General features: G+C 64.3%; 181 protein-coding genes, 1 tRNA gene and 2 pseudogenes (2 of these 184 running past the window's edge). 85 read left to right on the forward strand and 99 right to left on the reverse strand.

Features of this window, described 5'->3' with window-relative positions:
- Positions 1–298 carry the 5' end (the start) of a threonine synthase gene (locus J2R76_RS29370; protein ID WP_076834581.1) on the reverse strand. Its footprint begins 836 nt before the window's first position, so only the first 298 of its 1134 coding nucleotides appear in the window; it begins with the start codon at positions 296–298; its stop codon lies off the left edge, out of view.
- Positions 299–336: 38 nt separating this feature from the next.
- A complete protein-coding gene (locus J2R76_RS29375) occupies positions 337–2433 on the reverse strand; it encodes an acetoacetate--CoA ligase (RefSeq protein ID WP_256522053.1) in 2097 nt (698 codons plus the stop codon).
- Between the two features lie 132 nt (positions 2434–2565).
- Here J2R76_RS29375 and J2R76_RS29380 point away from each other — a divergent pair, with 132 nt between their 5' ends.
- Entirely contained in the window at positions 2566–3567 is a 1002-nt protein-coding gene (locus J2R76_RS29380) for a glycoside hydrolase family 3 N-terminal domain-containing protein (protein ID WP_076834579.1), read from the forward strand.
- 96 nt (positions 3568–3663) lie between these two features.
- Entirely contained in the window at positions 3664–3846 is a 183-nt protein-coding gene (locus tag J2R76_RS29385; protein WP_141342047.1) for a hypothetical protein, read from the forward strand.
- A 97-nt stretch (positions 3847–3943) separates the two neighbouring features.
- Here J2R76_RS29385 and J2R76_RS29390 read toward each other — a convergent pair whose 3' ends face one another.
- Positions 3944–4339 carry a hypothetical protein gene (locus tag J2R76_RS29390; RefSeq protein ID WP_371852191.1) on the reverse strand — a complete coding sequence of 132 codons (396 nt, stop codon included), beginning with the start codon at positions 4337–4339 and terminating at the stop codon, positions 3944–3946.
- Positions 4340–4939: 600 nt separating this feature from the next.
- Between J2R76_RS29390 and J2R76_RS29395 the strand changes: the two genes are divergently transcribed.
- A complete protein-coding gene (locus tag J2R76_RS29395; protein ID WP_076834577.1) occupies positions 4940–5542 on the forward strand; it encodes a helix-turn-helix transcriptional regulator in 603 nt (200 codons plus the stop codon).
- Between the two features lie 135 nt (positions 5543–5677).
- On the opposite strand, the gene J2R76_RS29400 is transcribed toward J2R76_RS29395, so the two are convergent.
- From J2R76_RS29400 to J2R76_RS29410, 3 genes are all read right to left on the reverse strand, one after another.
- A complete protein-coding gene (locus J2R76_RS29400; protein WP_244559010.1) occupies positions 5678–5878 on the reverse strand; it encodes a hypothetical protein in 201 nt (66 codons plus the stop codon).
- A 204-nt stretch (positions 5879–6082) separates the two neighbouring features.
- Entirely contained in the window at positions 6083–6802 is a 720-nt protein-coding gene (locus J2R76_RS29405; protein ID WP_057020884.1) for a Crp/Fnr family transcriptional regulator, read from the reverse strand.
- A 188-nt stretch (positions 6803–6990) separates the two neighbouring features.
- Complete coding sequence (locus tag J2R76_RS29410; RefSeq protein WP_375166541.1) at positions 6991–7728, reverse strand: Crp/Fnr family transcriptional regulator; 738 nt, start codon at positions 7726–7728, stop codon at positions 6991–6993.
- 523 nt (positions 7729–8251) lie between these two features.
- Here J2R76_RS29410 and J2R76_RS29415 point away from each other — a divergent pair.
- From J2R76_RS29415 to J2R76_RS29440, 6 genes are all read left to right on the forward strand, one after another.
- Positions 8252–9775, forward strand: coding sequence for a flagellin (locus tag J2R76_RS29415; protein WP_076834571.1), 1524 nt, complete (start codon positions 8252–8254; stop codon positions 9773–9775).
- 385 nt (positions 9776–10160) lie between these two features.
- Entirely contained in the window at positions 10161–12875 is a 2715-nt protein-coding gene (locus J2R76_RS29420) for a hybrid sensor histidine kinase/response regulator (RefSeq protein ID WP_253625291.1), read from the forward strand.
- A gap of 22 nt (positions 12876–12897) precedes the next feature.
- Complete coding sequence (locus J2R76_RS29425; RefSeq protein ID WP_253588546.1) at positions 12898–13371, forward strand: chemotaxis protein CheW; 474 nt, start codon at positions 12898–12900, stop codon at positions 13369–13371.
- Between the two features lie 43 nt (positions 13372–13414).
- Positions 13415–13804 carry a PleD family two-component system response regulator gene (locus J2R76_RS29430; protein WP_018269419.1) on the forward strand — a complete coding sequence of 130 codons (390 nt, stop codon included), beginning with the start codon at positions 13415–13417 and terminating at the stop codon, positions 13802–13804.
- A 37-nt stretch (positions 13805–13841) separates the two neighbouring features.
- On the forward strand, positions 13842–14699 hold the full coding sequence (locus J2R76_RS29435; protein ID WP_076834729.1) for a protein-glutamate O-methyltransferase CheR: 858 nt from the start codon (positions 13842–13844) through the stop codon (positions 14697–14699).
- A 3-nt stretch (positions 14700–14702) separates the two neighbouring features.
- Positions 14703–15020 (forward strand): pilus assembly protein PilZ, encoded by a 318-nt coding sequence (locus J2R76_RS29440; RefSeq protein ID WP_076834731.1) that lies wholly within the window; start codon positions 14703–14705, stop codon positions 15018–15020.
- 138 nt (positions 15021–15158) lie between these two features.
- Here J2R76_RS29440 and J2R76_RS29445 read toward each other — a convergent pair whose 3' ends face one another.
- Entirely contained in the window at positions 15159–15467 is a 309-nt protein-coding gene (locus tag J2R76_RS29445) for a hypothetical protein (RefSeq protein WP_057021082.1), read from the reverse strand.
- Between the two features lie 154 nt (positions 15468–15621).
- Between J2R76_RS29445 and J2R76_RS29450 the strand changes: the two genes are divergently transcribed.
- The 3 genes from J2R76_RS29450 to J2R76_RS29460 all read left to right on the forward strand — a co-directional run bounded on the left by J2R76_RS29450 (position 15622) and on the right by J2R76_RS29460 (position 18993).
- Positions 15622–16254 (forward strand): response regulator transcription factor, encoded by a 633-nt coding sequence (locus J2R76_RS29450; protein ID WP_018269422.1) that lies wholly within the window; start codon positions 15622–15624, stop codon positions 16252–16254.
- Between the two features lie 175 nt (positions 16255–16429).
- Entirely contained in the window at positions 16430–18169 is a 1740-nt protein-coding gene (gene araD / locus J2R76_RS29455; protein ID WP_076834748.1) for an L-arabinonate dehydratase, read from the forward strand.
- A 104-nt stretch (positions 18170–18273) separates the two neighbouring features.
- On the forward strand, positions 18274–18993 hold the full coding sequence (locus tag J2R76_RS29460; protein WP_057021244.1) for a ribonuclease activity regulator RraA: 720 nt from the start codon (positions 18274–18276) through the stop codon (positions 18991–18993).
- Positions 18994–19217: 224 nt separating this feature from the next.
- On the opposite strand, the gene J2R76_RS29465 is transcribed toward J2R76_RS29460, so the two are convergent.
- From J2R76_RS29465 to J2R76_RS29500, 8 genes are all read right to left on the reverse strand, one after another.
- Positions 19218–21326 carry a S9 family peptidase gene (locus J2R76_RS29465; RefSeq protein ID WP_076834733.1) on the reverse strand — a complete coding sequence of 703 codons (2109 nt, stop codon included), beginning with the start codon at positions 21324–21326 and terminating at the stop codon, positions 19218–19220.
- 183 nt (positions 21327–21509) lie between these two features.
- Entirely contained in the window at positions 21510–23225 is a 1716-nt protein-coding gene (locus J2R76_RS29470; RefSeq protein ID WP_076834734.1) for an iron ABC transporter permease, read from the reverse strand.
- Positions 23226–23440: 215 nt separating this feature from the next.
- The gene (locus tag J2R76_RS29475) at positions 23441–24505 is read right to left on the reverse strand and encodes a substrate-binding domain-containing protein (protein WP_076834736.1); all 1065 of its coding nucleotides are present in this window, start codon (positions 24503–24505) and stop codon (positions 23441–23443) included.
- Between the two features lie 21 nt (positions 24506–24526).
- A complete protein-coding gene (locus J2R76_RS29480; RefSeq protein WP_244559012.1) occupies positions 24527–25579 on the reverse strand; it encodes an ABC transporter ATP-binding protein in 1053 nt (350 codons plus the stop codon).
- A gap of 319 nt (positions 25580–25898) precedes the next feature.
- On the reverse strand, positions 25899–27083 hold the full coding sequence (locus J2R76_RS29485; protein WP_057021087.1) for an alanine--glyoxylate aminotransferase family protein: 1185 nt from the start codon (positions 27081–27083) through the stop codon (positions 25899–25901).
- A gap of 131 nt (positions 27084–27214) precedes the next feature.
- Positions 27215–28048 carry an LssY C-terminal domain-containing protein gene (locus J2R76_RS29490; protein ID WP_076834750.1) on the reverse strand — a complete coding sequence of 278 codons (834 nt, stop codon included), beginning with the start codon at positions 28046–28048 and terminating at the stop codon, positions 27215–27217.
- 158 nt (positions 28049–28206) lie between these two features.
- The gene (locus J2R76_RS29495; RefSeq protein WP_057021088.1) at positions 28207–28932 is read right to left on the reverse strand and encodes a thermonuclease family protein; all 726 of its coding nucleotides are present in this window, start codon (positions 28930–28932) and stop codon (positions 28207–28209) included.
- Positions 28933–29404: 472 nt separating this feature from the next.
- Complete coding sequence (locus J2R76_RS29500; RefSeq protein WP_076834740.1) at positions 29405–31132, reverse strand: hypothetical protein; 1728 nt, start codon at positions 31130–31132, stop codon at positions 29405–29407.
- A gap of 372 nt (positions 31133–31504) precedes the next feature.
- Between J2R76_RS29500 and J2R76_RS29505 the strand changes: the two genes are divergently transcribed.
- Positions 31505–32356 (forward strand): caspase family protein, encoded by an 852-nt coding sequence (locus J2R76_RS29505; protein ID WP_076834742.1) that lies wholly within the window; start codon positions 31505–31507, stop codon positions 32354–32356.
- Between the two features lie 204 nt (positions 32357–32560).
- Here the strand turns inward: J2R76_RS29505 and J2R76_RS29510 are convergent, their stop codons facing one another.
- The 4 genes from J2R76_RS29510 to J2R76_RS29525 all read right to left on the reverse strand — a co-directional run bounded on the left by J2R76_RS29510 (position 32561) and on the right by J2R76_RS29525 (position 39430).
- A complete protein-coding gene (locus J2R76_RS29510; protein ID WP_076834752.1) occupies positions 32561–33439 on the reverse strand; it encodes an efflux RND transporter periplasmic adaptor subunit in 879 nt (292 codons plus the stop codon).
- Positions 33440–33446: 7 nt separating this feature from the next.
- Positions 33447–34343 carry an alpha/beta fold hydrolase gene (locus J2R76_RS29515; RefSeq protein WP_158074247.1) on the reverse strand — a complete coding sequence of 299 codons (897 nt, stop codon included), beginning with the start codon at positions 34341–34343 and terminating at the stop codon, positions 33447–33449.
- Positions 34344–34813: 470 nt separating this feature from the next.
- Complete coding sequence (locus J2R76_RS29520; protein WP_076834745.1) at positions 34814–37252, reverse strand: adenylate/guanylate cyclase domain-containing protein; 2439 nt, start codon at positions 37250–37252, stop codon at positions 34814–34816.
- A 129-nt stretch (positions 37253–37381) separates the two neighbouring features.
- Positions 37382–39430, reverse strand: a complete 2049-nt coding sequence (locus J2R76_RS29525; RefSeq protein WP_200844503.1) for an AsmA family protein — start codon at positions 39428–39430, stop codon at positions 37382–37384.
- Positions 39431–39641: 211 nt separating this feature from the next.
- On the opposite strand from J2R76_RS29525, the gene J2R76_RS29530 reads away from it, so the two are divergent.
- Positions 39642–40316 carry a Crp/Fnr family transcriptional regulator gene (locus J2R76_RS29530; RefSeq protein WP_057021095.1) on the forward strand — a complete coding sequence of 225 codons (675 nt, stop codon included), beginning with the start codon at positions 39642–39644 and terminating at the stop codon, positions 40314–40316.
- Positions 40317–40560: 244 nt separating this feature from the next.
- On the opposite strand, the gene J2R76_RS29535 is transcribed toward J2R76_RS29530, so the two are convergent.
- Positions 40561–41421 carry a helix-turn-helix domain-containing protein gene (locus tag J2R76_RS29535; protein ID WP_028335183.1) on the reverse strand — a complete coding sequence of 287 codons (861 nt, stop codon included), beginning with the start codon at positions 41419–41421 and terminating at the stop codon, positions 40561–40563.
- A 185-nt stretch (positions 41422–41606) separates the two neighbouring features.
- Between J2R76_RS29535 and J2R76_RS29540 the strand changes: the two genes are divergently transcribed.
- From J2R76_RS29540 to J2R76_RS29565, 6 genes are all read left to right on the forward strand, one after another.
- Positions 41607–43184 carry an ABC transporter substrate-binding protein gene (locus J2R76_RS29540; RefSeq protein ID WP_076834754.1) on the forward strand — a complete coding sequence of 526 codons (1578 nt, stop codon included), beginning with the start codon at positions 41607–41609 and terminating at the stop codon, positions 43182–43184.
- Positions 43181–44182 (forward strand): ABC transporter permease, encoded by a 1002-nt coding sequence (locus J2R76_RS29545; RefSeq protein WP_076834755.1) that lies wholly within the window; start codon positions 43181–43183, stop codon positions 44180–44182. The genes J2R76_RS29540 and J2R76_RS29545 overlap by 4 nt, the downstream gene beginning before the upstream one ends.
- Positions 44182–45015: an ABC transporter permease gene (locus J2R76_RS29550; protein ID WP_057021099.1), complete on the forward strand. Its 834-nt coding sequence runs from the start codon at positions 44182–44184 to the stop codon at positions 45013–45015. Before J2R76_RS29545 ends, J2R76_RS29550 begins: the two co-directional genes overlap by 1 nt.
- Positions 45012–46700 carry an ABC transporter ATP-binding protein gene (locus tag J2R76_RS29555; RefSeq protein ID WP_253625292.1) on the forward strand — a complete coding sequence of 563 codons (1689 nt, stop codon included), beginning with the start codon at positions 45012–45014 and terminating at the stop codon, positions 46698–46700. Before J2R76_RS29550 ends, J2R76_RS29555 begins: the two co-directional genes overlap by 4 nt.
- Positions 46697–47998 carry an ArgE/DapE family deacylase gene (locus J2R76_RS29560; protein WP_076834759.1) on the forward strand — a complete coding sequence of 434 codons (1302 nt, stop codon included), beginning with the start codon at positions 46697–46699 and terminating at the stop codon, positions 47996–47998. The genes J2R76_RS29555 and J2R76_RS29560 overlap by 4 nt, the downstream gene beginning before the upstream one ends.
- A gap of 107 nt (positions 47999–48105) precedes the next feature.
- Positions 48106–48741, forward strand: coding sequence for a pyridoxamine 5'-phosphate oxidase family protein (locus J2R76_RS29565; protein ID WP_076834761.1), 636 nt, complete (start codon positions 48106–48108; stop codon positions 48739–48741).
- 307 nt (positions 48742–49048) lie between these two features.
- Here the strand turns inward: J2R76_RS29565 and J2R76_RS29570 are convergent, their stop codons facing one another.
- From J2R76_RS29570 to J2R76_RS29585, 4 genes are all read right to left on the reverse strand, one after another.
- Entirely contained in the window at positions 49049–52201 is a 3153-nt protein-coding gene (locus tag J2R76_RS29570; protein ID WP_057021104.1) for an efflux RND transporter permease subunit, read from the reverse strand.
- Between the two features lie 13 nt (positions 52202–52214).
- Entirely contained in the window at positions 52215–53132 is a 918-nt protein-coding gene (locus J2R76_RS29575; protein ID WP_076834763.1) for an efflux RND transporter periplasmic adaptor subunit, read from the reverse strand.
- A 247-nt stretch (positions 53133–53379) separates the two neighbouring features.
- Positions 53380–54033 (reverse strand): OmpA family protein, encoded by a 654-nt coding sequence (locus J2R76_RS29580; protein ID WP_076834764.1) that lies wholly within the window; start codon positions 54031–54033, stop codon positions 53380–53382.
- A gap of 139 nt (positions 54034–54172) precedes the next feature.
- A complete protein-coding gene (locus J2R76_RS29585; RefSeq protein ID WP_076834766.1) occupies positions 54173–55732 on the reverse strand; it encodes a caspase family protein in 1560 nt (519 codons plus the stop codon).
- Positions 55733–56120: 388 nt separating this feature from the next.
- On the opposite strand from J2R76_RS29585, the gene J2R76_RS29590 reads away from it, so the two are divergent.
- Both J2R76_RS29590 and J2R76_RS29595 read left to right on the forward strand, forming a co-directional pair.
- The gene (locus J2R76_RS29590) at positions 56121–56927 is read left to right on the forward strand and encodes an N-acyl homoserine lactonase family protein (protein WP_016843242.1); all 807 of its coding nucleotides are present in this window, start codon (positions 56121–56123) and stop codon (positions 56925–56927) included.
- On the forward strand, positions 56881–57882 hold the full coding sequence (locus tag J2R76_RS29595; protein WP_256521258.1) for an NAD(P)-dependent oxidoreductase: 1002 nt from the start codon (positions 56881–56883) through the stop codon (positions 57880–57882). The genes J2R76_RS29590 and J2R76_RS29595 overlap by 47 nt, the downstream gene beginning before the upstream one ends.
- 263 nt (positions 57883–58145) lie before the next feature.
- On the opposite strand, the gene J2R76_RS29600 is transcribed toward J2R76_RS29595, so the two are convergent.
- Positions 58146–58706, reverse strand: a complete 561-nt coding sequence (locus tag J2R76_RS29600) for a MarR family winged helix-turn-helix transcriptional regulator (RefSeq protein WP_057021109.1) — start codon at positions 58704–58706, stop codon at positions 58146–58148.
- 169 nt (positions 58707–58875) lie between these two features.
- Between J2R76_RS29600 and J2R76_RS29605 the strand changes: the two genes are divergently transcribed.
- From J2R76_RS29605 to fahA, 5 genes are all read left to right on the forward strand, one after another.
- Positions 58876–60504, forward strand: coding sequence for an FAD-dependent oxidoreductase (locus J2R76_RS29605; RefSeq protein WP_141342735.1), 1629 nt, complete (start codon positions 58876–58878; stop codon positions 60502–60504).
- Positions 60505–60513: 9 nt separating this feature from the next.
- Positions 60514–60741 (forward strand): DUF2783 domain-containing protein, encoded by a 228-nt coding sequence (locus J2R76_RS29610; protein ID WP_050401747.1) that lies wholly within the window; start codon positions 60514–60516, stop codon positions 60739–60741.
- A 231-nt stretch (positions 60742–60972) separates the two neighbouring features.
- Positions 60973–61926 carry an MBL fold metallo-hydrolase gene (locus J2R76_RS29615; RefSeq protein WP_076834772.1) on the forward strand — a complete coding sequence of 318 codons (954 nt, stop codon included), beginning with the start codon at positions 60973–60975 and terminating at the stop codon, positions 61924–61926.
- Positions 61927–61928: 2 nt separating this feature from the next.
- Positions 61929–63275 carry a homogentisate 1,2-dioxygenase gene (gene hmgA, locus J2R76_RS29620; RefSeq protein WP_076834774.1) on the forward strand — a complete coding sequence of 449 codons (1347 nt, stop codon included), beginning with the start codon at positions 61929–61931 and terminating at the stop codon, positions 63273–63275.
- 109 nt (positions 63276–63384) lie between these two features.
- Positions 63385–64656: a fumarylacetoacetase gene (gene fahA / locus J2R76_RS29625; RefSeq protein WP_076834776.1), complete on the forward strand. Its 1272-nt coding sequence runs from the start codon at positions 63385–63387 to the stop codon at positions 64654–64656.
- Positions 64657–64755: 99 nt separating this feature from the next.
- Here the strand turns inward: fahA and J2R76_RS29630 are convergent, their stop codons facing one another.
- Together J2R76_RS29630 and J2R76_RS29635 are read right to left on the reverse strand one after the other, a co-directional pair.
- Positions 64756–65067 (reverse strand): DUF1272 domain-containing protein, encoded by a 312-nt coding sequence (locus J2R76_RS29630; RefSeq protein WP_028335203.1) that lies wholly within the window; start codon positions 65065–65067, stop codon positions 64756–64758.
- A gap of 81 nt (positions 65068–65148) precedes the next feature.
- On the reverse strand, positions 65149–65625 hold the full coding sequence (locus tag J2R76_RS29635) for an Lrp/AsnC family transcriptional regulator (protein ID WP_038385738.1): 477 nt from the start codon (positions 65623–65625) through the stop codon (positions 65149–65151).
- Positions 65626–65748: 123 nt separating this feature from the next.
- Between J2R76_RS29635 and hppD the strand changes: the two genes are divergently transcribed.
- Positions 65749–66867, forward strand: a complete 1119-nt coding sequence (gene hppD / locus J2R76_RS29640; RefSeq protein WP_253625293.1) for a 4-hydroxyphenylpyruvate dioxygenase — start codon at positions 65749–65751, stop codon at positions 66865–66867.
- 202 nt (positions 66868–67069) lie between these two features.
- Here the strand turns inward: hppD and J2R76_RS29645 are convergent, their stop codons facing one another.
- The 4 genes from J2R76_RS29645 to J2R76_RS29660 form a co-directional block, all read right to left on the reverse strand.
- Positions 67070–68182: a CaiB/BaiF CoA-transferase family protein gene (locus J2R76_RS29645; RefSeq protein WP_076834780.1), complete on the reverse strand. Its 1113-nt coding sequence runs from the start codon at positions 68180–68182 to the stop codon at positions 67070–67072.
- A 233-nt stretch (positions 68183–68415) separates the two neighbouring features.
- Positions 68416–69216: a xanthine dehydrogenase family protein subunit M gene (locus tag J2R76_RS29650; RefSeq protein WP_076834782.1), complete on the reverse strand. Its 801-nt coding sequence runs from the start codon at positions 69214–69216 to the stop codon at positions 68416–68418.
- Positions 69217–69229: 13 nt separating this feature from the next.
- A complete protein-coding gene (locus J2R76_RS29655) occupies positions 69230–71569 on the reverse strand; it encodes a xanthine dehydrogenase family protein molybdopterin-binding subunit (RefSeq protein WP_076834783.1) in 2340 nt (779 codons plus the stop codon).
- Between the two features lie 90 nt (positions 71570–71659).
- Positions 71660–72145: a (2Fe-2S)-binding protein gene (locus tag J2R76_RS29660; RefSeq protein WP_028335209.1), complete on the reverse strand. Its 486-nt coding sequence runs from the start codon at positions 72143–72145 to the stop codon at positions 71660–71662.
- A gap of 404 nt (positions 72146–72549) precedes the next feature.
- Here J2R76_RS29660 and J2R76_RS29665 point away from each other — a divergent pair, with 404 nt between their 5' ends.
- From J2R76_RS29665 to J2R76_RS29680, 4 genes are all read left to right on the forward strand, one after another.
- Positions 72550–74265, forward strand: a complete 1716-nt coding sequence (locus J2R76_RS29665) for a PQQ-dependent dehydrogenase, methanol/ethanol family (RefSeq protein WP_076834785.1) — start codon at positions 72550–72552, stop codon at positions 74263–74265.
- 27 nt (positions 74266–74292) lie between these two features.
- Entirely contained in the window at positions 74293–75501 is a 1209-nt protein-coding gene (locus J2R76_RS29670; RefSeq protein ID WP_307720419.1) for a c-type cytochrome, read from the forward strand.
- Between the two features lie 135 nt (positions 75502–75636).
- Complete coding sequence (locus tag J2R76_RS29675; protein WP_016843264.1) at positions 75637–76317, forward strand: response regulator transcription factor; 681 nt, start codon at positions 75637–75639, stop codon at positions 76315–76317.
- A gap of 280 nt (positions 76318–76597) precedes the next feature.
- Complete coding sequence (locus J2R76_RS29680) at positions 76598–77338, forward strand: response regulator transcription factor (protein ID WP_076834789.1); 741 nt, start codon at positions 76598–76600, stop codon at positions 77336–77338.
- A gap of 105 nt (positions 77339–77443) precedes the next feature.
- Here J2R76_RS29680 and J2R76_RS29685 read toward each other — a convergent pair whose 3' ends face one another.
- From J2R76_RS29685 to J2R76_RS29695, 3 genes are read right to left on the reverse strand one after another with little or no spacing between them, the layout of a single operon-like run.
- Entirely contained in the window at positions 77444–78817 is a 1374-nt protein-coding gene (locus J2R76_RS29685) for a hybrid sensor histidine kinase/response regulator (RefSeq protein ID WP_076834793.1), read from the reverse strand.
- Complete coding sequence (locus J2R76_RS29690) at positions 78814–79986, reverse strand: FIST N-terminal domain-containing protein (protein WP_076834794.1); 1173 nt, start codon at positions 79984–79986, stop codon at positions 78814–78816. Before J2R76_RS29690 ends, J2R76_RS29685 begins: the two co-directional genes overlap by 4 nt.
- Positions 79967–80299: a hypothetical protein gene (locus J2R76_RS29695; protein WP_141342733.1), complete on the reverse strand. Its 333-nt coding sequence runs from the start codon at positions 80297–80299 to the stop codon at positions 79967–79969. The genes J2R76_RS29690 and J2R76_RS29695 overlap by 20 nt, the downstream gene beginning before the upstream one ends.
- A 154-nt stretch (positions 80300–80453) precedes the next feature.
- On the opposite strand from J2R76_RS29695, the gene J2R76_RS29700 reads away from it, so the two are divergent.
- Together J2R76_RS29700 and J2R76_RS29705 are read left to right on the forward strand one after the other, a co-directional pair.
- Complete coding sequence (locus J2R76_RS29700; protein ID WP_141342737.1) at positions 80454–82487, forward strand: methyl-accepting chemotaxis protein; 2034 nt, start codon at positions 80454–80456, stop codon at positions 82485–82487.
- A 167-nt stretch (positions 82488–82654) separates the two neighbouring features.
- The gene (locus tag J2R76_RS29705) at positions 82655–83710 is read left to right on the forward strand and encodes an IS30 family transposase (RefSeq protein ID WP_253625294.1); all 1056 of its coding nucleotides are present in this window, start codon (positions 82655–82657) and stop codon (positions 83708–83710) included.
- Between the two features lie 5 nt (positions 83711–83715).
- Here J2R76_RS29705 and J2R76_RS29710 read toward each other — a convergent pair whose 3' ends face one another.
- Positions 83716–84084 (reverse strand): DUF3175 domain-containing protein, encoded by a 369-nt coding sequence (locus tag J2R76_RS29710; protein WP_141343299.1) that lies wholly within the window; start codon positions 84082–84084, stop codon positions 83716–83718.
- Positions 84085–84268: 184 nt separating this feature from the next.
- Between J2R76_RS29710 and J2R76_RS29715 the strand changes: the two genes are divergently transcribed.
- The 4 genes from J2R76_RS29715 to J2R76_RS29730 all read left to right on the forward strand — a co-directional run bounded on the left by J2R76_RS29715 (position 84269) and on the right by J2R76_RS29730 (position 88887).
- Positions 84269–85759, forward strand: a complete 1491-nt coding sequence (locus tag J2R76_RS29715; RefSeq protein WP_244559015.1) for an MFS transporter — start codon at positions 84269–84271, stop codon at positions 85757–85759.
- A gap of 3 nt (positions 85760–85762) precedes the next feature.
- Positions 85763–86596 carry a trehalose-phosphatase gene (otsB, locus tag J2R76_RS29720; RefSeq protein WP_057021127.1) on the forward strand — a complete coding sequence of 278 codons (834 nt, stop codon included), beginning with the start codon at positions 85763–85765 and terminating at the stop codon, positions 86594–86596.
- 202 nt (positions 86597–86798) lie between these two features.
- The gene (locus tag J2R76_RS29725; protein WP_057021128.1) at positions 86799–88250 is read left to right on the forward strand and encodes a trehalose-6-phosphate synthase; all 1452 of its coding nucleotides are present in this window, start codon (positions 86799–86801) and stop codon (positions 88248–88250) included.
- A gap of 547 nt (positions 88251–88797) precedes the next feature.
- Positions 88798–88887 (forward strand) — tRNA-Ser (locus tag J2R76_RS29730).
- Positions 88888–89042: 155 nt separating this feature from the next.
- Here the strand turns inward: J2R76_RS29730 and J2R76_RS29735 are convergent.
- The 3 genes from J2R76_RS29735 to J2R76_RS29745 all read right to left on the reverse strand — a co-directional run bounded on the left by J2R76_RS29735 (position 89043) and on the right by J2R76_RS29745 (position 92168).
- Positions 89043–90302, reverse strand: coding sequence for an arsenic transporter (locus J2R76_RS29735; RefSeq protein WP_076834804.1), 1260 nt, complete (start codon positions 90300–90302; stop codon positions 89043–89045).
- The gene (locus J2R76_RS29740; RefSeq protein ID WP_283805990.1) at positions 90302–91585 is read right to left on the reverse strand and encodes an MFS transporter; all 1284 of its coding nucleotides are present in this window, start codon (positions 91583–91585) and stop codon (positions 90302–90304) included. Before J2R76_RS29740 ends, J2R76_RS29735 begins: the two co-directional genes overlap by 1 nt.
- A 133-nt stretch (positions 91586–91718) precedes the next feature.
- On the reverse strand, positions 91719–92168 hold the full coding sequence (locus J2R76_RS29745; RefSeq protein ID WP_076834806.1) for a hypothetical protein: 450 nt from the start codon (positions 92166–92168) through the stop codon (positions 91719–91721).
- 185 nt (positions 92169–92353) lie between these two features.
- Between J2R76_RS29745 and J2R76_RS29750 the strand changes: the two genes are divergently transcribed.
- The 7 genes from J2R76_RS29750 to J2R76_RS29780 all read left to right on the forward strand — a co-directional run bounded on the left by J2R76_RS29750 (position 92354) and on the right by J2R76_RS29780 (position 100452).
- Positions 92354–92812, forward strand: a complete 459-nt coding sequence (locus J2R76_RS29750) for a hypothetical protein (RefSeq protein ID WP_158074248.1) — start codon at positions 92354–92356, stop codon at positions 92810–92812.
- A gap of 105 nt (positions 92813–92917) precedes the next feature.
- A complete protein-coding gene (locus J2R76_RS29755; protein ID WP_076834811.1) occupies positions 92918–93583 on the forward strand; it encodes a response regulator transcription factor in 666 nt (221 codons plus the stop codon).
- Positions 93580–94971: a sensor histidine kinase gene (locus tag J2R76_RS29760; RefSeq protein WP_076834812.1), complete on the forward strand. Its 1392-nt coding sequence runs from the start codon at positions 93580–93582 to the stop codon at positions 94969–94971. The genes J2R76_RS29755 and J2R76_RS29760 overlap by 4 nt, the downstream gene beginning before the upstream one ends.
- A 215-nt stretch (positions 94972–95186) precedes the next feature.
- On the forward strand, positions 95187–96191 hold the full coding sequence (locus tag J2R76_RS29765; protein ID WP_057021156.1) for a TAXI family TRAP transporter solute-binding subunit: 1005 nt from the start codon (positions 95187–95189) through the stop codon (positions 96189–96191).
- Positions 96192–96223: 32 nt separating this feature from the next.
- Entirely contained in the window at positions 96224–96817 is a 594-nt protein-coding gene (locus J2R76_RS29770) for a hypothetical protein (RefSeq protein WP_225643109.1), read from the forward strand.
- A gap of 35 nt (positions 96818–96852) precedes the next feature.
- Complete coding sequence (locus J2R76_RS29775; RefSeq protein ID WP_057021157.1) at positions 96853–97467, forward strand: DsrE family protein; 615 nt, start codon at positions 96853–96855, stop codon at positions 97465–97467.
- Positions 97468–97590: 123 nt separating this feature from the next.
- On the forward strand, positions 97591–100452 hold the full coding sequence (locus J2R76_RS29780; protein ID WP_141341226.1) for a hypothetical protein: 2862 nt from the start codon (positions 97591–97593) through the stop codon (positions 100450–100452).
- A 124-nt stretch (positions 100453–100576) separates the two neighbouring features.
- Here J2R76_RS29780 and J2R76_RS29785 read toward each other — a convergent pair whose 3' ends face one another.
- From J2R76_RS29785 to J2R76_RS29795, 3 genes are all read right to left on the reverse strand, one after another.
- On the reverse strand, positions 100577–102004 hold the full coding sequence (locus J2R76_RS29785; protein ID WP_076834818.1) for an HlyD family type I secretion periplasmic adaptor subunit: 1428 nt from the start codon (positions 102002–102004) through the stop codon (positions 100577–100579).
- Positions 101991–104726 carry a type I secretion system permease/ATPase gene (locus tag J2R76_RS29790; RefSeq protein WP_076834820.1) on the reverse strand — a complete coding sequence of 912 codons (2736 nt, stop codon included), beginning with the start codon at positions 104724–104726 and terminating at the stop codon, positions 101991–101993. The genes J2R76_RS29785 and J2R76_RS29790 overlap by 14 nt, the downstream gene beginning before the upstream one ends.
- Positions 104727–105217: 491 nt before the next feature.
- A complete protein-coding gene (locus J2R76_RS29795; protein ID WP_244559017.1) occupies positions 105218–106675 on the reverse strand; it encodes a hypothetical protein in 1458 nt (485 codons plus the stop codon).
- A 305-nt stretch (positions 106676–106980) separates the two neighbouring features.
- Between J2R76_RS29795 and J2R76_RS40700 the strand changes: the two genes are divergently transcribed.
- The gene (locus J2R76_RS40700) at positions 106981–107115 is read left to right on the forward strand and encodes a hypothetical protein (RefSeq protein ID WP_256521260.1); all 135 of its coding nucleotides are present in this window, start codon (positions 106981–106983) and stop codon (positions 107113–107115) included.
- 139 nt (positions 107116–107254) lie between these two features.
- Positions 107255–107992 carry a bifunctional 2-polyprenyl-6-hydroxyphenol methylase/3-demethylubiquinol 3-O-methyltransferase UbiG gene (locus J2R76_RS29800; protein WP_076834824.1) on the forward strand — a complete coding sequence of 246 codons (738 nt, stop codon included), beginning with the start codon at positions 107255–107257 and terminating at the stop codon, positions 107990–107992.
- A 34-nt stretch (positions 107993–108026) separates the two neighbouring features.
- Here J2R76_RS29800 and J2R76_RS29805 read toward each other — a convergent pair whose 3' ends face one another.
- The 4 genes from J2R76_RS29805 to J2R76_RS29820 form a co-directional block, all read right to left on the reverse strand.
- Positions 108027–108821 carry a hypothetical protein gene (locus J2R76_RS29805; protein WP_057021162.1) on the reverse strand — a complete coding sequence of 265 codons (795 nt, stop codon included), beginning with the start codon at positions 108819–108821 and terminating at the stop codon, positions 108027–108029.
- 46 nt (positions 108822–108867) lie between these two features.
- Positions 108868–110181: an O-antigen ligase gene (locus tag J2R76_RS29810; protein WP_076834826.1), complete on the reverse strand. Its 1314-nt coding sequence runs from the start codon at positions 110179–110181 to the stop codon at positions 108868–108870.
- A 132-nt stretch (positions 110182–110313) separates the two neighbouring features.
- Positions 110314–111453, reverse strand: a complete 1140-nt coding sequence (locus J2R76_RS29815) for a glycosyltransferase family 4 protein (protein ID WP_076834944.1) — start codon at positions 111451–111453, stop codon at positions 110314–110316.
- A gap of 63 nt (positions 111454–111516) precedes the next feature.
- Positions 111517–112767, reverse strand: coding sequence for a glycosyltransferase family 4 protein (locus tag J2R76_RS29820; RefSeq protein ID WP_057021164.1), 1251 nt, complete (start codon positions 112765–112767; stop codon positions 111517–111519).
- A gap of 200 nt (positions 112768–112967) precedes the next feature.
- Between J2R76_RS29820 and J2R76_RS29825 the strand changes: the two genes are divergently transcribed.
- Entirely contained in the window at positions 112968–113114 is a 147-nt protein-coding gene (locus J2R76_RS29825; RefSeq protein WP_158074249.1) for a hypothetical protein, read from the forward strand.
- The gene (locus J2R76_RS29830; protein WP_244559018.1) at positions 113111–114121 is read left to right on the forward strand and encodes a polysaccharide deacetylase family protein; all 1011 of its coding nucleotides are present in this window, start codon (positions 113111–113113) and stop codon (positions 114119–114121) included. Before J2R76_RS29825 ends, J2R76_RS29830 begins: the two co-directional genes overlap by 4 nt.
- Positions 114122–114241: 120 nt before the next feature.
- Here the strand turns inward: J2R76_RS29830 and J2R76_RS29835 are convergent, their stop codons facing one another.
- From J2R76_RS29835 to J2R76_RS29850, 4 genes are all read right to left on the reverse strand, one after another.
- On the reverse strand, positions 114242–115183 hold the full coding sequence (locus J2R76_RS29835; RefSeq protein WP_244559019.1) for an FkbM family methyltransferase: 942 nt from the start codon (positions 115181–115183) through the stop codon (positions 114242–114244).
- A gap of 70 nt (positions 115184–115253) precedes the next feature.
- Positions 115254–116732: an oligosaccharide flippase family protein gene (locus J2R76_RS29840; protein WP_244559020.1), complete on the reverse strand. Its 1479-nt coding sequence runs from the start codon at positions 116730–116732 to the stop codon at positions 115254–115256.
- 328 nt (positions 116733–117060) lie between these two features.
- Positions 117061–118188: a Wzz/FepE/Etk N-terminal domain-containing protein gene (locus J2R76_RS29845; RefSeq protein ID WP_076834827.1), complete on the reverse strand. Its 1128-nt coding sequence runs from the start codon at positions 118186–118188 to the stop codon at positions 117061–117063.
- A 166-nt stretch (positions 118189–118354) separates the two neighbouring features.
- The gene (locus J2R76_RS29850; RefSeq protein ID WP_057021166.1) at positions 118355–119854 is read right to left on the reverse strand and encodes an undecaprenyl-phosphate glucose phosphotransferase; all 1500 of its coding nucleotides are present in this window, start codon (positions 119852–119854) and stop codon (positions 118355–118357) included.
- A gap of 179 nt (positions 119855–120033) precedes the next feature.
- Between J2R76_RS29850 and J2R76_RS29855 the strand changes: the two genes are divergently transcribed.
- Both J2R76_RS29855 and asnB read left to right on the forward strand, forming a co-directional pair.
- Positions 120034–121413, forward strand: coding sequence for a polysaccharide biosynthesis/export family protein (locus J2R76_RS29855; protein ID WP_057021167.1), 1380 nt, complete (start codon positions 120034–120036; stop codon positions 121411–121413).
- Positions 121414–121646: 233 nt separating this feature from the next.
- Positions 121647–123377: an asparagine synthase B gene (gene asnB, locus J2R76_RS29860; RefSeq protein WP_076834829.1), complete on the forward strand. Its 1731-nt coding sequence runs from the start codon at positions 121647–121649 to the stop codon at positions 123375–123377.
- A 226-nt stretch (positions 123378–123603) separates the two neighbouring features.
- Here the strand turns inward: asnB and J2R76_RS29865 are convergent, their stop codons facing one another.
- From J2R76_RS29865 to J2R76_RS29900, 8 genes are all read right to left on the reverse strand, one after another.
- On the reverse strand, positions 123604–124782 hold the full coding sequence (locus tag J2R76_RS29865; RefSeq protein WP_141341229.1) for an acyl-CoA dehydrogenase family protein: 1179 nt from the start codon (positions 124780–124782) through the stop codon (positions 123604–123606).
- A gap of 65 nt (positions 124783–124847) precedes the next feature.
- Positions 124848–126860, reverse strand: a complete 2013-nt coding sequence (locus tag J2R76_RS29870) for an amino acid adenylation domain-containing protein (protein WP_076834831.1) — start codon at positions 126858–126860, stop codon at positions 124848–124850.
- Between the two features lie 36 nt (positions 126861–126896).
- Positions 126897–127937 (reverse strand): alpha/beta fold hydrolase, encoded by a 1041-nt coding sequence (locus tag J2R76_RS29875; protein WP_244559021.1) that lies wholly within the window; start codon positions 127935–127937, stop codon positions 126897–126899.
- Between the two features lie 47 nt (positions 127938–127984).
- On the reverse strand, positions 127985–128896 hold the full coding sequence (locus J2R76_RS29880) for a 4'-phosphopantetheinyl transferase superfamily protein (RefSeq protein WP_244559022.1): 912 nt from the start codon (positions 128894–128896) through the stop codon (positions 127985–127987).
- A gap of 253 nt (positions 128897–129149) precedes the next feature.
- Positions 129150–130313, reverse strand: coding sequence for a GNAT family N-acetyltransferase (locus J2R76_RS29885; protein ID WP_076834834.1), 1164 nt, complete (start codon positions 130311–130313; stop codon positions 129150–129152).
- Positions 130314–130689: 376 nt separating this feature from the next.
- Positions 130690–133305 (reverse strand): AMP-binding protein, encoded by a 2616-nt coding sequence (locus J2R76_RS29890; RefSeq protein WP_253625295.1) that lies wholly within the window; start codon positions 133303–133305, stop codon positions 130690–130692.
- A gap of 280 nt (positions 133306–133585) precedes the next feature.
- Positions 133586–134596, reverse strand: a complete 1011-nt coding sequence (gene galE / locus J2R76_RS29895) for a UDP-glucose 4-epimerase GalE (protein WP_076834838.1) — start codon at positions 134594–134596, stop codon at positions 133586–133588.
- A 97-nt stretch (positions 134597–134693) separates the two neighbouring features.
- Positions 134694–135614 carry a response regulator transcription factor gene (locus J2R76_RS29900; RefSeq protein ID WP_076834840.1) on the reverse strand — a complete coding sequence of 307 codons (921 nt, stop codon included), beginning with the start codon at positions 135612–135614 and terminating at the stop codon, positions 134694–134696.
- Positions 135615–136074: 460 nt separating this feature from the next.
- Here J2R76_RS29900 and J2R76_RS29905 point away from each other — a divergent pair, with 460 nt between their 5' ends.
- Positions 136075–136731 (forward strand): response regulator transcription factor, encoded by a 657-nt coding sequence (locus tag J2R76_RS29905; protein ID WP_225162391.1) that lies wholly within the window; start codon positions 136075–136077, stop codon positions 136729–136731.
- 52 nt (positions 136732–136783) lie between these two features.
- Here the strand turns inward: J2R76_RS29905 and J2R76_RS29910 are convergent, their stop codons facing one another.
- Together J2R76_RS29910 and J2R76_RS29915 are read right to left on the reverse strand one after the other, a co-directional pair.
- The gene (locus J2R76_RS29910; protein WP_083715236.1) at positions 136784–137200 is read right to left on the reverse strand and encodes a VanZ family protein; all 417 of its coding nucleotides are present in this window, start codon (positions 137198–137200) and stop codon (positions 136784–136786) included.
- A gap of 623 nt (positions 137201–137823) precedes the next feature.
- Positions 137824–138060, reverse strand: coding sequence for a DUF6894 family protein (locus J2R76_RS29915; protein ID WP_028335246.1), 237 nt, complete (start codon positions 138058–138060; stop codon positions 137824–137826).
- A gap of 575 nt (positions 138061–138635) precedes the next feature.
- Between J2R76_RS29915 and J2R76_RS29920 the strand changes: the two genes are divergently transcribed.
- The 6 genes from J2R76_RS29920 (at position 138636) to J2R76_RS29945 (ending at position 141763) form a co-directional block, all read left to right on the forward strand.
- Complete coding sequence (locus tag J2R76_RS29920; RefSeq protein ID WP_076834843.1) at positions 138636–138896, forward strand: hypothetical protein; 261 nt, start codon at positions 138636–138638, stop codon at positions 138894–138896.
- A gap of 221 nt (positions 138897–139117) precedes the next feature.
- Positions 139118–139459, forward strand: a complete 342-nt coding sequence (locus J2R76_RS29925) for a hypothetical protein (protein WP_057021177.1) — start codon at positions 139118–139120, stop codon at positions 139457–139459.
- A 179-nt stretch (positions 139460–139638) separates the two neighbouring features.
- Entirely contained in the window at positions 139639–140355 is a 717-nt protein-coding gene (minC, locus tag J2R76_RS29930; RefSeq protein WP_028335249.1) for a septum site-determining protein MinC, read from the forward strand.
- A gap of 21 nt (positions 140356–140376) precedes the next feature.
- Entirely contained in the window at positions 140377–141192 is an 816-nt protein-coding gene (minD, locus tag J2R76_RS29935) for a septum site-determining protein MinD (protein ID WP_057021178.1), read from the forward strand.
- The gene (minE, locus tag J2R76_RS29940; protein ID WP_026192121.1) at positions 141192–141470 is read left to right on the forward strand and encodes a cell division topological specificity factor MinE; all 279 of its coding nucleotides are present in this window, start codon (positions 141192–141194) and stop codon (positions 141468–141470) included. Before minD ends, minE begins: the two co-directional genes overlap by 1 nt.
- Positions 141467–141763, forward strand: coding sequence for a hypothetical protein (locus tag J2R76_RS29945; RefSeq protein ID WP_057021179.1), 297 nt, complete (start codon positions 141467–141469; stop codon positions 141761–141763). Before minE ends, J2R76_RS29945 begins: the two co-directional genes overlap by 4 nt.
- Positions 141764–141919: 156 nt before the next feature.
- On the opposite strand, the gene J2R76_RS29950 is transcribed toward J2R76_RS29945, so the two are convergent.
- Positions 141920–142723, reverse strand: a complete 804-nt coding sequence (locus J2R76_RS29950) for an NAD-dependent protein deacetylase (protein ID WP_076834846.1) — start codon at positions 142721–142723, stop codon at positions 141920–141922.
- Positions 142724–142876: 153 nt separating this feature from the next.
- On the opposite strand from J2R76_RS29950, the gene J2R76_RS29955 reads away from it, so the two are divergent.
- Complete coding sequence (locus J2R76_RS29955) at positions 142877–143257, forward strand: cytochrome c family protein (RefSeq protein WP_253625296.1); 381 nt, start codon at positions 142877–142879, stop codon at positions 143255–143257.
- Between the two features lie 20 nt (positions 143258–143277).
- Here the strand turns inward: J2R76_RS29955 and J2R76_RS29960 are convergent, their stop codons facing one another.
- Positions 143278–144435 (reverse strand): Ig-like domain-containing protein, encoded by a 1158-nt coding sequence (locus J2R76_RS29960; RefSeq protein ID WP_244559025.1) that lies wholly within the window; start codon positions 144433–144435, stop codon positions 143278–143280.
- A 185-nt stretch (positions 144436–144620) separates the two neighbouring features.
- The gene (locus J2R76_RS29965) at positions 144621–145085 is read right to left on the reverse strand and encodes an Lrp/AsnC family transcriptional regulator (RefSeq protein ID WP_057021181.1); all 465 of its coding nucleotides are present in this window, start codon (positions 145083–145085) and stop codon (positions 144621–144623) included.
- Positions 145086–145246: 161 nt separating this feature from the next.
- Here J2R76_RS29965 and J2R76_RS29970 point away from each other — a divergent pair, with 161 nt between their 5' ends.
- Together J2R76_RS29970 and J2R76_RS29975 are read left to right on the forward strand one after the other, a co-directional pair.
- Positions 145247–146260, forward strand: a complete 1014-nt coding sequence (locus J2R76_RS29970) for a 1-aminocyclopropane-1-carboxylate deaminase (RefSeq protein ID WP_057021182.1) — start codon at positions 145247–145249, stop codon at positions 146258–146260.
- Between the two features lie 500 nt (positions 146261–146760).
- Positions 146761–147006, forward strand: coding sequence for a hypothetical protein (locus J2R76_RS29975; protein ID WP_233475642.1), 246 nt, complete (start codon positions 146761–146763; stop codon positions 147004–147006).
- A gap of 1218 nt (positions 147007–148224) precedes the next feature.
- Here the strand turns inward: J2R76_RS29975 and J2R76_RS29980 are convergent.
- Entirely contained in the window at positions 148225–148533 is a 309-nt protein-coding gene (locus J2R76_RS29980; RefSeq protein WP_229193518.1) for a hypothetical protein, read from the reverse strand.
- Positions 148534–149000: 467 nt separating this feature from the next.
- Here J2R76_RS29980 and J2R76_RS40860 point away from each other — a divergent pair, with 467 nt between their 5' ends.
- Together J2R76_RS40860 and J2R76_RS40865 are read left to right on the forward strand one after the other, a co-directional pair.
- Complete coding sequence (locus J2R76_RS40860; protein WP_307720390.1) at positions 149001–149702, forward strand: hypothetical protein; 702 nt, start codon at positions 149001–149003, stop codon at positions 149700–149702.
- Positions 149627–150268, forward strand: coding sequence for a S1C family serine protease (locus J2R76_RS40865; RefSeq protein ID WP_307720389.1), 642 nt, complete (start codon positions 149627–149629; stop codon positions 150266–150268). Before J2R76_RS40860 ends, J2R76_RS40865 begins: the two co-directional genes overlap by 76 nt.
- A gap of 163 nt (positions 150269–150431) precedes the next feature.
- Here J2R76_RS40865 and J2R76_RS29990 read toward each other — a convergent pair whose 3' ends face one another.
- A complete protein-coding gene (locus tag J2R76_RS29990) occupies positions 150432–151373 on the reverse strand; it encodes a metallophosphoesterase (RefSeq protein WP_076827103.1) in 942 nt (313 codons plus the stop codon).
- An 82-nt stretch (positions 151374–151455) separates the two neighbouring features.
- Positions 151456–153204 carry an NAD(P)/FAD-dependent oxidoreductase gene (locus J2R76_RS29995; protein ID WP_076834849.1) on the reverse strand — a complete coding sequence of 583 codons (1749 nt, stop codon included), beginning with the start codon at positions 153202–153204 and terminating at the stop codon, positions 151456–151458.
- A 211-nt stretch (positions 153205–153415) separates the two neighbouring features.
- Between J2R76_RS29995 and J2R76_RS30000 the strand changes: the two are divergent.
- Together J2R76_RS30000 and J2R76_RS41135 are read left to right on the forward strand one after the other, a co-directional pair.
- Positions 153416–154165: pseudogene (locus J2R76_RS30000) on the forward strand (DUF1186 domain-containing protein); the annotation flags it as partial.
- A 96-nt stretch (positions 154166–154261) separates the two neighbouring features.
- A pseudogene (locus J2R76_RS41135) lies at positions 154262–154363 on the forward strand (SEC-C metal-binding domain-containing protein); the annotation flags it as partial.
- 67 nt (positions 154364–154430) lie between these two features.
- On the opposite strand, the gene recQ reads toward J2R76_RS41135, so the two are convergent.
- Complete coding sequence (gene recQ / locus J2R76_RS30005) at positions 154431–156299, reverse strand: DNA helicase RecQ (protein ID WP_253625297.1); 1869 nt, start codon at positions 156297–156299, stop codon at positions 154431–154433.
- 132 nt (positions 156300–156431) lie between these two features.
- On the opposite strand from recQ, the gene J2R76_RS30010 reads away from it, so the two are divergent.
- Genes J2R76_RS30010 through J2R76_RS30020 form a run of 3 tightly spaced genes read left to right on the forward strand, consistent with a single transcriptional unit; the run spans position 156432 to position 160485 of the window.
- On the forward strand, positions 156432–157775 hold the full coding sequence (locus J2R76_RS30010) for a cytochrome c (RefSeq protein WP_076834853.1): 1344 nt from the start codon (positions 156432–156434) through the stop codon (positions 157773–157775).
- Positions 157772–158263 (forward strand): (2Fe-2S)-binding protein, encoded by a 492-nt coding sequence (locus J2R76_RS30015; RefSeq protein WP_076834854.1) that lies wholly within the window; start codon positions 157772–157774, stop codon positions 158261–158263. The genes J2R76_RS30010 and J2R76_RS30015 overlap by 4 nt, the downstream gene beginning before the upstream one ends.
- Positions 158260–160485: a molybdopterin cofactor-binding domain-containing protein gene (locus J2R76_RS30020; RefSeq protein ID WP_076834855.1), complete on the forward strand. Its 2226-nt coding sequence runs from the start codon at positions 158260–158262 to the stop codon at positions 160483–160485. Before J2R76_RS30015 ends, J2R76_RS30020 begins: the two co-directional genes overlap by 4 nt.
- Positions 160486–160490: 5 nt before the next feature.
- Here J2R76_RS30020 and J2R76_RS30025 read toward each other — a convergent pair whose 3' ends face one another.
- The gene (locus J2R76_RS30025; protein WP_076834856.1) at positions 160491–161711 is read right to left on the reverse strand and encodes a DUF2235 domain-containing protein; all 1221 of its coding nucleotides are present in this window, start codon (positions 161709–161711) and stop codon (positions 160491–160493) included.
- A 464-nt stretch (positions 161712–162175) separates the two neighbouring features.
- Here J2R76_RS30025 and J2R76_RS30030 point away from each other — a divergent pair, with 464 nt between their 5' ends.
- The gene (locus J2R76_RS30030) at positions 162176–162703 is read left to right on the forward strand and encodes a hypothetical protein (protein WP_210262845.1); all 528 of its coding nucleotides are present in this window, start codon (positions 162176–162178) and stop codon (positions 162701–162703) included.
- A 14-nt stretch (positions 162704–162717) separates the two neighbouring features.
- On the opposite strand, the gene J2R76_RS30035 is transcribed toward J2R76_RS30030, so the two are convergent.
- From J2R76_RS30035 to J2R76_RS30050, 4 genes are all read right to left on the reverse strand, one after another.
- The gene (locus J2R76_RS30035; protein WP_057021191.1) at positions 162718–164094 is read right to left on the reverse strand and encodes a VWA domain-containing protein; all 1377 of its coding nucleotides are present in this window, start codon (positions 164092–164094) and stop codon (positions 162718–162720) included.
- 6 nt (positions 164095–164100) lie between these two features.
- Positions 164101–165111: an AAA family ATPase gene (locus J2R76_RS30040; protein ID WP_371852197.1), complete on the reverse strand. Its 1011-nt coding sequence runs from the start codon at positions 165109–165111 to the stop codon at positions 164101–164103.
- Positions 165112–165348: 237 nt separating this feature from the next.
- A complete protein-coding gene (locus J2R76_RS40870) occupies positions 165349–165528 on the reverse strand; it encodes a hypothetical protein (protein ID WP_307720420.1) in 180 nt (59 codons plus the stop codon).
- Positions 165529–165834: 306 nt separating this feature from the next.
- Positions 165835–166467 carry an HAD-IA family hydrolase gene (locus J2R76_RS30050; RefSeq protein ID WP_076834858.1) on the reverse strand — a complete coding sequence of 211 codons (633 nt, stop codon included), beginning with the start codon at positions 166465–166467 and terminating at the stop codon, positions 165835–165837.
- A 134-nt stretch (positions 166468–166601) separates the two neighbouring features.
- On the opposite strand from J2R76_RS30050, the gene J2R76_RS30055 reads away from it, so the two are divergent.
- Complete coding sequence (locus tag J2R76_RS30055) at positions 166602–167363, forward strand: trypsin-like serine protease (protein ID WP_057021193.1); 762 nt, start codon at positions 166602–166604, stop codon at positions 167361–167363.
- A 296-nt stretch (positions 167364–167659) separates the two neighbouring features.
- On the opposite strand, the gene J2R76_RS30060 is transcribed toward J2R76_RS30055, so the two are convergent.
- The 3 genes from J2R76_RS30060 to J2R76_RS30070 form a co-directional block, all read right to left on the reverse strand.
- Positions 167660–169882 carry an acetate--CoA ligase family protein gene (locus tag J2R76_RS30060; RefSeq protein WP_076834859.1) on the reverse strand — a complete coding sequence of 741 codons (2223 nt, stop codon included), beginning with the start codon at positions 169880–169882 and terminating at the stop codon, positions 167660–167662.
- Between the two features lie 170 nt (positions 169883–170052).
- On the reverse strand, positions 170053–170643 hold the full coding sequence (locus tag J2R76_RS30065; RefSeq protein ID WP_076834860.1) for a class GN sortase: 591 nt from the start codon (positions 170641–170643) through the stop codon (positions 170053–170055).
- Between the two features lie 227 nt (positions 170644–170870).
- Complete coding sequence (locus tag J2R76_RS30070) at positions 170871–173084, reverse strand: marine proteobacterial sortase target protein (RefSeq protein ID WP_371852198.1); 2214 nt, start codon at positions 173082–173084, stop codon at positions 170871–170873.
- 253 nt (positions 173085–173337) lie between these two features.
- Between J2R76_RS30070 and J2R76_RS30075 the strand changes: the two genes are divergently transcribed.
- Positions 173338–174102: a helix-turn-helix transcriptional regulator gene (locus J2R76_RS30075; protein ID WP_076834862.1), complete on the forward strand. Its 765-nt coding sequence runs from the start codon at positions 173338–173340 to the stop codon at positions 174100–174102.
- A 275-nt stretch (positions 174103–174377) separates the two neighbouring features.
- Here the strand turns inward: J2R76_RS30075 and J2R76_RS30080 are convergent, their stop codons facing one another.
- The gene (locus J2R76_RS30080) at positions 174378–175598 is read right to left on the reverse strand and encodes an ABC transporter substrate-binding protein (RefSeq protein WP_076834863.1); all 1221 of its coding nucleotides are present in this window, start codon (positions 175596–175598) and stop codon (positions 174378–174380) included.
- 125 nt (positions 175599–175723) lie between these two features.
- A complete protein-coding gene (locus J2R76_RS30085; RefSeq protein WP_057021198.1) occupies positions 175724–177265 on the reverse strand; it encodes a long-chain fatty acid--CoA ligase in 1542 nt (513 codons plus the stop codon).
- A 215-nt stretch (positions 177266–177480) separates the two neighbouring features.
- On the opposite strand from J2R76_RS30085, the gene J2R76_RS30090 reads away from it, so the two are divergent.
- The 4 genes from J2R76_RS30090 (at position 177481) to J2R76_RS30105 (ending at position 181738) form a co-directional block, all read left to right on the forward strand.
- Positions 177481–178617, forward strand: a complete 1137-nt coding sequence (locus tag J2R76_RS30090; RefSeq protein ID WP_057021199.1) for an acyl-CoA dehydrogenase family protein — start codon at positions 177481–177483, stop codon at positions 178615–178617.
- 290 nt (positions 178618–178907) lie between these two features.
- Positions 178908–180077 carry an acyl-CoA dehydrogenase family protein gene (locus J2R76_RS30095; RefSeq protein ID WP_057021200.1) on the forward strand — a complete coding sequence of 390 codons (1170 nt, stop codon included), beginning with the start codon at positions 178908–178910 and terminating at the stop codon, positions 180075–180077.
- Complete coding sequence (locus J2R76_RS30100; RefSeq protein ID WP_076834864.1) at positions 180077–180733, forward strand: glutathione S-transferase family protein; 657 nt, start codon at positions 180077–180079, stop codon at positions 180731–180733. The genes J2R76_RS30095 and J2R76_RS30100 overlap by 1 nt, the downstream gene beginning before the upstream one ends.
- A 174-nt stretch (positions 180734–180907) precedes the next feature.
- The gene (locus J2R76_RS30105) at positions 180908–181738 is read left to right on the forward strand and encodes a helix-turn-helix domain-containing protein (RefSeq protein ID WP_057021202.1); all 831 of its coding nucleotides are present in this window, start codon (positions 180908–180910) and stop codon (positions 181736–181738) included.
- Between the two features lie 143 nt (positions 181739–181881).
- Here the strand turns inward: J2R76_RS30105 and J2R76_RS30110 are convergent, their stop codons facing one another.
- Positions 181882–183105, reverse strand: a complete 1224-nt coding sequence (locus J2R76_RS30110) for an ABC transporter substrate-binding protein (RefSeq protein WP_076834865.1) — start codon at positions 183103–183105, stop codon at positions 181882–181884.
- A 214-nt stretch (positions 183106–183319) separates the two neighbouring features.
- Between J2R76_RS30110 and J2R76_RS30115 the strand changes: the two genes are divergently transcribed.
- From J2R76_RS30115 to J2R76_RS30130, 4 genes are all read left to right on the forward strand, one after another.
- A complete protein-coding gene (locus J2R76_RS30115; RefSeq protein WP_057021261.1) occupies positions 183320–184186 on the forward strand; it encodes a 3-keto-5-aminohexanoate cleavage protein in 867 nt (288 codons plus the stop codon).
- A gap of 111 nt (positions 184187–184297) precedes the next feature.
- On the forward strand, positions 184298–185896 hold the full coding sequence (locus J2R76_RS30120) for an AMP-binding protein (RefSeq protein ID WP_076834866.1): 1599 nt from the start codon (positions 184298–184300) through the stop codon (positions 185894–185896).
- Positions 185896–187524: an acyl-CoA carboxylase subunit beta gene (locus J2R76_RS30125; protein WP_141339960.1), complete on the forward strand. Its 1629-nt coding sequence runs from the start codon at positions 185896–185898 to the stop codon at positions 187522–187524. The genes J2R76_RS30120 and J2R76_RS30125 overlap by 1 nt, the downstream gene beginning before the upstream one ends.
- Complete coding sequence (locus J2R76_RS30130) at positions 187521–189500, forward strand: acetyl-CoA carboxylase biotin carboxylase subunit (RefSeq protein WP_076834868.1); 1980 nt, start codon at positions 187521–187523, stop codon at positions 189498–189500. The genes J2R76_RS30125 and J2R76_RS30130 overlap by 4 nt, the downstream gene beginning before the upstream one ends.
- A 129-nt stretch (positions 189501–189629) precedes the next feature.
- Here J2R76_RS30130 and J2R76_RS30135 read toward each other — a convergent pair whose 3' ends face one another.
- The 9 genes from J2R76_RS30135 to J2R76_RS30175 all read right to left on the reverse strand — a co-directional run bounded on the left by J2R76_RS30135 (position 189630) and on the right by J2R76_RS30175 (position 200373).
- On the reverse strand, positions 189630–190625 hold the full coding sequence (locus J2R76_RS30135) for an ABC transporter ATP-binding protein (RefSeq protein WP_076834869.1): 996 nt from the start codon (positions 190623–190625) through the stop codon (positions 189630–189632).
- Complete coding sequence (locus J2R76_RS30140) at positions 190622–191635, reverse strand: ABC transporter ATP-binding protein (protein WP_253625298.1); 1014 nt, start codon at positions 191633–191635, stop codon at positions 190622–190624. The genes J2R76_RS30135 and J2R76_RS30140 overlap by 4 nt, the downstream gene beginning before the upstream one ends.
- A complete protein-coding gene (locus J2R76_RS30145) occupies positions 191635–192528 on the reverse strand; it encodes an ABC transporter permease (protein ID WP_076834871.1) in 894 nt (297 codons plus the stop codon). Before J2R76_RS30145 ends, J2R76_RS30140 begins: the two co-directional genes overlap by 1 nt.
- 217 nt (positions 192529–192745) lie before the next feature.
- Positions 192746–193693 (reverse strand): ABC transporter permease, encoded by a 948-nt coding sequence (locus J2R76_RS30150; RefSeq protein ID WP_057021208.1) that lies wholly within the window; start codon positions 193691–193693, stop codon positions 192746–192748.
- A 91-nt stretch (positions 193694–193784) separates the two neighbouring features.
- Positions 193785–195380, reverse strand: coding sequence for an ABC transporter substrate-binding protein (locus J2R76_RS30155; RefSeq protein ID WP_057021209.1), 1596 nt, complete (start codon positions 195378–195380; stop codon positions 193785–193787).
- A gap of 415 nt (positions 195381–195795) precedes the next feature.
- Positions 195796–196683, reverse strand: coding sequence for a TauD/TfdA family dioxygenase (locus J2R76_RS30160; RefSeq protein WP_076834872.1), 888 nt, complete (start codon positions 196681–196683; stop codon positions 195796–195798).
- 78 nt (positions 196684–196761) lie between these two features.
- Positions 196762–197460 (reverse strand): DUF2270 domain-containing protein, encoded by a 699-nt coding sequence (locus J2R76_RS30165; protein WP_371852193.1) that lies wholly within the window; start codon positions 197458–197460, stop codon positions 196762–196764.
- A gap of 120 nt (positions 197461–197580) precedes the next feature.
- Positions 197581–199131 carry an AMP-binding protein gene (locus J2R76_RS30170; protein WP_076834874.1) on the reverse strand — a complete coding sequence of 517 codons (1551 nt, stop codon included), beginning with the start codon at positions 199129–199131 and terminating at the stop codon, positions 197581–197583.
- Between the two features lie 87 nt (positions 199132–199218).
- Positions 199219–200373 (reverse strand): iron-containing alcohol dehydrogenase, encoded by a 1155-nt coding sequence (locus J2R76_RS30175; protein WP_076834875.1) that lies wholly within the window; start codon positions 200371–200373, stop codon positions 199219–199221.
- Between the two features lie 504 nt (positions 200374–200877).
- On the opposite strand from J2R76_RS30175, the gene J2R76_RS30180 reads away from it, so the two are divergent.
- On the forward strand, positions 200878–201183 hold the full coding sequence (locus tag J2R76_RS30180; RefSeq protein ID WP_244559026.1) for a DUF6916 family protein: 306 nt from the start codon (positions 200878–200880) through the stop codon (positions 201181–201183).
- Here the strand turns inward: J2R76_RS30180 and J2R76_RS30185 are convergent.
- From J2R76_RS30185 to J2R76_RS30205, 5 genes are all read right to left on the reverse strand, one after another.
- Positions 201165–201713 (reverse strand): GNAT family N-acetyltransferase, encoded by a 549-nt coding sequence (locus J2R76_RS30185; RefSeq protein ID WP_244559027.1) that lies wholly within the window; start codon positions 201711–201713, stop codon positions 201165–201167. The genes J2R76_RS30180 and J2R76_RS30185 overlap by 19 nt on opposite strands.
- A gap of 7 nt (positions 201714–201720) precedes the next feature.
- Positions 201721–202254, reverse strand: coding sequence for a phage tail protein (locus J2R76_RS30190; RefSeq protein ID WP_076834877.1), 534 nt, complete (start codon positions 202252–202254; stop codon positions 201721–201723).
- Positions 202255–202266: 12 nt separating this feature from the next.
- Positions 202267–202791 carry a phage tail protein gene (locus tag J2R76_RS30195; RefSeq protein ID WP_076834878.1) on the reverse strand — a complete coding sequence of 175 codons (525 nt, stop codon included), beginning with the start codon at positions 202789–202791 and terminating at the stop codon, positions 202267–202269.
- 12 nt (positions 202792–202803) lie between these two features.
- Positions 202804–203304, reverse strand: coding sequence for a phage tail protein (locus tag J2R76_RS30200; RefSeq protein WP_076834879.1), 501 nt, complete (start codon positions 203302–203304; stop codon positions 202804–202806).
- Positions 203305–203641: 337 nt separating this feature from the next.
- Positions 203642–211627, reverse strand: coding sequence for a cadherin domain-containing protein (locus tag J2R76_RS30205; protein ID WP_253625299.1), 7986 nt, complete (start codon positions 211625–211627; stop codon positions 203642–203644).
- 832 nt (positions 211628–212459) lie between these two features.
- Here J2R76_RS30205 and J2R76_RS30210 point away from each other — a divergent pair.
- The 3 genes from J2R76_RS30210 to J2R76_RS30220 all read left to right on the forward strand — a co-directional run bounded on the left by J2R76_RS30210 (position 212460) and on the right by J2R76_RS30220 (position 218305).
- A complete protein-coding gene (locus tag J2R76_RS30210) occupies positions 212460–213677 on the forward strand; it encodes an efflux RND transporter periplasmic adaptor subunit (protein WP_253626103.1) in 1218 nt (405 codons plus the stop codon).
- Positions 213674–216847 (forward strand): efflux RND transporter permease subunit, encoded by a 3174-nt coding sequence (locus J2R76_RS30215; RefSeq protein WP_028344243.1) that lies wholly within the window; start codon positions 213674–213676, stop codon positions 216845–216847. Before J2R76_RS30210 ends, J2R76_RS30215 begins: the two co-directional genes overlap by 4 nt.
- A 267-nt stretch (positions 216848–217114) precedes the next feature.
- Complete coding sequence (locus J2R76_RS30220; protein ID WP_057021219.1) at positions 217115–218305, forward strand: ABC transporter substrate-binding protein; 1191 nt, start codon at positions 217115–217117, stop codon at positions 218303–218305.
- Positions 218306–218473: 168 nt separating this feature from the next.
- Here J2R76_RS30220 and J2R76_RS30225 read toward each other — a convergent pair whose 3' ends face one another.
- The 5 genes from J2R76_RS30225 to J2R76_RS30245 form a co-directional block, all read right to left on the reverse strand.
- On the reverse strand, positions 218474–218863 hold the full coding sequence (locus J2R76_RS30225; protein WP_057021220.1) for an MAPEG family protein: 390 nt from the start codon (positions 218861–218863) through the stop codon (positions 218474–218476).
- Positions 218864–219130: 267 nt separating this feature from the next.
- Positions 219131–220216, reverse strand: coding sequence for a lipocalin-like domain-containing protein (locus J2R76_RS30230; protein WP_253625300.1), 1086 nt, complete (start codon positions 220214–220216; stop codon positions 219131–219133).
- Positions 220206–222665 (reverse strand): ABC transporter permease, encoded by a 2460-nt coding sequence (locus J2R76_RS30235; RefSeq protein WP_253625301.1) that lies wholly within the window; start codon positions 222663–222665, stop codon positions 220206–220208. Before J2R76_RS30235 ends, J2R76_RS30230 begins: the two co-directional genes overlap by 11 nt.
- Positions 222662–223315: an ABC transporter ATP-binding protein gene (locus J2R76_RS30240; protein ID WP_057021223.1), complete on the reverse strand. Its 654-nt coding sequence runs from the start codon at positions 223313–223315 to the stop codon at positions 222662–222664. The genes J2R76_RS30235 and J2R76_RS30240 overlap by 4 nt, the downstream gene beginning before the upstream one ends.
- A gap of 36 nt (positions 223316–223351) precedes the next feature.
- Positions 223352–224113: a class I SAM-dependent methyltransferase gene (locus tag J2R76_RS30245; RefSeq protein WP_076834883.1), complete on the reverse strand. Its 762-nt coding sequence runs from the start codon at positions 224111–224113 to the stop codon at positions 223352–223354.
- A gap of 222 nt (positions 224114–224335) precedes the next feature.
- On the opposite strand from J2R76_RS30245, the gene J2R76_RS30250 reads away from it, so the two are divergent.
- Positions 224336–225664 (forward strand): MFS transporter, encoded by a 1329-nt coding sequence (locus J2R76_RS30250; RefSeq protein WP_057021225.1) that lies wholly within the window; start codon positions 224336–224338, stop codon positions 225662–225664.
- Between the two features lie 224 nt (positions 225665–225888).
- Here J2R76_RS30250 and J2R76_RS30255 read toward each other — a convergent pair whose 3' ends face one another.
- Positions 225889–227607, reverse strand: coding sequence for an amidohydrolase family protein (locus J2R76_RS30255; protein ID WP_076834884.1), 1719 nt, complete (start codon positions 227605–227607; stop codon positions 225889–225891).
- Between the two features lie 356 nt (positions 227608–227963).
- A complete protein-coding gene (locus J2R76_RS30260; RefSeq protein WP_244559028.1) occupies positions 227964–229784 on the reverse strand; it encodes a chloride channel protein in 1821 nt (606 codons plus the stop codon).
- 76 nt (positions 229785–229860) lie between these two features.
- On the opposite strand from J2R76_RS30260, the gene J2R76_RS30265 reads away from it, so the two are divergent.
- A complete protein-coding gene (locus tag J2R76_RS30265) occupies positions 229861–230313 on the forward strand; it encodes a MarR family winged helix-turn-helix transcriptional regulator (RefSeq protein ID WP_076834885.1) in 453 nt (150 codons plus the stop codon).
- A gap of 28 nt (positions 230314–230341) precedes the next feature.
- On the opposite strand, the gene J2R76_RS30270 is transcribed toward J2R76_RS30265, so the two are convergent.
- On the reverse strand, positions 230342–230686 hold the final stretch of the coding sequence (locus J2R76_RS30270) for an MFS transporter (protein ID WP_076834886.1). 894 nt of this gene lie beyond the right edge of the window; only the last 345 of its 1239 coding nucleotides appear in the window; its start codon lies beyond the right edge, outside the window; it ends in the stop codon at positions 230342–230344.

The raw sequence follows: 230686 nt of genomic DNA on the forward strand, positions 1-230686 counted from the left end.
GATCCTTGAAGCTTGCGGTCGGATTGAACCATTCGAGCTTGAAATGCGGCCGCAGATCATCCCACGCCTTCTCGACGGCTGGCGTGCAGCCTTCGCCCATCGTGATCGGCCGCCTGATCTCGACCGGCAGCGCCGCGCGGTAGCGCCACAGCGACCGCGTCGTGCGATCGATGTCGTCGCGGGAGATGCCCGGCAGCGGCGTTATCAGGAGCGGCTTGCCTTCGTCGGAGCACCAGCGCGGGATATCCAGCGGATAGAGCTTTCCGTTGAGCGGGTCGATGTAGCTGGGTGAAGGCATGTCGTGAAATCCCAAACGCGAGTGGCATTCAGCGGCCGTTACGCCGCACCGGCCTGCCTGCTCAGATAACTCTTTGCAAAATCGAGATACCAGTCGAGGCATCCTGGATTGGCCATCGCATCGCGATTGATGATCTTCTCGACGGGGTGGCCGAGCAGCAGCTTCTTGACCGGCAGCTCCTGCTTTTTGCCGGACAGCGTGCGCGGAATTTCCGCCACCACGAAGATGTCGTTGGGCAGGAAGCGGCGCGACAGCCCGGCCTCGACCGCCTTGTTGATCTTCGCCTTCATCGCGGCATCGAGCGCGATGCCCTCGCGCAGCACCACGAACAGCGGCATGTAGCTGTCGCGGCCGAGATATTCGAGGTCGACGACCATCGAATCCAGCACCTCCGGCAGCGCCTCGATCGCGGAATAGAGCTCGCTGGTGCCCATCCGCAAGCCATGGCGGTTGATGGTGGCGTCGCTGCGGCCATAGATCACGCAGGAGCCGTCGGGGTTGATCTTGAGCCAGTCGCCATGCCGCCACACCGGGCCGCGGCCACTTCCGTCGAAATTGTCGGGGTAGGTCTCGAAATAGCTGGAAAGGTAGCGCGCATTGCCGGGATCGTTCCAGAAGCGCAGCGGCATCGAGGGCAGCGGCTCGGTGCAGACGAGCTCGCCGACCTCGTCGATCACCGCGCGCCCCTGCTCGTCGAACGCTTCCACCGCGCAGCCGAGCAGGCGGCATTGCATGATGCCCGGCGTCTGCGGCAATTCGCGATTGCCGCCGATGAAGGCGCCGGCGAAGTCGGTGCCGCCGGAAATATTGGCCCACCACATATCGGCCTGCGCGGCGTTGCCGTTCTGCTTCGCAAGCGCGGCGAAGCGCTCGTTGAACCAGGCCTGGGTGTCGGCGCTGAGCGGCGAGCCGGTCGAGCCGAGCGTGCGCAGGCCGGAGAGGTCGCCGACGGCAGCGAGATCGATTTCCGCCTTGGTGCAATTGGCAAAGAACGCCGCCCCTGCGCCGAAGAAGGTGGCCTTGGCGTCGGCGACGAAGCGCCACAGCGTGGTCCAGTCGGGCTTGTCCTTGGTGCCGCCGGGACTGCCGTCGAAAATGCAGCAGGTCGTGCCGTTGAGCAGGCCGTTGGCCTGGCAATTCCACATGATCCAGCCGGTCGAAGAGTACCAGTGGAAGCGTTCGCCGAACGAGTTTGGCTGATAGCTGCAGCCGATGTCGTTGTGCAGGGTCGAGAGCGGCAGCGCCACGACGATGATGCCGCCATGGCTGTGCAGGATCGGTTTCGGCAATCCGGTGGTGCCTGAGGAATAGACGATCCAGAGCGGATGATCGAACGGCAGCCATTCCGGCTCGAAGGCGTCGATCTCCGCACTCCGGCCCGCGAGGATCGCTGACAATCGCGTCTCGGACGGCGCGGCGTCGCTGTGCAGGATGACATGCTGCACGGTCGGCAGCGCGCGCCGCAATTCCTCGATCACACCTTGCCGGTCGTGGCGGCGGCCGGCATAGGTCACGGCGTCGCAGGCGATCAGCACCTTCGGCTCGATCTGCTTGAAGCGATCGATCACCGCGGGTGCCGCCATGTCAGGCGCGCAGACGCTCCAGACCGCGCCCAGGCTCGCGGTCGCGAGGAACGCGATGATCGTCTCGGGAATGTTCGGCAAGTAGGCGGCGACGCGATCGCCGGCGCGCACGCCGTTGGCCTTCAGATGCAGCGCCAGCGCTGCCGATTTGCGCTGCAGCTCGGGCCAGCTCGTCTCCGAGAGCTTGCCGTCCTCGCCGCTCGAGATCAGGGCCGGCAGGCCTGCGGCATGCGCCGGCGCGACGTGGCGGAAGACCTGGCGCGCGTAATTCACCGAAGCGCCGGGAAACCACACCGCGCCCGGCATCTTGCGCTCGGCCAGCACCGCCGAATGCGGCGTCGGCGAGCGCAGGTCGAAATAATCCCACACGCTCTGCCAGAAGGCGTCGATATCGGTGACCGACCAGCGCCGCATCGCCTCGAAATCCGCAAATTCAAGGCCGCGCGTCTGCTTCAGCCATTGGCGGTAAAGAGCCATTTGCGGGACGTAAGCTGCTGTCATGGGCGGTTTCCGAAAGTCCTTGTGTCGTGGCGGGCGACCGAGGCCCGCCAGCGTGTCTTAACATAGTGATGCGAGCACGGGGAACGCAGTCGAGCAGCAAGCTGCGTCATATTCTTACCGCCGCCGCAGCGTGCTATCCCATCGGGCGCGGCTGATTCCATGCGGCAACTGAATCGAGCGGCCATGTCCGTCGGCGAACTCTTCATTCTCGGCTTTTACGGCAAGGTCGTTCCGCCCTGGCTGAAGGAATTTGCCGCGCAGTTCGGGCTCGGCGGGGTAATCCTGTTCGACTATTCCTGCCAGACCCGGCAGTATGACAACAACATCGCCTCGCCCGCGCAGGTGCAGTCGCTCTGCGCCGAGATCGCGGCGCTGCCGTCGCGGCCGCTGGTCTTCATCGACCAGGAGGGCGGCCTGGTGCGCCGGCTCAAGGACAGCTGCGGTTTTCAGCCGCTGCCGAGCGCGAAGGAGTTCAACCTGCTCGCGCGCGCGGAAAAGCAGACGGTGCTGGCCGCAAGCTACGGCGAGCTGCGCCGGCTCGGCATCCGCTACAATTTCGCGCCTGTCATCGACGTCGACTACAATCCCGACAATCCCAACATCGGCAGGATCAAGCGGTCCTATTCGCCCGATATCGGTGAGGTCGAGGCCAATGCCCGGCTGGTCGACGCTGCGGCGCGGCAGGCGGGAGTAGGCCTCTGCCTGAAGCATTTTCCGGGCATCGGCGGTGCAAGCGTCGATTCGCACCTGGAGTTCATGGACATTTCCGATGCGCTGCGTCCCGAGCAGGAGGAGCTGTTCTACGCGTTGGCGCCGCGCACCTATGGCGATGCGGTGCTGGTCAGCCACGCCATTGTCCGGCAGTGGGACGCGCAGCGTCCGATGACATTGTCATCGGCCGGGCTCGGCCGGCTTCGCCGTCGTCTGCCCGAGACGCTGCTGATCACCGACGACATGCAGATGCAGGGGCTGCAGAAGGCGCTCGGCACAAGCGCGGCCAGCCTGCAGTCGATCGCCGCCGGCATGGACATGATCTGCATCGGCAACAATCTGTTCGACCAGGAGCAGGGGATGGCCGGCATCGCCGCGGCGGTCGCGGGTGCGGTGCAGGATGGATCACTCGATCAGGCCGCGGTGCGGCGATCCATTGCGCGCGTGCAAAAGCGCAAGGCGCTGTTCGCCTGACGGCGTTGAACCAAATTTTGCGTCGGGCGACCACAAGGTGTGGAACCAAATTTCATTGCCGCGATTTAACAATGACGCTCATCGGGGCTGACAACCATGAAGATGCTCAAGCGTCTCTTCCGATTGACCTGGCTACGTCGGGCCGCACGCAAACCAGCCGATTTTCCGCCTGCCTCCATCGATCCTGACGAATTCAGCCGCCTGCTTTGCAGCGGGCGCGCCGAGGATTTGCGGATACTGGCAAAGCGATTGAGCCAGCGCTCGCGGGCCCACGCATAGGCGGTGGATCGGATCCAATCGCTAGCCTGGTCTTCGGCCAAAACCGGCAAGTCCGGCGCGCGGCCCTGACTCCCGGCATCGGTCTCGATGCGACCGGCTACTGCTTTGCTTTTTCATGATTGCCGATCCCGACCGCCTTGTAGTCGTAGGTCGGGTAGAACTCGGTGTGGTAGGCGCCCCAGGCGCTGTTCTCGATGACGCGGTTGACCTCGCGCAGCCGCGATGCCGGCAACCGCAGCGTCACCACCTGGCCGATCCCCATCATCACGTACCAGCTGACGACCTCGACACCCTCGGGCGGAAACGCCTTGTAGAAGCCCTGCCGCTCAAGCTGGGCATTGAGCTCACCGAGCGGTCGTGACTGATCATGCTTGAAGAAGATGGTGAGCATGACCGCGGTGTCGGGCGTCGGCGTTGCATCGCTGGTCGGCGGGGTCTGGGCCTGCGCGCCTGCGCTAAGCAGCAGTGCCGCGGCGAGCGCCGCAATCGTCATCAAGGAAATCCAGGATCCGTTCCGCCCTCGCTTCATGGCCGCGCCCTTATTGCTGATCGAGAGGCGGCGATCATCGCGACGCCTGCCGGGGCTGTAAATTGACATTCGCCTGATCCGGTGCCTGCCCGACGCTTCTCGGTTGATGTGAACCGTCTCATAGGTGCGCGCGCCCGCGTGCGGTATGCCGGGGCCATCCCGATGCCCAGAGGGATGATCGATGACGACCCGGCGAATGGCGTATTGGTGGTTCAGGTTCGTTCTTTCGGGGCGGTTCCTGCAGAAATTCCTTCGGCTCCGGCGCCCCTGAGGCGCCGGGCCGCGAATTCCGGCCTTTTTCAATCCGGAACCAGGGGGGCCGGAAATGGCTGCCCGAACCGTTGAAGGTCGATGCCCGGCGGAGAATCCCGCCGGTGGCAGCCTCGCCCATCCGTCCCGTAAGAATACTGTAATTCGACTCAAATATGCGAGGTTTGTTGCCAAATCAGCGGTAATCTGCACCTGCTTGGCAGGTCGGGGCCCGAGGTCACAGTTGCGTCACCCGTAGTTCTACGGAGTCCCGCGTTAACGCGGCCACAAGTTCACCTTTGGTAAACCATACTTATGACGCAACATGACAACCGAGCCGAGGCGCGCCTTCCGGCATGGACGGGTGGAACCGCGACGCTCGAGCCGCAGTCGCTTGACACTCAGGGACCCGCAGGGCCGCGGCCGCAGGCGGACGCCGGTGCCGCGATCGTCCGGCAGTTCAATGGGCCGGTGACGGCGCTGCTGCTCTATATGAACGAACTCAAGCAGCACAGTCAGCAATTCGCGCACGCGCCCGGCAACGGCGTCTATCTGCGGCAGGTGATCGAGAACGCGCTCGAGCAGACCGAGCGCGTGTCCGCGATGCTGAAGCAGATTTCCGACCTCTATCCCAATGCCGTCCCGGCCGCAGACCTCAAGCCGCCGGGCGACGACAAGCCGGCAGGCTCCCGGTCGCCGGATGTCGTGTTCGCACCGGAAGCCGGCCGCAAGCCATTGACCAAGCGCGAGCGTGAAGTGCTAAGCCTGATCAGCGACGGCTATTCCAACAAGCAGGGCGCGCTGCGGATGAACATCAGCCCGCGCACGTTCGAGAGCCATCGCGCCGAGGCGATGCGCAAGCTCGGGGCGCGCAACACCGCCGACCTCGTCCGCAAGGCCTTGCTGCATTCGGCATAGAGCGTTTTCAAGCGAAGTGGTTCGCGCAAAGAAGACGCGTCAAAACTGAAAACCAGAGCCCCGTTCCGATACCATCGGAATGGGGCTCTGAGCGGTGTTCGGTTCGTTAGGACCCGGTTCTCAGAAATCGTCTTTTCAGAAATCGTCTTCCGCGGCGAAGCACAGGCGCGGTGCGAGCCGCGCGGCCGTCGCGGATGCCTTCGGTTCATCCGGAACGATCGTGACCACCCATGCCGCGGTCGCGCCAGACCTGCTTTCGACGATCGCGCGCACGCGTCCCGTGACGATCGCGCCGGCCGACCGTATGGTGGCGGTCCGGCCGTTGAACTGGGCCATGCGGAAGCGCCGGGCTTCCTTCCGGTCGGTCGTCTGGTACGTGAACATCGGCTCCCCCGTGCGTCCACGTGAATGTGAGGAAACAGCGTTATCCGACGATGAAAATCGCACGCCGTAGAAGTACGGCTTGCACAGCGGTCAGAGCGCTTTTGAGCGAAGCGGGTGCCGGCTTGCGCGAAGAAGACGCGGCAAAAACAACAAACTCTAACGGCCGACTTCCTGACAATTCAGCAGTCCGGCATATTGCGCCTTGACCGCGGCGTAGCATTCGCACGCCGTCTTGATCAGCCCATCCGCGTTGGTGATCTCGATGTGCCCGCGGCTGTAGTGGATGAAATTGGCCTGTTGCAGGGTATGCGCGACCAGCGACACGCTGTTGCGGCGCGCGCCGATCATCTGCGCCATCGCCTCCTGCGTCAGGACGATCTTGTTGCTGCCGGAGAGATCGCGCGTGTGCAGCAGGCATCGCGCCAGCCGTGACTCCACGGTGTGCGCGGCGTTGCAGCCGGCGGTCTGCTGGATCTGGGCATAGACGGCGAGCCCGTGCCGGATCAATCTCGCGCGAAGCGTCGGGCTCTGGCCGGCAGCTGCGCGCAACGGCTCGAGTTCCACGGTCGAGGCGACGCCGGGCACCAGCACCGTGGCGTTGTTGAGGACAGGCCCTTCGACGAGCGGGGCGAATGCGCCATAGATGCTGTCGCGGCCGACCATCGCGACCTGCACGCGCTCGCCTCTAGCCAGCTTGACCACCAGCGAGATCACGCCCTTGTGCGGCATGTATGTCCGCTTGAGCATCTCGTCGGTCTCGACCAGGACCGAATCGGCCGCGAGGTCGACCGTCCGCAGATGCGGCCGAATCAATTCGAAATCGCTCGCCGAGAGCGACGCCAGGAATCCGTTGGGTGATCGAGGAACCGTTTCCAAAGCAACCTCCAGCCTGCCGGCAAAGCTTGTCTCTGGGCCCAGGGCTGACGTGCGGCTGGACGTCCTTGCAACCTATTCTGGCACGCCAGGGTTCCAATGGAAACATGTCTTGGTTCCAATAGGAATAGACCTATCGCCGCACATTCGGGTTGTCTGCTCGATCACAGTTGGGGCTGGCGGCGCGCCAGTCAGTCTTCCGGCCCGATCAATTGTTCGGCGTGCGCCTTGACCGTCGTATAGCATTCACACGCCGCCTTCCGCAGGCCGTCGATATCGGTGATCTCGATATGACCGCGGCTGTAACGCAGGATGCCGGCCTGCTGAAACCCATGTGCGACAATCGAAACCGCATTGCGCCGGACGCCGATCATCTGCGCCAGCATCTCCTGGGTTAGCGGCAACGCCTCGCTGCCGCACAGATCGCGTGCGCGCAGCAGCCATCGTGACAGCCGTGCCTCCACCGGATGCGAAACATTGCAGGCGACGGATTGTTGCGTCTGCGCCATCAGCGCCTGCTCATAGAGCGCGACCAGGGTCCGGAAATCCGCGCTGCGATTTGCTGCCTCGCGGAAATCCTCCGCCCGCATCATCGAGGCTGAGCCTGGCACCACGACAATCGCATCGGCAAGCAGCGGCCGCTCGTGCAGGGCGGCAGACGCGCCCACGACGCCGTCGCGACCGACGGTTGCAATCTCGACAGATTGCCCGTCGGACAGATTGATCATCATCGAGACCACGCCGCTATGCGGAAAATAAACCCGCTGCACCGGCGCGCCGGCATCGGCGAGCGCCGTTTCCTTGGTCAGGTCGACGGGTTCCAGGAGGGGATGAAGTTGCGCGTACTCCGTGGGGGGAAGTGCTTGCAACAGACGATTGGGCGGACGCGATACCGCGGACATTGCTGCTCCTGCCGAGGGCGGGAGCACTACGGTCTCGCATCACCTACTCTTGGCGTGTGGAAGGACTGCGAACATAGCTTGCCTGTCCAATTGCACAAGGGTTGTGGTGTTGAAACTATACCCTCTGGAGGGCAGACGGCGTGGCCGCCGCCGGGACCGGTGATCGACGTCGATCCGCGCGGCGCGAGATCCCAGCGCGACTTTATCTCTCATTTATTGATTTCCATTAACTCTGTTCCTCGCTGGACTTTGCATCGTGGTGACCTGCAACGCCGGCTATCGACGCGCCGGGCCTGCCGCGCCGGGATGTCGCAAGTCCTGCACATGCGCAGGAAATTCACGGCCATGACGTCGGTCCGGCGCCGACCGCGCGCTGCCGCGGCCAGCCATCGCGCCGGCCGCCCGTCGAATCACCGGCAAGGCCGTCCTGGGTATTTGTACGGACCAGCCCTTTAACGAACGGGTAGCGCGGACGGACCAGTGTGACGTGGGTCGCCGTGCGAAATTTACGGCGTCGCGTCAATCGTGTTCATCCAGAAGGGTATCCAGTATGTCCGGCATCGTTCTTTCGGCATCGGTCCGTCAAAACCTGCTTTCGCTGCAGTCGACCGCTGACCTGCTCGCCACCACGCAGAACCGCTTGTCCACCGGCAAGAAGGTCAACACTGCTCTCGACAATCCGACCAACTTCTTCACGGCGCAGTCGCTCGACAACCGCGCCAGCGACATCAACAACCTCCTGGACGGTATCGGCAACGGCGTGCAGGTGCTGCAGGCCGCCAACACCGGCATCACCTCGCTGCAGAAGCTCGTCGACAGCGCCAAGTCGGTCGCCAACCAGGCCCTGCAGGCCGCCGTCGGCTATTCCGCGAAGTCGTCGGTGACGACCGCCGCGATCCCCGGCGCGACCGCCGACAACCTGCTCGGCACCGCGACCCCGACCAATGCGACCCTCACCAGCACCGCCGCCTATACCGGCATCGACCTCACCGCGGCCGGCGCGAACCTGACGTTCCAGATCAACAGCCAGACTGTGACCTTGAACTCGGGCACGAACTACTCCGCCACCCAGGTTCGCGATGCGATCAACACGCAGGTCGGCGCCAGCGCCAAGGTCGCCGCCTCGATCGACGGCACCGGCAAGCTGGTCCTGACCAGCACCAACACCGCCGGCACCGGCGACACGCTCACCGTCGGTACGTTCAGCTCGGGCGACGCGACGCAGCTCGGCCTCCCGGCCGGTGCTACGGCAACCGCAACCGGCACGGCTGGCGCGAGCCCGCTGGACACCCTCACGCTGACCATCGGCGCAACCGGCAACGGCACCGCGACCAACATCACCTTCGGCACCGGTGCCGGCAAGGTGAAGTCCCTCAACGACCTGAACGCCGCGCTGGCGGCCAACAACCTGCAGGCCTCGCTCAGTGCGGCCGGTGCGCTCACCATCAGCACCACCAACGATGCCGCTTCGGCGACCATCGGCACGATTGGCGGCACGGCGGCCGGCGCCGGCAAGCTGTTCAACGGCCTTGCGGGCAGCGCTCCGGTGCAGGACCCGACTGCGCTGGCGAACCGCGCCAACCTGGTCAACCAGTACAACAACATCCTGGACCAGATCACCACGACCGCCCAGGACGCGTCGTACAACGGCATCAACCTGCTCAATGGCGATCAGCTCAAGCTGACCTTCAACGAGACGGGCTCCTCGACGCTGAAGATCCAGGGCGTGACCTTCGACGCCACCGGCCTCAACCTCACCAAGCTGACCGCCGGCACGGACTTCGTGGACAACGCTTCGGCCAACGCGACGCTGAAGACGCTGAACAGCGCGAGCGGCCTGCTGCGCACCCAGGCTTCGACCCTTGGTTCGAACCTGTCGATCGTGCAGATCCGCCAGGACTTCTCGAAGAACCTGATCAACGTGCTGCAGACCGGCTCGTCCAACCTGACGCTGGCAGACACCAACGAGGAAGCGGCCAACAGCCAGGCGCTGTCGACCCGCCAGTCGATCGCGGTGTCCGCGCTGGCGCTGGCCAACCAGTCGCAGCAGAGCGTGCTGCAGCTGCTCCGCTAAGCGTAGCGGCGACAGACATCGACTATCGGGGCGGCGGAGGAAACTCCGCCGCCTTTTCTTTGGCGCTTAGCCATCCCGCCGGCTTCAACCAATGAGCGATCGCGTTCGGATGCAGGCGGTCGTCATGTCGCGAACGTTTTGCTAGACTTAGCGGTCCTCAATTCCAATTAGTTCAAATTGCGATGACCGGTGGAACGGGCTCTTTCCCGTCCGGGTGGTAAGGCCTGTCCTTGTGAGACCGGCCGTGTTGTCGTGATGCGTCGTCGAACTGCAGAAGGGCTTCATCGTCCGTATTTGCACGGACGGCAAAATTAACGTCGCCGTGAAGCCGGCCAAGTTATCGATGCAAGGCGAGCGCTCCGTAGCACCTTGAGGGGACCTATCCATGGACGATCTGTTGCGCGAGTTCCTGACGGAGAGCAGCGAGAGCCTGGATACGGTCGACAACCAGCTGGTGCAGTTCGAGCAGGATCCGAACAACGCGAAGATCCTGGATAACATCTTCCGGCTTGTGCACACCATCAAGGGCACCTGCGGCTTCCTCGGGCTGCCGCGGCTCGAGGCGCTGGCGCATGCCGGCGAGACCTTGATGGGCAAATTCCGCGACGGCATGCCGGTGAAGGCGGAAGCCGTGACGCTGATCCTGTCCTCGATCGACCGCATCAAGGAGATCCTTGCAGGGCTCGAGGCGACCGAGGCCGAGCCCGAAGGCAATGACCGCGATCTGATCGATCAGCTGGAGGCGATGGTCGAGCACGGCATGGCGGCGATGGCGGTTGCCGCTGAAGAGGACGTGCCTGTCGTCGAAGCTCCGTCCGTGCAGGCTAACATGACCGAAGGCACGCTGGTGGTGCAGACGCTGGAGCGTCCGCTGCGTCCGGGCGAGGTCTCGCTCGACGAGCTCGAGCGCGCCTTCCGCGAGACCGAGACCGAAGTCGCCGCACCGGCGCCGGCCGCGAAGCCTGCCGCTGCGGCTCCCGCCGCCGAGCCGGCCGAGGCTGTGAAGAAGCCGGCCCGCAAGGCGGCCGCTGAGGACGTCCAGGAAGGCGACAAGATCGCCAACCAGTCGATCCGGGTCAATGTCGACACCCTCGAACACCTCATGACCATGGTCTCCGAGCTGGTGCTGACCCGCAACCAGCTGCTGGAGATCTCTCGCCGCAACGAGGACACCGAGTTCAAGGTGCCCTTGCAGCGGCTCTCCAACGTCACCGCCGAGCTGCAGGAAGGCGTCATGAAGACGCGCATGCAGCCGATCGGCAATGCCTGGCAGAAGCTGCCGCGCATCGTCCGCGATCTCTCCGGCGAGCTCGGCAAGCAGATCGAGCTCGAGATGCACGGTGCCGACACCGAGCTCGACCGCCAGGTGCTCGACCTGATCAAGGATCCGCTGACGCACATGGTGCGCAACTCCGCCGATCACGGGCTCGAGACCACCGCCGAGCGGGTCGCCGCCGGCAAGCCGGAGCAGGGCACCATTCGCCTCTCCGCCTATCACGAGGGCGGCCACATCATCATCTGCATCGCCGACAATGGCCGCGGGCTCAACACCGAGCGGATCAAGGCCAAGGCGCTCCAAAACGGTCTCGTCACCGAGGCCGAGCTCGAGAAGATGACCGAGGCCCAGATCCACAAGTTCATCTTCGCGCCGGGCTTCTCGACCGCGGCCCAAGTCACCTCGGTGTCCGGCCGCGGCGTCGGCATGGACGTGGTGCGCACCAATATCGACCAGATCGGCGGCACCATCGACATCAAGAGCGTGGCCGGCGAGGGCGCCTCGGTCACCATCAAGATCCCGCTGACCTTGGCGATCGTCTCCGCTTTGATCGTGGAAGCCGGCGGCGACCGCTTTGCGATTCCTCAATTGTCTGTCGTCGAGCTGGTGCGGGCCCGCGCCAACTCCGAGCACCGCATCGAGCGGATCAAGGACACCGCAGTCTTGCGCCTGCGCAACAAGCTGCTGCCGCTGATCCACCTCAAGAAGCTCTTGAAGATCGACGACGGCGCGACGACTACGGATGCCGAGAATGGCTTCATCGTGGTCACTCAGGTGGGTAGCCAGACCTTCGGCATCGTGGTCGACGGCGTGTTCCACACCGAGGAGATCGTGGTCAAGCCGATGTCGACCAAGCTGCGGCACATCGACATGTTCTCCGGCAACACCATCCTTGGCGATGGCGCCGTCATCATGATCATCGACCCCAACGGGATTGCAAAAGCGCTCGGCGCGTCCGGCTCCTCGGCCCATGACCTCGCCGACGACAATGCGAACGCCCACGCCGCAAGCGGCGAGCAGCTGACCTCGCTGTTGGTGTTCCGCGCCGGCTCCTCGCAGCCCAAGGCGGTGCCGCTCGGCCTCGTCACTCGGCTGGAGGAGATCGCAACCGACAAGATCGAGCTCTCGAACGGCCGCTACATGGTGCAGTACCGCGAGCAGCTGATGCCGCTGGTGCAGATGGCCGGCGTCGAGGTGCAGTCGCAGGGCTCGCAGCCGATCCTGGTGTTCGCCGACGACGGCCGCTCGATGGGGCTCGTGGTCGACGAGATCATCGACATCGTCGAGGAGCGGCTCAACATCGAGGTCGCGGGTTCGCAGGACGGCATCCTCGGTTCGGCCGTGATCAAGGGCCAGGCCACCGAGGTGATCGACGTCGGCCACTTCCTGCCGATGGCGTTCGCCGACTGGTTCTCGCGCAAGGAGATGCGGCCGTCGGCCTCGGCGCAGTCGGTGCTGCTGGTCGATGACAGTGCCTTCTTCCGCAACATGCTGGCGCCGGTCTTGAAGGCCGCCGGCTACAAGGTCAGGACCGCGGGCGGCGCGCAGGAAGGGCTCGCCGCGCTGCGTTCGGGACAGAGCTTCGACGTCGTGCTGACCGACATCGAGATGCCCGAGATGAACGGCTTTGAGTTCGCCGAGAACATCCGCTCGGACCACAATCTGATCGGGCTGCCGATCATCGCGCTGTCGGCGATGGTGTCGCCGGCGGCGATCGAGCGCGGCCGGCAGGCCGGCTTCCACGACTATGTCGCCAAGTTTGATCGTCCCGGGCTGATCGCGGCGCTGAAAGAGCAGACCGCCGAACTGCGCCGCGCGGCCTGACACGGGATAAGGACAGGGATCGATGACCAGCAAGACCGAGACAAGCGAAGGCGCGATGGCCGAATACGTCACCGCCGTGATCGGCGGGCAGCTGTTCGGCCTGCCGATCTCGCGGGTGCAGGACGTGTTCATGCCGGAGCGGCTGACGCGGGTGCCGCTGGCCTCCAGCGAGATCGCCGGCGTGCTCAATCTGCGCGGACGTATCGTCACCGTGGTCGACATGCGCGCCCGGCTCGGGCTGCCGAAGGCCGACGACGGTAAGCCTCCGATGGCGGTCGGCGTCGACCAGCGCGGCGAATCCTACGGCCTGTTGATCGACCAGATCGGCGAGGTGCTGCGGCTCTCCGAAAACAGCCGCGAGGACAACCCGGTCAACCTCGATCCCCGCATGGCCAAGCTCGCCGGCGGCGTCCACCGCCTCGACGGCCAGCTCATGGTCGTCCTCGATATCGATCGCGTGCTCGAACTGGTGCCCAAAACAGCTGCTGCAGCGTAACACTCCACCGCGGAGACGGTGGATTCCACAGGGAGGCCAACACATGAAGACATGTCTCGTCGTCGACGATTCCGGCGTGGTGCGAAAGATCGCGCGCCGCATCCTGGAAGGAATGGAATTCACCGTCATCGAGGCCGAGGACGGCGCGGTCGCGCTCGAAGCCTGCAAGCGCGCGCTGCCGGATGCCGTGCTGCTCGACTGGAACATGCCGGTCATGGACGGTTTCGAATTCCTCGTGCAGCTCCGTCGCATGCCCGGCGGCGATCAGCCCAAGGTCGTGTTCTGCACCACCGAGAACGGCATCGACCACATCTCGCGGGCGCTGCATGCCGGCGCCAACGAATACATCATGAAGCCGTTCGACAAGGACATCGTGATCGCGAAATTCCAGGAAGTGGGCCTGCTGGCGCTCGACGCGTCGGCCGAAGCCTGACACCCAGTTTCACCATTCAGTCCCTTGTGAGGCTCCCGTGACGCCCCCCGACTACGAGTATCTGCGTAAGCTCCTGAAGGACCAGTCCGGTCTCGATCTGTCCGCGGACAAGCAATATCTGATCGAGAGCCGCCTGCTTCCGCTGGCGCGCAAAAGCGGCCTGTCCGGCATTCCCGACCTTGTCGCCAAGATCAAGGCGGGCTCGTCCACGCACACCGTCCAAGTGGTCGAGGCCATGACCACCAACGAGACGTTCTTCTTCCGCGACAAGGTGCCGTTCGAGCACTTCCGCGACACCATCATGCCGGAGGTGCTGAAGGCACGCGCCGCGCGCCGCAGCGTCCGGATCTGGTGCGCCGCCGGCTCGACCGGCCAGGAGCCCTATTCGCTGGCGATGTGCCTGAAGGAAATGGGCGCGGCGCTTGCCGGATGGCGCGTCGAGATCATCGCGACCGATCTGTCGCAGGAGGTACTGGAGAAGTCGAAGGCCGGCATCTACAGCCAGTTCGAGGTGCAGCGCGGGCTGCCGATCCAGATGCTGGTCAAGTACTTCAAGCAGTCGGGTGAGTTCTGGCAGGTCAATCCCGAGTTGCGCGCGATGGTCCAGCACCGCCAGCTCAATCTGCTGCACGATTTCTCCCAGCTCGGCACGTTCGACGTGATCTTCTGCCGCAACGTGCTGATCTATTTCGATCAGGACACCAAGATCAGCATCTTCAACCGTCTCGCCCGGTTGATGGAGGCCGACGGCTTCCTGGTGCTGGGCGCCGCCGAAACCGTGGTCGGCCTGACCGACACGTTCAAGCCGATTCCCGAGCGGCGCGGCCTGTACCGGCCGAGCGGGGTGCGGGCCGGGCTCGCCATGCCGAAGCCTGCCATGGCGGTCGGATATTGAGCGATGACCGAGGACGGCAAATCCATCGAGCGGGTCACCTTCAGCCGGGGCGTCGATGTCTGCATCATGGCCATCGACGGCACCTGGCGGCGCGACTGCCAGCTCAATGCCATCTCCGACACCGATGCCTCGCTGACCGTCGAAGGTTCCATTCAGGGGCTCAACCTGAAGGAGTTTTTCCTCCTGCTGTCCTCGACCGGCCTTGCCTATCGCCGTTGCGAACTGGTCCGCGTCAACGGCACCGAAATGGACGTCAGTTTCCTCAAGGGGAAGCCGAGCAAACGCCGATCGGCCGCGGACGAAGAGCGGGCCAGGGCCTGACGTCAAGAAGGCCTATCCGACCGGGCGGGCAAGGCCCGCGGCCAATCCGGACGATGCGTGGAACGGATCGTCGCCTGATGGGTTGGGCGTCGTCGGGACAATCGAGGTGATTGGGCCGAACCCGTCGGTGGCGGCGGGTCAGTTCAGCAGACGCGCTGCTGCCCCGGAATCGCACAGGCGGTCGAGCGTCGTGCCGAGGCCGGCATCGCATGTCTTCAGGGCGGTGGATGCTGTGAGATAGCGCGGGGTAACGTCGTCGAGAACGACGGTGTCGACGTCGGCCTGCCGCGCGGCCAGCACGGCCTCGCGCGCGATCGCCGCTTCGATCAGCCGCAGGCTCGCCTGGACATGGCCAATCAGCGCGACCAGGTCCGTCACGATCAGACCGTAGGGATCATGGCCCTCGTCCAAGCGCGCTGCAACGCGGTCCGACGCTGCATTTTCCATGCATGTTTCTCCACTGCCCCCCACTTTTAGGGAACGCGGTGCTACTTGTGCGTTAAGCGGACGTCCCGTACAAATACGGGTCCATTGATCGAGATGGTCGAGTTAGTTCTTGTGCGGTCAGGGCAGCACGCTTCACCACTGATGGACGATGCATATGGTTGAAAATGGCGCTCCGCGCGGGGAAATCTTTGTAGTCGACGACGATCCTGCCGTTCGCGAGACGCTTTCAGTGGTCCTGTCGACCGCTGGTTACAAGGTGATCTGCTTTGCGGACGGCGCGGCGTTGCTCGCGGTGGCGCGCAGCAGGACGCCAGCCTGCATCCTGCTCGACGTTCATATCCCCGGCAAATCCGGCCTCGATATCCTGAGAGAGCTGCATGGCGAGGATTATCCGGCGCCGATCTTCATGATCTCCGGTCAGGGTGACATCGCGATGGCGGTCAGTGCCATCAAGAACGGCGCGCTCGACTTCATCGAGAAGCCGTTCCGCGGCAACGAGATCGTGAGCCGTCTGAACGAGGCGATCGACGCCTACACCAGGCGCCAGGCCGAGACCTCCGCGTCGCGGATCGCCGCGCTGCACTTCCCGGGTCGCGAGCCGCTGACCCGCCGCGAGCGCGAGGTGCTCGAGCAGTTCACCGCGGGCGCCTCCAACAAGGAAGCCGGGCGCCATCTCGGGATCAGTCCGCGCACGATCGAGGATCACCGCGCCAACATCATGAAGAAGCTCGGCGCGCGCAACGCCGCCGATCTGGTCCGCATCGTGATGACGGCGCAGCAAAAATAACCTAGGGCCGGTTTACGTTCCGATTGCCACATTGCGGAGCGTGTGCGGCGCACGTTCAGCGAACGGCACGTCTGCGCCGGGGGCGGGACGACATGTCAGAAAATCGAGTATATGCCTGACACAGGGCAAGCGCGCCGGAACCGCGCGCGTGCGAGCAATGTCGAGACCCATGGCGATGACGAAGAAGAACAAGACCCCGGATCAATTGCGCAGCGCGCGCTGGTTTGCGCCCGATGATTTGCGCGCCTTCGGCCACAGGTCGCGGGCAATGCAGATGGGTTACGCGCCGGAGGAGTGGCGCGACCGCCCGGTGATCGCGATCATCAACACCTGGTCGGATGCGCAGCCCTGCCACATGCATTTCAAGAGCCGGGTCGACGACGTCAAGCGCGGCGTGCTGATGGCCGGCGGTTTTCCGCTCGAGCTGCCGGCGCTGTCGCTGTCGGAATCGCTGTTGAAGCCGACCACGATGCTCTACCGCAACATGCTGGCGATGGACGCCGAGGAACTGCTGCGCGGCCATCCGGTCGACGGCGTGGTACTGATGGGCGGCTGCGACAAGACCACGCCCGGCCTGCTGCTCGGGGCCACCAGCATGAACCTGCCGGCGATCTACCTGCCTGCCGGACCGATGCTGCGCGGCAACTGGAAGGGCCGCACGCTGGGCTCCGGCTCGGACGCCTGGAAATACTGGGACGAGCGCCGCGCCGGCAAGATCTCCGACAGGGACTGGGTCGACATGGAGGCCGGCATCGCCCGAAGCTACGGCACCTGCATGACCATGGGCACGGCCTCGACGATGACCGCGATCGCGGAGGCCATCGGCATGACGCTGCCGGGCGCCTCGTCGATCCCCGCGGCCGACGCCAACCACATCCGCATGAGCTCGGAGGCCGGCCGCCGCATCGTCGAGATGGTGTGGGAGGATCTCACGCCGCAGAAGATCCAGACCCGCAAGGCCTTTGAGAACGCGATCACGGTCGCGATGGCGATGGGCTGTTCGACCAACGCCATTATTCACCTGATCGCGCAGGCGCGCCGCGCCGGCCAGGACATTTCGCTGGACGATTTCGAGAAAGCGAGCCGCAAGGTGCCTGTGATCGCCAATGTGCGGCCGAGCGGCGACCTCTATCTGATGGAGGATTTCTTCTATGCCGGCGGGCTGCCCGGCCTGATGAACCGCATCAAGCCGCATCTGCATCTCGACTGCATGACCGTGTCAGGCAGGACGCTCGGCGAGAACATCGATGGCGCCGAGGTGCACAATGACGACGTCATCCGCACCGTCGACAACCCGATCTACAAGGAGGGCGCGCTCGCGGTGTTGAAGGGGAATCTCGCGCCCGACGGCTGCGTCATCAAGCCAAGCGCCTGCGATCCGCGTTTCCTCAAGCACACCGGGCCTGCGCTGGTGTTCGACGACTATCCGTCGATGAAGAAGGCGGTCGATGATCCCGATCTCGACGTCACGGCCGATCACGTGCTGATCCTGCGCAATGCCGGTCCGCAGGGCGGGCCGGGCATGCCGGAATGGGGCATGCTGCCGATCCCGACCAAGCTGGTGAAGCAGGGCGTGCGCGACATGGTGCGGCTGTCGGACGCGCGGATGAGCGGCACCAGCTACGGCGCCTGCATCCTGCACGTCTCGCCGGAATCCTATATCGGCGGCCCGCTGGCGCTGGTGAGGAACGGCGACCGCATCACGCTCGACGTCGCCGCGCGCACCATCAATCTCGATGTGCCGGAGGCGGAGCTGGCCAGGCGCCGCGCCGAATGGAAACAGCCCGAACAGCGCTTCGAGCGCGGCTATGGCTGGATGTTCTCGAAGCACATCAAGCAGGCCAATGAGGGCTGCGACTTCGATTTCCTCGAGACCGGCTTTGGCAAGCCGGTCGGCGAGCCGTCGATTTATTGATCACTGTCGTTCCGGGGCGATGCGCAGCATCGAACCCGGAACCTCGAGATTCCGGGTTCGGTCGCTGTAGCGCCCGCCCCGGAATGACAATCGGAAAAATCATCATGTCAAAACTCAGCGACACCACCCGCAACAAGCTGAAATCCGTCTCCACCGCGACGGTCGCGACCGCGCTGTTCAAGCGCGGTTTCCGCATCCAGATGATCCAGGATGTTCATCCCCTGGGCCCGGATCAGCCGACCATGGTCGGCGAGGCCTTCACGCTGCGCTACATGCCGGCGCGCGAGGACCTCAACAAGATCGAGGTGTTCCGCGATCGCGCGCATCCGCAGCGCAAGGCGATCGAGGAGTGCCCCGTGGGCGCGGTGCTGGTGATGGACAGCCGCAAGGATGCGCGCGCCGCGTCGGCCGGCGCGATCCTGGTGACGCGGCTGATGAAGCGTGGCTGCGCCGGCGTTGTCACCGACGGCGGCTTCCGGGATTCGGCCGAGATCGCGCGGCTCGGCTTCCCGGCCTTTCATCATCGCCCGAGCGCGCCGACCAACCTCACGCTGCACCAGGCAATCGAGATCAACGTGCCGATCGGCTGCGGCGATGCGCCGGTGTTTCCCGGCGACGTCGTCCTTGGCGACAGCGACGGCGTCATCGTGATCCCGGCGCATCTCGCCGACGAGATCGCCGACGAGACCTTCGAGATGACCGCGTTCGAGGATTTCGTCACCGAGCAGGTCCAGAACGGTCGCGGCATCTTCGGGCTCTATCCTGCGACCGACGAACAGACGCTGAAGGATTTCGCGACGTGGCGGAAGGCGAAGGGGCGGTAGCGCCTCACTCTCCGCCGTCGTCCTTGATAAGCGATCGCCATACATCCCGCCGTCGTCCCGGCGAAAGCAGGGACCCATAACCACAGGGAGGAGTTTGGCGAAGACTGGCAGTTGCGTTGTGTGCCGTGGTACTGTGACTGCCTTGCTCGATAGATCACGCGGTATGGGTCCCGGCCTTCGCCGGGACGACGATGGGGAGGGGACCGCGCAAGCCAACCGGCACCCTACACCTCAGCCTTGTCAGCCATCCCGACCGCCCACAGCGCGAACGCGTAGACGATCGCGACCTCGTCGAGGCGGTTGAAGCGGCCGGACGCGCCGCCGTGGCCGGCGCCCATGTTGGTGCGCAGCAGCACCGGGCCGCCGCCGCGCATGGTGGCGCGCAGCCGCGCGATCCATTTCGCCGGCTCCCAATAGGTGACGCGCGGATCGGTGAGCCCGCCCATCGCCAGGATCGCCGGATAGTCCTTGGCCGCGACATTGTCGTAGGGCGAATAGGACAGGATGGTGCGGAAATCCTTCTCGCTCTCGATCGGATTGCCCCATTCCGGCCATTCCGGCGGCGTCAGCGGCAGCGTGTCGTCGAGCATGGTGTTGAGCACATCGACGAATGGCACTTCGGCGACGATACCGGCGAACAGCTCGCCGGCGCGGTTGGCGACCGCGCCCATCAGCATGCCGCCCGCCGAGCCGCCATGGCCGACGATGCGCTTCTCACCGGTATATTTCGCCTCGATCAGCGCCCGCCCGGCGGCGGCGAAATCGTCGAACGTGTTGGTCTTCTTCTCGCGCTTGCCGTCGAGATACCAGCCCCAGCCCTTGTCGGCGCCGCCGCGGATATGCGCAATCGCATACACAAAGCCGCGGTCGACCAGCGACAGCCGGTTGGCGGCAAACGACGCCGGCATCGCCATGCCGTAGGAGCCGTAGCCATACAGCAAAAGCGGCGCCTTGCCGTCACGAACGAAATCCTTGCGATGCAGGATCGAGACCGGCACTTGCGCGCCGTCATGCGAGGTCGCCATGATGCGCGTGGTGACGTAGTTGGCCGGGTTGTGGCCGGACGGAATCTCCTGGCGCTTGCGTAAGCTCCGCGTCCGCGTCGCCATGTCGTAGTCATAGACTTCCGACGGCGTCGTCATCGACGAATAGGCAAACCGCAGGTTGGTGGTGTCGAACTCGTAGCCGCCCATGGTGTCAAGCGAATAGGCCGCCTCGTCGAAGGCGATCGCGTGCTCTTCGCCGCTGTTGAGGTCGCGGATGATAATCGCCGGCAGCGCATTGGCACGCTCCAGCCGCACCATGTGGCCGGCATAGAGCTCGACGTCGAGCACATAGACGCCTTCGCGATACGGGATCAGGTCGCGCCAGTTGCTGCGCTCGGGTGCGGTGAGCGGCGCGGTGACGACCTTGAAGTCGATGGCGTCGTCGGCGTTGGTGAGGATGAACAGCTCGTCGCCGCGGTCGGCGATCGAATATTGTACGCCTTCCTCGCGTGCCGCGACCAGCCGCGGCGGCGCGTCGGGACTGGAGAGATCGATCAGCCGCTGTTCCGAGGTCTCATGGTCGCCGCCCGCGATCACGCAGAAGCGGCCGCTCGCGCTCTCGTGCAGGTGGGTGAACCATCCGGAATCCTGCTCCTCATAGATCAGCGTGTCGTCGGCCTGTTTGGTGCCGAGCTTGTGCCGCCACACCTGCATCGGCCGGTGATTGTCGTCGAGCTTGACGTAGAAGAAGCTTTTGGAATCCGCGGCCCAGACCACGCCGCCGTCGGTCTCCTCGACGAGGTCGTCGAGATCGCCGCCGGTGGCCCAGTCGCGCACCCGGATCGAGAAATATTCGGAGCCCTTGGTGTCGGCGCTCCAGGCGTGCAGGCGGTGATCGTTGGAATGCCGGCTGCCGCCGAACTTGAAATATTTGTGGTCCTTCGCCAGCGCGTCGCCGTCGAGCACGACATGAGCGTCGCCGCCGTCGCGCGGCGTGCGGCAGTACAGCTCGTGCTGGCCGCCCTCGCGGAACTTGCGGAAATAGGCGAACGGGCCGTCCGGCGACGGCACGCTGGAATCGTCCTCCTTGATCCGCCCGCGCATCTCCTTGACCAGCCGCTTCTGCAACACGTCGGTATGGCCGAGCAGGCTCTCGGTGTAACCGTTCTCGGCTTCGAGATAGGCCCGGATGTCGGGATCGAGGATCGAGGGATCGCGCAGCACCTCCTGCCATTTCGGATCCTTGATCCACGCATAGTCGTCGGTCACCGTGATGCCGTGGGTGGTGAAGGAATGCGGCCGGCGCGGCGCGACCGGGGGCGATGTTGTGGTGGCGGATTTGGTCACACGATCCTCATGGTGCGGGGTTCCGCTCTATATCGGGATGAATGTGGCGATTGCCAGATGGGGCGGGCATCCTTGGTTGCTTCGTCATTGCGAGCGAAGCGAAGCAATCCATCGTTCCCCGAAGGGATAGAATGGATTGCTTCGTCGCTTCGCTCCTCGCAATGACGACGTGGTTAGGGCGAGCTACCCGTTCCGCAGCCGCGCGCCGGCATTGCCGCCGGACATCGGAATCCGGTTCACTGCCAGCACCACGGCGAAGGTGATCACCAGCATCGCGATGCCGAGCACCGCGATCGCGGCGAGGTCGCCGCCTTCGTTGAGGTCGTAGATCAGGACCGACAGCACCTTGGTCTGCGAGGTGAACAGCACGATCGCCGCCGACAGTTCCCGCATCACGCCGATGAAGATGAAGCACCAGGTCGCGATCACGCCGGTGCGCAGCAAGGGCGCGGTGATCTGGCGCAGCGCCTGCAACCGGGTCGCGCCGAGAATGCGGCTTGCCTCCTCGAGCTCGGGATGGATGGTCGCGAACGCCGCCTGCAATTGCTGATAGGCGGACGGCAAATTGATGGTGAGGAACGCCAGCAGCAGGATCCACAGCGTGCCGTAGAGCACGAAGGGCGGCCGCGTGTAGCTCAGGAACAGGCCGACGCCGAGCACGATGCCGGGGACCGCGACCGGCGCGGTGGCGAGGAAGCCGAGCACGCGGTGGCCCGCGATCACCTTGCGCGTCGTGACATAGGCGATGACGAGCGCGAGGATGGTGCCGATGGTCGCGGTCGCGGTGCCGAGGATCACGGTGTTCTTGAGCGCGAGCTGGGTCGACGACAGCTCGGTGAACACGAAGACGATGTTGTGCAGCGTCGCCGTCGATGGCGTCACCAGCGTGGTCGCGTTCGGCGAGAACGCGGCGTTGAGCAGCGCGAGGTAAGGCAGGAACACCGGGTTGAGCAGCACCAGGAGGCAGAAGCCGAGCGCGGCCCAGCGCCAGCCGCGCAATTCGACCCGGCGCGGCGCGCCATATTTGCCGCCGATCACCGAATAGCCGCGGCGGCCGAGCAGCGCCTTCTGGCCCTGCAGCAGCAGGATGGTCAGCACTAGCAGCGGCACCGCGGCGGCGGCCGCGAGCTCGAGCTTCGGCGGATACTGGAACAGGCTCCAGATCTTGGTCGTCATGGTGTGGAAGCCGGCCGGCAGCGCCAGGATCGCGGGCGAGCCGAACAGCGTCATCGCCTGCAGGAACGCGATCAGGGCGCCCGCGACCAGCGCGGGCAGCGCGAGCGGGATCGTCACCCGCCGCGCAGTGGTCCAGGCATTGCCGCCGAGGATCGCGGAGGCGTCCTCGAGCTCGCCCGGCATGGTGTCGAGCGCATTGGCCACCAGCACGAACACGAACGGGAACGTGTAGCAGGAGATCACGAAGATGATCCCGGTCATCGAATAGATGTTGAACAGCGCGTCGGCGTCCTCGCCGGCGAACAGCCGGTAGAGCTGGTTCAGCAGCCCGGAATTCGGCGCCGCCAGCAGTTCCCAGGCGACCGCGCCGAGAAATGGCGGCGTCACGAACGAGGCCGTGACCAGTGCGCGGATGGTCTGCCGCCCCGGCATGTCGGTGCGCGACACCAGCCAGCTGATCGGCGCCGCGACGATGCAGCAGATCAGCGCCGACGTGGTCGCGATGATCGCGGTCGTCAGCAGCGGATCGAGGAAATCCGGATTGCTGAACAGCGTGACGAAGTTTTGCAGCGTCGGATACCGGCTCTTGTCGGTGAAGGCAAACACCGCGAGCCACGACAGCGGCAGCAGGATCAGCAGGATGAGCAGCGCCGCGAACAGCCACATCACGGGGCGTGTCCAGTCGATGCGGGGCTTTGCGGCGGGGGAGGCGGTTGTTGTCATGTTGGCACGCTGCAAGCTGTTTCGACTCCCTCGCCCCGCTCTTGCGGGGTCGAGACAAGCGAAGCTTGCTCTTGGAGGGGTGGGGTGAGGGGCTGCCTCCGCAGACACCGAATGCGCGGAGAGTCCCCCTCACCCGCCGCGCATCTTGCGATGCGCGTCGGCCTCTCCCCGCAAGCGGGGCGAGGCAAGGAAGTGTGCACCGCGCCCTTCATCGCTCAAACCCTGAACAAGCGCGCATAGCGGGTCTTGATCTCTTCGGTCATCGCCTCCACCCCCGCCGGGTCCTCTTTCATCAGCTTGATGTCGGAAAGCTTGCGCCGGCCGGCCTTCGGCTGCACCTGGGCGTGCAGCGAATATTGGCCGGTGAAGTCGACGAAGAATTGCTGGGTCGCGCGGCTGTGCAGCCAGGCCTGGAACAGCTTTGCGGCGTTCGGATGCGGCGCGCCGGCGAAGATGCCTGTGGGACCCGAGATCGTCGGCGTGCCCTCGGTCGGATAGACCGGCTCGACCGGTTGCCCGGCTTCCTTCAAGAGCACGATGCCATACTCATTGCCGTCGGCCATCACGGCGCGCTCGCCGAGCGAGAGCTTCTTCGGCGGGTCGGTCGAGGACTGCACCTGCATCACGCGCTGTTTTGCGAGCTTTTCGAGGTAAGGCCAGCCGAGCTCGCGCACGATCTGGAATGTGGTGGTCATGATGGTGCCGCTATAGGCAGGATGGCCCTTCACCATCTTGCCCACCCATTTCGGGTCGAGCAGGTCGGCAAAGCTCTTCGGCGCGTCCTCCGCCTTCACCAGATTGGTGTTGTAGGCGATCGACGACAGCCACAGCCGCGTGGTCACGGCCATGCCGTCGGGGTCGCGGTAATTGTCGGGAAAATGCTTCGCGACGTCCTCGGGCACGAACGGCATCAGCCAGCCGCTCTTCTTCCAGGGGATGAAATGCGAGGCATCGGCGCTGTTGACGACGTCGGCGGCGTGGATGTTGGAATCGAATTCCTGCGCCACGCGCTGAAACAGCCGCTCCGAGCCGGAACGCTCGATCTGCACGGTGATGCCGGGATAGGCGGCCTCGAACGCCTTGCCGAGCTTTTCGCCGACCGGCAGGTCCATCGACGAATAGAACACGAGCTTGCCTTCCTTGGTCGCGGCGGCGACGAGATCGGGCGTGATTGCGACCGGCTCGGGCGCGGCGGCGCGTGCCGGTGACGCGAACACCGTGCCGACCGCAAGCGCCGCAGAGCCTTTCAGGACATCGCGTCTGGAAATCGGCTTCCGCATCGCTCGCTCCGTTTCTTGTTGTTATCGGCTGAGCGCCCGGCAGCGCGCGGGCGGCAGGGTCAGCCAGACCTCGCTGCCCTTCTCGACTGCGGTTTCGGTCGGCGTGGTCACCCGCAGCGATGTGCCGTCAGCGGTCTCCAGCATGTAGTCGCGATTCATGCCGAGATAGACCTGCCGCGTCACGATGGCTTTGAGCGTGTTCTGCGCTGCCGCGGGCGGTTGCGTCGCGAACTGGATCTCGTGCTGGCGGATCGCGACCGGCGCACTCTGGCCGGTCGTCAGCGTGGCGCCGACCACCTCGAGCGTTGCGCCGGCGAACTCCACATGGTTCGCATCGCGCGCGGTGCCCTTGATCACGTTGGCGGCGCCGATGAAGCGCGCGACGAATTCCGATTCCGGCCGCGCATAGATGTCCTCAGGGCTGCCGAGCTGGTCGATCTTGCCGGCATTCATCACCGCGATCAGGTCGGCGGTCGTCATCGCCTCGGACTGGTCGTGGGTGACGTAGACGGTGGTGTAGCGATATTCGTCGTGCAGGCGGCGGATCTCGAATCGCATCTCCTCGCGCAGATTGGCGTCGAGATTCGACAGCGGCTCGTCGAGCAGCAGCGTCTCGGGGCCGACGATCAGCGCGCGCGCCAGCGCGACGCGTTGCTGCTGGCCGCCGGAGAGCTCGCCCGGATAGCGCTGCGCCAGTGGTTCCAGCTTGGTGGTGGCCAGGATCGCGGCGAGCTTCTTGGCGATGGTGTCGCGATCCATTTTGCGCAAGCGCAGGCCGTAGACGATGTTCTCCGCCACCGTCATATGCGGCCACAGCGCGTAGCTCTGGAAGATCATCGACATGTTGCGCTGCTCGGGCGGCAGCGTGCGCGCCTTCGATGACACCACGCGCTCGCCGACGCGGATCTCGCCGTCGGATGGTTCGAGGAACCCGGCGATCAGCCGCAGCGTGGTGGTCTTGCCGCAGCCGGACGGCCCGAGCAGGCAGACCAGCTGGCCATGATCGATCGTGAGCGAAACATCATCAACCGCGACAAACGATCCAAACCGCTTGACCAGGCCGCGCAATTCCACCGATGCCAAGCGGTCCCTCCATTTTGTTGTGTCGCAGGGATCCGTGCCCGGCTGTTGCCGGCAGTAAAGCGGAAAATGATGACGACGAAAAGTGCTCGTGCCCCGTCAAAAAGTCGTGGCACCTCTTCGTTGCGTTATTCCCCGACCACTCTTCCGTCATCCTGAGGTGCGAGCGGAGCGAGCCTCGAAGGATCGACGGCCCGGCTACTTCCGCGCACTCCGATTCGATCACGGCGGGAGCGCGGCCGTCGATCCTTCGAGACGCCCGACTTTGGCGGGCTCCTCAGGATGACGGGTTAAAGCCTCAGACCGGCTCAAGCTACGCCTTCACGTTCTCGCCGAGCCACTGGATGGCGGCGTCGGCGCCTGCCTTGCCGTGCGGGATGTTCAGCGCTGTCAGCGCGACCTCGACGACGCCGAGGGTGCCGAGAATCATCGGGGCGTTGACGTGGCCCATATGCGCGATGCGGAAGGCCTGGCCCTGCAAATCGCCGATGCCGGTGCCGAGCACGACGCCGCATTTCTCCTTGGCGTAGCGCTGGATCGCGGCGGGGTCGGCGCCCTTCACGGTCACCGTCGTCACGGTGTTGGAACGCTCGGCGGGCTCGGCGATGTTGAAGCCGAGCACCTGTCCTTCACCCCAGACCGCGACCGCGCGGCGCACCGCTTCGCCGAGCAGGCGATGCCGCTCAAAGGCATTCTCCAGGCCTTCGGCGTGCAGCATGTTGATCGCCTCGCGCAAAGCGAACAAGAGATGCACCGGCGCGGTGCCGGCATATTTGCGGTAGTGCTCCGAGCCCTCGCGCTCGGTCCAGTCCCAATAGGGCGTGCGCAGATCGGCCTTCTTGTGGGCGTCCCAGGCGCGGTCATTGGCGGCGACGAAGCCGAGGCCGGGCGGCGTCATCAGGCCCTTCTGCGAGCCACTCATCGCGACGTCGACATACCATTTGTCCATCTCGAACGGCATGCAGCCGAGCGAGGCCACGGTGTCGACCATGTACAATGCGGGATGGCCGGCGGCCTTGATCGCCTTGCCGATTGCCTCGATGTCGTTATAGGCGCCGGACGCGGTGTCGACCTGTACCACCAGGATCGCCTTGATCGTGTGCTCCTTGTCGCGCCGCAGCCGCGCCTCGACCTCGGCCGGACGGATCGCGCGGCGCCAGTCGCCCTTCAGCACCTCGACCTCGGCGCCCATCGCGGCCGCAGCCTGGCCCCACCCGATCGCGAAGCGCCCGCTCTCCAGCACCAGCACCTTGTCGCCGCGCGACAGCACGTTGGAGAGCGTCGCCTCCCACGCGCCGTGGCCGTTGGAGATGTAGATGTAGGACTTGCCCTGGGTGGCGAACAGCCTCGAGAGGTCGCGCAGCAGGCTCTCAGTCAGTTCGACCATCTCGTTGGAGTAGATGTCGAGCGCCGGGCGGTGCATTGCCTGCAGCACCTGATCAGGCATCGTGGTGGGCCCGGGGATGGCCAGAAATTCCCGGCCCGCGCGAACGGTCATCGTCCTGTTCCTTTTGGATAAAGCGCGCAAATCATGCGTGTGAGGGGTCAAGCGCGGAGACTATTCCATCGCGGCTTCGATTGCGAGCAGGACGAAGCAATCCAGCGTTTCCAAAACCGCGGGACACGATGCTATTTGCCGATCGATTCGACGACCGCGCGCCAGATCTGGTCCTTCAACTCGGTCGCGGCGGGGCTCGGGAGCTGCTCGACGGTGCCGTTGTTCTTGCGGCAGGCCTCGACCAGCCGCAGCACCCAGATTTCGCCGTCGGTGTAATAGGGATCGCCGCCGCCATTGCGGCCGTTGAAGGTCGGGCCGATGCCGGTGACCTGATATTTCGCGGTGACCATGCCGGCGGACTCGAGGTCAGTGGCGAGCAGCGCGCGTTCGGCGTCGAGGTCGGCCGCGATGTGATGCGTCACCGCGCCGGTGTAGTGGCTGACGCCGACGCTGCGGTCGAGCGTCGCAGCGCCCAGCCACACCGGACGTTTCTCCTCGCCCTGGTCGAGCACCCTCCAGAACCGGACATGGTTGCGGCGGTCCGCGCTCGATCCGACCGGCCGCTCGAAGGCGAGATCCTCGCGGCGGTCGAGATAGAACAGGTTGCTCACCGGCGCATCCTTGTAGGGACGATCGAGCAGCACGCTGCCCACGATCTCGATCGAGGATTTCAGCGTCACCGGATCGGCCGGAAACCAGCCGGCCTCGTGCATCGCGCAGACCACATCCTTGGTGTCGCCGATCAGCCCGACATTCATCGGATCGCCGGGAATGCCCTGCGCGGTGCGCGTCACCATCGGCAGATTGGCGAGGCCCTTCTGATGCTCGTAATGCGTCCACAGTGCCGGCAGCAGCAGATAGGCTGCGATCAGGTAGATCGCCAGGACGAGCAGCAATGCCATCTGCGCTTGCCTGAGGCGGCTGCGCCGGCGCACGGAAGGCGGATCGATCTCGACATCGGTCATGCCGTGGTCCTTCACCTCTCCCGCTTGCGGGGGTCGAGACGAGCGAAGCTCGCTCTTAGGTCGGATTGCATCGAAGATGCAATCCGGATGGGGGCTTTCTCCTCATAAAGAGCGTCGCAAGCGGTGCCGATGAGGCTACAACTCAATCGCACTTCCGACTAGCGCCGCGTCTCGCGGCAGCCGGCGGCCTCGGCTTCCTCGACCGAGCAGAACCAGCGCGTGCCCTTGCTGATCTTCATTTCGATCTTGGCGTACCAGCGGCTGGTCCGCTGGTGAAAGATGCATTCACCGGAGCGGTTGACGTTGCCCTTGATGGTGCAGTCGGGCGAGGGCGCCACCGGGCCGGAGGCCGAGGCGAGCAGGATCGCGTTGGCGCCATCCGGCGGCTTCACCGCGCCGAGCACGGTGGTCTTCTTGTTGCGCACCCGCCAGTCCCACGGCGCGATGAAGGCACCCTGCCACATCCCGGCTTTTGCCTCACGCGCGGCCTTCTCGTCGGCTTCGTAGTCATGCGAGGCGCGGGTGTAGGCCAGCGCCCAGCCGCTCGCGACCAGCCATTTCTGGATGTCCTCGCCGTCGACCTCGCAGCGCGCGATGGTGCGGCCGCGGCGATCGACCGAGCGGGCGTGGCAGGTCCAGGTCTTGTTGCCGGCATGCTTGATCAGCTCGTCGCGCGCCGCGACGCCGCAGGTCCAGCGCTCGCCTTTGGTGTTGAGGCAGAGCTGGTCGGTCGACGGCGCGTCGACGCCTGCGAGCCGGATGCGGACGCTGCCGATCATGAGCTGGTCGCCGTCGCGGATCTTCGGCACGCCGGTGATGTCGGCGGCGACAGCCAGCGTCGGCAGCGAGAGCAGCAGGCCCGCGGTGAGCAGCGTCTTGAACATCGGCGTTCCCGGCCAGGTTCTTATCGTTCAAATGGCTTTTAGCGTGCAGTGGTCAGTGCCCAACGATTGTGCGGGCAATTGGGCAACCGTGCCAGTGCTGTTGCGTTTCCGCCAGTTTCAACTTCGCGTCATCCCCGATGTCCGCCATCCTCCCCTGGAGGGGGAGGATCGGGTCGCATGAAGCGCAGCGCAATGCGAGCCGAGGTGGGGTGAAGGTCTGTCCACTTGAGCAGTGCCCGTGTTGAGAGATCACCCCACCCCATATCGCATCTTGCTTCGCGCGACGCGATACGACCCTCCCCCTCCAGGGGAGGGTGAAGTCCCGCAGCCCGGTTGAGTAGAGCGCAGCGTCATCGGGTATCAACGAGGCGTTGGTCTTTATCCGTAGCCCGGATGGAGCTCCGCGCAATCCGGGAATCTTTGTCGGCGGGCAACACCCCGGATTACGTTGCGCTCCATCCGGGCTACGAAACTACACCGCGGCCATTCGTCGCTTCGCCAGCGCCAGCGCCATCAGCACGAACGCCGAGGTCACCTCCGGCCCGCCGACCAGGATGCGGGTTGGCGTCTTCATCTTATTCCACTCATAGGCCCGGTAGGGCCCCTTGCGGCCGCCCTCGCCGAGGCCCTGCACGATGCAGTGCAGCGCCGGCGTGAAGGTCGAGATCTCGGCGCCGAGATGCGCCAGCGCCATCAGCGCCAGCGCGGCGTCGAACGGGTTCATCTCGTGGGCGATCAGCTCGTGCGTGACATAGCCGAGCACGCGGGCGCGGATCAGCGCGAACACGTTGCCGGGATCGATGATGCGTTGCGCCGCCAGCGGCAGCGCGACGAAGGCGGCATAGCAGCGGCCGAAATAGGCCGAATAGAGTTCGGGCAGATAATAGATGTGCGAGCGCGGATTTTTGAACGCGCCGCTTTCGACCAGATTTTTCTGGAAGGCGATGACGCGATGCACGGTCTCCAGCCGCTGCGGCGTCTCGATGATCTGCCAGCGGGCGAGGTTGCGGAACGAGACCTCGAGGATGTCGAGGTTCAGCGTCGGATCGAGGTCGTTGCCATAGGGCCGCTCGCCGGCGAGATTGTCGATCCAGGTGACGACGCCGCCCTCGTAATCAAGATGATCGTTGAGCGGCACGGTGACACGCGGCTCGTTGGCGCCCGATCGCACCTGGTAGCCGCGGTAGAAGTCGAGCAGCGGCTGCTTGAGGATCGGATCGTCGGAGCCGGCCTGGGTCGCGGCCGAGAACGAGCACGCCGTGGTGTCGCAGTCCGGCACATAGATGCCGAAGCCGAGATCCTGCTTGATCTGGGCGAAGAAGCGCGAGAAGCGCGGATGCCGGCCCGGCGCCAGCGCGGTGATGACCTTCACCGTCGAGCCGTCATGCGACGGCACCGCCTCGGCGCTGGTCTTGAGGCAGAAGTCCACCATGTCGGCGATCGCGCGCCGCGCGGTAGCAGCTTCGTCCGGCGAGGCGAGCCCGGTCTCGACGAAGCCGAGCAGCGCCTCGGTGAAGAAGGCGTCGTAATAGGCCGAGCGGTGGCGGATCTGCACCGGCTCCCACATCGGCTCGGCGATGCCGCGCCAGGCCGGGTTGATCAGCGCGCGCGCCGGCGAATGCGCGATGAAGATCCGCGCCAGATTGAACAGCAAGGTCGAGTTCTTGTAGCCGCGCGCGTTCAGCCCGGTCAGCGCCATCAGCAGCTCGCGCCCGCCGACGTCGGGGTCGCCGATCAGGTTGAAGGCGGCATAGGTCGGGATGAAGCCGTTCCTGCCGAACGAGCGCAACAGATGCGCGCCGGTCAGGCGGATCACGCGGTCGATCTCGGCGATCTCCGGCGGGCGGCCAGGTGCGGTCGCGGCGGGCGGTGCCGGATGGCGCACACCGATACCGTCCATCAATACTGCGACGGGCGTGCCGATCGCGGCCCAGTCCGGCGTCTCGACGTCGCGCGCCGCGGTGAGCGCCGCGCGCAGGCCGGAGAGGCGGTCGGGATCGTTGAGCGCGGGCAGGCCGGTGCGGCGGAGCAGCGCGCGCAGCGGCGGATTGCCGAGCGCGGTCCGGTAGAATTTTCCGAGATGGGCATCGCCGCCGCGATAGGCCTGCAGCACGGGGTCGCAGACATCGTACAGCGACGGGCCGTCCTTCTTGACAGTCAGCGACCGGCACACCGCGCTTGCGATCTCGTGAAGGCCCAAGAAGCTCAAACAATCCCCTTTCCCGAGGAACCGGTTAACGCCGCCGCCCGACGGAGTTTCCTGTCGCTCTGCCCCAAACTCGCAAGCCTTTGGAAAGCTACATGAATCCCTGAAGAATACAAATGTGACAGAGATCACGTAACGGGATCTTAACGGCGTCAATGGCCTCTGCCGGGCGGCGGCATGCGGCAATTCGGGTTGCCCCGAGCGGCCGTTCGGGTTAAAGGAGCGTTTGTTGCGGCGCCGCAAATTGAGTTCAATTCAACGGCACACACACCTCAACCCCATTAAACCTGAACGTCTTTGACGCGACTAACTGGCGCGATCTTCGCTTGAGCGCCATCGGGATAAGAATTGGGACTTAGGAACGCTATGGACCTTAGGCAGCTTCGCATTTCCCGCCGCACCATCGCCGTCTGCGTGGCGGTGGCCGGCACGGTGTCGCTGGCGATTGGCGCCCATGCCGCGCTCAACAAGCGCACCCTCGATGTCGCCAAGGGTGGCGACAAGATCGCCCCCACCGAGCTGACCGGCAGCATTCCGGCAGGCACGTCCCGCCTCGCGCTGATCATCGGCAACGGCCATTATCCGGACGCCGCGGCGCCGCTGGCCCAGCCGATCAACGATGCCCGCACCCTGTCGTCGGCGCTGCGCCGCGAGGGCTTTGACGTCGACGTGGTCGAGGATGCGACCAAGGACGACATGTTCCGCGCGGTCGAGCGCATGAAGGCCAAGATCCGCCCCGACACCGTCGTGATGCTGTTCTTCGGCGGCTACGGCGTGCAGGTCGGCCGCGAGAGCTACATGATCCCGATCGATGCCACGATCTGGAAGGAAGCCGACGTCAAGCGCACCGGCGTCAGCGTCGAGTCCGTGCTCGATGCGATGAAGGAGCGCGGCGCCAAGGCCAAGCTCGTCGTGCTCGACGCCTCGCGCCGCAATCCCTATGAGCGCCGCTTCCGCGCGTTCTCGCACGGCCTCGCCCCGATCAGCCCGCCGGAGAACACCATCGTGCTGAGCTCGGCAACGCCGGGCAAGGTCGCCGACGATAGCAAGGCGCCGAACAGCGTGCTGGTCTCCGAGCTGCTCAACAACCTCAACGCCCAGGCCGGCGCCGAAAGCGCCTTCAACAAGACCCGCGTCGCGATCTCGCGCGCCAGCGAAGGCGAGCAGGTGCCGAGCGTGTCGTCCTCGCTGCTGGAAGACATCAAGCTCGGCGGCTGAGCCCGACTCTTTCCCCACGTCGTCCCGGCGAAAGCCGGGACCCATAACCACAGGGCCGCATTGTCGAAGCGCGCTGTGGCGACAGCTCTTCAGACAATTCACATTGGTGGTTATGGCTCCCGGGTCGCGCGGAGCCTGTCATCGGGCGGCTCTTTGCGCCGACCCGTTGGCTTGCCCGGGACGACGCTGTAGATGGAGCGCCGCCTACTTTGCATCCGCGCTGGCGCCGACTGGCCGCACCGGATCGCCCTCGCGCAGCAGGGCGCCGGCGCGGGCGACGACGATGTCGCCTTCCTGGATGCCGTCGCGGATCTCGACCTGGCCGGCCGACATCAATCCGGTCTCGACCCGCCGCGTCTCGACGCGGCCGCCGCGCACCACCTGCACCACGGTGCCGGCGGTGGAATAGAGGATCGCGGTCAGCGGCACCGCGACGCCGCAGCTCTGCCCGGTCTTGATCTGGGCGCGGCCGGACGAATTCACCAGCAGCCGCTTGTTCGCGCCGATGCCGATGAACACCTGGCCGAGCTGGCTGTTCGGCTCGACTGTCGGCGCGATCCGCCGCACCTTGCCGTCGAGATCGCCGGCGCCGAGGACCTTGAGCTGCGCCGTCTGCTCGGTCTTCAGCTTGGCGATGTCGCGGGTCGGCACCATGCCGACCAGGTCATACTCGCTCTTGGCGATGATCGAGAACAGCGCGTCCTTGCCCGAGGCCGGGCTGCCTACAATCGCCGACGACGCCGAGATCGTGCCCGCCACCGGCGCCGTGACGTTGACCGAGTTGGCCCCATCGGTCAGCTTCGCCAGCACCTGGCCGGCGGTGACAGTGTCGCCGGGATCGACCATCACCTCCGCCACCTTCAAGCCGAAACGGTCGGGCCGGATCTGCTGCTCATCGCGCGGCAGCACGATGCCCGAAACCTCGACGATATTGCCGAAGCAGAATTTCGAGGCCTTCAGCACCGTCACCGCCGCGCCCTTCGGCACGGCGTCGGCCTCGCCCGCGGCAAGCGCGGGAGAGGCCGCGAGCACGAGCAGCGCGGAGGCGGCAAGGGCTGGGGCGCGCGTGCGAGGCAAAATCATCGGCAAACTATTCCCAAAATGAGGGCCTCTTGAATACCAGATGCCGCCGGGCCGAACCAGCCGCCTGCGCTGCCTCGGCCGGCCCCGCATCCGCCGCCAGCTCCAGCTTCGCCAGCTCCTCGGCGCGCCAGATATGCCGCAGGATCTCCGGGTTGACCCGATCGGCATGCGTCACCGGCAGCATATGGCCGGCACCCGGCAGATGCCGCAGCTCGGCGCCATCGATCAGCGCGGCGAGTTTTGCGACAATGCGCTGCGTCACATAGGGCGACAGCCCGCCCGAGATCAGCAGCGTCGGCACCTTCAAGGCACGCGCGGCTTCCGCCACGGCGTCGAGGTCGAGCGCGGCGCTGAAATCGCAAGGCAGCTTGTCGGCCTGCTCGATCATCCGCAGCCGCCCGCTCGGCGAGAACTGCTCGCGCGGCCCGGAGCCGGCCCAGAACGCGGTGAACGCCTCGACCGCCTCCATCACGGCGCCATCGACAATATCCCTTGAGACGATCTGCGCGATCCGCGCGAAGCGGTCGTACAGCCGCGCATCGGCAGGCGTGTCTCTGAGCAACGTAGGCAGGACGGGCTCGATCAGCGTAAGGCTGCGGATGTACTGCGCATAAGGCGTTGCCGTCGCCAGCCGAAACGCGATCGCCCCGCCATAGGAATGCCCGATCAGATGGAACGGCCCGTCGGCCTTGGTGAGCCAGGGCTCGAGCCGCGCAATCTCGCCATCCAGCGTCCGCGGCCAGTCGCGCCCGCAGGCGGCAACGCCATAACCGGAAATATCCGGCGCCATGAACCGGTCGCCGCCGAGCGCGGCCGCAAGCTTGGTCCATTGCCGTCCCGACCCCAGCGAGCAATGCAGCGCCACCACCGACGCCGCCGCGTGCGTCCCATCCAAACCCGTCATCAAACCCATCCTGCTTGTTCTTGTTGTCGCCGGGCGCGCGTTCGCACGCGCCCGTCATGACGCGAGTGAGGTGGGGGATGGGTTATTCCTGGGAGGGGTGGGAGAGGTGGGGATCGTGATTGCGGAGGTGATCAGATTCACTGGATGTTGATTTGAGGCTCGTGGCAATCGGCGCCCGGCCTTCCCTGCGCCCTCTCCTGTGTGAGGCTGGATTGATCGCATGACTCGGGCGCGATCGCGTCGCGAGGATGCGGGCGTGTGCTTCTCCCCTCGGGTCTATCCCTTGGCTGTTTGATAGTTGAATCAGAAACGGGGCCGCATATTCAGTGTCGTCCCGGCGAAGGCCGGGACCCATTACCACCGCTGCTTGCGATGACGCTGTGCTGCGGCCGCAGCCGTGTTCAATCCAAACATCGGTGGTTATGGGTCCGGCTTTCGCCGGGACGACGTGGGAGGGAGCCGTGTCTTGACTACTCCGCCGCCGCTTCCGCTGATGGCTCGCCCTTCCAGCTCAGGATCTCCGCGGCCAGGATCGGATGGTTGAATCCCTTCAGCACGAGGTCATCGATGGCGCGGCCTTCGACGAAGGGCTCGACCATGCCGTAGACGCGGCGGCTCACCACGATCTGGCCGGCCTTGGCCTCGCCGCACAGGCGCGAGGCGAGGTTGGTGACGCTGCCGATCGCGGCATATTCCAGCCGCTGCTCGAAGCCGACCTGGCCGAGCGTGGCATAGCCGAGCGCAATGCCGATGCCGAAGCCGAGACTGTGCCCGCGGTTGCGCCACTTCTCGGTCAGCGGGCCGACCGTGTCGCGCATCTCCACCGCCATCTTCACGGCACGCGCGGTGTGGTCGGCGAGCTGGATCGGCGCGTTGAACAGGATCATCACGCCGTCGCCGGCATATTTGTCGAGCGTGCCTTCATACTTGAAGATCAGCTTGCCGAGCGCGGCGTGATATTCGCGCAGCACGTTCATCGCCTCTTCCGGCTCGGTCGCCTCAGTGAAGGCGGTGAAGCCGCGCAGGTCGCAGAACACGACGGTGACCTCGCGGCGGTGGCTGTCGAGCAGGCCCTCGGGATTGTCCGACGAGGCGATCAGCTGCGCAACCTGCGGCGCCAGGAAGCGCTCGAGCCGGCGGACGCGCTCGAGCTCGCCGAGCTGGGTCTCGACCCGCTGCTCCAGCGACTTGTTCCAGTCCTTGAGCGCCTCGGTCTGCTCGCGCAGCTTGTCGGCCTGCTCGCGCACGGTGGCATTGGCCTCTTCCAGCGCGTGGCTCTTCTGGTCCACCTCGGTGAACAGCCGCGCGTTGCGCATCGCCAGCACCGCCTGGTGCGCAAAGGTTTTCATCAGGCCGATCAGGCTCGACGGGAAGTCGCCGGCCGCCTTGCGCAGCACCACCAGCGCGCCGAGCACGCCCTGCTGGTCGACCAGCGGCACCACGAGCACGGAGTGGAAGCCGGCGCCGACCACGACATCGCGCAGCGGATGATTTGGCTGGTCGGTGAGATCGGGAAACGCCAGCGGCTCGCCCTTCGCGGCGGCTTCGCCGAGCGGGCTGCTGTTCGCCGCATCGATCGCGCGATGATGGCCTTCGGTCGCAGCGTCGATGCCGATCGATTGCGTCAGGTTAAAGCTGCGTTGCGCGGCGTCATAGCCATAGATCAGCACGGCGTCGGCATGGGTGATCTCGAGCGCGCGGGCGCCGACCGTCGGCAGCACCGCATTGAGGTCGAGCGAGGACGCCACCGCGCGGCCGACCTCCTCCAGCACCTTCAGCTCGTTGATCGATTGCGCGAGGTCGCGGGTGCGCTCCTTCACCTTGGCCTCGAGGTCGGAATAGGTCTCGGCAAGCTGGGTGGCCATGCTGTTGAACTGGCCGGCGAGCTCTTCCAGCTCATCGGATGTCTTCACCTCGATGCGATGGCCGAAGTCGCCGGCCCCTAACCGCCGCGCGCCGATGCGCAGCGCGGTGATCGGCTCCAGCATGCGCCGCGCCAGGATCGTGCCGGCGATGATCGCGACCACGAGGCCGAGCGCGATCAAAAGCGCAATGCGCACCAGCTGGTCGCGGATCGGCGACAGCGCCTGCGCGGTCGGCTGCTCATAAAACACGTGCCAGCCGAGGTTCGGCGCGGCCGTTGCTGTCGTCAGCACCGCGTTGCCGTCGACATCCTTGCCGGAGGCGATCGGCCTGCCGCTAGGCGACAGCACCGCGGCGACCTGCGGCAGCGCGGCAAGGTCCTTGCCGACCTCCGGACCCTTCGACGAGCTCGCCAGCACGCGGCCCTTGCCGTCGACGACATAGGCATGAGCGAGGCGGCCGACCTGGGAGTCGCCGAAATAGTCATTGAGGAAGCGCAGGTCGATCTCGGCCATGGTGACGCCGGCATTGAAGCCGGAATGCTGCTCGCCGATCGACATGAACGGCCGCCCGTCGCGGAAATACGCCGGCGCGTAGGCGGTGCCGCGGGCGATGGTCTCGGTGAATCTGACATCGCGGGAGAAGTCGGCGTTGGAGTTCACGGTGGTGGTCTGGCGCGACAGCCGCAGCAGCTCGCGGCCCTGGCCGCTGATCAGGGTGAGCTGGCTCACCGCCGGCACCTGGCCGAGCAACTGCGCGTAGTCGGCGCGGCGCAGCTCGATCGTGTTGGAGGAGGCGCGGGTCACCCAGGAGATCTGCCGCTCGAGGTCGGAGATCGCCTGCTCGATGCGCTTGGCGGTCGCATCCGCCTTCTCGCTCATCGCGTCCGTCAGCGTGCCCTTGATGCCGCGGTAGCTGATCCAGGTCTCGAGCGCGCCGTTGACCGCCAGCACGAACACGACGAGGCCGACCAGCGCGAGGACATACTTGGCGAACAGGCCGCCGCGCAGGAACCAGTTCTTGCCCTTGTCCGTAGCCGAGTTCATCCAGCCTCGTCCGGCCCCCAATCGGGTGCGCCGCATGATCCGCCGCTGTTTAGCACGGATCGGCGAGGCGGAGCGGCCGCTCGGGCCGCATGGTTATCCCTTCATATCGGCGGGGGATATCCGGGAATATCAGCGATTGAACAGCTGACGCAGCACATCCTTCATCGCCGGACTGTCGTGCTGCTCGGCGGTCTCGCCGGGCGGAGGGGGCGGTGGCGGCGGGGCCTGGTCGGGGGCCGGCGGCGCCGGCTGGCTCAGGTCGCGGCTCGGGCGCGATGCGTTGCTCTGGTTGAGGGTGGAAAGGCCCTGCTGCAGCAAATTGCCGATGGTGTCGCCAAGCTGCCCGCCGAGCGGGTTGCTCTGGCCGGCGCCGCCGCCCTGGCCGCTGCTGCCGGGCTGCGCGCCGCCCTGCACGCCATTGAGCAGATTGGTCAGCCCGTTGAGGCCCTGACTCAGCCCCAGGCCGTTCGCCCCGAACAGGCCCTTGCCCATCTCCTTGAGCTTGGCATAGGCGGCCTGCGGATTGTCGAGGATGCCCTGCATCTCCGGATAGATCCGCGGCGATACCCAGGGTCCCTCGACCATCACGGGGATGCCGAGGCCGACCGGATTGCCGGTGCGGCCCTGGCCTTCGGTGGTCATCACGAGCTGCGGCTCGACGCGGAACCCGATCTGGCGGGTGTTGAGGTCGATGGTGCCGACCCCGGTCATCTTCACCAGCGGACCGATCAGATTGAGGTCGGTGGTGACGGCCTGGCCCTTGTCGACCTTGAACGAGGCCGAGAGCTGGCTGAGATCGGTCGACAATTCCTGGCTCTCCTGCCAGCCCGACAAGGTGCTGGTGGTGAGATTGCGGATCATCTGCGCCACGTTGAGGCCGAGGATCTTGCCGTCCTGGAACACGACGAAGGCGGTGCCGGCGAGATTGCCGACGATGGCGCGCTCGCTGCTGCCTTGCGAGGTCAGCGCGATCTTGGCCTGCATCTTGCCGTCGAGCTTGTCGAACTCGGCGAGGCTCTTCAGCACCGGCAGCGCGCGCGCGCCGGCGAGGTCGAGCCGTAACGCGTAGGTTGGATTCGTGGCTCGCGCGTCGATGGTGACGTCGCCATCGGCGGTGCCCTCATAGGCGCCGAGATTGGCGAACCGGCCCTTCAGCACGCCGCTGTCGATGGACGCATCGATCGCCGCCTGCGTGAAGCGGCCGTCGCCGATCACGAGCTCCGCCGCCGAGATGCGCGCCTGTGCGTCGACATAGTTGAGCCCGGCAAGATCGACCGACGCGTTGCTCCACGTATTCGTACCCAGCGGCTGCGTGGAGCCGGCCTGCCCCGGCGGCATCGCGATCGCAATGTGCTGGAAGTCGAGATCGAGCTTCACCAGCGGCTTGTTGCTGGCGAAATCGACCGAGGCCCAGCCGGTGAAGCCGCCGTCGCCGAGCGTGCCGGAGACGCCGTTGAACATCACCACCGTGCCGTTCAGCCGCGCTTCCGCATTCGCCTTGATCGCCGCGGGCAACAGGCCGGGCGCATCGATGCTGAATTCGGCCGGCACGCTCTGACGCTCCAGCGGTGCTTGCGGCGCGGTGGCGCGGATCTCGAATTTCAGCGGCTTGTCGCCGGCGTGTGCGTCACCCGTGACGACGATCTTGCGGTCGTCGCCGATGGTCGCGTCCGCATTGAGCGTCTCGATCCGGCTCTCGATCCGGTCGCGTACATTGGCGAAGACGACGGTGCCGCCGCTGACGCTGACATGCCGGATCGTGATGCCGCCGCCATCGGACGCGGAAGATTTCGCCGGCGGATTGTGGTCGCGGGTGCGCTCGCGCTGCAGCGGCAGATTGATCACCGGCTTGACGATCGCGAGGTCGGTGATGTCGGGCCGGCCCGACCACAGGCTCGACAGCGTCATCTCGGCCTCGACGCTGCTTGCCGCGAACCGGTTGTTGACGTCGCGCCCGCGCGGGTCCTGCAACACGACGTCGCTCAGCGTCAGATTGACCTTCGGCCAGAGGCCGATCTTGGCGCCGCCATTGATGGTGAGCTTGTAGCCGGTCTCGCGCTCGACCCGATCGGTGATGGTCGATGTGAGGAACGAGGACGGGATCCCGACCACGGCCACCAACGCGATGATCACGATCACGGCAGCGATGGCGGCCCCGGCGAATTTCAGTGCTCTCATGTCGTTGTTCCAGGCCGGGCAAGTGGGGTTCCGTTGCAGAAAGTCACGGCCGATCAAACGAGCTTATCCCGCAAGCAGGATCTGGCTCCAATGACCGGAAAAATAATCCGTTACCGCATGAACTTATGTGACCTCTCCCACACTCTTATGAGGGTGATTTTTGCTAACCGGGCGTCAGGGGACTGCTCGGAAGGATTTGGAAGGCAGTACAATGAGCAAACAGGCCGAATTTGCGGTCATTCTGAAGATGAATCCGATGTTCGCCGATCTCGGTGCGGACGAGTTGCAGCGGCTTTCCGGCCTCTGCCACACCCAGCAACTCGCGACCGGTGAGGTGCTGTTCCAGAAAGGCGATCCCGGCGATGCCCTGTTTGGGGTCCGCCGCGGCCAAATCCGGATCGAGACCGGTGCTTCCGACGGCAGCCGGCTCACACTGAACTTCATGGGATCCGGCGACCTGTTCGGCGAAGTCGCCGTGCTCGACGGGCAGGACCGCACCGCGGATGCGACCGCGGGCGAGCCCAGCGAATTATTCGTGTTGCGGCGGCAGGATTTCCTCGGCTTCCTCGAGCGCGAGCCGAAGGTTGCGGTCAGGCTGATCGAATTGCTGTGCCAGCGAATTCGTTGGCAGAGCGAGCGGATGGAAGAATCCGTGCTGCAGCCTTTGCCGGTCCGCCTCGCACGGCGTCTGTGCGCGCTGGCCGAGGATTTCGGTTCCGAGGTGCACATCTCGCAGGAACAGCTCGGCATCTTCGTCGGCGCCGCGCGCGAAAGCGTCAACCGGCAGCTGCAGACCTGGCGCAAGGACGGCATCGTCGACCTGCAACGCGGCCGGATCATGCTGCACAACATGACCAAGCTGACCGCGGTCGCCCGCAACGACTAGAGCGGACTGCATGCAACGCGCGCGGGAAGATTCAATTCTCTCGCGTGCTCTGCTTGCCGATGTTGACGCACTCCTGCCTAAAAGACGTGCTTGCATGATGAGGCCGGTACCGCTTTCATCCGGCCGCCGGTCCTTGGGGTGACACCCAGCCTTGCTGGCCTCACGCCATCCACCTGCAAACCCCTGCGGTCTCTCCCGTTGACCGCAGGGGTTTTGCATTTCGATAGATGCGTGACGCGAGCGCCTACCGCATCACCACTTCGGGATCGGCCCAGCGCAGATACTGGCGCGGCGCGGCGCCGAGCTCGCGCTTGAACATCGCGGCGAAAGCGCTCGGACTTTCATAGCCGACGTCGAGCGCAACGCAGGTGACGGCCTCGCCGGCGCCGAGCCGCGCCAGCGCTTCGAGCAGCCGCACCCGCTGGCGCCAGGCCGCAAAGCTCTGGCCGGTCTCGCGCCGGAACAGACGCGTCAGCGTCCGCCGGCTGAGCTGGCAGCGATCGGCCCATTCGTCGAGCGTAAGATCGGAACTCGGATCGACCAGCACGGCTTCGCAGATCGCGGCGAGCCGCGGATCGGGCGGCACCTGCACATGCAGCGACACTTCCGGCATCCTGCCGATCTCGTCGAGCAGGAAATCGACCAGCCTGCCGTCGCGCCCTTCCGGATCGTAACGGGTCGGCATGTGCACCGCTTCTTCCATCAACGCCTCGACCAGCGCGGAGACTTTGATCAGGCGGCATGTCGCCGGAGCATTCCTGATGCGGTCAGGCGTGACATAGATGGTCTGGATCTCGACCTCGCCCCATGCCCGCGACTGGTGCGCGACGCCGGCCGGAATCCACAGGCCGTGGCCGGGCGGCACGACGAAATGGCCGCGCTCGGTCATCATCGAGGTCACGCCCGCGGTCTGCAGGATGAATTGATCGCGTCGGTGCGCGTGCCGCGCGCTGGTGCTTTCGTTCGGATAGGAGGCCGCCATCGCCGCGAGCGGCCGTTCGACCTGTTGCAGCTGTCCGGCATAGTGCGCGGCGGCTGCGGGACCCGATTGCTTGCGGCAAACGCGCAAGCCGGTGGTGTCATTTCGTCGCGCTGCGACTTTCAAGTGTCGTGAGCTCCTGATCGATCGTCGTTTTCGCAGGGTGCTCATGCATCTTCCGGGCCACTTGGCCCGATCGCGATGGTTGTTGTCCCCCTTCAGGTAGCGCGGGATATGGCGTTTGGCAACAATGCCTCACCCCGCGGCATTCGCCGAAATCGAATGTGAGAGCGCGGAGAGGGAGAGGTCCGATGAACAGACGCGAATTCACCAAGGCAATGCTGGCCTGCGGTGCAGCCATCCCGTTCGGCATCACGCGGGCGGCGGGCCAGACCCGCGGTGGAACGCTCAACACCATCATCCAACCTGAGCCACCGGTCCTGGTGACCGCGCTGAACCAGCAGCAGCCGACCTTGACGCTCGGCGGCAAGATTTACGAAGGCCTGCTGAAATACGGCGCCGATCTCAAGCCGATGCCGGGCATGGCGCGGTCCTGGGAGATCTCGCCCGACGGCCTGACCTATACGTTCAAGCTGTTTCCCGGCATCACCTTCCACGACGGCAAGCCGATGACCTCGGAGGACGTGGTCTTCAGCTGCATGAAGCTGCTGGTGGAGACGCATCCGCGCGCACGGCAAAACTTCGCCCGCGTGGCGACGGCGGAAGCGCCCGATCCGCTCACCGTCGTGTTCAAATTGAAGCAGCCGTTCGCGCCCTTCATCGGCTGCTTCGATTGCACGTCTGCACCGATCGTACCCAAGCACATCTATGACGGCACCGACTACCGCAAGAACCCGGAGAACGACAAGGCGATCGGCACCGGCCCCTTCAAGCTGAAGGAGTGGGTGCGCGGCTCGCACGTTCATCTCGTCCGCCACGATGGCTACTATCAGAAGGACCAGCCCTATCTCGACGAGATCGTCTACCGCGTGATTCCGGATGCGGCCTCGCGCGCGCTGGCGCTCGAGAACGGCACGGTGCAGCTCGTGCAATGGTCCGACGTCGAATTCTACGACGTCCAGCGCTTCAAGGCGCAGAAGAACCTCGAATTCACCACCAGGGGCTACGAGTATTTCGCGCCGCATCAGTGGCTCGAGATGAACAACCGCATCGCCCCGATGAACGACAAGCGGTTCCGGCAGGCGGTGATGCACCTGATCGATCGCGAGGCGTTCAGCAAGCGGGTCTATTTCGGCAATGCCAAGGTGGCGACCGGACCGATCTCGTCGAAGACGCGGTTCTACGATCCGAACGTGAAGCGCTACGAGTTTTCGGTCGACAAGGCCAAGGCCCTGCTCGACGACATGGGACTGAAGCCTGGCGCCAACGGCAAGCGCGCCGAGATCAAGTATATCGTGCCGCCCTATGGCGAGTCCTATCAGCGGGCCGGCGAATTCTTCCGCCAGAGTTTTGCGCGGGTCGGCATTGATCTCGTGCTTGTCGGCACCGACATGGCCGGATGGGCCGAGAAGGTCGGCAACTGGGATTATGAGATGACCCAGAATCTGCTCTACCAGCTCGGCGATCCCGCGCTGGGCGTCGCCCGCACCTATATTTCGTCGAACATCAAGAAGGGCATCCTGTTCTCCAACACGCAAGGCTATTCGAATACCGAAGTCGACAAACTGTTCGACGAGGCCGCGGTGACGCTCGATGAAGCCAAGCGCCAGGAGCTCTACAGCAAGGTGCAGCAGATCCTGGTCGAGGATGTGCCGGTGGCCTGGACGCTCGAGATCGAATATCCCATCATCTACGACAAGGCGTTCAAGAACATCGTGACGACGGGCATCGGCTCGCACGAAACCTTCGGGTCGGTCTACAAATCGTGACCCGGCTCGGCAGCGCCGCGACGATCGGACTTCAGGCGGTCAGCCGCATCGCCCAGCTCGTCGCCGTGATCCTCGTCATCGCGACGTTCAATTTCGTGCTGGTGCGCGCCGCGCCCGGCGATCCGGCCCAGGTCATGGCCGGGCAATCCGGCGCGTCCGATCCAAAACTGCTCGACGACCTGCGCAAGGAGTATGGCCTCGACAAGCCGTATTTCGTGCAGCTCGTGAGCCACCTCGGCCGCGTCATCAGGCTCGACCTCGGCTATTCCTATCGCCAGCGTCGTCCGGTCGTCGATCTGATCCTCGAACGGCTGCCGGCGACGCTGCTGCTGACCGTCACGGCGTTTTGCCTCGCGCTCCTGATCGGCACCGCGCTCGGCGCGCTGGCCGGGCTCGCGGCCGGCAGCGTGCTCGACACGGTGTTCACCGTGCTCTCGCTCGTGCTCTACGCGACGCCGGTGTTCTGGCTCGGCCTGATGCTGGTGCTGGTGTTCTCGGTGACGCTCGGCTGGTTGCCGCCGTTCGGTTACGAGACCATCAACGTCCAGCTCTCGCCGGTCGAGCATGCGCTCGACATCATGAAACACATGATCATGCCGGTCACGTCGCTGGCGGCGATCTATCTGGCGATCTATGCGCGGCTGATGCGATCCTCGATCATCGAGGTCGCGCAGCAGGATTTCATCAAGACCGCGCGCGCCAAGGGCTTGTCCGGAACGCGCATCGTGGTCGGCCACATGCTGCGCAATGCGCTGGTGCCGGTCGTCACCGTCGCCGGCATGCAGGCCGGCGCGCTGGTCGGCGGCGCTGTGGTGATCGAGACGGTGTTTGCCTGGCCGGGCCTCGGCCGCTTGACCTTCGAGGCACTGTTGCAGCGCGACTATCCGGTCCTGCTCGGCATCTTCCTGATCCTCTCGATCGTCGTGATCGCGCTCAACCTGCTCACCGACCTGGTCTACCGGTTGATTGATCCCCGCATGACCACGGGAGCGGCGTGATGGACACGGTGCGCGCCTTCCTGCGTCATCCGAGCGGAATGATCGGCCTCGTCCTGCTGCTCGTCGTTGTTGTCGTCGCGATCGTTGCGCCGATCGCGTTTCCGGTCTCGCCCTGGGAGATGGTCGGCGCGCCGTTCACGCCGCCCGGCGAGGACGGATTATGGCTCGGCGGCGACACGCTCGGCCGCGACGTCGCCGCCGGCGTCGCCTATGGCGCACGCGTGTCGCTCCTGATCGGCATCGCCTCGGCGCTCGCGGCGATGGCGATCGGCGTCGTGATCGGCGCGATCTCAGGCTATTTCGGCGGCAAGGTCGATCTGGTGCTGATGCGGATGACGGAATTGTTCCAGACCATTCCAGCCTTCGTGCTGGCCATCCTGCTGGTCGCGACCTTCAATCCGTCGCTGCTCACGATCATCCTGACCATCGGCGCGGTGAGCTGGCCGCCGCTGGCGCGGCTCACGCGCGCCGAATTCCTCCGTCTGCGGCACCGCGAATTCGTCGAGGCCGCGCTGTGCCAGGGCGAACGCACCTGGCGCATCGTGCTCGGCCATATCCTGCCGAACGCGATCTCGCCGATCCTGGTGGTGACGTCGCTGACGGTTGCCACTGCGATCCTGCTGGAAAGCGCGCTGTCCTTCATGGGGCTCGGCGATCCCAATCTGATGTCGTGGGGCTTCATGATCGGCGCGGGCCGCACCGTGATCCGGAACGCGTGGTGGATGAGCGTGTTTCCCGGCCTCGCCATCCTCGTCACCGTGCTGGCGATCAACCTGTTCGGCGAGGGACTGTCTGATGTCCTCAACCCGCGCGTCTCGAGGCGCCGCTCATGAGCGAAGCCATGCAGTCCGGTGCGCCTGTTCTTGCCGTCGATGGTCTCTCGATCGCGCTCCCCAAGGGCGGTGATCGGCCCTTCGCGGTCGAGAACGTCTCCTTTGAGATCAAGCCAAACGAAGTGGTTTGCCTGGTCGGCGAGTCCGGCTCCGGCAAGTCGATGATCGCGCATGCGGTGCTGTCGCTGTTGCCGCGGGGCGTCGACATCGCGTCCGGCGCCGTGGCGGTCGCAGGGCAGGATCCGTCGAAGCTCGACGGCCGCGCTCTCCGCAAGCTGCGCGGCGGCAACGCCGCGATGATCTTTCAGGAGCCGTTGTCTTCGCTCAATCCGCTGAAGCGCGTCGGCAGGCAGATCGAGGAGATGATCCTGGCGCACCAGCGGCCTGCGCCCTCGGCGACCGAACTCCGCGAGCGGGTGCTGACGCTGCTGACCCAGGTCGGACTGCCGAATCCGCAGCTGCTGGAAAAGAGCTACCCGTTTGAGCTTTCCGGTGGCCAGCGCCAGCGCGTGATGATCGCGATGGCGATGGCCAACCGCCCCGCGCTCCTGATCGCAGACGAGCCGACGACCGCGCTCGATGTCACGACCCAGCGCCAGATCCTGCGCCTGATTGACGATCTCCGGCGCGAGCGCGGCATGGGCGTGCTGCTGATCACCCATGATTTCGGCGTTGTCGCCGACGTTGCCGATCGCGTCGTGGTGCTGCGCCATGGCAAGGTGGTCGAGCAGGGCACGGCCAGCGAGGTGCTTCGCAATCCGCAGGCCGCCTACACGCGCGAACTGATCGACGCGGTTCCGAAGGCGCGCCTCGCCGACATCCACGAGGCCATCCTGCGTCCCGAGCCGCTGCTCGAGGTCATCGGCCTGCAAAAGACCTTTCGGGTCAAGCGCGGCTGGCTGCAGCCGCCACGCGAGGTGACCGCCGCTGATGGCATCTCACTGACGCTGCACGAGGGCGAGACGCTTGCGGTGGTCGGTGAATCCGGTTCCGGCAAGTCGACGCTCGGGCGCATGATCATGCGGCTCACCGAGCCTGACGCCGGCGCCATCCGCTTTGGCGGCGCGGATCTCCGGCAGCTGCGCGGCGAGGCGTTGCGCCAGGCGCGGCGCCAGCTCCAGATCGTGTTCCAGGATCCGTTTGCCAGTCTCGATCCGCGCCAGAAGGTCGGCGATGCCATCGCGCGCGGACCGATGGCCTATGGGACGTCGCGGGCCGAGGCGATGGCCCAGGCGAACAAGCTCCTGGTGCGGGTCGGCCTGTCGGCGTTTGCCGCCGATCGCTACCCGCACGAGTTCTCGGGCGGCCAGCGCCAGCGCATCTGCATCGCGCGGGCGCTGGCGCTGAAGCCGCGGGTTCTGATCGCCGACGAGGCGGTGTCGGCGCTGGACGTCTCGGTGCAGGCCCAGGTGCTGGCGCTGCTCGCCGAGCTGCGCCAGGAGATGCGGCTTGCGATGATCTTCATCACGCACGATTTGCGGATCGCCGCCGAGATCGCCGACCGCGTCATCGTCCTGCAGAAGGGGCGTATCGTCGAGGAAGGCACCACCGCCGAAGTGTTCACCGCGCCGCGCCAGGCCTACACTCGCGATCTGCTCGACGCGATTCCCGGGCGCGATTTCTTCGACCAGCCGGGCTTTGCGGCCGTGGCCGATACACGCCCCACAGCAAGGATCAATTCATGACCGACAGCCGTTCAGTTCCCCTTCCGGCCGGCGCGCGCGAGCGCATCGAGGCGGCTGTCGACGCCGCCTTCGAGCAGCAGCTCGCGACCACGATCGCCTTCTCGTCGATTCCCAGCACGCGCGGCCAGGAAGGTCCGTGCCAGGACATGTTCGCGAAGCTGCTGCGCGAGCGCGGCTATGAGGTCGACGACTGGGTCATCAATCAGGACGAGCTGAAGACCTTGCCCGGCTACGGGCCGGTCGAGACCGATTTTTCCCGCGCGCGGACCGTCGTCGGCACCTATCGGCCGGCGCGCGAGGAGGGACGTTCGCTGATCCTTCAGGGGCATTGCGACGTGGTACCGGTCGGGCCGCTCGACATGTGGGAGCGGCCGCCGTTCCAGCCGGTGGTCGAGGACGGCTGGCTCTATGGCCGCGGCACCGGCGACATGAAGTCGGGCACCATTGCCGCGCTCTACGCGCTCGATGCGGTGAAGGCCGCGGACTTTGCGCCGAAGGGCCGCATCCATCTGCAATCCGTGATCGAGGAGGAGAGCACCGGTCTCGGCGCGCTCTCGACGTTGCAGCGAGGTTACCGTGCCGATGCCTGCCTGCTGCCGGAGCCGACCGAGGAACGGCTGATGCGAGCCCAGGTCGGCGTGATCTGGTTTCGCCTCAAGGTTCGCGGAATCCCGGTCCATGTCGCGCGCGCCGGCACCGGCTCCAACGCTATCCGCGCCGCCTATCATCTGATCGGCCATCTCGACACGCTCGAGGCGGAGTGGAACGAACGTGCCAAGTCGCATCGCCATTTCGGCGCGGTGCATCACCCGCTCAACTTCAATCCCGGCATCATCAAGGGCGGCGATTGGGCCTCCAGCGTGCCGGCGTGGTGCGACGTCGATTGCCGGATCGGAATCCTGCCGGGATGGAAAATCGCCGACTGCCAGGCCGAGATCGTCGAGTGCGTGACCAAGGCTGCCAGGGCCCATCCGTTCCTCGCCAACAATCCGCCAGAGATCGTCTGGTCCGGCTTCCTGTCGCCGGGCTATGAAGCGACCGAGGTGCAGGAGAGCGAGGCGGTCCTCGGCTCGGTCTACGAGCATGTGTTCGGGCGCGAGCTGACGGATTTTCCCTCGACCGCGCTGACGGATGCGCGCTTCTATGGCCTGGATTATGGTGTTCCCGCATTCTGCTTCGGCGCCAGGATGGAGAACGCGCACGGCTTCAATGAACGGGTCCAGCTCGATTCGCTGAAGAAGGTGACCAAGGCCTACGCCCTCTTCGTCGCGAGCTGGTGCGGGATCGACGCGGTATAGAGCATGATCCGGAAAAGTGCGAAGCGGTGTTCCCTCGCGACAAACGCGGAGCGTTTGCGCGGAGATCATGCTCAACGAATTGAGACAAACCAAACGGGAGGTTCGCTATGGGTGACCAGAGTGCGGGCGGCAAGCCGCCGGTCAAATCGCACGAGGATCTTCGTGCGCATTTCGGGCAATTGAGCCCGCTCGCCGAGAAAAAGGTGCTCTATCATCTCGACAAGTTCTGCCGCGACTTCATCGCGCTGTCGCCGTTCCTCGTCATCGCTTCCAGCGACGGCAAGGGTCATGCCGACGCCAGCCCGCGCGGCGATGCGCCGGGCTTCGTCTCCGTGCTCGACGACAAGACGCTGCTGATCCCGGATCGGCGCGGCAACAACCGGGTCGATACGTTCGGCAATATCATCGCGTCGCCCGGGATCGGGCTGATCTTCATGGTGCCCGGCATCAACGAAACGCTGCGCGTCAACGGGCGGGCCGAAATCTCGCAGGAGGCGGATCTGTTGACGCCGCTGACGGTGCAGAACGTCACGCCGATCATCGGGCTCAAGGTGCATGTCGATGAGACCTACTTCCACTGCGGCAAGGCACTGATGCGCTCGAAGCTCTGGAATCCCGCCGCGCAAGTCGAGCGCCACAGCTTTCCGACGCTCGGCCGGATCATCGCCGAGCAGACCGCCGCGATCGAGGTCGAAGTCGCCGAGAAGGCGATGGAAGAGGCCTATCGGACGCGGCTGTATTAGAACTTGAGATCACCCGCATGCGCAGGCGATGACACCGCCTGGTGTAACGCCCTGAATCGATATCCTTCCTCATCGTCGTCCCTGCTCCCGTGCGCAATTGCGCACCAGGCAGGGACGACGTGTTGGAGGAGTCGTAGACTCACACCATGATTTCGGAATAATGGAAAAATATCGCTGATTTGCCCGACGTGTCAAGTCGCCGTGTCGGATTCCGGCCGCCGTCGGCTCCTTTGCATGGGGTTGTTTTCGATATTTTGGAGTACGTCATCTCGTACGGGTCGCACCGCTGGCGAGGCGCGGCCTCAGCTCATTCCGCGGCGGGCGAGATCATGTTCGGCGGGCCGGGCGGGCGCTTGGTGTCGTCGGACTGGTGCTCGTTCGGGGTCAGCTCGTGGTCGGCATGCGAGACCACGAGCCGCTTGCCGAAGCGCCAGATCAGGCCGCCGACATCATCCATCACCATGAACATCGCCGGCACGAACACCAGCGACAGCGCGGTCGAGAAGATCAGGCCGCCGATCACTGCGAGCGCCATCGGCGAGCGGAATTCGCCGCCCGCGCCGAACGCAAGCGCTGACGGCATCATGCCGGCGGCCATCGCGATCGTGGTCATCACGATCGGGCGGGCGCGCTTCATGCCGGCGTCGATCATGGCTTCCTCGCGCGCCTTGCCGTCGCGGATCGCCTCCACCGCGAACTCCACCAGCATGATGGCGTTCTTGGTGACGATGCCCATCAGCATCAGGATGCCGATCCACACCGGCGTGGTGAGCTGCTTGCCGGTCAACAGCAGTGCGCCGATCGCGCCGCCGATCGAGAGCGGCAGCGAGAACAGGATGGTGATCGGCTGCAGGAAGGTGCCGAACAGCAGCACCAGCACGGCATAGACCATCATCAGGCCGGCGGTGATCGCGGTGGCGAAACCGTCGGACAGCTCGGCGAGGCTCTCGGCGTCGCCGGACGGGCTGACCCGCACGCCCTTCGGCAGGGTCTTCATGACCGGCAGGTCGTAGATCAGCTTGGTGGCGTCGCCGAGCGCGGCATTGCCGACAAGGTCGGCGGCGACGGTGGCCTGCCGCTCGCGGTCGTAGCGGTTGATGCTGGTCGGGCCCTGGTCGAGCTGGATGTCGGCGACGACGGAGAGCGGCACGCCGCCGCGCTCGCCCCGCTGGCCGAGCGGCACCCGCAGCTGCTCCAGCATCTGCAGGTCGCTGCGCGCATTGTCCTCGAGCTGGACGCGGATCGGTACCTGGCGGTCGCCGGCGTCGAACTTCGCCAGCGCAGGACCGACGTCGCCGATGGTGGCGACGCGAATGGTCTGCGACAGGCTTTCGGTCGAGACGCCGAGCCGGGCCGCGAGCTCGGCGCGCGGGCGGATGCGCAGCTCGGGCCGGTCGAGCGCGGTCTCCGAGATCACGTTGGCGATGATCGGAATCCGCTTCATCTGCGTCGCGAGTTCGCTGGCCACGTTGTTGACGATGTTGCTGTCGGTACCGGTGACGACCAGCGAGATCGCGCGCAGGCCGTTCTCGTCGAGGAACCAGAACCTGATGTCAGGAACGTTATCGAGCTCCTTGCCGATCGACAGTTCGAGCTCGCGCTGGGTGATCTTGCGGTCGGCCTTCGGCGTGTAGTTGATGATCAGCGCGGCGCGGCGGACCTCCTGCAGGCCCGGCGGCACCCGGCCGCCATCGACGAACACGCTCCGTACCTCAGGCCGCTTGCGCAGCCGCGCCACGATCTCCTCGGTGACCTTCTCGGTGTAGGCGAGCTGCGAGCCGGGCGGCAGCTCCATCGCGAGCAGCGAGCGCGCGGTGTCCTGCGCCGGCAGGAAGCCCTGCGGCAGCAGCGTGATGCTCCAGATCGACGCGGCGAAGATCGCAAAGCCGATCAGCACGGTGACGAAGTAATGCTTCACCGACCAGGTGACGAGGCTGTGATAGCCGCGCAGGATCGGGCCGGGCGGAGGATCATCGTGGTCATGATGCTTGAGGAAATAGGCGGCCAGCATCGGCGTCACGAAGCGCGCAGCGAGCAGCGAGAAGAACACCTGCACCGACACGGTGATGCCGAACTGCTTGAAGAACTGCCCGGCAATGCCGGACATGAAGCTCGCCGGCGCGAAGATCGCGATGATGGTGAGCGAGATCGCGATCACCGCAAGGCCGATCTCGTCGGCGGCTTCGAGGGCGGCACGATAGGGCGTCTTGCCCATCCGCATGTGGCGGACGATGTTCTCGATCTCGACGATGGCATCGTCGACCAGGATGCCGGTCGAGAGCGTGATGGCGAGGAAGGAGACGAGGTTGAGCGAGAAGCCGAGCAGGTCCATCGCCCAGAAGGCCGGGAAGATCGATAGCGGCAGCGAGACCGCCGCGATGATCGTGGCGCGCATGTCGCGCAGGAACAGCAGCACGATGATCACGGCGAGGATCGCGCCCTCGAACAGGGTCGAGATCGCGGCCTCGTAATTGCCCTTGGTGAACTCGACCGAGGTGTCGATCAGCTTCAGGTCGACATCGGGATAGGCCACCTTCAGCGCGTCGATCCGCTTCTGCACCGCGGCCGCGACGACGACGTCGCTGGCGCCCTTGGAGCGCTTGATGCCGAGCGCGACAACCGGCTCGCCGTTGAAGCGGGCGAAGGTGCGCCGGTCGGCGATGGTGTCGGTGACGGTGCCGAGATCGTCGAGCCGGATCTCGCCGCCGCCGAACAGCGGGATCATGGTGCCGGCGAGCTCGTTCAGCGTCTTGGCGCCGGCCAGCGTGCGGATCGCCTGGTCGTTCTTGCCGATCTCGGCGCGGCCGCCGGCGACGTCGACATTGGTGCCGCGCAGGATCTGGCTGACATTGACCGCGGTGAGCCCCACCGCCTGGAGCTTGTCGGGATCGAGCGAGACCAGGATCTCGCGCTCGACACCGCCGATGCGCTCGACCTGGGCGACGCCGCGCACGCCCTGCAGGGCGCGCTTGACCACGTCGTCGACGAAATAGGACAGCTGCTCCGGCGTCTTGCCGGGCGAGATCGCAGCATAGGTCACGATCGGCAGGCCGATCACGTCGACGCGCTGGATCAACGGCTCGGTGACATTCTGCGGCAGATTGGCGCGCACCCGCGTCACCGCGTCCTTGACGTCGTTGAGCGCGCGGTCGGTGTTGGTCTCCAACGCGAACTGGATCGTGGTCACCGACAGGCCGTCGGTGATCGAGGAGGAGATATGGCGCACGCCCTCGACGCCGGAGACGCCGTCTTCGATGGTCTTGGTGACCTGCGATTCAAGTTCCGACGGCGCGGCGCCGAATTGCGAGACCGCGACCGAGATCACCGGAATGTCGGCGCTCGGCAGCCGCGTCACCGCGAGCTTGGTGAAGGAGACCCAGCCCAGCACGAGCAGGATGATCGAGAAGACGATCGAGGGAAGCGGGTTCCGGATCGACCATGCCGAGATGTTCAAAGCCATTAGCGTGCCCGAATTACCGTGATCGCGTGCGATCGAGTTCGTCGGCGAACATGGTCTTGATCTGGTCGCCGTCATGCAACGAGGTGCCAGCGTCGGCCACGACGATTTCGCCGACGTCGAGGCCTTCAAGGATTTCGGTCGAGGTGTCGGAGGTCAGCCCGACGCGCACCCTGCGGGTCTCGACGGTGTTGCCCTTCACGACCTGCAGGGTCAGGCGGTCGATCGCGGTGCGCGGCACCGCGACGCCGCAGGAGCGCTTGGCGTCGATATTGGCGCGCGCGAACATGCCGACCTTCAGCGTCGGATTGTTGTTGATGGTGATGCGGACGTGCCCGAGCTGGGTGGTGCGGTCGATCTGCGGCGAGATCTGGCGGACCTTGCCGACCATGTCGGGCGCATCGTCGCGGCTGATCCGCACATTGGCGCCGGGATTGAGCTTCAGGAGCTGGAAGCCCGGCACCTCGGCGTCGAGCTCGATCTCGTTGTTGATGGAGATCTTGAACATCGGAGGCGCCTGCGGCGAGGCCGGCGCGCCGGGCGCGGTGCGCACTTCGGTGATAAGGCCGGCCGCCGGCGCCCGCAGCACAAGCGGCTTGGCATTGGCCTGTGCGGCCTGCTGCGGCGGCGGGGTCAGCCGCGCCAGTTCCTGGTTCTCGGTGACGGTGTCGCCCTCGCGGACCAGCACGTCGGTGACCTTGGAGCCGTCCTGGTCGACATTCACCTGCGCCTCGCGGCGCGGCACGATGAAGCCGGTGACGCGGACCATGTCGGAGAAACAGGCATTGGTCGACTTCGTCACCACGACCAGCGCCTGGCCCGGCGTCACCTTCTCTTCGGGATGGGAGCGATGCTCGAACGCGTAATAGGCGATCGCGAGGGCGAGGAAGAACACCGTGCCGAGCGCAGGCTTGAGGTATTGGGAAAAATTCATAGCCTGATCAATCCAGAGCTTGGCGCGTCATCGGTGTTGGTCGAAGTCTCATCATGCTCGCTATCGTATTGCCTGGGCATTCGGAAGGCCGGTGCCATTGTTCCGGATCATGCCCTGACGTCATGTGAGGCGGGTCACCTGTGGGCCGCGTTGGGGCTCGACCCAACAGCATTGGCCCTAAAGCAAATGCGCCCCGCCGGGGTGCGGGGCGCATTGTAACCTCAAAAAGGGGCCACGCCACCGCCCATCACTTGGCGGCGGTGGCCTTGTTTTCCACGTTCACGACCTGCACGCGCCGGTTCACCTCCGCCATCGGGTGGCTCGGGTCCTTCAGCTTGCTCTTGCCATAGCCGACGGTGACGAGATCGGTGCCGTTGATGCCGTATTTGTCGACGAGATAGCGCTTGATGGCGTCGGCACGGCGTTCCGAGAGGCCCTGATTGTAGTCCTCACCGCCGGCGGCGTCGGTGTGGCCGGCGACCACGAAGGTCGAGCCCTTCAGGTCCTGATTGGTCAAGGCGCGGCCGAGCGCCTGCACCGACGGCAGCGACTTGGCGCTGATATCGGCGGAGTTGTAGTCGAAGTTGATCTCGAGATCGATCTTGGGCTTGTCCTGGACGATGGTCGCGATTTCCTCGCGCTCGGCCGAGGACAGCGAGCGGGTGGTGCGGCCGCGGACGCTCTGCACGAATTTGGCCTGGTCGACGTTCAGCTCCGGCGAGGTGGTCTGCGGGCCGGCCGAAAGACCGCGGGTCAGCGGCTTCTTGTCGGGCGTCAGCGCCTTGATGATCTGGTCCTCGGTGACATCGTCACCGGCGCGGGCGGCTGCCAGGCAAAACGACAGCGCGGCGCCAACGGTCATGATTGAAACGATCGCGGCCTTTGCCGACGGCTTGAACATTTCGGTCCCTCCTGCGCAAGCTGACGCGGTTCCAACGACTATCCAGATTGATTGCCGGCATCGCCGCCCGGCTCGCACCCTCTGATTAGTCGCTCAATTCCGTCAGCGGTTCGAGCCGCGGGCAGACCTTCGTCCATTGTCACTGCACGCCGTAGTCGGCGAATTCCTTGACGATGTTCGGGTCCATCGCCTTGGCGTTGGCGATGTCGAGATCGCCCTCCGCGACCGCGCCGTTGCGCTGCTTGGCGAGCCCGCGCCCGTACAGCGACGAGGTCAGCCGCGGATTGATCTTCAGCGCGGCGTCGAAATCGGCGATCGCGTTCTTGTTCTGCCCGCCCTTCAGGTTCATCAGCCCGCGGCTGTCGAGTGCATCGACGAAGTTCGGACGCAGGCGCAGCGCCTCGTTGCAGTCCTTCAGCGCCGCCTGCAGGTCGCCGATCACGGTGCGGACCCAGCAGCGGTTGTTATAGGCCTCGACATCCTTCGGGTTCAGCCGCAGCGAATTGGTGAAGTCCTTCACCGCGAGGTCGTAGGCCCCCTTGCTGGCATAGACCTGGCCGCGGCGATACAGCGCCGCTGCGTCATCGGGATTCTTGTCCAGCTTTTCGCTCAAGCTCTTGATCGTCGGATCATCGGCGAGCACAGGCGAATTGCTCGGGGCCGGCGTGGGCTGGATCACCACCGGCGGCGGAGCCGCGGGCGGCGGCAGGGCGATCTCGGGCGCCTTGGGCTGGGGTGGCGGTGCAGTCGGCGCTGCCGCAATCGGAGGCGTCGGCGGCGCCGGTGATGGTGTCGGCGCTGTTGCCGCTGGTGGCGTCGGGGTCGCCGCGGGCGGTGTCGGCGTTGCTGCGGGCGGAGCCGGCGGAGGCGCGACTGGCGGTGCCGCTGCCACTTCCGGTGACGGCGACGCGGCGGTTGCCGGCGCGGCGTTCGACGGCCCGGCCGTGCCGGCCGGAATGAACGAGAAATCCTCGGCCAGTGACGACGAGATCCACGGCACCTGTTCCTGCCGCGAGGCGCGGGTGACGCCGACGCGGGTGCGGTTCAGCGTTTCCTCGGCCATCAGGTCGGGGGTGCGGATCTCCTTCAGGAGTTCCCGCACGAACAGGCTGTGGTCGCTGCCATTGTCGGAGACGACAGACGACAGCGCGGCCGAATACATCACCAATGTACCGTTCGGGGCGATCACCGGGGCGAGCCCTGCCGAAAAGCTGCGGAAGCGCCGCTCGAACGGGTTGCGCCGCGAGGCGTCGATCAAGGCGATCTTCACACCGGCGCCACGGCTGTTGATTTCCCCGAGCACGGTCTCGAGGCTGAAGCCGTCGCGGCGTACGTCCGCCTCGGCCCAGATCTGCGCATCGATCGGGATCATGTAGCTTTGCCGGTTCGACTGGATGCCGTAACCGGAGAAGAAGATCAGGGCGACCGAGCCCGGCTTGATCTTGCCGTAGAGCCGGTCGAACGCGCGGCGCATGCCGTCGCCGGTCAGGTTCTCCCCGACCTCGACGGTGAAGCCGTCGCGCTTCAACTCGTCGGCGACGTCACGGGCGTCGTTGACCGGCTCCTTCAGCGGTGCGTCGGCGTCGGGATATTTGGCGTTGCCGATCACCAGCGCGAAACGGTCGCCGGCAGCGAAGGACAAAGTGGGCGCCGCGATTGAAAAAATCAGCGTGGCGAGCAAGGCAAGGCGGATTTTCATAATCGCAGCAAATCCAGATCGCGGCATTCCAGTGAAACGGCGCCGCTTCCAGCCTGCGCCTCGGGAACCTTACTCTAGCGAAAATCCATTATCAAACCACGGCCAAGCCCCCGTCAACGGCTTGCGGCAGCATCGTTTATCGCGGTGATGCCAGCCAGACCGCAGTGCAGCAGCATGCGGTCATGGCGGCCATCGTCATCCGGCACGGTGCTGGTTCCTGCGGGCCGATAACGTGCCTGCACTCACGAAGGCTGTCGCCACCCTGTCATGCGCTCGTCGCACGCCGCGCGGTTTGACCTTTGCGCGAGGCGATGGCTTTGTGTTCGGGACGGCAGGCTATTCAAAGACAAGCCGTTCAAAACAGGCCTTGCAAACAAGAGCGAAACCGATGGGAAACGCCTACGAGATCTACGCCCTGCGCTATGCGACGATGTCGCCGCGCACGCCCCACCTCAACTTCCTGGTGCCCGATCCGCACGATACCACCGCGCAGGACCTGGATTATTTCGTCTGGCTGATCCGTGGCCATGGCCGCGACATCCTGGTCGACACCGGCTTCAACGCCGAGGAGGCTAAGGCGCGCGCCCGCAAGCTGACGCTCAACCCGGTCGACGCGCTGGCCGGCTTCGGCGTCAGTGCCGATAGCATCAAGGATGTCGTCGTCACTCACCTGCATTACGACCACGCCGGCAATCTCGATCGCTTCCCGAACGCCAAATTCCATCTGCAGGAACGCGAGATGAGCTACGCGACCGGCCGCTGCATGTGCAACGGCATGCTGCGCCATCCGTTCTCCATCGAGCACGTCACGCAGATGGTGCGCCACGTCTATGGCGAGCGCGTCACCTTCCACTCCGGCGACGGCGAGATCGCACCCGGCGTCACCGTGCATCGCGTCGGCGGCCATTCCGACGGCCTGCAAGTGGTGCGCATCGAGACCGCGCGCGGCCCGGTCGTGCTGGCGTCGGACGCCGCGCATTATTATGCGAACCTGCACAAGCGCAGCCCGTTCCCGATCGTCTACAATGTCGGCGACATGGCGCAGGGCTGGGAGACCGTCGAGCGGCTCGCCGGTCATCCGGACCGCTTCATTCCCGGTCACGATCCGATCGTCAGCGAGATCTATCCGCGCGCCAGCGACAAGGTCGATGCGTTCGCGCTGCATCTCGCGCCATCGCGATCGTTCGCGAAATAGCCTCGCCGATTGGGCGAGGCTCGTCTGCAACACGTCAAGAAACGTCAAAAGAAGCGATATGACTGACACCAAGACGACTGACACCAAGACTCTCGGGTTCATCGGCCTCGGCGTGATGGGTGAGCCGATTTGCCGCAACCTGGTCAAGAAGAGCGGCAAGCGCGTTGTCGTGTTCGACCTCTCGGCCGAACCGCTGCAGCGGTTGCGCGCCGACGGTGCCGAGGTTGCGGCGTCGGTCGCCGACGTCATCAAGCGGAGCGATGTGGTGTTCCTCTGCTTGCCGAGCGCCAGGCACGTGCGCGCGGTGTTCGAAGGCGACGGCATTTTGAAGAACACGAGAAGCGGCCAGATCGTGGTCGATCTCGGCACGTCTTCAGTCAGCCAGACCCGCGATTTCGCCGCGCAGTTGCAGGCCAAGGGCGCGGCGTGGGTCGACGCACCGATCGCGCGCACGCGGCAGGCGGCGCAGGACGGTACGCTCAGCGTGATGGTCGGCGCGGTGCCGGCGCTTTATGCCGCGATCGAGCCCTTGATCCGCTGCTTCGCCACCGATGTCACCAATTGCGGTGACGTCGGCGCCGGGCAGGTGACCAAGATCCTCAACAACATGGTGCTGTTCGAGACCGTGAACGCGCTGGCCGAGGCTGTCGCGGTGGCGAAGCATAACGGCGTCGATCCGAAGCTGCTGCTGGAAACCTTGTCGAAGGGCTCGGCCGACAGCTTTGCGCTGCGCAACCATGGCATGAAGGCGATCGTGCCCGGCGTGTTTCCCGAGCGCGCATTCTCGACCGAATATGCGCTGAAGGATCTGTCCTACGCGCTGGAGCTCGCCGCCGACGCCGGCATCAAGATCCGCGGCGCGGAGCTGATCGGCACGGTGCTGCAGGAAGCGATCGACAAGGGATCGAAGGACAATTATTTTCCGGTGATCGCGACACATATCGACAGGGCGTAACGGCACCGTCATTGCGAGGAGCGTAGCGACGAAGCAATCCATCGTCCCGCATGCTCGGATGCATGGATTGCTTCGCTTCGCTCGCAATGACGGTGGAAGGAGCCGCACAAGATTCCATCACCGTCACCCCCGCGCAAAGGCTTCGCCTTTGTCGCTGGAGGAGCGCGCTCTTGCGCGCGTCTCGAAGGGTCGACGGCCACCAGCCGGGCCGTGCATCCTTCGAGACGCGCTGCGCGCTCCTCAGGATGACGGGTTGAGTGAGCCTAATACGCGTCCTTCGCGTCGGCCTCTTCGCTGGTCTGCACCAACTCGAGGGTGCTCTCGACCTTGCCGAGCAGGCGGCCGAGGTCGCGGCGTTCCTGTGCGGAGAGGCAGGACAAGATCTCCTGTTCCTTGCGCAGCAGGCGCGGGATCAGTTCCTCGTAGAGCGCCTGGCCCGTTTTGGTCAGTCGCAGGCGGAATTCGCGGCGGTCGTCGGCGTTCTCGACGCGCTCGACGATCTCGCGCTCCATCAGCGCCGACACCGCGCGGCTGATGGTGGATTTATGGGTGCGCGTGCAGTGCGCGATGTACTGCGCGCTGCAGGGATCGCTGCGGAAGCCGAGCGTTGCGAGCACGCGCCACTCCGGAATGTCGAGGCCGTAGCGCGCCTGATATTCGCTCGACAGCGCCGAGGACACCTCGGCCGCCAGCCGGTTCAGGCGGAACGGCATGAAATGGAAGAGATCGAGGCGCTTCTTGGTCGGCGCGATAGTGTCGCGCAGCTCCGCTTCCACGGCACTGCGCGGCCGGGCTGGAGGCTGGCTTGCAGAGGTCCGTGCCAAAAATCCCTCCAATTTGAGTTGACGGCAGCCCCGACTGGGGGTTTAAGATAGTTGCAAGTGAGACTAATTTAGCAAGGTCGCGGCCGGCTCGCAAGGTCCCGGTCGCACGCCGGTCACACAGAACCGCAGCCAGAGGCCGCGGCGCAAGGGAAACATCCAGGGTCACGCAATGGCACACGCCAACACGGCACAGGCCAAAACCCAGTTCGGCTATCGCCGTCATCCCGACCAGGAGCGCTCGGGCGCCAATGTCGCGGAGCATCCCGTCGTCGTGGTCGGCGCCGGGCCGGTGGGATTGTCGCTCGCGATCGATCTCGCGCAGCGCGGCCAGCGCGTGGTGCTGCTCGACGATGCCGACCGGATCGGCGAAGGCTCGCGCGCGATCTGCTTCTCGAAGCGCTCGCTTGAGTTCTGGGATCGCCTCGGCGTCGGCGACCGCATGGTCGAGAAAGGCGTGGTGTGGAGCGTCGGCAAGATCTTCCACGGCGCCTCGCAGCTCTACCAGTTCAATTTGCTTCCCGAGGAAGGCCACAAGCGGCCCGCCTTCATCAACCTGCAGCAGTTCTACGCCGAGGCCTATCTGGTCGACCGGGTCGGGCAACTGCCTGAAATCGACCTGCGCTGGCGCAACAAGGTGATCGCGCTGGAGAGCCGCAACGATGGCGTTGCGCTGACCATCGCAACCCCTGACGGCTCCTACCAGGTGCACGCGACCTTCGTGGTCGCCTGCGATGGTGCTCGTTCCTCGCTGCGGCAGATGGTCGGCGCGGAGTTCGCGGGCCAGGTGTTCGAGGACCAGTTCCTGATCGCCGACGTCAAGATGACGGCGGCGTTCCCGACCGAGCGCTGGTTCTGGTTCGATCCGCCGTTCCATGCCGGACGCTCGGCGCTGCTGCACAAGCAGCCGGACGACATCTGGCGGATCGATCTGCAGCTCAACCCGGATGCCGATCCGGTGGCCGAGAAGCAGCCCGAGAATGTCCGGCCGCGGATCGAGCGCATGCTCGGCCATGACAAGTTCGAGTTCGAATGGATCTCGCTCTACAAGTTCCAGTGTCGCCGGATGGCCAAGTTCATCCACGGCCGGGTGATCTTTGCCGGTGATTCCGCCCACCAGGTCTCGCCGTTCGGCGCGCGCGGCGCCAATTCCGGGCTCGAGGACGCCGAGAATTTGGCGTGGAAGCTCGACCGCGTGCTGCGCCGGCTGTCGCCGGAGGGCTTGCTGGAGAGCTATCACATCGAGCGCAGCGCGGCGGCGGACGAGAACATCCGCGAGTCGACCCGCTCGACCGACTTTATGGCGCCGGTGACGAAACAGGAAGCGCGGCTGCGCCAGGCGGTGCTGTCGCTCGCCAACGATACCGAGTTCGGCAAGCGCATGGTCAATGGCGGGCGGCTGTCGGTGCCGTCGGTCTACGATACGCCGCTGTCGAGCGGCGATCGCGATGATTGGCGCGGCGGCCCGCGGCCCGGCGCCTCGATGCCGGATGCTCCGGTGACGGAGCAGGGCGGAGGTTCCACCTATCTGACCGATGTTTTCATCAGACAGGGAACGCGCTTCACGCTGCTGGAGTTTGGCAATGGCGCGGCTGCCGATGTGCCCGATGGCGTCGGCAGCATCCGAGTCGGCGGCGAGGATGGGCTGGTCGACGCGCAGGGCCTTGCCGGCAAGCGCTACGATGCCGAGCCCGGCACCGCCTATCTGCTGCGGCCGGACGGCTATGTCGCGGCACGCTTCCGCAACGCGGCGCGGCCGGCACTTGATGCGGCGCTGGCGCGCGCAGCCGGCCTGAACTGAGGAGCAGTCATGGCGCTGTCGACCAGTTCGAATTTCGCAAAGCCCGATGACGCCTTCCGCGCCATCGTCGAGGCCCATCGCGGCCTCACCGAGGCGCAGAGCGCCGATCTCGATGCTGCGCTGGTTCTGGTGCTCGCCAACCATATCGGTGATCTCGACGTGCTGCGCGAGGCGATCGCGCTGGCGAAGCGGCGGATGCTTGATGCAAGCCAGCAGCAACAGCAGCAACAACAATAGTTACGAGCTGAATCAGGATGGATCTTGATCAAGTCGCGCAGCAGCCTCCGCCTCACCTCGCCCCGCTTGCGGGGAGAGGTCGGAACGCATCGTCAGATGCGCTCCGGGTGAGGGGGCGCTTCCGCAGACACATCTGTCGCCGTGTATGCGGAGACAGCCCCTCACCCCAACCCTCTCCCCGTAAGAACGGGGAGAGGGGGCGAATGCTCTTGAACGGACAGGATTGAACTGATGGCCAAAGGTTTCGCATCGACCACGGATCTTTCGGAGAAGAAGGTCACCTTCTCCGAGATCGGCACCGACCTCTATGCCTTCACCGCCGAGGGCGATCCCAACACCGCCGTGATCGTCGGCGACGACGGCTGCCTGGTGTTCGACGCGCAGGCGACGCCGGCGATGGCCAACAAGGTGATCGAGCGGGTCAAGACCGTCACCGACAAGCCGATCAAATATGTCGTGCTGTCGCACTATCATGCGGTGCGCGTGCTCGGCGCCTCCGCCTATCACGCGCAAGCTATCGTCGCCTCGCAGGAGACCTATCGCCTGATCGAGGAGCGCGGCCAGCAGGATTGGGATTCCGAATATGGCCGCTTCCCGCGCCTGTTCCAGGATGCGGCAAGCATTCCCGGCCTGACCTGGCCGACGCTGACCTTCGAAGGCGAGATGTCGATCTATCTCGGCAAGCGCGAGGTGCGGCTGATGCAGCTCGGCGCCGGCCATACCTCGGGCGACATCGTCGCCTGGGTGCCGGATGCCGAGGTGATGTTCTCCGGCGATCTGATCGAATATCACTCGGCGTGCTATTGCGGCGATGCGCATTTGCGCGAATGGCCGACGACCTTGAACGAGATCCGCGCCTTCAATCCGAAGGCGATCGCGCCGGGCCGTGGCGATGCGCTGAAGGGCCTCGCCACCGGGCGCGATGCGATCGCGATGACCCGCGATTTCGTCACCACGCTCTACGGCGCGGCCGAATCATCCGTCGCCAAGGGCCGCAGCATGAAGGAATCGATGGCGGCAACGCGCGAGGTGATGGATCCGAAGTTCTCGAGCTTTGCGATCTACGAGCACTGCCTGCCGTTCAACGTTTCGCGCGCCTATGACGAGGCGTCGGGGATCGACGATCCCGTGATCTGGACCGACAAGCGCGACCAGGAAATGTGGGCCGCCCTGCAAGGAGGATAGCGATGAACATCAATACCTCGCCTGATCAGATCGTCCGCAGCTCAGGGCAAGTCACCCCGGGCTACATGTCCGGCTTCGGCAACAGCTTTGAGACCGAGGCCTTGCCCGGCGCGCTGCCGATGGGGCGCAATTCGCCGCAGCGCTGCGCCTATGGGCTTTATGCCGAGCAATTGTCCGGCTCGCCGTTCACGGCGCCACGCGGCACCAACGAGCGCTCGTGGCTCTATCGCATCCGCCCGTCGGTGCGGCACTCCGGCCGCTTCGCCAGGGCAGATAGCGGGCTGTGGCGCACCGCGCCGTGCCACGAATACGACATGCCGATCGCACAGTTGCGCTGGGACCCCGCGCCGATCCCGAAGGAGGACATGACCTTCCTGCAGGGCGTGCAGACCATGACCACGGCGGGTGATGCCAACACCCAGGCCGGCATGGCCGCACACATCTATCTCATCACCAAATCGATGGTCGATCAGCATTTCTACAATGCCGATGGCGAGATGATGTTCGTGCTGCAGCAGGGCAATCTGCGTTTCGTCACCGAGTTCGGCCGGATTGATGCCGAGCCGGGCGAGATCGTGGTGATCCCGCGCGGCGTCAAATTCCGCGTCGAAATTCCCGGCGGCCCGGCGCGCGGCTATCTCTGCGAGAATTACGGCGGCGCGTTCACGCTGCCGGAGCGCGGCCCGATCGGCGCCAACTGCCTCGCCAATTCACGCGACTTCCTGACGCCGGTCGCGAGCTACGAGGACAAGGACACCCCGACCGAGCTCTACGTCAAATGGGGCGGCTCGCTGTTCAAGACCACGCTGCCGCATTCGCCGATCGACGTGGTCGCCTGGCACGGCAATTACGCGCCCTACAAATACGATCTGCGTACCTTCTCGCCGGTCGGCGCGATCGCCTTCGATCATCCCGATCCCTCGATCTTCACGGTGCTGACCTCGCCGTCGGAGACCGCGGGCACCGCGAATATCGACTTCGTGATCTTCCCGGAGCGCTGGATGGTGGCCGACAACACCTTCCGTCCGCCGTGGTACCACATGAACATCATGTCGGAGTTCATGGGGCTGATCTACGGCGTCTACGACGCCAAGCCGCAGGGCTTTGTGCCGGGCGGCATCAGTTTGCACAATTGCATGTTGCCGCACGGTCCCGACCGCGAAGCCTTCGAGCACGCCAGCAACAGCGAGCTGAAGCCGGTCAAGCTGACCGGCACGATGGCCTTCATGTTCGAGACCCGGTTCCCGCAGCGCGTGACCGAACATGCGGCGAAATCGTCGACGCTGCAGGACGATTACTCGGATTGCTGGAAGGGCTTGGAGAAGAAGTTCGACCCGAACAAGCCGTGAGTTTGTGTCCCTCGTCATCGCCGGGCTTGACCCGGCGATCCATCGCGCTTTCCGAAGATGGATGCCCGGGTCAAGCCCGGGCATGACAGCTTCTTGATTGGAGGAATCAGTGACCCACCCCAACGACCCAAAGCTCCGCTCCTTCATCGACGTCGCCCCGACCTCCGACTTCCCGATCCAGAACCTGCCCTATGGTGTGTTCTCGTCGAAGGATGGCCTTGCGCCGCGCGTCGGTGTTGCGATCGGCGATTATGTGCTCGACCTGTGGGAGCTCGAGCAGGACTCGCGGCTCGATGTCGGACCGCTCGGCGTGTTCTCGCAGCCGTCGCTCAACGCCTTCATGGCGCTCGGGCCGAAAGTGTGGTCGGCGACGCGGGCGCGGATCAGCGAGCTGCTCCGCTCGGATCATCCGGAGCTGCGCGACAACAGGGAACTGCGGGCGCGGGCGCTGGTGCCGATGGCCGACGTCAGGCTGCACATGCCGTTCGCGGTCTCCGGCTACACCGATTTCTACTCGTCGAAGGAGCACGCCACCAATGTCGGCGTCATGTTCCGCGGCAAGGACAATGCGCTGCAGCCGAACTGGCTGCATATGCCGATCGGCTACAACGGCCGCGCCTCGACGGTGGTCGTGTCGGGCAGCAAAGTGCGCCGCCCCCGCGGCCAGCTGAAGCCGCCGACCGCTGAGGTGCCGAGCTTCGGCGCCTGCAAGCGGCTCGACTTCGAGCTCGAGATGGGCGTGGTCGTCGGCCAGGCCTCGCCGATGGGCGAGATGCTGACGGAGAAGCAGGCCGAGGAGATGATCTTCGGCTTCGTCATCCTCAACGACTGGAGCGCGCGCGACATCCAGCAGTGGGAGTATGTGCCGCTCGGCCCGTTCCAGGCCAAGGCGTTCGCGACCTCGATCAGCCCGTGGGTGGTGACGCGCGAGGCGCTCGAGCCGTTCCGCATGCAGGGCCCGGCGCAGCAGCCGGAGCCGCTGGCGTATCTCAAGCAGACCCAGCCGAACAATTACGACATGCAGCTCGACGTCGCGCTGCGCGCCGGTGCAATGAACGAGGCGAAGACAATCTGCAGCACCAACTTCAAATACATGTACTGGTCGTCGGTGCAGCAGCTCGTGCACCATGCCTCGAGCGGCTGCGCGATGAATGTCGGCGATCTCCTCGGCAGCGGCACGATCTCCGGCCCCGAGAAGCACCAGCGCGGCAGTCTCCTGGAAATCAGCTGGAACGGCACCGAGCCGGTCGAACTTGCCAGCGGCGTGACGCGGTCGTTCCTGGAGGACGGCGATTCGCTCGTGATGCGCGGCTGGTGCCAGGGCGACGGCTATCGCGTCGGCTTCGGCGAGGTCGAAGGCACGATCGTCGCGACGGAGTAGGTCGCGTTGTCATTCCGGGGCGATGCGTAGCATCGAGCCCGGAATCTCGAGATTCCGGGTATGGTCCTTCGGACCATCCCGGAATGACGGGTGGGCCAGCTACCGTTCCTCGGGCCTGACATCCCTCAAGCGCGCCGTATTCGCCGCGACGTCCTCGAGGCTGTATTTCAAATGCACCCGCTTGTCCGACGGCGGCTGGTTGACCGTGCAGACACCCGGCCGCCACGGCTTGGCCGGGCGGATCGGCCGCGGCGCAAAGCCGCCGCCGCAGTTCGGGCAGACATTGCCGAGCCTGGTCTCGGCGCAATCCGCACAGAACGTGCATTCATAGGAGCAGATCCGCGCGTCGGTGGCGCTGGGTGGCAGGTCCTTGTCGCAATATTCGCAGTTCGGTCGCAGCTGCAGCGCCATGGTTCGTCTCTCTTGCCGTTGCCGGAATGATCGCAAGTGGTGCCGCAAAAGCGAATGGCGGATTTCCCTCGATTCGAGCCATCACGCCTGTAGCGACTTCAGCGGCAGCCTGGTGCTCTCCTTCAGGCGGTCGAGCACGATCGAGGAGCGCACATGGGCCACGCTCTGGTGCGGCATCAGCACGTTGTTGACGATGTCGGACAGGCTCTTGAGGTCGCGCAGCATCACCTTGAGCACGTAGTCGGCATCCCCGGTCAGCGCATAGGCCTCCTGGATATCGTCGACCCGGTTGACCAACTCGCGAAACCGCTTGGCGTTGTCGGGCGAGTGGGTCGCCAGCGTGATGTGGATGAAGGCGATCAGGCCGAAGCCGAGCGCCTCGCCGGCGAGCTCGGCATGGTAGCCGGCGATGACCTTCTCCTCCTCCAGCCGCATCCGCCGCCGCGAACATTGCGATGCCGACAGCCCGACGAGGTCGGCCAGCTGCTGGTTGGTCAGCCGGCCGTCGTCCTGCAGGGCGGCGAGCATTTTCAGGTCGAAGGCGTCCACTTCAGGCATGCGTCAAATGTCCATTTCGTGCACGGATCGTGCGCAAGGCTAGCAAAATGGGACCGATTTTGCACGCACGTTGTGCAGCAAATGACGGAAACTGATCCCCAGACAAGTCAGGGAGTTGCCGCCATGGGTCCGTTTCCGCACGATGCGCCGCCGGCCGAAATCAACACTGAGAACCCGATGGGCACCGACGGCTTCGAGTTCGTCGAATATGCCCATCCGAATCCGGCGGAGCTGCACGCGCTTTTCAAGCTGATGGGCTTCGTCGCGGTCGCCCGCCACCGGACCAAGCAGATCACGGTCTATCGCCAGGGCGACATCAACTATCTCGTCAATGAGGAGCCGGGCAGCCACGGCTTCAACTTCGTCGCCGCGCACGGTCCCTGCGCGCCGTCGATGGCATTCCGCGTCGTCGACGCCAAGCAAGCCTATGAACGCGCGCTCGCGCTCGGCGCGGAGCCGGCGGATGTCGCGCCCGCGGCGAAGACGCTCGATGTGCCCGCGATCAAGGGCATCGGCGGCAGCCTGCTTTATTTCGTCGACCGCTACGGCGCCAAGGGTTCGGCCTATGATGCCGAGTTCGAGTGGCTCGGGGCCGTCAACCCGCGCCCGGCCGGGTCGGGGCTTTATTACATCGATCACCTCACCCATAACGTCCATCGCGGCCGGATGGATGTCTGGACCGGCTTCTATGCAAAACTGTTCAACTTCCGTCAGATCCGTTTCTTCGACATCGAGGGCCGCGCATCCGGCCTGTTCTCCCGTGCGCTGACCAGTCCGGACGGCAAGATCCGGATTCCGATCAACGAGGACGCCGGCGATTCCGGTCAGATCGAGGAATATCTCAACGTCTACCGCGGCGAGGGCATCCAGCACATCGCCTGCGGCGCGCGCGATATCCACGCGACGGTCGAGAGGTTGCGCGCCGACGGCCTGCCGTTCATGCCGTCGCCGCCCGATACCTATTTCGAGCGGATCGACGCCCGCCTGCCCAAGCATGGCGAGGACGTCGCCCGGCTCAGGACCAACGGCATCCTGATCGACGGCGAGGGCGTGGTCGACGGCGGCCAGACCAAGGTGTTGCTGCAGATCTTCTCGGCCAACGCGATCGGGCCGATCTTCTTCGAGTTCATCCAGCGCAAGGGCGACGACGGCTTCGGCGAAGGCAACTTCAAGGCGCTGTTCGAATCGATCGAGGAAGACCAGATCCGCCGCGGCGTGCTGAAGGTCGATCACGCGGCGTGAGCCATGGCGCGCCGCGCCAGCGCACAGCAAAGGGTGTCGTCCCGGCCTCGTGCGCAATTGCGCACGGGAGCCGGGACCCATACCGCGGAATCTATCGCGTGTGCCGGGTAGTAGTCCCGCGGAAAAAAGCCGCGCGCCACAACCGCGTGTCGTGGTTATGGGTCCCGGCTCGCGCTTCGCTTGGCCGGGACGACAACGAGATTTACTTCGCTGCTTTCCAAGCCGCCGTCACATCCCCGATATTCGCCAGCTCCGGCTCGCGGATCGCGGACGGCGTGCGCGAGAAGCGCGGCGCGGGGGCAGGCTGGGTGACGCCGTGGCGTTCGACGAACACCTGGCGCGCGGCCATGTGCGGATGCTTGGGCGCTTCCTCCATGGTCAGAATCGGCGCGAAGCAGATGTCGGTGCCTTCCATGATCTGGCACCAGTCCGCGCGCGATTTGCTCTTGAACACCCGGGTCAGCTTCTCCTTCAGCGCCGGCCAGGCCTTGCGGTCCATCTGCGCGTCGAAGTCGGCGTCGGTCAGGTCGGCATGCTTGCGCAGCAGCGCGTAGAATTGCGGCTCGATCGAGCCGATCGAGATGAAGTTGCCGCAGGAGCATTCGTAGACGCCGTAGAAATGCGCGCCGCCGTCCAGGAAATTCTGGTCGCGGCCGCCGCTCCAGCGGCCCTGCGCGGCCATGTCGTAGAACATCGACATCAGCGAGGCCGCGCCGTCGCACATCGCGGTATCGACCACCTGGCCCTTGCCGGACTTCTGCGCTTCCAGCAGCGCGGCGAGCACGCCGACCACGAGGTAGAGCGCGCCGCCGCCGAAATCGCCGACCAGGTTGAGCGGCGGCACCGGCTTCTCCTTGGTGCCGATCGCAGCCAGCGCGCCCGTGATCGAGATGTAGTTGATGTCATGGCCGGCGGCATTCGCCAGCGGGCCTTCCTGGCCCCAGCCGGTCATGCGGCCATAGACCAGTCTTGGATTGCGCGCGAGCACGACATCCGGGCCGAGGCCGAGGCGCTCCATCACGCCGGGACGAAAGCCCTCGATCAGCGCGTCGGCGTGGCCGAGCAGGTCGAGCACTTCAGCAATCGCCGCCTTGTTCTTGAGGTCGAGCTCGATGACCTTGCGGCCGCGGGTTGCGACCGCCTTCAGATTCTTGCCGGCGCCGACCCGATCGAGCGTGATGACCTCGGCGCCCATGTCGGCGAGCAGCATGCAGGCGAACGGGCCGGGACCGATGCCGGCGAATTCGACGATGCGGAAGCCGGCGAGCGGGCCCGAGGTGCGGGCGGCAGTCTGGGAGGCAGGTTTATCGAGCACGTTGTTCTTCCGTTGGTTGCGGGGCGCTAGGCGGCTGAGATGTCACGGCTGGCTTGGTGCCGAACTTCATGCGTTCTCCCAGCCGTCCGTGGGACGGTATTTTTAATTAGCTGATTAGCTAAATTGTCTCGCCTAAAGCCGGATGTGGCAAGCACCTTTTGTCCTGTGCCGCCGGTAAAAACGCGAACGGCGCGCATCGCTGCGCGCCGTTCTGGACTTGTGTTTAGGCGCTATCAGCCCGCGGCCGCGACCGCCCGCTGTCCCATCACCTTGATCAAGTTGGCGCGGTAGTCGGCCGAGCCGTGGATGTCAGCGAGCAAGCCGCTCGCCGGGATATTGACGCTGTCGAGCGCCGAGGCCGCCCAGTTCGCCTTCAGCGCCTGCTCGATAGGCGCCACCCGCATGACGCCGCTCTGCGATGCGCCAGTGGCGGTGGCGCGGACGTCACCCGACTTGGTCTTGGCGACGAACACGCCGGTCAGCGCGAAGCGCGAGGCCGGGTTCGGAAACTTCGCGTAGCCCGCCTTGGCCGGGACCGGAAACGACACCGCGGTGATGATCTCGCCATCCTCGAGCGCCGTCGTGAAAAGGCCCTTGAAGAAATCATCCGCCGCGATCGACCGCTTGTTGGTCTTGACCGTCGCGCCGAGCGCCAGCACCGCCGCCGGATAGTCCGCCGCCGGGTCGTTGTTGGCGAGCGAGCCGCCGATCGTGCCGCGATAGCGCACGGCAGGATCGCCGATCATCGACGCCAGATTGGCGAGCGCCGGGATCGCCTTCTGCATCGCATCGTTTTGCGCCACATCGTAATGCGGAGTCGCGGCCTTGATGGTGACGGTGTCGCCCGACACCTCGATGCCGATCATCTCCTGCACCTTGGAGAGGTCGATCACGTCGGAAGGCGCGGCAAGACGCTGCTTCATCACCGGAAGCAGGGTTTGTCCGCCGGCGAGGAATTTTGATTCCGCGCCTTTGGCGAAGGTTGCGGCGGCGTCAGCGACCGAGGAAGCGCGGTGATAATTTGTCTCGTACATGGCTCTTCCTCCCTCAACCGTGAATGGCATGCCAGACGCGATCGGGCGTCGCCGGCATTTCCAGCTTGTTGTTGCCGATCGCGTCCGTGATCGCGTTGATCACGGCAGCCGAGGCGCCGATCGCGCCGGCTTCGCCGCAGCCCTTGACGCCGAGCGGGTTGCCCGGACACAGCGTCGTGGTGTGGGAGAGCTGGAACGAGGGCAGGTCGTCGGCCCGCGGCATGGTGTAGTCCATGAAGGACGCGGTCATGAGCTGACCAGTGCCGTCATAGACCACACCTTCGAGCAGTGCCTGGCCGATGCCCTGCGCAAGGCCGCCATGGACCTGGCCCTCGACGATCATCGGGTTGATCAGCCGGCCGAAATCGTCGGCTGCGACGAAGTTGACGAAGGAGGTCTTGCCGGTGCCGGGATCGACCTCGAGTTCGCAGATATAGGCACCGGCCGGGAAGGTGAAGTTGGTCGGGTCGTAGAACGCCGTCTCCTTCAACCCGGGCTCCATGCCATCGGGCAAATTATGCGCGGTGTAGGCGGCGAGCGCGACCATCGGCAGCGCGATCGACTTGTCGGTGCCGGTGACCTTGAACTCGCCGTTCTCGATCACGATGTCGCTCTCGGACGCCTCGAGCGCATGCGCGGCGATCTTCTTGGCCTTGGCCTCGACCTTCTCCATCGCCTTCACGATCGCCGTACCGCCGACCGCGAGCGAGCGCGAGCCGTAGGTGCCCATGCCGAACTGCACCTTGTCGGTGTCGCCATGGACGATCGAGACCTGGCTGATCGGCACGCCGAGCCGCTCCGCGATGATCTGGCAGAACGTCGTTTCGTGGCCCTGGCCGTGGCTGTGCGAACCGGTGAGCACCTCGATGGTGCCGACCGGGTTGACGCGGATCTCAGCCGACTCCCACAGGCCGACGCCGGCGCCGAGACTGCCGACCGCCTTCGACGGCGCGATGCCGCAGGCCTCGATGTAGCAGGAGATGCCGATGCCGCGCAGCTTGCCGTCGGCTTTCGCCTTGGCCTTGCGGGCCGGGAAGCCGGCATAGTCGATCGCCTTCATCGCAGCATCGATCGAGGCGTGGAAGTCGCCGATATCATACGCCATGATTACAGGCGTCTGATACGGGAACTGGGTGATGAAGTTCTTCTTGCGCAGCTCGGTCGGATCGACCTTCAACTGCCGCGCCGCCGTCTCCATCATGCGCTCGATCAGAAAACTGGCCTCGGGGCGGCCGGCGCCGCGGTAGGCGTCGACCGGCGTGGTGTTGGTGTAGACGCCGATCACCTCGGCATAGATCGCCGGAATCACGTACTGGCCCGACAGCAGCGTCGCGTAGAGATAGGTCGGCACCGCCGAGGAGAACAGCGACATATAGGCGCCGAAATTGGCGTGGGTCTTCACCCGCAGGCCAAGGATCTTGTTGTCCTTGTCGAACGCCAACTCCGCCTTCGAGACATGGTCGCGGCCATGCGCGTCGGTGAGGAAGGCTTCCGAACGGTCGCCGGTCCACTTCACCGGGCGGCCCACCTTCTTCGAGGCCCACAGAGCCACCATCTCTTCGGGATAGATGTAGATCTTGGAGCCGAAGCCGCCGCCGACGTCGGGCGCGATCACGCGCAGCTTGTGCTCGGGCGCGATGTTGTAGAACGCCGACAGCACGAGGCGGGCGACGTGCGGGTTCTGCGACGTCGTGTAGAGCGTGTAGTGCTCTTCGGCCTGGTCGTAATGCGCGATCGCGGCGCGCGGCTCCATCGCGTTCGGCACCAGGCGGTTATTGGTGAGGTCGAGCGTCACCACATTGGCCGCCTTGCTGAAGGCATCCTTGACCGCGGCTTCGTCGCCGAGATGCCAGTCATATACGATGTTGCCGGGAGCTTCGGGATGAAGCTGCGCGGCGCCCGGCTTGATCGCGGCCTTGATGTCAGGCACCGCGGGAAGTTCTTCGTAATCGACGACGACCGCTTCGGCGGCGTCCCTGGCCTGGTTCTTGGTCTCGGCGATCACGACCGCGACGGCCTGCCCGACAAAGCGCACGGTCTCCGGCGCCATCGCCGGCCACGCGCCCATTTTCATCGGTGAGCCGTCCTTCGAGGTGATGGCCCAGCCGCAGATCAAATTGCCGACCTTGTCGTCGACGATCTGCTGTCCGGTCAGCACCGCGATCACGCCGGGCATCTTCATGGCCTCGGCGGAATCGATGCCCTTGACCTTGGCATGGGCATGCGGGCTGCGGATGAAGTGAGCGTAGCTCATGCCGACCATTTTGACGTCGTCGACGTAACGTCCTTGTCCGGTGATGAACCGGCGATCTTCCTTGCGCACGACACGTGCGCCAATTCCTTCAACACCCATTGTCTAGTCCTCCCGACCGGAGATTCGATTTGCCGCCGTTTCCATCGAGACCGGCGGTGGTGAGCTTGATCGTGTGCGGTGCGTGGCGCGCTATTCGGCGGCCTGCGCAACCTTCATGCGGCCGGCTGCGTCGAGCACCGCCTTGACGATGTTGTGGTAGCCGGTGCAGCGGCAGATATTGCCCTCGAGCTCGTGGCGAACCGTTTCCTCATCGAGCTTGCCACCATGGCGGTGCACGATGTCGACAGCGGACATGATCATGCCGGGGGTGCAATAGCCGCACTGCAGGCCGTGATTGTCGCGGAACGCCGCCTGCATCGGGTGCAGCTCGTCGCCCTTGGCGAGGCCTTCGATCGTGGTGACGTTGCAGCCCGCCGCCTGGCCGGCCAGCATGGTGCAGGATTTGACCGCCCGTCCATCGACATGGACGACGCAGGCGCCGCATTGGCTGGTATCGCAGCCGACATGGGTGCCGGTGAGGTTCAGGTTTTCGCGCAAGAGGTGCACGAGGAGGGTTCGGTCCTCAACGTCGACCGAGACCGCCTTGCCGTTTACCGTCAGTTTGACTGTAGACACGCGTTTCTCCCAATAGCTTCGTTATGGGCCCAGTAGACCACGCTTCATGTGGGTCGTAACCGCGATCAAAGTCGTAGTCGCGGCCCTGTCATGAAGGCGCCGGGCAGTGCCTGCGATCCTAGCAGGCAGCCGTTCAATGGGCAATTTGCAAGCAGCCTGCGGCGCACTCCAGCGCGACGAAATTGCCCGGCAGCGCAAGCGGTTTTCGGCAAACTGACGGTGCTCGCCGCACGCCAAAATCGTCGCCGCGATCGCTACTACCTTCCGCCTATAACGACGCAAGGGCGTTGCTGTCATTTTCATCGCCGACGCAGCGGCAGAAGATCGCTGGTTCATGAAATTCGGTAGCGATCCGCGCCCGCGATGCATCCATCGCGGCAACAAAATCATATTGGAGGAAGCCAATGAAGCTGAGGAGCGGGATTTTCTTTGCCGGCGTGTCGCTGGTCGCCATGGTGCTGGCAGGCATTGGTGCGTCGAAAGCCAATGATTCCGTCGTGAAGGCGGCGTCCGATCCCAACGGATGGGCAATTGCCGGCCACGATTACGGCAATACGCGTTTCAGCCCGTTGAAGCAGATCAACTCCGAGAATGCCGGCAAGCTGCAGCTGGTCTACTCGCTGTCGCTGGCTTCGCTCCGCTCCAACGAGTCGTCGCCCGTTGTGATCGGCAAGAACCTGTATGTGTCGACCTCGTGGGGTCCGAAATACGTCTATGCGATCGATGCCGCGACCGGCGCGCGCAAATGGACCTGGCAGCCCGATATTCCGGATGACGTGCTTCAATACGCCTGCTGCGACGTCAACAATCGCGGCGTGTCCTATGCCGACGGCAAGATCTTCGTCGGCCGGCTCGACGGCAAGCTGACCGCGCTCGACGCCGAGACCGGCAAGGAGCTCTGGACCTCGACGGTCGTCGACTACAAGCAGGGCTCGGTCATCACCTCGCCGCCGCTCGTCGTCCGCGACAAGGTCATCACCGGCTTCGGCGGCGGCGAATATGGCGTCCGCGGCGCCTTGCAGGCGTTCTCGCTCAAGGACGGCAAGCTGCTCTGGCAGACCTACACGGTGCCGGCGCCGGGCGAACCCGGCAGCGACACCTGGAAGGGCGACACCGGGCTGCACGGCGGCGGCGCCGCCTGGCTGGTCGGCTCCTACGATGCCAAGTCCGACACGGTCTACTGGGGTACCAGCAATCCGGGGCCGTGGAACACCGCGGTGCGCTCCACCGGCGACGGCAATTTCGGCAAGCTGACCAACCTTTACACGGCCTCGACGCTGGCGATCGATCCCAACACCGGCAAGATCAAGTGGCACATCCAGGGCACGCCGGCTGACGCCTGGGACTATGACGGCGTCAACGAGCTGCTGCTCGCCGACCTCAAGATCAAGGGTACCGAGACGCCCGTGCTGATGAAGGCGGACCGCAACGGCTTCTTCTTCGTGGCCAACCGCGAGACCGGCAAGATGATCTCCGCGGAGAAATACGTCTTCGCTAACTGGGCCAAGAAGTGGGACATCAACACGATGCGGGCGGAAGAGGATCCGGACAAGCGTCCGGGCCCGGGCCATCCCGCCAAGGACATCTGCCCGAACCTGATCGGCGGCAAGAACTGGCAGCCGATGTCGTTCAACCCGCAGACCGGCCTCGTCTACATCCCGAGCAACAATGTGTGCATGGACTGGTCGGTCTCTGACGTGAACTACAAGCGCGGCGTGTTCTATCTTGGCGCCGAATTCCCGACCAAGCCGGGCCCCGGCGGCTTCCTCGGCGAGCTCGTAGCCTGGGATCCGATCGCCAACAAGAAGGTGTGGAGCATCAAGGAAGACCTGCCCTTCAACGGCGGCACGCTGACGACCGGCGGCAATTTGGTGTTCTCCGGCAATCTGCATGGCGACTTCCGCGCCATCGATGCCAAGAACGGCAAGGTGCTGTGGAGCAAGAACCTCGGCAGCGGCATCGGTGCAGGTCCAGTGACCTATTCGGTCGACGGCAAGCAGTATGTCGCGATCGTGGTCGGACGCACCGCGGCGCTGCCGGCCTTCCTCGGTGACATCGGCAAGAAGATGGTCGCCGCGGCGCCCGAAGGCGGCTCGCTGTTCGTGTTCGCCCTGCAGTAAACGATCGTCTAGGAGGCAGCATTGTCCGTGTCCTGCATCGCCCGAAACGAACTGCGCACCCCCTCGCGCAACACGCGGTTGGAACATGCAATCCGGACCGTGCTGCTCTCCGCCCTGCTCATGGTGCCGGCCCTAGCGGCCGGCGCCGACGAGACAAAGCCGCCGCTGCGGCTCTGCGCCGACCCGACCAACCTGCCGTTCTCGAGCGACGACCCGGGCAAGCCCGGCCTCTATCTCGAGATCGGCCAGGCGGTGGCGCAGACGCTCGGCCGCACGGTGAGCACCAACTGGTACAAGTCCTATTTCGGCAAGCGCACGGTGCGGGAGACGCTGCTCAGCAAGCAGTGCGACGCCATGGTCGGCCTGCCTTTGATCGACGATTTCATGGGCCCGGCGGTGATCTTCTCGAAGCCGATCGCCCATGAGGGCTATGCGCTGGTCGGCAGCAAGGACCGCAAGCTTGCCGGCGTCGACGATTTCAGGGGATTGCGGGTTGCGGTGCAGTATCAATCGACGCCGCAGAACCTGCTCGCGCTGCGCGACGACGTCCGGAAGGTGACCGTGCTCAGCCCGGAGGAGGGCATGGCGGCGCTCGAACAGGGCAAGGCCGACATCGCCTTCATCTGGGCGCCGGTGGCGGGCTGGCTCAACAAGACCAGCTTCGGCGACAAATATCAGATCGTGTCCACCGAGGGCGACGGCCTGCTCTGGGCGACCGCGATCGGTTTCGCCAAGGCGTCCGGCGCGTTGCGCGATGAAGTCGACGGCGTGCTGCCGGCGCTGCAGCCGGAGATTGCCGCCCTGTTTGCCAAATATGGCGTGCCGAACGGCGCACCGGTGAAGTTCGGCGAGGCCGACCGCGCGACGACGTCGTCCGTCGGCGCCAGCGAGCCCGTCACGGTCGGGCAGGCCGCGGCCGCGGCGGCCGAGAGACCGGTTCAGACCGCCGCGACCGCCGGCGACGCCAAGGGGGATGCCACCGCCGGGCGGGAGGTCTTCAACGGAACCTGCGCGCATTGCCACGGCCCGGACGCGGTGCAGGCCGAGCGAAAGATCGATCTCAGGCTGCTCAAGAAGCGCTATGCTGACGACATGGAATCGACATTCTGGAAGACGGTCCATGACGGGCGGCCGGCCAAGGGCATGCCGGCCTGGAAGGACGTCTTCAACGACGACGAGCTCAGAAACGTATATGTCTATCTGCAGAGCGTGCAGGATACCGGCGGATCGAACTAGAAGCTGCGGTTCGCAAGAGGAGCGTTTTCGAGCGAAGTGGATACCGGTTCGCGTGAAGAAAACGCGTCAGAACATGAATCGAGAGCCCCGTTCCGATCCAATCGGAACGGAGGCTTGAGCAGTGCGAGGGTCCTCATGATGGGGTTCCTGATCATCGACGATCACCCCCTGTTCGGGGAGGCGCTTGGCAACGCCATTCGCATCTCGCATCCCGATGCCCGGATCTATGAGGCCACCTCGATCAAGGGGGCCCTTGGCATCCTCGCCAGCGAGCCGAATATCGACCTGGCGCTGCTCGATCTGCTGCTGCCCGACGTGGTCGGCTTCTCCGGCTTCCAGAAGATCAGGGATCGCTATCCGCGGCTGCCGATCGCCATCGTCTCGAGCGAGGAGGACAAGCACACCATCCGCGAGGCGCTCGAGATGGGCGCGGTCGGCTATCTGCCGAAGTCGACCTCGCTCGGCGAGCTCTCGCAGGCGATCGCGCGTGTGCTGAGCGGGTCGGTCTCCGCGCCGCGGGATTTCGTCGCGGTCGGTGCGCTGGAACAGTCCGAGACGGCGCGGACGCTGCGCGAACGCATTCAGAAGCTGACGCCGCAGCAGATCCGGGTGCTCCATCTGATCATCCGCGGCCTGCAGAACCGCGAGATCGCCGCCGAGCTCAAGCTCGCGGAATCCACCGTGAAGGCGCATGTCACCGAGATCCTGCGCAAGCTGAAGCTGTTCAGCCGCAACAAGGCGATCATCGAGCTCGGCAAGATTCCGCTTCCGGTCCCGGAGGCCTGTTCGGGCGCAAAGGCGGAGAAGGCGCCCTAGTGTGCTGAATGCGAAGTTCGTGCGATTTCGCGGCAGCCACTTTCACGAACTTCGCATTCATAAAGCACACTAGAATCACAAGTTTGCTAGTGTCCTTATCGAATCCGAAGTTCGCTCCGAAGGTGCGGCAAATGATGCGAACTTCGGATTCGGCACACTAGCCGTGCTGCACTGCGAGGCGGGCGCATTGGAAATCCTGCCTATAGGCTGCCATCCGGCTTTGAGATAACGTCGTGCGCACAATGGCTGTTATGAGCATCCGAGGGAGGACGGCGCAGCATTGACCACGACCGCGCCCCTGGCGGACGAGCCGCCGCTCGGCAAGGCGGGTACGCCTCGACTGCTGATCGTCGAGGATCACCCGCTGTTCCGTGCCGCCCTGATCGGCGTGATCGGGGCCGAGTTTCCCGATGCCGAGGTGCTGCAGGCGACGTCGATCGACGGTGCGCTGGATGTGATCGCGGCGCGCGACGGGCTCGATCTGATCCTGCTCGATCTGTCGATGCCCGGGACGACGGGCCTGCTCGGCGCCTACCGGGTGCGTGCCGCCGCGCCGCGCAGCGCGCTCGTGATCGTGTCGGCGCATGACGATCCCCGGATCGTCGGCGGCGCGCTCTCGCTCGGCATTTCCGGCTACATCCCGAAGTCGACGCCGAAGCTCGAGCTGGCGCGGCTGTTGCGCGGCATCCTCGAAGGCGCGGTGTGCCTGCCGCCGCGTTTTCGCGATACCGCCGCCGCGCGGAAGGCCCAGGCCGAGGCGCGCGAGCTGGTGCAGCAGCTCGGCCAGTTCACCGCGCAGCAGCTTCGCGTGCTCGACATGATCTGCCGCGGCCTGCAGAACAAGCACATCGCCTATGAGCTCGATATCTCGGTCACCACCGTGAAGGTGCATGTCTCGGAGATCCTGCGCAAGCTCGGCGTGCGCAGCCGCACCGAGGCCATCATCGCGCTGTCGAAGCTGGACTTCGGCAAGCACGACCACGCGCCGGTGACGGCCTCGCCGTCGTCGCATGGCGCCTAGAGCCTTTCCCGTTTCGATGGAATCGCAACGGGAAAGGCTCCAGGTTCTTGTCTGATGCGTTTTCTTCACGCGAACCGGTATCCACTTCGCTCGAAAACGCTCTGCTCATAACCGCGCGCCCGACTGCTCCGCCGCCAGCAGGAACGACAGCAGCGAGCGCATCTCGGCGGGCTTGATCGGCTTCTTCAACAGCTCATGGCCGAAGGCCGATACGTCGGAGGCGGCCTTGGCCGAGTAGTCGGCGGTCACGATGATCGCCGGTACCTTGGCGTTGATCGCGCCGCGGATGACATCGACGGCCTGAATGCCGGTCTCGCCATTGTCGAGATGCAGATCGGCGATGATGGCGTCGGGAATGCCGTCGAGCGCGTGGATGCGCTCGAGCGCCTCGGTCTTGGAGATCGTCACCGCGACGTCGCAGCCCCATTTCTCCAGCAAATGGGCGAGCCCCTCGGCGCTCGAGAGGTCGTTCTCGATCAGCAGGATCTTGGCGCCCTCCATGCCGCCATAGCGATAGTCGACGCTCGCCTGTTCGCGCACCGGGATCGCAACCGGATCCAGCGTGCGAGGCACGGTGACCGAGAACACCGAGCCTTTGCCGGCGCGCGAGCTCAGCTTGATGTCATGGCCGAGCAGGTCGGCAAACCGGCGCACGATCGAGAGACCAAGCCCGATGCCGGCCTTGTCGCCGGCGCTGGTTTCGCCGCGCTGAAACTCGACGAAGATGGCTTCGCGCTGCGCTTCCGGAATGCCCGGCCCGGTGTCGTGCACCTCGATGCAGATGTCATCGCCCCTGGCACGGCATCCCATCAGCACGCTGCCGCGCTGGGTGTAGCGCAGCGCATTGGCGACGAGGTTTTGCAGGATCCGTCGCAGCATCAGCGGATCGGAGCGAACGACCGCGGACGACGGCATGATCCGGAAACCGAGATTGCGCTTGGCGGCGGTCGCGACAAATTCCTGCTCCAGCGGCTCGAACAGCGAGGCGATCGCGACCGGCCCGAATTCGGGCCTGAGCACGCCCGCATCGAGCTTGGAGATGTCGAGCAGCGTCCGCAGCATGTCCTCGAGCGTCGCCAGCGAACGGTCGATCTGATCGGTAAGCGCGACGCTCTTGGACTCGGTTGCCATCTCGGTCAGCGCGGACAGCGTCAGCCGCGCCGCATTCAGCGGCTGCAACAGATCGTGCGTCACCGAGACCAGCACGGATGATTTCAAAGAGCTCGCCGCTTCGGCCTGCTGCTTGGCCTGCAGCAGGCGACCATTGGTTTTCTCCAGCGATTGCAGCGCCTGCTTGAGCTGCTGGGTGCGGTCGCGCACCTGCTGATCCAGCGCGATCGCGGTCTCGAACAGCGAGAAGGCGTTGAGCTGCTGATCGGTCGAGCGCTCGACGCGCGACATCAGCGCCGCGTTGATCTTGCGCAGCTTCTCGGCCTCGCGTTCGAGCGCCGCAATTCGCGTGGTCTTGGTATCCGTCATTGCGGCGCGAGTGTCCGCTTGCCGATGGCGATGCCGGTCAGCGTCTGGTTGACATGCATGGAGCGATACTGCTCGCCATAGGTCTGAAAGCCAATCACTTTGTTGCGGCGATAGAGCTCCGACATCTCCCGCGACAGCTGGCGCTGCTCGACGTCGAGCCGGCGCAGCACGCATTCGAAGCCGATGAACATCGAGACCTCGCCGAGATCCTCGGTCAGCTCCTTGAGCAGGCGGCTCGTCACGTCGATCGGGTCGCGCTCGCGCGCCACCGTCAGCACCATGCCCTCGTCGATGGCGCAGAAGAATTGCAGCGATCCGTCCGGGTTGGTGCGCTGGATCGACCGCGCGTAATAGGCGCCGCCGACGCGAACCAGCACGGGATGCGCGGCGAACGAGAACAATTCGAGCTTGCTGTCGCTGAGGCCGACGGCGCGGGAATATTCCAGCGCGGCCGGCTCGGCATTCAATTCCTTGACGATGCGGTGCTCGATGTCGGCCTCGGTCACCACCATCTTGGTCGAGGTCGGTTCGAAGTGGTCGCACTTGAACAGGCGGAACGGCAGCCGGGTCCGGATCAGGATCAGGACCGCGGCATCGGTAAAGGCCTCGCCGCCATGGAAGACCCACGATTTCTCGAAGCGCAGGCCGTCGCCGGCGGAGCCGCCGACCACCGGGATGTCGCCGAGCGACGCATAGATCGCCGACATGATGGTCTCCTCACGCTGGCACATGCCGTCGATGAAGAGCAGCCCGAAGGAATCATGGGTGTGATCGCAATGCTCGGTGCGTTGCGCGAATTCGTTCTGCAATTCGGTGCAGATCGAGCGGCCGTGATCGACCCGAAATGTCGAAAGGTCGAACAGCGGCCGGGCCGCGATGACGAAATCGGCCGCGTTGAAGCCCATCGCGACGACGCTGTCCTCGTCCCAACCGCCGGGCGACAATTCGCCGGCCGTGGTGCAGCCGAAGATCGGTACGTCGGGCATGCGGCTGGACAGTTCGGCAATGAATGTCCGCGGCTCGTAGACCGGCGACACGAACACCACGAGCATCGCGAGATCAGCCGCCGCCAATTGGCGCGCGATCTCGTCGGCTGCTTCCCGCGGCCCGTCGGTCTTTGCCTGCACCACGACAATACTGTCGGCGGCGCTACCGTTCTGCTTCGCCAAAGGCGTTCTCCCTAACCAGAATTTTTTTGCTTTTCTTGGCGCGGCCGACTGAACCCGCGCGGGTCGTGAGGGCATCCGGACCATGCCGCGATGGCTGGCGTTCCGGCTTGCCCGCGGCTTTCAGGTCGTGAGGGGAAATGCCATTGGCCGGGCTATTGCGCCGGCAGCTACGCTCGCCGCAAGCGCCAATGGCGCCGGTCGACGCGATGACATGGGACACCTCCCGATGTGTGTTCTCCTGGCCCGGGCAGGGACAGGATTTGATCGGTTCTAAACTATCGGGCCGGACCTGCGCGTCAATCACCTTACCCACCCGGCTAGCCCGACCAAGGTAGTATCGCGCCGGGCCCGGCGGCCGCTGCCCATTTACCGGGCCTTATCGATTCTGCCTTAGTTTTGCGCTCCGGGGTCTGGGGCGGGTTGCTGCCGGACCTCGCGTGGTTTTCAGAATGAAGACGGGGGTTGGAATGCCGGGGCTGAAGCGATCGTTGTCGATCAGGATCCCAACCCTCAGATTTCGCGCCAAGATCATGCTCGGCTTTGCCGTCACGCTGGCGCTTTCGGCAGCCACCATGGGCTTTGCCTATATGGGCTTCGAGCGGGTCTCCGCCGGCGTCGGCTCCTATCGCCAGAGCGTCGCGGAAGCCGATCTGGCCCGCAACATCGATCGCGAATTGATCTTCTACCGTTCGCTGGCGCGCTACTTCGTTGCGACCGGCAAGGAGGACGACGCCAAGGCCGCGCTCGCCGCCGAGGGCAGCCTGAAGGACGCCATCATGGCGTCGATGAAGGGCACCACCAATCCGGCCCGGCTCGAGCAGATCACCAAGCTGGAGCGCGAATTCCGCGCCTTCACCAAGATCTTCGCCGAGATCGTCCGCATCAAGGACGACAGCGCACAGACCGCGCAGAACAAGCTGACCCGCAGCGCGACCTCGATGCGCTACAAGCTCGACGATCTTCCGAGCAACGCCGATGATTCCGAGCTGCAGTCGATCCAGTTCGGCGCCAAGAAGGTGACCGACCAGCTCCAGTCGATCACCGGGGCCGTCAATACCTTCGTCGTCAACGGCGACAAGACGGTCGCTTCGAGCGCGCTCGCCCGGCTGAAATTCGCCGACAATCTCGTGAAGGCGATCACCTCGAATAACGAGCGGATCACCCAGAGCGTGAAGGACATCACCGCGCTGCTCGAAGAGTACCGCGAGGCGCTCGCCAAGCTGATCGCGAACGCGAAGTCGATCGACGAACTGACCGTCGAGATGACGGAGTCCGCGGCCGCTATCAGCCAGGGCGCGGCGGCGATGAAGTCCGATCTGCTCGCCGACCAGAAGCGACTTGAAAACGAATCGCACACCATGATCGGCGAGACCGAGCAGCTGATCCTGATGCTCGCCGCCGGCAGCTTCGTGCTCGGGCTGGTCTGGGCGTTCCTGCTGGGCAAGGGCATTTCGCGACCGATCGCGGCGATGTGTGCGGCGATGCGCGAGCTCGCGGCGGGCAATTTCGACGTTGTGCTGCCGGGCCTCGGCCGCCGCGACGAACTCGGCGAGATGGCCGGCGCCGTGGAGGAATTCAAGGTCCAGGCGATCGCCAAGGCCGAACGCGATGCCGCGACCCAGGAAGCGCAGAACAAGGAAAGTGCGACCGCGCGGCGCAACGAGCTGATTCGTTTTGCCGACGAATTCGAATCCGCCGTCGGCTCGATCGTCTCCAACGTGTCGGCCTCCGCCGTGCAGCTCGAATCCGCGGCCGGTACGCTGACCCGGACTGCGGAGACCACGCAGAACCTGTCGAGCCAGGTCGCCGGCGCCTCGGAGGAAGCCTCCAGCAACATGCAATCGGTCGCCTCCGCGACCGAGGAACTGTCGGCGTCCGTCGACGAGATCGGCCGTCGCGCCAAGGAATCCAGCCAGATCGCCGATTCCGCCGTGCGTCAGGCCGAGCAGACCGACGCGCGGATCGGCAAGCTCTCGCGCGCTGCGCAGGAGATCGGCGACGTCGTCAAGCTGATCACCGCGATCGCCGAGCAGACCAATCTGCTGGCGCTGAACGCCACCATCGAGGCCGCGCGCGCCGGCGACGCCGGCCGCGGCTTCGCCGTGGTCGCCGCCGAGGTGAAGTCGCTGGCGAGCCAGACCGCCAGGGCCACCGACGAGATCTCCACCCATATCTCGGGCATGCAGGCGGCGACGCAGGAATCGGTCGCCGCTATCAAGGAGATCGGCGGCACTATCGGGCAGATCTCCGGCATCGCGACCAACATCGCAAGCTCGGTCGAGCAGCAGAGCGCGGCAACGCAGGAGATCGCGCGCAGCGTGCAGAACGTCGCGCAGGGCACACAGGAAGCGGCGTCCAGCGTCACCCAGGTGAATCGCGGCGCCACCGAGACCGGAGCTGCTTCCGAAGAGGTGCTGAATTCGGCCCGCTCGCTGTCGGTCGAGAGCTCGCGGCTGCGCGAGGAGCTCGACCGCTTTATGGCCAATATCCGCGCGGCATAAGGCGCGCGCGGATCTATCCATCGTCGTCCTGGCGAAAGCCAGGACCCATAATCACCACTCACTATTGTTTTAAGTGCAACTCGCCGCGTGCCCTTTTGTTGGGCCGCGGCGTATGGGTCCCCTGAGTTCACAAACGAAGTGCAACACTTCCTTGAGGAGGTGTTGCCATGGGGCGGACTTACAAGCAGCTCTCTCTGGACGACCGATGCGAGATTGCCTGCCGATCGGCCAATGGCAGCTCGGTCCGGCAAATCGCGGCAGCTCTGGATCGCTCGCCATCAACGATCTCTCGGGAACTGAGGCGCAATCGGGGGAGCCAGGTCGGCTACAAGCCGAGCTATGCCCAGCACCAGATGCGAGCGCGGCGCTGGACGGGCGGACGCCTCGAACGGGAGCCCGGCCTGCGCCGCGCGGTGTTGCAACGCCTTCGCCGCGGCTGGTCGCCCGAGCAGGTCGCCGGCCGGCTGGCCCGCGAGTACGGGCGCAAGGTGATCTCCCACGAGACCATCTACCGCTTCATCTATCGCCAACTCAGGCGCACCACGGACTTCAACTGGCGGCGCTATCTGCCGCGCGCCAAGAGCAAGCGCGGCTGCCGCGGCAAGCGGGGCGGCAGCCCCGCAAGCTTCATCGAAGGCCGTGTATCCCTGGCAAATCGGCCGCTCGAAGCGGCCGACCGCAGCGTGCCCGGACACTGGGAGGCCGACCTGATGATGTTCTCGAAATACGGTCAGGCCGTGCTGACCGTGCACGAGCGCACCTCGCGGCTGCTGCTCGGCATCCGCCTTGCCAGCAAGGTCGCGCGCGGTGTCGCCCGCCATCTCGTGGGCTTCTTCGCGACCCTTCCACAAGAGCTGCGCCAGAGCGTTACCTTCGACAACGGCACCGAGTTCGCCGGTCACCTGGCGCTGCACCGCCTCTCGATCGCGACCTTCTTCTGCGATCCCCATGCCCCCTGGCAGAAGGGTGGCATCGAGAACGCCATCGGCAGGATGCGCCGCTTTATTCCCCGCAAGACGGATCTCGTAACCCTCTCGACCGCCAGATTCCGCCAGTTCATCGCCGCCTACAACAACACCCCGCGCAAATGCCTTGACTACCGCACGCCTGCCGAGTCCTTTGCTCAAGTGTTGCACTTCGAATGTGAATCCACCTCCCGGCTTTCGCCAGGACGACGAATTAATTGCCTGCGCCGGGACGACGCTGTTTGGTTGGCGGGATGATGCGACTAATCCCGTCCGAACTGGTGCTTCAACTCGACCTTGGCGCGCTCCAGCCGTGATCGCTCGGTCTTCGGCAGCGTCTTGCCGGCGCGGTTGATATAGAAGGTCAGCATCGAGAGCGCGGAACGATAGGCGCCGCTCTTGCGGCGCGCGCTGTGCTCGGCGGACCGCTTCAGCGATGATGCGATCTTCTTCGCGCTGGTCTGCTTGAACACGCCGCGCTTGAGGTCGAGCGCGTCGCTCTCCTTTGTCACCCGCTGCGACCAGCGCTTCGCCGTCCTCTTGCTTGCGCCGCGCCTGCGCCGCGTCGTGCCCATGGACCGTGCCGGTAATGTCCTTGCCGTCTTGCGTGTTGCTTTCTTGTGTGCGGCCATCGATGCCTCCGTGTGTTTTGAGCCGAGAACAGTTCGCCGCGATCGTGGTTCCTATGCCGCATTGCGGGAACCCTTGCCGGCCTGCCGCGTTGACACCGCGTGGCGGGCACTCCGTTTGCCGCAATTCCGGGTGAGTGAACCTTGGAACAGATCGTTCCGGGGTTTTTCTCATTGGTCGATTCTGATGACAGTGCAGCCGACACAATTGAGTTCCGCGACGACGCGACAGGCCGTGGCTCCGGTCACGCCGGACGATGACCGCATCATCGAGACCTCGATTCCGGTCCGGCTCGACAATCTCAGCTGGAGCCGCTTTCACACCCGCGTCGTGGTGGCGCTTGGCATCACCTGGATCCTCGACGGGCTGGAAGTGACGCTCGCGGGTGCATTGTCGGGTGCGCTGAAGGACAGCCCGACGATGAGCTTCTCCAATGCCGATGTCGGTCTTGCCAGCAGCGCGTATCTCGCCGGCGCCGTGCTCGGCGCGCTGGGGTTCGGCTGGCTCACCGACCGGATCGGGCGCAAGAAGCTGTTCTTCATCACGCTCGCGCTTTATCTGTCGGCGACCGCCGCGACCGCGCTGTCGTGGAATGTCGCGAGCTACGCGCTGTTTCGCTTTCTCACCGGTGCCGGCATCGGCGGCGAATACACCGCGATCAACTCGACCATCCAGGAACTGGTGCCGGCGCGCTATCGCGGCTGGACCGATCTCGTCATCAACGGCAGCTTCTGGATCGGGGCGGCGATCGGTGCGCTGAGCGCCATCATCCTGCTCGATCCCGCGTTCCTTGCGCCGGACCACGGCTGGCGGATCGCCTATTTCACCGGCGCGGTGCTCGGCCTCGTCGTGCTGTTGATGCGGATGTGGATTCCGGAGAGCCCGCGCTGGCTGATGATCCACGGCTATCCCGACCGGGCCCACAAGATCGTCGCCGATATCGAGACCTCCGTGCTCGGCCACGAACAATCGAGCGCGGACTTCGAGAAGATCAGGCTGCGGATGCGCGATCACACGCCGCTGCGCGAGGTCGCGGCGACGCTGTTCTCCACCTACCGGCAGCGCTCGCTGGTCGGGCTCACGCTGATGGCCGCGCAGGCGTTCTTCTACAATGCGATCTTCTTCACCTTCGCATTGATCCTGACCGACTTCTTCGGTGTCGCCGCCAGCAATGTCGGCTGGTACATCCTGCCCTTCGCCGCCGGCAACTTCCTCGGGCCGCTGCTGCTCGGCCGCCTGTTCGATACGCTCGGCCGCCGCACCATGATCGCGCTGACCTATGGCATCTCGGGCGTGCTGCTGGCGCTGTCCGGCTATCTGTTCTCGATCGGCGTGCTCAGCGCGCAGACCCAGACCATCGCCTGGATGGTGATCTTCTTCTTTGCCTCGCCGGCCGCGAGCGCCGCCTATCTTACCGTCAGCGAGACGTTTCCGCTGGAGGTCCGCGCGCTCGCGATCGCCGCCTTCTATGCGATCGGCACCGGCATTGGCGGCGTGATTGGACCGGCGCTGTTCGGCGTGCTGATCGACACCGGATCGCGCAACAGCGTCTTCGCCGGCTACCTGCTGGGGTCGGCGCTCATGATGGTCGCCGCAGCGGTCGCATGGCGCTATGCCGTCGCGGCCGAGCGGAAATCGCTCGAATCTGTCGCGCGACCACTGGCATGTGTGGAGTAGACTATGACGAAACATGACGTGGCCGAGATGCCCATGGATGATGACATCGCCCCTGACGCCAAGACGGACAGCGTGCCGACGCAGGCGTCGCTGATTCCGCCACTCCGCCAGGTCGCGGTGCTGCTTGACATCGACGGCACCCTGCTCGATTTCGCGCCGACGCCGCGCGAGGTCTGGGTGCCGCCGGAACTGTCGACCACGCTGAAGCAGCTGCATGAGCGCACCCACGGCGCGCTGGCGCTGGTCAGCGGCCGCTCCCTCAATGACATCGACCTGATCTTCGCGCCGGAAGTGTTTCCTGCGATCGGCGGCCACGGCGCCGAGATGCGGCTGCAGCCGGACAGCGAGGCGGTCGCCGCACACGCGCCGCCGCTCGACAAGGAGTTGAAGCGCCGTCTTGCCGCGATCGCAAAGCTCAGCCCCGGCATTCTGCTCGAGGACAAGGGCTATTCGCTGGCGCTGCACTACCGGCTGGCGCCGCAGGCGGAGAAGGCGATCTATGAAGCGGTGTCGCTGATCCGCGCCGAGTTGCCGAATGCGCCGATCGAGGTGCTGCCGGGCAAGAGCGTCTGCGAGATCAAGCATTCCGGCTTCACCAAGGCGACCGGCGTGCTCGAGCTGATGACGCATGAGCCGTTCAAGGGGCGGCGTCCGTTCTTCATCGGCGACGACGTCACCGACGAGACCGTGTTCGCGATCATGCCCGATTTCGACGGTCTAGCGTTCTCCGTCGGCCGTCGCGCAACCGGCGTCGCCGGACATTTCGACGGACCGAGCGATGTGCGCGAATTCCTCGCGCATCTGCTCGACGTTGATAGGGACGTCAGCCTGTCCTAACCGAAACGCATTCATCGCAGGCGAATCGAATACGGTGCTTTTGCGTCGTGGCGTCAACCTCGCGCGTAATTTTCTTTTCGCGAGTTCCCGCGAGTTCCGTTCGTGTTCGCCAGAATTTGGTTTCAATTGGGAGATTCCTTGGTCAGGAACCATCTTGATGAATGGTTGTTAATACGCGAGTTGACCAACAGGAGGGGACCTGGTGAACCTCGTCGTCGTATCGAACCGCGTCTCGCGCGGAAAACCCAATGAACCCATGACGGGGGGGCTGGCTGCGGCATTGTTGCCGGTGGTGGAAAAGACAGGGGCAATATGGGTTGGTTCCAGCGGACGCGTCCGCGACGGGAACCTGAAGGAACCTTTCGCAGAGGTCGAAGCGCTCGGGGCGGGCGCGCTGGCGATGCTCGATCTGCCGGCCGCGCACTATGGCGGCTATTACGAAGGCTTTGCCAATTCGGCGCTGTGGCCCGCGATGCATTCGCGCGCCGATCTGATTCGTGCGTCTCGCGAGGACTACGCGAGCTATCGCGAAGTGAACGCGTTCATGGCGCGCGCGTTGCTGCGCTTCCGCAAGCCGGATTCCGTGTTCTGGGTCCAGGACTATCATTTCCTCGCGCTCGGCGCCGAGCTGCGCGATCTCGGCGTCACGCAGCCGATCGGCTTCTTCCTGCACACGCCATGGCCGGCGCGCGCGGTAATCGCGGGCGTGCCCAATCATCGCGAGCTGATCGAGGCGATGCTGTCCTATGACCTGATCGGCTTCCAGACCGATGAGGACTGCGAGAACTTCCTGAGCTATGTGCAGCACGATCTCGACTTCGAGGTGCGCGACGGCGTGATCAATTCGTCGTTCGGCCGCACCCGCGCCGCGGTGTTTCCGATCGGCATCGATCCGGGCAAGTTCGCGCAGCAGGCGACCAAGGCGATGACGCATCCCGACGTGACGCGGCTGCGGCGCAGCCTCAACGGCGAGAAGCTCGCGATCGGCGTCGACCGGCTCGACTACTCCAAGGGCCTCGTCAACCGCATCAAGGCGTTCGACAAGATGTGGACGCTGCATCCGAACCTGAAACGTTCGGTGTCGCTGCTGCAGATCGCAACGCCCTCGCGAGGCGCGATCGAAGCCTACGGCAATCTGCAGAGCGAGGTGGCGAAGCTCGTTACCGACGTCAACGGCGTGCATGGCGAGGTCGACTGGACGCCGATCCGCTACCTCAACAAGGGCTTTGGCCAGGGCGTGCTCGCAGGCCTTTACCGCACCGCGCAGGTCGGCGTCGTGACGCCGCTGCAGGACGGCATGAACCTGGTCGCCAAGGAATATGTCGCCGCGCAAAACCCGGCGGACCCCGGCGTGCTGGTGTTGTCGAAATTCGCCGGTGCGGCGAACGAGCTCGACGCCGCGCTGCTGGTCAATCCGCACGATATCGACGGCATGGCGCGCACCTTGGCGACGGCCCTCGCGATGCCGCTGACCGAGCGGCGGATGCGCTGGGAAGCCATGATGGAGAAGCTCAACAGCGGCACCATCCAGCAATGGTTCGCCGACTTCATCGAGGCGCTGCAGGATACGCACAATGCGGGAAACGCGGCGCTGCCGGAGCCACCAACCCTGTGGCCGCGCCGCACGGCGGATTTTGCCGCGCGCTATCACTGAGCGAGCATGACGATGCAGGGTGGGTGCGTTGGTTCGCCCATCCGCGGTGCTGTCGTCCCTGCCTAGTGCGCAATTGCGCACGGCAGCAGGGACCCATACGCCGCGGTGGATGTTGTGAACGGGGCTCGTCGTAGCAGCATCGCGCAATAATCGGCACTTGTGGTTATGGGTCCCTCTTTCGCTGGGACGGCACTGAGTGTGTTGCGCGGTCAGTGGTCATAACCTCGCATGCTCGCGACGGGGCTCCCGAAGGCGAGAACCCGGCATCCATTCTTCCACGAGTGAGGCGCCCCAATAGATTCCCGGCTCTCGCCTGCGGCGAGCCCCCGGAATGACGAAACGGCGCGTCGATCGGATGAACTCATTGATTTGCGCCGGTCCCTGACCGACCGCCGGCCAAAATCGCGCGCGTCCACGCGCAAGGCGCAGCGCGCGGCTGTCGTCGCTATCAATTTACCCAATGTTTTCAATATGTTGTGGAAATTTCGCGCTCCCGGCCTGCGCTCCCTTGCAAAATCCGCCTCAGCCCTTCAAGAGAGGGCCTCCCGGAGAGATGGCCGAGTGGCTTAAGGCGCACGCTTGGAAAGCGTGTGTGCGGGAAACCGTACCGTGGGTTCGAATCCCACTCTCTCCGCCATTTCCACGATTTAGTGCGCCAAGCCGCGATCTTCTACGATTTTGTGCGACCGGCGGCGCGTATGCAGCGCTTACACAACATGCGCGGCCCCGCCAAGAGAAGTTGAGCCCTCTTGGAGCTCCCCCCGTTTCTGGCAATCGAAGCCGCAACCGCTCTTATGAGGCAGACAGCGAGAGCGCAAGCAGCGAAAGTACCAATGCCGGCGGCATGACCACAATGCCGAGTTGCAGAAAGCGAAGCGCGCCAACATGCTCACCCTCGCGCCGCAGCGCGATCAGCCACAGGATCGTGGCGAGTGAACCGGTGACTGAAAGGTTGGGTCCGAGGTCGACGCCGATCAGGATTGCGCCGGTGACGTGATGCGACGCCTGCGCGGCTTGCGTGGTCGTCGCTGCGATCAGACCCATCGGCAGATTGTTGATGAGGTTCGAGGCAATCGCCGTGATGACGCCGGCGCCCCATGAGGTTGCGTGCGGCGATCGCGCGGCGGTTCGCTCGAGCTCTTCCGCGAGTGCCGGCAGCACGCCGGTGCGATTGAGGCCCTCGACCAGGATGAACAGTCCGGCGACGAGAGGAAGGACCGACCATGAGATATCGCGCGCGATCGATAGCGGCGATGTGCGGCCGAGCAGGAGCACGATCACGGTCACCATCGCCCCGCAGGCAAATGTCGGGATTCCAAGATCCAGACCCAACGCCGATGTGGCGAGCAGGACCGCCGCCGTCGCGCCGATGCCGGCGGCGACGATCGCGGCACTTCTGGCAAGCACGGCCGGCTCTCCGTCGCGCACATCGACACTACCCGACAGGCTGTTCCGCAGGCTGAGCCGGAGCATGATGAAGGTCGCTGCAATCGCCACGATCGAGGGCAGCAGGAAGTAGTGCAGCCACTGCGGCAGCGTCGGCATCCGCGCGCCGAACAACACGAGGTTGGCCGGATTAGAGATCGGCAGCACGAAGCTGGCGGCGTTGGCGATGAACGCACAGACGAAAAGATACGGCAGCGGCTCGACCTTCGCGGCACGGGTCGCGGCGTAGACCGCGGGCGTCAGCACGACGGCGGTGGCGTCGTTCGACAGGAAAATGGTGACCAGCGTACCGACCGCATAGACGATCGAAAACAACCGCGACGCTGAGTTGCGCGAATGCTTGACGGCGAGTTCGGCGAACCAATCGAACAAGCCCTCTTTCCGAGCGACCTCGGCCAGCAGCATCATGCCGATCAAAAAGAAGTAGACGTCCGTTCCGTTGCCTGCCGCCGCGACGGCGTCTCGCCACGGCAACAGGTCGAAGGCGATCAGCAGGACGGCGCCGGTCACTGCCCAGATGTATTCCGGCAGATTCCAGGGGCGTGCAATGACGCCCAAGGTCGCAAGACCGGCGATTCCCCAGGTCGCGGCGTTGTGAGTGAACATCAGGCGACACTCGCGGCGCTTGAAACCATTGCATCCGATGCGTGCCCGGGCTTTGTCGCACAAGCAGGCTTCAACAACGGCGCGAAGACGCTCCACAGCGCGACTGAGACCGTGGCGCAGCCACCGAGAATGAGAAACATCGGCCCGTACCCGAACTCCTGCGCGATCCAGCCACCGATCGCAGGGCTGAGCGAGGCACCGATGTTTTGGACCGTCATGACCGCGCCATGGCCGGCATTGATCCGCCCGGTCCCGTCGAGAATCCGCGCGACGAGGCCGGGCACTGCCACGCTCTGCAATCCCGCGCCGACGCCGTCAAGAATCTGTACCGGATAAACGCCCCAGCTGTTCAGGAGCCACGCCGCGATGATGCCCCGGACCGGCAAGGCGATGAACGACACCAGCATGACCAGCCAGTAGCCCTCCCTTTCGGCCATCCGCATCGCAACCAGCGAGGTCAGGATCATGGTGCCCTGGGCGATGACGATGGTCATCGCGACGAAGCTCGCGGGGTCGGCCTGCTTGTCGGCCACGACCGCCAGGCCGTACAGCGGGAGCATCGCCGCATTGCCGAGGTGGAAGAACAGCAGAGTTGCGGCGAGGATCAGCAATGGCTTCGATTCGATCAGCACTTGCAACCCGCTCGCGCGCTTGTCGTCCGTGCTCTCGCGTTCGAGCCCGCGGGCTGCGTCGTCGTCGATGGACGCGCTCGGGATCATCATAACGGAAGCGATCGAGAGAACACCGAAGACCGCCGCGAGCCAGAACACCGCGGTGAAGCCGTACACCCAGCCGACGAATCCGGACAGCCCGGCGCCGACCATGTTGCCGGCGTGGTTGAAGGCCTGGTTACGGCCGTTCTGTCGATTGAAGCCTGCCTGGCGGACGATACCCAGCGTGATGCCGGCGACGGCCGGACCGATCGCGGCGCCGGCAATCGCCGTCGCGACCTGTGAGGCTGCCAAGAGCCAGAACTCCTGTGACAGCAGCACGATGCCGGAGGCGACGACACTGCAGATGCCGGGGATGATGACGAACAGCTTCTTGCTGCGCGTGGCGTCGATCAGGGCTCCGGCCGGCGTCGTCATCAACATCCCAGCAACGCCGCCCGCCGTCATCACCGTCCCGATCCAGCCGGCCTGCCAGCCCTGCGCGAGCAGAAATACGCCGAGGAACGGCCCGATGCCGGCCTGCATGTCGGCGATGAAGAAGTTCAGCGCGAGCAGCGGACGGAGCGCCTTCTCTGGACTTGCGCTGTATGAGGCCGTCGGTGCTATCGACACGTTGCATCCCGATGCTTGATTAAACAAACTGCCTGTCCGATGAGATCCTCGACGCACCCGAGCCGGTTGAGTCCGGTTCGGGTCCGGTTTCCTGTTACGGCTGCTCAGAGCGGCGTCAGTCGTCCCCTAAGCGTCAAGCAGCTTCGTGTCCGTTGCCGACGAGCTTGGCTTTCCGGATTCGTCCGCCCAATTCGACGTGCAGTTCGTAGGTCTCGCCGTTGCGCCGGCCGTCTATTTCGAAATGCTTGGGCTTGCGACGGGGCGTACCCATCGGTTCGAACCCGGCCGAGCGAGCGGCCTCGATCGCTGCGGCGGGGTCTACGGGTTCGTGGTGGGCGTGCTCGGGCTTCTTCTTGTGCTGGATCGTCACGCCCGCGCCATCGCACGCGAAATGCGTCACCTTGAGCTCAGAAGGCTTCTGCTCGCCTTCTAGTTCGACATCGGCTCCGATCCGGAGCTTGACGAGGTCTGCTCCATGCGGCGTGAGATCGGCAAGCACCATGCCTTTCGGGGTCTGAACCACAAAGCGGTGCGCAAAAACGTGCACGATCCTGCCGGACAATTTGATCTGGTCTTCCGACATCCTGATCTCCTGATTTTCTACTGTTCGTGATTTGCTCAAAGCGCTTTGGGCCCAGGGGGCGGTGGCGGTGCTCCGGGCGGTGGTGGCGGGGCGTCAGCCCGCGGTGGTGGGGGTGGTGTCCCTGGGGGCGGCGGCGGAGGCGGCCCGTCGGCCCGCGGAGGCGGCGGTGGCGCGCCGCGAGGCGGATGCGGCGGAGGACCGAAGGCTTCGGTTCGGCCGTCGGCATGCGAGACGATTTGAGCGCGGAAGATCCCCTGATCGAACATTCCCTGGACCGTCACGATCTCTCCCCTGGTGACGGCATCGGCATTATCCCCACGCGGTCCGAGATCGATCAGGGCGCGGCCGCCGCCGTCCTCCATCAAGAACATGTGGCCGAAGATCTCAGCGACGTTGCCGCGCACGGCGGACGGACCGCCGGGTTGCAGCCTGTCGATCGCGGTCGGCTGCAGCAGCATGACGCTGCGCGGCGGCCAATTCTGGGCGACGCGAACGCCACCGGCACCGGCCGCTGCGCCGGCGACAAGCACGGCAAGCGCGGCCCCTGCCAACAGGCCACGATGCCGGACCTGCCGGCGCCCAGGCAGCGACGGGCTCGTATCCCTCTGTGCATCGCTTTCGGTCATTGGACGCTCCTTTCATGATTGCGATGCCTGAAGCCTAGGACACTGTCCCCAATCCAGCCTGAACCGTTCCGTTCAGCTTGAGTTAAGCTTGGGCGCCTAGTTCCGGTCCGAGGTGTGAGCCGAATGAAAATCCTTCTGGTCGAAGACGATCGCCTGCTCGCGCAAGAGATCGCCCGAGCCCTGCGTGAGGAGAATTTCGCGGTCGACATCGCCGCCAACGGCGAGGACGGACAGCACCTCGGCGAAACCGAATCCTACGATGCCGCAGTGCTCGATCTCGGGCTGCCCAAAGTGCCCGGCGTCGAGGTGCTGCGCGGTTGGCGGAAGCAGGGCCGGCACCTGCCGGTGCTGATCCTGACTGCGCGCGACGGCTGGACCGACAAGGTGGAAGGCTTCAAGGCCGGGGCCGATGACTATCTCACCAAGCCATTCCGGATCGAGGAACTGGTCATGCGCCTTCGCGCGCTGGTCCGTCGCGCCTCGGGGCATGCTGTGCCGCGAATTTCCTGCGGACCCCTGAGCTTCGAAACGCAGACCGGCGTGTTCGAGCTCGATGGATTGCCGTTGAAGCTGACCGGGTTGGAGTGGCGTGTTCTCGAATGCCTGATCCTGCGCAAGGACACCGTGGTCGAGCGAGGCCTGCTGTCGGAAAAGGTCTATGAGGGCGACGTCGGGACGGATTCGAATTCCATCGAAGTGATCGTCGCGCGGCTCCGGCGCAAGGTCGGCAAGGCGCTGATCGAGACCGAAAGGGGCCGCGGCTACAAGCTCAACTCGGGATCCCCATGATGAGCCGGAATGCATCGCTCGGCCGGCGCCTCATGATCGGAGCCGGCGTGTTCATCACCGCAGCCCTGATCGTCGCCGCGATCCTGATATCGTTCGTGCTGCATCGATTCGTGCAGGGGCAGATCGATCAGAGGCTCGACGCGCAGATCCTCTTCCTCGCGTCCATGCTTGAAGCCGACGGCGCCGGCAACATTCGTCTGGCGGGATCCGCCGACGGGCCGCCATTCGATCGACGCCGACGCGGCTGGTACTGGCAGATTTTGGGGCCAAAGAACGCCTTGCGGTCGCGGTCGCTCGACGGAGCGGATCTGGCTCCTCCCGATATCAGCAACAGACCCCTGCCGCCCCCGCCGCCGCCTCCCCCGATCGGCGAAGATCCGCCTCCGCGAGAACGCCCGCTGCCTGCCGACGGCAAGGGTCCATACGACAACGTACTCCACTTTCGCATTTTGAACGTCGCGGTGTCCGGCACTCCTGTCACGATCGTGGCCTCCGCGCCGAGAGACGCGGTGCGCGGGCCGTTGTGGGAAGCAATGCGCACGTTGGCCTTGTCGCTCGCGGTGCTCGGCATCGCATTGATCTTAGCGATGCTGATCCAGGTTCGTCTGGGGTTGCGTCCCCTCGAACGACTTCGTCAGGCGGTCGCCGATGTAAGAGCTGGACTTCGCGACAACGTGCCCGACGCGCAGCCGGGCGAGGTGCAGCCATTGGCCACCGAACTGAATGCGCTGCTGGTTCAGAACGCCACCAACCTGCAGCGGGCGCGCAAACACGTCTCGAATCTGGCGCACGGACTGAAGACGCCGCTTGCGACGCTGGCGGTCGCGCTGCAGAAGCAATCGTCAGGCTCAGAGGATCTTCACGGTCTCGTCGTCCTAATGGACCGGCGCATCCGGCATCATCTGGGCCGCGCCCGATCGGCCGCACTTGGCGGTCCGGTTCGGACAAGAACAGTAATCGCGCCACGCGTCGCGGATCTCGGTCTCGTCCTCGGCAAAGTGAACGCCGACAAGACGATCGATTTCGTCAATCATATACCAGCCGGCCTGGCGGTAGCCTGCGAACAGCAGGACGTCGACGAGATGCTGGGAAACGTGCTGGAGAACGCCTTCTCCTGGTGCGGCAGCAAGGTTGTCGTCGAATCTCGCGAGGAGACGCGAAGTGTCGTCCTCGTCGTCGAGGACGATGGACCGGGGCTTTCGCCGGAGCAGATGTCGCAGGCGGTGCAGGCCGGCCAACGGCTCGACGAAAGCTCTCCAGGATTCGGCTTCGGGCTGTCGATCACGCGGGAACTCACCGAGCTTTACGCCGGATCCCTTAGCCTGGACCGGTCTCCACTCGGGGGACTTCGAGTGGCGATACGTCTGCCGTCCGCGGGGCTGGAGTGAGGGAAATCCCGGATGTTTGGTGCCGGTGACCGGTCCCTCGCTGCCGCGGCGTGGGGGGACACGCACAATGGATAATCCGGAAGGAGTAGTGGGCTCCCCCATGGGGAGAAATAGCGCGCGCCGATGAACTGCATGAAACTACGACAAAATCACCGATCGGCGAGGGCGGAGATCCCATGGGACAGACCGCAAAAAGGGAATTGCACCCGTTGCGCATGCTGGCGCTGCTGATTCCGCTGCTCACGACCGTTCCGCTGTCAAACGTGGATGCACAGGCGCAACCTGCTGCACCGCGTCAATTGCGCCGTGAGCCGCCGCCGCAAAAGCCGCAGGTGACGATGAATGCCTGGACGATCGGCCTCGCCGGGGGCCTGCTCGAGGGCGCGCCCATTCGTCTCGCGGCCGAAATCGCCCGCGTGGTAGACGATGGCGACAAGCTGCATGTGTTGCCGGTCGTGACGCGCGGGCCGACGGAGAATGTGAACTCGCTGCTGTATTTGCGCGGCATCGATGCCGCCATCATCAATTCCGACGTGCTCGAGGAATACAGGAGCCAGGTGCCGGATATCCAGCAACGGCTGGCTTTCGTGCTGAACCTGTTTCCGTCCGAACTGCATATCTTCGTTCGTCCCGAGATCCAAAGCCTGAGCGATCTCGCCGGCAAGAAGGTGAACTTCAATAATCTGGGTACCGCGGCGGCCTATTCGGGGCCGCTGATCTTCAGCCGCCTTGGCCTCGATGTGGAAAAAACGTTCATTCCCCATCAGGTCGCGCTCGAGCAGATGCGCAAGGGCGAGATGGCCGCGGTCGTCTTCATCACCTCGAAGCCGGTGGATGCCTTCGTGCGCGGCCGCTGGGACCCGGGGTTCAAGTTCCTGCCTGTTCCCTATGACAGGAGGTTCGAAGACTTTTATCTTCCCGCCTCGCTCGAGGCCACGGAGTATCCCAATCTCATCAAGCAGGGCGAGCGCGTCACGACAATCGCCGTGCCGACCGCCCTGGTGGCTTTCAACTTTCCGGCCAAATCGAACCGCTATGAGCGCCTTGCGCGCTTCGTGGAGTATCTGTTCTCGCGGATCGACAAGCTGCAGCAGCCGGGCTTCGACCAAAAGTGGAAGACGATCAATCTCGCCGCGACCGTTCCCGGCCTGACGCGCTTCCCCGCAGCGCAGGCGTGGCTCGATCGCGAGCCGCGCGCCGCCGCAAATACATCGCAATGAGACGCGCGGCGACCTGCGCGGTGGCTGGAGTCTTGCTCGCAAGCGGCATTGCTTCGGCGCAGGCGGCAGGATATCGCCAGATCGCTCAGCTCCGCGATTGCTCCGCCAAGGAACGCTCCGAACGGCCGGAGTGCTCCGAGAAGACACCGCGGGCGTCGGCGCTGCCCCAGGCGAACCTGGGTAACAGCTGGGTCGTCAGCCTGACGACTTCACCGCTCGACTATTCACCGGTCGCCACCGCCACGACGTCATCGCGCGACGGTGCTGGCGAAAGCGCAATGACGCTTTCGATTCGCTGCCATGGCGGGCGGAGCGAACTGATCGTCGCGGGCTCCCGCGTGTCCGGTCGCGGCGATGGATATGCGATTTCCTACCGCATCAACGACGGTCCGCCGCAGCAAGTAGCGGCAGCTGTGCCTGCGTCCGGGACCGGCGTTGCGTTCGGCGGTGACGTGGTTCGCTTGCTGCAGTCCCTTCCGGACGGCGGAGGTCTCAATATTCACCTCGCACCCCGTACCGGACCGGCGCTGGATGCGGTGTTTCCGTTGGGCGGGATGGATGTGGTGCGCGCGAAGATCACCGCTGCCTGCAGGTGGCCACAACCGACCGCAAAACCCAACGGCTAGGGATTTCAATAACGTGTCTTTAACAGGAGGTATCCATGCGCGTGTTTCAGCATATTGCGAAGGTAACCATCATCGGAGCCGCAACGGCGCTCCTGGCCGCTTCATACGCTGCGGCGGAGCAAGGCGGCGGACGGTACTGGACACCGACAACAACGAACCGCACTGCGGACTATCAGCACGTTTCAGAAAAGGTCCAAAGGGTTCATATCTCGCGCAAGGCGACCACCCACAAGAGGGAACGATCTCCTCTCGACGCCAACGCCCGGCTTCCATCCAACGCCAAGTCGCACAACCTGATCCTGCAGGTGAACACGAACGATCCCGCAGCCATGAATCTCGCGCTCAACAACGCAGTCAACGTTGCGCAATACTACAAGGATCTCGGCGAGAAGGTGAAAATCGAGGTGGTCACCTTCGGACCCGGCCTGCACATGCTGCGCGACGACACCTCGCCGGTGAAAGCCCGTCTCGAGGAAATGGCGCTGAGCACGCCGGAGGTCTCGTTCAAGGCCTGTGGCAATACCCAGGAAAAAATGCACAAGGCCGAGAACAAGGATATCCCGATTGTTCGCCAGGCGGAGGTGGTGAAGTCAGGCGTCGTGCGCGTGATGGAACTGCAGGAGAAGGGCTGGTCCTATGTGAAGCCGTGACCTGTGGCCTAACCCGAAAGGGGTGGGTGGGGTCCTCCATGCGGGCTGTAGGCTTCGCGCTGCGGTACGGCGCATAATGCCGTACCTCAACAGATCGTGTCGCCACGCGACAGGTGATTGCGGATGGGCCCGGTGATCCTCAAGGACAAGGCAGTTGCCGGCTGCGACATCGCAGATTCGTCGCGCCGCCTGCTGCCCAAGGCGGGACGGTCCGCGCTGTCGTGGACGACTGCTGCCATGCTCGCAATGATGTGCGCGCCGGAAACACGGGCTTCCCCAGATCCGGCGCGCCCTTCGACGCAACCGCAGCATTCGGCGGCTGCCGGTAGTCCCGCTTTCATCGAAGCGGCAAGGAACGGCGCTCCCGAAGCCTTGCCGCCGGGTCGAGGCGGCAATGACAGACCGGTGCAGGTCGCCCAAGCGAGCGTCGGCGACACGGGGCAGGCCTCGAAACGGGAATACAACTGGGCGGAGTCGCTCTCCTGCGAACTGACGAATGCAAGACGTGACATCGAGTTGCTGCAACGTCTCGAGCAAGAGCGCTATCGGGCCGAGTCGATGGAGCAGAGTCTCGCGGCGGCGCGCCGCGATATCGAGGCCCAGGCCGCGTTGACGGACAAGGCGGCCGATGAGAAGCAGGCCGCGCAGGGCGGCGCGGAGTTGCTGAACTCCCTGCAAGAGACGCGTGAGCGGGCGGAGCGCCTGGAGCGGGATCTGGCGGCAGCGCGGCGTGATGTCGAAACCCAGACCGTGCTGGCGACAAAAACGGGTGAGGAAGCGTCTCGGCTGAAAGCAGCGGCGGAAGGTGGCGCGGCGGATCTGCAGCGGGAGCGCGAGCGGTCCGCGCGGCTCGAGCAGGATCTCGAGGCATTGCGCCGCAACGTCGAGACTCAGACGGCGCTGGCGGCAAAGGCAGGCGAGGAGGTTTCCCAGCTGAAGGGGATGCGTGAAAGCGGCGCTACGGAGCTGCAGTCGGCCCTGCAAAGGGAGCACGAGCGGAGCGCGCAGCTGGAGCAGGATCTGGCGGCAGCGCGGCGCGATGTCGAGACCCAGATGGCGTTGGCGACAACGACAAAGGAAGAAGCCCTGCGGCAGAAGCAGGCAGCGGACGTCGGAGCTGCCGAGCTCAGGCAATTGCGCGAACGAGCCGAGGCGCTGGCACAAGACCTCTCGCTGTCGCGGAGCTCGATCTACGCATACGAAGCCCAAGTCCGCAAATCCGGAGACGAAGCGACGGAGCTCAGGCAGGCGGTTGCAAGCTGCACGGCTTCGGTCAGCAAATTCACACCCGACGAAGGTGAGCGGTTCGCACGGCTGGAGCGGGACCTTGCGGCTGCCCGCAGCAACGTCGAGACCCAGGCCGCGCTGGCGACCAAAGCCGGCGAGGAGGTTTCCCGACTGAAACAGCAAAGCGAAAGCGGAGCGGCCGAGTCGCAGGGCTCCCTGCAAAAGGAGCGAGAGCGGTCCGAAAGGCTGGAGCAGGATCTTGCGGTCGCGCGGCGTGATGCCGAGACCCAGACCGCGCTGGCGGCAAAGGCGGCCGATGAAGCCCTGCGGCAGAAGCGGACGGTGGAGGCCGGGGCCGCCGAGCTGCGGGACTCGCGTGCCAAGGCCGACGCGCTGACACAGGAGCTTTCCCAGACGCGAAGCACGATCTACGCCTTCGAGGCGCAGGCCCGCAAAGCCGGTGAAGAAGCAGCGGAGCTCAGGCAGGCGGCCGAGAGCGGCGCGGCTTCGGTTCACAAATCCACACCGGACGAACGTGAGCGACTGGTGCGGCTGGAGCAGGATCTTGCGGCTGCGCGCCGCGATGTCGAGACGCAAACCGCGCTGGCGACGAAAGCAGGCGAGGAAACCGCCCGACTGAAGCGGGAAAGGGAAAGCGGTGCGGCGGAGTTGCAGAACTCACTGCAAGCGGCGCGGGCCGACCGGCTGGAGCAGGATCTCGCGGCAGCGCGGCGCGATGTCGCGACCAAGACGGCGCTGGCGACGAAAGCAGACGAGGAAACGTCCCGGCTGAAGGCGGTGGAGAAGAGCGGTGCTGCCGAGCTGCAAAAGGAGCATGAGCGGTCCGCCCGGCTGGAGCAGGATCTTGCGGCGGCGCGCCGTGATATCGAGAGCAAGGCCGTGCTGGTGACCGAGGCGGGCAAGGAAACGTCCCGGCTGAAGGCGGTGGAGAAGAGCGGTGCGGCCGAGCTGCAAAAGGAGCGTGAGCGGTCCGCCCGGCTGGAGCAGGATCTCGCGGCGGCGCGACGTGACGTCGAGAGCAAGGCCGTGCTGGTGACCGAAGCGGGCAAGGAAACGTCCCGGCTGCAAGCTGTGGGAAAGAGCGCTGCGGCGGACCTGCAAAAGGAGCGTGAGCGGTCCGCGCGGCTGGAGCAAGATCTGGCGGCAGCGCATCGCGACAGCGAGACCCAGACGGCGCGGGCGGCAAAGGCAGGCGAGGAAATCTTGCTGCAGAAGCAGGCGGCGGAAGCCAGCGCTGCCGAATTGAGACAATTGCGCGCCAGGATCGACGTGCAGCCCCAGCACCTCCCTTTGTCGCGGAGCGCAATCCATGCGTATGAGGCCGAGGATCGCAAGGCGCACGGCGCGGCGTTGACGACCGGTGCGACCGCGCGGGACAAGTCCATCGAAGTGGCCACCAATCCAACCGCCGAACAGACGCGAGCGGCGCCTGCTCGCGCGGTTGCCCAGCCTGCTCCCGAGCAGGCTGCGGAAGCCGGAGGGTTGGTTGCGCGGGCGAGCTCCTTGTTGCGTCAGGGCGACATAGGCGCGGCGCGGCTTGTACTCGAGCGCGCCGTGGAAATGGGCAGCGCCCAGGCGAGCTTCGCGCTGGCAGAAACCTACGATCCCCTGATTCTTGCGAAGTGGGGGACTTACGGCACGCGCGGCGACGAGCGCAGGGCGCAAGACCTCTACGCCAAGGCCAACGCCGCGGGAGTTCATGAGGCGAAATCGCGTCTGGAAGCGCTGCGCCGATAGCGCATGTGCCAATCCACCGGCAATTTCACCGCAATCGTCCTAACGACGGGCGCCACCGCGACGAGCTTCGCTCTCACGCGCGTGGCGCCCCGCCCGGCCGCAACGTCCGGCGACGGGCTTCGCTTTAGCGTTCGCGCAGGGCTTCCTGCCGGTAGCGTGCCAGCGGCGACAGCAGGTAGCTGATGATCCTGCGCGTGCCGGTCTTGATTTCGACCGTCACCGCCATGCCCGGCCCGAGCTTGACGAGCTTGTCCTCGATTTGCATGTGCGTCCGGTCGAGCGAAACGCGCGCGGCGTATTCCAGCTCCTGACCTTTAGGCTCGCTGCTGCTCTGCGCCGCGCCCAATGTCCGGTCATTGGGGTTGCCCTGTTGCTTTTCGCGCGTGATGGCATCCGTCGACACGCTGAGCACATCGCCATGAAGCAGCCCGTACCGGGTGAAGTTGAACGTATCGACCTTGATCTCCGCCTTCTGGCCGGGATGCACGAAGCCGATGTCGCGGTTCGACAGCATGGCCTCGATCTCGAGCTGGCTCTCGCTCGGGACCACGACGGCCAGCGCCTGAGCGGGCGTCACCACGCCGCCCACCGTATGAACGGCAAGCTGCTGCACGACGCCGTCGACCGGTGCGGTCAGGCTCTGCAGTTTCGTTCGCCGCTCCGCCTTGACCACCTCCTGCGCGGCGCTCGCAGCTTTCTGCTCGGCCTTCGCAAGAGCATCATAGGTCGCGCGGCGATACTCCGCGGCAGTCTTGTCCTTGGTCTCCTTCAGCAGCGCGATCGCCGCATCGGCTTCGCGCAGCCGGCTCTGCTGCAGGACGAGGTCCTGCTGCATGGCGACCAGTTCCTGATATTCGGAGAGATAGACGACCTTCGACGCCAATGCCTTCTCGACGAGACCCTTGCGGATATCGACGCGCTCCTTCAGTACCGGAATCGTCGCCTCCAGCTTGTCGACGCTCGCCGATGTGGTCGCCCGTTCCGCCTCCTTCTGCCCCTGCTGACGCTCGATTTCAGAAAGCTTTGCGCTCTGTTCGGCGCGCTGGCTGATCAGGAACTGGCGATGCATCTCGATTTCGGCCGCACTTGCGTTTTGCGGCGGCCGGAAGGCCGCGAGCGGGTCTGCGGCCAGCGCGGCGCGCAGCCGCGCGACGTCCAGCTCGGCTGCAAGCAGATCGCTCTTCTGGCGTTCCTGGTCGGCTTCCGTCATTGTCGGATCCAGCTCGATCAGGACGTCGCCGGCCTTGACGCTCTGGCCGTCGCGGACGCGGATGGCGCGGACCACACCGGTCTCGAACGGCTGGATCAGCTTGGTGCGCCCGCCCGGCACGATCTTGCCGGTCGCGCTGGCGACGATATCGACGCTGCCGAGCGTCGCCCACAACAGCGCGATGCAGAACGCGGCGATGATGCAGGCCCCGATCGCGCGCCCGATCGGCGACGGCGGCGATTCGGCGATCTCGAGCGCCGCCGGCAGAAAGGCGATTTCGTGCTCGCGGCGGCGAGGTTCGCGTCTCGGGAACGCGACGACATTGCGGCTAGCGGACGTCATGGATACCGGCCTGCAGATAATGGAGGTTGGCGTAACGGCCGTTGGTGCGGATCAGCTCGTCATGGCTGCCGTCCTCGACGATGCGGCCATGCTCGAGGGTGATGATCCGGCTTGCATTGCGCACCGTCGACAGCCGGTGGGCGATGACGAACACGGTCCGGCCGGCGGAAATCCGCCTCATGTTCTGCTGGATCGCGCGCTCGCTTTCGTAGTCCAGCGCGCTGGTCGCCTCGTCCAGGATCAGGATGCGTGGATCGGTGATGAGTGCACGCGCGATTGCGATTCGCTGGCGCTGCCCGCCGGACAGGCTGCTGCCGCGCTCACCCACGACGGTGTCGTAACCCTCCGGCAGTTCGAGGATGAAGTCGTGGGCGCCGGCTAGCTCCGCCGCTTCGATGACGCGCTCCATCGGCATCGCCGGATCGGCCAGCGCGATGTTGTCGCGAACCGTGCAGTTGAACAGTACGTTCTCCTGCAACACGACGCCGATCTGGCGCCGCAGCCAGCTCAGATCGACCATCGCGAGGTCGACGCCGTCGACGAGCACGCGCCCGCTTTCCGGGACATAGAGACGCTGGATCAGCTTGGTGATGGTGCTCTTGCCCGAGCCCGACGAACCCACGATGCCGATGACCTGGCCTGGCTCGACGCTGAAGGACACGTCGTGCAGCACCTCGGGGCCGTCGATGCGGTAGCGGAAAGTCGCGTGCTCGAATGTGACCTGACCGCGGATCGGTGGCAGCGCCGCGCGGGCCGGCGTGAAGCTCGGCTCGGGAATGGTGTTGAGGATGTCGCCGAGACGATCGATCGACAGGCGGGCCTGATGGAAGTCCTGCCAGATCTGCGCGAGTCGCAGAACCGGCGCGCTGACACGCGCGGCCAGCATGTTGAACGCGACGAGCTCACCGACAGTCAGGTCCCCGCTGACCACCAGGCGGGCGCCGAAGTAAAGGGTCGCGGCGATGACCAGCTTGTTGATCATCTGGACCGCCTGGCTCGCCGTGTTGTTCAGGCTGAGCACGCGGAAGCTTGCGGACACATAGCCGGCGAGCTGCTCCTCCCAGCGGCGCTGCATCTGCGGCTCGACCGCCATGGCCTTCAGCGTCTCGATACCGGTGACGCTCTCGACCAGGAAGGCCTGGTTCTCGGAGCCGCGATTGAATTTCTCGTCGAGGCGCCGACGGAACAGCGGCGCGGCTCCCGCGGAGATGCCGATGTAGAGCGGGAAGGACGCCAGCACGATCCACGTCAACGTCGTCGAGTAATAGAACATCACTGCAAGGAAGACGACGGTGAACAGCAGATCGATCACCAGCGTGAGCGCCGAGCTGGTCAGGAACTGGCGGATGTTCTCGAGCTCGCGGACGCGCGCCACCGAATCGCCGACGCGGCGGGTCTGGAAATAGGCGATCGGCAGCGCCAGCAGGTGACGGAACAGCCTGGCGCCGAGCTCGACGTCGATACGGTTTGTCGTATGCGCGAACTGATAGACGCGCAGCGTCTCGAGAACGGCCTCGAACACGGTCAGTACGACAAGCCCGACGACCAGCACGTCGAGCGTGCTCATGCTTCGATGCACGAGCACCTTGTCGATCACCACCTGGAAGAACAGCGGTGAGACAACGGCGAAGATCTGAAGGAAGAACGACGCCGCCAGCACCTCGCCGAGCAGGCGACGATACTTTTGCATGGCGCCGACGAACCAGGAGATATCGAAGCGCCGCGCGAGGTCGGTCAGGCTGGCGCGCCGGGCCATCAGGATGATGCCGCCGTCCCAGATCGCCTCGAGTTGGGCCTGGGTGATTGCTTCGGGCCGCGGAGACAGCGGGCGCTGAACGAGAAGCTTGTCGTCGATAACCTTGCCGAGGATCAGGAAGCTGCCGTCGCGCAGCACCGCAATTCCCGGCAGCGGGGTGACGGCAAGCCTGTTCCAGCTCGTCCTCTGCACCTTTGCCTTGAGTCCGAAATCCTTGGCGCAGCGCAGGATTTCAGTAACGCCGAGGCGCGCCGCGCCGATCCGGTGACGAATTTGGCCGGGGTCGGCAGCGATGCCATGGCAACGCAGCAAGATCGCCAGCGCAATGAGCCCGGATTCATCGTCATGTTCGGATTCGACGCCGGCGGCCGGGGATTCGGTGTTTGTGTTCGCCGGATGGATTGCGGCCTCGTCGCGAGGCCCGCGCATCAGGATGCCAGGTCTCATCGCCAAGAAGCTCTTCGTGAGACCGTCACGAGCCCGCATCAGGCCCTCGCCGGCGCGGTGCATCAGGCCGGCGCCCAGGTCAAACGAGCGCGTGCGGATGCCGGCAAATGCATGACGTGCGCGCTGCGCGAGGCTCTGTGATCCAGCACAGATCAAACCGCCATCCCAGATCGCTTCGAATTCCGCGCGCGTCATCCGGCTCGGATGCGGCGAGGTCGGGTGCAGCACAAGCGCCACCTGGTCGTCGATCTTGCCCAGCAGCAGAAATCCACCGTCACGCAGCGAGGCGATTCCGGGCAGCTGGATACCCGCAAGGCGGGTCCAATCCATTGTCCGCGAGCGGACCTTGACTCCGAATTCGCGCGCGCAGCGAAGCATCGCGCGGACGCCGATCTCGTCGCTCCCGCAACGATCGCGGAGCTGGTCCGGCACAGTATTCACGCCATGGAGGCGCAGGAACAGAGCTAGCGCGCGAAGCCCTAGATCTGCGGCGGGGGCATTTCCGTTCTGGATCGCCATTCTTACTCAACCCTTCGCGGCTACCCGGCCGCGTTAGTGTTCCTTCTCATGCATTTCCAAAGACTGGGAATTCCAATGCCGCGCATCGACAGAGCATGCGACATACCGCTTGCTCGCAGCCAAAAAGGTGCAAGCAACATCAAAGCACTAGGGCCTCGAACCGCGAGGGGATTTCAAAGCAGTGGGATTTTAGACCTGCCCCCCCGACTGCTGAACCGGTTCGTTAATGCGCAAAAATGGCGAAAAAAGTTTCAAATCTTGATTTTTGCACCGTTATGTTGCGCGCAAATTTGCCGCATACCCGAAGCTGTTGCGCCAGCACGCATTTTGATCGCTTGGAAACAGATGCGAGCGATGAAGCCAACCGAGACCAGGACCCGCGCGTGGCAGTCCCTTCGCCGTTACCGTCCGCGATCGACCGCCCGTTTCCGACTCCCAACACGTTGATGGTACTGCACCCGGGCGCGGAGCCCCCGGGTGCAGTAGCCGGATCAACCCTGAGGTTTGCTCAGGAACGAGTTGTGCGTCCAGCTGTTCGCATTCGACATGGCCGCCGCGATCTGACCAGCGTCGACCCGACCGGAGCTGCCGGCCAGATACTGGTTCAGCAGCGCAAAGCCCTGGCTTGCCTGGGACGCTCGCGCGCCTTGATCGGCCCAACCGGTCGTCTGCGATGCTGTGTTCGCCAGGGTGCTGGTGTCGCCCATCTGCTGCTGCAACTGCGCAAAGCCGTGGTTTGCCCAGCTCCCTGCGTTTCCGCCAGTCCAGCTGGACGGCCGGGGATCCGTCACGCGGATCGTCTGCGGGTCCGACGACATCACAGCGCCGGTGGTCGGATCCATAGCGCTCGCGGTCAGCGTGAGGTTCGCGACCGGATGAGCATTGCCCTTGTAGTACGATGTCAGCGTCAGTCCGCTGTCGACCTGCGCGGACGTCAGGGTGATGTTGTTGCCCCTGAGCGTCGTGCCGTCGCCGGTCGTGATCGTCTCGTATCGCGGCAATCCCATGATACTGAGGGTGAGGTTATCGTTGGGGTCGGTCGTCGTAATGGTCGTCCCCAGGTCGACCTGACCGCCTCTGCCGGCCACCCAGAGCGACTTGTCCGCGACGTCGAGCACCGGTGCGGTCACGCTTGGAGTCGTGGGGGTTGTCGGCGTCGTGGGGTCGGTCGGCGTCGTCGGCTGCGCCGGTATCGTCGGATCGGTCGGCGTCGTCGGTGTCGTCGGTGTCGTCGGCTGCGTCGGTGTCGCCGGCGAAGAGGCGCCCTGCAGCGGAGGCGGCAGATCGCCCTGCAACTGCGTCGCATTCATCGTTGTGAAATAGAGTTGCTTATAGCTGGTTGTCAGATCGACCCAGTTGCTCATCCCGACGCCGGGATTATTCACGAATACGCCATTCTGGTAGACGTACCCGGCGGTGGCGTCTCTCCACCAGTCGGCACCGATATTGGCAACGTAGTGTTCGTTCGGATTGTCGACCTTCATGCTCGCCGTGACGAAAACGCCGTCGATCGTTCCGGGCGTGTAGGTGCCGCGGGATCCGCCCGGCCAGAAATGGTCGTTGTATCCGCTGGTCGGTGCATCGACGGATACGCTGCCATCCGCGTTTGTGGTTTGATTCCATGCAATGTTCGCGTTCCCGACGAAGTCAGCGGTGAAGTGGGCGCCTCCGAGGGAGCTCGTGTCCTGGTCCTGCACCTTGACCCAGCCGCCGCTCGTGAGATGCACCCAGGTCTCGAAATTTGCTATGTCGACGCTGCCCGGATTAACCGTCTGCCCGACCTCGGGATAGATCTGACCCCATCCGGTGATGGCCGAGAAGCCGGCAGGAGGGGTGCCTCCGCCACCGTTTCTGCCGGAATACCAAGAGTAGGATGAAGGAACGCCCAGCGGGAATCCTTCGCTATTGCCTGTGGTATTTTGAGTGATGACATCGTCTAGAGCGGCCAAGCTAATTCTCCATTGCAGACCAAATTGAGGACGAAGAATTCCACTGCCGCGCATGGGGGACGCGCGACATACTGCATGCTCGTAAGGTCTTGCGACCACGAACAGATTTCAATGCACTGCAGGCCTCGAACCGCGAGGAGATTTCAAAGCAGCGGGTTTAATGAATTTGCCCCCCCGACTGCTGCGCCGTTTGGTTAATGAGCAAAAATGGCGAAAAAACCTTCAAATCGTGATTTATACACACGTATATGGGGCGCAAATCCCTTGTTCTCGACCACGTGTGTCGCGGCGACGGATGCTTGTCGATGCAAGCGCGGATCGAGTTCTGCGCCGGGGTAGCCCGCAAGGATTATTGCGACAACCTCAAGATCAAGAACACACTCGCCGGTGGAGATGGATCGGTTCTCTTTGAATGGCGGCTCGTGGATTGGCGAATCTGAAGCCCGACAATTTGGCGATCCAACAGCGCTGGAAGGACGCGCGGTCGCCTGATCGCGTACGACGAACTCGAACGCACGCCCTCGGCGCGGCTGTGGTCCGCAGGCTGAGGCGAGCGCAATTCAATTGAGGGAGAGAACGATGGCTGTCGTCAGAGAGGCAGAGTTCGGGTCCAACGATCTCTATACCGGGAAAGGTTATGCTGAAGCCCATCCAGGCTGGCATGACGAAGATGCAGGAACCAAGGCCGCGAAGATCGCCAAGATCGTGCGTGACAACAACGTCACCTGCCGGACGATCGTCGACATCGGTTGCGGAGTGGGAGGCGTTCTGAACGCTCTGCTCGAGCACGACATCTTCCGTGACTCGACCGCCGTCGGCTACGATATCGCTCCGTATGCCATCACCGCCGCCAAACTGCGCGAGCGGGACAATTTGCGATTCCACTGCGGAGACTTCTCGCATACCAGCGAAAATTACGATCTTCTATTGTGCATCGATGTCTTCGAGCACATCGATGACTATATGGGCTTTCTGCGAAGGATCAGAGGGCGCGCGAAATACTACGTGTTTCACATCCCGCTCGACATGACCATCCTCGGCGTTCTGCGAGGTCTGCCCCTCCAGCGGCGCAAGGAGGTCGGTCACCTGCATTATTTCGACCAGACGACCGCTCTGGCGACGCTGCGCGATACCGGTTTTGAGATTATCGACAACCAGTACACCCGGATGGAGGATTTCCTCCATGTTCATCCCGAATGGCGAACCGCGAAATCAACCCTCGCCATGGCTGGGCGGCAATTGGTTCGGAGCATTGCCGGAGAGGACCTTTCGGTGCGCGTCCTTGGCGGAGCCTCGTTGATGGTCCTCGCCAGCTAGTCGGAATTCCATCGGGAGCCAGAGTTCAGATCGGCTATCGCAAGGGCGGCGGTGGATCGGTCTGCAGCTGCGATCTGGTCATGGTTGTGAAGAAAAAGTACTGGTAGGTCGTCGTCAATCTGACCCACGCACCCATGCCGATGCCAGGATTGTTCACAAACACTCCATCACGGTAGAGGTACGGAGCCGAGGTGTCTCTCCACCAGTCTCCGCCGAAGTTTGCAATCAGATTTGCGTTCGCGCTATCGGTGCGCAGTTCTGCCAACGAGAACACTCCGTCGACCGTTTCAGGAGCATACGAGCCCCTCGGCTCCATCCAGAAATGATCATTGTAGCCGGGCGACGGCGAGCTCATCCTGATGCTTCGGTCGGGCTCAAGAATAAGATCCATCGTTGTAGAGGAGTTGTCGGAGAAATCCGCCACGTAGTGCCCGCCATCGACCGAATTCGTTGCCTGATCCTGCACGAGCCTCCAGCCGCCACTCGTCAAGTGTACATAGACGCGATAGTCCTTCAGATAGATATTGGCAGCAACGTTCGGAGCACCAGCTTGCGGATAGATCTGCCCCCAACCCGTCAGTGAAGTGAAATCAGAAGGCGGAGCCCCGTTTCCGGTGGCAGCAGCGCCTCCGGCATACCACGAGTAGGAGGTTCTGACACCGTGGGGATAGATGCCGGCGTCCTGCCCGGAATTTTGCGATACGACGCATTCGATAGATAAGGACACGCAAATGGGCTGATGAGCACGCTTGCCCCCGGCACCCGGTGACGGGACGAGAGCTTCGAGGACCATGAGCGCGGTGAGGGAAATGGCAAGGTATGTCTTCACGCAAGAATTCCTAGCAGGGGCCAGTAGAACAGCAGCGAAGTTCGGCTCAGATGGCTCCAGGGCTCCCCAATGCTTCAGTCCGCGAACCGGCGATCATTGGGGTCGGCGATTCACGCGATCCGGGGGCGCGTTCAACAGCAGCTTCAGGTTGGGCCAGCACCAGGAAAATGCCGAGTATCAGGTACGACAACGCCACCGTTTCCCTGTTGAAGCTGTCATCGAACAACGCCACCAGCGTTACGCCAATGAACATGGCAATCCAGAGGTTCAGAGGTTGGATTTGCGCCGACCTCCTTCCATAGCAAGCAACAAGCTTCTGCCGGTCCGACATTGCGGCCAGCGGAAGGCTGAACCAGAACACGGTAAAGGAGATCAGGCCGACCACGCCGGTTTCGAAGAACATTTCTACGAACGCACTATGCGCAAGCAGGACGAATGGGCTGTAGAGCGCCGTTTGACCGGGGCCGTATCCAATCAGCGGTTGTTCGAGTGCAAGCGTGGACAGATAGTACCAATGGTAAATGCGCCAATGGACGGAGCTCGGAGCCGTGCGCCAATCCCAAACCGTGTAGTTTCCGCTCAAGATATAATCCGGAATCGAGCTTAGCTCCGAAAACGATGCTCCAAATGGAGATGTCCATATGACGACAACGAATGCTGCAGCGAACGCCGGCAAGAGGGCAGGCCGCTGAGCAAAGATATATATGGCGAAGGTTACCCCGAGTAGCGCGACCCCAGTCCTTGACGCAGCGAGGGCGAGGGCGACGAGAAAGAACAGATAAACGACAATGTCATTGTATCCCATGGAGAGGCGTAGTTTGCGACGCGACAGCTCGCAAAGGAAGAAGACCAGCACCAATTCGAGACTGAAGGATACCGGGTGCGCCGAGGGCCCCGCCGCTCGTGCATGCTTGTCGTATGGCGATGCGAGCTCGGTATATCCGGCCAGGTATTGGAACAATGCGATCGCCGACATCAGAAACAGCAGAACCATAAAAACACGATGGATGTTCGGGCAAAAGCCGGGAGATTGATAAATGGAAGAGACCAATATCACAAGCATGAACAGGTAGACGTACCTGATGATTTCGTACCACGCGGCGTATTGATCGATGATGCTCCTCGTATTGACGACAAGCGACAGTACGGCAGTGGCCGTGAAGACCGACAAGCATATTAACAGCGTGAAGAGTCTCCGGTGTATCCTGACATCGCGCATGTTCCAGGCTGCCACGAGGCCGACCGCGACGATGATCAACGAAAGAGTCGATGAAATGCCGGTGCCGTACAGACGATCAATTCCGTTGGAGAACGATCTCACAAAAACAAAGAAAAGAAAGAATGTCAGGAGGGCATTCATCTTGAGCGCAACTCCGGCTCAGTCAGGGGTCGAAAGACAGCCCGAATATCGGCGCGGCGTCGCGCCGGCTGGGGACGCTTCCAGCGCAAGGCGGCCAGCACGTGCTTGCCGCCACGCCACCCGAGCAACGCGCTAGGCTGCATGGGGAGGGGCGGTCCGGCGCCGCACGTCCTGGTGTGGCTCGATGGCTCTGCGATAGCATCCGAGCGTTCGTTCGGCGACAGAGTGCCAGTCCTCTCGCTCTGCCAACCAGCGGCGCGTTTTCTCGCGGAGTTCGGGCGGCCACGGACTGCTTGCAAAGAACGCCAGGCGACCCGCGAGCGCTGATACGTCTCCCAAATGGAAATAGTGCGAGTCGTCTAATCCGATCTCCAGAAGAGCGGGAATGTCACTGGCGACGACTGGCAGGCCGAAACTCAAGGCCTCCAGCAGCGCGATCGGCAAGCCCTCGTGCGAAGAAGGGAGGACGAAAATGCCGGCATGGGCGTACAGCTCCTGTAGCGCGATGCCGTACTGAAAGCCTGCCACGACTGTCCCAGAGGTCGCCTCGGCGCGCGCTGTCACCTCCGCGGTATAGGCATTGGGATGTTCGGATGTCCCGACCAGCACGAGCTTCCATTCGTCGAGCCTGGCAGCGGCAAAGGCCTGAATCAAGTCGAGGTGCCGTTTCTCCGGAACCAGCCGGCCCACCGTCAGCACATATCGTCCCGGCGTAAGCCCGAACTTCTCGAGCGCTGAGGTGCTACTTGGTACGTCGGGCAGGGTGATGCCGTTTGGAATAAGGTCTGAGTTCAAGCCGTACTTGTCCCGCACCAGCTTCCGAATGGTCTGCGAGATCACGATGCGGCCGTCGGAGAACCGCATGCCCCAGGCTTCGCCAGCGTGCAGAACCGCCTTGGCCAGTCGGCCCCACTTCTCGCGGTCGTAATCCGGGCCATGATGCGTCACGACAACATGCAGTCCCAGCAATCGCGCGAGCGGCGCCATCAAAGCCGGCCCGATGGCCTGGATGTGCAATACGTCCGGTCGTTGCCATGCGGCGACCAGCACGCCGAGAAACGAATGCACAATCGTCTCGAGGCCGGACGCTTTCGGGCACCATACCCGCTGGTAGCGCACTCCGTGCCACTCGTCGCCACGACTGGGCGGCATATACGAGGAGCGGACGATCACTTTGACATCGCACCCCAACTTCTTGAGATGGGGACACAGATGCTCCGCGTGAGTTTCAACCCCTCCCTGCACATTGGGGAATCCACGCAGGCCAAGCATGATTACCCTCAGTACGAGATGATCCGCACTCACTACAAATTCCTCCTAAAATCTACAAACTATTCATGGACTCCTTGCGCCATTTACCGCTGCCGCCACCACCGAGGTTCGCCCCGGCAGCAGTGATCGGTAGACGGCAATCAGCTCGGCGTTGTGCTTGTCGAGGGAGAAGTGCTTCTCTACACGAACCCGTCCGGCGGCCCCCATCTGTGCGCGGAGCTCGCCGCTGCCCATGAGGCACTCGAGATGGGTTCGAAGCTCGTCGACATTGCCGGGCTCGAACAGAAATCCGGTCTCCCGGTCGTTCACGAGCTCAGGAATGCCGCCAATGCGGGTCGCAATGATGGCCTTGCCCTGCGCCATCGCCTCCAGGACCGACATCGGGCAATTCTCGCACCACTCCGAAGGCACAACCACTACGGATGCTTCGGCTATTGTTGTGCTCAGCGTGTCTCCGGAGAGGTGACCCGCAAACTGCACGTTTCGTGCAAACTGCGACTTCAAGTCATCAGTCAGCGGGCCCGTGCCCGCAATGACAAGTGGCCACGAACATCCCGCCGCCTGATGGGCACGCAACAGCGTCTCAGCACCCTTGCCCGGTGCGAGCCGGCCGCAGTAAAGAACGTATCCGTTGTCCCGGCCGCGCGGCGAAATGTTCCTGACATCCACGCCGTTGTAGAGCAGCACCGTTCGGTCTGGGGAGAAGCGGCGGGATACCGAATCCTGCATGAAGAGACTTGGTGCGATAAAGCGATCCACTTTCTCGTAGCTTCCGAGCCACTGTTGCGTGACCGCTTCGAGGTAAAGCGTGGCACTCTGCGCCAACGAGCCGTCGGAACAACGATGCGTCAGCACGTGATGGAAGCCGCCGGTGAGGCACAGCGAGCACAATTGGTTTCCGAGCGCTCGCGTGTGTACCGGACAGACCGGCTTCGTATCATGCAGCGTCAGGACAACCGGGATTCCGCGCGACTTGGCGACGCCGACGATCGATGGCGTCAACTGATGATAGACGTTGTGACAGTGCATCAAGTCTGGTCGCGTCTCGTCGATCAGCGATGCGAGCTTGCTTACGGCCTCGCGCGAGTGGATCAGCGCGAGGGCGCCCCTTATCCTGGCAAGGTAGCCGCCGTTGCGATAATCCTGGCGAGACACAAAATGAGTCGAGTAGGGTGACTCGATATTCCGCTCGTGCTGCATTGCGAAGTCAATGACTTCCACCCCGCTGCCCGTCAGGAATGCTCGTTCCTGAAACAGAACGGTCTCTGCGCCACCATTGTTGAAGAGGTATTTGTTAGCGAGGAGTACCTTCATTAAGGAGCCGTTCCATCGATGCGCAGATCACAACAGCCACCCGCGCCTGGTGCTTTTTGTGCTCGACAGAAAAAGGCTACCTTGAAAGCTATCCGAGGCAGGTGGCGCATTCAGGGTGGGATGGGCGAATTGAGGGGTACCTATGAGTGAGTACCGGTGTCGCAGTTGCGTAGATGCAGCGGTTCCACGATAAATAGGCAATGCCTGCCAGTGCCTACGAGACGCTCACTGTTCTCACGATGGACAATTTGAAGATGAATATCGGCAGCGCGCCGCGCGTGGAATTAAGCCGGCCTCAGATTCATGTGGTGAATTCTCTGACCAGCGGTGACGAGGGGGCGCCGTGAGGCAGAGTTTCAAGGCAGCCGTATTCCAGGCGGTGCGTTGGTCCGGACTGACGCCAGCTCTGCGCAAGATTTTTGCAGGCAGAGCCGCTATTCTGATGTTCCACGAGGTTCAGCGGGATTTCCGCTCAGAACTGATGACCGGAACGTCAGAGGACTTGTTTGAGTATTCGCTCAAGTGGCTGCGCCACGAAGGGTGGGAGATCGTCAGCCTGGAAACATGTCTTGAGCGGTTGGCAAATGATTCGCAGCCGCGCCGCTATGCTGTGGTTACCTTCGATGACGGTTATCGAGACAACGTTTCGACGGCGCTTCCGATCCTCGAGCGCAACAACGCCCCGTTCACGGTCTACGTTCCTACGGGCGCTCCGACGCGGACGCTGCAGTCATGGTGGCTCGGCTTGCGCGAAGTTCTTCGCTCGCGAGACACCGTTACCATTGACGCGATGGACATCCGGTTTTCCTGTCCCGATCTGAACAGCAAGGCGTCGGCCATGAGCAAGGTAGCGAAGTGGGTTCACGAAGATTATAACCGGGCCGAATTGCTCGCCCCGACGTTCCGCAATGCGGGTGTATCTCTATCGGCCTTGAACGACGTCTATTTCCTGGATGAACGCGAGCTTCAAGGCTTGGCGCAGCATCCTCTCGCTTCAATTGGCGGCCACACGGATTCCCACCCGGCACTGGCCTGTCTGGATGCAGCCTCTGCGCGAGCCGAAATGGCGGGCAACCGCAGCTATCTGGAGAATTTGCTTCAGAATCCCGTCCGGCATTTCGCCTATCCTTACGGCACCCCCGGAGCGTGTGACACTCGGGAGGAACGTCTTGCGGAGGAAGTCGGTTTTTCGACCGCGGTGACTACGCGGCATGGGCAGGTGTCCGATCGCAAGCCAAATCCACTGGCACTGCCTCGTATCGGCGTGGGTGGACAATTCGACACAAAGCTTGCGTTCGAGGCCCGAATGAACGGTATCCAGTCGGCGATGCACGGACTGCTGGGTCTTAGCTAGCAATCTTACACTCTGGTGATGGCGGTGAGCCGCTCGTGCGTGAGGCACGAAATCAGATCGCTCGGGCTCTCAATCTATGAGGCGCTCCGCCAAGATCATCCGTAGCGACGCCCGGCGCGCTTATGCGCGACCGGCAGCCCGTTCCATCCACTGGTGGAAGCCGCTCCCTGGTGGGCAGGTTACGAAATTGTAGCCAATTTTCGGGTTCGTCTTGACCCTGTCCAGAAGGCCGAGTTCCTCGACCTTCGTAATTGCCCCGTCCATAGCGATGGAGAAGACCGGAAATCCTTCGGTATCGAGCATGTACCTCGTGGTCGTGTGGCTCCGGTCGTTGCCGTGATCCTCGTAGATGATCAGCGTATCGCGCTTTAGCACTTCGCGCGCCCCTTTGAAGGCCGAGATTTCCGCACCCTCGACGTCAAGCTTGACGACGAGCCGATCGCGGTCGGTCATCTGCAGCTGCCGTGCCAGCGAATCAAGCGTGATCGATACGACCGGTTCGACGTGCTTTGAGCGCATACCTTGCGACGTAACGATGTGTCGGGCGTCATGAGATCCGTCGTCGGAGAAGGACAACATCTGTCCGTCAGTCTCGAACAAGGCCTTGCGGCAGATCTCGAAGCGCCGATCGTTGGCGCTACGGTTCTGCTCGAGAATCGCGAGCGTTTGCCGCGATGCCTCGACAGCTATTGCGCGCTTGCGACCCAGCATTTCCGACGTGACGAGAACGGACCAGTACCCGATGTTGGCGCCGCAATCGAAGAACGTGTAGTCGACATCCTTCAGCCGCAGCAGAAGCATCGCTATGTCTGATTCGTAGGTACGATGGGGCTGACCGACAAAAAACGCATTCCAGTAGGCGTCGTCCAGCTCAAAGTACAGGCGGCTACCGTCCGCGAAATGGACGCAAGGCGTCTGGGAATGGATGAACGGACGGACCGCTCGCATTGCTAGTCCCATTCCACGCCCCGTACTCCGCGCAACAATCGTGTGCAGAAGCTTCACCAGCCCGATCGAAATCGGGTTTCCCGACACTTCGTAATCGAATGTATCCTGGTCCATGAGGTGCCGTCTCTCGCGCCCAATTCCGATTACAGCAGTCGCGTCCTCGTATGGCAACGAACGCATTCAACTATCTCCCCGAATCACGCACGTCGTGTCCCGACCGCCGCACGCGCGGCCGCAAGTCGAGAATGGTCGCGCCGGTTTCCGGCCGCACCGCGTCCATGAGCGGTTCGGATGGGCCTCGCCGCATTGTGCGCCTTACTAGCGCAATGAGCGTCGTGGTGGCCGTGATATCGATCCCCTCCGCGGCGTACATGTAGGCCGCTGTCCATACCCTGGTTGCCACGCCTGCGCAGGAGCCAGCAACTGCCGCTCCTAGAGCCCCAAAGGCCCAGGTCGCGCTGATCATGGCCAGGAGTCCCACGGCCCAGGTTGCTACCACGATTTGCATCGCGGCCCGCTGGTGTCCGGTCATATTCAGTGCGATAGGGCCGATGCCGAAGTATGTCGAGATTAACAGGCCGATTGCCAAGACCATCAGGACGCTGTAGGCGCGGGTGAAGTCGGCTCCGAACGTCATCAGCGCGAGGTCGCCGGCGGCCGCCAATGTTGCAACGCAGCCGAGGACGGCGACGAACGCAGCCAGTGACGCTCCTGATGTGATGCGTGTGATTTCCGCATGACGATTTTCATCGAACAAGCGTGCCATGAGGGGCGCTGCGGGTACGCAGAAAGTTGCCAGAAAGAAATCAAGCAGGAACGCGATCCGGGTGGCAGCGTAGTAATATCCGCCGGCTTCCGGGCCGACCATCACCGAGACGATGATGACATCTATCGTGCCGCCCATCACGCTGGTGATGCTGGTTACCCAGAACGGTCCCGAAGTGGAAAGGATGTCGCCAATCCGATCATTCGATCGCTTCACCGCCACGGTGAATACGTTATAGCCCTCTGCGAGGCGTCGTAGGTAACCGTTCTGAGCGGGGATCAGCGCGACCAGGATGCCGGTCGCAATCATCAGAACGTCTCCCGCCTGCAGCGGGCGGCCAAACGTCGAGAAGAGAACGCCGCTCAACAGAATGATGAGCAACCGCCACAAAACATCCTTGGTCATAAGCGCGAGGTTGACGGAACCGAGCGCGCGCCCCAACGAGCCCTGCATTTCGATCAAGGCCAATGGCAAGATCAGCAGCACGCTCGTGCAGTATTGCCACCGTCCGAATATACCATCGCGGCCGTGCGCGACGACGAACAAGAGGAGAGAGACCAGAGTAACGGCAATGCTGCCGAGACACGCCAAACGAACCTGCTTTGCAACAATCGAACCGATCTCTGGGAAACATTTCCGGACGGCGATGCTTGGTATTTCCCGCAGCACGCGAAACTGCTGGCCGAAGAGGCCGACCGTGGAGGCGACGACCGCGAATGTCATCAGCGACATGAGCGCCCCGTATTCCTCTATGGTCATCATCCGCGCAAAACTCACGCCGAAGAGGAAGGACACGGCGGCGCCCGAGCAGCGATAGACCATAGCCAGCCATGACTGCCGGAGGATATTGCTGAGCATGGTCACCGATCCGCCGGACGCCTGAAAAAAGCTCGTCATTGCGCATTCCAACGTTGGCTAACGCTACGCGACGCCCAGCGATTGTAATCGAGCTCTTCGCGGGCGGATGGTGGGTTGCGCACTGACTGAAGGTTCAAGAGCCAATTTTCCATCGTGTGGCGGATTGTCGCATGATAGAGGCCGAATGTAACTTCGTGGATGCGGAGGGCATTCGGCCCTTCCGGACTACCTACTCCGGTGGCCGTAACGAGAAACATGCTGCCTTCATCGCGATGAAGGCGGTTCGCCGACGAGCATTGTTCGACGGGTGATGTACGGGGCGTTTCAATCGAGCTTGCGGTATCGCGATCGGAGCCAATTCATGCGACTATAAGTCAGGATTGGCCTCCTTGTAGGTGTGTTGCTTCTCGACCTTGAACGAACCATCGAAATGGGGCTTGACGCCGTTCGCCTTGAGCCCCTGGACGACTGCAGTTCCTCCGGATGCGGTGGCTGCAGACCTGCGCGCGGGCGCGCGTTCCCGGTCCGACCTGTCGCGCAGCAATCCTATTCCGATCCCCAGGAGCATGCCGCCGAGGATCGCTGATCCAAGTATCAAGCGGGCGTTTGGCGAGCTGGCCGTGTAGGGGTGAGACACCCCCGTGAGCAGACGAGCCTCGAACACCGGCGCGGATTGCTGCTGCATGGCGTCCATGTAACGCAGCATCCGGAGGAAATTGTCATACGTTCTGGTGGCGGCGTCCGCCGTGGCTTCCAGTTCGCGGAGTTCGTCTTGCGTCGCTCCGGTCGATTGCGACGAGGGTGGACCTGCCCCAGCGGTGTTCGCGGGAGCCGCGACGCCATTCCTGGCCCTGTTGTAATCCGCTACGGCCTTTTTGGCAGTCGACGCCTGGCTGCTCAGTTCGTTGACACGTTCCTTGACCCATTTCTCGTTTTGCAGACCCCATTTGTATTTCGCGTCCATTTGCGTCGTGATGTAGGTCTCTACGACGGTGTCCAGGACCTGCGCTGCCCGATCGGGATCGGCGGAGCTGAAGGCGAGATCGACTATGTAGGTGAGGCCGGCGCGCTTCACCGAGAGCTTGCGCGCGAATGCTTCCATCGCATCACGCGTGACGACGTCCGTGTCCGGTCTGCTCCATCCGAGCAGCCGGGACGTCGACCGACCGAGTCGGTGCAGGACGCCGCCTGAGAATTCCGGATCCCCCGCCAAACCGAGCTTCGCGATCGCCGCGCGAGCGACGCTCTCGGACCTCAGGATTGCGACCTGACTCTCGACGGCCGTCGTTGCCGACGCCGTGTCGTTGGAAGAAGTCGTCTTGGCGTCGACGATGAGTTGCGCGGTTGCCGTAAACGTCGGAACTGCGACAACGAGATAGAGCAAGCCGGCGCCAAACATCAAGAAGCACGTCAGCAGTATGATCGAGAGGCGGCGGCGCAAGAAGGCGAGACCCTCCGCCACGAATTCGGCCGGCGAACCAAATTCAGGCGGCATCGTGTCCTGAGGTGCCGAATTGTCAGTTCTGTGAGATTGCAGCATTGTCTCGAACCTGCAGTTACTGGTGGCCTACCGAAGCCTCCGCCGATCAAACGGGAACGGGATCGACTGCAATGCCCTTGCGATCTTGCTGTACGGACTGCATGCAGCAATCGTCATCGCGCTAGAAGGCATTCCAATAGACCTTTCTGGAGAAGAGGGTCATGACGATGATCTTGAGATCGAGAAGGAATGACCAATTGTCGATGTAATAGAGGTCATGCTCGATACGACGTTGCATCTTCTCCAGGGTGTCGGTTTCGCCACGATAACCGTTGACCTGTGCCCAGCCGGTAATGCCGGGCTTGACGTTGTGACGGCGGGAGAATGACGAAATCAGCCGGGCGAAGCTCTCGTTCTGCGAGGTCGCGTGCGGACGAGGCCCGACGAGTGACATATCGCCGACCAGCACGTTGAAGAGCTGTGGAAGCTCATCGATATTGGTGTGGCGCATGAAGCGTCCCAACCGGGTCACACGTGGATCGTGTCTGGTCACCTGCTTGAAATTGTCGCCGTCCTCCGTCACGGTCATCGATCTGAATTTCAACACGCGAATAGTCTCGTTGTTGTAGCCGTGCCGCGTCTGACGAAATAGCACCGGCCCGGGCGAATCGAGCTTGATTGCGATTGGAATGATGACGAAGAGGGGACTGATGATGACAAGTCCGGCAATTGCGGCCGCGATGTCGAAGGCTCGTTTGATCGCCCGGTGGAACGGCGTCAGGGGAGACTGGAAGATGCGCATCGTCACCATGTTGCCGAATTGCGTGATGCGCGACACGGCCATGAGGTCGATTGCACCGACCGGGACGACGTGAACGTCGACCGGGAGCTCTGACAGGGCGCCGGCGAGCGCGAGGGCCGCCCGAACATCCGATTCCGAAGTCAGAATGACAATGTCATCCGCTCGCAGGGGCCGGCACTCTGCGATCAGTTCGCGGACATGGGATAGCACTTCGACCGCCCCGAAGTGCTCCGATGCCGAAGAGCCCTTGCGAAAGGTCGGCAACTCGAACGAGCGAATGGTCCGGATTCCGGTGGCGCTTACTCGTGCGGAAAAATCCAGGCAGTGGCTCGGTTCACCTATGAGGATGACGCGCCTGGCGTCGATCAGTCCGGATGCGATGGCAGGCTGCAGCAACGAGAAGCATATTGCCCGCGCGAAGAGCACCATGACGATAACGCTTGCCGCCTGGGCCATCACGGTCGCGCGCGAGTAGCCGTCCGAGATCTTGAGAAGAAATATCGTTGAGATGAAGAAGGAGAATACGAAGAAGACGGCGCTGACGCCGCTCCATAGGAAGATGTGGCGGGGCTGCGTCTGGATCCGCGAATACTGCCGGAGCCCAACGGATACGAGCAGTTGCAACGTGGCAATCAGAAGAGATTCCAGGATGTATTTGGGAGTGTCCGGATAGTCGAGCGCAAGGACCAGCCGATAATAGAGGACGGCAGCGGCAAAAGCCCCGACGGCTACGAGGAGGAACTCGGCGCCTGCCGCCAGTACCAGCAAGGCGGCCAATCTGTTCTTGCCAAGGTCAGCCGCAATCGCCTTGCGGCCAGTGACCGAATGCGCCGAACGCTCGGTAGGGGCCGGCGAATTGGTGAAAAACGCATAACTCACCGGTTACTCCCAAGCAGTCCGTCACGCAGTCCGTCCCCCTGACAAAAACATAGCATTCGGGTCAGGAGGCGGATTGGCAATAAATGGGTAGCCGGGAGTAACTACGATGGTCAGTTGAGCCGAGGCGCTGCGGGATTAGATTGTCGATCAATCCGTGAGACCGAGCCATCGAGCACGCCATGCCGCACGCCAAGCTGCGTAATTTCCTCCGCCTTGACAACCGTCGCGGTCAACCAGGCCATTGTGTCAGGTGGGGCCTGGTGGCTGTTGGCCTGACGATTTCCGCGCAGGCGAAAGCCGAATATCGAGTGAGCGTCGGAGATGTTCTGGAGGTCGCGGTAGCCGGCGTGCCGGAACTGCGGCAGCGCGCGCCCGTCCAAGTCGATGGCAATATCTCTTTGCCGCTGGTCGGGATGGTCCCGGTCGCCGGCCTGCCGTTGCAAGAGATTCGGGCCAAGGTCGGGGCCGCAATGACGAGCAAGGTCTTTCGACAGAGGACCGTGGACGGCCGCGAGGTCGTGGTCGTGATAGATGCAGATCAGGTCACGGCGATCGTTGCGGAGTACAGGCCTGTTTACGTCAACGGGGACGTGTCGAAGCCAGGGGAGTATCCTTATCGTCCCGCGAGCACCGCGCGCCAGCTCATCGCCATGGCGGGTGGCTACGACATCATGCATATCAGGATGAACAACCCGTATCTCGAGTCGGCCGACCTGAGAAGCGAGTATGGTTCGCTTTGGACAGAACTCGCCAAGGAACAGGCGCGTATGTGGCGCATCAAGAGCGAGCTCGGGGAAGGGACGCAGATCAATCCAAGCGCTTCTCTTGCCGACCTGCCGATAGCCCGGTCGGCGGTTTCGGAAATCGTCAATGCGGAAGCCGAATATCTGAAGACGAAGCAGAGTGACTATCAGCAGGAAAAGGCGTACTTGCAGCGCAGCGTTCGGCAGGGAGACGACGAGGTCCGCGTGCTGTCGGAGCAGCAAAAGAAAGATGAAGAAGGACTTCAGTCCGACGTCGAGGACCTTCAGAAAGCGACCGACCTGTTCGGCAAGGGATCGTTGATCAGCCCTCGCGTGACGGATGCGCGTCGCGCGGTTCTGCTGTCGGCGACCCGGAGGCTGCAAACCTCTGCGCAATTGCTCCAGGTCAAGAAGTTGCAAGACGAGTACGCCAGACGGTTGGCAAAGCTCGACGATCAGCGGAAGCTTGATCTGTTCCGTGAGCTGCAAGAGACCAGCTTAAAGCTCAATCAGATTCGCGAGAAACTGCAGAGCGTCGGTGAGAAGCTTCAATACACTTCGATGGTTCGATCGCAGCTCGCACGGGGAGCCGGCAGTAAGCCGGATATTGCTATTATCAGAAAGAGCGAGAAAGGGCCGGAACGGATTGTCGTGAACGAGGATGCCGAGTTGCAGCCGGGTGATACCATCGAGGTCTCGCTGCGATACCAGGATGGTCCCGACGCGGCACCCCGAAAGCTGAGCAGTTCAAACGTTCCGGTCGTGATAGGCCGGACCGACGTGACCGCGGCAGACTCGCGGCGTGACAGCAGGTGACAAAGCCGGAAGCGGCAGAGTGATCGGGATTGGCACGTCGAGAAGACACGAGCAGCCACGGAGTTTGATGCCGCTTGTCCGTATATTTTTAGCCTATGCGACGGTGTCGCCGCTTAGGCATAGGCATAGGGTAATTCCGCTTGATCTGAACCTTGAATATTTTGTGACTTTTGCCGTTCTCGATCCGCTGTTCCGCTTCGCTGCGATCTGAACTTACAGAAGGGGCAACCTCCTTGTGCGGCTTCGTTGGCATCTTTGGATTTAAAGAATCGCTCGAGACGGCGCGCGGCCGGGCGCTCGAGATGGCCAAAACGGTCAGGCACCGCGGGCCAGACTGGAGCGGCATTTATTCCAGCGACGGCGCAGTGCTCGCGCACGAGCGCCTTTCCATCGTCGACGTGGAGCACGGCGCTCAACCCCTTCTCGACGTGACCGCGGGTCGCGCTTTGGCCGTGAACGGAGAGATCTACAATCATGTCGGTTTGCGCGCGGCGCTGAAGCTGCCGCACGCATGGAAAACGAAGTCCGACTGCGAAATCATCCTGTATCTCTACGACGAGTACGGCCCTGCCGTGTGCAATATGCTGAGTGGAATCTTTGCATTTGCCCTCTTCGATGAGCGCAGTGGCGATTTCTTCGTCGCCCGAGACCACATCGGCATTGTTCCGCTTTACATCGGATGGGGCAGCGACGGCACGACTTACGTCGCGAGCGAAATGAAAGCCCTCGATGGCGTATGCGAGACGATCCGGGAGTTTCCTCCGGGACATCATTACAGCGCCAAGGCCGGAAAGTTCGTCAAGTGGTATGATCCACAGTGGGCACATACTCTTCCAAGCAGGAAGGTGTCGCTGCAGGAGCTCCGATCTTCGCTCGAAGCTGCGGTCAAGCAGCAGATGATGTGCGATGTGCCTTACGGGGTGCTTATTTCCGGCGGGCTCGACTCGTCGCTTATCGCGGCGCTCGCGGCGCGCCACCGCTTCAAGCGGATCGAGTCGGGAGAAACCGAAGAGGCATGGTGGCCGAGGCTGCACTCGTTCTCGGTCGGCCTCGAAAACTCACCTGACATGAAGCATGCGCGAGACGTCGCAGCTCACATCGGCACGGTCCATCACGAGATTGTTTTTACCGTGCAGGAAGGATTGGACGCATTGCCGGACGTGATCCGGCACCTGGAGACCTTTGACGTCACCACCATTCGTGCCGGCACGCCGATGTATCTCATGGCGCGCAAAATCAAATCAATGGGCATCAAAATGGTGTTGTCCGGAGAAGGCGCTGACGAGGTATTCGGCGGCTATCTCTACTTCCACATGGCGCCGTCAGCAGAAGAATTCCACGACGAGACTGTCCGAAAGATCTTTGCGCTCAGCAAGTATGATTGCTGTCGCGCGAACAAGGCAATGGCGGCGTGGGGGGTCGAAGCCCGTGTGCCCTTCCTGGACAAGGAATTCCTGGACTACGCAATGTCGATAAACCCCGCCGAGAAGATGTGCCCTGGCGAGAAAATCGAGAAGGGCATATTGCGGGAAGCATTTACCGATCTGTTGCCGCAAGCGATCTTGTGGCGTCAAAAGGAGCAGTTTTCCGACGGGGTAGGGTACAGCTGGATTGAAAGCTTGAAGCATCAAGCCGAGAATAAAGTCTCGGATCAGATGCTCGCAGAGGCTAGCAAGCGCTTTCCGCGGCAAACGCCGACGTCCAAAGAGGGATATTTCTACAGGACCATCTTTGATGGCATTTTCAACAACCCGACAGCCTGCCTGACTGTGCCCGTCGGTCCTTCGATCGCATGCTCCACGCCGACCGCGTTTCTTTGGTCTCAGCAATTTGCGAGCATGAATGACCCATCCGGAAGGGCCGTGAAGGGGATCCACGTTCAGGCCATTGATCATGTTCGGTCAGTTGAAAACCTCAACAGTTCGAAGGCCCCATCGGGCGAACGGGTTGCAGCGGCGGAGTGAAATCGTCCTTCAAGTGAATTTCAGATTCCACGCAGCGTCGCCCGGTGTTCGGCGGAATGACGCCTGCCGGATTTCGTGGGTGAATCCGGCGCGCCATATGCTGCGTCGGTCGCCGCGACCCGGCGCGGATGCCGAGACCATTCAAAGCCCGGCCCGCCGCGCGAAGCGCCGGCACTTGGCCTTTCTGCAAGCAACGCCAGAGCGACGCCTCAACGCCGCGTCAGGATCATGACATCGATGCGACCACCTCAAGCATCACTTCGGTCGCGCCGCCGGCGATGGAGAGGACGCGGGCGTCACGCGCGACGCGCTCGATCGCGCTCTCGCGCATGACGCCCATGGCGCCGTGGAACTGCACGCAATCATACGCGACCTCGTTGACGAGCTCGCCGCAGATGGCCTTCAACATCGAGATCTCGCGCAGGCAATCGTCATCGGCCGCCATGCGCCAAGCGGTGGCATAGAGAAACCCGCGGCTTGCCTCCACTTTCGCAGAAAGCATCGCGAGCCGTTGACGGATCGCCTGCATGTCCCAAAGGACGCCCCCGAATGCCCGGCGGGTTTTCACGTAGGTGAGGGTCATGTCGATCGCTGCCTCGGCCATCCCTATCGCCATGGCGGCGAGGACAAGGCGTTCGTTCTGCAAGTTGCGCATGATTGAGTAGAAGCCTTGTCCCTCCGCGCCGAGCACGTTGTCGGCGGGGATGCGGCAGCCGTCGAAGACAAGTTCCGCCGTGTCGGAGGAGCGCCAGCCGAGCTTGTCCAGCTCGCGCGCGACGCTGAAGCCTGGCGTTCCCTTCTCGACGAGGAACATCGTGATCCCGTTGCTCCCGGCCGAGGGATCAGTCTTGGCCGCGACGCAGTAGAGATCCGCGTGGACGCCGTTTGTGATATAGAGCTTGGTGCCGTCGAGCACGAAAGAGTCGCCGTCCCGCACCGCGCGCGTGCGGATGGCTTTCACGTCCGAGCCTGCATCCGGCTCCGTGATCGCGATCGCGGTGATCACCTCGCCGCTGATAATGCCCGGCATCCAGCGCGCCCGCTGGGCTTTGGTCCCGTCGTGAAAGACGTACGAGGAAGCCATGTCGGCATGGACGAGCATCGCGTCGGCGGCGCCGCCATAGGTCGAGCGCCCGAGCTCCTCGGCGAAGACCGTTGACGCGACAGAGTCCATTTCGGCGCCACCATACTCAGCCGGGTAGCGGATGCCGAAGAAGCCGAGTTCGCCCATGCGGCGCAGGATCGAACGGGGAATGAACCCGTTCTCTTCCCATTGATCCGCGCAGGGCTTGATTTCCTCCTTGACGAACCGGCGGACCTGGTCCCGCAAGAGCTCATACTCCGCCGCCATCCAGGGCAGCTCCGGCTCTCGTGCCGCGTTCCAAGCTTTGTCCATCATCTTCATCCGATCTGCTGCGAGCCTGACTCAAAGGCTCCTGTCCCGCCCAAGACCAGGCGGAGACCTTTCGGCTAGAGTTCGACCTCCTCTCTCGGTCCCTCCGAGAGGGAAGGGGCATTGGAATCGGCCACCCAGCGCATTCCGTCGATGACTTCCGCCAGTTCGGCCAGTGTCGGCCGCTCAAAGAGGTTGCGAAGCTGCACGTCGACGCCGAAGATCTTTCGCATGCGCGACACCGCCCGCACCACCAGGAGCGACTCCCCGCCCAGTTCGAAGAAGTTGTCGTGGCGTCCGATCGACTCGAGCTTCAGGAGTTGACACCATAGAGCGGCCAGCGCCTTCTCGGTCTCTGTCGAGGGGGCGGCGAAGACCTGCGCCGGCTGGATGTTTTCCGCCGTCGGCTCGGGAAGCGATGAGCGGTCGATCTTGCCGTTGGGCGTGAGCGGCATCCGCTCGAGGCGAACGTAGTGCGTCGGAATCATGGACTCCAGCAGTTCTTCGGCGAGGTGCGCGCGCAGGTCCGCCACGGTCAGGGGTTTCGACGCAACATAGTAGGCCACAAGTCGTGCGATGCCGTCTTCGGGCGTCGACGGTTCGCCATGGCCGATTTGGGCCGTTTTTTGTGTCGCTCCTTTCGTCATCGAGGTGACGACGGCGCATTCGTGAACGTCCGGGTACTTGAGAAGCCGTGCTTCGATCTCGCCGAGTTCGATACGGGTGCCGCCGACCTTCACCTGATGATCGGCGCGGCCGAGAAATTCCAGGCGTCCTTCCGAGTTCCAGCGGGCGAGATCGCCCGTTTTATAGAGCCGCAGCTTCGAGCGCCCATCTCGGGGATCGGTGACCGTACGGAAACGCTCGTCGGTCAGATCGGGGCGATTGAAATAACCTCTCGCGAGACCGTCGCCGGCAATGAACATCTCACCGATAATCCCGGGGCCGGTGGGCTGATATTCTATGCTGAGGACGTAGATGCCCGCATTCGCGGCCGGAACGCCGATCGGCACCGATGCGGATTGATCCCGATCGGTGTCGAAACGGTGAATCATGCAGCCCACCGTGGCTTCGGTGGGTCCATACTCGTTGTAGATCTCGATAGGATGGGGAATAGCGCTGGTGATATCGCGAGCCAGCGCGGCCTTGAAGTCCTCACCGCCCACGATGAACTTGCGCAGTCTTGTGGTCTCAAGATTGCGGTCGCGGATCATCGCGAGATGAGCCGGCGTCAGCTTGATGATATCCACTGCATTGTCGTCGATCACCTTCAGCACGACCATGCTCTGCACTCCGGGATCGCCAAGATAGACCGTGATGCGGCCGCCGGTGATGAGTGGCGTAAAGAGCGTTGTGACGGTCAGGTCAAATGCGAGAGATGAGAAAAGGGGCCATGCGAGACTTTCGCCGGAACTGTACACCCGGGCGGCCCACCAGATGTAGTTCACCAGGCTTCGGTGCTCGATCTCGACGCCCTTGGGAGTGCCGGTCGAGCCGGAGGTGAAGATGATATAGGCGGCGCCGTCCGGCGTGGCAGCGGACGGTCGAGCCGAGGCCGGCTGATTCGAGATCGACGCGAGATCGGCGTCGAGTACGAGAATGTCGGCAAGGTTCGGGGGAATGCCGGAACGCAGGCGCGACTGGGTGATCGCCACGGGCGCCCGCCCGTCGGTCCCGTTGGAAATGTCCTGCAGGATTGTTGCGATACGCCCCTTCGGCGTTGCCGCATCCACCGGCACATAGGCCGCGCCGGACTTCAGCACCCCCAGGATCGCAACGACGACTTCAATGGAGTGCTCCATGAAGACAACGGCAATCCGGCCCGGGCCCACGCCGGTCGAGCTCAAATACGCGGCCATCTGGTTGGAGCGTTCGTCGAGCTGCCGGTAGGTCAGCGTTGCATCGCCAAAGCGGATCGCTTCAGCGTCAGGACTACGCGTCGTCTGGTCGCGGAAGAGATCGATGATCGTCTTGTCCGACGGATAGCGTGCCGCCGTGGCGTTGTAATCGACAACCAGCGCCTGATGATCGGAATCCTTCAGCAGGGGAAGCGCTACGCCCTCCGGCGCGATAGGTAGGACTTCGTTCATGAAATACGCTCCCGTCGGGAAAACTAAAAACGAAAATCACGTGTTCTGCTTCTGGGTTGCCTGGCGATAGAGGTCTGCGATGGCAGGTGCGTCAGGTTCCATCAGCATCGAGGCTTCGTTGCAGTCATCGGGCCCGAAGTAAAATTCGGCATGCGGCACTACTTGTAGCCATCGGTGTGGCGCGGCGCCCGATCGCAGCCAGGCTTTGTTGGGAAGGATGATGCAAACCCGACCGGAATACGGAGTGGGAGTGTAGCGCTGAAAAGCCGCGATCGCCGTGGATTTGAGCAGAGCCCTGCTCGCCAATACCGGGTCTGTCGCGACAGGCTCATTGCTCTTGCCAACGAGGGGTACGAGGGCGCGGACGTGCTCGCGCAGGCGACTGCCGAAATATCGGAGACGGGCGCCGAATGTCGGCAGCTTCGCTGTCTCATGCAGGAACGATTCCGCCTTGCCCCTGGCAATGAAATACAGCCGGCGCGGCCATTCCCCATAGGTGGTGGGGTGAAGCGGGCCAAACAGCGCAACGCATGAGACCTCGGACTCGCGCTGTCCCAGGATTCTCGCCAGTTCAAAAGCTGTTGGAGCGCCCGAGCAATAGCCGACGATGATGTACGGACCGGTCGGCTGATATTCGACGATCTGGCGGGCGAAGTACTCGGCGATATCTTCGACGCGATCCATCGGCTCGCTCTGCCCATCGAAGCCAGGCGGTTGGAGGGCGTAGAACGGTTGATCGACGCCCAGGTGCTTCGAGAGGTCCAGGAATGAGGACGGTGCCCCGACATGACCGGGGACTGCGTAAATGGGTATGCGTGTGCCGCGAGACTGCAACGGAACGATTGCAGACGGTTGCTTGGCCGCGGCCGTGGCCATGTTCAGAAACGCGATGATCTCGCCCTTCCGCCCCTGCAACTGATCGCGAAGCTCCGCCGTCAGCGCGCCGGCCGGGGCGTTGCAGCGCAGCCGGTCGCCATCCACCCAGACCTTGATGTCCTTGACCGCGAGGTCTGCGAGCAGCTCCGAAAACTGCATCACGTGCGCTGACATCGGGCTTTTCATCGATGAAGCTGACATTTCCTGTTCCGTGCGCCATCGCGGTGACTTCGACTCCGGATGACAGTTTATTTCCGGACGACCACGCTCCCAACATATCCAGGTTGCGGTACGAAGCTTCGGACAGCCCAATCCCTTTCATCCCAGGAAATCGGCTGTCCCAAGCCACACCCCAGCGCCTTGGAGACAGCCTCCAGCCGGGTCCAACGCTGGAGGAAGCCTTCCAGCCGGTCTTCCGGATCGAGGGCGGCGTAGGACTCGTATTCGGAGGTGGAAAGGCAGAGCGCTGCGATCTCGTCCGCTTCGGGCACAGGGAGGATTGCCTCGATGTCCACGCCGACCTCTTGCCTGATCGAGAGGGCGATGACCGCTACTTCTCCAGATCGCGAGGCGCTGAAGCGCACGTCGCGGGCGGGCATGCGGCGGGAGAGGTGGGGTTTGCCCAGCCGTCCATATTCCAGCTCGATCTCTGAAGGCGAAATTCTCAGTCTGGAAGCGAGGACCTGGCGCAGCTGCCCGCGGCTAACAATGAAGCGGCGGCGATCGCGCTCCAATCTCAATCCCGCGGCGCGCCGATGTTCTTCCTCGTTGAGGCAAGCGCTTAGCTCCCGGATGACGTCCTGCTCCACATGGAGCATGAATGCCAGGACCTCCAGACCATCATGCTCGAGAACCGGCGTGATGACCCCGGGTCTCAGCTCAACTGCTTTGTCCAAAAAGCTCAAAGGGGCGGTGCCGGCTCCGCGAGCCCCACATTCAAGTTTGCGATAGCCTCGCCCGTCAAAGGAACGACTATTTTCCCACTCGCTCTGTTCACAGGCACCCGTGCGAAAAGCCATCACAACTTGCTTTCTATTAGCCTCGATCCGGATTGCCGCCGGTAGGTTGCGAACGGTATTGCGATGGGCATTCGAGCGGACTGCTGATTGAAATTTTAATCGCGCACCGCCATGGCTCAATGGACCATCGTAATTACCCATTTTTTGCCAGTTCCCGTCCGGTGCCACGGATCGGACTGCTTGAGTTGAGTGACCTGGTGGCAAAGTGCCGCGTCCTTCCGCCAAAAGCGCAAGCGGCGGAATATTCCTGGGGGAATCGGACCGCTAGACGGTCAATGGATGCAGTCCAGGCGTCAGCGCCTGCCCCGGCCGGCAGTCAGAGGGGGAGAAGCACCGACATGGCCACATCGCTGACCTGGACATTGGTTCTCGCCAAGGAGCCCAAGCCGATCGACTAGGAGCCAGCCCCGAATACGGAATACAGAGCCGCGGTCTTTTTTGGAAGATTCGTGGCAATGGTCCGTAGCATCCGCTTGGCACTGCGGAGCTTGGCCTCGATGTGGCGCTCTGGACTGTCTCTGCCGACAGCGATCCACGCCATGGCCTGCTCCCTGTTGGCCAGATGGGACTTGTGCCCGCCGCCACCGGCCAGGAAGTCGTAGCCGCTTTCCCCGCGTGCAATGCTGTCCTCAATAGCCAGCACATGGCTGACGAGCCCGGGCTTGAGCCGGCTATCGCTCTCATAGAGAAAGCCGCTCTGGTAGTTCAGGACACGGCCGTCATGCACGAAATTGTACACGACCCCAATTGTCTCGTTCCCAACCAGCGTCCGTGAGATACGAACGGCCCCCGTCGGGACTCCGCGCGCAATCAGCTCCTCGTGAAACGGACGGAAGCCGGGATTGGCGAAGGCTCCCCTGCGTCCCCATCGCGACCGATGAAAGTCGCCCAGCAATTCGAATGCGGCGAGGGCCTCCGTCGTCGTTTCCATGATCCGGAGTTCAACGGGGCCGCGTTCGGCATACAGCCGCATGGCGCGGTTTACGGCCTGGCGCGTACTGCGGCCCAATGTGGCGCGATAATCCCCCCCGCGCTGGCGGACCGGGGCAAAATCGACCCACAATGCCGCATCAGCTTTTTTCACCTCGGTCACGAGCCCGGCCCGGCCTGCGGCGCGACTGGCAGTCGCCTCAAGGTCCGGATCAATTCCGGAGAGCACCAGCTGATCCGAGCGGTGCAAGCGGGACGTCAACGCATTGAGGCCTGCGGATATGATGGCATCGGATTGCTCTGCAAGAATACCGTTGTACTCGATGAACAATCGGTCGAAGCGAGTATCTCCCGTTTCATTGAGCAGCCAGCGCGTCCGCGCATGCGGCCCGAGACTCCACGCCCTCCGCCGGCAAATAATCGCCAGGCCAACGATCTTGCCTGATGACCGGGCCACGAGGACGTGTGGTCGCGCGCCATCCGGGATATGCCGCACCCAAGTGCCGATCCAGAGCCAGGACAGGAAGAACGAGTGAGTCACTCGCGCTTCGAGCTCCTTCCATGAGGATTCAAGCCACGCAATGCTCTCCAGGGCATCCAGGCTGACATCGGTAACCGTCTCAGGCATGCTTTCCCGTTCCAACGCCAGAGGGCTGAACGCGCGATGTGACGGGAATACCGAAGGATCGAGCTGCAATGTTCGCGCAAGATCCGATGATGGATGGCTCGTCACGCGCGGATATCCCTCTGGCAGACACGTCCTGGCGTCTCTGACCGTTGTCTCGGCGAAGGCCGATCACGGCAACTATATCCGGAATTCGATCGAGGTGCGGACCCTTTCTGGTTACCCACGGTAGCTGCTTGTGCCAGCGCAGCAACTGTGCCGAGGTGAAGCTGTGATCGACCGGGTTCGAGGCGGGTGCAGCGCGGTCCGGCCTTCGGCGTCCGACGGCCTCGATGCTCCGCCCGCTCATCGGGGCGTGTCATGGCTGACGTCCGATTTCTCACGTGGCGCTCGATCCCGAGGCGAGTTTTTCAAATCTCCGCCGCAGGTGATCCACGAGCAGTTCCGCACCGATCAACAGGCAGCCCGGATGTCCGCCAGGCACCTGTATCAATTCCAGTTGAGAGCTGAGATGCCGCCACGCTCGGCCATCGTGGTCGGCCGCGTAAAAGGCTACCGGGATCTCGAGCGGCGCCGGACAATACCGCGCCATAGCGATTGAATGAGCGTCCCACAACGCCGTTGGAATTTCGACCTTCGCGGTCGCAGGCTGTTCGTTCGCCGGAAGCTTCAGGTATCGCTCCAGTCTCACCATTTGCTCGAAGGTCCAACGCAGGAGATAAGGCGAAACCAGCGGCTTCAGCAGCCCCAGGATCGCCCGCGGCATTGGACGGGCACTGACGGTCGGCGGGTCTACCATCGTAACCAAATCAACCGTGTGGCCGGCAGCCATCAGCTGGCGGGCCACTTCGAACGCCACCATGGCGCCATTGCACTTGCCGCCCAGAAGAAAGGGACCGCTCGCTTGCCTTGCCAGGATGAACGGCAGGCGGTCGGCGGCCATCGCCTCGATCGAGCCCGGAATCGGCTCGCCATGAAGCCCGTGGGGATTGATCGAGATGATCGGATAATCCGGCCCCAGAAGCTCTACCACCCGCCGCACGCTCGCGTGGCCGCTGACAAGATCGCCGTTGAAGAAGTACAGCGGAGACCGCGTGCCAGGCGCATGGGGCTGGAAGAACGGCGTCGTCCACGTGTCCGTTGGTGCGGAAACCCTTGCGGCAAATTGCCGGACGGTTTCTGCCCCGAACATGATGGTTTCCGGCACGGGATAGCCGACGAGCCGCTCGACCTCGATCAGCATCTCCATCGCGAGAAGGGAGTCTCCGCCGCTGGCAAAAAAATCATCGTCAACGGTCACGGCCTCGTTCTTGAGCAGCCTGCGCCAGAGGGTCAGCAACTCGGCTTCCAAATCCAACGGCCCGTTCGCGACGGGCGCCGGCGTCGTCGCCTCGTGCCCCCGTGGCCGGTCGACCAGCTCGCGCAGACGTCGCCGCTGAACCTTTCCCGTCACCCCCTTCGGCAGATGGTCGAGCGTCAGAATGCGTCTCGGAATCTTGAACGAGGCCAGCTCGCGTTGAAGGAACAGGCGAAGCTCCGCAGCGCTCGCCTGCGCGCCGCGATGAGGGACGATGGCGACTGCGACGTCCTCGCCCAGGCGCGGATGCGAGATCGCGAAGGCCGCAGCTTCGGCGATGGCCGAATGTCGCAATAGCGCGGCCTCGATCTCGGCGGGAGAAATCTTCTCACCACCGCGATTGATCAGCTCGCTCAGGCGGCCGTGCAGCGAAAGGAAGCCGTCTTCGTCGAGGCTGCCGATATCGCCGGTGCGAAACCAACCCTTCGTGAAAGCGGCTTGATTGAGTTCCGGCGCATCGAGATAGCCCGACGTCACGGTCGGTCCACGAATCCAGATCTCTCCGCGCTCGCCGGCTGCCAGGGGATGTCCATCCTCGCCAACGATGGCCACGGTATCGGGCCAGGGTCTTCCGCAGGTGCCCGGCCTGTTCGGACCGGGCGGCAGCTGGTTGGCGGCGATCTGGGCCGCCTCGCTGGAACCGTAATGCTCCAGCACCGGCACGCCGAGAGCGTGTTGCAGGTCGTCCTGCACGGCCCTCGCGAGCGGCGCGCCGCCCGACATGGCGAACCGCAAAGTGTGCGCCGGCTGTGCATTCTCGAGGCTTCGTGCCTTGTCCAGCACCGTGGTGTGAAGCGTCGGGCCTGCCGAGTACCAGGTCGGCCGCAAGACATCGAACCACTCATCGAGTGCGACGACGGCACTGTTCGCCGGGATGGCAATGCTGCCTCCCGTCAGCAACGGCGTGAAGACCGTCACTTTGAGCCCATGGGAATAGTAGGGGGGCGACACGCTCAGGCATCGGTCCCGGGACGTGAGGCCGAACCAGGCCTGAAGGCGTTCGGCCGCCGCCAGCATATTGTCATGGCTGAACGGAATGAGCTTCGGCTGCGCGGTCGTGCCCGACGTCTGCAAAATGAAGGCGGGGGAGCGCGGATCCGGCTCGGCGTCGATGGCAGGGGAGCCGGCAACTTGCACGGCGATCTCGAGCCCAAGCTGGCCCTGTCCGACCGGAGCGGCTTCTATGACGGCAAGCGTTCTGCGGGCTGCGGCCTGGCGAGCTTCAGGGGTACTGCCCTGCAGCACAACGAGGGCGCTCAAGTTCAGCATGTCGAGACGCTGCTCGATTTCAGGCTGGGAAAGGCGTGGGTCGAGAGGAACCGCGACGCTACAGCAGGCGACTGCCACGATGGCGAGAACCGCCTCCGGGCCGTTCGGCATCAAGACCCCGATCCGGGTATTACAATCGAAACCGGCCAAGCGCAGCCGCCGGCGGATTGCGTTCAACTGGCGTTCAAGACCGTTGTATGTCAGGGGCTCGAAAGCGCTCGAGACGATCGCCGGCTGGTTCGGAAACCGACTGGCAGTTCGACCTATGACCTGGCTTATTGTGAGCCGGGCTTCCGACTCCCCATGGTCGCGAGCGTGGAAGCTCTCGGAACACATGGTGGCGGCAGGCGTCTCGTTGTCCAGAAGCATTCCGTCCTACCTTGAACAACGTAAGTCGGCTCGCACAACCATAGCCCGCCGCTCCCGAAGATGCCTTGCCGTACAGCAAGTGAAGCTAGCAATTAAGGATTAGCCAATATTCGGTGCGTCATCCTGCCATCCTGCCGATTGCGACCATTGCTGAGTGGTGGCGTAACCAGGCAGCGGCGCGACTTGAGCTTGCCGATGAGAGCAGTCGTCTGGCTCGCGCGGGATTGAGCAGGCCTCGAACAAGACAGAAATTCTCGAAGACGCAAATGGCTCTCGCCGACTACGTGCCGCGATAGCCATTCGGGTTCTTCATCTGGAAATGCCAATGGTCGGCACACATCTGTGTCAGCGATCGCGCTGATGTCCAGCCCAACAGGTTCTTCGCGAGAGTTGGATCGGCATAGCAGATTGCGACGTCACCGACCCTGCGTTGGTCGATCACATACGGCACGGGCCGGCCACTCACTTCCTTGAATGTCCGGATCACGTCCATGACGCTACTGCCGCTTCCTGTTCCGAGATTGACCGTCAGAAGGCCGGGCTGTCTCAGTTGGCTAAGGGCGCTCAGATGTCCGGATGCAAGATCGACAACGTGAATGAAGTCGCGGATCCCGGTGCCGTCCGGAGTATCATAGTCGTTTCCCCAAACATGCACCGTCGGACGTCGTCCGATCGCCACTTGTGCCACAATAGGCAACAGATTGTTCGGCACATCCAGGGGATCTTCTCCGATCAGTCCGCTTTCGTGGGCGCCAACCGGATTGAAGTAGCGCAAGATGGCAATCCGCCAATCCTTGTCGGACTCATGAAGGTCCTTCAGTATTTCTTCGATGAAGTATTTTGTGCGGCCGTACGGATTGATCGGTGCGACGGGATGCTTCTCGTCCAGCGGCAGGTACGCGGGTGTCCCGTAAACGGTTGCGGATGAACTGAAGACCAGCGTCTTGACGGATGCTCGCGTCATGGCCGACACGAGCCGCATCGTTCCCACGACGTTGTTGTCGTAATAGGTGATGGGTTGAGCGCTGGACTCGCCCACCGCCTTGAGGCCGGCGAGATGAATGACCGCAGTCACGTCGTGGGCGCGCAGGATCTGGTAGATCGCCTCTTCATTGCGAATATCGGCATGCCGGAAAATGACCGATCGCCCGCAGATGGCTCGTATCCGTTCGAGAGAGGCGCTGTTGCTGTTGGAAAGATTGTCGACCGCGACGACATCGAGCCCGGCGTCGAGTAGGGCGACAGCGATGTGGGATCCGATATAGCCGGCACCGCCGGTCAACAAGATCATTTCCGCTTCCGTTTCGCGTCTGCGTGGTCAATGCTCGCCGCGCGCGGGAAATCATCCCGCGCGGTGATGCCGATGCGCCAGACCGGACGAGTCTCAGCTATTTCCGCAGTCGGATCGCCCCGTCGGCTTTTGAGCTCATGTCCTTGCGGGTATGGCCGTTGGCGAGGGAGACTTCGAAGTAGTTCTCCGCATGGTCGATCGCGCCAAGTGGCGCCGGCCGGCCCGCTCTCGCAATCTTGGGAATTTCCCGGCCAGGTGGGAGGAGCCGCTCGGTTACGTCAACGATCTGATGCGCCGAACTGCTGTTTCTCGACCAAGCCGCAGATCGATGGTTCAATCCCCAGATTGCTGCCTGCGTTCTGTTTTGAACCCGAATCTTGCGAAGGATCGCCTTGATGTGAACCTTCACCGTGGCTTCGGCAATCTTGATCTTGCGCGCAATGCACTTGTTGGAATCGCCTTCAATCAGGCACTGCACAATTGAAACTTCCCGCGGCGAAAGTTGCTGAGCCAGCGTGTCATCTGCCGTTGCGACGGCATGATCGTCATCGTTGGGTACAGGAGCATCGTCCACCTCGCGTTTCTCGGTCTCGAGAGCGGACTCCAAGAATGCCGGCGGGAATACCGTCCCACCCATCATGACGAGTTCGATGGACTTGATGAACGCGTCGCAGTTCATCACGTCGATGAAATATCCGGTGGCGCCGGCTCGGAATGCGGCAACCAGATCATTCAGATGAAAGTGATCCGCGACAACTGCGACACGTGCATCCGCGTGACGGCGCTTGAACGAGTCGATTTGCTCGACTGTCGGGCGAAAATCATCGCCACTATGAACGATGAGGAACAATGACGGACTCGCGGGGGCTTTCTGAAGCGCCTCATCGCTGGGCCAATCATCCGCGTCGTATATCGAGGTTAGGACGAAATTCTCCGAATTTAGAATTCTTGCAAGGCCTTCTTTGCGAAGACTATTTTCACCAACCAGTGCAATGGCAAAAGGATATCGTCGTCTCATGGAAACTCTCCCGGACGCTACAATGATACAAGCGGTTGAAGGGTTGAACCCGATTCATTTTTGGTGGCCCGCCCAGCTGAAAAGAACGACGTAAAAACAAGCTTCCTCAGATTCGGTCGATAGAACAAACCTGGGACGAAAAGCGCTTAACCCACTCCGAAAATATTTAAGAATGTTAGATGCTAATCCCCAATATCCCTATATACCGTTGGTTATAGGCATTTGGGGCCGCCAAACTGACGAGGGTGGTCTCTCGATCCTCGTCGACAGGCACTCGCTGAGGGTGCCTCGGATCGTCGCTGCGATTACGCGTTGTGGAATCTGGTTATCGGCGCGCTCCAGGCGGTAGATTCACGGGACCAAACGACAACAAAACCTTACTGAAATGCCTCATATTGGAGTAGCTTATTAATGTCATGGGCGCCGATCTGAACTGAGGGGGATTGAGGGTTGATCGGAAATGCATTTCAGTCGTGTAGTCATTGCCAGTAGATATCCAGTCGTTTTATTGGGTCTGAACTGCCTGCTCGAAGCAGAGCGTGATTTCAAAGTTGTTGCTCGCTGCAATGATATTGCGAGCTGCTTCAAGGCAATACAGAGCCTCGCGCCCGACATCGCCATTTTGGACATGTCGATGCCTGACATTTCTGGGCAGGCCATGCTCGAGGTCGCAAACTCCGGGGCGCTTGGTGTGCGGCTCGTGTTTCTTGCCGCCTCGGTTGAGGATCGCGATCTCGCCATGCTCGCAGCAGCGGGAGCTTGCGGTGTTCTTCTGAGCGAGGAGGAGCCCGAAACGCTCTTGCAGACGTTGCGGCAAGTCGCCGACGGCCAGAAGACATTGCCTCCGCCCTCGTACGAAGAAGCCATCCCTTATGCGCAAACGACGATCCCGGAGAAATATCTTGCGGTGCTGACGGACCGCGAGCGTCAGATCATGCGTTTGGTGTCGGAGGGCTTGTCGAACAAGGAGATTGGCCGCCGTCTGAAGGTGGCCGACGGTACCATCAAGGTTCATCTGCACCACATCTTCCGCAAGCTCGAGATCAGCAACAGGACCGTCCTTGCTACGCTTGCCGTCTCATATTCCGGGCCGACCGGGTCTCCATCCGTCGAATAGCGGCGACGGACCGGCGTTTTTCATCGAGCTTCATGCGCGATGATCATCCCCGCTAGGCCAACGGGCTGTCTGTCCGCCTGGAGATTGCGGAAAACGAGCGTCTCAAGGCAGTTGCGATGAAAACGCCTGCACAACAGCCGGCGCCTTTGACGAACATGTCCTTTACGTATCCATGTCTGTCGGGGAGCAGTCTTTGGATGAGTTCGAAGCCGACGACGATAGCGAGAAGGACGAGCAGGATTGGCAGCACGTGCTTCGGATAGGCGAGCGAAAAGGCGACCCCGATAATGAACAGAGCTGCAAAACGATCGATGTTCGCCGATATCAACGTGTGCGGACGGAATGCCAGCGGTGTATCGGTGACGATGAAGAGGCCTAGGATCAAACCCCAAGCCAAGCATCGGAATACGGTTTGCGTCATCCCTTGTGGTTCAGCAAGAGCGCAGTAACCTGGTTTCATCATTCGCATTCGCAACTACTCTTCAGGCGCGGCCGTTTTAAAGAGATGGATCGTCGTTGCACGATGGGGGCAAGCTCAACTGCGGATCACCATGGCGGGCTAGGTTTTGCCAAGCCACTGGCCAATGTCTCTGGATCCGATGACCCGTTTGGGCCGGTACGGGTTGATCGTTCCAGCTGAAAGTCTCTCGATGCGCTGGTCCTCCGCCAGTTTCCTTGTGAACTGCTTCGCATCCTGTTCGGATACGAATGTCGCAGTCCTTCGTGCGTGCCTGTCGGGCGGAGCATCGCGTTGATCAATGAAGGAGACGTACCAGATGTGCCTTGCTGTCATGCGGGACCTCCGAGGTCAGGTCTAGGCGCGAATACAAATTCGAGACACCAGGCGGTGATATCTGAAAGCTGATCGGCAGAAAGCTTCTTCTCCATTGTGTAGTCGTGATTGGTTTCTGCGAGCCAAAGCAAGCCGGCGATTGGTCCGTCCGCAATGGACGGGAATTGCAGCTTTCGCTCAGCGTGTCGCCGGGGCTTTCAGAGTACTCCTCCTGGACATCAAGCTTGCACGCTTCGTTCCATCGCGAAGTTTGAAGATGGCCACGAGGCGCCGCAGGCGAGCGCTGCGTTCGCTGCTATTCATGCCGCAATGGAAAACTGAAGGACGAACAGTGACTGGCCGCCCGGCTCGGGGCTGTCGCTGATTTCGACATGCCAGCGAAGATGACGCAAGAATGGCTCCGTCACGTCGTGCTTGAGTATCTCGCCGCTCAGTTCAATCGCCGTCGTCCGTGCGGCGAAAATGTCGGGAAGATCCAGGCCGACATCATCGAGCACTGAATGGCCGCCGTGGATATGAAAAAAATACCGCGGCATTGGTGTCTCCGGATGAGGCGAACATTCCGACGACTGCGACGAGCTCGACGCATCAAAGTGGTGTCATCGCACCACGGTGAGGCGGACGGCAAGCCGCTATTCTAGGAGGGCGGATCATCATTGTTGGGTACCCCGACGTGGACCTGCACCATCATCGGTTCGGAAGGTCGAGCGACGCATCGGGTCGAGAGGAGACCAGCCGAATTCGTGCGGGCTTGTCGGCAATGAGCCAGCGATTCGGTCACCGTGATTTCGAGACTATGGCAAGCGGCCGGCGGCAAGCAGAGAACGCCGCTCGTCAACGCGAATACAATCACGCCGTTACGGAAACTGAGGCAGGCGGCCGACCAGCAGGAAACGGCTGCGGACCACGGACGCGCCGAGATCTCTCGGATGGTCAGGGAAGCGTGCGGCAATACCTGACACCCGAAGCCGGCAAGCAGTATTTCGCGACGGCCCCCGGTACTCGCCAGGCGCGTCGGCGATCAATTATTTGTGCGGTGCGGCAATATTGATATTGCATTGCAATAATAGCTGACTAACTCTGCTTCTCACGTGCCACTGAGGAGCCTTCCGTGATCAAGATTTCCCTCTCCACCCTTGCCGCCGCTCTCGCGATCGCAACCGCCGCGTCCGCTGCGGAGCTTCCGACCTATGAGGCTGCGGGCCTGCCGATCTCGGCGGTGCAGGCCGGCGTGATTGGCGCCGCCAACGCCCGCGAGCAGGCGCCTGTTGCGACCACATCGGCGACGCCGCATCAGCTCAGCGTTCTGACGCCCCGCAACAAGATGACGACCGCGCGGGCCGCTGCCCGCACCGACCGCTCGGTCCACTGATCGGCATAGCCGTTCCCGGAAGGCCCGCGACGACGTCGCGGGTCTTCGGCGGGCGTAGAGCAAATGCATCGCGCGCTCAGCTGCGTCCGACGCAAGCTCGCGCCGCTCGCCGCCGCCAAGTGGCGCCTCACGCCGTTGGCGCGAACTCCCGCAGGTGGAGTTTGATTGCGGCGTCGACCTCGTCCGGGTGATCGACCTGAGGCAGTCGCCGAGGTCGAGAAATGGTGGCCGATCGTCAAGTCGGCGAATATCAAGGCGGAATAGCTGCAACGATGATTTTCGGCGTGATCGGCAGATGCGCGTTAAGGCATCCGCTGTCATGGCAGGGCTGGCAGCTTGCAGGCTCGGCACTGGAAATCGTCGCCGCGCTCGTCGGCGCGAACTTCGAATTCCTCCGAAACCCGAACAATTCGGTTGCGAAGCGGGGCGACCTCGGAAAGCTCAGCGTGGCCCGTGCGTCGGCATTTCGGGCACCGCAGGATCTCAATCCAGTAGGTTTGGGTCATGACGTCGTCTGCAAACGCTCGCGCAATGATAACCCCGTCTGGCGCGAAGAAAATTGATCCAGCTCAAAAACGCGGCCGCATCTCCTCCAATTCCGCACCTGTTCAAACGCCAAAGCGCGTTTCGAGCCCCCGGGGCGAGCGCTGCTCAAATCGGTGAAAACTCTGACCGCGTTAACCTTTGATTAACCATGCGGTCCGATTGTTAACCATTCGACAAGACAACCGAGTCAGGGGCGATGGACGCAACTCAACAGGTCGCACGTCAGCAGGTCCGCATGCGCGGCCGTTCCTACGTTGCGTTCGTTTTCTCGCCGGTCGTGCCTGTCGTGTCCTGGCTGGCCGAGATCGACGCGACGCTGGCGAAGTCGCCGGGCTTCTTCACCGGCAAGCCCATCGTGCTCGACCTCTCGGCGGTCGATCTCAGCCAGACCGCGATCGCGCATCTGATCGGCAGCCTCGGTGAGCGCAACATCCGCATCCTCGGCATCGAGGGCGTCGACGAATCGAAGCTCGGCGCCAACATGCCGCCGCTTCTGACCGGCGGCCGGGCCTGCGCGATCACCCATGTCGAGCCGCAGAAGCCGCAGGTGCAGGAAAAAAACAAGGACAAGGACAAGACCAAGCTGCCGTCGCTGCTGCTGGAGAGCCCGGTCCGTTCCGGCCAGTCGATCGTGTTTGCCGAGGGCGACGTCACCGTGCTCGGCTCGGTCGGCTCCGGCGCCGAGATCGTCGCCGGCGGCTCGATCCATGTCTACGGCACGCTGCGCGGCCGGGCGATGGCCGGCATCAACGGCAATTCGGCGGCCCGCATCTTCTGCCAGAGGATCGAGGCCGAGCTGCTCGCGATCGATGGCTACTACCAGACTGCGGAAGAAATCGCCGACAGCTTGCGCAACCGGCCCGCCCAGGCGTGGCTCGAGGGCGAAATGCTGCGCATTACACCATTGAACTGACCGACCACAAGGAGAGAGAGAATGGCCAAGGTATTGGTCGTGACGTCTGGGAAGGGCGGGGTCGGCAAAACGACCTCAACCGCCGCGCTCGGCGCGGCGCTCGCGCAAATGGGTCAGAACGTCGTCGTCATCGATTTCGACGTCGGCCTGCGTAACCTCGATCTGGTGATGGGCGCGGAGCGTCGGGTGGTGTTCGACCTCATCAACGTGGTGCAGGGCGTCGCTAAGCTGCCGCAGGCGCTGATCCGCGACAAGCGGCTGGAGAATCTCTGGCTGCTGCCGGCGTCGCAGACCCGCGACAAGGACGCGCTGAGCGAAGAGGGCGTTAAGCACGTGATCGCCGACCTCAAGACCAAGTTCGACTGGATCCTGTGCGACAGCCCGGCCGGCATCGAGCGCGGCGCGACGCTCGCGATGCGCTACGCCGACGAGGCCGTTATCGTCACCAATCCGGAAGTGTCGTCGGTTCGCGACTCCGACCGCATCATCGGCATGCTCGATTCCAAGACGGTCCGCGCCGAGCGCGGCGAGCGCGTCGAGAAGCATCTTCTGGTCACCCGCTATGATGCCGGCCGCGCGGCGCGCGGCGAGATGCTGTCGATCGACGATATCCTGGAAATCCTTGCGACCCCCTTGCTCGGCATCGTCCCGGAAAGCCAGGACGTGCTGCGCGCCTCCAATGTCGGCTGTCCGGTCACGCTGAACGCAGCAAGCAGCGCGCCGGCGCGGGCCTATACCGACGCGGTACGCCGCCTGATGGGCGAGGCGGTGGAGATGACCGTGCCGGTTCAACGCAAGGGGTTGATGGATCGGCTACTGCGACGGAGGGCGGCATGATGAACGTAATGCGGCTGTTCGGCGGCCGCGCCGCATCGGCGCCCGTCGCGCGGGAGCGGTTGCAGATCCTGCTTTCGCATGAGCGTGGCCGGACCGGCGCGCCAGATCTCCTGGAGACACTTCGCTCGGAAATCCTGAGCGTGGTTTCCAAGCATATCGACGTCGACCCCGACAAGGTCGTGGTCCGGATGGACCGTGGCAAGTTCGTCTCGATGCTCGAGGTCGACATCGAGGTTCCCAATGGCGTGCAACGATCGAAGATGGTGGCGGCCACATGACGGCAGACAGCGATAGTCACATTGCCTGGCAGCGCGCGCAGCTCAAGAAGCTGCGGGCGGCGTTGAGGGCGATCGAGGCCGATCAGCTCGGCAAGGCCAATTGCGGCCGTGCGACGCAGATGACGATCGACGAATTGCAGCGCAAGATCGGCGAGTCGGGCCGCTGCATCGCGGAGTACGAGCGCCGGACCCGTCGCCCACTGGCGACGGACCTCGGCAGCCTCGCCAGCGTCAGCTGGACGCACTGGAACGCCAACATGCCGATGGCCAAGGCGCCGCGCCACCGCGCGTAGTGCGATGATTCTCCCATCGTCATTGCGAGCCACCCGGTCGGCGCAAGGCGCCGCCGGATGACAGGCTCCGCGAAGCAATCCATTTTTCCGCATAGGCGGCTCGATGGATTGCTTCGTCGCTATCGCTCCTCGCAATGACGGGAAGAGACAGGCGACCTACAGCAAGAACGCCAGCGCGCTCTCGCAACTATCCTCGACTTTGAGGGTGAGCAGTTCGTCGGCGCGGGTGCGGCCGAGATTGACGGCGGCAATCGGCAGGCCGTGCTGCTCTGCCATCCGGACGAAGCGAAAGCCGGAATAGACCATCAGCGAGGAGCCGACCACCAGCACGGCGTCGGCCTGCTCGAGATGCGCCTGCGCCGACGCGACCGTATCGCGCGGCACGTTCTCGCCGAAGAACACCACATCGGGTTTCAGCACGCCGCCGCAGGCTTCGCAGGCCGGCACCACGAACGACGAAAAATCTTGCTCGAGATCGGCGTCGCCGTCGGGAGCGTCGGCGGCATCGAGCGTGAGCCAGGCGGGGTTTCGTTGCGCGAGCTCGTGCTGGAATTGTTCGCGCGGCATCGTCGCGCCGCAGCCGAGGCAGCGCACCACGTCTAATCGGCCGTGCAGGTCGATCACCCGCCGGCTGCCGGCGGCCTGGTGCAGGCGGTCGACATTCTGGGTCAGCAGCAGCTCGCAGCGCCCCTGCTGTTCGAGCTTGGCCAGCGCGCGATGCGCGCCGTTCGGCGCGGCGCGGCCGAACCGTCGCCAGCCCACCATGCTGCGCGCCCAGTAGCGCTGCCGCGTCGCCGCCTCGCCCAAGAACGCCTGGATGGTGACCGGGCGGGTCCGCTTCCAGTTGCCGTCGCTGTCGCGATAGTCAGGAATGCCGGAATTGGTGCTGCAGCCGGCCCCGGTCAGGACAAACAGGCGCTGGTGGCCGGCGACGAAATCCTCGAGGGCGGGGTGTGGCATGGCAGCACATCTAGTGCGGCGTGCGTATCTGCGCCAGATGTGGGGCCTGCCGCGAGCGGACCTTTCACGCCGCCTCTGCGTTGACGGCATGGCACCCGAGGCGTGGTGCTGCGCGCGCCTGTTTGCCTGGCGCAATTGCCGACGGAGTGATCGATGCGGCCGGGATTCATCGTCGTCGTTTGCGGGCTGATGTCGTTGGCGTCATCGCCGTCCCATGGTCAGGATGCGGGCGTGTCCGGCGAGCAGGCGTTCAACAATTCCTGCCGCACCTGCCGCACGGTCAAGGACGGCGACAACCGCGTTGGCCCGAACCTGCACAATGTGGTCGGCCGCAAGGCCGGATCGGTTGCGAACTTTCCTTATTCGGAGGCGATGAAATCATCCGACATCGTCTGGGATGAGAGCACGCTGCTGCGCTTCATCGAAGATCCCGAGGCCGTGGTGTCGGGCAACGGCATGAAGCCGTATACCGGCGTGCGCTCGGCGGAGGATCGCGCCAGGATCGTGGCGTTCCTGAAATCCCCCGGCAAGTGACCGTTGGCGGTAGGCCGGTCTCACTTTGCCGGCACGACGAAGACCTGGCCGGGATAGATCAAATTGGGATTGCGGATCTGCTGCGAATTGGCCCGATAGATCACGGCGTAGCGCTGTCCGGCGCCGAATGCGCGCTGGCTGATCCGCCACAGGCTGTCGCCGCGGGCGACGGTGGTCGTGGTGATCTTCGGCACGATCACAGCGGAGGCGGACTTCACATCGGATGCGGTGGCGGTTGCCGCCGCGGCGAGCTGTGGTTTGGCGATATCCGCACGGCCGGACGAGGTTGGCGATGCCGGGATCGATGCGGTCGTCATCGTGTCCGGAACGTTGAATGGCACCTCGGCACGCGCGCGGACCTTGCCGGAAGTGGGGTCGACGTCGTCAAGCCGCACCTGATAGTTGCCGGCCGTCACGCCCTTGTTGATCGTGACCGAGAGGTGCCCCGCCTCGTCGGCCGTCGCGGACGTGATCAAGCTGCCGTTGAGATAGAGCCTGACGGTCGCGCCGGGAGCTGCCTGACCGCTCACATGGAGCTTGCCGTCCGGTTCGGTCTCGACGGCCTCGATGGCCACTTTCCCAGCCGCCGGCGCCGTGGCCGCAGGTTGCGACAGCACGCGGACCGGTTTGTCCGGTGTCATCAGCGCCACCATCGGCCGCTCCCGCGTCGCAGCCTCGAGCGCCACCGCCACGCTTTGCTTGGAGGTCACCTGCTTGCCGTCGCGCGTCATGCGCAGGGTGAGGTCATAGTTTCCCGGCGGAAGCGGGCGCGGGACCATGACGAACTGGCCGGACTTGTCCGCCACGACGCGATCGTGCACCTCGCCATTGCGCAGCAGTTCCACCGTCGTGCCCGGTAGCGCCCGGCCGGCAACAACGGTCTCGCCGGTCGGCTCGATGTTGACGACGTCGAACTCCGGCACCGCGTCGCCGCCTGGTGCCGGCGCCGGTCCCGCCAGCACGTCGGCCAAGGCCGCGGTCTCGGTTTGCGCCTTTGCCAGCGCGGTCTTGTTTTGGTCTCGCGCCGGAGCCGCTGGCGCGGATGGTGCTGTCGCCGTCAAAGGCGTGCTCCCGCCCAGGATTTGCTGGGTTTGGCGGATGCCGAAGACGAGCGCCGCCGTGCCGCCGGCGGCAAGTGCCAGCAACGGAATGACCAGTCGGATCGCCGTGGCGTTCATGATTGTCATCCGCGGATGATGTCCCCCGCGCATCCGCGCGCGACCCCCGCCCCCCGCGGGGATTTAGTGAGAGACTGCGCCGGTTTGCGCCGGCCATCAAGTCGGATGAAGGGATTACTTCTCTCGGGCAGGCCGGCCGATCTGGCGGCTCGCGGCGCCCGGCCCGTGCCGGGATGACGTCAGGTTCAAAACTCCAGCGCCGCATTGTCCACCACCTCCTTCATGACGAAGAAGGTGCGGGTCTGCCGCACGCCGGGCAGCGCGATCAGCTGGTCGCCATGGATGCGCTTGAAGTCGTCGACGTCGCCGGCGCGGATCTTGAGGAAGTAATCGAAATCGCCGGCGACGAGGTGGCAGTCGAGCACGCATTTGAGCTTCGCCACCGCCTGCTCGAAGCTCGCAAAGCTTTCCGGTGTCGAGCGGTCGAGCACGACGCCGACCATCACCAGCGTGCCCTTGCCGAGCTTGCGCGGCGCCACCATGGCGCGGACGCCGCTGAGATAACCCTCGTCGAACAGCGCTTGCGTCCGGCGATGGCAGGTGGCGGGGCTGACGCCGACCTGATCGGCCAGCTCGGCATTGCTGAGCCGGCCGTTCTTTTGCAGCAATCTCAACATCTTGAGGTCGATGCGGTCGAGTCGGGCGGACATGGAAGAATCTCTCACTATTGGTCGATTTCATGAGAGAAAATATACCATCAGGGCCAGATCCGGCAATCTTCGGCAATTGTGCGGGCTGAGTTAGAGAGCACCTTTCGCGCCAGGGGTGATAGCTGTGGCCGCCGTTTCAGACCACCAAAGAGGATGCCAGCATGCTGGAGAAGTTCGCGCGCTATCCACTCACATTCGGGCCGACTGCCATCGAGAAGCTCGATCGGCTGTCAAAGCATCTCGGCGGCAAGGTCGAGCTCTATGCCAAGCGCGAGGATTGCAATTCCGGGCTCGCCTATGGCGGCAACAAGCTGCGCAAGCTCGAATACATCATCCCCGATGCGATCGCCTCCAATGCCGACACGCTGGTCTCGATCGGCGGCGTGCAGTCGAATCACACCCGCATGGTCGCGGCGGTCGCGGCCAAGATCGGCATGAAGTGCCGGCTGGTGCAGGAAAGCTGGGTGCCGCATGAGGACGCGGTCTATGATCGCGTCGGCAACATCCTGCTTTCGCGCGTCATGGGCGCCGATGTGCGGCTGGTCGACGAAGGCTTCGACATCGGTATCCGCAAGAGCTGGGAGCAGGCGATCGAGGAAGTGAAGGCGGCGGGCGGCAAGCCCTACGCGATTCCGGCCGGCGCCTCCGTGCACAAATTTGGCGGGCTCGGCTATGTCGGGTTCGCCGAGGAGGTGCGCGCGCAGGAGCGCCAGCTCGGCGTCAAGTTCGACTACATCATCGTCTGCACGGTGACCGGCTCGACCCATGCCGGCATGCTGGTCGGCTTCGCCGCCGATGGGCGCGCGCGCAACGTGATCGGCATCGACGGTTCGTTCACGCCCGCGCAGACCAAGGCGCAGGTGCTGTCGATCGCGCAGAACACCGCAAAGCTCGTCGAGCTCGGCCGCGACATCGTCGAGGATGATGTCGTGCTGATCGAGGACTACGCCTATCCCGCCTACGGCGTGCCGTCGGAGGAGACCAAGGAGGCGATCCGGCTCAGCGCGCGGCTGGAAGGCATGATCACCGACCCCGTCTACGAGGGCAAGTCGATGCAGGGCATGATCGATCTGGTGCAGAAGGGCTATTTCCCGGCCGGATCGAAGGTGCTCTACGCCCATCTCGGCGGCGCACCGGCGCTCAACGGCTACGCCTACGCGTTCAGGAACGGCTGAGGCGAGCGGGCTTCTAATTTCGTGGCTTCGTAGCCCGAATGAAGCGAAGCGCAATCCGGTAAGGTCTCTCGGCGGCACGATCCCCGGATTTCGCGGAGCCTGTCATCGGGCGCGCGTTCGCGCGACCCGTTGGCTCCATCCGGGCTATGCATTCTTACCTCCCCTTGAAAAGGGGAAGTCGCTTTGCTCGCAGAGCAAAGCGGGTGGGGATCTGCTCTCTCCGCTTGCAGCGTCGCCTGTAGCTGACCCCCATCCCGACCTTCCCCCTTTCAGGGGGAAGGGGAAGAGAAGTCCGTAGCCCGGATGAAGCAAAGCGTAGTCCGGCAGGCTTCAGCAGCGCGGATAGAAAGTCCCGGATTTCGCGGAGCCTGTCGTCGGGCACGCGTTCGCGCGACCCGTTGGCTCCATCCGGGCTACGTTCGATGTCCCACGTCAGGTCCGCGTCAGCTTCGCCCGGTATTTTTGCCTGGCCGGGCGAGTTGGGAGACCATCGCGTGAGGATGATGAATGCGGCCGGCCGAGCCATCGCCGCGCTCGGCGTTGGCATCGTCGCCGTGGGGCACTGGGTCTGGACCTACCAGGGCCAGGGTGCCGCGCCGCATCCCCGCCTGCTGGCGATGAATCATGCGGTCGAGCTCTACGCCGGCATCTTCCTGATCGGCGTCGGCGTCCATGCCCTCGCATCCTGGTACTGGTTCAGCGATCCAAATCCGCCGGCGCGCTCCTCGGTCGGGGAGCCGCAGTAGCGTCCGCCTTGGCGGCAATGCTCCGGTTGAGGTGCTGTCCTGGTTAGGGCACTCGTACAGGGGAATTAGGACATCTGATGCCCGGTGGAATCTGGAAATTGGACACAGCCGCTGACTGACATACGCTAAAGCGCCCGCCGATCCGACGTGTAATGCTTTGAACATTATGTTCAGGACCGATTTAGATGGCGTCGAGTTCAGCCTCATAGGCTTGGCGGGGATATCGCTCGTCGCGTTCATCATCAGCTTAGGCTGGCTTCTGATCGGCTGAACTGCCGTAGCTCATTGGAAACGTCAACTTGGCCTTAGCGCTCTCCCGGCGCTGGGGCCGTTTTCTAATCAGGACACTTCCAAAGTCAACTTGGGACACGGGGGCCTAAATGCGGACAGCACCCCGGTTGAGATGCTGTCCCAGTTAGGACATTCGCTTGGGGAAATCAGGACACTCATTCACATATGCAAATGCCCTTCCGTACCATCGAGGTTCTAGCTCACGCGGGGGTGTCCATAATCTTTCCCTACCCCACGGGCGCTCCTCGGCCTCAGCCTCCTTGCCCGAGTGCTGGGGCCGTTTGCTTGAGTGCCGCATCGCATCTGCGATGAAACGCATGCTGACTTTCCTATGCAAATGCGGGAACAGACCTATTGGGCGCAGGGTCGAGTTCTCATGGGAATGACAATCCCTCTGGCCCCGGCGCTAGCTACGTGCCGGGGCCGCCTTATTCTCAGCGGCGCGGCAAGGCGGCTTCAGCGTTCGTTCCAACGCGCTGGGGCCGTTTCCTTGAGGGCGTCACGGGGAACAGTCTCGCTGGAAGGCCTGATTGATCGCCACTCTCTACGTAGCATCTCGGATTGGTGTGCCAGCATACGCGATTGGGCTGCGACGTTCCGGACGATGGCGCGCTCGGGAGCGAGTAGCTTCACGGCCACATCATCGCACTGTGCTGCCATCGCTCGCATCTCTTCCGACGTCATGGTGTCGTATTAGAGGGCGCTTCGACCGGGCCTGCATTTGCCTATGTTTCAGCCCCAAGCCGGGGATTGTGCCGGAGATTCAGCCGCGAGCTTGCGGAGGATGGATCGCAACCACAGGAAGGGAGGCGCCGCTCTCATTTGGCGTGACGGCTAACTCGGAAGCAGAAGTGCGCGAGCGATTTGAATCGAGCTTGCGCCGATGGATCGAGATCATAAACGGAGAGGCCGCCAACTGAGGCGGCGTTACTCAACGACGCCTTTGATATCGGACCTTCGCCGGAACAGTTTTATTTGTCCGATCAGCGGTCGGATCAGATATTTTAGAACAAGGCCGAGACCTATGATCGACACCAGGATTGGCCAGTAGGCCAAGATCGCAAGAACGGCCAACCATTCCGGGCTGCGCTGCTCCCGCCAATACACCGACGCCGCGATGACGTGGGCCACCAATAGCGCGGCCCAAATAGCAAGCGCGACGATGACGGGCTCATCGAATGTCAACGCTTCCCACGCGGCTTCACCCGGCCCTGAAGGCGCACTTTCGCTTTCCATGGCTTGGTCGACCTCCCTCAGCTTCCAACCCCTGCGATGGCGGGCTTATTCCATCGGAATGCTAAGGGGGACGGTAGCGGAGGCTGGAACTCCGTTCACCCACGGAGAACCCCGGTAACACTTCTGCCCTGTGGAGCGAGAACACTTGGCGGATTGCAAAAGCCAGAACATCTGGCGTGCGACTCAGTAGTCTTGCCGAGAACATCGGCCAAGTTACGGTTTTCGTTCGCTTAATCGGAATTAAGACACTCCAAGATTCAACTTGGGACACGGGGCTTAAATGCGGCCAGTACCTCGGTTGACATAGGAACATAATAGGAACATAGGTTCTGTAACCTGAGGGCGTGGCGATCGCCTCATCCGCGGCGGACTTGCGTGGCCGCAGGACCAAAGACCAAGCCGCGCACCACTTGCGGATGAATTTCGACGCCTCCTATGATGGGTTGTGGCTGGGGGGAGTGCGCGTCATGAGAGTTGCGATCTGGGCGGCCGTTGCGGCCGCGTGGCTGTTTGCGTCTGCAACTCCGTCGAGCGCCCGCGGTCCCTACGGCTCGATCACGGTCGGCAACTGGAAGGGCGGCGCTTTCACCAACGACAAGAATGGCGCCTTCACCCATTGCTCGGCGGGCACCACCTATCAAAGCGGCATCTTCTTCATGGTGTCGATCGCCGAGAATGGCAGCTGGCGGCTCGGCTTTGCCCATGACAGCTGGCGTCTGACGCCGGGCGAGGCCTTTCCGCTGGCGCTGACCTTTGACGGCCAGCCGGCGTTCAACGTCTACGGCATGCCGCTCGGCACCCAGCTCGTGAATGTCGAGATGCCGGTGAATTCCAGTCTAATCAACCAGTTCCGCAAGGCGCGCCAGATGACGGCATTCGCGCAGGGACAATTGTTTCAGTTCAACCTCAATCAGACCGCGCAGCTGTTGCCGGCTCTGCTCAACTGCGTCGTCTCGGTGAAGAAGAACGGCGTCTCCAATGCCGGCGAGTTCGCGGTCGCGACAAAGCCTGCGGCGGCGCCGCCGCAGCAGGCTGCAGCACCCAGCGCGCCGCGCCGGCGAAGCAGGCGAGATCGGGGACCGGCACCGGCTTTGTGGTCAGCAGCAGCGGCCACGTCGTCACCAATCACCATGTCGTCGGCGGCTGCAGCGAGATCACGGGCAACCTGAGCGGCGAGGCGCCGGTCAAGCTGCGCCTGGTGTCCGATGACGAGACCAATGATCTCGCGTTGCTGCAGGCGCCGACCCCTTTCAAGGATGTCGTCAGCCTCAGGCAAAACCCCATCCTGGTCGGCAACGGCGTAGTGGCGATCGGTTATCCCTATCACAGATTGCTGACATCCGATTTCACGGTCACCACGGGCATTGTCTCTTCGCTGAGTGGCATCCTCAACGATACCCGTCATCTGCAGATCAGCGCCGCCGTGCAGCCGGGCAACAGCGGCGGTCCGCTGTTCGACCTTACCGGCGCGGTGGTCGGCGTGGTGGCTGCCAAGCTCGACGCGGTCAGGATGGCGCGGGCGACGGGGACCATCCCGGAGAACATCAATTTCGCGATCAAGACCGGCGCGCTGCGCGACTTTCTCGACAACAGCGCGGTGGCGTACCGGACCGCCGAGTGGCGCGAGGAGATGAAGAAGGAAACCGCCGAGATTGCCAAGAATGCGCGCGGCTACACGCTGCTGATCACCTGCACGGTGAACGAGCAGAGCGCGAGTGCGAAGAAGGGCAATTGAGACCTCCGCTACGCCCTCTTCCCGTCCTTGCGGCAGGGCGACTGCATCTGGCTACCGGCCACACGTCTTTCCTTGCGACGTCCGGGCAGCCGCCGACTCCTTTGCATGGGGTTGTTTTCGATATTTTGGCAATGGGCGCCTGCGACGTACGAGCGGAGTATGCTCAACCGAGCCGCCGCAGCGTATGCACCGTGATCTCGGCCGGGCAGTTCAGCCGCACCGGCGCGAGGCTGGTGCCGGCGCCGGCCGATGTGTAGCCGGCAAGTTCACCGAACCGCCATACGCCTCGGCCCATCCGGCGCGGCAGCCGCGCCTCGAGCTTGATCGCGATGCCGCCGGGCAGGCAGAGCTGGCCGCCATGGGTATGGCCGCTCAGCATCAGGTCGAAGCCGGCTGCCGCCGCCGCGCGGTAGGATTCCGGCGTATGTGCCAGCAGGATCGAGAATGCATCGCGCGGGATCGCCGTGGCAGCCCTTGCAATGTCGTCGGTGCGGTAGAAGTGCGCGTCGTCGATCCCGGCGAGGTGGATCGTCGCGCCATCGCGCGTGATCGACTCCTGCTCATTGAACAGCATCCTGATGCCCATCGCCTCCAGCGCCGGCGTCATGCGGATGCTGTCATGATTGCCGAGGATGCCGTAGAGCGGCAGCTTGATCCGCGCGCACAGATCCCGCATCAACGCGAGGCTCGTTTCAAACGGCCCATACGTCTTGCCGCGGTAGTCGCCCGTGAGAACGCAGATATCGCAGGCGATATCGCTCACGATGTCCATCAGATGCCGCATCGCGCGTTGGCTGATGTCGGCGTGGAGATCGCTGAGCTGAAGCATGGCGAAGCCGTCGAAGGCCGCCGGCAGGCGCGCCGACGTCACCAGATTGTGCCGCACTTCGACCCTATCGGCATTACGCCGCGCGCGGCCGTGCAGGCCGGTCACCTTGAGCGCGGTCTCGATGATCCGCGGCGCCAGTTTCCAGTTCTCGACGTTGAACAGCAGCGTGCCCTGGCCGAACACCTGCTTCTCATGCGCGGCCTCGATCCCAAGCCGGCGCACGACGTGATCCGCGCCGATCCGCTCGACCAGTCCCTGCAATGCCGTGTCGGCCATCGTCCCCCGTGCGCTCCGCGATGCCAAGCGCGGACCGGCGCGACACTATCATGCGCAATCCCGGCGGGGATACCGCCGGCACTCAGACCACGGGAACCCGCTTCGCGGCGACCGCGGCCGGCGAGATCACCTCGATGTCGAGCGGTACCTGCCAGCGCTCGGTGAAGCGCACCTGCGGCGGTGCATTGCCGTTGCGCCCACCCTGCAGCACGAAGCCGTCGTAACCCGAGTTCATCACCTCATTGCACTTCTGCACATAGATCGGGAAGCCGCCGATATAGGGCATGAACACGCGGGGACGGCCCGGGATGTTGGCGCCGACATACCAGGAACTGCAGGTCGAGCGCAGCGAAACCGTTGATACGTCGTTGACATGGGTGACCCAGGCGTCCTCGTCGTCGCGGACCGCCTCGATCGTGCCGGCGCCGATGTCGCGCATATGACTGATGCAATCCGCCAGCCAATCGACATGCTGCTCGATCGCCTGGATCATGCTGGCGAGCACCGACGGGCTGCCGGGCCCGGTGATCATGAACAGGTTCGGAAAGCCCTCGGAGGCAAGGCCGAGATAGGCACGCGGGCCCGCCCGCCATTTCTCGGCCAGCGTCTGCCCGCCGCGGCCGGTGATCGCGATCTTGTCGAACGAGCCGGTCATGGCGGCAAAGCCGGTGGCGGAGACGATCGCGTCGAACTTGTATTCGGTGCCGTCGACGACAATGCCTTCCGTCGTGAAGCGATCGATCGGCGTCGTCGACACGTCGACCAGCTTCACATGCGGCAGATTGTAGGTCTCGAAATAATTGGTATCGACGCAGAGCCGCTTGCAGCCGAACACGTTTCGCGGGCACAGCAATTCGGCGGTGGCGGGATCCTTGACGATGCCGCGGATCTTCTCGCGCGCGAAATCGGCGATGGTGTCGTTGGCGGCCTTCTCGAACAGGAGATCGCCGAACGCGCCGAGGAAGGGCAGGCCGCCGCGCTGCCACGCTTCTTCGTATTGCTGCTCGCGCTCCCGCTCGCTCGCCTGCAAGGCGGGCTGGGCGTTGAACTGGAAATAGAAGCCGGTCGGGCGCGCACGGGCCTTGGCGCGCAGCTCCGGATAATGCGCCTTCGCTTCCCTCAGATATTCCGCCGACAGCCGCTCGTTCCACGCCGGCACCGACCAGGTCGCGGTGCGCTGAAACACCGTGAGCTCGGAGGCCTGCTGCGCGATGATCGGGATCGACTGGATCGCCGACGAGCCGGTGCCGATCACGCCGACGCGCAGGCCGCTGAAGTCGACACCCTCATGCGGCCATTCGCCGGTGTGATAGATCGGCCCGCGGAAATCCGCCATGCCCGGGAAAGCCGGCCGGTTCGGCGCCGACAGGCAGCCGACCGCCATGATGCAGAACTTTGCGGTAACCCTGTCGCCGCGGTCGGTCTCGATCAGCCAGGTGCCTGCCTGCTCGTCGAAGGTCGCCGCGGTGACGCGGGTGTCGAACACGATCTGGCTGCGCAGATCGAAGCGATCGGCGACGTGATTGGCGTAAGCGAGAATTTCGGGCTGCGGAGAATATTTCTCCGACCAGCTCCAGTCCTGATCGAGTTCCTCGGAGAACGAGAACGAATATTGCAGGCTCTCGACGTCGCAACGCGCGCCGGGATAGCGATTCCAGTACCAGGTGCCGCCGACGCCGCCGCCGGCCTCATAGACCCGCGCGGTGAAGCCGAGTCCGCGCAGCCGATGCAGCATGTACATGCCGGCGAACCCAGCGCCGATCACCACGGCATCGAACGTTCCGGTCTCGGCAGGGCGCACAGTTTTGCGCGCGGTGCTCTCCTGAGCCATGGGCCGTCTCTTCCCTATATCGTTATGTCTTGTCCGCGCCTCGTTGGACGCGGTAGGCAAAGATTAGGGCGAGGGCGGCGCGGCCCGCAAGCAAGCGTATTGCCGTCCAGCGAATAGCTCCTATGCTGTCTCTGGGAGAGGATGAGGGTAAGCGGTGACCGGGTAGTTGTTCTGTCGTGACCGTTCATCTGCCGGCAAAGATCGAGGTCCCATGAAGAAGGAAGAAGTAGAAGCTATCTTCGAGCGGGGCGATTTGGGGCCGATCGAAGACTATCTTGAGGCCGTCGCGACCGAGAAACAATTGCCTGCGGCCGCAGTCGGAATGTGCCTGATCAGAATGGAAGAAGCGGCCCCCGCGCTGCGCGCCATCGTCGCCCGGGCAGGGAACGGCGAGGAACTGTCCGACGATGAGGCCAGGCTGCTGTTCCGAGGTGTCTACATCCTCGGTGGAGCTCGTGACACGGATGTTTGCCGCGACCTGCTGCGACTGCTGCGCAGACCCGAAAGCGAACTTGATGACCTGTTGGGTGACTGCCTGACCGAAAGCATGGCGCGCATTGTCGCGGGTGTCTTTGACGGGGATGTCGACACCTTGTTGAGTCTGGTCGTGGATCAGTCCGTCGATCAATTTGCGCGCGAGCAGGTTCTCGCCGCGGCCACCTTCCTCACATGGAATGGGATGATCGGGCGGGAGCGCATGCAGCGCCTGCTCAAAGCATTCCACGAGCAAAACCTGGCGGATGACGAGAACCATGCCTGGTACGCGTGGCAGCAGGCAATTGCCCTCCTGGGGTTGCGCGAGCTGGCGCCCTTGGCGTATCGCGCTTTCGATGACGGGCGTATACCCGATTGGATGACAGAACGCCGCGAGTTCGACGAAATGCTCGTCGATGCCGAGCAGCGACCCGAGGAAATCGCACGATTCGAGGAAGTTGGCCTCGGCTATATCAAGGATGCGGTCCAGGAAATGGAAGGGACCGACTACGGCTACAACGAGACCTTCGACGATCTGGATGCCCCCTTTGGCGACGATCTCGATACATTGTGGAGCCACACCGAACCCGTGAGGAATCCCTTGCGCCATGTCGGGCGCAACGACCCATGCCCGTGCGGCAGCGGCAAGAAATACAAGAAATGCTGTCTCGCTGACCAGCGTTGAGCTGCGGCTCCCTCGGTCTCAGCGCCGGCCAAAGCGACTGTCGTCGCTTCGGCGTAGAGAGGACCGGTCACGCTCCTGTCGTCTTCACGATCCGGATCAGCTCGTCGCCGTAGTGCTCGAGCTTCTTGTCGCCGATCCCTGCGATGTTGCGCAGCTCGCTGAGCGTGTCCGGCCGCATCGCGGCGATGCCGTCGATGGTGGAATCGTGCAGCACGACATAGGCCGGCACGCCGCGCTGGCGCGCGACATCCGAGCGCCAGGCGCGCAACGCCGCATGCAACGCGGGATTTGCGGCGCCACCCGGGCTGTCGGCCGCGGGCACAAGCTCGCCGCGGCGCGACTTGCCGCGGACCGCGCGGTTGCGCGCGCCCTCCGGCTGCTCACGCAGCATCACCGCGGTCTCGCCCTTCAGCACGCCGCGGGCGCTGTCGGTCAGAACAAGCGCGCCGAAGGCATCGCTGTCGGCGCGCAGATGGCCCATCGCCACCAGCTGGCGCAGCACCGCGCGCCATTGCTTCTCGTTGAGCTCGCGGCCGATGCCGAACACCGACAGCTGGTCGTGGTTGAACTGCTTGACCCGTTCGGTCAGCCGCCCGACCAGCACGTCGATCAGGTGCATGGCGCCGAAACGTTGGCCGGTGCGGTAGACGCAGGACAGCAGCTTTTGTGCAAGCACCTTGCCGTCGCGGACGCGCGGCGGCGTCAGGCAGTTGTCGCAATTGCCGCAGCTATCCTCCGCGCGGGTCTCGCCGAAATAGCCGAGCAAGCGCTGCCGGCGGCAATGCACCGTTTCAGCCAGCGCAACCAGCGCGTCGAGCTTGCCGACCGAGACGCGCTTGAAGGCGTCGGAGCCGGTCGATTCATCGATCATGCGGCGCTGCTGCACGATGTCGGACAGGCCGTAGGCCATCCATGCCGCCGACGGCTTGCCGTTGCGGCCGGCACGCCCGGTCTCCTGGTAGTAGGCTTCGATGCTCTTCGGCAGATCGAGATGCGCGACGAAGCGCACATCGGGCTTGTCGATCCCCATGCCGAAGGCGATCGTGGCGACGATCACGAGCCCGTCCTCGTTGAGGAAGCGGTCCTGGTGCCGGGCGCGCACGCCGGCATCGAGCCCGGCATGATAGGGCAGTGCCGGAATGCCGGCCTCGCTGAGCGCCGCCGCGACGTCCTCGACCTTGGCGCGGGACAGGCAATAGACCACGCCGGCGTCGCCGGCATGCCGCTCCTTGATGAAATTCTTCAGCTGCGTGGTCGCATTCTGCTTGTCGACGATCTCGTAGCGGATATTGGGCCGGTCGAAGCTCGCGACGAATTGCGGCGCGTCGGTAAGCTGCAGCCGCTCGGCGATCTCCCTTCGGGTCAGCGCGTCCGCGGTCGCGGTCAGCGCGATGCGCGGCACCTTGGGGAAGCGCTCGGCGAGTGCGGACAGGCCGATATATTCCGGGCGGAAGTCATGGCCCCATTGCGAGACGCAATGCGCCTCGTCGATCGCAAACAGCGCGATCTGCGCCTGGCCGAGCAGATTGAGGCAGCGCGGCGTCAGCAGCCGCTCCGGCGCCACATAGAGCAGGTCGAGATCGCCGGCGAGCAGCCGCCGCTCGACCTCGGAGGCTTCCTCATAGGACAGCGTCGAGTTCAGCACCGCGGCGTTGACGCCGGCTTCAGTGAGGCCCGCGACCTGGTCGCGCATCAGCGCAATCAAAGGTGATACCACGATGCCGCAGCCGTCGCGCAGCAGCGACGGCAATTGGTAGCACAGCGACTTGCCGCCGCCGGTCGGCATCAGCACCAGGCAATTGCCGCCATCGGTGACGTGACGGATGATGTTTTCCTGCGCGCCGCGGAAGCCCGACAGGCCGAACACGGAACTGAGCACGGACAGCGCATCGCGAGACGGGGCGGAGGCGCGATCGAGGGCGGGCTGGGCGGTCATGATCCCTTGCGCGATCCCTTTGGGATTTTCCAGGATTCCTTGAGGTCAACAGGCGGTGATCGAGGTCTTCTGGCCGAACGATACCGGAATGAAAGGTGTTAATACACGTCCCAACAACAAACTCAATTCAGCATGACTGGTCAGCTGCGGATCATCACAGGCATTGCCGCGATCGTGCTGGTCGCGGGCGCGGCGGCAGCCTTTGCCGTCGCCTGGCGGCCGCAGATTGCCGCGATTGCGCCGCCGCGGGCCGATACCTTCGACCCTGATGTGGTCAAACGCGGCCGCGAACTCGCCGCGATCGGCAATTGCAACACCTGCCACACCGTGCAGGGCGGCGCGACTTATGCCGGCGGGCTCCCGGTTCCAACGCCGTTCGGCATCGTCTTCTCATCCAACATCACGCCGGATGCCGAAACCGGCATCGGGCGCTGGCCGGAGGAGGCGTTCGTCCGCGCGATGCGCTCGGGCGTGGCGCGCGATGGCCAGCATCTCTACCCGACCTTTCCTTATGACCATTTCACCAACGTCTCGGATGCGGACGACCGGGCACTGTATGCGTTCCTGATGACGCGGCAGCCGGTCCACGCGTCGCCGCCGGCGAATCAGCTTTCGTTCCCGCTCAACTATCGACCGCTGATTGCAGGGTGGAAGCTGCTGTATCTGCGCAGCGGCGATGCCCCTCAGGACTCGGCGAAGGGCGCGGAATGGAACCGCGGCGCCTATCTGGTGGAGGGGCTCGCGCATTGCGGCGCCTGCCACACGCCGCGCAACGCGCTCGGCGCCGAGCGGCTGAATGCGCAGTTCGCCGGCGGCGAGGTCGACAATTGGCACGCCTACGCGCTGAACGACACCTCGCACGCCCCGGTGCGGTGGACCGCCGACGCGCTCTACGCCTATTTGCGCCACGGCTGGCAGGCCGATCATGGCACCGCGCGCGGGCCGATGGCTGAAGTGGTCGGCAATCTGGCGACGGTGCCCGACAGCGACGTGCGGGCCATCGCCGTGTACATGGCCGATATCTCGGGCACGCCGGCGCCGGATCGCAAGCGGCCGGCCGACGTCGTCGCACAATCGTCTTCCGATGATGCGGCACAGACCCATGCGGCCGGCGCGGCGATCTATGCCGCGGCGTGCGGCTCCTGCCATGAGGGTAGCCGGACGCTGCCCTATGGCGGCGTCAATCTCGCGCTCAGCACGGCGATCGCAAGCCCCGACCCGCGCAATCTCCTCAATATCGTGCTGTCGGGCGTCGGCGCCGTCGAAGGCGAGCGCAGCCCGATCATGCCGGGCTTCGCCAGCAGCATCGATGATACGCAGATGGTCGCGCTCACGGCCTATCTGCGCGAACGGTTCGGCAAGCGGCCGGCGTGGGCCAATCTCGACAAGGCGGTGCGCGATGCGCGGGCGGTGCAGGCCACGTCGCTTGCGGCGCGCGACACGCCAGCGGAATCCAGACAGCGAGGCAAGCCATGATGACATTGAAGGTCAATGGCAGGGATCATCAGGTCGATGCGGAGCCGGATACGCCGTTGCTCTATGTGCTGCGCAATGATCTGGCGCTCAATGCCGCCAAGTTCGGCTGCGGGCTCGGGCAATGTGGCTCCTGCACGGTGATCGTCGACGGCAAGGCGGTGCTGTCCTGCGTCACGCCGCTGGTCCTGGTCGAGGGCAAGCAGGTGACGACGCTCGAAGGGCTCGGCACCGTGGCCGCGCCGGCGCCGATCCAGCGCGCCTTCATGGAGGAGCAGGCGGCGCAGTGTGGCTACTGCATCGCCGGGATGATGATGCGCGCGCAGGCGCTGCTGATGCGCAACCCGAAGCCATCGGATGCGCAGATCCGCGCCGAGCTGGAGCCCAATCTCTGCCGCTGCGGCACCCATATGCGCATCCTGCGCGCGGTGCACCGCGCCGCCAGGTTGATGGATACGGCCGACGCCGCAAGCGACAGGAGCGTCCGATGACCGCGCCGGTAATTCTCGATCGCCGCAGCGTGCTGGCCGGCGGCGGTGCGCTGATTGTCAGCTTCTCGCTGCGCCATGCGGTGGCGCAGGAGCAGAAGGCTGCGCAGGGCCCGGCGTTGCCGGGCAGCCTGGCCAAAACGCCCAATCTGGATTCCTGGATCCGTATCGATGCCAATGGCCAGGTCACGGCCTTCACGGGCAAGGCCGAACTCGGCCAGGGATTCCGCACCGCGTTCCAGCAGATTGCGGCCGAGCAGCTCGATATTCCCTTCGATGCGCTGAAGGTGATCACCGCCGACACCAAACTCACGGCGAACGAGGGCTACACGTCCGGCAGTCATTCGATGCAGGACAGCGGCACGGCGATCCTGCATGCCGCGGCGCAGGCGCGCATGTTGCTGGTGGCCGAGGCGGCAAAGCGTTTCGGCTTGCCGCCCGACGGCTTGCGAACCGAGAATGCGGCCGTCATCGCTCCCGATGGCCGGCGTCTGGGCTATGGCGAGCTTGTCGCCGCGGACATGTTGCACGTCCAGGCGCAACCGACATCGAGCCTGAAGGATCCGGCGAGCTTCAAGGTGATGGGCCAGCCGGTGCCACGCGTCGATATTCCGGCCAAGGTCACGGGCGGCGCCGCCTATGTGCAGGACATGCGGCTTCCCGGCATGGTGCATGCGCGCGTGGTGCGCCCGCCGAGCTACGGCGCGCAGCTCGTGGAATGCGACACGGCCGCGATCGAGAAAATGCCCGGCGTGATTCAAATCGTGCGCGACGGCAACTTCCTGGCCGTGGTGGCGGAGAAGGAATTTTCGGCGGTCAAGGCCATGCACGCGCTGGCCGCCGCGGCGAAGTGGCGGGAGAGCGCGAAACTGCCGAACCAGCACGATCTGGCCAACGTGCTGACCACGCTGCCCTCTCAGGATTTCGCGATCTTGCAGCGTAGCGATCCCACGGTGAGCGGCGCGCGGTCGCTCGAAGCGACCTATGCGCGGCCTTACCAGTCGCACGGCTCGATCGGGCCGTCCTGCGCGGTCGCGCAATTCGTCGACGGCGCGATAACGGTGTGGACGCACACGCAGGGCGTCTATCCCGACCGGCAGGCGATCGCCGAGATGCTCGGCATGACGCCCGCCAGCGTCCGCCTGATCCATGTCGAAGGCTCCGGCTGTTACGGCCACAATGGCGCCGACGATGCCGCGGCCGACGCCGCGCTGATCGCCCGGGTGCTGCCAGGGCGCCCAATTCGGGTGCAGTGGATGCGCGAGCAGGAGCACGGCTGGGAGCCGTATGGTCCGGCGATGGTGACAAAATTGAGCGCGTCACTCACGGCCGACGGCAAGATCGCCGACTGGAATTTCGCGGTGTGGAGCAACACCCATTCGATGCGGCCGGGCGGCGCCGGCGCGCTGCTTGCGGCCCAGCACATGGCGCGATCATTCGCGGTGCCCGCACCAAAGCCGTTGCCGTTGCCGGAAGGTGGCGGCGATCGCAACGCGATTCCGATCTACAATTTTCCGAACGCGCATGTGATGCATCACTTCATCCCCGCGATGCCGCTGCGGATCTCCGCGATGCGCGCGCTCGGCGCCTATCACAACGTGTTCTCGACCGAGAGCTTCATGGATGAACTGGCCGCTCTCGCCGGCGCCGATCCGGTCGAGTTTCGGCTCAGGCATCTCGACGATCAGCGGGGCCGCGCGGTGGTCGAGAAGGCCGCGGAGGAATTCGGCTGGACGCGCGGACAGCAGCCGCCGCGAAATCGCGGCTACGGCTTCGCTTTCGCGCGCTACAAGAATCTCGCCGCCTATTGCGCCATTGCATCCGAGGTCGAGGTCGATCGCGAAACCGGGCGGGCCCGGCTGGTGCGCGCGGTCGCCGCCGTCGACGCCGGCCAGGTCGTCAATCCGGACGGCATCACCAACCAGATCGAGGGCGCGATCGTGCAGTCGACCAGCTGGACGCTCTATGAAAGCGTCACCTTCGACGAGACAAGGATCACCAGCATCGACTGGCAGACCTACCCGATCCTGCGCTTCAATGCGGTGCCCGACAGTATCGCCGTCCACATCATCAACCGCCCCGGCCAGCCGTTCCTCGGCAGCGGCGAGACCGGGCAGGGCCCGGCCGCCGCCTCGCTCGCCAATGCCATCGCGCATGCAACCGGCAAGCGGCTGCGCGAGCTGCCGCTCAGCCGCAAACGGATCAAGGACGCGATCGACGCGTAATGCGGTCAAGCCGTTGCAGCGGGGGGAGCCGGGGGCGGCGTCATCGGCTCGACGTTGTAGGTCATCGGCATATTGATCGGCTTGTAGGCCGGATCCTTCTCCATGCGCTCCAACACCGAGGCATGGATGGTCGCGCCGTCCGCAATCGGCCGCGGCTCGCCGCGCGGCAGATAGAAGCCGAGGAAGGATTTCCGCTCCGACCATTCCTTCCATTTGTCGCTCTTCGGAATCCATTCCAGGATTTCCCAGGCGGCGGTCAGCGAATTGTGCAGCGGAGCGGTCGCGCTCGGCGGCACATATTCGTGCTTGTGCGGCGGCAACGGCATCCCCCAGGCGAGATGATCGATCAGCGCCTGATCCATGTGCAGCCCGGCTGCCTTGGCCTGCTCGAGCATCCAGATCAGCGGAAACTTCGACGGCCCGCTCTGGTCTTCCGGATAGCCGCCGCCGACGTCGGAGTGCACGCCGGCAAACCAGACCTGGCGGATGTCCTGCTCCAACTCCGTTGCCGGATCGAATGGATCCGAGCGAAATTTCTGCGGCTCGATCCAGCGATTGAGTCGGAACATGCGCCTGCGCTCGTCGATCGAGATCGCCTGGCGGAACCGTTTGACGCTGGAATTGGTGCGGGTGAACAGCAGCGTCTGCAAGTCGAACAGGAAATTGTCCTGTCGCGGCACGATGATCGAGGCCACGGTGTCCCAGACCCCGACGAACTCGATATCGATGTTGCGGCCGCCGGCAATCTGGCTGAAATGCCAGGCCTCCTTCAACGGAGCATAGTCGAACGAGCCGTCGGACTTCTGGGCGTCGGAGCTGGCTTTCTTGTAGGTGCCGAAGGCGTAGCTCGCGAGGTCGAGCTGGTCGACGGGCAGCAGGCCCATCACATGGACGAAGGCCGCGAGCACGCGCACCGTGTAGGCACCGCGGCTGAAGCCGAACATCCAGACCCGGTCACCGGGCTCCCAGGTTCGGCACAGGAACAGGTAGGCGCCGAGCGTGTCCTGGTCGAGACCGGCGCCGAAGGCCAGCCCGAACAAGCCGCGCATCTGCTGCTTGAAGCGGCCCCAGGCGTTTTGCAGGCCGATGGTGCCGAGGCCGGGATGATAGTAGATTCGCTGCCGGTCATTCTTGTCGGCGACGCGGAACAGCTTCAGCACGTTGGAAATATTGTCACCGATCTCGTTGCCGGTGCCGTCGCAGCAAATCACAATATCCTTCGGCATCCGTTGCCCTCGCGGCCGCCGTGAAAATTCGCAGCCTCTATGTACGGCAGAATGCGGTGAAAATTCAATCTCCAATTGAAGACGGTTCTGTGGCGGCGGCGTGACCGCCGGTGGTGCCGGGTAGCGAAGCGCGATGCGCGCCGGCGTTGCCTGCCGTTGGCTTTCGAATTCAATCTCGCCACAGCCGGCCAAAGCTGCGCCAAGGACGGCATCGCTTCAGCTCGCCGATGCCCGGCCGTGACGGAGTGTCCGTGAGAGACCCAATTGCGTTCGCGATGCTTTGGGCCAGCCGCCAATGGCGCTCTCAAAATTCAATTGCAACACTTCGGAAAAGATGGAAATCTGCTCGTCGATCATTGCTATATGCGTCGACATTTTCTCCCTTTCAGGGACTCCGCGGTGCACGCGATCATCTTTCCTGCGGCTTCCCGCAGCTTCCTCAGCAGCAACAGGAACAGGTCGGCATGAGCCCTCAAGCTCTCGTGACGGCCATTCTCTTGGGACTTGTGGTGGTGGCGTTCGGGCTGTTCTGGTGGGTCGGCAGCTATTCCGATCGCGTGTTCGCAAGCAGGTTCCGCACCCGCTTTCCGGAGAAGACGCTGAGCTACACCGGCGACCAGCTCGGCGAGCTGGTGCAGTCCGATCTGCGGATGAAATATGTCTTTCCGATCCTGTTTCCGCTCGACCTGATCGTCATGCTGGCGCTGGCGGGTGCGATGGGGGCGGCGTCATCGCACTGGCTCAGCCGGATCTACCCGTCCGCTGCGTGGCTCGGCCTGGTCGTGCCGGCGGTGTACCTGCTCAGCGACCTGATCGAGGATTGTCTCCTGGTATGGCTGCTGCTGCACGGCGACCCGCATGCGGCGGCGCGGTCTGTCTCGATCCTGAAGGCGATCACGACGATCAAGCTGGTCGGCATCTTCGCCTCGATCGCTCTGACATTGGCTGCGTTCGTCGGGTGGCTGTTCCACGGCGAGTCGCTTGCCATCTAAGTGCGGCGGGCGGCCTATTGATAGGTCGCGACGATATCCGACACGGCACGCTCGAGCTGCTGCGCGGTCGCGCACTGCCGCAACACGCTGCAGAAGGTCGCGTAGCGCGGCATCTCGGAATCGCCAAAACCCCAGACCATGCGGCCCTCGGGATTGAGCCAGACCAGCCGTTTGGAGCGCTCGCCGATCCGGCGCAGGATGTCGGCGCGCGGATCGAGGTTGTTGCTGCGGGCGTCGCCGAGCACGATCACCGTGGTCTGCGGCGTGATCGCGCTCATCCAATTGTCCTCGAAATCGGCGAAGGAATTGCCATAATCGGATGAGCCGAAGCCGACCTTGGACATGATCTCCTTCATCGCCTCTTCCGGCGATTTCGATTCCAGGATGTCGCTGACCTCGATCAGGTGGCCCGAGAAGGCGAACGAGCGGACGTCGTCCACCACTTCGTGCAGGCTGTGGATCAGGAGCAGGAAGAAGTCCGAGACGCGGGCGACCGAGCCCGAGACGTCGCATAGCGCGACGATCTTCGGCCGGTCGCGATGCTTGCGCTTCCACGCTGTGAGGAAGGGGACGCCGCCCCAGGCTGCGTTGCGGCGTAGCGTGCGGCGGACGTCGAGATGACCGCGGCGCTGGCGCTTGCGCGGCTTGGAATAGCGCTCGCGCAGCCGGCGCGCGATCTGGCGGATCAGCGCGCGCATCTGCTCGACCTGCCGCGGCTCGATCCGCGCCAGCGGCGCGTTGCGCAGGATCTCGTTGCGCAGATTCTCCGCTTCCTCGCGCCCGTAGAGCAGCAGGGCCTGCGAGACCGCATCGCGAACGGTGCCGCGCAAGCCGTTGAGCGCCTCCTGCAGCCGTTCGGCGAGCGCGGGATTGCGCGTGGTCTGGTCGTCGATGTCGTCGCGCAGGCGCTGGATCCCCATCGCATCGAGGATGCGGGTCTGGAAGATGCCGCGCTGGGTGAAGTAGCGGATATCCGGCAGCGAGGCGGCGCCGGAGGCGTTGGCGATCGCGCTCGATATCGCGGAGCGATCCTGCGACAGCAGCATCTGCGCCAGCGGCCCGACGTTCTCGCTGGCGGCGCCGCCCGACGCATCGCCATGCTCGTCGGCCGATGGGTTGGCACCGGATTCGCTGCCGTCGTCGGTCTTGCTCTGCTCGGCGTTCTCCTGCTGCGGCTCGGGCTGGCTGAAGAACAGGTCGAAGCATTCGCCGAGCGCGCGCTTCTCGTCCTGGGTCTTGGCCAGCGTCAGCAGGAAGGTGTCGCGCAGGATGTCGCGATCGGCAAAGCCGACCTGGGCGACCGCCCGCATCGCATCGATGCTTTCGGCGGGCGAGACCCGGACCCCGGCTCCCCGCGCCGCACGAAAGAAGCGATGCAGGTTCTCGCGCATCTTGGTTTAGCTGAACACGCCCTGGCGCGACGCCTTGGCGATGAAGGACGAAATCTGCGGTGTCGCGGCCTCGATATCGGCCTCGTATTTCAGGAGCACGTTGAGCGTGTCCTTGACGATCTCGTGGTCGAGCTCGCTGGCCTGCAGCAGCACCAGCACGCGCGCCCAGTCGATCGCCTCGCTGACCGAGGGCAGCTTCTTCAGGTCGAGCGAGCGGATCTCGTGGATGAAGCCGACCATCTGCTTGCGCAGCGTCTGCGAGATGCCGGGCACCCGGCTCTCGACGATGCGCTCCTCCAGCTTCTGTTCGGGGAAGCCAATGTGCAGATGCAGACAACGCCGCTTCAAGGCATCGCCAAGATCGCGCTCGCTGTTCGAGGTCAGGATCACGGTCGGCGGCGCCACTGCGGAGACGGTCCCGAGCTCGGGGATCGTGACCTGGAAGTCCGAGAGGATTTCCAGCAGCAGCGATTCGAATTCGGCATCCGACTTGTCGATCTCGTCGATCAGGAGCACGCAGCCGGCCGGCTGCTCCAGCGCCTGCAACAGCGGCCGCGGCTCGACGAACTCCTTGGAAAAGAACACATCGCCGAAGGTGTGGAGCTGGTCGAGCGCAGCCGCCAGCGACTGCGCGCCGCCGAGCACCTCGCCGAGCTTGTCCTTCAGGATCTGGGTGTAGAGCAGCTGCTTGGCGTATTTCCACTCATACAGCGCCTTGGCCTCGTCGAGGCCCTCATAGCATTGCAGGCGGATCATCTTCATGCCGCGCCATGCGGCGATCGCCTTCGCCAGCTCGGTCTTGCCGACGCCGGCAGGGCCCTCGACCAGGATCGGCTTCTCGATCTGCTGCGACAGATAGACCGCGGTCGCGATCTGCCGGCTCGCAATATAGCCTTGCGCGGCGAGGCCGCTTTCCACGGCCTCGATCGAGGCGGTGGGCCTGGTGTCAGCCACGAGGATCAGCTCCGAATTTGCCTTGAACTCGGACCTGTTCTGCGCCCGTTGCGGACAAAGCACAAGGCTCGTTTGGCCCGCATAGCGCATGGTTCCGGGTATTTCCGCCAAACGCAATACGGGCTACGCTTGTTAGCGTGTAGTTCGAACCTCCCCTTGAAAAGAGGAGGTCGCTTTGCTCGCCAGAGCAAAGCGGGTGGGGATCTACTCTCTCCATCAACGCCGGCGTCTGCGGCTGACCCCCATCCCGACCTTCCCCCTTTCAGGGGGAAGGAGAAGAATCTCGTAGCCCGGCTACCGTCAACCCGCGCAGCTCTTCACGAAATCCTTGCGCTGCGGGCCCGTGATCTTTTGGTCGATGGCCTGCTTCAGGCAGTCGAGCCGCGCCTGCGCCATGCAGAGCTGCATCTGGTCGTGCCGCTCCTGACCCTTCAGCGCCTTCGCCGCGCTCTGGCAGGCCGCGCGCTTCGCGCCGGGCACGGGCGCCGCCGTCGACGCGCTCTGTTGCGCGGGAGCTGCCACCGGCGCTGTTGTGGGGGCTGGTGTTTGTCTGCGCGAGCGCTGCGACCGGGATCAGCAGCGAACCAGCGGAGACAAGGGCGACGACAAGACGTTTCATGGGAAGTGCCTCCGCGAGGCATGATCCGGAGAAGTGGACGTCGGTTTTCCGGAACGTCATGCTCAGAGCAGGAAAGGGGTCACGATGCGATCGCGCCGTGACCCGAGGGGAGGCCGACAATTAGAAGCCGCCGCGTGAATGCGGCATGAACAGGCGCGTAGCCCGCTTCACCTCAGCGTGAGGCCGGTCGCGGCTTCAAGCTCGCCGATCGCCTGCGCGGCATTCGCGACCTTGATCGTGGTCATGCCCATCTCGCGCGCCGGCTTCAAATTGACGCCGAGATCGTCGAGATAGACGCAGTTCTTCGGGTTCACCTGCAGCGTCTCCACCATCATCTGGTAGATCCGTGGGTCGGGCTTGCGCAGGCCGATCTTCGCGGACTCGATGACGTGATCGAACAGCGCCATCACCTCGGCGACGTAGAGCGTGCGTCCGCCGCGGCTGCCGATCGCGTTCGCCGGCAGGTTGTTGGTGATGCAGCCGGTCTTGAATTTCGCCTTGATGCGCTTCAGCGCCTCGACCATCTCGGGGCGCAGGTCGCCCGAGAGCAGCGGCAGCACGTCCTTGCCGCGCACCTCGGCGCCGAGCGCCTTCGATTCCGTGGCGAACAGCGCGTCGAACGCGTCGATATCGATCTCGGCGCGCTCGAACTTGGCCCAGGCGTTCTCGAGATGATTGGCGGCGTTGGTGCGGCGGATGATGTCGATCGGCAGGCCGCGCTCGGTCTCATAGCGCGCGAACGCCTCGAACGGCGAGGTGGTCAACACGCCGCCGAAATCCCAGATCACTGCCTCGATCATGCTTTCCTGCCCAATGATGCGTTGCTTGAGGAGCGGCTAACACGGATCGCAGACCGGGACCAGCCCGATCCGGCGCTTGTTCGATGCTCGTTCGGTGCTTGGCGACCCGCGCGGAGCGGGCTATTGCTTCGCCGATGAAGACATCCCGCCTGATCCTCGCCGTTCTCGTGTCGCTGGTCTGCCCTCCGGCTTTCGCCATCGTCGGCGGCGGCGCGCCGTCGACGGATGGCGTTGCGCGCTCCGTCGTCACGATCGTTGGCTCGCGCGGCAATTTCTGCACCGGTGCGCTGATCGCGCCGAAGGTCGTGCTGACCGCGGCGCATTGCGTGCAGCCCGGTGCCGATTACAAGATTGTCGAATATGGCGCGGACAGGCAGCCGAAGCTACAGGACGTCAGGACGGTTGCGATCCATCCCGGCTTTCGGATGCAGGCGATGACCAATCATGTCGCGACCGCCGATGTCGCGCTGCTGCAGCTCGCGGCGCCGGCCGCAGGCAAGGCGCCGGCCGCGCTCGGCATGCCAAACATTCCGATCCAGGTCGGCGGCCGCTTCACCATCGCGGGCGTCGGCGTCACCGTGCGTGGTGACGGCAAGAGCGGCGGCGCCACCCGCGTCGCCGGCCTGATCGCGAGCGGCAAGCCCGGCACGTTGCAGATCCGTCTCGTCGATCCGGTCGGGCAGGGCGTGCGCGACGGGCTCGGGGCCTGCACCGGCGATTCCGGCGCGCCGGTGTTCGAGGACAAGCAGGGCGGTCCCGCAATCGTCGGCGTGGTGAGTTGGTCGACGGGACCGAACGGCGCCGCCGGCTGCGGCGGCATCACCGGCGTGACGCCGCTGACACTCTATCGCGACTGGGTGATGCAGACCGCGCGGCAATGGGGCGCGAGCTTTTAGAGCGTTTTCGAGCGAAGTGGATACCGGTTCGCGTGAAGAAAACGCGTCAAAACAAGAATCTAGAGCCCCGTTCCGATTCCATCGGAACGGGAAAAGCTCTAGCGCGCGGTGGCGGTCGAAGCGCTGACGGGCTCAGAGTTCCGTCATCCCCGCGCAAAGGCTTCGCCTTTGTCGCTGGAGGAGCCGCGAAGCGGCGTCTCGAAGGATCGACGGCCACCAGCCGGGCCGTGCATCCTTCGAGGCTCGCTCCGCTCGCACCTCAGGATGACGGGGAAGGAAAAAGCGAGTATCGAACCCTAATGCCCCGCGGCCTTGTTCGCGGCGGCGTTGTTCAGCACGATCAGGCCGTCGACGGCGACGCCGAGCTTGCTGTTGATCAGGAACGGGTTGACGTCGATCGAGGCAATGCGGCCATTGGCGTCGGCCATCAGGTTGGAGAGCCCGACCAGCGCCTTCACTGCCGACGGCTCGTGCAGCGCGGGCTTGCCGCGATAGCCCTTCATCTTGACCCCGGCCTTGGTCCTGGCGATCAGCTCCTTCGCCTCGGCGGCGTCGAGCGGCGCGCCGGCGAGCGCGACGTCCTTCATCAGCTCGATATCGACGCCGCCGGTGCCGAACAGCGCGACGGGGCCCATCTCGGCGTCGAGCGAGGCGCCGACCACGAGCTCGAGGTCGGCCTTGACCTGTTGCGCGATCAGGATGCCCTCGAGTTTCGGCTTGCCCTTCAGCTTCTTCACTCGCGCGGTGATGTCGTTGAAGGCTTTCTTCACCTCGGCCGCATTGGCGAGATTCAGCACCACGCCGCCGATATCGGATTTGTGCAGGATGTCGGGGCTGACCACCTTGGCGACCACCGGGAAGCCGATCTGCTTGGCGATCTTCACGGCCTCGGCCGCGGTCTGCGCAACCTCTTCCTTTGAGATCGGGATGCCGTAGGCCTTGAGCAGCTTCTTCGAGGCGACCTCGTCGAGCGCGGCGGCGCCGTTGGCGGCCTTCAGCGTCTTCTCCAGCACCGCGCGCGCCGATGCCTTCGAGCTCGACGCGATATCGGGCACCTCCTTGCGCAGGCCGGCATATTCGATCAGCGATTTGATCGCGCCGACCGCGCGGTCGAGGCCCTGCATGACCGCGATATCGGGCAGCGATTTGCGCAGCCCCTTGGTAAATTCGGTGAAGCCGATCGACATCGCGCTGATATAGATCACCGGCTTGTTGGCCCGGCCCGCCATCTCGTTGACGATGCGCAGATTGCGCTCGCGCAGCTCGTGCGGCGCCTTCGGCAGCTCGGCATCGATGATGACGATATCGGTGTCGGGATCGTCGATCATGATCTTGATCGACTTCATGTAGACGGAGGGATCGACCACCGCGGCAAAGCCAGCGTCGAGCGGATTGCCGACAATGCTGCCGGGGCCGAGCATCTTCGCCAGCTGCTCCGATGCGTTCGGGCTCAGCGGCGCGAAGTTCAGCCCGGCGGAATAGAACGCGTCGATCAGGAGGCCGCGCTTGCCGCCCGACAGCGACACCGCCGCGAGGCGATTGCCCTTCGGCGGATCGGCATGCACGAAGCACTCGGTGGTTTCGATCAGTTCATCCAGCCCACGCACCCGGATCACGCCTTCGCGGGTCGAGATCGCATCGAAGGTCTCGATCGAGCCGGCGAGCGCGCCGGTATGCGCCATCGCCGCCGCGCGGCCGCCTTCGGAGGCGCCGAGCTTGAGCGCGATCACCGGCTTGCCGGCGGCGCGCGCGGCCTTGCAGGCATCGCGGAATACCTTCGTGTTCCTGACGCCTTCGAGATAGACCACGATGACACGGATGCTCGGATCGGCGGCGAAATAGCTCATCAGGTCCGGGGTCTCGAGGCCGGATTCATTGCCAGTCGTGACCATGTAGCCGACGCCGACCCCACGATCCTCCAGCGCCTGGCGGATCGCCATCACGATCGCGCCGGATTGGCCGGCGATCGCCACCGCGCCCTGCTCCATGGTGACGATGCGGTCGTCGATATTGGTGAACAGGTTCTCGCCGGCGCTGAGATTGCCGAGGCAATTCGGACCGGTGACCGCAAGCCCGGTCTCCTTGATCGCCTGCTTCAGCTCGACCGCAAGCCGCTGGCTTTCCTCATCCTGCAGCTCGCTGAAGCCCGAGGTGACGATGGTCGCCGAGCGTGCGCCGGCCGCGGCCGCATCGCGGATCACCTGCACGGCAAACCGGGCCGGCACCAGCACCAGCACATGGTCGGGTTTTTCGGGAAGGCTAGCGAAGTCCTTGTAGCAGGTTACGCCCCAGATCGCTTCGCGCTTGGCGTTGATCGGATAGAGGCCGCCGGCATATCCGTATTTGACCAGATTGTTCCAGATCCGTTCGGCGTAATTGCCGGGCTTGTCGGTGGCACCGACCAGCACGATGTTGCGCGGATGCAGCATCGCGTGGATGCTCTTGACGATATCACTGGCGTCAGCGGGCGGCGCCCATTCGTGGGACACATGAGACGCGGTGCTTGCGAAAGCTTCCATGGAGCCTGCCCTTATCCTTGTTGTCTTTGTTTCCTCTGGCCACGGCGGATCACCGTGAGGCGCGCGATTTTTCATTGTTTTTATGGCGAGGGAAAGGGGGTAGCAACTCATGCCGGCGCAGGTCAGGGCACCGCGCGCAATATCCCGGCAGGCGCAAAATTGATTGCGTATCAGGAACCCGATCCGCGCGGGCGCGAATCCGTTTCGACCAAAGTCGCGTGCAACAGATAACGCTCGGGCCCCGATGTCAGCGCATCGAACGGCCAGCAGGTCGACAGCACCAGTTCACGACGGTCGGTGAGCGGATCGATCCCCGATTGATCGAAGCGGACCACCGAACTGCGATCGGCCCGATAGCGAAACGTCTTGCCGTCGCTTCGCGTGACGTCGATCTCGTCACCGATTGTGACATCCCTCAGAAAGCGAAAATGCGTGTCGCGGTGAGCGGAATAGACCGCGACGCCCCGCTCGCCGGCATCGACTGTCTGTTCGACATGGCCGGGGCCGAACGCCAGCGCCTGGCCGCTGCTGCCGGCAAGCACGATCGCGGAGGCGTGCAGACGCTTCACCTCGATCCGCGCCACTGGCCAGGTATCGGCCCAGCTCCACGGCCTCACCGGCTGGCCGGTCGCGATGCTTTGTGTGAAGGCGCGCTCCAGCAGCACCTGTGCGAGCAGCGCCTTGGCGTGGATATAGGCGCCCTGGCCGAACAGGATCAGGCCGATGAGGGCGAAGGCGAGGGATGGGATGAAGCGGGGCATTGTTGCGCCTGTTGCTGTCATTCCGGGATGGTCCGAAGGACCAGACCCGGAATCTCGAGATTCTCAGGCGCGCAAGCGCGCACCATAGTTCGATGCTGCGCGTCGCCCCGGAATGACATTGCGGGTTGGAAAAAAAGTTGCGCGCGCGGCCCCTGGGGGACGGGTGGGAACGCCGCGCGCGCTCTTGAAGGAGGAGGTTGGGGGGCACCTCCTCCTTTCATCCGACGTCATTGGGGCGACGTCTGACGCCGGTTGAACACCAGGAGGAGAATGCTCACCGTGAGCAGGATCACGCCCGCGATCATCTTCAGCTCCGCATCGGTCGCGGTCTTCGGCAGCTGGATCGTGCCGGGACCTTGCGTGGCGACCGGTGACCGCTTCAGCGCAGCGAGCTGCAGGTTGCCGTCGCCGGCGCGCCGCTCGCCCGGGACGGCCGGCAGACTCGGACGCTCGCCGAACAGCTTCGCGAAATCCCAGCCGGCGGGCAGGTTGAGCGGGAGTTCGCTCAACTTCAGCGGCTCGCCTTCCGGGCGGCTCGGCGTCTTGTCGACCGCGACAAGGCTGGTCAGCCGCGTGACGAGCTGATGCTCCAGCGCCAGCGCGAGGATGGTCTTGTCGGCGTCCTCGGGGTTCTGCTGCCGCGTGGTGCGCGCCACTTCGGCATCGGCGATCTTGCGCCGGGCCCACAGTTTCGACAGGCCCTTGCCCTCAGCGGCATTCGCGAGCGGCAGCGTCACGCTCCACGGGCGATCGCCGATACGGCCCTTGATCTCGACCGAGCCGGCCAGCTTGTCGAGCTTGGCGGCCAGCACCAGCGGCTCGTCGCGATAGACGTCGGGCAGTGCCGACGGTGTCAGGTCGGCCGTCGCCTCGGAGAATTTCGCGGAGAGGCTAGTCACCGCGGGATTTTCCAGCTTGGCGAACAGGCCGCGCATGCGCTCGTCGACCTGCTCGACCGAGCCGATATGGGTGAAGGTGCCGCGGCCGAGTTCGGCGGCGCGCGTCATCAGATAGGTGTTCGGCGCCGAGCCGATGCCGACCATGAACACCCGCGAGCGGCCGCGCAGCGCGCTGATGGTCTCGAACAATTGCTGCTCGTTGCCGATGGCGCCGTCGGTCAGGAACACGACCTGACGGACGTAGTTGGCGTCGTCATGGTTGGTGTCGGACAGCGCTGCGCGCATCGCCGGCACCATCTCGGTGCCGCCGCGGGCCTGCAGCGCGCTGACGAACGCCGTCGCGTTGCCGACATTGGCGTTGTTTGCCGCGACCGGTGCCGGATACAGCGTGTCCATGGTGTCGTCGAACCGGATCACGTTGAAGCGATCGGTCGGCTGCAAGCGACCGATCGCGTAAGTCAGGCTCGCTTTGGCCTGGATGATCGAGGTGCCACCCATCGAACCGGAATTGTCGATCACGAAGATCACTTCGCGCGGCAACGGCTTCTGTTGCGCCTGCTCGACCGACGGCGGGGTGACGAAAGCGAGCAGATAGTCGGAATTGCCGACATGCTCGCGGAATAGCCCGACCGACGGCGCCTTCTCGGCGGCCGGCTTCCAGGTGAGCTCGAAATCACGATCGGCCGGCACCGGGCCTTCGGCGAGCTTGACGAGCCGCGTGGTGCTGTCGGGGCTCTCGATCCTGACCTGGTGGAAATGGCTCGTCACCTCGCCGAGCGCGAAGCCGGCGTTCAGATGCACCGTGATGTTGGTCGGATTGACCGGCGCATTTGTGGCAGGGTCGAGCACTTCGGGGGAGATGCGGTCGCGGTCCGGCACGGGATCGGTTGACGTGGCGCCCCAGCCGTTGCCGTCGGCGCGGAGATCGACGCTTTGCACCACCGGGCGCGGATTGTAGCGCGGGCCGACCACCATCGGCACCCGCAGCGAGAACTCGCTGCCGTTCTGCTGCACCGGCTCCTGATATTCGATCTGCACCAGCACGGTTTCGCCGGGGCCGATATTGGCAACGGAATTGGTGAAGATGTTGGGCCGCTCCTGTTCGGTGAGCGCGGCCTTTTGGCCATTCTGCTTGGCCTGCTCATAGATGGCGCGAGCCCGCTGCCGCTCCTTGATGTCGCCGACCACGACGTGGTCGCCGACCACCATCTTCAGCGTGTCGACCGCGCCGCCCGCCGGCAGCGGATAGACATAGGTCGCCTCCACCCAGTCCTTGGTCGGGTTGCGGAAGATCTGCGTGACGCGGGCGCGGACCGTCGGACCCGACACGGTGAGGTCGACGTCAATGCCGAGCCTCAGCGCATCCCGATAGCCGTCATCGGTCTTGAACAGCAGCGAGCCGGAGCGCGCATCTGATGGACGCAGCACCGCCTGTCGCGGCAGTTCGGCCGACCACACCGGATCGAAACTCACGAACAAGGCCGCAAAGCCGATCACCAGCGCGGCCACACCTTCCACCAGAAAGAACAGCGCAATGCGCATCCTGCGCGACAGGCGGATCTCCGGGCTGCTCTCACATGCATCGTAAATCGTCATTTTCGTCACTCCCGAGCGAGGCTTTCGCTGCCTCGCGATCATGGAGAACGGCGGTTTTGGCGCGAGCAGAATGATCGGCAATGATTGGCCGCCGTCCGGCGCGGCCCGCCGCCGGCTGAGGCGGATTTGTGCGGTTTGGTGATGGATTGTCCGGTCTGCTAGACTGCGCGGAATCAAGGGGAACCGGGCAGGAATCTTGATGCCGACGCCTGACAAGCAGCTATCCGCCGAGCAGAGCCAGCAGGTAGCGGAGACCATCCGCGAGGAAATCGCGCGCCGCCGCATCTCGCGGCAGACGCTGGCCGAGCAGGCCAAGCTCAGCCTCTCGACCCTGGAGAAGGTGCTCGGCGGCCGCCGCCCGTTCACGCTTGCGACCACCGTGCGGCTGGAGCAGGCGCTGGGTGTGTCCTTGCGCAAGCTGCCGGAGACGATCACGGTGGCCGCACCCGCCAATGGCGGGATCGCACCCGACAGCCTCGGGTCCTATTCGCGCCGCGCGGTGGCGCGCATCGAAGGGACCTACATCACGGTGCGGCCGTCGTTCGGCGAGCAGGGCGCGCTCTATGCCTATCGGACGGAGATCACCTGGGACGAAGCGTCGTCGTCGCTCGGCTTTCGCGAGGGCGAGCGGCAGGACGCCGACTATACGCAGTACGGCGAAGTCGCGGTGCCCAATGAATCCGGCTTCGTCTACCTCGTGACCAACAGGCACGGCCAGCATCGCGTGATCACGGTGTCGCGCCCGCGCAATTCCGGCGAGATGTACGGCATCATCACGACGCTGCTCGCCGGCCGCGGCTCGCTGCTGACGCCGGTCGCCGCGCCGATCGCGTTCCTGCCGGTGAAGAACGTGCCCAAGCCCAGCCTCGGCCGGGTGTCGGCGGATGACGCGAACTACGCCGCCTATCGCGAGCATTTGCGTCGAACGATCGATGAGCCGTTCGCGATTTTCTTGCCGGGATGACAACGGCAGAGTTAGGTCCGTCATCCTGAGGTGCGAGCCTTGCGGCGCGATTGCGCCGCTGGGCGAGCCTCGAAGGATGCACGGCCCGTATGCATCGACTCGGGAGAGAGCCCGGCCGTCGACCCTTCGAGACGCCGCTTCGCGGCTCCTCAGGGTGACGGTGAGATAGCTTGCGCGTCGCTCGGCTTGGCTTCACCCGCGATTCGCAAAACAAACGAAGCCGCCCGGATGGGCGGCTTCGCGATGGCTGATGTTTGGTGGCGGTGCGCGTCACGCTAGCCGCCGGTCTCGGCGCTGATGATGTCGCCGAACAGCTCCCACTGCCCGTTCTTGAACTGCATCATCTTGAGCTGCTCGACCGGCGCGAAGTCGGTCGCGCTGGTGTTGATCCTGATGCCGGGGATCAGCGTGTCGGGCGCAAAATCCTTCAGGCTCGCGGCCTGCTTCATCACGTTCTCACGTGTCAGGTTGTCGCCGGCCTGCTTCAGCACCTGCACCATGGTCTGCGCCGCGGCGTAGCCATAGACCAGATTGGCGTCGGCGAGGTTGGAGCCCGGCATGTACTTCTCGGCGAAGGCCATGAACTTCTTCATGCCCTCGTCATTCTTCCATTGCGGATCGGACGCGTCCTTCAGGTAGCCGGCCGACAGCACGCCTTCGGAAGCTTCAAGCCCGGCGGGCTTCATCACCGCGCCGATCGAGATCGAGACGTCGGTCATCACCTGCATCGGCTTCCAGTTGAGCTCGGCGATCTTCTTGATCGCCTGCGCCGCGAATTTCGGCGTCGAGATGTTGACGAACACGTCGGCGCCGGTGTCCTTCAGCTTGACGATGTGGGAGTCGATCGACGGTTCGGTGGTCTCGTAGCTCTCTTCGGCGACGATCTTGACGCTCGACTTGTCGAGGATCTCCTTCAGGCCGACCAGGTAATCCTTGCCGAAATCGTCATTGGCATAGAAGATCGCGACCTTGGCATCCGGCTTGGCCTTCAGGATGTACTTGCCGAAGATCCGCGCCTCGACGCGATAGCTCGGCTGGAAACCCATGGTCCACGGGAAATCCTTCGGATCGTTCCACTTGCTGGCGCCGGTGGCGAGGAACAGCTGCGGCACCTTCTTGGCGTTGTGATACTTCTGCACCGCGGTCTGGGTCGGCGTGCCCAGCGCGTTGAACACCAGGAACACTTCGTCGCTCTCGATCAGCTTGCGGATCTGCTCCACGGTCTTCGGCGGCGAGTAGCCGTCGTCATAGGAGATCCAGTTGATCTTGCGGCCGTTGATGCCGCCCTGGTCGTTGATCATCTTGAAATAGGCTTCTTCGGTCTTGCCGATGACGCCGTAGGCGGAGGCGGGACCGCTATAGGCCTCGACATTGCCGATCTTGATCTCGGTGTCGGAGGCGCCGGTATCATACTTCTTTTGTGCAAAGGCGGCCTGGGTGGAGAGCAGGCAGAGCGCCGTGGCGGTTGCCAGCAGCGACAGTGTTGTTGTTCTCATAAAGGAAATTTCCTCGATTGATCTTGGTTGGGGACTTACGCAACGAACCCGCAGCCGGTCCCGGCAGACGGCAGCGGGGCAATCCTTGTCGCGGCGAATTCCGGAACGCGCGGCGCGCGTCTGGCTCACCCCGCGGTATCGGTTGGCTTCGGCCGGCTGAATTGTTGCCGGAGCGTCGGCTTATGAATTTTGCCTGTCGCGTTTCGCGGCAGGACCTCGATGAATTCGATCAGGCGCGGGCATTTGAACCGCGCCAGATTGGCCTGGCAATGCGCGTGGACCTCGGCCGGGGTCAGCGAATGGCCGGATTTCACGGCAATGATCGCCATGCCGACTTCGCCCCATTGCTCGTCGGGGATGCCGATCACGGCGGCTTCGGCGACGGCCGCCAATTGATGCAGCACGCTCTCGACCTCGGCCGGATAGACGTTCTCGCCGCCCGAGATGTACATGTCCTTCCAGCGGTCGACGATGTAGTAGAAGCCTTCCTCGTCGATCCGCGTGGCGTCGCCGGTGTGCAGCCAGCCGTCGGTGAAGGAGGAGGCATTGGCGTCCGGCCTGTTCCAGTAGCCCGGCGTGATGTTCGGGCCCTTGACCCAGAGTTCGCCGAGCTCGCCGACCGCGGCGTCGCTGCCGTCGGGCCGCACGATGCGGACCTCGGTGTGCAGCACCGGCTTGCCGGAGGAGCCGGCCTTGCGCGCGGCATCCTCGCGGTCGAGCACCATCACCGCCGGCGAGGTCTCGGTCATGCCGTAGCCCTGCTGCAGCGCGACGCCGCGCGCCTCCCAGGTCTTGAGCAGCGGCACCGGCATCGGCGCGCCGCCGACGCCGCCAATCACGAGGCGGCTGAAATCCGCTGTGGCGAAGGAAGGATGCTGCGCCATGAACTGGTAGATCGCGGGCACGCCGAAGAACACGTTGATGCCCTGCAAGGGATCGCCGATCAGCTTCAGCGCCTCGCCGGGATCGAAGGCGCGCATGATCAGCACGGTGCCGCCGGCATGCAGCACCGGGTTGGTGTAGCAATTCAGCCCGCCGGTGTGGAACAGCGGCAGCACCGTGAGCAGCACCGAGGCCGGCGAGATGTAGGCGGGGCCGCCGAGATTGACGCAATTCCAGAACGTCATCCCATGAGTGATGATCGCGCCCTTGGGCTGGCCCGTCGTCCCCGAGGTGTACATGATGGTCGAGATGTCATCGAGCATGACCTCCTCGAACCGTTCGAGCGGCGCGGCTGCCGCAATGCCGGTCTCATAGGCGCCGCCCGGGCCGAGCCTCACGGTCGCAGCGACATTGCAGAGCTTTGCCACCGCAAGCGCGGTCTCGGCGAGGTCGTCGTCATGGATCATCACCTTCGGCGCGGCGTCGCCGGTGATGTAGCGCAGCTCGGGAACGGTGAGGCGGGTGTTGAGCGGCAGAAAGATCGCGCCGATCCGGAAGCAGGCGAACTGCACCTCCAGCGTATCCGTCGTGTTCAGCGCCAGCACCGCGACGCGGTCGCCGCTGGCAACCTTGAGCCCATCGCGCAGCCAGGCCGCGAGCCGCGACACGCGGGCGTCGAGCTCCGCATAGCTGAAGCGGCGTCCGCTGGCGAGATCGACAAGCGCCATCTTGTCCGGCGTGCGCCGGCGATGATGCGCGATCCAGTCGTAGTAACGAACCGGCAAATTTCCCTCCTCCGGAACGGCAGTCTTGCGCCGCCTGTTCCTGGCTCAATTGATGCCATGAATTGGCAGTGGAGGGGGCGTATAAGGATACTGTCTTGCGTTTAGTGGCTGGCAAATCGCCGGACCGGGCGTCGGCACCGATGGCAGCCACTCGACGCAAGTGAACCGGGAGAAATCCGGACATCGTCGGAGGGAAGAATCAACGGAGCACGCGGATGGCAAACCCGTTCTACACCGGCGAGCATGAGGCCTTTCGCGAGGTGATGCGGCGCTTTGTTGCCAGGGAAATCGAGCCTTATGCCCATCAATGGGACGAGGACGGCGAGTTTCCGCGCGAGCTCTATGCCAAGGCGTCCGCGATCGGGCTACTCGGCCTCGGCTTCCCGGAAGAATATGGCGGCATCGCCGCCGACCAGTTCATGAGAATCGTGGCCTCGCAGGAGCTGGCGCGTGCCGGCGCCGGCGGCGTCTCCTCGAGCCTGATGAGCCACACCATCGGTTCGCCGCCGATCGCCCGTGCCGCGCGACCCGAGGTCAAGGCGCGGGTGCTGCCGGAGGTGCTCGCCGGCAAGAAGATCTCCGCGCTCGCGATCACCGAGCCGAGCGGCGGCTCCGATGTCGCGAACCTGCGCACCAGGGCGCGGCGCGACGGCGATCACTACGTCGTCTCCGGCGAGAAGACCTTCATCACCTCGGGCATGCGCGCCGACTATCTGACGGTCGCGGTGCGCACCGGCGGCGAAGGTCCCGGCGGCGTCAGCCTGCTGTTGATCGAAGGCAATACGCCCGGTCTGTCCCGCACCAAGCTGAAGAAGATGGGCTGGTGGGCGTCGGATACCGCGACGCTTCACTTCGACGAATGCCGCGTGCCGGTCGAGAACCTGATCGGCGAGGAAGGGCAGGGCTTCAAGATCATCATGCAGAACTTCAACAGCGAGCGCATGGGCATGGCGGCGAGCTGCACCGCCTATGCGCGCGTCTGCCTCGACGAGGCGGTCGCCTATGCCAAGGAGCGCAAGACGTTCGGCAAGCCGATCGCGCAGCACCAGGTGATCAGGCACAAGATCGTCGACATGGCACAGAAGGTCGCGGTCTCGCAGGCGATGCTGGAAATGCTGGCATGGCGGCTCGGCCAGGGCGAAAGCCCGGTCGCCGAGATCTGCATGATGAAGAATCAGGCGACCCAGACCATGGCGCATTGCGCCTCCGAGGCGGTGCAGATCTTCGGCGGCGCCGGCTTCATGCGCGGCGTCAAGGTCGAGCGTATCTACCGCGAGGTCAAGGTCAACGCCATCGGCGGCGGCACCGAGGAGATCATGAAGGACCTCGCGAGCCGGCAGATGGGGTTGTGATCGCGTCAGGTGATGATGTGGTCGCGGCGAAAAGGCGGATTGTGAACCCTCCCCCTGAAAGGGGGAGGGCAGGGTGGGGGTCAAGCCGCGAGTCGGACTGCTAGTTTGACCCCCACCCGGCCCGCTCGGCATAGCCGAACGTGCCGACCTCCCCCTTTCAGGGGGAGGTGAGAAGGCAAGGTCATTCCGGGGCGCGCGCCAGCGCGAACCCGGAATCCAGAGGTAATGGATCGAGATTCCGGGTTCGATGCTTCGCATCGCCCCGGAATGACAAAGGATAGTTCGAGAACATGCTCTTCACCGCCGACCACGACGAACCGCGCCGCGCTCTACAGAAGTTCATCGCGGCCGAGATCAATCCCCATGTCGACGAATGGGAGAAGGCCGACATCTTCCCGGCGCATGAGCTGTTCAAGAAGCTCGGCGATCTTGGCTTCCTCGGCCTCAACAAGCCGGTCGAGTTCGGCGGCCAGGGACTGGATTATTCCTACGCGCTGATGATGGCCGAGGAGCTAGGCGCCATCACCTGCGGCGGCGTGCCGATGGCGATCGGGGTGCAGACCGACATGGCGACGCCGGCGCTGGCGCGGTTCGGCTCCGACGAGGTGCGGCGCGAATTCCTCAGCCCGGCGATTGCCGGCGATCAGGTCGCCTGCATCGGCGTCTCCGAGCCCGGCGCCGGCTCCGACGTCGCCTCGATCAAGACCAGTGCGCGCGCCGACGGCGACGACTACGTCATCAATGGCGGCAAGATGTGGATCACCAACGGCACCCAGGCCGACTGGATCTGCCTGCTCGCCAACACCAGCGACGGCCCGGTCCATCGCAACAAGTCGCTGATCTGCGTGCCCATGAAGACAAAGGGCGTGCAGATCGCGCGCAAGCTCGACAAGCTCGGCATGCGTTCGTCGGATACGGCGCAGATCTTCTTCGACAATGTCCGGGTGCCGAAGCGCAACCGGATCGGCGAGGAGGGCCAGGGCTTCACCTACCAGATGATCCAGTTCCAGGAGGAGCGGCTGTGGGGTGCGGCCGCCTGCCTCAAGGCGCATGAATTCATCATCAACGAGACCATCGACTACACTCGCAACCGCAAGGCGTTCGGCGGCTCGATCCTCGACAATCAGGTGGTGCACTTCAAGCTCGCGGAAATGCAGACCGAGGTCGAGCTGCTGCGCTCGCTGATCTATCGTGCCGGCGAGGCGCTGGTGGCCGGCGAGGACGTGACGCGGCTCGCGACCATGGCCAAGCTGAAGGCCGGCCGGCTCGGCCGCGAGCTTACCGATGCCTGCCTGCAATATTGGGGCGGCATGGGTTTCACCAACGAGACGCCGGTCAGCCGCGCCTATCGCGACAGCCGCCTGACCTCGATCGGCGGCGGCGCCGACGAGGTCATGCTCATGGTATTGTGCAAGATGATGGGCACGCTGCCTGGCCTGAAGCAAAAGGGAAACGCCTGATGATCACGCTCTATCACTGCGACGCCGCGCGCTCGTTCCGTCCGCTGTGGATGCTGGAGGAGCTCGGGCTTGCCTATGAGCTGAAGATGCTGCCGTTCCCGCCGCGGGTGTTCGCCAAGGAATATCTCGGCATCAATCCGCTCGGCACCATCCCGTTCATGATCGATGGCGAGACCAGGATGACGGAGTCCTCCGGCATCTGCCATTATCTCGGCACCAAATACGGCCCGACGCCGCTGATCGTCGGCGTCGACGAGCCGGCCTATGGCGCGTTCCTGAACTGGATGTATTTTTCCGACGCGACGCTGACCTTCCCGCAGACGCTGGTGCTCCGCTACAGCCAGCTTGAGCCGGAGGAGCGGCGCAACCCGCAGGTCTCGGGCGATTATGCAAAATGGTTCCTGGGCCGCCTGCGCGCGGTCGAGGCCGCCGCCGCGAAGTCGGAATTCCTCTGCGCGGAACGCTTCACCGCAGCCGACATCGCCAACGGTTATGCGCTCCGTCTCGCCAGCAATATCGGCCTCGCCAAGGATTTCGGGCCGAATGTCGCGGCCTATTGGGCGCGGCTGCAGCAGCGCGACGGTTACCAGCGCGCGGTCGCGGCGGAGCAAAAAGCCGGTCAGGAACAGAGCGTTGCGCCGCGGGCGCGGCGTTAGCGCTCGTCATTCCGGGATGGTGCGTTAGCACCAGACCCGGAATCTCGAGATTCCGGGTTCGATGCTGTCGCATCGCCCCGGAATGACGACGTTTCGTTGCAGTGACAGCGTGCGAATTTGCGTTATGGTAGCTCCGCCGCAGCGGCCCAAAGAGCCGCGCGAGGAGGAACCGCCATGGACGCGATCGTGGACGCGAAGTGCCAGAGCTCCAGCCAGCAATCCGGTCACCGGATGCTGATCACGCCGGAACGGGTGTTCTATGCCGGGCTGCTCGGACGCCCGCGCGAGCGCTGTCCCGGTGCATTCCATGTCTATGTCGCGATCCGCGACGGCTTGCATCTGTCGACCAGCGAAGGCCGCGAGTCGCATGGCGAACTCGCGGTGACGATGCCGAACCTGCGCCACACCATCACCAGCGAATATCGCTCGGCGATCTGCGTCGCGATCGAGCCGGAAAGCGTGCCCGACGGCACGCTCGAAGCCGTCGCCCGCCGTCTGCAAGGATCGGACTCCCATCTGTTCGCCAATCGCATTCGCAACGCCTATGCGACGCTCGCCGAGATGCAGCATCGCGACGCGATCGCGAATGCCGAGTTCGACACCATGTGCTTCGGCGACGCGCTGCCGCAGCGCGTGCTCGATCCGCGTGTCGTGCGCGCGATCGGCCGCATCGGGCAATTCTCCGGCGAGCCGGTGACCGCGGCAGGCTGCGCCGCCGAGGCCGGGCTATCGCCCTCGCGCTTCCTGCATCTGTTCAAGGAGGAGACCGGGATCTCGTTCCGCTCCTTCCGCGCCTGGAAGCGCGCGCGGCATCTGCTGCACTTCGCCAACCAGGACATCAACCTCGCGCATCTCGCGCAGGATATCGGCTATCCCGATAGCACGCATTTCAGCCACTCGATCCGTCGCTTCTATGGCTTGAAGCCGCGCGCGATCTTCTCCGGCTCGCGGGACCTTGCGATCTACCGCACCGGGCAAACCGCGAGCGAGCGCGCGCTGACGTAACCTCCGCTGTCGTCCCGGCTTTCGCCGGGACCCATACCGCGTGATCTATCCGTGATGCGGGATGGCAGACGCGCTGTTAAATAATGAGCAGCGGTGGTTATGGGTCCCGGCCTTCGCCGGGACGACATTGGGGTTGTTCTCCGCTACAAATTCGCGCCCTGGATCACCTCCCCGAACCGCAGCCAGCCCGGACCTTCGATCCGTTGCAGCTGAAGCTGCTGCAGCGGGTGATGATTGGTCGGGCTGGTGTTGACGCGGATGCCGGGCAACAGCGTCGGCACCTCGATGTCCTTCAGGTTGTTGGCCTGCGCCATGATGTTGTCGCGCGTGAAATTGCCCTTGCACTGCTCGAGCACGATCTTCAGCACCTGCGCCACCGTGTAGGCGTAGAGGTTGTAGCCTTCCTTCGGATTGCCGTCGGGGAAGTACTTCTCCATGAAGGCGAGGAAGTTCTTCACGCCGGGATCATTGGCCCAGGCGGGGTCGGCGACGTCCTTGACATAGGCCGACGAGATCGTGCCCTGCGACTTGTCGAGGCCGACAGGCGCGATGGTCGAGGAGATCGAGGCGGCGCCGCTGGCGATGAAGTGCATCGGCTTCCAGCCGAGCTCATAGATCTTGCGGATCGACTGCGCGCAGAACTTTGCCGTGGTGCCGGAGATCAGCACATCTGGGTTGCCGCCGCGCAGCGCAACGATCTGGGAATCGATCGTGGGATCGGTAACCTCGTGCGAGGCCACCACGGCCGCGGTCGCGAACCGCTCGCCGAGCACGTCCTTGGCTCCGGCGACGAAATCCTTGCCGAGGTCGTCGTTCTGGTAGAGCACCGCGAATTTCGCGTTCTTGTTCTGGCTCAGTGCATACTTGACGAACACCTGCGCCTCGGTCCGCGCGCTCGGCGCAAAGCCCATGGTCCAGGGATAGGTCTTGTAGTCGCCCCATTTGTCGCCATTCACCGACAGGAACAAGTGCGGCACCTTGGCGGCGTTGATGTATTTGACGACCGACGAGTTCGGCGCGGTACCGAGCATGTTGAACAGGAAGGCGACATTGTCGCTTTCGATCAGGCGGCGCACCTGCTCGACCGTCTTCGCCGGGTTGAACGCATCGTCGTAGTAGATGTATTTGATCTGCCGGCCGGCGATGCCGCCCTGCTCGTTCAGCATCTTGAAATAGGCTTCCTGGCAGCGCGCCTGCACGCCGAGCGCGGATACCGGGCCGCTCAGGGAGGTGGTGCTGCCGATCCTGATCTCGGTCGCGGTGACGCCTGGCGTGTCGTCGGCCAGCGAAGGCTTAAGACCCGCGACCGCGGCAAGTCCCGCGCCTGCCGCGCCGGTGAGCCATGTGCGCCGGTTGATCGAGACCATGACGTTCTCCCCGTGATGCCGGCTTGTTGCGCCGCTTCTGCTTGGCAGCAAGGTTAGGCGTGATACGGGCGCCGCGTCTTGTGTTAACCGGCTGGCGGCAGATCGTGTCGTCGCCGCATCCACTTAGCCAGTCAACGCAAGATGGCGCGAAGGCAAAGTTCTCATCATGGCGAAATCAGCAGCGCATGTGCGCTGCAAAGCGGACAAGAGACCCATGAGCGACAAGGCCGTCATCACCTGCGCGCTGAACGGCGTGCTTACCGACCCGAAGCAGCACAACGTTCCGGTGACGCCCGAACAGATGGCGCGCGAGGCCAAGGCCGCGTTCAACGCCGGCGCCAGCATCATGCACATCCATCTGCGGCAGCAGGAGCCGAACAAGGGCCACCTGCCGTCGTGGGATGTCGGCGTCAGCAAGGAGATCCAGCAGGCGATCCGCGAGGCCTGCCCCGGCGTGATCATCAACCACACCACCGGCACCTCTGGCCCGAACTACCAGGGCGCGCTCGATTGCGTGCGCGAGACGCGGCCCGAGATCGCCGCCTGCAATGCCGGCTCGCTGAATTATCTGAAGGTGAAGGCCGACAACACCTGGGCCTGGCCGCCGATGATGTTCGATAACGCGGTCGAGAAGGTGCAGGACTATCTCGACGTGATGAAGGCGGCCGGCACCATTCCCGAATTCGAGTGCTTCGATGTCGGCATCGTGCGTTGCGTTGGCATGTACCGGCAGACCGGGATGTATTCCGGTCCGCTCGAATACAATTTCGTGATGGGCGTCGCCTCGGGCATGCCGGCCGATCCGGAGCTGTTGCCGATCCTCCTGAAGCTGAAGGCGCCGGAGGCGCATTGGCAGGTCACCGCGATCGGCCGTGCCGAGATCTGGCCGCTGCACCAGCGCGCCGCCGACCTCGGCGGCCATCTGCGCAGCGGGCTCGAGGATACGTTCTATCTCGGCGACGGCACCAAGGTGACGTCGAACGGGCAGCTCGTCGAAGGTCTCGCCGCCTGCGCGCGCCGCGCCGGCCGCGAGATCGCGAGCCCGGCCGAGGCGCGGCAGATTTTTGGAACGCGACACTGACCGTCATTCCGGGGCACGCGAAGCGTGAACCCGGAATCTCGCGCCACACCTCTGGATTCCGGGTCTGCGCTTCGCGCATCCCGGAATGACGGAGCCCGGGAGGAGAAACGCATGCACAATCTCGCAGCAACCGGCGGCGTCACCGGGCCGGGTCGTATCGGCCGGGTCGCGATGGGCGACCTGTTGAAGCGCGCCGCGCGGCGGTTTCCGGATCGCATCGCGCTGACCGACGGCAGCAGGCAGGTCACCTTCACCGAACTCGAGCGCGACGCCAATCGCTTCGCCAATCATCTGGTGCAGCGCGGGCTGAAGCCGGGCGAGAAGATTTCGACCATCTGCAACAACTCTGTCGAATTCGTCAAAGCGCTGTTTGGCATTCACCGCGCCGGGCTGGTCTGGGTGCCCATCAACACCATGCTCGGACCGGCTGATATGGACTACATCCTCGGCCATGCCGAGGTGCGTTTCGCCATCATCGATGACGCCCTTCATGCCCAGGCCGACCGCCGCGCCGCGCTGGAAGCGCGCGGCATGGAGATGATCGCGATCGATCTGACCGGCAATGCCGGCAAGACCGGATTGCAGGAGTTCAACGGTCTGCTGGAGGGACAGTCCGATATTGAGCCTGACATCGAGATCAACGACCGCGACCTCGCGATGATCATCTATACGTCAGGCACGACCTCGCGGCCGAAGGGCGCGATGCATTGTCACCTCGCCGTTGTCATGGCCGTGATGAGCAATTGTATCGAGATGCAGCTCTCGCGCGATGACGGGATCACCGGACAGTTTCCGCTGTTCCACTGCGCCGGCCACGTGTTGCTGCTCAGCTATCTCTCGGTCGGCGGCCGCATGGCGCTGATGCGCGGCTTCGATCCGGTCGCGTGCATGGAGGCGATCGTGCGCGATAAGCTCACCGTGTTCGTCGGCCTGTCCTTGATGTATCAGGCGATCCTCGACCATCCGCGCCGCCGCGACTACGACCTGTCGGGTCTGCGCTGCTGCATCTACACCATGGCGCCGATGGGCAAACCGCTGCTCGAGCGCGCCATGGCCGATCTCTGTCCGAACTTCGTGCTATCCAGCGGCCAGACCGAGATGTATCCGGCGACGACGATGTCCCGCCCGGAGGTACAGCTCGACCGTTTCGGCAATTACTGGGGCGAATCGCTGATCGTCAATGAGACCGCGATCATGGACGACAACGGCAATCTGCTGCCGCGCGGCGAGATCGGCGAGCTCGTGCATCGCGGGCCCAACGTGATGATGGGCTACTACAAGGACCCCAAATCGACCGAGGAGGCGCGCAAGTCCGGTTGGCACCATACCGGCGATCTAGCCTTGATCGACGGCAATGGCGAGGTGCTGTTCCTCGACCGCAAGAAGGATATGATCAAGTCGGGCGGCGAGAACGTTGCCTCCGTCAAGATCGAGGAGACGTTGCTGGCGCACCCCGCCGTGCAGAACGCCGCCGTGGTCGGCCTGCCGCATCCGCAATGGGGCGAGGCGGTCTCCGCCTTCGTCAAGCTGAAACCCGGCGCGGAGGCTGACGAGGCCGGCATCGAGGCGCATTGCAGAAAGCACCTCGGCGGCTTCCAGGTGCCGAAGCTGGTGCGTATCCTCGAGGAGATGCCGATGACCGCGACCGGCAAGCTGCGCAAGGTCGAGCTGCGGCAGCAATACAGCGGACATTTTGTGGAGCGCGCCTAGTGGCCATCATCGAGAACACGATTTCCACCGGCAGCGCCGCCTTCCAGGGCAATCGCGACGGCATGCTGGCGCTGATCGCCCGGATGCGCGCCCTGGAGGAGCGGACGCGCGCAGCCTCCGCCGCGGCAAAGGACCGCTTCCACAAGCGCGGCCAGCTATTGCCACGCGAGCGCGTCGCGCTGGTGCTCGATCCCGGTTCGCCCTTCCTCGAACTGTCGACGCTCGCCGGTTACATGTTCGACGTAGCGGATGCGGACAAGAGCGTGCCCGGCGGCGGACTGGTCGCGGGCATCGGCTTCGTCTCCGGCATCCGCTGCATGGTCAGCGCCAATGATGCCGGCATCGACGCGGGCGCATTGCAGCCTTACGGCCTCGACAAGACGCTGCGGGTGCAGGAGCTCGCGCTGGAGAACAAGCTGCCCTATGTGCAGCTGGTCGAGAGCGCCGGCGCCAACCTGCTGCGCTACCGTGTCGAGGACTTCGTCCGTGGCGGCAACATCTTCCGCAACCTGGCGCGGCTGTCGGCGGCAGGGCTTCCCGTCGTTACCGTCACCCACGGCTCCTCGACCGCGGGCGGCGCCTACCAGACGGGCCTGTCCGACTACATCGTGATGGTGCGCGGCCGCACCCGCGCGTTCCTTGCCGGGCCGCCTCTGCTCAAGGCGGCCACCGGCGAGATCGCGACCGAAGAGGAGCTCGGCGGCGCCGAGATGCACACCCAGATCTCCGGTCTCGGCGATTATCTCGCCGAGGACGACCGCGACGCACTGCGCATCGCGCGCGACATCATGGCCAAGCTGCCTTGGGATCGTTCTTGGGATCGGCCGGCCGCCGAACCGGCCGCGTTCAAGCCGCCACGTTATGACGCCGAGGAACTGCTCGGCATCATGCCGATGGATCACAAGCGCCCCGTCGACATGCGCCAGGCGATTGCGCGCTTCATCGACGATTCCGACTTCGCCGAGTTCGGCGCCAATTACGGCCCGGCGACGGTCTGCGGCCACGCGCGCATCGAGGGCCAGGCGATCGGCATCATCACCAATAATGGCCCGCTCGACGTGCCCGGCGCCAACAAGGCGACGCATTTCATCCAGGCCTGCTGCCAGTCGCGCACACCGATCCTCTACATGAACAACACCACCGGCTACATGGTGGGCCGGGCCTATGAAGAGGCCGGCATGATCAAGCACGGCTCCAAGATGATCCAGGCGGTGACCTCGGCGACGGTGCCGCAGATCACGCTGTATTGCGGCGCCTCGTTCGGCGCCGGCAATTACGGCATGTGCGGCCGCGGCTTCCATCCGCGCTTCTGCTTCTCCTGGCCCAACGCCAAGACCGCCGTGATGGGCGGCGAGCAGGCCGCCGAAACCATGGCGATCGTGACTGAGGCCGCCGCCGCGCGGCGCGGCAAGCCGATCGAGAAGGAGAAGCTGGACGCGATGAAGGCGCAGATCACCGGGGTGTTCGACAGCCAGATGGACGTGTTCTCGACCAGCGCCCGGGTGCTCGACGACGGAGTGATCGATCCGCGCGACACGCGGACGGTGCTTGCCGAGGTGCTTACAATCTGCCGCGAGGCCGAGGCCCGCAGCCCGCAGCGCATGCAGTTCTCGGTGGCGCGGCCATGAGCGGGGCAATCGTGAAGCGGACGCCGTTCTTCAAGATCCTGATCGCCAACCGCGGCGAGATCGCGCTGCGCATCATGCGATCGGCACGGCGGCTCGGCCATGGCGTCGTCGCGGTCTATTCGGACGCCGACCGTGACGCGCTGCATGTGCGCGAGGCCGACCAGGCGGTGCGGATCGGCGAGGCGCTGCCGGCGCAATCCTATCTGAAGATCGACGCGATCATCGCCGCGGCCAAGGCGAGCGGCGCCGGCGCGGTGCATCCCGGCTATGGCTTCCTCGCCGAGAACGAGGATTTCGCGCGGGCCTGCCGCGATGCGGGTCTGGTGTTCATCGGTCCGTCGCCGGAGGCGATCCTTGCGATGGGCAACAAGGCCGGCGCCAAGGAGATCATGCAGCGGGCCGGCGTGCCCTGCGTGCCCGGCTATCAGGGGGCCGACCAGAGCGATGCCGTGATGCTGGCGGAAGCCAGGGCCATTGGTTTTCCGGTCATGATCAAGGCGGTCGCCGGCGGCGGCGGCCGAGGCATGCGGCTGGTCGAGGACGCGGCGGCATTTCCCGACGCGCTGCGCAGCGCGCGATCGGAGGCGCAGGGTGCGTTCGGCGATCCGACCGTCATTCTGGAGCGCGCGATCGTCAATCCCCGCCACATCGAGATCCAGGTGTTCGGCGACCGCCATGGCAACGCCATCCATCTCGGCGAGCGCGATTGCTCGGTGCAGCGGCGGCACCAGAAGCTGGTCGAGGAGGCGCCGTCGCCGGCGGTGACGTCGGAGCTGCGCGCGCGGATGGGCGCGGTCGCGGTGCAGGCGGTCAAGGCGATCGGCTACGAGGGCGCCGGCACGCTGGAATTTTTGCTCGATCGCGCCGGCAATTTCTACTTCATGGAGATGAACACGCGGCTGCAGGTCGAACATCCCGTCACCGAGGCGATCACCGGGCTCGATCTGGTCGAATTGCAGCTGCGCGTCGCCAGTGGCGCGCCGCTCGGCTTGACCCAGGAGGACGTCAAGTTCTCCGGCCATGCCATCGAGGTGCGGCTCTGCTCGGAGGATGCTGCGCACGATTTCATGCCGCAGTCCGGTACGATGGCGCGGTGGCAGATGCCCGACGGTATCCGCGTCGAGCACGCGCTGCAGTCCGGCTCGGAGATTCCGCCGTTCTATGATTCGATGATCGCCAAGGTTATCAGCCATGGCACGACCCGCGAGGAGGCGCGCGGCAAGCTGATCTGTGCCCTGGAGCAGGTCACGGCCTTCGGCGTCACCACCAACCAGGGCTTCCTGATCGACTGCCTGCGCTACCCTGTCTTTGCTAGAGGCGAGGCGACCACGGCCTTCATCGGCGACAACCGCGACGCGCTGTTGGCGCCGCGGCCGGATCGCGGCAGCGACCTCGCGCTTGCGGCGCTGCTGCTCTACGTCACCAATCCGCACGCCCCGCCATGGCGGCGCGGCCGGTCGCTCGCAGCGACATTCCCGCTCGGCCTGCGGATTGATCTCGGCCACGGCGTGCAGGAGATCGAGATTGTCCGCGAGCGCGACGGCAGCTACATCGCGACCCGCAACGGCGATCGCTTCAGCTTCGTGATCGACGAGCTCAGCCGGGACAGCATCCGCTTCCACCACGATGGGGTGATGGAGCATGCCCAATTCCTGCGCGATGGCGACCGGCTCTATATCCTGCATCGCGGCGTCACGCTGTCGGTGCGCGATCTCACCCTCGCGCCGCCGGAAAGCGCGACGGCGGCCGGCAGTGACGGCAAGGTCCGCGCCGCCATGAACGGCCGGGTCGTCGCGGTGCTGGTGAAGCCGGGCGACAAGGTCGCGGCCGGCCAGCCGGTGATGACGCTGGAAGCGATGAAGATGGAGCACGTCCACACCGCCGGCGTCGCGGGCACGGTATCGTCGATCGATGTCGCCGAGGGGGAGCAGGTGACGACGGGGAAGATCGTGGTGGAGATCGAGGCGGCGGCATAAAGACTGTCGTCCCGGCGAAGGCCGGGACCCATAACCACCGCTGTATGTTGTTGGAGCAAGCTGTGGCCCCAGTTTGGCAAATCAACGGGCATTCGGGGTAATGGGTCCCGGCCTTCGCCGGGACGACATTTATGAGGCCGCTTGCCCGGTCCCGTCATTCAGCCAGCAGGCGACCTGATGCGCCGGGCCGGCCGCCTCCAGCGCCGGGCGTTCGCTCTTGCAGCGATCCATCGCGTAACGGCAGCGGGTGTGGAAGGCGCAGCCTGAAGGTGGATTGATCGGGCTCGGGACATCGCCGTCGATCAGGGGCGCGGTGCGTTTCGCCTTCGGGTCGGCGATCGGCACCGAGGCGAGCAGCGCCTGGGTGTAGGGATGGCGTGGATTGGCGAACAGCTCGTGCTTGTCGGCGATCTCGACGATGCGGCCGAGATACATCACCGCGACGCGGTGGCTGATATGGGCGACGACCGCCAGATCATGCGCGATGAACAGGTATGAGAAATTCTGCTTGCGCTGCAGGTCGATCAGCAGATTGATCACCTGCGCCTGGATCGAGACGTCGAGCGCGGACACCGGCTCGTCGCAGACGATCAGACGCGGCCCGAGCGACAGCGCACGCGCGATGCAGATGCGCTGGCGCTGGCCGCCGGAGAACTGGTGCGGAAAATTCTTCATCTGGTCGGGCCGCAGGCCGACCTGCTGGAACAGTTCCGCGACGCGCTCCTGCTTCTTCGCCCCGGTCGCGAGGCCATGCACAATGAGGGGCTCGCCGACGATGTCGCCGGCCGTCATGCGCGGGTTGAGCGAGGCGAACGGATCCTGGAACACGATCTGCATCGAGCGCCGGTACGGCCGCAGCGCCGTCTTGCTGAGCGGCGCGATGTCCTCGCCATCCAGCTTGATGGCGCCGCTGGTCGGCTCGACCAGCCGCAGCACCGTGCGCGCCACCGTCGACTTGCCGCAGCCGGATTCGCCGACCAGGCCGAGCGTCTCGCCGGCGCCGAGCGCGAAGCTAACGCCGTCGACCGCATGCACGGTGCCGACCTGCCGGCGCAGCACACCGCCGCGCACCGCGTAGTGCTTGACGAGGTCGGTCACCTCGAGTAGCGGGCGCTGTTCGGTCATGACGCCTCCGCCATCTCGCCGGCGCGCCAGCACGCGGCCCAGTGATTGCTCTTGATCTCGTCGAGCGGCGGATATTCCTGACGGCAGCGGTCGACCGCCAGCTTGCAGCGCGGCGCGAAGGCGCAGCCGGGCGGCAGCTTGGTCAGCGACGGCACCATGCCGGGGATTTCGGTCAGCCGCGCATCGGTCTTCGCGCCGAGCGCGATCACCGCCGGCATCGAGGCCATCAGTCCGCGGGTGTAGGGGTGCAGCGGCGTCTCGAACAAAGCTTCGACCGTCGCCTCCTCGACCTTCTTGCCGGCATACATCACGATCACGCGCTGCGCGGTTTGCGCGACGACGCCGAGGTCGTGGGTGATCAGGATCAGCCCGGTGCCGAGCCGCTTTTGCAGATCGACAATCAGCGCCAGGATCTGCGCCTGGATGGTGACGTCGAGCGCCGTGGTCGGTTCGTCCGCGATCAGGAGCGCCGGCCGGCACGCCAGCGCCATCGCAATCATCGCGCGCTGGCGCATGCCGCCGGACAGCTGATGCGGATATTCCTGCGCGCGGCGCTCCGGCTCTGGAATCCGCACCAGCCGCAGCATGTCGACCGCCTGCTTCCAGGCCTCCTTGCTGCTGACCTTCTGGTGCAGCCGCACCGCCTCAATGATCTGGTCGCCGATCCGCATCACCGGATTGAGCGAGGTCATCGGCTCCTGGAAGATCATCGAGATGCGGTTGCCCCTGATGTCGCGCATCGCGGCATCGTCGAGCTTCAGCAGATCGGTGCCCTCGAGCGTCACCGAGCCGCCGACGATGCGGCCGGGCGGATCGGGCACCAGCCGCATGATCGACAGCGCGCTGACGCTCTTGCCGCAGCCGGACTCGCCGACGATCGCCAGCGTCTCGCCGCGGCGGACCGAGAACGAGACGTCGTCGACCGCGCGGAACAGGCCGGAGTTGGTGAAGAACAACGTTTGCAGGTTCTTCACGTCGAGAATCGTATCGAGCGTCTTGGCCTCGCTCATCAGCCGCGCTGCCTCGGATCGAGAATGTCGCGCAACGCGTCGCCGAACAGATTGGTGCCGAACACCGCAAGGCTGATCGCAATGCCGGGGAAGATCACCAGCCACGGCGCGGTGCGGACATATTCGGCGGCGGATTCGGACAGCATGCGACCCCAGGACGGATAAGGCTCGGGGATGCCGAGGCCAAGGAACGACAGCGACGCTTCGGTCAGGATGGTTGAGCCGAGTTGCGCGGTGGCGAGCACGATCAGCGGCGCGATGGTGTTGGGCAGCACGTGGCGCAGCGCGATCCGCATCTCGCTCATGCCGATCGATTTGGCGGCCTCGACGAACGGCTGCTCGCGCAGCGCCAGCGTGTTGGCGCGGATCACGCGCGCGACCGTCGGGATCAGGGGAATTGCGATCGCCAGGATCACGTTCGGCAGCGAGGGACCGAGCGCCGCGGTCATGACGAGTGCGAGCACCAAGAGCGGCAGCGACTGCAGGATGTCGGTCACCCGCTGGAACACGAGGTCAACCCAGCCGGAGAGATAGCCGGAGGCAAGGCCGACGATCACGCCGAGCGTGGCGCCGAGCGTCGTCGAGCCGATGCCGACCGCAAGCGAGATCCGGGCGCCATGGATGATGCGGCTCCAGACGTCGCGGCCGAAGGAGTCAGTGCCGAACCAGTGCAGCGCGGACGGCGCAGCCAGCCGGTGCGCGGAATCGACGCTGAGCGGATCGTAGCGGCTGATGACGTTCGCGAAGATCGCGGTCAGCACGAACAGCAGCATGATGACGAGGCCGATCGTGCCGAGCACATGGCGCTGCGCGAGGAACGCAAACCGTCCCCAGCCACCGGTGGCGTTGGCCCCGGCACGTCGCAATTCGCTGTCGAAATTGATCGTCGCCACGTGTCAGCTTCTTCGCCTGATGATTGCAGAACGGTCTTCTCCCTCTCCCCGCTTGCGGGGAGAGGGTTGGGGTGAGGGGGGCTCTCCGCAAGCGCGGTGGGCGTTGGATTCGCGGTGAGCCCCCCTCACCCGGATCGCATCTGCGATGCGATCCGACCTCTCCCCGCAAGCGGGGCGAGGTAAGAGTTGGACTCGGCCTTCGACCAATCCTGTCATGTCACTCTCCAAACCGGATACGTGGGTCGATTGCCGCATAAAGCATGTCGACGATGAAGTTCACCACCACCACGACGACGGCGATGAACATCACGAGGTTCTGCACGATCGGGTAGTCGCGCCAGCGCAGCGCCTCGACCAGGAAGCGGGCGATGCCAGGGATGTTGAACACGGTCTCGGTGACAATCAGGCCGCCGATCAGGAACGCGGCCTCGATGCCGATCACGGTGATGACCGGCAGCACCGCGTTCTTCAGCGCGTGGTGATAGTTCACGGAGGCCTCGGAGGCGCCCTTGGCGCGCGCGGTGCGGATATAGTCCTGGCGCAGGATCTCCAGCATCGAGGAGCGGGTGATGCGCATGGTGAGTGCCGCGCTGCGGAAGCCCACCGCCATCGCCGGCACCGCATAGATGGTCAGCGCCTCGAGCCAGGTTTTCGGGTTCGGATTGAAGATCGGCATGGTGCCGAACAGCGAGACCGAGGCCATCAAGACCAAGAGGCCGAGCCAGAAAGACGGCAGCGACAGGCCGCTGAGGCTGACGACGCGCAGCGCATAATCGAGCCGTGAGCCCTGGTGGACGGCGCTGATGACACCGAGCGGAATACCGATCGAGGCGGAGAACAATAGCGCCAACCCGGCGAGCCGCGCCGTGATCGGAATCCGCGGCAGGATTTCCTCCAGCGCCGGCTTTTCCGAAACGTAGGAATAGCCGAGATCGCCGTGCAGCAGGCCGCCGATCCAGTGCAGATACTGGATCACGATCGGCTGGCTCAACCCGAGCTCGCGCTCGAGATTGGCCTTGTCGGCGGGGTCGACGAAGCCCGCGGCGTCGAACAGGATGTCGACGATGTTGCCGGGAACGACGCGCAGCAGCACGAAGATGATGACCGAGATCCCGAACAGGGTCACCAGCATCAGGAACAGCCGCCGCACGATATAGGCAAACACCCTGGCTCTCTCCTTGATCCCGCCTGTGTCTTGTCTTCCGACGCGCTTTCTTTGCGCGAACCGGTATCCACTTCGCCCGAAAACGCTACGCCTACTTGTCCAGCCAGACGTCTTCGTAACGATAGCCGTTATAGGAGCTGTTGGACATGATCGTGACATTCTTCACGTAAGGCTGCCAGCAAGTGCCGGTGCGGGCATGGAAGATGATCGGACGCGCGACGTCTTCCTGCAGCTTCTTGTCGATCTCCCAGACCAGCTTCTTGCGCTTGTCGACGTTGGTCTCTTCCGACTGCTGGTCGAACAGCTTCTCGATCTCCTTGTTGCAGTAGTTGGTGTAGTTCCGCTCCGAGCCGCAGGCGTAGTTCTCGTAGAACGACTGGTCGGGCTCGTCGACGGCATTGCCGGTGAGGTTGAGACCGAGCGAATAGTCCTTGCGGGCGATCTTCGGGAACCATTGCGCGGTGTCGACGACGTCGAGCTCGGCGTCGATGTAGATGCTCTTGATCTGGTCGATCAGGATGATCGCGGGATCGCGATAGACCGCGATGTTGCGGGTCGAGACCTTGATCTGCAGGTGCTTGTCCGGGCCATAGCCCGCCTTCTGCATCAGCTTGCGGGCTTCCTCGCGGTTCTTCTCGATGTCGGGACCGTAGCCGGGGATCTGCTCCAGCATGTCCTTCGGCATCGCCCACAGCCCGTCCGGCGCCGGCTCCATGGTACCGCCGATGTCGCCCTGGCCTTCGAACATGATCTGGATGAACGCCTTGCGGTCGAGCGCCAGCGCCAGCGCGCGGCGGATGTCGAGATTGTCGAACGGCGGCGCGGTCGAATTGATGATGATGTTGGTGGAGACGTTGTTCGGTTCCACCATGCAGACCGCATTGGCCGCCTGCGACTTGACGTCCTTGAGCAGCGGGATCGAGACCTCGGTCGGGAACGTCATGTCGAACTTGCCGGAGACGAAGCCGAGGATTGCGGTCGAGCGGTTCGGGATGATGGTGAACTCGATACCGTCAAGATAAGGTAGGCCCTTCTTGAAGTAATCCGGGTTCTTGGTGAGCTTGATCGATTCGTTGGCCTTGAACTCGACGAACTTGAACGGGCCGGTGCCGACCGGCTTGGTGCGCATCTCGGCCGGCGACACATGGCAGGGATAGACCGGCGAGTAGCCCGAGGCGAGCAGCGACAGCAGCGCCGGCTGCGGCCGCTTCAGCTTGAACGACGCCTCATGGTCGCCGTTGGTCGTGACCTCTTCGACTTGCTCGTACCAGGACTTGCGCGGGTTCTGCCGGAACTTCTGCTGCGACTTGCCCATCAGCATGTCGAAGGTGCATTTGACGTCGGCCGCGGTGAACGGCTTGCCGTCGTGCCATTTCACGTCCTTGCGCAGCTTGAAGGTCAGCGTCTTGTTGTCGCCGCTCCAGGCCCAGCTTTCCGCAAGCTCGGGCCGGATCGTGCTGGTGCTGTTCTGGGCGATGTGCTGGTCGAAGATGACGAGATTGTTGAAGATCGGCATGAACGGAACGTTCAGCGAATAGGTCGCGCCCTCGTGGATCGAGGCGCTGCCGGGGCTGTCGCGGTGATAGATCCTGAAGATGCCGCCCGGTTTCGGCTCGGCTGCGCGTGAAACGTCGCTGATGATCAGCACAGACAACACCGCGACGGCCAGCGCTTGCACGCTCCGCATGGTCCCCTCCCACATTTCGGTCTCAATGGCCGATTGGCATCGACGATACCACGGTGAGGCTGTCGGGCAACCAGCGAGGATCGCGCGGGGATTGGCAATTCGGATGACCCCACAACATTAAAATTTCCACGGATCGGGAATAATGGCTGTGATTGCGGGGAACCTGCGTCGTTTTGCTATGCAGCGGCGAAACTCCGTTTGAATTCGGTTGCCGATGCCGATGTGTGCGGCGTGAAGCGGGCTGCAATCAGCGACAGTATGTCGCCGATGTAAGCCGCGCACTGCACACGCTCTCCGTCATCCTGAGGAGCGCGAAGCGCGTCTCCAAGGATCGACGGCCCAGCTGGTGGCCGTGCATCCTTCGAGGCTCGCTCCGCTCGCACCTCAGGATGACGGGGAAACATTCGCATTCACCTCACTCCGCCGCCTGCGGCGAAGGCAGGTGCATGTTGGCGACGCCATCGGCCTCGGTCGCCGAGATCGTGGTGCGAATCATCAGGCGGCCCTCATGCGCCGGCCAGGGGCGGCCGCGATGCATGGTGGCGCGGTTGTCCCACATCACGACGTCGCCCTGCTTCCATTGATGCAGATAGCTGACGCCGGGCGCGGTCGCGGCTTCGGTCAATTGCTCGATCAGCGCCCTGCCGGCCTCGGTATCCATGCCCTCGACGCCATAGGCATGGGAGGCAAGATACAGCGCGCCGCGGCCGTTGACGGGATTGCGCCAGACCATCCGCCAGCATACCGGCGGCAGCGCGTCGACTTCTTCAGTCGTTGCGAGGCCGGTGGCCACCTTGCTGCGCGAATGCGCGTAGGAGTGCCAGGCGAACGCGTTCTCCAGCCGACTTGCCGCGTCCTTGTCGAGCCGCTCGAAGGCAAGCCGCATCGAGACGAATTCGGTCTCGCCGCCATGTTCAGGAATGATGCGCGCCGACAGGATCGAGGTCAGCGCCGGCACCTGCTTGAAGGAAGAGTCGGTGTGCCAGAGCTGGTTGGCCCTGGCGCGCAGCTGCTGCCGGTGATCGGATGGAACCACCTTGCCGTCGGGCCCGAAGGTCGAGAGGATCACGAAATGCGAACCGGTGCCCATCGAACCGACCTTGGTCACCTCGGGCGGACCGAACCGGCGCGAGAAGGCGAGCTGGGTGTCGTTGCTGACCTCCTGGCGGCGGAACACCAGCACCGAATGTTCCTCGAACGCCGCGCGCACCGCCGCATAGGCGGCATCGCTGGCGGCAACGTCTGACAGCGTGACGCCGCGCAGCTCGGCACCGAATCCCGGACGCAGTGGGATCACTTCCATCGCAAGTCCTCCCTTTTCTTTGTTGTTGCGGCGAGGTTAGGGGAAAAGCCCGCGATCGGCAACGCGGCCCGCGGCGCCTCAGCCCATTGCGATCAGATTGTGCCGCGTGCGCCGGTCCGCGACCTCGATGCGATGTGTGACGAAGGCGAACAGCGCCCAGCTGGAATGGAAGGCGACACCGGCCAGAATCACGATGGTTCCGGGAATCGGACCGATCGAAGCGCGGTCCAAGATCGCGCTCATCGTGGTCAGCGGCAGCGGGTGGATCGCCAGCTTGCCGTAATAGGCGATGGCCTGGATCGCGAAGATCCAGCCATAAGTCCGTCGCAGGCGCCGGCCGATCGCTCTGACATAGCTGATGTGATAGCTGGGGCGGCGGTAGTCGTTGGCGAGCAGGTCGGTCCAGGCTGCGTTCGGTGTGGGGCCCTCGCCGCGGATCATCGGCGCGTAGAAGTCGGTTTCGAGCAACCGCGCCCGGGCGCGCCAGACGTTGAAATAGCGATAGCGCCGCGCCTCGAATAGCAGGAACACGGTTACCAGCAGTCCGACCAGGACCATCGGCAAGGGCGAAGCCTCTGCGCTGCTATAGGTCGCCGACAGCGCGATCCCGGTCGTGACCACCGCCCAGTTGGTCGAGCTGTCGAGACGGGTGCGCCAGACCGTGCTGCGATAGACCTCGCCACGATAGAGATGGGCGAGTGCACCGATCTCGGCGGCAGTGAATTCGAGCCTTCCGGCCTGCACCGGCTCCGGCTCGCGCGGCTGGGGCAATGGCATGGCGGCCTCCGGCGAAGCTGGCTTACGATCCCGGAGCATAGCGCGAAATCCGCGCGACCGGCGAGTCCGTTGCGTCCGTCGGCTTGGTTGGCAGCATCAGTCCGGATGCCGCACCGCCGCTCACACGATCCGCGAGGTCTTGTTGCCCCAATAGCGGTCACGCAGCAGGCGCTTGTAGAGTTTGCCGGTCGGCAGCCGCGGCAGCTCGGCTTCGAAATCCACCGAGCGCGGCACCTTCTGGCGCGACAGCGAGCCGGCGCAGAATGCGATCAGTTCCTCGGCAAGCTCCGGCCCCGGCGCGATGCCGTCGACCGGCTGCACCACCGCCTTCACTTCCTCGCCGAGATCGACATTGGGCACGCCGAACACCGCGGCGTCGGCGACCTTGGGATGGGTGATCAGGAGGTTCTCGCATTCCTGCGGATAGATGTTCACGCCGCCGGAGATGATCATGAAGGTGGCGCGGTCGGTGAGATAGAGGAAGTTCTCGTCGTCGACATAGCCGACGTCGCCGACCGTGCTCATGCTGCCGTCGGCCGAGCGCGCCTCGCCGGTCTTGGCGGGGTCGTTGAAATATTCGAATGGCGTGGCGGTCTTGAACCACACGGTGCCCGGCGTTCCCTTGGGGCAAGGCTGCATGTTCTCGTCGAGGATATACAGATCGCCGAGCAGGACCCTGCCGACGGTGCCGCGATGCGCGAGCCACTCCTCGCTGTTGCAGGCGGTGAAGCCGAGCCCCTCGGTCGCGCCGTAATATTCGTGGATGATGGGGCCCCACCATTTGATCATGTCGTCCTTGACCAGCGCCGGGCAGGGCGCGGCGGCATGGATCGCGATCTCGAGGGTCGACAGATCGTAGCGGGCGCGAACCTCCTCGGGCAGTTTCAGCAGGCGCGAGAACATGGTCGGCACCAGCTGGCTGTGGGTGATGCCCCATTGCTCGACCAGCTGCAGATAGCGCTCCGGGTCGAAGCTCTCCATAATGACGACCGTGCCGCCCATCCGGATGGTGAGATTGACCGCGGCCTGCGGCGCCGAGTGGTAGAGCGGCGCCGGCGAGAGGTAGACCATGCCCTCGCGGTAGTGCCAGAGCTTGGTCAGGAAATCGAACAGCGGCAGGTTCTGCGATGGCGGCTGCTCCGGCAGCGGCCGCACGATGCCCTTGGGCCGGCCGGTCGTGCCGGAGGAATACAGCATCGCGGTGCCGGCAAATTCGTCCGCGATCGGCGTTGACGGCAGGCCTGCGGTGGCCTCTCGCAGTCCGACAATGCGATCGCTCTCGCTTTCGCCGTCGACCACGATGCAGAGCTCGACCCGCAGGCACTCCTTCAGCGCCTCGCGCGCGATGTCGAGCTTCAGCTTCGAGGTGATCAGGATCCGCGACTGGCTGTTGGTCAGGATGTAGGCGAGTTCGCCCGCGGTGAGGTAGGAGTTGACGCAGGTGAAGTAGAGCCCGGCGCGCTCGCCGGCGCCGCAGGCCTCGAGGTAGCGGTTGTTGTTCTCCATGAAGATCGAATAATGATCGAGCCGACGCAGCCCCTGCTTGCGGAACAGATGCGCGAGCCGGTTGGAGCGCGCCTCGAGCTCACGATAGGTGACGGTCTCGCCGGTCCCGGCCATGATGAAGGCGGGTTGCAGCGGGCGCAGGTAAGCATGCTTGCCGGTATACATCGAACTCCAGATCCCCCTTGATCGTGCTTGTTCTTGTTTGACGCGTTTTCTTCACGCGAACCGGTACCCACTTCGCTCGAAAGCGCTCTATGCAGCCATCTCCAGAATCTCGCGAACCTGGGATGGATCGTCGATCTTGCGCGGATTGCGCGGCACCCAGGGCGTTCGCATCGCTTGCTTTGCGATGCGGTCGAAATGCTCGGGGCCGACGTGGACCTCCTGCAGGCTGCGCGGCATGCCGAGGTCGCGGATGAAGAGGTCGAGCACGTCGCCGGCGTCCGCGCCCGCATGTCCCATTGCGGCCGCGACCAGCGCGTGCCGGTCGGCATTGTCGCGCTTGTTCCAGCGCATCACCGCGGGCAGCATCACGCACGAGGTATAGCCGTGCGGCACGTCGAATTCGGCGCCGAGCACGTAGCCGATGCCGTGGCTCGCGCCCATCGGCACACCCGAGGCGAGCGGGCCGGTGGAGAGCCAGGTGCCGATCTGGCAATCCATTCGCGCCGAAATATCCTTCGGGTCGGCTTTCACCCGCGGCAGGCCGGCTGCCAGCATCTCCAGTCCCTTCAGCGCCTGCGCGTCGCCGTAAGGATGCGCCTCGCGCGAGCAGATGCCTTCGACGCAATGGTCGACGGCGCGGATGCCGGTCGACAGGAACAGCCATTCCGGCGTGTGCACCGACAGTTCCGGATCGAGGATGGTGGCGCGCGGCATCACCAGCGGATGGCGCAGCATCTCCTTCTGCCGCTTGGCCTCGTTGGTGACGCCGGCGATCGACGAGAACTCGCCGCCGGCGATGGTGGTCGGCACGCTGATCTGGCGCACGGTCGGTGGGTTCATCGCGGGCGAGACGCCGCCATGGGTGCGGATCGTCTCGATGCCGTCGGACGTCGTGACGTTGTTGGCGAGGCAAAGCTGCACCGCCTTGGCGCCGTCGGTGATCGAGCCGCCGCCGATCGTGACGATCAAATCCGCTTTCGCGCCGCGCGCCTGCTCCGCCGCCGCGATCACCGCGGCGCGCGGCGTATGCGCCGGCATCTTGTCGAAGGTGCCGACGCAGCGGCGCCCAAGCGCCGCGCGAACCTTCTCGATCTCGTCGGTCTCGCGGTTCAGCGTGCCCGACACCATCAGAAAGGCGCGCTCGGCGCCAATCCGGTCCAGCTGCTCGACGATGGCCTCACGCGCGGGCCGCCCGAACACGACCTCGTCCATGGCACCGAATACGACACGGCCTTGATGCAAGCGCCTGTCCTCCCTCAACACGGTCCGCCTTGCTGGCGGACCTTTGCGGCGAGGTTAGCGGAGGAAATCGGGGCCGTCATCAGGGCTCTGGGCCGGTGGTTTGATACGGTCGCGCCGCCCATTCCGCTGTCGTCCCTGCGAAAGCAGGGACCCATAACCACAGGGTTGCGTTGTTGAAGTGAGCTGTGGCCCGAGCGCTGGCTAAACAATTGGCATCGGTGGTTATGGGTCCCGGGTCGCGCGGAGCCTGTCATCGGGCGGCGCTTCGCGCCGACCCGTTGGCTTGCCCGGGACGACATCGAATATGTAGCGCTCGCGTGAGTCATACATCCGCATCCTCGCGGCGCGCTGCATCCGAGTCTTGCGTTTACTTGCCTCCCCCTGGAAGCAGAGGGCGCCCCGGAATGACGGTGAAAGCTTCAGGTCGAAATCGGATGACCGGCAGAAATCTTGACGGCAACATCGCCGCGTGTGTTACACCTCGAAAGCAACAGGGACGTGCGCATGACATCGACCGTCGATCTCGCGAAACTGCATATTGACGACTTCACGCCGCATCAGGATGCGGAGTTCGCGATGCAGGCGGAGAGGGATTGCGTCGTGCCGCTGAAGCTCGCCAAGGTCGAGCCCGCGGGCAACAGCGGCCGGCCGGGCGGCGCGTTCTCGCTGCTGTTCGCGGGCCCGAAGGGCGCGTGGCTGCCGCAGGCGATCTATCCGGTGCGGCATCCGGCATTGGGCGTGATCGAGATGTTCCTGGTGCCGATCGGTCCGGTCGCGGACGGCAATGGTTATCAAGCGATCTTCACCTGACGCTCTGCCGCCCGCCAGCGCATCAGGTCGTAAACGCCCTTGTCTTCCTCGGTGATGAAGCCGAGCCGCCGGTAGAGCCGCATCGCCGGGTTGAGCTTCTCGACGTGGATCGAGACGTCCTTGCCGGCGGCCTTCGCCTCGTCGATCGCGTCGCGCAGCAACGCTTCGCCGTAGCCCCTGCCGCGATGCTCGGGCAGGAAGGCGATGTCGATGATGCGGTGCTGGCTCGGCCAGCGTTCGAGATAGAACCGGCCGACGTCTTCACCCTGGCGCGCGATCACCAGCCAATCGGCGTTCGGATAGTGCTGCTGGTAGTGCGCGTGCTGGGCGCGGAATTGCTGCTCGAGAAAGGCAGCCTTGTCGGCCTCGCTCCACGGCACCGGCGCAAGTTCCTCGGCGCGCGTCGAGGCATAGAGGCGGCCGAGGAACGGCAGGTCCGCCTCCGACAGGCGGCGAAAGCCGCAACCGACTTCGGCCGCGCGCGCCCAGCCGAAGGCGGACGTGATGGTGCCTGGCGCGTCGAGAGCCAAAACGAGCTCAGCCTCGCGCCGGGAAGACGCCCTGCAGTGCGATGCAGAAGTTCAGCGTGAGGTAAGGTTGCATGTTGTTGTGCGGAAGGTTGCCGCCCGTCATGCCGATCATGGTTGCGTTCATCTGCGTCAGTGTTGGCGCCGGGCTCCCGGGCACGTAGGCGAACGCGTTGGCCGATTTGCCGAGGATGCGGGTCGGGCTCGGGACTTGAACGTCGGCCGTGTCCTGCGTACCGACGTTCACAGGGTGGTTGTGCTGCGGTATCTGGTTTTGCAGCAGCGTCACATTGGGGGAGCCGGTGGTCTCGCCGAGGTCATACAGCGACAGCCCCGGGCCCTGTCCGGGCGCCAGCGGCGCGTTGCCCTGCATGTTGGGAAGCGCGAAATTCGAGGTGCCGTTGCCGCCATAGGTGACGCCGAGCAGCGAAAACAGCGCCGTGTTCTGCGAGATCGGCAGGATCTGGCCGCTGCAGAAGGCCCAGCCCTTGGGAGCGAAGTTGAACGGAAAGATGCGGATTTCGGCGACGAAGGGGTCGGCCATGGTGTCGCGCTCCTAGCCCTGGCTCGGGAAAATGCCGGACAGCGAAATGATGAAGGTGACGCAAAGCAGCGGCTGCAAATTGCTGTGCGGCAGGTTTCCGCCGGTATTCGTCAGCATTCCGCCTGCCATGGGCCCGTCGGGCGGCTGGCCGTCGATATACATCGCGATTGTGCCGGTCGTCTGATCGAGAATATTTCCCTGCGGGTTCGACGCGGTGCCGGTCTGCTTCGCGGCGATGAAGGCGTGCGAATGCTGCGGGATCGTCTGCGTCGTGAGTGTCACGTTTTCGACGCCGCCAGTCTGCCCCATGGCATAGGTCGTGCCGCTGCTGGCGGTGCCCGTGTGGATTGGCACACGGCCGCGCAGATCGGGGACCGCGAAGGTGGATTGGCCATCGCCGCCATAGGTGGTGCCGATCAGATTGAACAGCGCGTCGTACTGGGAGATCGCCAACAGGCTGCCGTCACAGAAATTCCATCCGACCGGGGCAAAGCTGCCGCCGAACATACGGATTTCGCCTAAATAGGATTCTGACATCGGCGCTTCTCGTCAATTCTGCGAGGGGAAAATGCCCTGGAGGGCAATGCTGAAATTGATCGTCAGGAACGGTTGCATGTTCTGATGGGCCTGGCCGCCGCCGGCATTGCCCACGGTCAATGGATTGAGCGGGGTGATGTCGGTCGTCGACGTGCTGTAGCCGTTGTTGAAGGCACCGAGATAGGCCCCCGAATCGAGCGGCTGGCTACCGTTGCTGTTGGTGGCGTTGGCCAAATGATTGTGCTGCGCCATCTCGTTGATCGTGAGCGTGTGGCTCTCCTCGCCGCCGCGTTGGCCGAGCGTATAGCCGGGGCCCATACTTATCGGCACCCGGCCTCGAAGGTCGGGCAGGCCAAAAGTGACGCGCCCGTCCCCGCCATAGGTCGTACCTAGCAACGAGAACAGTGCCTGATTCTGAGCGATGGGAAGCAGTTGGCCGTTGCAAAATGCCCAACCCTTGGGCGCAAAGCCGAACGACATCATGCGGACTTCGGAAAGAAACGGATCGGCCATCGGTCCTCCGCGAATACGTCGTACGATTTGTGAAAAATTCGAAGCAATGATGCTGCGTGTGCAACGTCTGCACGATAGCGTGTTTTGCGGCTAGTGCAACCTCAACGATTGTCTGGTTTCCGCGATTTTTTCGATTCCGCGGCCGCGCGAGCCATTCGCAGTTCGCGACGAGACGGTATCGCTGCTGACGGGACCGTTGTCACGAATCGGACATGTCCAAGCGGACATCATGAGGCGATTGAAGTTTGCCGGGTCGACGGAAGCGCGGATCCCATCCATCTGAGGCAAGCCTGCCGGAACGCTTCGGCAGGCGTTGTGTAGTCGATACGGTGCCCGGTCAGACGATCAGGTCATGGTGCAGCTGGGCGTGGTTGTCGGTCGGCGTGCCGCCCATGGCGGCAAACGTCGCCTCATGGCCGACCCACCATGGGGTGCCGGCATTGGCGTGCCCGCTGAACAGATCGGACCAGGTCTGGGTGTTCGCGGCCGGGTCCGCGTGGCTCGTGCTGGCCTGCGACGGCGTCTGGGTGAACGACGAGAAGTCGAAGCCGTCGCGGTTCAGAGTCGAGGATGTGTTGCTCTGCATGGGCATCGCCTTCGCCGATCCCACGTTGGCCTGCGTGACATCCGCGGCGATTGGGAGCCGCCGCTCGCCGTCGGCGAGACTGATATACATCAGGTCGTTGACATCGGATGACGACGTCAGGTCGGGGAGGCCGAGCACGTGTCCCAATTCATGGACCACGGCGGTCAATAGATCGAGATGACCGGCGGCGGCCGTCGACGAATCGGTCTGCAGATCGGAGCCGGAAGCATTGAGCGCGTGGGTGAACTCAAAATTGTCAAACGGTGTCGAATCAACAAACCAGCCATGGCCGGCGGCGTCGGCATCGATCGTGATGTGGCCGGCGCTTTCCAGGCCGACGACCTGGCCGGCGAGATCAGCGACGCTGAAGGTGACGGCATGCAGCGCGGCCAGTTGATCCGCGTCCACGCCAGCCTTTGCCCATTGGGTAATGGCCGCCGAGACGACCGAGTCGAGCTGGCTTTGCGTCAGGTGGGTTTCACCAGGGGTCGCGATGGCGGCCTGCACGCCGCCATCCGCGGCGATCAGCGGCGACGAGCCGAAGCCGTTGGTGCTGCCCGCCGTGACGCTGATGGTCGGTGCCGTGGTGACCGTATTGTGCGCCAGGACGTAGGCTGAAATCGCGGCGGTATCGGTGGAGCCGCCGCCGTAGGACGTGCCGTCGCCCGCGTGCAGGCCGACGGTGGTGGCAAACCGATCGCGCAGCCGGATGTCGGTGCCGGTCGCGCCCGAACCGAGGAACTGATTTTCCTGGGCGCCGGTGCCGCCCAGCGTCAGCGAGACGCTCTGCGCATCGCCCGCGACCGTGCCGGCATTAAGTTCGAAGCCATGAGCGCCGAACGCACCCGGGTTGGACACCGTGTTGCCCATGACGATCGCGGTCAATAGGGCGTTGCCGCCGTTCGCAGCGTCACCGGTCTGCAGTTCGATTCCGTCGTTGTTGTACTGATACAGATGATTGTTGGTGATCGTGACGCTGGAATTGGCCCCGCCCATCGTGACGAAGCCGATGTCACTGCCCTGGGCGGAGCCGCTGTTGGCGACGCCGGCGACGCCGATCGTGTTGGAATCGATCGTGCCGTTGAACGAGCTTGCTCCTGATCCCGTGCTGATGCCGAGCGCGGTGCCGAGGGCATCACGCATGGTATTGTTGGCGATGTTGAAGGTCAGGTTGGCGTGGTCGCCGGTCCCGCCGGAGCTGATGGTGATGCCGCCGCCGCCCGAGACGATATTCTGGTTGTTGTTCGAGAAACTGTTTCCGTTCAGCACGAGGTCCGAGTTGACGCCGCCGTGCAGATCGAGCTGGAACAGGTCGCCGCGCGCCGACGTGAATGTCGAATTCTGCACGGTCGCGTTGAATGTTCCGTCGGTGGCCTGGAACACCAGGGCATCGCCCGAGCTGTTTCCGGCCGCCGAATTGGTCGCGAAGGTCGAGCCGGTAATGGTGATGCGGTTGAGTGTCTGACCGCTGTTGTTGAAGACGTGGAACGCATCGAGCGCTGCGCCCGTGAAGGTCGAATTCGTTACCGACGCCGTGCCGGACAGGCCGGTGAAGTAGACGTCGCCCTCGCCGATGCCGCCGACGTTGGTGCCGTTGGTGCCGGTCACCGTGGTGTTGCCGAGGGCAAAGCCGGTGACGCTGGTGCCGACGATGCCGTAGTTCTGGAAGTCGTGCATCGCCAGGTAGGAGAGCTGAACGTCCTTGGTGTTGTTCAGATAGACGCCGCTGCCCTGCGTGGTGCTGCCGTCGGCGCCGGTCTTATTGGCGATGGTGCCGCCGCTGCCCGCCGTCGAACCGTCGCCGGTGATGTGCAGGCCGCCATTGCCGGCGGCCGTGCCGGTATTCGACAGGATGATGCCGTTGTTGGACCCACCGCTCGAGGTGATGCTCTTGAGGATGAGGTTGGACGAGCCGATCTGGGTGTTCTCGACATCGAGCGCGGTGCCGGTGCCTGACGTGATGGAGTTGTTGGTGCCGGTCAGCGTGATGGTGCCGCCATGCGTGAAGCTCATGCCGGTGCCGCTGGCAGTCTTGACCGTGATGTCGGACATCGTGACGGTGCCGACATTGAAGCCGTCGTCGCTGATGCCCACGCCGGTCGAGGCCGAGGTGTCGATGCTGACGCCGCTAATGCTGTGGCCCGAGGTGCCGAGCAGGTCGATGCCGTTGTCGGCGCCGGTCACCTTGATCACCGGATCGGTGCCGGTCGCGGTGTTCGCGGTCACCACAGCGCCGGTCACCGGATTGGTGAACGTCAGGGAGTGACTGCCGCCGACCAGGTTGACGCCATTGGCGAGGTTGATGCCGTTGGCCTCGGTATAGGTGCCGGACCTCAGCACGACATAGTCGCCAGAGCCGGCCGGATTCGCCGCGTTGTAGGCGGCGATCGAGGTGTATGGATCGGCCGCGGTGCCGAGATTGGCGCTGTTGGCCAGCGCCGTGGGCGAGTTGTCGATATAGAACACCTGCGGGACGACGCCGACGTGGAAGGTCTGGGCGCCCGACGTGAGCGGCCCGCCGGTGCCGGTGTTGCCGTTGTCGTTGATGTTCAGCGTGACGGTATCCGAGCCGGTGAAGCCGTCGTCGCTGTTGTATGTCAAGGTCGCCAGCGCGGTGTTGACCTGTGCGACGGTGCCGGTCAGCGTCACCGTGTGGCTGCTGTTGTTGGTGGAGCTGGCGAGCCCGGCGGTATTGAAGGTCAGGTTCGCATGGCTTGAGGCAATCGTCGCCGTGACGTTGCCGCTGGCGGCATCGATGTCGGCGACCGAAAGTCCTGAAATCGCGAGGTTGGTGTGCGAGAACGCCGTTCCGATCGAATTGTCCGCCGGCACCGACGCGGTCGGGCCATCGTCCACGGCGGTGACGCTTCCCGTCGTCGATCCTGTGCCGGTGTTGCTGCCGCCATTGGCGGTGCCGCCGTCATCGTGCACGGTCAGGCTGTAGGAATGCGCGGTGGTGTCGGGGTTTTCGCTGGTGTTGTTGAACTGAATCAGGTCCAGCGCCGCATTGTAGTGCGCAAGCGTGTCGGTGCCGGTGAAGCTGATCGTTTCGGTGCCCGCGGTGCTGGTGATCTCGAAGTGGATGCCGCCGATATCGCCGCTGTTGCCGGCGTGGCCTGCGATCGACAGCGCATCCGACGGCTTCAGATTGTTCAGAACGAAGGTCGCATCGGTCAGGTTATTGCCTTCGGCGTCCGTGATCGTCAGGTTCGGCGTGATCGTGACCGGCGTCGAGTTCGCTGCCGGGGTGCCGTTCGGCGGCTCGGAGAAGCCGGTGATGGCCCCGAAGCTCACGACCGGCGCGTCGTTGACCGGCGTGACGTGGATGATCGAGGTCGAAGTGTTGCTATTCGCCGAGCCGTCATTGACGGTGAAGCTGACGGTGCGATCCGCGCCGGACGGATTGTCGCTCGAGTTGAAGTAGGTGATGGAATCGAGCGCGGCCTTGTAGTTGGCGACGCTGGAGGAGCCAAATAGCGTCAGCACGCCGGTCAAGCTGTTGTACGATCCGGAGATGCCGTTTTGGCCGGCGAAGCCCAGCACGTCCTGGCCGGCGGCGAAGCCGCCGGTGATCTGCACCGTCGCGCCGGTCATATTGGCGCTGTCGACATCGGTCACGTTGACCGACGCATCGATCACGGTCGCGGCCTGGTTTTCGGTGTAGTTCAGCGTGCCGCCGGCGGTCGTGACCGGCGGATCGTTGACCGGCGTGACGTTGATGGTGCCGGTGACCGGCGTGGAGGTCGCCGTGCCGTCGTTTGCGATGATCGTGACGGTGCGCGCCAGGCCCGACGGGTTGTCGCTGGTGTTCTGATAGGTCACCGAGGCGAGCGCCGCCTGATAATCGGCGACGCTGGCGGTGCCTGTCAGCGTCAGCATGCCGGTTCCCGCATTGAACGAGCCGGTGATGCCGTTCTGGGACGTAAAGGCGAGGACGTCCTGACCGTTCGCGTAGTTGCCGGTGATCTGCACCGTCGCGCCGGTCAGCGTAGTGTTGTCGACGTCGGACACGATGATCGCCGGGTCGAACGCGGTCGCGGCCTGGTTCTCGGTGTAATTGAGGGTGTGACCGGCGGTGACGACGGGCGGGTCGTTGACCGGGGTGACGTTGATGGTGTCGGTGACCGGCGAGCTGTCGAGCGTGCCGTCATTGGTCGTGATGGTGACGGTGCGCGCCAGCCCGGACGGATTGTCGCTGCTGTTGATGTAAGTCACCGACGCCAGCGCGGCCTGGTAGTTCGCGACGCTGGAGGAGCCGGTCAGCGTCAGCGTTCCGGTCGCGGCATTGAACGAGCCGGTGATGCCGTTCTGGTTGGTGAAGCCGAGGACATCCTGGCCGCTGGCATAGTTGCCGGTGATCTGCACCGTCGCGGACACCAGATTGGCGTCATCGCCGTCGGTGACGGTGATCGCCGAATCGATCACGGTCGCGGCCTGGTTCTCGGTGTAGTTCAGCGTGTGGCCGGCGGTGACGACCGGCGCCTGGTCGACCACGACGGCGATGGTGAAGGTCTGCTGGCTGTGCAGCGTACCGTCGCTCGCATCGACCGTGACGTCATAGGACGGGTCGGCAATGTTGATCTTGCTGGGATCGGCGACCGTGATCTTGCCGGTGGTCGCATCGATGGTGAAGCCGCCGCCGGAAGTGTCGCCGACCAGCGAATAGGTCACGGCGGGGCCGTTGACGTCCGTCGAGGATGCCGTGACGCTGGTTCCCGCGCCGACCGGTGCGTTGACCGCAACGCGGTTGGCGCCGGCGTCGGCATCGACCGGGGTCGACGGCGCGACGTCGGTGACGGCGATGGTGAAGGTCTGCGAACTCGTGAGCAAACCGTCGCTGGCCTGCGCGGTGACGGTGTAGGCGTGTCCGGCCGGGCTTTCGTAATCGATCTTGGAGCTGTCCGCGACGGTGATGACGCCCGTCGTCGCATTGATGGTGAAGCCACCGCCGGAGGTGTCGCCGATCAGCGACCAGGTCACGGCTGGGCCGTTGACGTCGGTTGCCGCCGCGGTGATGCCGACGGTCGAGCCGTTGGCAGCGCCTTCGGCGATCGTGTTGGTGCCGGCGTCGGCATCGACCGGGGTCGACGGTGCGGCGTCGTTGACGGCGATGGTGAAGCTCTGCGAGCTCGCCAGCGTTCCGTCGCTGGCCTGCGCGGTCACCGTATAAGAATGGGTCGGGCCGCTGCCCTCATAATCGATCTTGGTCGGGTCGGCGACGGTGATGACGCCGGTCGTCGGGTCGATGGTGAAGCCGCCGCCGGAGGTGTCGCCGATCAGCGACCAGGTCACGGCCGGGCCGTTGACGTCGGTCGCATGCGCGGTGATGCCGACCGCAGTGCCGGCGGCCGCGCCTTCGACAACGCTGTTGGCGGCGGCGTCGCCGTCGACCGGCGTCGATGGCGCAACATCCGCGATGTTGATGGTGAAGGTCTGCGAGCTCGCTAGCGTGCCGTCGCTGGCTTGCGTGGTGACGGTGTAGCTGCCGCCCGAGCTTTCGAAATCGAGCTTGCTCGAATCGGCGACCGTGACGACGCCGGTTGCGGCATTGATGGTGAAGCCGCCGCCGGAGCTGTCGCCGATCAGCGACCAGGTCACGGCCGGACCGTTGATGTCGGTCGCCGACGCGGTGATACCGACGGTCGAGCCGTTGGCTGCGCCTTCAATGACGGTGTTGGCGCCGGCGTCGGAGTCGACCGGGGTCGACGGCGCGACGTCGGTGACGGCGATCGTAAAGGTTTGCGAACTCGCCGTCGTGCCGTCGCTGGCCTGCGCGGTGACGGTATAGGAATGGGTCGGACCGCTGCTCTCGTAATCGACCTTGGTGCTATCCGCGACGGTGATGACGCCGGTTGTCGCGTCGATGGTGAAGCCGCCGCCGGAGGTGTCGCCGATCAGCGCATAGGTCACCGGCGGGCCGTTGACGTCGATCGACGACGCCGTGACACCGACGGTCGAGCCGTTGGCGGCGCCTTCGGCGATCGCATTGGCGCTGGCGTCGCTGTCGACCGGGGTCGAGGGCGGGGCTTCGGTGACGGCGATGGTGAAGGTCTGCGAGGTCGCAAGGGTGCCGTCGCTGGCCTGCGCGGTAACGGTATAGGCGTGGCCGGGCGCGCTTTCGTAATCGAGCTTGCTCGGGTCGGCGACGGTGATGACGCCTGTTGTCGCGTTGATGGTGAAGCCGCCGCCGGAGCTGTCGCCGGTCAGCGAATAGGTTACCGCCGGGCCGTTGATGTCGGTCGAGGATGCGGTGACGCCGACCGTGGTGCCGACGGCCGCACCTTCGACGACGGTATTCGCGGCAGCATTGCTGTCGACCGGGGCCGACGGCGCAACGTCGGTGACGTTGACGGTAAAGGTCTGCGTGCTGGTCTGCGTGCCGTCGCTGGCCTGCGCGGTGATCGTGTAGGCGTGGCCGGGCGCGGTTTCGAAATCGACCTTGGTGGGATCGGCGACGGTGACGACGCCGGTCGCGGCGTTGATGGTGAGGCCGTGGGCATCGCCGACCAGCGAATAGGTCACGGTGCCGCCATTGATGTCGGTGGCGTGCGCGGTGATGCCGACGGCGGTGCCGATGGCGGCGCCTTCGACCACTGTGTTGGTCGCGGCGTCAGAGTCGGTGGGAGCCGACGGCGGGGCGTCGGTCACGCCGATCGTGAAGGTTTGCGTCGTCGTGGTCGCGCCACTCGTCGCCTGCACCGTGATGGTGTAGGCGTGGCCCGGCGCGCTCTCGTAATCGAGCTTGTTCGGATCGGCGACGGTGACGACACCCGTCGTGGCATTGATGGTGAAGCCGCCGCCGGAGGTGTCGCCGGTCAGCGAATAGGTGGTTGCGGGGCCGTTCGGATCGACCGCGGAGGCGGTGATGCCGACCAGCGTATTGACGGCAGCGCCTTCGACGACGCTGTTGGCGGCGGCATTAATGTCGACCGGGGTGCTGACCGCCACGTCGTTGACGTTGATCGTGAAGCTCTGCGAGCTGACGCCGCCATGGCCGTCGCTGGCCTGGACCGTGATGGTGTAGGCGTGGCCCGGCGCGGTCTCGAAGTCGATCTTGGCGGAATTGGCGACGGTGACGATGCCGGTGGTGGGATCGATCTTGAAGCCGCCATTGGAGGAATCCGATGTCAGTGAGTAGGTGACGCCGGGGCCGTTGACGTCGGCCGACGACGCGGTGATGCCGACCGAGGTGTTGACCGCGGCGCCCTCGTTGACGGCGTTGGCGGTGGCGTTGCCGTCGGTCGGTGTCGAGGGCGGCGCATTGCTGACCGCGATCGTGAAGCTCTGCGACGAGACGAAGATACCGTCGGTCGCCTGCACATTGACAACGTAGCTGCCGCCGGAGCTCTCGAAATCGACCTTGGAGGGATCGGCAATCGACACGACGCCGGTATTCGGATCGACCTTGAAGCCGCCATGCGAGGAATCGGACGCCAGCGAATAGGTGACCGGAAGACCGATCAGGCTGGTGGATTGCGCGGTGATGCCGACCGATGTATTGGCTGCGGCGCCCTCAACAACCGTGTTGGCGCCGGCATTGGCGTCGGTCGGAGGCGACAGGAAGCCGGGCACGGGCGGCCACGGCGTGCCGGGAGGACAACCCAGGTAAAGATATTGCAGACCATACGTATTGACGAACGCCTGCGCGGCCGGATCCAGAATGATATTGCCGCTCGGATCGAGATGAAGCTCGGGGCGGGTTAAACCACCGATTGTATAGGCAGGTATGGTCGTCATGAGCACTCCCGCGATCGGCGTGAAAGCCGATCAACTAACTACAATTTTTGGGGACGACGAGGTGTGAAGCAGTTCACACGTTGAGGTTGACTACTTACGATCCGAGATCGCACCGGTCCGCTCGCAATATGCGGACACCGCGACGGTTGCGGAGTCCCGACATCAGCAAGTTCAAATGCGCTTGCCATTACGTAATCGCTTCCACTCACTCACGCCGCGAGAAAAGCCCAATGAATGTTCGAGAAAAGCGCGGCGGCCAAGAAAATTTACCGGTTGGCAACCACGACCGTATTGTCGATGCTTCCGAGTGTCAATGTGTGTCCACGTGACACCGCGCCGTTAACCACGATTCGGCCATGCAGCGGGAGGTAGAGTGTGGGAACTCGACCATTTTTAATCTTGTGCGACCCCCGGTAGTTTCTGCGCCGCAGGCGGAATTGTCGTTGTGTGACGAACATGTGTCGGTGATTCGCCTTGGGATTGATTCCCGGCAAGCCGTCTGTGATCTCTCCTCACCCGAAAGGCCAGTGAATCTGTCCCTTCCTGTCGTCACGGCTTCGCGATCACGTCGTAAGGCTTTCAGATTGCGCAACTATTCGCTTGATCCGGCGGCCATCTTGAACAGACTGGGGAGCGGCTACATCTGTGACGTCCGCTGCCGCGACATTGCGGTGGTCCATCCGCGTTGAATCACCGCAAGTTTAATTGCGACTTTCGTAGTCCTGCACTGATCCTTGGGGAGAGGGAATTGAGTTCGATTGACAGAACGGGGCGTGTGGCTCCGGTGACCGGCGTCGAGCGTCATTCGCTTCGCCGCCATGCCTCACGCGGCCTGTCGCTCAGGCCTTGGCTTGGCCTTGCGCCGATCGGGCTGCTGGCGGCGCTGGCGCTCGGCGGCTGCGACAACAAGAGCGCGCAATCGCAGGCCGCGCCTCCGCCGCCACCCGTGACCGTCGCGCAGCCGGTCAAGCGCACCGTCACCGACTGGGACGAGTTCACCGGCCGCTTCGAGGCGATCGAGGAGGTTCAGGTCCGCGCCCGTGTCGGCGGCTTCGTCAACAGCGTCGAGTTCAAGGATGGTGCGATCGTCCACGCCGGCGATCTGCTCTACATTATCGACCCGCGGCCGTTCGAGGCGGTCGTGCTGCAGGCCGAAGGCCAGCTGGCCGACGCGCGCGCCAAGGGGGAGCTTGCCAAGCGCGATCTCGAGCGCGGGCTGAACCTCGTGCAGACCAGCGCGGTCTCGGAGCAAGTCGTCGATCAGCGCCGTCAGGCGTTGCAGGCGGCACGCGCCGCCGAGACCCAGGCCGAGGGCACGCTGAAGGCCGCGCAGCTCAACGTCGAATTCACCCATGTGCTGGCGCCGATCACCGGCCGCGTCAGCCGGCATCTGGTGACTCCGGGCAATCTCGTGCAGGGCAGCGAGGGCGGCGCGACGCTGCTGACCTCGATCGTGTCGCTCGATCCGATCTACATCTATTTCGACGTCGACGAGGCGACCTATCAGCGCAATAGCAAGCTGTGGTTCGAAGGCAGGCGGCCGAGCTCGCGCGACACCGCGAACCCGGTGCAGGTGACGCTGACCGGCGAGACCAAGCCCTTGCATGAAGGCAAGATGGACTTCCTCGACAACCGGCTCGACGTCTCGACCGCGACGCTGCGCAGCCGCGCGATCATTCCGAACAAGGATCTGTCGGTCCTGCCCGGCCAGTTCGGCCGCGTCCGCATCATCGGCTCCTCGCCCTATGAGGCGCTGTTGATCCCGGACAGCGCTGTTGCCACCGACCAGTCGCGCAAGATCGTGTTCGTGGTCAAGGACGACAACACGGTGGAAGCAAGAGCGGTCACGCTCGGGCCGCTCGACGATGGCTTGCGCGTCGTCCGCGAAGGCCTCAAGGCGGAGGATCACGTGATCGTCGACGGCCTGCAGCGCGCCCGCGTCGGCGCCAAGGTGACGCCGAAGATGGCGCAGGCTCCGGCGGATTCCAAGCCCGCCGCAGGCGACAAGCCCGCGGCCGCTGACAAGCCCGCCTCAGGTGCCAAACCATGAATCTCGGCAGGCTCTCCATCAACCAGCCCATCCTCGCGATGGTGCTGTCGATCGTGCTGCTGATCGTCGGCGCGATCGCCTATCCGACGCTGCCGGTCTCGGAATATCCGCAAGTGGTGCCGCCGACCGTCGTCGTCACCACGCAATATCCGGGCGCCTCGGCGCAGACCGTGTCCGACACCGTCGCCGCGCCGATCGAGCAGGAGATCAACGGCGTCGAGGACATGCTGTATCTCTACAGCCAGGCGACGTCGAACGGCCAGCTCACCATCACAGCGACCTTCAAGCTCGGCACCGACCTCGACAAGGCCCAGGTGCTGGTGCAGAACCGCGTCGCGATCGCGCAGCCGCGGCTGCCCGAAGAGGTGCAGCGCAACGGCGTGACCACGCGCAAGAACTCGCCCGACATCCTGATGGTCGTGTTCATGCTGTCGCCCGATGACACGTTCGACCAGCTCTACATCTCCAACTACGCGCTGCTGCAGGTCCGCGACCAGCTGTTGCGGCTCGATGGCGTCGGCGACATCCAGATGTTCGGCGCGCGCGATTACTCGATGCGGCTGTGGCTCGATCCCGACCGGATCGCCAATCTCGGTCTGACCTCGACCGAGGTGCTGGCGGCGATCCGGGCGCAGAACCTGCAAATCGCCGGCGGCCAGATCGCCGAGCCGCCGATCGCCGATCGCGCATTCCAGCCGAACCTCGTCTTCACCGGCCGCCTCAAGGACATCAGGCAGTTCGAGGACATCGTGGTGAAGGCCGGCTCCGACGGCCGCACGGTACGTCTGCGCGACGTCGCCCGCGTCGAGCTCGGCGCGCTGTCCTACGCCACCAACAGCTTCCTGCTGCGCAAATCCGCGGTCGCCCTGCTGGTGACGCAACGGCCCGGATCGAACGCGCTCGCCACCGCCAAGAGCATCTCCGACACGATGGAGCGGATGAAGGCGAGTTTCCCGAAGGGGCTCGACTACAATATCGGCTACAACCCGACCGAATTCATCGCCCAATCGGTCCACGAGCTGATCAAGACGATCTACGAGGCCATGGCGCTCGTCGTCATCGTGGTGCTGGTGTTCCTGCAGGGATGGCGGCCTGCGATCATCCCGATCATCGCGATCCCGGTGTCGCTGGTCGGCACCTTCGCGGTGATGGCGGCGCTCGGCTTCTCGATCAACAATCTGACGCTGTTCGGCCTCGTGCTGGCGGTCGGCATCGTGGTCGACGACGCCATCGTGGTGGTCGAAAATGTCGAGCGGCATCTCGAGCACGGCATGAGCAGGCGCGACGCTGCGCTCAAGACCATGGAGGAGGTCGGCGGCGCGCTGGTCTCGATCGCGCTCGTGCTGTGCGCGGTGTTCGTGCCGACCGCCTTCCTCGGCGGCATTTCCGGGCAGTTCTTCCAGCAATTCGCGGTCACCATCGCGGTCGCGACCGCGATCTCCTGCTTCTGCTCGCTGACGCTGTCGCCGGCGCTGGCCTCGCAGATCCTGGTGCCGCATGAGGAGAAACGCCCGCCGGCGCGCTGGAACATTATCGCGCGCGGCTGGGACAGCTTCACCGCGCTGTTCAACCGCGTGTTTGACCGGCTCGCGCACGGCTATGCATCGGTGGCCGACTTTGTGATCCGGCATACGGTGGTGATGCTTGCGCTCTACCTCGTACTTATCGGCAGCGCCGGCTGGCTGCTCGCGACCACCTCGCAGGGCTTCATTCCGGCGCAGGACCGCGGCTACGTCATCATCTCGGCGCAGCTGCCGGGCGCCGCGTCGCTGGCGCGGACCACCGCTGTTGTGCGCGAGATCGAGCGGATTGCGCTGGATACGCCGGGCATCGTTCGCGTCGCGGCTTTCGCCGGCTTCTCCGGTGCGACGCGCACGCAGCAGGGTAACGCCGCGGCGCTGTTCCCGGTATTCGACGAGCCGGAGGCGCGCCTGAAGAAGGGGCTGACGGCGAACGCGATCACGGCCGAATTGCGCAAGCGTCTGTCGGTGATCCAGGGCGCCTTCATCATCGTCATTCCGCCGCCGGCCGTGCCCGGCATCGGCACCGGTGGTGGCTTCACCATCCGCGTCCAGGACCGGCAGGGGCGCGGACCCGAACTGCTGGCTTCCGCGACCGATGAATTGGTGACAGCCGCGCGCAAATCGCCGTCTCTCACGTCGGTGTTCTCGCCGTTCACCGCGAACACGCCGCAGCTGTTCGTCGACATTGATCGCGTCAAGGCGCAGAAGCTCGGGGTGCCGATCGCCAACATTAACGACACGATCCAGACCTATTTTGGTTCGACCTATGTCAACGACTTCAACCTGTTCGGCCGCACCTATCACGTTACCGCGCAAGCCGATCTGCCGTTCCGGAAAGACAGCCCCGATCTCGCAAGGCTGCGCACCCGCAACGTCGCCGGCGACATGGTGATGCTCGGCAGCATCGTGGACTTCAAGGACGTCTCGGGACCCGACCGCGTCGCGCGCTACAATCTGTACTCGGCGTCCGAACTGCAGGGTGAGCCGGCACCCGGCGTGAGCTCGACGACGGCGCTCAACACCATCAAGCAGCTCGCCGACCAGACATTGCCGAGCGGCTTTTCGTTCGAGTGGACCGACCTGTCCTATCAGCAGGTGACCGGCGCCAATGCCGGCCTCTACGTGTTCCCGATCTGCGTGCTGTTCGTCTATCTGGTGCTGGCCGCGCAATATGGCAGCTGGACCTTGCCGTTCGCGGTGATCCTGATCGTGCCGATGTGCCTGTTCGCGGCCACGATCGGCGTGCGCCTGATGGGCCAGGACGTCAACATCCTGACCCAGATCGGCTTCGTGGTGCTGGTGGGGCTGGCCGCCAAGAACGCGATCCTGATCGTCGAATTTGCACGCGACATCGAGCTCGAGGGGAGGTCGCGGCTGGACGCGGTGATCGAGGCCTGCCGGCTCCGTCTGCGGCCGATCCTGATGACCTCGTTCGCCTTCATCCTCGGCGTGCTGCCGCTGGTGGTATCGACCGGTTCGGGCTCGGAGATGCGGCAGGCGGTCGGCGTTGCCGTGTTCTTCGGCATGCTCGGCGTCACCCTGTTCGGCCTGATCTTCACGCCGATCTTCTACATGGTGGTGCGCAACCTCGCGGAAGGAAAGAACGAGGGCAAGCCGGCCGAGCCCAAGGCAACCGTGGCGGGTTGAGGGCGGCACCCAACGTTCCGCAGCAGCAAGTCCTTCCCCGTCATCCTGAGGAGCCTGCGAAGCAGGCGTCTCGAAGGATGCACGGCCACCGGCCGGGCCGTCGACCCTTCGAGACGCGCGTTCCGCGCTCCTCAGGGTGACGGGAAGCTAGCAAGTGCTGTCGACGCAGCCCATACTTTTGGCTGAGCGGAAAGAGATGGGCAGGCGTGGGGTTATAAAATAATGTCGCGCCGATTTTCCTGATAGAAACTGCTGGGAGAGCATAGAATGAAGTCCGGATTTTTGGCCGCAGTCGCGGCCTGCAGCCTGATGCTTGCGGCGCCGGCGATGGCCCAGGGCGTCAAGATCGGCATCCTGAACGATCAGTCCGGCGTCTATGCCGACTACGGCGGCAAATATTCGCTCGAAGCCGCGCGGATGGCGGTCGAGGATTTCGGCGGCGAGGTGCTGGGACAGAAGATCGAGATCGTTACCGCCGACCATCAGAACAAGCCGGATCTTGCGACCGCGATCGCGCGGCGCTGGTACGAGGTCGAGAACGTCGACATGATCACCGAGCTCACGACGTCGTCGGTCGCGCTCGCGGTGCAGGAGCTGTCGAAGGAAAAGAAGAAGATCGACATCGTGGTCGGCGCGGCGACCTCCCGTATCACCGGCGATGCCTGCACGCCCTACAGCTTCCACTGGGCCTATGACACCCGCGCGCTCGCCGTCGGAACCGGCGGTGCGCTGACGGAAGCCGGCGGCAACACCTGGTTCTTCCTGACCGCCGACTACGCCTTCGGCTACGCGCTGGAGAAGGACACCAGCGACATCGTCACCTCGAAGGGCGGCAAGGTGGTCGGCTCGGTCCGCGTGCCGCTCAATTCGTCGGACTTCTCGTCCTTCCTGCTGCAGGCGCAGAGCTCGAAGGCCAAGATCATCGGGCTCGCCAACGCCGGACTCGACACCACCAACTCGATCAAGCAGGCGGCCGAGTTCGGCATCGTGCGCGGCGGCCAGAAGCTTGCCGGCCTGTTGATGACGCTGTCGGAGGTGCACGGTCTCGGGCTCGAGGCGGCGCAGGGTCTCGTGCTCACCGAGGGCTTCTACTGGGACCACGACGACGCCTCGCGCGCCTTCAGCGAGCGCTTCTTCAAGCGCACCAGCCGGATGCCGAGCATGATCCATGCCGGCACCTATTCGGCGACGCTGAGCTATTTGAAGGCTGTGAAGGCCGCCGGCACCAAGGACAGCGAGGCGGTCGCCGCCAAGCTGAAGGAGCTGCCGGTCGATGACGCCTTCGCCAAGGGCAAGGTGCTCGCGAACGGCCGCATGGTGCACGACCTCTATCTGTTCGAGGTCAAGAAGCCCTCGGAGTCGAAGAAGCCGTGGGACTATTACAAGCAGATCGCCGTGGTGCCCGGCGACAAGGCCTTCTTCACCGCCAAGGAAAGCGGCTGCCCGCTGACCAAGTGAGGCGAATATCCACGGGTGGTGTCGTCCTGGCGAAAGCCAGGACCCATTACCCCGATTGGATGTTATTGCACCACGCTGTGGCCATCAGATTGCCCATAACCACGCTCTGTGGTTATGGGTCCTGGCTTTCGCCAGGACGACGGTAGTGGTTATGGCGCGACCGCGCCTTCAATGCGCCAGCCGCCACACCGCGCCGCCGATCGCGCCAACCCAGAGGATGACGCAGGCGAGCGCCTGGATGGCGAAGCCGGGGCTGCGTTTCGCCACCGCTTCGCGATAGCCGATGAAATAGACGATGCGGCCGATCACCCAGATCGCGCCGACCGCCGCCGCGGCGGCATCGCCGACATAGACCGCGAACAGCCAGAGCGACGGCAGGAAGATCGGCATCCATTCCAGCGTGTTCATCTGGATGCGGTAGATGCGCTCGAAATCCGGATTGCCCGTGATCGCCGGCAGCTTGACGCCGTAGACCGCGCGGGCGCGGGCGACCTGCAGCGCGAAGAAGAAGTGCAGCGCGACCGCAAGGCAGGTGACGATGGCGGTGTAGTGGTACATGTCAGGCGTGTCCTCTTTCCATTGGCCCCGATGTCATGACGGGACAGCGAAGCCCGGTGTGACATGTGGCCTTGCTTTACCTCTCCTCGCGCGCGGGGAGAGGTCGGAACGCATCGTCAGATGCGTTCCGGGTGAGGGGGGACCTCGGCGAGACCAACTGTCACCGAGTACGCGGAGACGGCCCCTCATCCCAACCCTCTCCCCGTAAGAACGGGGCGAGGGAGCACAGTTATGCCGCGGCCCCATTCGGACCAATTCCGTCACGTCCTAGTACCCCGTCATCTCAAGATAGCCGATTCCGGCGTGGCTGCCTGAGAAGCGGATCGGGCCTTCCCAGTACGGGAAGCTGGTTCCCATCCAGCTCCGTGCATTGAGCGGCGTGGTCTCGATGGCAAGGCCGCGTGCGGGCAGGCTGACGCGCCATGACGTCGGCAGCTTGCGGCCGTCGATCTCGGTGGTCGCGAGCGGCGCGATGCTGTTGCCGCTGGCGGCGATCTCGGCCGAGCGGCCGTCCGGCGTGATCCAGTTGCCGAACAGGTTTTCGCGGCCGTCCTTCTGGCGCAGCCGGTACAGCATCAGCTTCTCGTCGCCGGGCAGATGCAGCGAGAACCAGTCCCAGCCGGTCTGATCGGCCGCCAATGGCTGGCTGCTCCATTCGCGATCCATCCACGCCGAGCCCGTGACGTCGACCGGTCTGTCGTCGATTACGATGCGGCCGGACGCCTTGTAGAACGGCTGGCTGTAGTAATAGGAGGCTTGCCCGCGATCCGACTTGCGGCTGTAGCCGCGGTCGCCCTGCAGCACCAGCGCGCGGTCGGCCTCGAGCCGCAGCGCGGTGCTGAAGTCGGCGGCGGAGGCCTTGAGCTCGAGCGGTGCGACGCGCTGAGCATCGAACGCGTCGCGCCCGCGCAGCTCCCAGGCGTCGATCCAGGCGCGGAACGGCGTGGCTTCGACAGCGGCCTGCCCGACGCCGCCGCGGGCAAAGGTTTCGCTGAAGCGGTGCGTGCCGGCGCTGGTCACGGCGGCGTGGCCCATCCAGAGCTGCTGATTGGCCCAGCCCTCGGCCGGTCCGCCCGCTTTCATCGCCTGGCGGAACAGCGTCCATTGCGCGCCATAGGCCGCGCCGCTCGTGTCGGACAGGTTGGCGGTCACGTACCACCATTCGATCCGGAATTCCGGATGCGGGCCGTGGTCCGCGGGGAACGTGAATGGCTTGCCCGGCGTGACGGCGGCAAATCCTTCCGCCGTCTCGCCGAGCCCGGCGAAGCCCTGCGCGAACGTCTTGCCGCCGAGCGCCAGCCCCAGCGCACCGCCGGCAAAAGCGCGACGGGTGATGGTGCCGCTAGCGCTCATTGACAAAGATCCTGATCAGGCTGGCGGGCTGCATGCGCGCCAGCCTCGCGACCGGAAGCGCCGCGGCACAAAATGCGGCGGCCAGCGCCACCGCGAGCAGCTCGATCAGCTGCAGCGGGAAAATGTGGAACGGCAGCCGCCAGCCGAACGCCTTGACGTTGACGATCGCAAGCAGGCACCACGCCACCAGCAGGCCGAGCGGCAGCGCAAACAGCGCGGTGATCAGCGCGACCACCATGGTCTTCAACAGTTCGAGCGCGGCGAGCCGCCGCCGGGTCAGGCCGATCGCCCACAGCGGCGCCAGCTGCGGCAGCCGCGAATTGGCCAGCGTGAGCAGGCTGGTCAAAAGCGCAATGCCGGCGACGCCGAGCGTGAAGGCGTTGAGCGCGGCGGTCACCGAGAAGGTGCGGTTGAAGACCCGCTTCGATTCCGTTTTCATCCTGGCCTGGTCGGCGATGTTGCGATCATCGAGACCGAATTTCTCCTGTAGCGCGGTGATCAGCGGTGCGATCTTATCCGGTGCCACGCGGAGGCCCATCCGTGTCATTGGTGTCTGCGGGAAGCGCCGGGTCAGCGCGGCGAAGTTGACCGCGATCTGGCCCTTGGGGTTGCCGTAATCGGCATAGATGCCGACGATCTCGAGCGGCCAGTTGCCGCCGGGGGCGGGTACCTCGATATGATCGCCGATCGCCAGCTTCATCCGCCGCGACAGCTGCTCGCTGACGAGGCAGGTGTCGCCGGGCCGCAGCCGAACCCACGCATTTGCGACGCTTTCGAGCAACGGCCAGCTGTCGTGATAGGTGGCGTGGTCGGGCAGGCCGAGCACCTCGATCGGCGCGCCGTCGAGCTGGGTGTCGGCGCGGCCGCCGGGCAGGATGGCCTGAACCTCGGGCCGATCGCGCAGCCAGGCCTTGATCTCCTTTGCCTGCTGATCGCTGGCGGCGCTGATGTAAACGTCGGCGGCGAGCCTTCCGTCGAGCCAGACCAGGAAGGTGCGGTTGAAACTTTCCACCATGGTGCCGACGCCGACATTGACCGCGAGCGCAAGCAGCAGCGCCATCAGCGCCAGCGACAGTCCCGACAATTGCTGGCGGCTGTCGGCCCAGAACCAGATGCCGACCGGCGCCCGCGCGCTGCGCTGCCCGAAGGCCAGCGCAATCTGCAGGACCATCGGCAGGATCAGCGCCGCGCCGAGCATCAGCGCGGCGAGCACGGCGAAGCCCGCGATCAGGGAATCGCCGAACCAGATCAGGCCCGCGGCGACCGCAAACACCGCGAGTGCCGCCGCGCTCTGGAGCAGCAGCCAGCGCCGCTGCGCCTGCTGCCAGGCCTGCGGCTGCGCCGTCGCCAGCACCGGCATCCGGATCGCCTTGGCAAGGCTCGCAGCCGCCGCGGCGAGCGCGCCAAGAATGCTGATAGCGATGCCGGCGAACCACCAGGCGGGTTTAAGCGAAAGCTGTCCGGGAATCTGCGCGCCATAGAGCCCGCGCAGCGAGGCCGCGACATCCGGCAGCAAGGCAGCCGCAATGAAGTAGCCGCAGACGAGGCCGATGAGGCCGGCGACCAGCGCCAGCGACACCAGCTCGATCACCAGCACGGTGTTGAGCATTCGCGCCGAGACGCCACAGGCGCGCAGTGTGCGCAGCATCGGCAGCCGCTGCTCGAAGGCGAGGCCGATCGCGGAGTTGACGATGAACAGGCCGACAAAGAACGACAGCAGCCCGAACGCGGTGAGGTTGAGATGGAAGCTGTCGGTGAGGCGTTCGAGGTCGCTCTCCGCGCTCGGCTCGACCAGGCGGAGCTTGTCACCCGCCACGTTTTCGAACGCTGTGTGCGGCGCTTTGGACTTGCCGACGAGCAGGCGCGAGACCTGGCCGGGCACTTTGAGGATGTCCTGCGCGATGCCGATATCGACGATCAGTGCGCCGGGCGCGAGCTCGGCCTGCACGCGCAGCGGCGGCAAGCTCATGCCGTTGGCCTGCGGCCGCTCGCCTTCCTTGAGGCCGAGATCGCGCAGCGTTTCGCCCGCCACCAGCATTTCGCCCGGCGGCGTGACGAAGGACTGCAGGCTGCCGCGTCCGACCGCCGGCGCGTTGCCGACCTCGGACGGCAGCGTCACCGGCTCGACGCCGAGCAGGCGGAAGCTGCGCCCGTCGATCTGGACCCGGCCCTCCAGCATCGGCGACACCGGCCAGCCGGCACGGCGCAGATCGACGAACAGTTGTTGCGGGAAGGTCGCGCTGTCCCTGGCGACCAGCATTGCAGTCCGCGACCCGCCGAAGGTCGCGGCGGCGCGATCATAAGCGATGCGGGCCTGCTGGTTCAGCGCCTGCACGCCGCTCCACAGCGCGGTGGCCGAGATCAGTCCGATCAAGAGCGTTGCGAGCTGCATCGGATGCCGCCGCCAGTGGCTGAGCAGCACCGCGAGGATCCACAGCGCGCGCCTCATGCGACGATCCCGGCATGCAGGGTGACCTGGCGGTCGAGCGTCGCGGCGAGCCGCGCGCTGTGCGTGACCATCAGGAAGCCGCAGCCGGTGCGGGTCACCAGATCGCGTGCCAGTGCCAGCACCTCGTCGGCAGTGTCCTCGTCGAGATTGCCGGTCGGCTCGTCGGCGAGCAGCAACAGCGGCTTTGGCGCCAGCGCGCGGCCGATCGCCACGCGCTGCTGCTGGCCGCCGGACAGTTGCTCGGGATAGCGCTTCAGCAACTGCTTCAGCCCAAGGCGCTCGACCAGTTCGTCGTGCCAGGCCGCGTCATGCCGTCCGGCGATGCGCGACTGAAACACGAGATTGTCCGCGACCGTCAGGCTCGGGATCAAATTGAACTGCTGGAACACGAGGCCGAGCCGGTTGCGGCGCAATTCGGCACGACCGGCGTCGCTGAGGTGGGAGACGACGGTGTCGGCGAGGGCGATCTCGCCGCTATCGGCGGCATCGAGCCCCGCGATCAGATGCAACAGCGTGCTCTTGCCGCTGCCGGATTCGCCTGATAGCGCCACGCTCTCGCCGGTCGCAACGGCAAGGTCGACGCCGCGCAGCACAGCGACGTCTTCGCCGGCAGAACGGTAACTCTTGGTCAGGCCGGTGACGCGAAGCACCGCGGCGGTCTGGTCAGATGAAGCGATGGCTGGGCCTCATTGCGGCTTCTGGTATTTCAGGACGAACTCGTCGATCGGCACCGGTGCCTTGAAGACGGGAATGTCCTTGGGGTCCTCCGCATGATGCAGGAAATCGCCCTCGGCCACCAGCTTGAAGCCCGCCGCCTCGATCTCCTGCTTCAAGGTGCTCTCCTCGATCCGGTGCAGCGTCTTGGCGACACCGGTGCCTGCGCCCGTCTTGGCCGAGTGATCCGCGATCACGAGCAAGCCGCCCGGCTTGAGCGCGGCGAACATCTTCTTGTTCATCGCGGCGCGGTCGACAGGCAGATAGGTGATGTCGTGATAGAAAAAGAAGAAGGTGATCATGTCGAGGTCCTTGACCTCGGGCGGGATCGGGTCGTCATAGTCCCGCACCACATGGACCACGTTCTTCATCGCCGGCGCCTTGGCGCGGGTGTCGAACTTGTCCTTGACGAAGCGCTCGAGCACGGTCGCGGAATCCTGTGCGTAGACCTTGCCCGACGGGGCGACGGTGCGCGCCAACAGTTCGGTGCTGTAGCCGGCGCTCGCCGCCATGTCGAGGATCGTCATACCCGGCTTGACGCCGGCAAAGGTGAGCATCTCGGCCGGCTGCCGGCGCTGGTCGACCTGGCGATCCGCATCGCTGCGATCGGGTGCGGCGACGATCGCGGCGTAGTCGGGATTGGCGGCGTCTTCCGCGCGGACTTGAGGCGCGGCAAGCAGCGCGGCGGACATAAGTGCAGCGCAAGCGGTGGCACGTAGGATCAATCTGTTCATGAAATAACCCCGGGCTTTTCGTTGGCCCTGAACATAGCAGTCGGGACATGACAGTTCACCGCTCCACTGGCGCGACCGACGCGATCGTGATCGGGCCGTTAGAAGCGCTCCGGGGCGCACAACCCCGAGGAAATGCGGTGTTGCGTTGCACGGCGAGGCGTGGCTAGCATCGCCGGACGGGGCCGATTTACGAAGCCAAAACGAAACGACGGGGAGCCGGACATGACTACGCAAGCGACGTCCAAGAGGACGTCAGAGGGGCTGTCAAAGGGGACGCCGAAGGGCGCCTGGCAAATCACCTTCCTTCTATTCCTGTTCATGGTGGTGAACTTTGCCGACAAGATCGTGGTCGGGCTCGCCGGCGTGCCGATCAAGAAGGAAATGGGCCTCACCCAGGAGCAGTTCGGCGATCTCGGCTCGTCATTCTTCCTCTTGTTCTCGATCTCGGCGATCGTGGTCGGCTTCATCGTCAACCGCGTCGCCACCCGCTGGGTGCTGCTGATCCTGGCGGTGATCTGGTCGCTGGCGCAATTTCCGATGGTCGGCACCGTCAGCTTCACGACGCTGGTGATCTGCCGCATCATCCTCGGCGCCGGCGAGGGGCCGGCGTTCTCGGTCGCGGCGCACGCGATCTACAAATGGTTTCCGGACGAGAAGCGTACGCTGCCGACCGCGATCCTGTCGCAGGGCTCCGCGTTCGGCGTGATCCTCGCGGTGCCCGCGCTGAACTGGATCATCGTCAATCACAGCTGGCATCACGCCTTCGGCGCGCTCGGCATCGTCGGCCTGATCTGGGCGGTCGCCTGGTTCGCGCTCGGCAAGGAAGGGCCGCTGGTGTCGACGTCTGCCGTGGCGGCCGACGAGCCGCGGATTCCGTATTGGAAGCTGTTGACCTCGCGCACCTTCATCGGCTGCGTGGTAGCAACCTTCGGCGCCTATTGGGCGCTGTCGCTCGGGCTCACCTGGTTCACGTCCTTCATCATCGAGGGGCTCGGCTTCTCGCAGCACCAGGCCGGCTTCGTCTCGATCCTGCCCTGGATCTTCGGCGCGACGATCGTGCTGCTGACCGGCTGGATCTCGCAGCTGATGCTGACGCGCGGCTTCACCACCCGCGGTGCGCGCGGCGTGCTCGGCTCGGTGCCGCTGATCTTCGGCGGCGCCATCCTTGCGATGCTGCCCTATGCGCCGCCCGGCGGGATCATGATCGCGCTGCTGGTGATCGGCTCCGGCCTGTGCGGCTCGATCTACGTGGTGTGCCCGCCGATGCTCGGCGAGTTCACGCCGGTGTCGCAGCGCGGCGCGATCATCGCGATCTACGGCGCGCTCTACACGATCTCGGGCATCCTGGCGCCGATGGTGATGGGCAATGTGATCCAGCACGCGGCAACGCCGATGGCCGGTTACATGTCCGGCTTCACTATCAACGCGGCGATCATGGCCGGCTCCGGCCTGCTCGGATTGCTGCTGCTGTGGCCGAACAGCGAGCGGGCGCGGCTGACCGGCACGTCGCAGCCGGCGGGCACGATCAAAGGTGCGATGTCGCCGACGTAAGGGGCGCACCTCTGGCAACTCGCTCCACTTCGCCTTTCCCCTTGTGGGAGAGGCCGGATTTCGCGCGTCAGCGGGAAATCCGGGTGAGGGGTCTGCCTCCGCGAGTTTCGTCCCTCGAGAGACCGCAACCCCTCACCCGGATCGCATTGCGCTCCGCTGCATGCGATCCGGCCTCTCCCACAAGGGGAGAGGCGGGAGTCCTGTCGCCCGGATCGCTGCGTCTCTCAATTCATCCCCTGCGCGCCGCGGACGAGCTTGCCCGGGCGTGCGCCGGTGGCCTTGCCCTCGCGCTGGGTCACGATGCCCGACACGATGGTGGCGTCATAGCCGTCGACCTGCTGCAGGAGGCGGCGGCCGCCGACCGGCAGGTCGTAATGCACCTTCGGAGGGTGCAAATGCAGCCGGTCGTAATCGATCACGTTGACGTCGGCCTTGAAACCAGGAGCGATCACCCCGCGATCATACAGACCGACCGACAGCGCGGTCTTGCGCGACTGCGCCGCGACCACGAACGGGATCGAGAGCTTCTCGCCGCGGCTGCGGTCGCGCGTCCAGTGCGTCAAGAGATAGGTCGGGAAGCTGGCATCGCAGATGATGCCGCAATGCGCGCCGCCGTCGGACAGGCCGGGCACGGCACTGGGCTCGCGCAGCATCTCATGCACGGCGTCGAGATTGCCGTCGGCGTAATTCAGGAACGGCACATAGAGCATGCCGCGACCCTCGTCGGTCAGCATCGCGTCATAGGCAAGCTCTTCCGGCTGACGGCCCTGGCGCCGCGCCTGCGGCCCGAGCGCGTTTTCCGGCGGCTGCTCATAGTTCGGCGGATTACCCAAGAGATACATCTTGTCGTAGTTCGGCCGGAAGAACAGCGGATCGTCGGTCGCCGTCGCGCTCTCGCTCAGGATCGTCGCGCGCACCTCGGGTCGGCGCAGATGCGCGAGCCGCTCGGCCAGCGGCAATTTGGCGATCTCGCGATAGCTCGGATGGGTCTGGAACGGGTTGCGCGACAATTCGAGCCCGAGCAGCAGCCCGACCGGCCGCGCCGCGATCTGGGTCGTGATCGACAGGCCGCGGGCGGCGGCTTCGTTGATGGTGTCCATGGTCTGCCGCCAACGCCGCGGCGCCTTGTCGGCCTGGGCGACCGAGAACGAGATCGGACACCTTGTGTTCTCGGCGACCCGCAGCATCATCGGCAGGTCCTCGTGCACGGTGCTCTGGTCGAGCACGAATTGCAGCACGCTGCGGCCGACGCCGTGCATCGCGCCGGCGATCGCGGTCAGTTCATCCTCGCCGGCTTTCAGCGTCGGCGTGTAGTCGCCGGTCGAGGTGCGGTGATTGAGCGTGCGCGAGGTCGAGAAACCCAGCGCGCCCGCCCGCACCGCGTCGCCGGCGAGCGCCGCCATCGCCTTGTTGTCCTCGGCCGTTGCGGGATCGCGGCGCGCGCCGCGCTCGCCCATCACATAGACCCGCAGCGCCGCATGCGGCAGCTGCGCGCCGATGTCCATGTCGAAATTGCGCTTCGACAGCCACTCCATGTAGTCGGGGAAGCTCTCCCACGCCCAGGGAATGCCGGCGGAGAGCACCGGCTCCGGAATGTCTTCGACGCCTTCCATCAGCTGGATCAGCCTGGTGTGGTCGCTCGGCCGGCACGGCGCGAAGCCGACGCCGCAATTGCCCATGATCGCCGTGGTGACGCCGTTCTGCGACGACGGCGTGATGTCCTGGCTCCAGGTCACCTGGCCGTCGTAATGGGTGTGGACGTCGACGAAGCCGGGCGCCACCAGCTTGCCGCGGGCGTCGATCTCTTCCTTGCCCTTTGCCGAGACCTTGCCGACTTCGGTGATCTTGCCGCCTGTGATCGCGACATCGGCTTCATAGAGGTCGCCGCCCTTGCCGTCGGCGATGGTGCCGCCGCGGATCACGAGGTCTGGGGTCGAGGTCATGGCATTTCATCCCGAGGCTGTTTTTGGTTGACGGCATCATGGGTCAGCCCCTGATGCTGTCAACCAGCGCCGATGAAGCTCTGGGATGCGCTGATGCTGATTTGCCAGCTGGGATCGAACGTTGCCGCCCGACGGAAATTTGTTCCTCGACGGCAGGCGGCGCTGCGCTCCCTCTCCCCGTACTCACGGGGAGAGGGGTGGGGTGAGGGGCTGTCTCCGCATAAGCGGTGATAGCTGCGTTTGTGGAAGCTCCCCCTCACCCGGAACGCATCTAACGATGCGTTCCGACCTCTCCCCGCACGCGGGGCGAGGTGAAACGGAGTCCGCGGCTCGATTCGAAATGAACTCGTATTGCGCTATCGCGCGCCGAAGAACGCCGTCTTCTGGGTCTCTTCGGCCTGCAGCCTGGCGCGGACGCGCATCAGGTCCTTCCAGCCGATATAACCGACGAGGCGCTGATCCTCGCGCGAGATCACAGGCAGATGCGAGACGTTGACCTGCATCAGGCGGTCGGCGAGCCGGTCGAGATATTCGTCGGGATAGGCGACGGTGATCTTGCTGCCGGCCAGCAGCTGCTTGAGCGTCGCGGTGCGATGCTTGCCGGCGCGGCGCCAGCGCAGCACGGACGGCGGGTCGATCACGCCGAGCACGTGGTGGTTGGCGTCGACGACGGGAAAGCTGGGGTGACCGGTCTTCGGGTTGGTCAGGAAGGCGGCCGCGCCGTGCAGCGTCATGGTGTCGGCGACGGTCTCGACCGCCTTGGTCATGACGTCGCGCACGCGGGTCAGCGCGAACGGATCGACACGGTACTCGCGCACCAGATGATGGCCGCGCCGAGCCACCTTCTCGGTCAGGATCGAGCGCCGCATCAAAAGCACCGTGACGCCGTGCGCGGTGCCGCAGGCTGCGATCAGCGGCAGCAGCACATGGGTGTTGCCGGTGAGTTCGACGGCGAAGAAGGTCGCGGTCAGCGGCGAGCGCATCGTGCCGCCCATTGTCGCCGCCATCGCCAGCAACGCCCAGAAGCCGGGGCTCGCTTCAGGCAGATAGCCGCTCAGCGCCGTTCCCATCGCGCCGCCCATGATGAGCAGCGGCGCCAGCACGCCGCCCGAGGTGCCCGAGCCGAGCGCGACCGACCAGATCACGGCTTTCACCACGAGCAGCAGCAGCGCGGCCTTCAGCACCACATCGCCTTGCAGCATCGACGCGAGGTTGTCATAGCCGACGCCGAGCGCCTGCGGCTCGATCAAGCCGCCGAGGCCGACCACCAAGCCGCCGATCAGCGGCCACCACATCCAGTGGATCGGCAGCTTGAGGAAGATGTCCTCGCAGCCATAGACCAGCTGGGTGAGCACGCCCGACAGCAGCCCGGAGAGGATCCCGATCAGCATCCAGGCGCCGAGCTGCAGCACCGAGATGTCGACGCCGCCGGTGAACGGAAACAGCGGCGCGGGCATGTGCAGGAAGGTGCGTCCGACCGCCGCCACCACGGCGGCGACGGTGACGGGAATGAAGCTGCGCGGCGTCCATTCGAACAGCAGCAGTTCGACCGCGAGCATGATCGCGGCGATCGGCGTTCCGAACACCGTGGTCATTCCGGCGGCGGCGCCCGCCACCAGCAGGGTCTTGCGCTCGTTGTCGCTGACCGGGAGCATCTGCGCGATCAGCGAGCCGATCGCGCCGCCGGTCATGATGATCGGGCCCTCGGCGCCGAACGGGCCGCCGGTGCCGATCGACACCGCCGACGACAACGGCTTCAGGATCGCCACCTTGGGGTCGAGCCGGGAACGGCCGAGCAGGATGGCCTCGATGGCTTCCGGGATGCCGTGGCCGCGGATCTTCTCGCTGCCGAAACGCGCCATCAGCCCGATGATGAGCGAGCCCGCGACCGGCACCAGCACGGTCCAGAGCCCGAGCGGCGAATCCTGCAATTTCAGGTCGGCGAAGCTGAACTGGCCGAAATAGGCGATGTTGGTGGCAAGCTTGATCAGCTGCAGCAGTCCCGCCCCGGCCAGCACGCCTGCGGCGGAGACAAACACGGCGATCGCCGAGATCACCACGACGCGCGGATCGGTCGTGAAGTCGCTCAGGAGGTGGCTGGCCTTCTCGCCGATTTTGGCGGTGTTTGGGGCGGTGTTCGTGGCGGAGACGCTCGATTTGGTGGAAATGGCGCTCATTGGTGGCGTAAGGCTCGGGTGAAGTGGACGCGGCGTCATATCGCATTGCGATATAATTACAAGCGGGAGACATCGAATGGCAGCGTTGAAAGCACCGTCGAAATCGCCGAGGCAGGACCAGAAGCGGGTTCCCAGCCAGGGCGATTACGAAACGCTGTCGCAATTTCGCTATCTGATCCGCCGGTTTCTGGAGTTCAGCCAGGACGCCGCGAAGGCCGCAGGCCTGACACCGCGGCAGCATCAGGCATTGCTGGCGATCCGGGGGTATCCGGGCGGCGGGCCGGTTGCGGTCGGTGATCTGGCCGAACGGCTGCGGCTTCGTCACCACACCACGGTCGAACTGGTCGACCGGCTGTCCGAGGCCGGGCTGGTCGAGCGCGTGCTCGATCCCGCCGACCAGCGGCGAGTGCTGCTGAAATTAACCGGCCTTGCGGCCGATCATCTCGCCGAATTGTCGGCGGTCCATCTCGATGAGCTGTCGCGCATCGAGCCGCTCCTGAAGCAGGTGCTGTCGCGACGGTCGGAGTGAGCGCGCTGCGTGCGCAACGTTTCGCGTTTCAGGCGCGCGGGCTGGCGGTCTCGGCCTCGTATCCCGAAGCCTGCGGCTTGCGCTCGGTGACGAGGGCAAGCAGCACGGTCAGCACCATGAACACCACGGAGGCGCCGAACACCCAGTGCGGCATGTGCTGGTCCATGATCCAGCCGAACAGCAGCGGGCTCACGATGCCGCCGAAGTTGAAGCCGGTGGAGACGATGCCGAAGGCGCGGCCGGCGGCGCCGGGCGGTGCCGCGTTGCGCACCATCATGTCGCGGGACGGCGCGATCACCCCGCCGAGGAATCCGGCAAGCCCCATCGCCAGCGTGAGCGCCACCGGCGGCAGGTCGAGCAGCGCAATCAGCAG

It is taken from the genome of Bradyrhizobium sp. USDA 4532 (assembly GCF_024171315.1).
GTDB lineage: Bacteria > Pseudomonadota > Alphaproteobacteria > Rhizobiales > Xanthobacteraceae > Bradyrhizobium > Bradyrhizobium australafricanum.

Bases quoted from the DNA above. Each gene is read 5' to 3' on its own strand.
- J2R76_RS29380 (WP_076834579.1), top strand. From the start codon at position 2,566: ATGTCCGTCGGCGAACTCTTCATTCTCGGCTTTTACGGCAAGGTCGTT.
- J2R76_RS29385 (WP_141342047.1), top strand. From the start codon at position 3,664: ATGAAGATGCTCAAGCGTCTCTTCCGATTGACCTGGCTACGTCGGGCC.
- J2R76_RS29390 (WP_371852191.1), bottom strand. From the start codon at position 4,339: ATGACGATTGCGGCGCTCGCCGCGGCACTGCTGCTTAGCGCAGGCGCG.
- J2R76_RS29395 (WP_076834577.1), top strand. From the start codon at position 4,940: ATGACGCAACATGACAACCGAGCCGAGGCGCGCCTTCCGGCATGGACG.
- J2R76_RS29400 (WP_244559010.1), bottom strand. From the start codon at position 5,878: ATGGCCCAGTTCAACGGCCGGACCGCCACCATACGGTCGGCCGGCGCG.
- J2R76_RS29415 (WP_076834571.1), top strand. From the start codon at position 8,252: ATGTCCGGCATCGTTCTTTCGGCATCGGTCCGTCAAAACCTGCTTTCG.
- J2R76_RS29420 (WP_253625291.1), top strand. From the start codon at position 10,161: ATGGACGATCTGTTGCGCGAGTTCCTGACGGAGAGCAGCGAGAGCCTG.
- J2R76_RS29425 (WP_253588546.1), top strand. From the start codon at position 12,898: ATGACCAGCAAGACCGAGACAAGCGAAGGCGCGATGGCCGAATACGTC.
- J2R76_RS29430 (WP_018269419.1), top strand. From the start codon at position 13,415: ATGAAGACATGTCTCGTCGTCGACGATTCCGGCGTGGTGCGAAAGATC.
- J2R76_RS29440 (WP_076834731.1), top strand. From the start codon at position 14,703: ATGACCGAGGACGGCAAATCCATCGAGCGGGTCACCTTCAGCCGGGGC.
- J2R76_RS29445 (WP_057021082.1), bottom strand. From the start codon at position 15,467: ATGGAAAATGCAGCGTCGGACCGCGTTGCAGCGCGCTTGGACGAGGGC.
- J2R76_RS29450 (WP_018269422.1), top strand. From the start codon at position 15,622: ATGGTTGAAAATGGCGCTCCGCGCGGGGAAATCTTTGTAGTCGACGAC.
- araD (WP_076834748.1), top strand. From the start codon at position 16,430: ATGACGAAGAAGAACAAGACCCCGGATCAATTGCGCAGCGCGCGCTGG.
- J2R76_RS29460 (WP_057021244.1), top strand. From the start codon at position 18,274: ATGTCAAAACTCAGCGACACCACCCGCAACAAGCTGAAATCCGTCTCC.
- J2R76_RS29470 (WP_076834734.1), bottom strand. From the start codon at position 23,225: ATGACAACAACCGCCTCCCCCGCCGCAAAGCCCCGCATCGACTGGACA.
- J2R76_RS29475 (WP_076834736.1), bottom strand. From the start codon at position 24,505: ATGCGGAAGCCGATTTCCAGACGCGATGTCCTGAAAGGCTCTGCGGCG.
- J2R76_RS29485 (WP_057021087.1), bottom strand. From the start codon at position 27,083: ATGACCGTTCGCGCGGGCCGGGAATTTCTGGCCATCCCCGGGCCCACC.
- J2R76_RS29490 (WP_076834750.1), bottom strand. From the start codon at position 28,048: ATGACCGATGTCGAGATCGATCCGCCTTCCGTGCGCCGGCGCAGCCGC.
- J2R76_RS29495 (WP_057021088.1), bottom strand. From the start codon at position 28,932: ATGTTCAAGACGCTGCTCACCGCGGGCCTGCTGCTCTCGCTGCCGACG.
- J2R76_RS29505 (WP_076834742.1), top strand. From the start codon at position 31,505: ATGGACCTTAGGCAGCTTCGCATTTCCCGCCGCACCATCGCCGTCTGC.
- J2R76_RS29510 (WP_076834752.1), bottom strand. From the start codon at position 33,439: ATGATTTTGCCTCGCACGCGCGCCCCAGCCCTTGCCGCCTCCGCGCTG.
- J2R76_RS29515 (WP_158074247.1), bottom strand. From the start codon at position 34,343: ATGACGGGTTTGGATGGGACGCACGCGGCGGCGTCGGTGGTGGCGCTG.
- J2R76_RS29520 (WP_076834745.1), bottom strand. From the start codon at position 37,252: ATGAACTCGGCTACGGACAAGGGCAAGAACTGGTTCCTGCGCGGCGGC.
- J2R76_RS29525 (WP_200844503.1), bottom strand. From the start codon at position 39,430: ATGAGAGCACTGAAATTCGCCGGGGCCGCCATCGCTGCCGTGATCGTG.
- J2R76_RS29530 (WP_057021095.1), top strand. From the start codon at position 39,642: ATGAGCAAACAGGCCGAATTTGCGGTCATTCTGAAGATGAATCCGATG.
- J2R76_RS29540 (WP_076834754.1), top strand. From the start codon at position 41,607: ATGAACAGACGCGAATTCACCAAGGCAATGCTGGCCTGCGGTGCAGCC.
- J2R76_RS29550 (WP_057021099.1), top strand. From the start codon at position 44,182: ATGGACACGGTGCGCGCCTTCCTGCGTCATCCGAGCGGAATGATCGGC.
- J2R76_RS29555 (WP_253625292.1), top strand. From the start codon at position 45,012: ATGAGCGAAGCCATGCAGTCCGGTGCGCCTGTTCTTGCCGTCGATGGT.
- J2R76_RS29560 (WP_076834759.1), top strand. From the start codon at position 46,697: ATGACCGACAGCCGTTCAGTTCCCCTTCCGGCCGGCGCGCGCGAGCGC.
- J2R76_RS29565 (WP_076834761.1), top strand. From the start codon at position 48,106: ATGGGTGACCAGAGTGCGGGCGGCAAGCCGCCGGTCAAATCGCACGAG.
- J2R76_RS29570 (WP_057021104.1), bottom strand. From the start codon at position 52,201: ATGGCTTTGAACATCTCGGCATGGTCGATCCGGAACCCGCTTCCCTCG.
- J2R76_RS29575 (WP_076834763.1), bottom strand. From the start codon at position 53,132: ATGAATTTTTCCCAATACCTCAAGCCTGCGCTCGGCACGGTGTTCTTC.
- J2R76_RS29580 (WP_076834764.1), bottom strand. From the start codon at position 54,033: ATGTTCAAGCCGTCGGCAAAGGCCGCGATCGTTTCAATCATGACCGTT.
- J2R76_RS29585 (WP_076834766.1), bottom strand. From the start codon at position 55,732: ATGAAAATCCGCCTTGCCTTGCTCGCCACGCTGATTTTTTCAATCGCG.
- J2R76_RS29590 (WP_016843242.1), top strand. From the start codon at position 56,121: ATGGGAAACGCCTACGAGATCTACGCCCTGCGCTATGCGACGATGTCG.
- J2R76_RS29595 (WP_256521258.1), top strand. From the start codon at position 56,881: ATGCGTTCGCGCTGCATCTCGCGCCATCGCGATCGTTCGCGAAATAGC.
- J2R76_RS29605 (WP_141342735.1), top strand. From the start codon at position 58,876: ATGGCACACGCCAACACGGCACAGGCCAAAACCCAGTTCGGCTATCGC.
- J2R76_RS29610 (WP_050401747.1), top strand. From the start codon at position 60,514: ATGGCGCTGTCGACCAGTTCGAATTTCGCAAAGCCCGATGACGCCTTC.
- J2R76_RS29615 (WP_076834772.1), top strand. From the start codon at position 60,973: ATGGCCAAAGGTTTCGCATCGACCACGGATCTTTCGGAGAAGAAGGTC.
- hmgA (WP_076834774.1), top strand. From the start codon at position 61,929: ATGAACATCAATACCTCGCCTGATCAGATCGTCCGCAGCTCAGGGCAA.
- J2R76_RS29630 (WP_028335203.1), bottom strand. From the start codon at position 65,067: ATGGCGCTGCAGCTGCGACCGAACTGCGAATATTGCGACAAGGACCTG.
- J2R76_RS29635 (WP_038385738.1), bottom strand. From the start codon at position 65,625: ATGCCTGAAGTGGACGCCTTCGACCTGAAAATGCTCGCCGCCCTGCAG.
- hppD (WP_253625293.1), top strand. From the start codon at position 65,749: ATGGGTCCGTTTCCGCACGATGCGCCGCCGGCCGAAATCAACACTGAG.
- J2R76_RS29650 (WP_076834782.1), bottom strand. From the start codon at position 69,216: ATGTACGAGACAAATTATCACCGCGCTTCCTCGGTCGCTGACGCCGCC.
- J2R76_RS29655 (WP_076834783.1), bottom strand. From the start codon at position 71,569: ATGGGTGTTGAAGGAATTGGCGCACGTGTCGTGCGCAAGGAAGATCGC.
- J2R76_RS29665 (WP_076834785.1), top strand. From the start codon at position 72,550: ATGAAGCTGAGGAGCGGGATTTTCTTTGCCGGCGTGTCGCTGGTCGCC.
- J2R76_RS29675 (WP_016843264.1), top strand. From the start codon at position 75,637: ATGATGGGGTTCCTGATCATCGACGATCACCCCCTGTTCGGGGAGGCG.
- J2R76_RS29685 (WP_076834793.1), bottom strand. From the start codon at position 78,817: ATGACGGATACCAAGACCACGCGAATTGCGGCGCTCGAACGCGAGGCC.
- J2R76_RS29700 (WP_141342737.1), top strand. From the start codon at position 80,454: ATGCCGGGGCTGAAGCGATCGTTGTCGATCAGGATCCCAACCCTCAGA.
- J2R76_RS29705 (WP_253625294.1), top strand. From the start codon at position 82,655: ATGGGGCGGACTTACAAGCAGCTCTCTCTGGACGACCGATGCGAGATT.
- J2R76_RS29710 (WP_141343299.1), bottom strand. From the start codon at position 84,084: ATGGCCGCACACAAGAAAGCAACACGCAAGACGGCAAGGACATTACCG.
- J2R76_RS29715 (WP_244559015.1), top strand. From the start codon at position 84,269: ATGACAGTGCAGCCGACACAATTGAGTTCCGCGACGACGCGACAGGCC.
- otsB (WP_057021127.1), top strand. From the start codon at position 85,763: ATGACGAAACATGACGTGGCCGAGATGCCCATGGATGATGACATCGCC.
- J2R76_RS29735 (WP_076834804.1), bottom strand. From the start codon at position 90,302: ATGTTCACTCACAACGCCGCGACCTGGGGAATCGCCGGTCTTGCGACC.
- J2R76_RS29745 (WP_076834806.1), bottom strand. From the start codon at position 92,168: ATGTCGGAAGACCAGATCAAATTGTCCGGCAGGATCGTGCACGTTTTT.
- J2R76_RS29750 (WP_158074248.1), top strand. From the start codon at position 92,354: ATGCGGCGGAGGACCGAAGGCTTCGGTTCGGCCGTCGGCATGCGAGAC.
- J2R76_RS29755 (WP_076834811.1), top strand. From the start codon at position 92,918: ATGAAAATCCTTCTGGTCGAAGACGATCGCCTGCTCGCGCAAGAGATC.
- J2R76_RS29760 (WP_076834812.1), top strand. From the start codon at position 93,580: ATGATGAGCCGGAATGCATCGCTCGGCCGGCGCCTCATGATCGGAGCC.
- J2R76_RS29765 (WP_057021156.1), top strand. From the start codon at position 95,187: ATGCTGGCGCTGCTGATTCCGCTGCTCACGACCGTTCCGCTGTCAAAC.
- J2R76_RS29775 (WP_057021157.1), top strand. From the start codon at position 96,853: ATGCGCGTGTTTCAGCATATTGCGAAGGTAACCATCATCGGAGCCGCA.
- J2R76_RS29780 (WP_141341226.1), top strand. From the start codon at position 97,591: ATGGGCCCGGTGATCCTCAAGGACAAGGCAGTTGCCGGCTGCGACATC.
- J2R76_RS29785 (WP_076834818.1), bottom strand. From the start codon at position 102,004: ATGACGTCCGCTAGCCGCAATGTCGTCGCGTTCCCGAGACGCGAACCT.
- J2R76_RS29790 (WP_076834820.1), bottom strand. From the start codon at position 104,726: ATGGCGATCCAGAACGGAAATGCCCCCGCCGCAGATCTAGGGCTTCGC.
- J2R76_RS40700 (WP_256521260.1), top strand. From the start codon at position 106,981: ATGCAAGCGCGGATCGAGTTCTGCGCCGGGGTAGCCCGCAAGGATTAT.
- J2R76_RS29800 (WP_076834824.1), top strand. From the start codon at position 107,255: ATGGCTGTCGTCAGAGAGGCAGAGTTCGGGTCCAACGATCTCTATACC.
- J2R76_RS29810 (WP_076834826.1), bottom strand. From the start codon at position 110,181: ATGAATGCCCTCCTGACATTCTTTCTTTTCTTTGTTTTTGTGAGATCG.
- J2R76_RS29815 (WP_076834944.1), bottom strand. From the start codon at position 111,453: ATGCTTGGCCTGCGTGGATTCCCCAATGTGCAGGGAGGGGTTGAAACT.
- J2R76_RS29820 (WP_057021164.1), bottom strand. From the start codon at position 112,767: ATGAAGGTACTCCTCGCTAACAAATACCTCTTCAACAATGGTGGCGCA.
- J2R76_RS29825 (WP_158074249.1), top strand. From the start codon at position 112,968: ATGCCTGCCAGTGCCTACGAGACGCTCACTGTTCTCACGATGGACAAT.
- J2R76_RS29835 (WP_244559019.1), bottom strand. From the start codon at position 115,183: ATGGACCAGGATACATTCGATTACGAAGTGTCGGGAAACCCGATTTCG.
- J2R76_RS29840 (WP_244559020.1), bottom strand. From the start codon at position 116,732: ATGACGAGCTTTTTTCAGGCGTCCGGCGGATCGGTGACCATGCTCAGC.
- J2R76_RS29845 (WP_076834827.1), bottom strand. From the start codon at position 118,188: ATGCCGCCTGAATTTGGTTCGCCGGCCGAATTCGTGGCGGAGGGTCTC.
- J2R76_RS29855 (WP_057021167.1), top strand. From the start codon at position 120,034: ATGCCGCACGCCAAGCTGCGTAATTTCCTCCGCCTTGACAACCGTCGC.
- J2R76_RS29865 (WP_141341229.1), bottom strand. From the start codon at position 124,782: ATGAAGATGATGGACAAAGCTTGGAACGCGGCACGAGAGCCGGAGCTG.
- J2R76_RS29870 (WP_076834831.1), bottom strand. From the start codon at position 126,860: ATGAACGAAGTCCTACCTATCGCGCCGGAGGGCGTAGCGCTTCCCCTG.
- J2R76_RS29875 (WP_244559021.1), bottom strand. From the start codon at position 127,937: ATGTCAGCTTCATCGATGAAAAGCCCGATGTCAGCGCACGTGATGCAG.
- J2R76_RS29880 (WP_244559022.1), bottom strand. From the start codon at position 128,896: ATGGGTAATTACGATGGTCCATTGAGCCATGGCGGTGCGCGATTAAAA.
- J2R76_RS29885 (WP_076834834.1), bottom strand. From the start codon at position 130,313: ATGCCTGAGACGGTTACCGATGTCAGCCTGGATGCCCTGGAGAGCATT.
- J2R76_RS29890 (WP_253625295.1), bottom strand. From the start codon at position 133,305: ATGCTTCTGGACAACGAGACGCCTGCCGCCACCATGTGTTCCGAGAGC.
- galE (WP_076834838.1), bottom strand. From the start codon at position 134,596: ATGATCTTGTTGACCGGCGGTGCCGGCTATATCGGATCCCACATCGCT.
- J2R76_RS29900 (WP_076834840.1), bottom strand. From the start codon at position 135,614: ATGAGACGACGATATCCTTTTGCCATTGCACTGGTTGGTGAAAATAGT.
- J2R76_RS29905 (WP_225162391.1), top strand. From the start codon at position 136,075: ATGCATTTCAGTCGTGTAGTCATTGCCAGTAGATATCCAGTCGTTTTA.
- J2R76_RS29910 (WP_083715236.1), bottom strand. From the start codon at position 137,200: ATGCGAATGATGAAACCAGGTTACTGCGCTCTTGCTGAACCACAAGGG.
- J2R76_RS29915 (WP_028335246.1), bottom strand. From the start codon at position 138,060: ATGCCGCGGTATTTTTTTCATATCCACGGCGGCCATTCAGTGCTCGAT.
- J2R76_RS29925 (WP_057021177.1), top strand. From the start codon at position 139,118: ATGGTGGCCGATCGTCAAGTCGGCGAATATCAAGGCGGAATAGCTGCA.
- minC (WP_028335249.1), top strand. From the start codon at position 139,639: ATGGACGCAACTCAACAGGTCGCACGTCAGCAGGTCCGCATGCGCGGC.
- minD (WP_057021178.1), top strand. From the start codon at position 140,377: ATGGCCAAGGTATTGGTCGTGACGTCTGGGAAGGGCGGGGTCGGCAAA.
- minE (WP_026192121.1), top strand. From the start codon at position 141,192: ATGAACGTAATGCGGCTGTTCGGCGGCCGCGCCGCATCGGCGCCCGTC.
- J2R76_RS29945 (WP_057021179.1), top strand. From the start codon at position 141,467: ATGACGGCAGACAGCGATAGTCACATTGCCTGGCAGCGCGCGCAGCTC.
- J2R76_RS29950 (WP_076834846.1), bottom strand. From the start codon at position 142,723: ATGCCACACCCCGCCCTCGAGGATTTCGTCGCCGGCCACCAGCGCCTG.
- J2R76_RS29955 (WP_253625296.1), top strand. From the start codon at position 142,877: ATGCGGCCGGGATTCATCGTCGTCGTTTGCGGGCTGATGTCGTTGGCG.
- J2R76_RS29960 (WP_244559025.1), bottom strand. From the start codon at position 144,435: ATGAACGCCACGGCGATCCGACTGGTCATTCCGTTGCTGGCACTTGCC.
- J2R76_RS29965 (WP_057021181.1), bottom strand. From the start codon at position 145,085: ATGTCCGCCCGACTCGACCGCATCGACCTCAAGATGTTGAGATTGCTG.
- J2R76_RS29970 (WP_057021182.1), top strand. From the start codon at position 145,247: ATGCTGGAGAAGTTCGCGCGCTATCCACTCACATTCGGGCCGACTGCC.
- J2R76_RS29975 (WP_233475642.1), top strand. From the start codon at position 146,761: ATGATGAATGCGGCCGGCCGAGCCATCGCCGCGCTCGGCGTTGGCATC.
- J2R76_RS29980 (WP_229193518.1), bottom strand. From the start codon at position 148,533: ATGGAAAGCGAAAGTGCGCCTTCAGGGCCGGGTGAAGCCGCGTGGGAA.
- J2R76_RS40860 (WP_307720390.1), top strand. From the start codon at position 149,001: ATGAGAGTTGCGATCTGGGCGGCCGTTGCGGCCGCGTGGCTGTTTGCG.
- J2R76_RS29990 (WP_076827103.1), bottom strand. From the start codon at position 151,373: ATGGCCGACACGGCATTGCAGGGACTGGTCGAGCGGATCGGCGCGGAT.
- J2R76_RS29995 (WP_076834849.1), bottom strand. From the start codon at position 153,204: ATGGCTCAGGAGAGCACCGCGCGCAAAACTGTGCGCCCTGCCGAGACC.
- recQ (WP_253625297.1), bottom strand. From the start codon at position 156,299: ATGACCGCCCAGCCCGCCCTCGATCGCGCCTCCGCCCCGTCTCGCGAT.
- J2R76_RS30010 (WP_076834853.1), top strand. From the start codon at position 156,432: ATGACTGGTCAGCTGCGGATCATCACAGGCATTGCCGCGATCGTGCTG.
- J2R76_RS30015 (WP_076834854.1), top strand. From the start codon at position 157,772: ATGATGACATTGAAGGTCAATGGCAGGGATCATCAGGTCGATGCGGAG.
- J2R76_RS30020 (WP_076834855.1), top strand. From the start codon at position 158,260: ATGACCGCGCCGGTAATTCTCGATCGCCGCAGCGTGCTGGCCGGCGGC.
- J2R76_RS30025 (WP_076834856.1), bottom strand. From the start codon at position 161,711: ATGCCGAAGGATATTGTGATTTGCTGCGACGGCACCGGCAACGAGATC.
- J2R76_RS30030 (WP_210262845.1), top strand. From the start codon at position 162,176: ATGAGCCCTCAAGCTCTCGTGACGGCCATTCTCTTGGGACTTGTGGTG.
- J2R76_RS30035 (WP_057021191.1), bottom strand. From the start codon at position 164,094: ATGCGCGAGAACCTGCATCGCTTCTTTCGTGCGGCGCGGGGAGCCGGG.
- J2R76_RS30050 (WP_076834858.1), bottom strand. From the start codon at position 166,467: ATGATCGAGGCAGTGATCTGGGATTTCGGCGGCGTGTTGACCACCTCG.
- J2R76_RS30055 (WP_057021193.1), top strand. From the start codon at position 166,602: ATGAAGACATCCCGCCTGATCCTCGCCGTTCTCGTGTCGCTGGTCTGC.
- J2R76_RS30060 (WP_076834859.1), bottom strand. From the start codon at position 169,882: ATGGAAGCTTTCGCAAGCACCGCGTCTCATGTGTCCCACGAATGGGCG.
- J2R76_RS30065 (WP_076834860.1), bottom strand. From the start codon at position 170,643: ATGCCCCGCTTCATCCCATCCCTCGCCTTCGCCCTCATCGGCCTGATC.
- J2R76_RS30070 (WP_371852198.1), bottom strand. From the start codon at position 173,084: ATGCGCATTGCGCTGTTCTTTCTGGTGGAAGGTGTGGCCGCGCTGGTG.
- J2R76_RS30075 (WP_076834862.1), top strand. From the start codon at position 173,338: ATGCCGACGCCTGACAAGCAGCTATCCGCCGAGCAGAGCCAGCAGGTA.
- J2R76_RS30080 (WP_076834863.1), bottom strand. From the start codon at position 175,598: ATGAGAACAACAACACTGTCGCTGCTGGCAACCGCCACGGCGCTCTGC.
- J2R76_RS30090 (WP_057021199.1), top strand. From the start codon at position 177,481: ATGGCAAACCCGTTCTACACCGGCGAGCATGAGGCCTTTCGCGAGGTG.
- J2R76_RS30095 (WP_057021200.1), top strand. From the start codon at position 178,908: ATGCTCTTCACCGCCGACCACGACGAACCGCGCCGCGCTCTACAGAAG.
- J2R76_RS30100 (WP_076834864.1), top strand. From the start codon at position 180,077: ATGATCACGCTCTATCACTGCGACGCCGCGCGCTCGTTCCGTCCGCTG.
- J2R76_RS30105 (WP_057021202.1), top strand. From the start codon at position 180,908: ATGGACGCGATCGTGGACGCGAAGTGCCAGAGCTCCAGCCAGCAATCC.
- J2R76_RS30110 (WP_076834865.1), bottom strand. From the start codon at position 183,105: ATGGTCTCGATCAACCGGCGCACATGGCTCACCGGCGCGGCAGGCGCG.
- J2R76_RS30115 (WP_057021261.1), top strand. From the start codon at position 183,320: ATGAGCGACAAGGCCGTCATCACCTGCGCGCTGAACGGCGTGCTTACC.
- J2R76_RS30120 (WP_076834866.1), top strand. From the start codon at position 184,298: ATGCACAATCTCGCAGCAACCGGCGGCGTCACCGGGCCGGGTCGTATC.
- J2R76_RS30130 (WP_076834868.1), top strand. From the start codon at position 187,521: ATGAGCGGGGCAATCGTGAAGCGGACGCCGTTCTTCAAGATCCTGATC.
- J2R76_RS30135 (WP_076834869.1), bottom strand. From the start codon at position 190,625: ATGACCGAACAGCGCCCGCTACTCGAGGTGACCGACCTCGTCAAGCAC.
- J2R76_RS30140 (WP_253625298.1), bottom strand. From the start codon at position 191,635: ATGAGCGAGGCCAAGACGCTCGATACGATTCTCGACGTGAAGAACCTG.
- J2R76_RS30155 (WP_057021209.1), bottom strand. From the start codon at position 195,380: ATGCGGAGCGTGCAAGCGCTGGCCGTCGCGGTGTTGTCTGTGCTGATC.
- J2R76_RS30160 (WP_076834872.1), bottom strand. From the start codon at position 196,683: ATGGAAGTGATCCCACTGCGTCCGGGATTCGGTGCCGAGCTGCGCGGC.
- J2R76_RS30165 (WP_371852193.1), bottom strand. From the start codon at position 197,460: ATGCCATTGCCCCAGCCGCGCGAGCCGGAGCCGGTGCAGGCCGGAAGG.
- J2R76_RS30170 (WP_076834874.1), bottom strand. From the start codon at position 199,131: ATGTATACCGGCAAGCATGCTTACCTGCGCCCGCTGCAACCCGCCTTC.
- J2R76_RS30180 (WP_244559026.1), top strand. From the start codon at position 200,878: ATGACATCGACCGTCGATCTCGCGAAACTGCATATTGACGACTTCACG.
- J2R76_RS30190 (WP_076834877.1), bottom strand. From the start codon at position 202,254: ATGGCCGACCCCTTCGTCGCCGAAATCCGCATCTTTCCGTTCAACTTC.
- J2R76_RS30195 (WP_076834878.1), bottom strand. From the start codon at position 202,791: ATGTCAGAATCCTATTTAGGCGAAATCCGTATGTTCGGCGGCAGCTTT.
- J2R76_RS30200 (WP_076834879.1), bottom strand. From the start codon at position 203,304: ATGGCCGATCCGTTTCTTTCCGAAGTCCGCATGATGTCGTTCGGCTTT.
- J2R76_RS30205 (WP_253625299.1), bottom strand. From the start codon at position 211,627: ATGACGACCATACCTGCCTATACAATCGGTGGTTTAACCCGCCCCGAG.
- J2R76_RS30215 (WP_028344243.1), top strand. From the start codon at position 213,674: ATGAATCTCGGCAGGCTCTCCATCAACCAGCCCATCCTCGCGATGGTG.
- J2R76_RS30220 (WP_057021219.1), top strand. From the start codon at position 217,115: ATGAAGTCCGGATTTTTGGCCGCAGTCGCGGCCTGCAGCCTGATGCTT.
- J2R76_RS30225 (WP_057021220.1), bottom strand. From the start codon at position 218,863: ATGTACCACTACACCGCCATCGTCACCTGCCTTGCGGTCGCGCTGCAC.
- J2R76_RS30230 (WP_253625300.1), bottom strand. From the start codon at position 220,216: ATGAGCGCTAGCGGCACCATCACCCGTCGCGCTTTTGCCGGCGGTGCG.
- J2R76_RS30235 (WP_253625301.1), bottom strand. From the start codon at position 222,665: ATGAGGCGCGCGCTGTGGATCCTCGCGGTGCTGCTCAGCCACTGGCGG.
- J2R76_RS30245 (WP_076834883.1), bottom strand. From the start codon at position 224,113: ATGAACAGATTGATCCTACGTGCCACCGCTTGCGCTGCACTTATGTCC.
- J2R76_RS30250 (WP_057021225.1), top strand. From the start codon at position 224,336: ATGACTACGCAAGCGACGTCCAAGAGGACGTCAGAGGGGCTGTCAAAG.
- J2R76_RS30255 (WP_076834884.1), bottom strand. From the start codon at position 227,607: ATGACCTCGACCCCAGACCTCGTGATCCGCGGCGGCACCATCGCCGAC.
- J2R76_RS30260 (WP_244559028.1), bottom strand. From the start codon at position 229,784: ATGAGCGCCATTTCCACCAAATCGAGCGTCTCCGCCACGAACACCGCC.
- J2R76_RS30265 (WP_076834885.1), top strand. From the start codon at position 229,861: ATGGCAGCGTTGAAAGCACCGTCGAAATCGCCGAGGCAGGACCAGAAG.